Annotated in this window: 200 protein-coding genes, 6 tRNA genes, 8 pseudogenes and 1 riboswitch (1 of these 215 running past the window's edge); of the genes and pseudogenes, 113 read left to right on the forward strand and 101 right to left on the reverse strand. The window is 71.1% G+C overall.

Annotated elements, in window-relative coordinates; all coding sequences use genetic code 11:
- Nucleotides 1–159: 159 nt before the first annotated feature.
- Together ACFC8N_RS10205 and ACFC8N_RS10210 are read left to right on the forward strand one after the other, a co-directional pair.
- Nucleotides 160–267 (forward strand): annotated as a pseudogene (locus ACFC8N_RS10205) (PPOX class F420-dependent oxidoreductase); the annotation flags it as partial.
- An 88-nt stretch (nt 268–355) separates the two neighbouring features.
- Nucleotides 356–463, forward strand: a pseudogene (locus tag ACFC8N_RS10210) (PPOX class F420-dependent oxidoreductase); the annotation flags it as partial.
- Between the two features lie 6 nt (nt 464–469).
- On the opposite strand, the gene ACFC8N_RS10215 reads toward ACFC8N_RS10210, so the two are convergent.
- The 9 genes from ACFC8N_RS10215 to ACFC8N_RS10255 form a co-directional block, all read right to left on the reverse strand.
- Nucleotides 470–1,231: a TetR/AcrR family transcriptional regulator gene (locus ACFC8N_RS10215; protein ID WP_356029895.1), complete on the reverse strand. Its 762-nt coding sequence runs from the start codon at nt 1,229–1,231 to the stop codon at nt 470–472.
- Nucleotides 1,232–1,286: 55 nt separating this feature from the next.
- Entirely contained in the window at nt 1,287–2,708 is a 1,422-nt protein-coding gene (locus ACFC8N_RS10220) for an MFS transporter (protein WP_376287834.1), read from the reverse strand.
- A 49-nt stretch (nt 2,709–2,757) separates the two neighbouring features.
- Nucleotides 2,758–4,935, reverse strand: a complete 2,178-nt coding sequence (locus ACFC8N_RS10225) for an ArnT family glycosyltransferase (RefSeq protein ID WP_376287836.1) — start codon at nt 4,933–4,935, stop codon at nt 2,758–2,760.
- Nucleotides 4,932–6,359, reverse strand: a complete 1,428-nt coding sequence (locus tag ACFC8N_RS10230) for a glycosyltransferase (protein ID WP_376287838.1) — start codon at nt 6,357–6,359, stop codon at nt 4,932–4,934. Before ACFC8N_RS10230 ends, ACFC8N_RS10225 begins: the two co-directional genes overlap by 4 nt.
- 14 nt (nt 6,360–6,373) lie before the next feature.
- The gene (locus tag ACFC8N_RS10235; RefSeq protein ID WP_376287840.1) at nt 6,374–8,032 is read right to left on the reverse strand and encodes a sensor histidine kinase; all 1,659 of its coding nucleotides are present in this window, start codon (nt 8,030–8,032) and stop codon (nt 6,374–6,376) included.
- The gene (locus ACFC8N_RS10240) at nt 8,029–8,769 is read right to left on the reverse strand and encodes a response regulator transcription factor (protein WP_356029890.1); all 741 of its coding nucleotides are present in this window, start codon (nt 8,767–8,769) and stop codon (nt 8,029–8,031) included. Before ACFC8N_RS10240 ends, ACFC8N_RS10235 begins: the two co-directional genes overlap by 4 nt.
- A 107-nt stretch (nt 8,770–8,876) precedes the next feature.
- Nucleotides 8,877–9,245: an antibiotic biosynthesis monooxygenase gene (locus tag ACFC8N_RS10245; RefSeq protein WP_356029889.1), complete on the reverse strand. Its 369-nt coding sequence runs from the start codon at nt 9,243–9,245 to the stop codon at nt 8,877–8,879.
- Nucleotides 9,246–9,331: 86 nt separating this feature from the next.
- A complete protein-coding gene (locus tag ACFC8N_RS10250; RefSeq protein ID WP_376287842.1) occupies nt 9,332–10,204 on the reverse strand; it encodes a DUF2797 domain-containing protein in 873 nt (290 codons plus the stop codon).
- Nucleotides 10,205–10,262: 58 nt separating this feature from the next.
- Entirely contained in the window at nt 10,263–10,619 is a 357-nt protein-coding gene (locus tag ACFC8N_RS10255) for an HGxxPAAW family protein (RefSeq protein ID WP_376287844.1), read from the reverse strand.
- Nucleotides 10,620–10,704: 85 nt separating this feature from the next.
- Between ACFC8N_RS10255 and ACFC8N_RS10260 the strand changes: the two genes are divergently transcribed.
- The 4 genes from ACFC8N_RS10260 (at nt 10,705) to ACFC8N_RS10275 (ending at nt 13,303) form a co-directional block, all read left to right on the forward strand.
- Entirely contained in the window at nt 10,705–11,196 is a 492-nt protein-coding gene (locus ACFC8N_RS10260; protein ID WP_376287846.1) for a MarR family winged helix-turn-helix transcriptional regulator, read from the forward strand.
- Between the two features lie 274 nt (nt 11,197–11,470).
- A complete protein-coding gene (locus ACFC8N_RS10265) occupies nt 11,471–12,505 on the forward strand; it encodes a sphingomyelin phosphodiesterase (RefSeq protein WP_376287848.1) in 1,035 nt (344 codons plus the stop codon).
- Nucleotides 12,506–12,670: 165 nt separating this feature from the next.
- Nucleotides 12,671–12,937: a hypothetical protein gene (locus ACFC8N_RS10270; RefSeq protein ID WP_356029884.1), complete on the forward strand. Its 267-nt coding sequence runs from the start codon at nt 12,671–12,673 to the stop codon at nt 12,935–12,937.
- Between the two features lie 144 nt (nt 12,938–13,081).
- Nucleotides 13,082–13,303, forward strand: a complete 222-nt coding sequence (locus ACFC8N_RS10275) for a hypothetical protein (protein ID WP_376287850.1) — start codon at nt 13,082–13,084, stop codon at nt 13,301–13,303.
- Nucleotides 13,304–14,180: 877 nt separating this feature from the next.
- Here ACFC8N_RS10275 and ACFC8N_RS10280 read toward each other — a convergent pair.
- The 3 genes and pseudogenes from ACFC8N_RS10280 to ACFC8N_RS10290 all read right to left on the reverse strand — a co-directional run.
- Nucleotides 14,181–14,693, reverse strand: a complete 513-nt coding sequence (locus ACFC8N_RS10280) for a hypothetical protein (protein ID WP_356029882.1) — start codon at nt 14,691–14,693, stop codon at nt 14,181–14,183.
- 184 nt (nt 14,694–14,877) lie between these two features.
- Nucleotides 14,878–15,348: an NUDIX domain-containing protein gene (locus ACFC8N_RS10285; RefSeq protein ID WP_376287852.1), complete on the reverse strand. Its 471-nt coding sequence runs from the start codon at nt 15,346–15,348 to the stop codon at nt 14,878–14,880.
- A gap of 2 nt (nt 15,349–15,350) precedes the next feature.
- Nucleotides 15,351–15,620 (reverse strand): annotated as a pseudogene (locus ACFC8N_RS10290) (XRE family transcriptional regulator); the annotation flags it as partial.
- Between the two features lie 147 nt (nt 15,621–15,767).
- Here ACFC8N_RS10290 and ACFC8N_RS10295 point away from each other — a divergent pair.
- On the forward strand, nt 15,768–15,950 hold the full coding sequence (locus ACFC8N_RS10295; RefSeq protein ID WP_356029880.1) for a hypothetical protein: 183 nt from the start codon (nt 15,768–15,770) through the stop codon (nt 15,948–15,950).
- Between the two features lie 224 nt (nt 15,951–16,174).
- On the opposite strand, the gene ACFC8N_RS10300 is transcribed toward ACFC8N_RS10295, so the two are convergent.
- Both ACFC8N_RS10300 and ACFC8N_RS10305 read right to left on the reverse strand, forming a co-directional pair.
- Nucleotides 16,175–16,247, reverse strand: a tRNA-Arg gene (locus ACFC8N_RS10300).
- Nucleotides 16,248–16,449: 202 nt separating this feature from the next.
- A tRNA-Ser gene (locus ACFC8N_RS10305) sits at nt 16,450–16,540 on the reverse strand.
- Between the two features lie 165 nt (nt 16,541–16,705).
- On the opposite strand from ACFC8N_RS10305, the gene ACFC8N_RS10310 reads away from it, so the two are divergent.
- Both ACFC8N_RS10310 and ACFC8N_RS10315 read left to right on the forward strand, forming a co-directional pair.
- Complete coding sequence (locus tag ACFC8N_RS10310) at nt 16,706–17,218, forward strand: SSI family serine proteinase inhibitor (RefSeq protein ID WP_356029879.1); 513 nt, start codon at nt 16,706–16,708, stop codon at nt 17,216–17,218.
- A gap of 375 nt (nt 17,219–17,593) precedes the next feature.
- Nucleotides 17,594–21,796, forward strand: coding sequence for a PAS domain-containing protein (locus ACFC8N_RS10315; protein ID WP_376287854.1), 4,203 nt, complete (start codon nt 17,594–17,596; stop codon nt 21,794–21,796).
- Nucleotides 21,797–21,871: 75 nt separating this feature from the next.
- Here ACFC8N_RS10315 and ACFC8N_RS10320 read toward each other — a convergent pair whose 3' ends face one another.
- From ACFC8N_RS10320 to ACFC8N_RS10355, 8 genes are all read right to left on the reverse strand, one after another.
- On the reverse strand, nt 21,872–23,527 hold the full coding sequence (locus ACFC8N_RS10320) for a long-chain fatty acid--CoA ligase (protein WP_356029877.1): 1,656 nt from the start codon (nt 23,525–23,527) through the stop codon (nt 21,872–21,874).
- Nucleotides 23,528–23,672: 145 nt separating this feature from the next.
- Nucleotides 23,673–24,266, reverse strand: a complete 594-nt coding sequence (locus ACFC8N_RS10325; protein WP_362820616.1) for a SigE family RNA polymerase sigma factor — start codon at nt 24,264–24,266, stop codon at nt 23,673–23,675.
- Nucleotides 24,267–24,548: 282 nt separating this feature from the next.
- Nucleotides 24,549–25,715 (reverse strand): lipid-transfer protein, encoded by a 1,167-nt coding sequence (locus tag ACFC8N_RS10330; protein WP_376287857.1) that lies wholly within the window; start codon nt 25,713–25,715, stop codon nt 24,549–24,551.
- On the reverse strand, nt 25,712–26,179 hold the full coding sequence (locus ACFC8N_RS10335; RefSeq protein WP_362820619.1) for a MaoC family dehydratase: 468 nt from the start codon (nt 26,177–26,179) through the stop codon (nt 25,712–25,714). The genes ACFC8N_RS10330 and ACFC8N_RS10335 overlap by 4 nt, the downstream gene beginning before the upstream one ends.
- Nucleotides 26,169–27,194, reverse strand: coding sequence for an acyl-CoA dehydrogenase family protein (locus tag ACFC8N_RS10340; RefSeq protein WP_376287859.1), 1,026 nt, complete (start codon nt 27,192–27,194; stop codon nt 26,169–26,171). The genes ACFC8N_RS10335 and ACFC8N_RS10340 overlap by 11 nt, the downstream gene beginning before the upstream one ends.
- A gap of 1 nt (nt 27,195) precedes the next feature.
- Nucleotides 27,196–28,176, reverse strand: a complete 981-nt coding sequence (locus ACFC8N_RS10345) for a bifunctional MaoC family dehydratase N-terminal/OB-fold nucleic acid binding domain-containing protein (protein WP_376287861.1) — start codon at nt 28,174–28,176, stop codon at nt 27,196–27,198.
- The gene (locus tag ACFC8N_RS10350) at nt 28,173–29,351 is read right to left on the reverse strand and encodes an acyl-CoA dehydrogenase family protein (protein ID WP_376287863.1); all 1,179 of its coding nucleotides are present in this window, start codon (nt 29,349–29,351) and stop codon (nt 28,173–28,175) included. The genes ACFC8N_RS10345 and ACFC8N_RS10350 overlap by 4 nt, the downstream gene beginning before the upstream one ends.
- Nucleotides 29,352–29,576: 225 nt before the next feature.
- Nucleotides 29,577–29,888: a hypothetical protein gene (locus ACFC8N_RS10355; protein ID WP_376287865.1), complete on the reverse strand. Its 312-nt coding sequence runs from the start codon at nt 29,886–29,888 to the stop codon at nt 29,577–29,579.
- Nucleotides 29,889–30,247: 359 nt separating this feature from the next.
- On the opposite strand from ACFC8N_RS10355, the gene ACFC8N_RS10360 reads away from it, so the two are divergent.
- Nucleotides 30,248–31,120, forward strand: a complete 873-nt coding sequence (locus tag ACFC8N_RS10360) for a bifunctional DNA primase/polymerase (protein WP_356032334.1) — start codon at nt 30,248–30,250, stop codon at nt 31,118–31,120.
- Nucleotides 31,121–31,198: 78 nt separating this feature from the next.
- On the opposite strand, the gene ACFC8N_RS10365 is transcribed toward ACFC8N_RS10360, so the two are convergent.
- Nucleotides 31,199–31,285: transfer RNA gene (locus ACFC8N_RS10365), tRNA-Ser, on the reverse strand.
- Nucleotides 31,286–31,407: 122 nt separating this feature from the next.
- The gene (locus tag ACFC8N_RS10370) at nt 31,408–32,886 is read right to left on the reverse strand and encodes a S1C family serine protease (RefSeq protein WP_376287867.1); all 1,479 of its coding nucleotides are present in this window, start codon (nt 32,884–32,886) and stop codon (nt 31,408–31,410) included.
- Between the two features lie 260 nt (nt 32,887–33,146).
- Here ACFC8N_RS10370 and ACFC8N_RS10375 point away from each other — a divergent pair, with 260 nt between their 5' ends.
- From ACFC8N_RS10375 to ACFC8N_RS10385, 3 genes are all read left to right on the forward strand, one after another.
- A complete protein-coding gene (locus ACFC8N_RS10375) occupies nt 33,147–33,986 on the forward strand; it encodes a glycerophosphodiester phosphodiesterase (protein WP_376287869.1) in 840 nt (279 codons plus the stop codon).
- A 62-nt stretch (nt 33,987–34,048) separates the two neighbouring features.
- Nucleotides 34,049–34,699: an ATP-binding protein gene (locus ACFC8N_RS10380; RefSeq protein ID WP_356032340.1), complete on the forward strand. Its 651-nt coding sequence runs from the start codon at nt 34,049–34,051 to the stop codon at nt 34,697–34,699.
- Between the two features lie 162 nt (nt 34,700–34,861).
- Nucleotides 34,862–35,824 (forward strand): DUF5926 family protein, encoded by a 963-nt coding sequence (locus ACFC8N_RS10385; RefSeq protein WP_356032342.1) that lies wholly within the window; start codon nt 34,862–34,864, stop codon nt 35,822–35,824.
- Nucleotides 35,825–36,090: 266 nt separating this feature from the next.
- Here ACFC8N_RS10385 and ACFC8N_RS10390 read toward each other — a convergent pair whose 3' ends face one another.
- The gene (locus ACFC8N_RS10390; protein ID WP_376287871.1) at nt 36,091–36,732 is read right to left on the reverse strand and encodes a hypothetical protein; all 642 of its coding nucleotides are present in this window, start codon (nt 36,730–36,732) and stop codon (nt 36,091–36,093) included.
- Nucleotides 36,733–36,906: 174 nt separating this feature from the next.
- The gene (locus ACFC8N_RS10395; RefSeq protein WP_356032346.1) at nt 36,907–37,572 is read right to left on the reverse strand and encodes a bifunctional DNA primase/polymerase; all 666 of its coding nucleotides are present in this window, start codon (nt 37,570–37,572) and stop codon (nt 36,907–36,909) included.
- Nucleotides 37,573–38,061: 489 nt separating this feature from the next.
- Here ACFC8N_RS10395 and ACFC8N_RS10400 point away from each other — a divergent pair, with 489 nt between their 5' ends.
- The 3 genes from ACFC8N_RS10400 to ACFC8N_RS10410 all read left to right on the forward strand — a co-directional run bounded on the left by ACFC8N_RS10400 (nt 38,062) and on the right by ACFC8N_RS10410 (nt 42,646).
- On the forward strand, nt 38,062–39,594 hold the full coding sequence (locus tag ACFC8N_RS10400; RefSeq protein ID WP_356032486.1) for a PP2C family protein-serine/threonine phosphatase: 1,533 nt from the start codon (nt 38,062–38,064) through the stop codon (nt 39,592–39,594).
- A gap of 150 nt (nt 39,595–39,744) precedes the next feature.
- Nucleotides 39,745–41,205, forward strand: a complete 1,461-nt coding sequence (locus ACFC8N_RS10405; protein ID WP_362820626.1) for an aminopeptidase P family protein — start codon at nt 39,745–39,747, stop codon at nt 41,203–41,205.
- A gap of 67 nt (nt 41,206–41,272) precedes the next feature.
- Nucleotides 41,273–42,646 (forward strand): PLP-dependent aminotransferase family protein, encoded by a 1,374-nt coding sequence (locus ACFC8N_RS10410; protein ID WP_356032349.1) that lies wholly within the window; start codon nt 41,273–41,275, stop codon nt 42,644–42,646.
- Between the two features lie 25 nt (nt 42,647–42,671).
- Here the strand turns inward: ACFC8N_RS10410 and ACFC8N_RS10415 are convergent, their stop codons facing one another.
- Entirely contained in the window at nt 42,672–43,142 is a 471-nt protein-coding gene (locus tag ACFC8N_RS10415; protein ID WP_356032351.1) for an ATP-binding protein, read from the reverse strand.
- 234 nt (nt 43,143–43,376) lie between these two features.
- Between ACFC8N_RS10415 and ACFC8N_RS10420 the strand changes: the two genes are divergently transcribed.
- The 9 genes from ACFC8N_RS10420 (at nt 43,377) to ACFC8N_RS10460 (ending at nt 53,428) form a co-directional block, all read left to right on the forward strand.
- Nucleotides 43,377–44,240: a hypothetical protein gene (locus ACFC8N_RS10420; RefSeq protein WP_356032353.1), complete on the forward strand. Its 864-nt coding sequence runs from the start codon at nt 43,377–43,379 to the stop codon at nt 44,238–44,240.
- A gap of 139 nt (nt 44,241–44,379) precedes the next feature.
- Nucleotides 44,380–45,117: a YcnI family protein gene (locus ACFC8N_RS10425; protein ID WP_362820628.1), complete on the forward strand. Its 738-nt coding sequence runs from the start codon at nt 44,380–44,382 to the stop codon at nt 45,115–45,117.
- A 118-nt stretch (nt 45,118–45,235) separates the two neighbouring features.
- Nucleotides 45,236–45,889: an SCO family protein gene (locus ACFC8N_RS10430; RefSeq protein ID WP_356032357.1), complete on the forward strand. Its 654-nt coding sequence runs from the start codon at nt 45,236–45,238 to the stop codon at nt 45,887–45,889.
- Nucleotides 45,886–46,377, forward strand: a complete 492-nt coding sequence (locus ACFC8N_RS10435) for a copper chaperone PCu(A)C (protein WP_356032359.1) — start codon at nt 45,886–45,888, stop codon at nt 46,375–46,377. The genes ACFC8N_RS10430 and ACFC8N_RS10435 overlap by 4 nt, the downstream gene beginning before the upstream one ends.
- Nucleotides 46,378–46,390: 13 nt before the next feature.
- The gene (locus ACFC8N_RS10440) at nt 46,391–48,370 is read left to right on the forward strand and encodes a copper resistance CopC/CopD family protein (RefSeq protein WP_376287875.1); all 1,980 of its coding nucleotides are present in this window, start codon (nt 46,391–46,393) and stop codon (nt 48,368–48,370) included.
- 8 nt (nt 48,371–48,378) lie between these two features.
- Nucleotides 48,379–49,662, forward strand: a complete 1,284-nt coding sequence (gene efeB / locus ACFC8N_RS10445) for an iron uptake transporter deferrochelatase/peroxidase subunit (RefSeq protein WP_356032363.1) — start codon at nt 48,379–48,381, stop codon at nt 49,660–49,662.
- A 174-nt stretch (nt 49,663–49,836) separates the two neighbouring features.
- Nucleotides 49,837–50,769 carry a prephenate dehydratase gene (gene pheA / locus ACFC8N_RS10450; RefSeq protein WP_356032365.1) on the forward strand — a complete coding sequence of 311 codons (933 nt, stop codon included), beginning with the start codon at nt 49,837–49,839 and terminating at the stop codon, nt 50,767–50,769.
- A gap of 584 nt (nt 50,770–51,353) precedes the next feature.
- Nucleotides 51,354–52,631: a serine--tRNA ligase gene (serS, locus tag ACFC8N_RS10455; RefSeq protein WP_376287877.1), complete on the forward strand. Its 1,278-nt coding sequence runs from the start codon at nt 51,354–51,356 to the stop codon at nt 52,629–52,631.
- Nucleotides 52,628–53,428: an HAD family hydrolase gene (locus ACFC8N_RS10460; protein ID WP_356032369.1), complete on the forward strand. Its 801-nt coding sequence runs from the start codon at nt 52,628–52,630 to the stop codon at nt 53,426–53,428. Before serS ends, ACFC8N_RS10460 begins: the two co-directional genes overlap by 4 nt.
- A 338-nt stretch (nt 53,429–53,766) precedes the next feature.
- Here the strand turns inward: ACFC8N_RS10460 and ACFC8N_RS10465 are convergent, their stop codons facing one another.
- From ACFC8N_RS10465 to ACFC8N_RS10485, 5 genes are all read right to left on the reverse strand, one after another.
- Nucleotides 53,767–54,018: a hypothetical protein gene (locus tag ACFC8N_RS10465; RefSeq protein WP_376287879.1), complete on the reverse strand. Its 252-nt coding sequence runs from the start codon at nt 54,016–54,018 to the stop codon at nt 53,767–53,769.
- A 78-nt stretch (nt 54,019–54,096) separates the two neighbouring features.
- The gene (locus ACFC8N_RS10470) at nt 54,097–54,816 is read right to left on the reverse strand and encodes an ABC transporter permease (RefSeq protein ID WP_356032373.1); all 720 of its coding nucleotides are present in this window, start codon (nt 54,814–54,816) and stop codon (nt 54,097–54,099) included.
- Nucleotides 54,817–54,826: 10 nt separating this feature from the next.
- Nucleotides 54,827–55,738, reverse strand: coding sequence for an ABC transporter ATP-binding protein (locus ACFC8N_RS10475; protein WP_356032375.1), 912 nt, complete (start codon nt 55,736–55,738; stop codon nt 54,827–54,829).
- Nucleotides 55,735–56,643: an ABC transporter permease gene (locus tag ACFC8N_RS10480; RefSeq protein WP_356032377.1), complete on the reverse strand. Its 909-nt coding sequence runs from the start codon at nt 56,641–56,643 to the stop codon at nt 55,735–55,737. Before ACFC8N_RS10480 ends, ACFC8N_RS10475 begins: the two co-directional genes overlap by 4 nt.
- On the reverse strand, nt 56,633–57,616 hold the full coding sequence (locus ACFC8N_RS10485) for an ABC transporter ATP-binding protein (RefSeq protein ID WP_356032489.1): 984 nt from the start codon (nt 57,614–57,616) through the stop codon (nt 56,633–56,635). The genes ACFC8N_RS10480 and ACFC8N_RS10485 overlap by 11 nt, the downstream gene beginning before the upstream one ends.
- A gap of 255 nt (nt 57,617–57,871) precedes the next feature.
- Between ACFC8N_RS10485 and ACFC8N_RS10490 the strand changes: the two genes are divergently transcribed.
- The 7 genes from ACFC8N_RS10490 to ACFC8N_RS10520 all read left to right on the forward strand — a co-directional run bounded on the left by ACFC8N_RS10490 (nt 57,872) and on the right by ACFC8N_RS10520 (nt 64,596).
- A complete protein-coding gene (locus ACFC8N_RS10490) occupies nt 57,872–58,714 on the forward strand; it encodes a M24 family metallopeptidase (protein WP_071374970.1) in 843 nt (280 codons plus the stop codon).
- Nucleotides 58,715–58,746: 32 nt separating this feature from the next.
- Complete coding sequence (locus ACFC8N_RS10495; RefSeq protein ID WP_376288036.1) at nt 58,747–60,501, forward strand: SDR family oxidoreductase; 1,755 nt, start codon at nt 58,747–58,749, stop codon at nt 60,499–60,501.
- Nucleotide 60,502: 1 nt separating this feature from the next.
- A complete protein-coding gene (locus ACFC8N_RS10500; RefSeq protein ID WP_376287882.1) occupies nt 60,503–61,450 on the forward strand; it encodes a MerR family transcriptional regulator in 948 nt (315 codons plus the stop codon).
- Nucleotides 61,451–61,571: 121 nt separating this feature from the next.
- The gene (locus tag ACFC8N_RS10505; RefSeq protein WP_376287884.1) at nt 61,572–62,132 is read left to right on the forward strand and encodes an RNA 2'-phosphotransferase; all 561 of its coding nucleotides are present in this window, start codon (nt 61,572–61,574) and stop codon (nt 62,130–62,132) included.
- 69 nt (nt 62,133–62,201) lie between these two features.
- Entirely contained in the window at nt 62,202–62,660 is a 459-nt protein-coding gene (locus ACFC8N_RS10510; RefSeq protein WP_356032383.1) for a hypothetical protein, read from the forward strand.
- Between the two features lie 42 nt (nt 62,661–62,702).
- The gene (locus ACFC8N_RS10515) at nt 62,703–63,614 is read left to right on the forward strand and encodes an LLM class flavin-dependent oxidoreductase (protein WP_356032386.1); all 912 of its coding nucleotides are present in this window, start codon (nt 62,703–62,705) and stop codon (nt 63,612–63,614) included.
- Nucleotides 63,615–63,708: 94 nt separating this feature from the next.
- Nucleotides 63,709–64,596, forward strand: coding sequence for an HAD-IIB family hydrolase (locus tag ACFC8N_RS10520; RefSeq protein ID WP_362820646.1), 888 nt, complete (start codon nt 63,709–63,711; stop codon nt 64,594–64,596).
- 20 nt (nt 64,597–64,616) lie between these two features.
- Here ACFC8N_RS10520 and ACFC8N_RS10525 read toward each other — a convergent pair.
- The 4 genes and pseudogenes from ACFC8N_RS10525 to ACFC8N_RS10540 form a co-directional block, all read right to left on the reverse strand.
- A pseudogene (locus ACFC8N_RS10525) lies at nt 64,617–64,870 on the reverse strand (hypothetical protein); the annotation flags it as partial.
- Nucleotides 64,867–68,367, reverse strand: coding sequence for a thiol reductant ABC exporter subunit CydD (cydD, locus tag ACFC8N_RS10530; RefSeq protein WP_376287887.1), 3,501 nt, complete (start codon nt 68,365–68,367; stop codon nt 64,867–64,869). The gene cydD and the pseudogene ACFC8N_RS10525, both read right to left, overlap by 4 nt.
- Before the next feature lie 59 nt (nt 68,368–68,426).
- Nucleotides 68,427–69,431, reverse strand: coding sequence for a cytochrome d ubiquinol oxidase subunit II (cydB, locus tag ACFC8N_RS10535; RefSeq protein ID WP_376287889.1), 1,005 nt, complete (start codon nt 69,429–69,431; stop codon nt 68,427–68,429).
- A 15-nt stretch (nt 69,432–69,446) separates the two neighbouring features.
- Nucleotides 69,447–70,955: a cytochrome ubiquinol oxidase subunit I gene (locus tag ACFC8N_RS10540; RefSeq protein WP_356032395.1), complete on the reverse strand. Its 1,509-nt coding sequence runs from the start codon at nt 70,953–70,955 to the stop codon at nt 69,447–69,449.
- 208 nt (nt 70,956–71,163) lie between these two features.
- Between ACFC8N_RS10540 and ACFC8N_RS10545 the strand changes: the two genes are divergently transcribed.
- Nucleotides 71,164–71,547 carry a cyclophilin-like fold protein gene (locus tag ACFC8N_RS10545; RefSeq protein WP_376287891.1) on the forward strand — a complete coding sequence of 128 codons (384 nt, stop codon included), beginning with the start codon at nt 71,164–71,166 and terminating at the stop codon, nt 71,545–71,547.
- A 15-nt stretch (nt 71,548–71,562) separates the two neighbouring features.
- Here ACFC8N_RS10545 and hisC read toward each other — a convergent pair whose 3' ends face one another.
- Nucleotides 71,563–72,642 (reverse strand): histidinol-phosphate transaminase, encoded by a 1,080-nt coding sequence (gene hisC / locus ACFC8N_RS10550; protein ID WP_356032401.1) that lies wholly within the window; start codon nt 72,640–72,642, stop codon nt 71,563–71,565.
- A gap of 431 nt (nt 72,643–73,073) precedes the next feature.
- Here hisC and ACFC8N_RS10555 point away from each other — a divergent pair, with 431 nt between their 5' ends.
- The 3 genes from ACFC8N_RS10555 (at nt 73,074) to ACFC8N_RS10565 (ending at nt 76,622) form a co-directional block, all read left to right on the forward strand.
- Entirely contained in the window at nt 73,074–74,186 is a 1,113-nt protein-coding gene (locus ACFC8N_RS10555) for a LacI family DNA-binding transcriptional regulator (protein WP_079176901.1), read from the forward strand.
- 287 nt (nt 74,187–74,473) lie between these two features.
- Entirely contained in the window at nt 74,474–75,577 is a 1,104-nt protein-coding gene (locus ACFC8N_RS10560) for a metallophosphoesterase (protein WP_356032405.1), read from the forward strand.
- A 181-nt stretch (nt 75,578–75,758) separates the two neighbouring features.
- On the forward strand, nt 75,759–76,622 hold the full coding sequence (locus ACFC8N_RS10565) for a hypothetical protein (protein ID WP_356032407.1): 864 nt from the start codon (nt 75,759–75,761) through the stop codon (nt 76,620–76,622).
- Between the two features lie 383 nt (nt 76,623–77,005).
- On the opposite strand, the gene ACFC8N_RS10570 is transcribed toward ACFC8N_RS10565, so the two are convergent.
- The 3 genes and pseudogenes from ACFC8N_RS10570 to ACFC8N_RS10580 form a co-directional block, all read right to left on the reverse strand.
- Entirely contained in the window at nt 77,006–78,271 is a 1,266-nt protein-coding gene (locus tag ACFC8N_RS10570; protein ID WP_376287893.1) for a DUF4241 domain-containing protein, read from the reverse strand.
- A 163-nt stretch (nt 78,272–78,434) separates the two neighbouring features.
- Nucleotides 78,435–78,563: pseudogene (locus ACFC8N_RS10575) on the reverse strand (thiamine biosynthesis protein ThiC); the annotation flags it as partial.
- A gap of 11 nt (nt 78,564–78,574) precedes the next feature.
- Nucleotides 78,575–79,081 (reverse strand): helix-turn-helix domain-containing protein, encoded by a 507-nt coding sequence (locus ACFC8N_RS10580; RefSeq protein ID WP_356032412.1) that lies wholly within the window; start codon nt 79,079–79,081, stop codon nt 78,575–78,577.
- Between ACFC8N_RS10580 and ACFC8N_RS10585 the strand changes: the two genes are divergently transcribed.
- On the forward strand, nt 79,068–80,006 hold the full coding sequence (locus tag ACFC8N_RS10585) for an NADP-dependent oxidoreductase (RefSeq protein WP_376287895.1): 939 nt from the start codon (nt 79,068–79,070) through the stop codon (nt 80,004–80,006). The two genes, ACFC8N_RS10580 and ACFC8N_RS10585, sit on opposite strands and share 14 nt — an antisense overlap.
- Before the next feature lie 90 nt (nt 80,007–80,096).
- Here the strand turns inward: ACFC8N_RS10585 and thiC are convergent, their stop codons facing one another.
- Nucleotides 80,097–81,899: a phosphomethylpyrimidine synthase ThiC gene (gene thiC / locus ACFC8N_RS10590; protein ID WP_356032418.1), complete on the reverse strand. Its 1,803-nt coding sequence runs from the start codon at nt 81,897–81,899 to the stop codon at nt 80,097–80,099.
- Nucleotides 81,892–82,069: riboswitch (TPP riboswitch) on the reverse strand. Its footprint overlaps the gene before it by 8 nt.
- Before the next feature lie 72 nt (nt 82,070–82,141).
- Between thiC and ACFC8N_RS10595 the strand changes: the two genes are divergently transcribed.
- On the forward strand, nt 82,142–83,662 hold the full coding sequence (locus ACFC8N_RS10595) for a YibE/F family protein (RefSeq protein ID WP_362820657.1): 1,521 nt from the start codon (nt 82,142–82,144) through the stop codon (nt 83,660–83,662).
- Nucleotides 83,663–83,774: 112 nt separating this feature from the next.
- On the opposite strand, the gene ACFC8N_RS10600 is transcribed toward ACFC8N_RS10595, so the two are convergent.
- The 4 genes from ACFC8N_RS10600 to ACFC8N_RS10615 form a co-directional block, all read right to left on the reverse strand.
- Nucleotides 83,775–84,212, reverse strand: a complete 438-nt coding sequence (locus tag ACFC8N_RS10600) for an SsgA family sporulation/cell division regulator (RefSeq protein ID WP_071374953.1) — start codon at nt 84,210–84,212, stop codon at nt 83,775–83,777.
- A 99-nt stretch (nt 84,213–84,311) separates the two neighbouring features.
- Nucleotides 84,312–85,136: an IclR family transcriptional regulator gene (locus ACFC8N_RS10605; RefSeq protein ID WP_376287898.1), complete on the reverse strand. Its 825-nt coding sequence runs from the start codon at nt 85,134–85,136 to the stop codon at nt 84,312–84,314.
- 442 nt (nt 85,137–85,578) lie between these two features.
- Nucleotides 85,579–85,791 carry a DUF5326 family protein gene (locus tag ACFC8N_RS10610; protein WP_094218693.1) on the reverse strand — a complete coding sequence of 71 codons (213 nt, stop codon included), beginning with the start codon at nt 85,789–85,791 and terminating at the stop codon, nt 85,579–85,581.
- Between the two features lie 168 nt (nt 85,792–85,959).
- On the reverse strand, nt 85,960–86,277 hold the full coding sequence (locus ACFC8N_RS10615; RefSeq protein WP_071374950.1) for a cupin domain-containing protein: 318 nt from the start codon (nt 86,275–86,277) through the stop codon (nt 85,960–85,962).
- A 59-nt stretch (nt 86,278–86,336) separates the two neighbouring features.
- Here ACFC8N_RS10615 and ACFC8N_RS10620 point away from each other — a divergent pair, with 59 nt between their 5' ends.
- From ACFC8N_RS10620 to ACFC8N_RS10640, 5 genes are all read left to right on the forward strand, one after another.
- Nucleotides 86,337–86,714, forward strand: a complete 378-nt coding sequence (locus ACFC8N_RS10620) for a phage holin family protein (RefSeq protein ID WP_071374949.1) — start codon at nt 86,337–86,339, stop codon at nt 86,712–86,714.
- A gap of 7 nt (nt 86,715–86,721) precedes the next feature.
- Nucleotides 86,722–87,213, forward strand: coding sequence for a low molecular weight protein-tyrosine-phosphatase (locus ACFC8N_RS10625; protein ID WP_376287901.1), 492 nt, complete (start codon nt 86,722–86,724; stop codon nt 87,211–87,213).
- Nucleotides 87,210–88,358: a cystathionine gamma-lyase gene (locus ACFC8N_RS10630; RefSeq protein WP_376287903.1), complete on the forward strand. Its 1,149-nt coding sequence runs from the start codon at nt 87,210–87,212 to the stop codon at nt 88,356–88,358. The genes ACFC8N_RS10625 and ACFC8N_RS10630 overlap by 4 nt, the downstream gene beginning before the upstream one ends.
- 214 nt (nt 88,359–88,572) lie before the next feature.
- Complete coding sequence (locus ACFC8N_RS10635; RefSeq protein ID WP_376287905.1) at nt 88,573–89,478, forward strand: LysR family transcriptional regulator; 906 nt, start codon at nt 88,573–88,575, stop codon at nt 89,476–89,478.
- A gap of 86 nt (nt 89,479–89,564) precedes the next feature.
- Nucleotides 89,565–90,047, forward strand: a complete 483-nt coding sequence (locus ACFC8N_RS10640; protein ID WP_053660775.1) for an NUDIX domain-containing protein — start codon at nt 89,565–89,567, stop codon at nt 90,045–90,047.
- A 22-nt stretch (nt 90,048–90,069) separates the two neighbouring features.
- Here ACFC8N_RS10640 and ACFC8N_RS10645 read toward each other — a convergent pair whose 3' ends face one another.
- Together ACFC8N_RS10645 and ACFC8N_RS10650 are read right to left on the reverse strand one after the other, a co-directional pair.
- Nucleotides 90,070–91,485, reverse strand: coding sequence for a globin domain-containing protein (locus ACFC8N_RS10645; RefSeq protein ID WP_356032436.1), 1,416 nt, complete (start codon nt 91,483–91,485; stop codon nt 90,070–90,072).
- Between the two features lie 184 nt (nt 91,486–91,669).
- Nucleotides 91,670–92,302: an HAD family hydrolase gene (locus tag ACFC8N_RS10650; RefSeq protein WP_376287907.1), complete on the reverse strand. Its 633-nt coding sequence runs from the start codon at nt 92,300–92,302 to the stop codon at nt 91,670–91,672.
- A gap of 149 nt (nt 92,303–92,451) precedes the next feature.
- Here ACFC8N_RS10650 and ACFC8N_RS10655 point away from each other — a divergent pair, with 149 nt between their 5' ends.
- Nucleotides 92,452–93,318, forward strand: a complete 867-nt coding sequence (locus ACFC8N_RS10655) for a GNAT family N-acetyltransferase (protein WP_356032441.1) — start codon at nt 92,452–92,454, stop codon at nt 93,316–93,318.
- Between the two features lie 125 nt (nt 93,319–93,443).
- Here ACFC8N_RS10655 and ACFC8N_RS10660 read toward each other — a convergent pair whose 3' ends face one another.
- Entirely contained in the window at nt 93,444–93,863 is a 420-nt protein-coding gene (locus tag ACFC8N_RS10660) for a heme-binding protein (protein ID WP_356032443.1), read from the reverse strand.
- Between the two features lie 128 nt (nt 93,864–93,991).
- Nucleotides 93,992–95,200 carry an MFS transporter gene (locus tag ACFC8N_RS10665; protein WP_376287909.1) on the reverse strand — a complete coding sequence of 403 codons (1,209 nt, stop codon included), beginning with the start codon at nt 95,198–95,200 and terminating at the stop codon, nt 93,992–93,994.
- Nucleotides 95,201–95,342: 142 nt separating this feature from the next.
- On the opposite strand from ACFC8N_RS10665, the gene ACFC8N_RS10670 reads away from it, so the two are divergent.
- Nucleotides 95,343–95,801: a MarR family winged helix-turn-helix transcriptional regulator gene (locus ACFC8N_RS10670; protein ID WP_071380569.1), complete on the forward strand. Its 459-nt coding sequence runs from the start codon at nt 95,343–95,345 to the stop codon at nt 95,799–95,801.
- A 9-nt stretch (nt 95,802–95,810) separates the two neighbouring features.
- Nucleotides 95,811–96,263 carry a GNAT family N-acetyltransferase gene (locus ACFC8N_RS10675; protein WP_376287911.1) on the forward strand — a complete coding sequence of 151 codons (453 nt, stop codon included), beginning with the start codon at nt 95,811–95,813 and terminating at the stop codon, nt 96,261–96,263.
- A 67-nt stretch (nt 96,264–96,330) separates the two neighbouring features.
- On the opposite strand, the gene ACFC8N_RS10680 is transcribed toward ACFC8N_RS10675, so the two are convergent.
- Nucleotides 96,331–97,716, reverse strand: coding sequence for a serine hydrolase domain-containing protein (locus tag ACFC8N_RS10680; protein WP_356032451.1), 1,386 nt, complete (start codon nt 97,714–97,716; stop codon nt 96,331–96,333).
- 39 nt (nt 97,717–97,755) lie between these two features.
- Between ACFC8N_RS10680 and ACFC8N_RS10685 the strand changes: the two are divergent.
- Nucleotides 97,756–98,331: pseudogene (locus tag ACFC8N_RS10685) on the forward strand (hypothetical protein).
- An 18-nt stretch (nt 98,332–98,349) separates the two neighbouring features.
- Here ACFC8N_RS10685 and dnaB read toward each other — a convergent pair.
- Entirely contained in the window at nt 98,350–99,828 is a 1,479-nt protein-coding gene (gene dnaB / locus ACFC8N_RS10690) for a replicative DNA helicase (protein ID WP_376287913.1), read from the reverse strand.
- Nucleotides 99,829–100,309: 481 nt separating this feature from the next.
- On the opposite strand from dnaB, the gene ACFC8N_RS10695 reads away from it, so the two are divergent.
- Nucleotides 100,310–101,647 carry an MATE family efflux transporter gene (locus ACFC8N_RS10695; RefSeq protein ID WP_376287915.1) on the forward strand — a complete coding sequence of 446 codons (1,338 nt, stop codon included), beginning with the start codon at nt 100,310–100,312 and terminating at the stop codon, nt 101,645–101,647.
- Nucleotides 101,648–101,790: 143 nt separating this feature from the next.
- On the opposite strand, the gene rplI is transcribed toward ACFC8N_RS10695, so the two are convergent.
- The 4 genes from rplI to rpsF all read right to left on the reverse strand — a co-directional run bounded on the left by rplI (nt 101,791) and on the right by rpsF (nt 103,499).
- A complete protein-coding gene (gene rplI / locus ACFC8N_RS10700) occupies nt 101,791–102,237 on the reverse strand; it encodes a 50S ribosomal protein L9 (RefSeq protein WP_071380565.1) in 447 nt (148 codons plus the stop codon).
- Nucleotides 102,238–102,255: 18 nt separating this feature from the next.
- Nucleotides 102,256–102,492: a 30S ribosomal protein S18 gene (rpsR, locus tag ACFC8N_RS10705; RefSeq protein ID WP_003949403.1), complete on the reverse strand. Its 237-nt coding sequence runs from the start codon at nt 102,490–102,492 to the stop codon at nt 102,256–102,258.
- A 41-nt stretch (nt 102,493–102,533) separates the two neighbouring features.
- Nucleotides 102,534–103,130 carry a single-stranded DNA-binding protein gene (locus ACFC8N_RS10710; protein ID WP_071380564.1) on the reverse strand — a complete coding sequence of 199 codons (597 nt, stop codon included), beginning with the start codon at nt 103,128–103,130 and terminating at the stop codon, nt 102,534–102,536.
- 78 nt (nt 103,131–103,208) lie between these two features.
- Nucleotides 103,209–103,499, reverse strand: coding sequence for a 30S ribosomal protein S6 (gene rpsF, locus ACFC8N_RS10715; RefSeq protein ID WP_005482942.1), 291 nt, complete (start codon nt 103,497–103,499; stop codon nt 103,209–103,211).
- Between the two features lie 271 nt (nt 103,500–103,770).
- Here rpsF and ACFC8N_RS10720 point away from each other — a divergent pair, with 271 nt between their 5' ends.
- From ACFC8N_RS10720 to ACFC8N_RS10730, 3 genes are all read left to right on the forward strand, one after another.
- Entirely contained in the window at nt 103,771–104,088 is a 318-nt protein-coding gene (locus ACFC8N_RS10720) for a hypothetical protein (protein ID WP_356032461.1), read from the forward strand.
- A 123-nt stretch (nt 104,089–104,211) separates the two neighbouring features.
- Nucleotides 104,212–105,333, forward strand: coding sequence for a peptidoglycan bridge formation glycyltransferase FemX (femX, locus tag ACFC8N_RS10725; RefSeq protein ID WP_356032464.1), 1,122 nt, complete (start codon nt 104,212–104,214; stop codon nt 105,331–105,333).
- Nucleotides 105,334–105,416: 83 nt separating this feature from the next.
- Nucleotides 105,417–106,448 (forward strand): alanine racemase, encoded by a 1,032-nt coding sequence (locus ACFC8N_RS10730; RefSeq protein ID WP_376287918.1) that lies wholly within the window; start codon nt 105,417–105,419, stop codon nt 106,446–106,448.
- A 101-nt stretch (nt 106,449–106,549) separates the two neighbouring features.
- Here the strand turns inward: ACFC8N_RS10730 and ACFC8N_RS10735 are convergent, their stop codons facing one another.
- Together ACFC8N_RS10735 and ACFC8N_RS10740 are read right to left on the reverse strand one after the other, a co-directional pair.
- A complete protein-coding gene (locus ACFC8N_RS10735; RefSeq protein WP_376287920.1) occupies nt 106,550–108,094 on the reverse strand; it encodes a glycosyltransferase family 87 protein in 1,545 nt (514 codons plus the stop codon).
- A gap of 129 nt (nt 108,095–108,223) precedes the next feature.
- Complete coding sequence (locus ACFC8N_RS10740; RefSeq protein ID WP_356032473.1) at nt 108,224–110,497, reverse strand: transglycosylase domain-containing protein; 2,274 nt, start codon at nt 110,495–110,497, stop codon at nt 108,224–108,226.
- 786 nt (nt 110,498–111,283) lie between these two features.
- Here ACFC8N_RS10740 and ACFC8N_RS10745 point away from each other — a divergent pair.
- The 4 genes from ACFC8N_RS10745 to ACFC8N_RS10760 all read left to right on the forward strand — a co-directional run bounded on the left by ACFC8N_RS10745 (nt 111,284) and on the right by ACFC8N_RS10760 (nt 115,114).
- Nucleotides 111,284–111,967, forward strand: coding sequence for a helix-turn-helix transcriptional regulator (locus tag ACFC8N_RS10745; RefSeq protein WP_376287921.1), 684 nt, complete (start codon nt 111,284–111,286; stop codon nt 111,965–111,967).
- 43 nt (nt 111,968–112,010) lie between these two features.
- The gene (locus ACFC8N_RS10750; protein WP_356032478.1) at nt 112,011–113,093 is read left to right on the forward strand and encodes an inositol-3-phosphate synthase; all 1,083 of its coding nucleotides are present in this window, start codon (nt 112,011–112,013) and stop codon (nt 113,091–113,093) included.
- Between the two features lie 103 nt (nt 113,094–113,196).
- Entirely contained in the window at nt 113,197–114,459 is a 1,263-nt protein-coding gene (locus ACFC8N_RS10755; RefSeq protein WP_376287922.1) for an MFS transporter, read from the forward strand.
- A gap of 130 nt (nt 114,460–114,589) precedes the next feature.
- Nucleotides 114,590–115,114, forward strand: a complete 525-nt coding sequence (locus ACFC8N_RS10760; RefSeq protein WP_376287923.1) for a hypothetical protein — start codon at nt 114,590–114,592, stop codon at nt 115,112–115,114.
- 110 nt (nt 115,115–115,224) lie between these two features.
- Here the strand turns inward: ACFC8N_RS10760 and ACFC8N_RS10765 are convergent, their stop codons facing one another.
- Nucleotides 115,225–116,667, reverse strand: a complete 1,443-nt coding sequence (locus tag ACFC8N_RS10765; protein WP_362820668.1) for a CCA tRNA nucleotidyltransferase — start codon at nt 116,665–116,667, stop codon at nt 115,225–115,227.
- Between the two features lie 296 nt (nt 116,668–116,963).
- Between ACFC8N_RS10765 and ACFC8N_RS10770 the strand changes: the two genes are divergently transcribed.
- From ACFC8N_RS10770 to trxA, 7 genes are all read left to right on the forward strand, one after another.
- On the forward strand, nt 116,964–119,345 hold the full coding sequence (locus ACFC8N_RS10770) for a DUF6049 family protein (RefSeq protein WP_376287924.1): 2,382 nt from the start codon (nt 116,964–116,966) through the stop codon (nt 119,343–119,345).
- Between the two features lie 45 nt (nt 119,346–119,390).
- Nucleotides 119,391–121,784 (forward strand): murein biosynthesis integral membrane protein MurJ, encoded by a 2,394-nt coding sequence (gene murJ / locus ACFC8N_RS10775; protein WP_376287925.1) that lies wholly within the window; start codon nt 119,391–119,393, stop codon nt 121,782–121,784.
- A gap of 118 nt (nt 121,785–121,902) precedes the next feature.
- Nucleotides 121,903–123,624: a protein kinase family protein gene (locus ACFC8N_RS10780; protein ID WP_362820670.1), complete on the forward strand. Its 1,722-nt coding sequence runs from the start codon at nt 121,903–121,905 to the stop codon at nt 123,622–123,624.
- Between the two features lie 26 nt (nt 123,625–123,650).
- The gene (sigM, locus tag ACFC8N_RS10785) at nt 123,651–124,376 is read left to right on the forward strand and encodes an RNA polymerase sigma factor SigM (protein ID WP_356025852.1); all 726 of its coding nucleotides are present in this window, start codon (nt 123,651–123,653) and stop codon (nt 124,374–124,376) included.
- On the forward strand, nt 124,373–125,314 hold the full coding sequence (locus ACFC8N_RS10790) for an anti-sigma factor family protein (protein WP_376287926.1): 942 nt from the start codon (nt 124,373–124,375) through the stop codon (nt 125,312–125,314). The genes sigM and ACFC8N_RS10790 overlap by 4 nt, the downstream gene beginning before the upstream one ends.
- A gap of 156 nt (nt 125,315–125,470) precedes the next feature.
- Nucleotides 125,471–126,439, forward strand: a complete 969-nt coding sequence (trxB, locus tag ACFC8N_RS10795; RefSeq protein WP_356025857.1) for a thioredoxin-disulfide reductase — start codon at nt 125,471–125,473, stop codon at nt 126,437–126,439.
- Between the two features lie 48 nt (nt 126,440–126,487).
- A complete protein-coding gene (gene trxA / locus ACFC8N_RS10800; protein ID WP_356025859.1) occupies nt 126,488–126,820 on the forward strand; it encodes a thioredoxin in 333 nt (110 codons plus the stop codon).
- A gap of 78 nt (nt 126,821–126,898) precedes the next feature.
- Here trxA and ACFC8N_RS10805 read toward each other — a convergent pair whose 3' ends face one another.
- From ACFC8N_RS10805 to rpmH, 9 genes are all read right to left on the reverse strand, one after another.
- Nucleotides 126,899–127,516, reverse strand: coding sequence for a GNAT family N-acetyltransferase (locus tag ACFC8N_RS10805; protein WP_356025862.1), 618 nt, complete (start codon nt 127,514–127,516; stop codon nt 126,899–126,901).
- 324 nt (nt 127,517–127,840) lie between these two features.
- Nucleotides 127,841–128,935, reverse strand: coding sequence for a ParB/RepB/Spo0J family partition protein (locus ACFC8N_RS10810; protein WP_356025864.1), 1,095 nt, complete (start codon nt 128,933–128,935; stop codon nt 127,841–127,843).
- A complete protein-coding gene (locus ACFC8N_RS10815) occupies nt 128,932–130,005 on the reverse strand; it encodes a ParA family protein (RefSeq protein ID WP_356026185.1) in 1,074 nt (357 codons plus the stop codon). Before ACFC8N_RS10815 ends, ACFC8N_RS10810 begins: the two co-directional genes overlap by 4 nt.
- 315 nt (nt 130,006–130,320) lie before the next feature.
- Nucleotides 130,321–131,037: a 16S rRNA (guanine(527)-N(7))-methyltransferase RsmG gene (gene rsmG, locus ACFC8N_RS10820; protein WP_356025866.1), complete on the reverse strand. Its 717-nt coding sequence runs from the start codon at nt 131,035–131,037 to the stop codon at nt 130,321–130,323.
- A 117-nt stretch (nt 131,038–131,154) separates the two neighbouring features.
- Nucleotides 131,155–131,667: a R3H domain-containing nucleic acid-binding protein gene (locus ACFC8N_RS10825; protein WP_356025869.1), complete on the reverse strand. Its 513-nt coding sequence runs from the start codon at nt 131,665–131,667 to the stop codon at nt 131,155–131,157.
- Nucleotides 131,668–131,682: 15 nt separating this feature from the next.
- On the reverse strand, nt 131,683–132,963 hold the full coding sequence (gene yidC / locus ACFC8N_RS10830; protein ID WP_356025872.1) for a membrane protein insertase YidC: 1,281 nt from the start codon (nt 132,961–132,963) through the stop codon (nt 131,683–131,685).
- A 3-nt stretch (nt 132,964–132,966) separates the two neighbouring features.
- Nucleotides 132,967–133,341: a membrane protein insertion efficiency factor YidD gene (yidD, locus tag ACFC8N_RS10835; RefSeq protein WP_356025874.1), complete on the reverse strand. Its 375-nt coding sequence runs from the start codon at nt 133,339–133,341 to the stop codon at nt 132,967–132,969.
- The gene (gene rnpA, locus ACFC8N_RS10840) at nt 133,338–133,709 is read right to left on the reverse strand and encodes a ribonuclease P protein component (protein WP_376287927.1); all 372 of its coding nucleotides are present in this window, start codon (nt 133,707–133,709) and stop codon (nt 133,338–133,340) included. The genes yidD and rnpA overlap by 4 nt, the downstream gene beginning before the upstream one ends.
- A 21-nt stretch (nt 133,710–133,730) precedes the next feature.
- The gene (gene rpmH, locus ACFC8N_RS10845; protein ID WP_015659252.1) at nt 133,731–133,868 is read right to left on the reverse strand and encodes a 50S ribosomal protein L34; all 138 of its coding nucleotides are present in this window, start codon (nt 133,866–133,868) and stop codon (nt 133,731–133,733) included.
- 394 nt (nt 133,869–134,262) lie between these two features.
- Between rpmH and dnaA the strand changes: the two genes are divergently transcribed.
- The 9 genes from dnaA to ACFC8N_RS10890 all read left to right on the forward strand — a co-directional run bounded on the left by dnaA (nt 134,263) and on the right by ACFC8N_RS10890 (nt 147,260).
- On the forward strand, nt 134,263–136,335 hold the full coding sequence (gene dnaA / locus ACFC8N_RS10850) for a chromosomal replication initiator protein DnaA (RefSeq protein WP_376287928.1): 2,073 nt from the start codon (nt 134,263–134,265) through the stop codon (nt 136,333–136,335).
- A 965-nt stretch (nt 136,336–137,300) separates the two neighbouring features.
- A complete protein-coding gene (dnaN, locus tag ACFC8N_RS10855) occupies nt 137,301–138,431 on the forward strand; it encodes a DNA polymerase III subunit beta (RefSeq protein WP_071374904.1) in 1,131 nt (376 codons plus the stop codon).
- 181 nt (nt 138,432–138,612) lie between these two features.
- Nucleotides 138,613–139,488: a phosphogluconate dehydrogenase (NAD(+)-dependent, decarboxylating) gene (gnd, locus tag ACFC8N_RS10860; RefSeq protein WP_356025881.1), complete on the forward strand. Its 876-nt coding sequence runs from the start codon at nt 138,613–138,615 to the stop codon at nt 139,486–139,488.
- Nucleotides 139,489–139,527: 39 nt separating this feature from the next.
- Entirely contained in the window at nt 139,528–140,649 is a 1,122-nt protein-coding gene (gene recF / locus ACFC8N_RS10865) for a DNA replication/repair protein RecF (RefSeq protein WP_356025884.1), read from the forward strand.
- Nucleotides 140,646–141,194, forward strand: a complete 549-nt coding sequence (locus ACFC8N_RS10870; protein WP_356025886.1) for a DciA family protein — start codon at nt 140,646–140,648, stop codon at nt 141,192–141,194. The genes recF and ACFC8N_RS10870 overlap by 4 nt, the downstream gene beginning before the upstream one ends.
- A 374-nt stretch (nt 141,195–141,568) precedes the next feature.
- A complete protein-coding gene (gene gyrB / locus ACFC8N_RS10875; protein ID WP_356025888.1) occupies nt 141,569–143,677 on the forward strand; it encodes a DNA topoisomerase (ATP-hydrolyzing) subunit B in 2,109 nt (702 codons plus the stop codon).
- A 42-nt stretch (nt 143,678–143,719) separates the two neighbouring features.
- Nucleotides 143,720–146,317: a DNA gyrase subunit A gene (gyrA, locus tag ACFC8N_RS10880; RefSeq protein WP_376287929.1), complete on the forward strand. Its 2,598-nt coding sequence runs from the start codon at nt 143,720–143,722 to the stop codon at nt 146,315–146,317.
- A gap of 19 nt (nt 146,318–146,336) precedes the next feature.
- A complete protein-coding gene (locus tag ACFC8N_RS10885) occupies nt 146,337–147,071 on the forward strand; it encodes a DUF3566 domain-containing protein (protein ID WP_356025893.1) in 735 nt (244 codons plus the stop codon).
- Nucleotides 147,072–147,183: 112 nt separating this feature from the next.
- A tRNA-Ile gene (locus tag ACFC8N_RS10890) sits at nt 147,184–147,260 on the forward strand.
- A 211-nt stretch (nt 147,261–147,471) separates the two neighbouring features.
- On the opposite strand, the gene ACFC8N_RS10895 is transcribed toward ACFC8N_RS10890, so the two are convergent.
- Nucleotides 147,472–151,599: a hypothetical protein gene (locus ACFC8N_RS10895; RefSeq protein WP_376287930.1), complete on the reverse strand. Its 4,128-nt coding sequence runs from the start codon at nt 151,597–151,599 to the stop codon at nt 147,472–147,474.
- Nucleotides 151,600–152,201: 602 nt separating this feature from the next.
- Here ACFC8N_RS10895 and ACFC8N_RS10900 point away from each other — a divergent pair.
- Together ACFC8N_RS10900 and ACFC8N_RS10905 are read left to right on the forward strand one after the other, a co-directional pair.
- Complete coding sequence (locus ACFC8N_RS10900; protein WP_356025897.1) at nt 152,202–152,666, forward strand: hypothetical protein; 465 nt, start codon at nt 152,202–152,204, stop codon at nt 152,664–152,666.
- 224 nt (nt 152,667–152,890) lie between these two features.
- A complete protein-coding gene (locus ACFC8N_RS10905; protein ID WP_356025900.1) occupies nt 152,891–153,085 on the forward strand; it encodes a ferredoxin in 195 nt (64 codons plus the stop codon).
- On the opposite strand, the gene ACFC8N_RS10910 is transcribed toward ACFC8N_RS10905, so the two are convergent.
- Both ACFC8N_RS10910 and ACFC8N_RS10915 read right to left on the reverse strand, forming a co-directional pair.
- Complete coding sequence (locus ACFC8N_RS10910) at nt 153,063–153,866, reverse strand: glycosyltransferase (protein ID WP_356025902.1); 804 nt, start codon at nt 153,864–153,866, stop codon at nt 153,063–153,065. The two genes, ACFC8N_RS10905 and ACFC8N_RS10910, sit on opposite strands and share 23 nt — an antisense overlap.
- 192 nt (nt 153,867–154,058) lie before the next feature.
- Nucleotides 154,059–154,409 (reverse strand): DUF6344 domain-containing protein, encoded by a 351-nt coding sequence (locus tag ACFC8N_RS10915; RefSeq protein ID WP_356025904.1) that lies wholly within the window; start codon nt 154,407–154,409, stop codon nt 154,059–154,061.
- Between the two features lie 348 nt (nt 154,410–154,757).
- Between ACFC8N_RS10915 and ACFC8N_RS10920 the strand changes: the two genes are divergently transcribed.
- Together ACFC8N_RS10920 and ACFC8N_RS10925 are read left to right on the forward strand one after the other, a co-directional pair.
- Nucleotides 154,758–154,886 carry a DLW-39 family protein gene (locus ACFC8N_RS10920; RefSeq protein WP_003999697.1) on the forward strand — a complete coding sequence of 43 codons (129 nt, stop codon included), beginning with the start codon at nt 154,758–154,760 and terminating at the stop codon, nt 154,884–154,886.
- Between the two features lie 265 nt (nt 154,887–155,151).
- Complete coding sequence (locus ACFC8N_RS10925; RefSeq protein ID WP_376287931.1) at nt 155,152–156,555, forward strand: hypothetical protein; 1,404 nt, start codon at nt 155,152–155,154, stop codon at nt 156,553–156,555.
- Here ACFC8N_RS10925 and ACFC8N_RS10930 read toward each other — a convergent pair.
- Nucleotides 156,519–157,970: a serine/threonine-protein kinase gene (locus ACFC8N_RS10930; protein WP_376287932.1), complete on the reverse strand. Its 1,452-nt coding sequence runs from the start codon at nt 157,968–157,970 to the stop codon at nt 156,519–156,521. The genes ACFC8N_RS10925 and ACFC8N_RS10930 overlap by 37 nt on opposite strands.
- A 129-nt stretch (nt 157,971–158,099) precedes the next feature.
- Nucleotides 158,100–158,648, reverse strand: coding sequence for a DNA-binding protein (locus ACFC8N_RS10935; RefSeq protein WP_356025911.1), 549 nt, complete (start codon nt 158,646–158,648; stop codon nt 158,100–158,102).
- 181 nt (nt 158,649–158,829) lie between these two features.
- On the opposite strand from ACFC8N_RS10935, the gene ACFC8N_RS10940 reads away from it, so the two are divergent.
- Both ACFC8N_RS10940 and ACFC8N_RS10945 read left to right on the forward strand, forming a co-directional pair.
- Nucleotides 158,830–158,902: transfer RNA gene (locus ACFC8N_RS10940), tRNA-Ala, on the forward strand.
- A 191-nt stretch (nt 158,903–159,093) separates the two neighbouring features.
- Complete coding sequence (locus ACFC8N_RS10945) at nt 159,094–159,318, forward strand: hypothetical protein (protein ID WP_376287933.1); 225 nt, start codon at nt 159,094–159,096, stop codon at nt 159,316–159,318.
- Nucleotides 159,319–159,384: 66 nt separating this feature from the next.
- On the opposite strand, the gene ACFC8N_RS10950 is transcribed toward ACFC8N_RS10945, so the two are convergent.
- Complete coding sequence (locus ACFC8N_RS10950) at nt 159,385–160,083, reverse strand: DUF5324 family protein (RefSeq protein WP_356025915.1); 699 nt, start codon at nt 160,081–160,083, stop codon at nt 159,385–159,387.
- A gap of 162 nt (nt 160,084–160,245) precedes the next feature.
- Between ACFC8N_RS10950 and ACFC8N_RS10955 the strand changes: the two genes are divergently transcribed.
- Together ACFC8N_RS10955 and ACFC8N_RS10960 are read left to right on the forward strand one after the other, a co-directional pair.
- Nucleotides 160,246–160,776, forward strand: a complete 531-nt coding sequence (locus ACFC8N_RS10955; protein ID WP_356025917.1) for a peptidylprolyl isomerase — start codon at nt 160,246–160,248, stop codon at nt 160,774–160,776.
- A 106-nt stretch (nt 160,777–160,882) separates the two neighbouring features.
- On the forward strand, nt 160,883–161,782 hold the full coding sequence (locus ACFC8N_RS10960) for a rhomboid family intramembrane serine protease (RefSeq protein WP_376287934.1): 900 nt from the start codon (nt 160,883–160,885) through the stop codon (nt 161,780–161,782).
- 268 nt (nt 161,783–162,050) lie between these two features.
- On the opposite strand, the gene crgA is transcribed toward ACFC8N_RS10960, so the two are convergent.
- Nucleotides 162,051–162,305: a cell division protein CrgA gene (gene crgA / locus ACFC8N_RS10965; RefSeq protein WP_356025923.1), complete on the reverse strand. Its 255-nt coding sequence runs from the start codon at nt 162,303–162,305 to the stop codon at nt 162,051–162,053.
- 102 nt (nt 162,306–162,407) lie between these two features.
- Here crgA and ACFC8N_RS10970 point away from each other — a divergent pair, with 102 nt between their 5' ends.
- The 6 genes from ACFC8N_RS10970 (at nt 162,408) to ACFC8N_RS10995 (ending at nt 166,722) form a co-directional block, all read left to right on the forward strand.
- Nucleotides 162,408–163,190 carry a DUF881 domain-containing protein gene (locus tag ACFC8N_RS10970; RefSeq protein ID WP_356025927.1) on the forward strand — a complete coding sequence of 261 codons (783 nt, stop codon included), beginning with the start codon at nt 162,408–162,410 and terminating at the stop codon, nt 163,188–163,190.
- A 56-nt stretch (nt 163,191–163,246) separates the two neighbouring features.
- Nucleotides 163,247–163,954, forward strand: a complete 708-nt coding sequence (locus ACFC8N_RS10975) for a class E sortase (protein WP_376287935.1) — start codon at nt 163,247–163,249, stop codon at nt 163,952–163,954.
- A gap of 73 nt (nt 163,955–164,027) precedes the next feature.
- Nucleotides 164,028–164,189: a hypothetical protein gene (locus ACFC8N_RS10980; RefSeq protein ID WP_356025931.1), complete on the forward strand. Its 162-nt coding sequence runs from the start codon at nt 164,028–164,030 to the stop codon at nt 164,187–164,189.
- Entirely contained in the window at nt 164,186–164,824 is a 639-nt protein-coding gene (locus ACFC8N_RS10985) for an aminodeoxychorismate/anthranilate synthase component II (RefSeq protein WP_356025933.1), read from the forward strand. The genes ACFC8N_RS10980 and ACFC8N_RS10985 overlap by 4 nt, the downstream gene beginning before the upstream one ends.
- Complete coding sequence (locus ACFC8N_RS10990) at nt 164,821–165,915, forward strand: class E sortase (RefSeq protein ID WP_376287936.1); 1,095 nt, start codon at nt 164,821–164,823, stop codon at nt 165,913–165,915. Before ACFC8N_RS10985 ends, ACFC8N_RS10990 begins: the two co-directional genes overlap by 4 nt.
- A gap of 42 nt (nt 165,916–165,957) precedes the next feature.
- Nucleotides 165,958–166,722 carry a class E sortase gene (locus tag ACFC8N_RS10995; protein WP_356025937.1) on the forward strand — a complete coding sequence of 255 codons (765 nt, stop codon included), beginning with the start codon at nt 165,958–165,960 and terminating at the stop codon, nt 166,720–166,722.
- A 67-nt stretch (nt 166,723–166,789) separates the two neighbouring features.
- Here ACFC8N_RS10995 and pknB read toward each other — a convergent pair whose 3' ends face one another.
- From pknB to ACFC8N_RS11025, 6 genes are all read right to left on the reverse strand, one after another.
- Complete coding sequence (gene pknB, locus ACFC8N_RS11000; RefSeq protein WP_356025939.1) at nt 166,790–168,778, reverse strand: Stk1 family PASTA domain-containing Ser/Thr kinase; 1,989 nt, start codon at nt 168,776–168,778, stop codon at nt 166,790–166,792.
- Nucleotides 168,779–168,950: 172 nt separating this feature from the next.
- The gene (locus ACFC8N_RS11005; protein ID WP_376287937.1) at nt 168,951–170,429 is read right to left on the reverse strand and encodes a peptidoglycan D,D-transpeptidase FtsI family protein; all 1,479 of its coding nucleotides are present in this window, start codon (nt 170,427–170,429) and stop codon (nt 168,951–168,953) included.
- Nucleotides 170,426–171,871, reverse strand: a complete 1,446-nt coding sequence (locus ACFC8N_RS11010) for an FtsW/RodA/SpoVE family cell cycle protein (RefSeq protein WP_356025944.1) — start codon at nt 171,869–171,871, stop codon at nt 170,426–170,428. The genes ACFC8N_RS11005 and ACFC8N_RS11010 overlap by 4 nt, the downstream gene beginning before the upstream one ends.
- Nucleotides 171,872–171,898: 27 nt before the next feature.
- Nucleotides 171,899–173,434, reverse strand: a complete 1,536-nt coding sequence (locus tag ACFC8N_RS11015) for a Stp1/IreP family PP2C-type Ser/Thr phosphatase (protein ID WP_356026187.1) — start codon at nt 173,432–173,434, stop codon at nt 171,899–171,901.
- Nucleotides 173,435–173,574: 140 nt separating this feature from the next.
- Nucleotides 173,575–174,093, reverse strand: a complete 519-nt coding sequence (locus ACFC8N_RS11020) for an FHA domain-containing protein (protein WP_356025946.1) — start codon at nt 174,091–174,093, stop codon at nt 173,575–173,577.
- Between the two features lie 10 nt (nt 174,094–174,103).
- A complete protein-coding gene (locus ACFC8N_RS11025) occupies nt 174,104–174,949 on the reverse strand; it encodes a DUF3662 and FHA domain-containing protein (protein WP_356025949.1) in 846 nt (281 codons plus the stop codon).
- 438 nt (nt 174,950–175,387) lie between these two features.
- Here ACFC8N_RS11025 and ACFC8N_RS11030 point away from each other — a divergent pair.
- The 4 genes from ACFC8N_RS11030 (at nt 175,388) to ACFC8N_RS11045 (ending at nt 178,786) form a co-directional block, all read left to right on the forward strand.
- Nucleotides 175,388–175,471: transfer RNA gene (locus tag ACFC8N_RS11030), tRNA-Leu, on the forward strand.
- Nucleotides 175,472–175,790: 319 nt separating this feature from the next.
- Entirely contained in the window at nt 175,791–177,284 is a 1,494-nt protein-coding gene (locus ACFC8N_RS11035) for a DUF2252 domain-containing protein (RefSeq protein ID WP_376288037.1), read from the forward strand.
- A gap of 273 nt (nt 177,285–177,557) precedes the next feature.
- Nucleotides 177,558–178,364, forward strand: a complete 807-nt coding sequence (locus tag ACFC8N_RS11040) for a hypothetical protein (RefSeq protein ID WP_376287938.1) — start codon at nt 177,558–177,560, stop codon at nt 178,362–178,364.
- A 92-nt stretch (nt 178,365–178,456) separates the two neighbouring features.
- A complete protein-coding gene (locus ACFC8N_RS11045; protein ID WP_071380514.1) occupies nt 178,457–178,786 on the forward strand; it encodes a rhodanese-like domain-containing protein in 330 nt (109 codons plus the stop codon).
- Nucleotides 178,787–179,073: 287 nt separating this feature from the next.
- Here ACFC8N_RS11045 and ACFC8N_RS11050 read toward each other — a convergent pair whose 3' ends face one another.
- From ACFC8N_RS11050 to paaA, 6 genes are all read right to left on the reverse strand, one after another.
- Nucleotides 179,074–180,216: an acyl-CoA dehydrogenase family protein gene (locus ACFC8N_RS11050; RefSeq protein WP_362820683.1), complete on the reverse strand. Its 1,143-nt coding sequence runs from the start codon at nt 180,214–180,216 to the stop codon at nt 179,074–179,076.
- Between the two features lie 175 nt (nt 180,217–180,391).
- A complete protein-coding gene (locus tag ACFC8N_RS11055) occupies nt 180,392–181,456 on the reverse strand; it encodes a 2Fe-2S iron-sulfur cluster-binding protein (RefSeq protein ID WP_376287939.1) in 1,065 nt (354 codons plus the stop codon).
- A complete protein-coding gene (gene paaD, locus ACFC8N_RS11060; protein WP_356025959.1) occupies nt 181,456–181,995 on the reverse strand; it encodes a 1,2-phenylacetyl-CoA epoxidase subunit PaaD in 540 nt (179 codons plus the stop codon). Before paaD ends, ACFC8N_RS11055 begins: the two co-directional genes overlap by 1 nt.
- Complete coding sequence (gene paaC / locus ACFC8N_RS11065; RefSeq protein WP_362820685.1) at nt 181,989–182,720, reverse strand: 1,2-phenylacetyl-CoA epoxidase subunit PaaC; 732 nt, start codon at nt 182,718–182,720, stop codon at nt 181,989–181,991. The genes paaD and paaC overlap by 7 nt, the downstream gene beginning before the upstream one ends.
- The gene (paaB, locus tag ACFC8N_RS11070; protein ID WP_030640248.1) at nt 182,717–183,004 is read right to left on the reverse strand and encodes a 1,2-phenylacetyl-CoA epoxidase subunit PaaB; all 288 of its coding nucleotides are present in this window, start codon (nt 183,002–183,004) and stop codon (nt 182,717–182,719) included. The genes paaC and paaB overlap by 4 nt, the downstream gene beginning before the upstream one ends.
- The gene (gene paaA, locus ACFC8N_RS11075) at nt 183,001–184,077 is read right to left on the reverse strand and encodes a 1,2-phenylacetyl-CoA epoxidase subunit PaaA (RefSeq protein WP_356025964.1); all 1,077 of its coding nucleotides are present in this window, start codon (nt 184,075–184,077) and stop codon (nt 183,001–183,003) included. Before paaA ends, paaB begins: the two co-directional genes overlap by 4 nt.
- Nucleotides 184,078–184,810: 733 nt before the next feature.
- Between paaA and ACFC8N_RS11080 the strand changes: the two genes are divergently transcribed.
- From ACFC8N_RS11080 to ACFC8N_RS11090, 3 genes are read left to right on the forward strand one after another with little or no spacing between them, the layout of a single operon-like run.
- Complete coding sequence (locus ACFC8N_RS11080) at nt 184,811–185,545, forward strand: DUF5819 family protein (RefSeq protein ID WP_376287940.1); 735 nt, start codon at nt 184,811–184,813, stop codon at nt 185,543–185,545.
- A 14-nt stretch (nt 185,546–185,559) separates the two neighbouring features.
- Complete coding sequence (locus ACFC8N_RS11085; protein WP_376288038.1) at nt 185,560–186,825, forward strand: HTTM domain-containing protein; 1,266 nt, start codon at nt 185,560–185,562, stop codon at nt 186,823–186,825.
- A gap of 10 nt (nt 186,826–186,835) precedes the next feature.
- Nucleotides 186,836–187,615: a TrmH family RNA methyltransferase gene (locus ACFC8N_RS11090; RefSeq protein ID WP_362820687.1), complete on the forward strand. Its 780-nt coding sequence runs from the start codon at nt 186,836–186,838 to the stop codon at nt 187,613–187,615.
- On the opposite strand, the gene paaN is transcribed toward ACFC8N_RS11090, so the two are convergent.
- Complete coding sequence (paaN, locus tag ACFC8N_RS11095) at nt 187,612–189,318, reverse strand: phenylacetic acid degradation protein PaaN (RefSeq protein WP_356025972.1); 1,707 nt, start codon at nt 189,316–189,318, stop codon at nt 187,612–187,614. The genes ACFC8N_RS11090 and paaN overlap by 4 nt on opposite strands.
- Nucleotides 189,319–189,477: 159 nt before the next feature.
- On the opposite strand from paaN, the gene ACFC8N_RS11100 reads away from it, so the two are divergent.
- Entirely contained in the window at nt 189,478–190,992 is a 1,515-nt protein-coding gene (locus ACFC8N_RS11100; RefSeq protein WP_376287941.1) for a 3-hydroxyacyl-CoA dehydrogenase, read from the forward strand.
- Nucleotides 190,989–191,576, forward strand: a complete 588-nt coding sequence (locus ACFC8N_RS11105; protein WP_356025976.1) for a TetR/AcrR family transcriptional regulator — start codon at nt 190,989–190,991, stop codon at nt 191,574–191,576. Before ACFC8N_RS11100 ends, ACFC8N_RS11105 begins: the two co-directional genes overlap by 4 nt.
- 15 nt (nt 191,577–191,591) lie before the next feature.
- On the opposite strand, the gene ACFC8N_RS11110 is transcribed toward ACFC8N_RS11105, so the two are convergent.
- The gene (locus ACFC8N_RS11110) at nt 191,592–192,092 is read right to left on the reverse strand and encodes an Lrp/AsnC family transcriptional regulator (RefSeq protein WP_356025979.1); all 501 of its coding nucleotides are present in this window, start codon (nt 192,090–192,092) and stop codon (nt 191,592–191,594) included.
- A 175-nt stretch (nt 192,093–192,267) separates the two neighbouring features.
- Here ACFC8N_RS11110 and pdhA (ACFC8N_RS11115) point away from each other — a divergent pair, with 175 nt between their 5' ends.
- The 5 genes from pdhA (ACFC8N_RS11115) (at nt 192,268) to ACFC8N_RS11135 (ending at nt 198,151) form a co-directional block, all read left to right on the forward strand.
- Complete coding sequence (gene pdhA, locus ACFC8N_RS11115; RefSeq protein ID WP_376287942.1) at nt 192,268–193,419, forward strand: pyruvate dehydrogenase (acetyl-transferring) E1 component subunit alpha; 1,152 nt, start codon at nt 192,268–192,270, stop codon at nt 193,417–193,419.
- Nucleotides 193,416–194,420 carry an alpha-ketoacid dehydrogenase subunit beta gene (locus tag ACFC8N_RS11120; protein WP_356025983.1) on the forward strand — a complete coding sequence of 335 codons (1,005 nt, stop codon included), beginning with the start codon at nt 193,416–193,418 and terminating at the stop codon, nt 194,418–194,420. Before pdhA (ACFC8N_RS11115) ends, ACFC8N_RS11120 begins: the two co-directional genes overlap by 4 nt.
- Nucleotides 194,420–195,817, forward strand: coding sequence for a dihydrolipoamide acetyltransferase family protein (locus tag ACFC8N_RS11125; RefSeq protein ID WP_376287943.1), 1,398 nt, complete (start codon nt 194,420–194,422; stop codon nt 195,815–195,817). The genes ACFC8N_RS11120 and ACFC8N_RS11125 overlap by 1 nt, the downstream gene beginning before the upstream one ends.
- 73 nt (nt 195,818–195,890) lie before the next feature.
- Nucleotides 195,891–196,805, forward strand: coding sequence for an NTP transferase domain-containing protein (locus ACFC8N_RS11130; RefSeq protein ID WP_376287944.1), 915 nt, complete (start codon nt 195,891–195,893; stop codon nt 196,803–196,805).
- Complete coding sequence (locus tag ACFC8N_RS11135) at nt 196,802–198,151, forward strand: molybdopterin molybdotransferase MoeA (RefSeq protein WP_376287945.1); 1,350 nt, start codon at nt 196,802–196,804, stop codon at nt 198,149–198,151. The genes ACFC8N_RS11130 and ACFC8N_RS11135 overlap by 4 nt, the downstream gene beginning before the upstream one ends.
- A 28-nt stretch (nt 198,152–198,179) precedes the next feature.
- Here ACFC8N_RS11135 and ACFC8N_RS11140 read toward each other — a convergent pair whose 3' ends face one another.
- Nucleotides 198,180–199,277 (reverse strand): potassium channel family protein, encoded by a 1,098-nt coding sequence (locus tag ACFC8N_RS11140; protein WP_356025992.1) that lies wholly within the window; start codon nt 199,275–199,277, stop codon nt 198,180–198,182.
- 103 nt (nt 199,278–199,380) lie between these two features.
- On the opposite strand from ACFC8N_RS11140, the pseudogene ACFC8N_RS11145 reads away from it, so the two are divergent.
- Both ACFC8N_RS11145 and ACFC8N_RS11150 read left to right on the forward strand, forming a co-directional pair.
- A pseudogene (locus tag ACFC8N_RS11145) lies at nt 199,381–200,067 on the forward strand (potassium channel family protein); the annotation flags it as partial.
- 73 nt (nt 200,068–200,140) lie between these two features.
- Entirely contained in the window at nt 200,141–201,121 is a 981-nt protein-coding gene (locus tag ACFC8N_RS11150) for an NAD(P)H-quinone oxidoreductase (RefSeq protein WP_356025994.1), read from the forward strand.
- Between the two features lie 70 nt (nt 201,122–201,191).
- Here the strand turns inward: ACFC8N_RS11150 and ACFC8N_RS11155 are convergent, their stop codons facing one another.
- A complete protein-coding gene (locus ACFC8N_RS11155) occupies nt 201,192–201,923 on the reverse strand; it encodes a hypothetical protein (RefSeq protein WP_356025997.1) in 732 nt (243 codons plus the stop codon).
- A gap of 174 nt (nt 201,924–202,097) precedes the next feature.
- On the opposite strand from ACFC8N_RS11155, the gene ACFC8N_RS11160 reads away from it, so the two are divergent.
- Entirely contained in the window at nt 202,098–202,640 is a 543-nt protein-coding gene (locus ACFC8N_RS11160; RefSeq protein WP_356025999.1) for a bacterial proteasome activator family protein, read from the forward strand.
- Nucleotides 202,641–202,852: 212 nt separating this feature from the next.
- On the opposite strand, the gene ACFC8N_RS11165 is transcribed toward ACFC8N_RS11160, so the two are convergent.
- On the reverse strand, nt 202,853–204,496 hold the full coding sequence (locus ACFC8N_RS11165) for a protein kinase (protein WP_376287946.1): 1,644 nt from the start codon (nt 204,494–204,496) through the stop codon (nt 202,853–202,855).
- 343 nt (nt 204,497–204,839) lie between these two features.
- On the opposite strand from ACFC8N_RS11165, the gene ACFC8N_RS11170 reads away from it, so the two are divergent.
- Nucleotides 204,840–206,516, forward strand: coding sequence for a protein kinase (locus tag ACFC8N_RS11170; protein ID WP_362820693.1), 1,677 nt, complete (start codon nt 204,840–204,842; stop codon nt 206,514–206,516).
- A 96-nt stretch (nt 206,517–206,612) separates the two neighbouring features.
- Here ACFC8N_RS11170 and ACFC8N_RS11175 read toward each other — a convergent pair whose 3' ends face one another.
- A complete protein-coding gene (locus ACFC8N_RS11175) occupies nt 206,613–207,593 on the reverse strand; it encodes a phosphotransferase (RefSeq protein WP_356026005.1) in 981 nt (326 codons plus the stop codon).
- Nucleotides 207,594–207,748: 155 nt separating this feature from the next.
- On the reverse strand, nt 207,749–207,991 hold the full coding sequence (locus ACFC8N_RS11180; protein WP_376287947.1) for a hypothetical protein: 243 nt from the start codon (nt 207,989–207,991) through the stop codon (nt 207,749–207,751).
- A 307-nt stretch (nt 207,992–208,298) separates the two neighbouring features.
- Between ACFC8N_RS11180 and pdhA (ACFC8N_RS11185) the strand changes: the two genes are divergently transcribed.
- The 3 genes from pdhA (ACFC8N_RS11185) to ACFC8N_RS11195 are packed head-to-tail and all read left to right on the forward strand — an operon-like array spanning nt 208,299 to nt 211,936.
- Nucleotides 208,299–209,549: a pyruvate dehydrogenase (acetyl-transferring) E1 component subunit alpha gene (gene pdhA / locus ACFC8N_RS11185; RefSeq protein ID WP_356026007.1), complete on the forward strand. Its 1,251-nt coding sequence runs from the start codon at nt 208,299–208,301 to the stop codon at nt 209,547–209,549.
- Between the two features lies 1 nt (nt 209,550).
- Complete coding sequence (locus ACFC8N_RS11190; RefSeq protein WP_356026009.1) at nt 209,551–210,528, forward strand: alpha-ketoacid dehydrogenase subunit beta; 978 nt, start codon at nt 209,551–209,553, stop codon at nt 210,526–210,528.
- 10 nt (nt 210,529–210,538) lie between these two features.
- Nucleotides 210,539–211,936 (forward strand): dihydrolipoamide acetyltransferase family protein, encoded by a 1,398-nt coding sequence (locus ACFC8N_RS11195; protein ID WP_376287948.1) that lies wholly within the window; start codon nt 210,539–210,541, stop codon nt 211,934–211,936.
- Between the two features lie 82 nt (nt 211,937–212,018).
- Here ACFC8N_RS11195 and ACFC8N_RS11200 read toward each other — a convergent pair.
- Nucleotides 212,019–212,842 (reverse strand): annotated as a pseudogene (locus ACFC8N_RS11200) (Bro-N domain-containing protein).
- A gap of 86 nt (nt 212,843–212,928) precedes the next feature.
- Between ACFC8N_RS11200 and ACFC8N_RS11205 the strand changes: the two are divergent.
- The 3 genes from ACFC8N_RS11205 (at nt 212,929) to ACFC8N_RS11215 (ending at nt 215,755) form a co-directional block, all read left to right on the forward strand.
- Nucleotides 212,929–213,111 (forward strand): DUF397 domain-containing protein, encoded by a 183-nt coding sequence (locus ACFC8N_RS11205; protein ID WP_376287949.1) that lies wholly within the window; start codon nt 212,929–212,931, stop codon nt 213,109–213,111.
- Nucleotides 213,112–213,213: 102 nt separating this feature from the next.
- On the forward strand, nt 213,214–214,782 hold the full coding sequence (gene murJ / locus ACFC8N_RS11210) for a murein biosynthesis integral membrane protein MurJ (protein WP_376288039.1): 1,569 nt from the start codon (nt 213,214–213,216) through the stop codon (nt 214,780–214,782).
- Nucleotides 214,783–214,939: 157 nt separating this feature from the next.
- Nucleotides 214,940–215,755 carry a hypothetical protein gene (locus ACFC8N_RS11215; protein ID WP_376287950.1) on the forward strand — a complete coding sequence of 272 codons (816 nt, stop codon included), beginning with the start codon at nt 214,940–214,942 and terminating at the stop codon, nt 215,753–215,755.
- A 7-nt stretch (nt 215,756–215,762) separates the two neighbouring features.
- Here the strand turns inward: ACFC8N_RS11215 and ACFC8N_RS11220 are convergent, their stop codons facing one another.
- From ACFC8N_RS11220 to ACFC8N_RS11230, 3 genes are all read right to left on the reverse strand, one after another.
- Complete coding sequence (locus ACFC8N_RS11220; protein ID WP_376287951.1) at nt 215,763–216,791, reverse strand: DUF1648 domain-containing protein; 1,029 nt, start codon at nt 216,789–216,791, stop codon at nt 215,763–215,765.
- Nucleotides 216,788–217,135, reverse strand: a complete 348-nt coding sequence (locus ACFC8N_RS11225; RefSeq protein WP_356026019.1) for a GntR family transcriptional regulator — start codon at nt 217,133–217,135, stop codon at nt 216,788–216,790. The genes ACFC8N_RS11220 and ACFC8N_RS11225 overlap by 4 nt, the downstream gene beginning before the upstream one ends.
- Nucleotides 217,136–217,304: 169 nt before the next feature.
- Nucleotides 217,305–218,216, reverse strand: a complete 912-nt coding sequence (locus tag ACFC8N_RS11230) for a D-alanyl-D-alanine carboxypeptidase (RefSeq protein WP_356026021.1) — start codon at nt 218,214–218,216, stop codon at nt 217,305–217,307.
- A gap of 190 nt (nt 218,217–218,406) precedes the next feature.
- On the opposite strand from ACFC8N_RS11230, the gene ACFC8N_RS11235 reads away from it, so the two are divergent.
- Together ACFC8N_RS11235 and ACFC8N_RS11240 are read left to right on the forward strand one after the other, a co-directional pair.
- A complete protein-coding gene (locus ACFC8N_RS11235) occupies nt 218,407–219,078 on the forward strand; it encodes a GntR family transcriptional regulator (protein ID WP_356026023.1) in 672 nt (223 codons plus the stop codon).
- Nucleotides 219,075–220,385, forward strand: a complete 1,311-nt coding sequence (locus ACFC8N_RS11240; protein WP_376287952.1) for a nitrate/nitrite transporter — start codon at nt 219,075–219,077, stop codon at nt 220,383–220,385. Before ACFC8N_RS11235 ends, ACFC8N_RS11240 begins: the two co-directional genes overlap by 4 nt.
- Nucleotides 220,386–220,452: 67 nt before the next feature.
- Here ACFC8N_RS11240 and ACFC8N_RS11245 read toward each other — a convergent pair whose 3' ends face one another.
- Entirely contained in the window at nt 220,453–221,277 is an 825-nt protein-coding gene (locus tag ACFC8N_RS11245) for a maleylpyruvate isomerase family mycothiol-dependent enzyme (protein WP_356026028.1), read from the reverse strand.
- A 219-nt stretch (nt 221,278–221,496) separates the two neighbouring features.
- Here ACFC8N_RS11245 and ACFC8N_RS11250 point away from each other — a divergent pair, with 219 nt between their 5' ends.
- The gene (locus ACFC8N_RS11250; protein ID WP_362820702.1) at nt 221,497–222,321 is read left to right on the forward strand and encodes a carbon-nitrogen family hydrolase; all 825 of its coding nucleotides are present in this window, start codon (nt 221,497–221,499) and stop codon (nt 222,319–222,321) included.
- Between the two features lie 13 nt (nt 222,322–222,334).
- Here the strand turns inward: ACFC8N_RS11250 and ACFC8N_RS11255 are convergent, their stop codons facing one another.
- Nucleotides 222,335–222,829: an LURP-one-related family protein gene (locus ACFC8N_RS11255; RefSeq protein ID WP_356026033.1), complete on the reverse strand. Its 495-nt coding sequence runs from the start codon at nt 222,827–222,829 to the stop codon at nt 222,335–222,337.
- A 31-nt stretch (nt 222,830–222,860) separates the two neighbouring features.
- Nucleotides 222,861–223,838 (reverse strand): helix-turn-helix domain-containing protein, encoded by a 978-nt coding sequence (locus ACFC8N_RS11260; RefSeq protein ID WP_362822596.1) that lies wholly within the window; start codon nt 223,836–223,838, stop codon nt 222,861–222,863.
- Nucleotides 223,839–223,890: 52 nt separating this feature from the next.
- Here ACFC8N_RS11260 and ACFC8N_RS11265 point away from each other — a divergent pair, with 52 nt between their 5' ends.
- A complete protein-coding gene (locus ACFC8N_RS11265; protein WP_376287953.1) occupies nt 223,891–224,286 on the forward strand; it encodes a cupin domain-containing protein in 396 nt (131 codons plus the stop codon).
- 77 nt (nt 224,287–224,363) lie between these two features.
- On the opposite strand, the gene ACFC8N_RS11270 is transcribed toward ACFC8N_RS11265, so the two are convergent.
- Nucleotides 224,364–225,329: the 3' portion of a M18 family aminopeptidase gene (locus tag ACFC8N_RS11270; RefSeq protein WP_362822594.1), read on the reverse strand. 360 nt of this gene lie beyond the right edge of the window; only the last 966 of its 1,326 coding nucleotides appear in the window; its start codon lies off the right edge, out of view — the gene reads right to left on this strand; it ends in the stop codon at nt 224,364–224,366.

The following is a 225,329-nucleotide window of genomic DNA, read 5'->3' on the forward strand; positions in this document are numbered from 1 at the left end:
GCGTCACCCCCGACCGCTGGGGCCCGGTGGCGACCGGAGGGTTTCCGGCGCGGCTGGCCGACGACCGATAGACACCGCTCGGCCCCACCCGACGGACGGAGTCCGGCGCAGCGCCTCGAAGCCTGCGAAGCAGTGCGAGAGGCGCCGACAAAAGGGGCCCGCGAGGCGATGCTGAGACAGGGCAAGTCCCTCATCCGCGTCACCCCCGACCGCTGGGGCCCGGTGGCGACCGGAGGGTTTCCGGCGCGGCTGGCCGACGACCGATAGACACCGCTCGGCCCCACCCGACGGACGGAGTCCGGCGCAGCGCCTCGAAGCCTGCGAAGCAGTGCGAGAGGCGCCGACAAAAGGGGCCCGCGAGGCGATGCTGAGACAGGGCAAGTCCCTCATCCGCGTCACCCCCGACCGCTGGAGCCCGGTGGCGACCGGAGGGTTTCCGGCGCGGCTGGCCGACGAGGGGTGAAGGGGGTCAGCCGCGGCTGACCATCGCCTCGATGCCCGCGATCAGCAGGTCCAGGGCGAAGGTGAAGTCGCGGTCCAGCATCTCGGCGACCGTGTCACCGCCGCGGGCCGCCACGAGGTCCCTGGACTCCTCGATGGCCCCGGCGGTCTCCGGGGTCTCGGCCACCATGGCCATGGCCTGCTGGTAGTACTCGTCGGCGGTCAGCCCGGAGTCCGCGATCCGGGCGCTGAAATGGCTCTCGATCGTGCCGTAGCCGTAGACGAACTGGAAGACCGCCGAGATCGCCCCCATCACCCCGTGCGCGGGCAGCCCGGCCCGGCGCACGACCCGCTGGACCACGCGGGAGAAGGCCAGCGAGTTCGGGCCGATGTTGAGATAGCTCCCCGCGAGCGGCGACAGCCAGGGGTGCCGTACCAGCAGCGCCCGGTACTCGGCGGCCAGCGCGCGCAGCTGCTCGCGCCAGTCCTCGCCCCCGGCGTCCGGATCGGGCAGCGGCAGCTCCCCGAAGGCGGCGTCCAGGGCGAGTTCGAGCAGGTCGTCCTTGGTGTCGACGTACCAGTACAGGGACATCGCGGTGACGTTCAGCTCGGCGGCCAGCCGGCGCATGGAGAACTTCGCCAGCCCTTCGGCGTCCAGCAGCCGTACGGACGCGTCGGTGATCCTCTTGCGGTCCAGCCCCGAGGGCTGGCCGCCGCGTCCGCTGCGCTGTGCCTTCTCCCCCTGGAACCAGACGCTGCCCCGCGCCGACCGCGCACCCTGCTCCACCATCGGCGCCTCTCCCTCCGCGGACTCCGGCCAAGTGGTCCAACTTTAGGGGCGCGGCCTACGCCGCCGCCCGCTCCGCCCTGCGCAGCAGCCCCGCCGCCACGAACCCCCCGACGAGCACGGCCACCGCGCCCACCAGCTGACCGGCGCCCAGACCGGCGGACAAGGACGCCCCCGACGCGACGGAGGAGCTGAGGACCGCGCCCAGAACGGCCACGCCGAGACCGTTGCCGAACTCGGCGAGTGTGCCGTTGATCCCGGCCCCCACGCCCGCCTTCTCCGGCGGGATCGCGCTCATGATGGCGTGGGCCATCGCCGGGTTGGCGACCGCGCAGCCCGCGCCGATCAGCAGCAGGCCCAGCAGCGTACCGGCATAGCCGTTCGTGTCGATCTCGGCGATGGTCACCAGTCCCGCCGACATCAGCACCATGCCGAGCGCGATCGACACCGGCGTGCCGAGCCTCGTGGACCACTTCGCCGCGACACCGGTGAAGTTGAGCAGCACGACCGTCAGCGCCAGCGGAGCGGTGCGCAGCCCGGCCTCCAACGGCTCGTAGCCGAGCACGAACTGCAGGTGCTGGGTGAGCAGGAACAGCGAACCGGTCATGCCGAAGCTGAGGAGCACGGCCCCCGCGACCGCACCCGTGAACCGGCGGTCGCGGAAGAAGTGCAGGTCGAGCATCGGCTCCTCGGCCCTGCTCTCCCAGAAGGCGAAGGCCCCGAGCACCAGCACCGCCACGGCCGCGGTGGCGAGCACCCGCGGCGAGGTCCAGCCGTGGAGCGGGCCGGAGATGATCGCGAAGACGACCGCGGCCATGCCGACGGTGGACAGCAGCGCGCCGAACAGGTCCGGACGGTCCCCGCGGGGGTCCTTCGACTCCGGTACGAGGGCCACGACGGCGACCAGGGCCAGCGCCGCGACCGGGATGTTGACCAGGAACATCGAGCCCCACCAGAAGTGGCCGAGCAGGAAGCCCCCGATCAGCGGGCCGGTCGCGAAGCCGAGGGCGTTGACCGCGCTCCAGATGCCGATCGCCCGGGGCTGCTCCTCGGGCGTGAAGATCTGCATCGCGACCGCGAGCGTGGTGGTCACCAGCAGCGCGCCGCCTATGCCCATGCCGGCCCGCGCGGCGATCAACTGCCCGGTGGAGTGGGAGAGTCCGGCCGTGAGCGAGCCGATGCCGAACAGGGCGAGACCGGCCATGAGCATCTTCTTGCGGCCGTAGCGGTCGGCGGCGCTGCCCGCGGTGAGCAGCAGACCGGACTGCACCAGAGAGTAGGCGTTGATCATCCACTGGATGTCCGAGGTGGCCGCGTGCAGCTCGCGGGTCAGCGAGGGGATGGCCACGTTCAGGACGGTGTTGTCGAGCAGCACGGTGAGCTGCGCGAGGCAGATGACGCCGAGGATCAGCCACCGCTGGGGGTGACCCTGGTGGCCCTGGGGGCCTTGATGACCTTGGGGGGTGGACATGTTGTACACCGTATAGCGGTCACTATACGGTGTACAACGCGTTATCGGTTCCGGTGTGTCAGCCGCTCTTCTTCCGCGTGAGGTCGTAGAAGGTGGCCGAACCGACCGTCACCTTCTCGAAGTTCCTCTGGACCCACGAGCTGATCTGCGAGGCGGAGCCGTTGCTGCTGGTGCCCATGCCGCCGCCCATGCCGCCGCCGGCGATGAAGTAGTGGATCCTGCCGTCCGCCACGTACTTCTCGAACTGCGCCAGTGTCGGGGACGGGTCGGTGCCGTTGAAGCCGCCGATCGCCATCACCGGGTCACCGGTGGCCAGCTGGTAGCCGGCCGCGTTCTGGGAGCCGATGGACGCGGCGACCCAGGTGTACTTCGAGGCGTCCTGTGCCAGCAGCTTCCTGGCGGCGGAGGAGACGTCCGCGCCGTTCAGCAGGCCGCCGGCACCCATGCCGCCGCCCATGCCGCCCTCGCCCGTCCGGCCCGCGCCGGGGAAGCCGTTGCCGTTGTGCCGGCCTTGGGTGTTGCCGTTCCGGCCCGGCATGCCCCCGCCCGGGAAGCCGCCGGTGCCACCGCCCGGGAAGCCGTTGCCGTTCTGCTGACCCCGGCCCTGCTGCCCCTGCCCGCCGGGCGTGCCGCCGCCGAAGCCGCCGCGCATGCCGCCCTTGCCGCCGCCCGGACCGCCGCCGAAGCCCATCATGCTCGCGCCCGCCGGACCGGCCGTCGGGATGGAGCCGGTGTGCGCGGAGTCCACCGTGCTGAGGGTGTACGCCGTCGGACCTGCGAGCGCGGCCACGAGGCCCACCGCCGCGGCGCCGAGGGCCAGTTGCCGGGAGATCCGGCCCGCGAGGACCAGGCCCAGCGCGGCGGTCAGACCGCCGATCAGCACCAGCCACTTCAGCCAGGGAAGGTAGTCGGCGGTGCGGTTGAGCAGGACGTAGCCCCAGACCGCGGCCGCGACCACGGAGGCGGCCAGCGTGATCGACGCCCACAGCTCCTGCCGCTTCTCCCACAGCAGCCCGGCGCCCATGCCGATGACGGCCGCGAGGCAGGGGGCGAGGGCCACGGTGTAGTACTGGTGGAAGATGCCCGCCATGTAGCTGAAGACCACCAGGGTGATCAGCAGCGAGCCGCCCCAGACCAGGAACGAGGCCCGGGTGACGGAGGTCCGCTTCAGCTTGCGGGTGGCCACCAGGCCGGCGGTCAGCAGGATCAGCGCGGCCGGGAGCAGCCAGGAGATCTGGCTGCCGATCTCGGAGTTGAACATCCGGTCCCAGCCGGTCGCCCCCCACCGGCCGGTGCCGCCCGCGCCGCCCATGCCGCCGACGCTGCCGGTCTCGTCGCCGTTGATCCGGCCGAGGCCGTTGTAGCCGAAGGTCAGCTCCAGGAAGCTGTTGTTCTGCGAACCGCCGGTGTAGGGGCGCGAGGAGGCCGGCCACAGTTCGACGACCGCGACCCACCAGCCGCCCGCGACGACGAGCGCGAGGGTGGCGGCGGCCAGCTGGCCGAACCGCCTCTTCACCGGGACCGGGGCGCACACCGCGTACACGATCGCCAGCGGCGGCAGGATCAGGAACGCCTGGAGCGTCTTGGCGAGGAAGGCGAAGCCGATCGCGGTCCCGGCCCACACCAGCCACCTCGTCCGGCCGTCCTCCACGGCCCGTACGACGAAGTAGCAGGACAGAGCCATCAGCAGGGCCAGCATCGCGTCCGGGTTGTCGAACCGGAACATCAGCGCGGCCACCGGTGTGAGCGCGAGGACCGCGCCCGCGATCAGACCGGCCCCGGGACTGAACCGGCGCCGTACGCCCGCGTAGACCACCGCGACCGAGCCCACGCCCATCAGCACCTCGGGGGTGAGGATCGCCCAGGAGTTCAGGCCGAAGATCCGGACCGACAGCTCCATCGGCCACAGGAACGCCGACGGCTTGTCCACGGTGATGGCGTTGCCCGCGTCCAGCGAGCCGAAGAAGAACGCCTTCCAGGACCTGCTGCCCGCCTGCACGGCCGCCGAGTAGAAGGAGTTGGCGTAGCCGGAGGCGCTGAGGTCGTACAGGTAGAGGAGCAGGGTGGCGGTCAGCAGGGCGAGGAGGGCCGGGCGCGCCCAGCGCGGGTCCTCGGGCCGGCCGCGCCACAGCCTGGGGAAGAAGGGCCGCTGGGGCTCACCGGCCCGCGGGGCCGGCGGGGGAGCCGCGGCGGACGGCACCCACGCGGCCGTGCCGCTGTGCTGGTCGACGGTCATCGGGGGTCCCTCGGATCGGTGTCGTGGGGGCGCGCCGGCTGCAACCGCAGGGTGGCGTCCCGCCAGGTGCCGTCCCCGGCTTCGTACGACCGCTGGTGCGGCGACGGTGCGTACGGGGTGTGCCCGGCGACCACGGTCGAAACAGGGCCGGGGCCGGCGCCAGGGCCCGAACCCGGGCCGGAGTGGCCGCGGTCCGGGAAGACCCAGGCGCGGAAGAGCAGGAAGCGCAGCACGGTCGCGGCGAGGTTGGCGGCGATGAGCACCGCCAGCTCCGTGGAGTGCGCCGGGCTGGAGCCGGCCGCGTTCAGGGCGGCCAGCGAGCCGCTGGTCAGGACGAGACCGATGCCGAAGACGACCAGGCCCTGCGCCTGGTGCCGGACGGCGCCGCCCCGGCCGCGCACCCCGAAGGTGAGCCGGCGGTTGGCGGCCGTGTTGGCGACCGCCGAGACCAGCAGGGCCAGCGCGTTGGCGACCTGGGAGCCGGAGAACTGCCGGAAGAGGCTGTAGAGCACCAGGTAGAAGAGGGTCGACAGGCCGCCGACCACGCAGAAGCCGACGAGCTGGCGGGCCAGCCCCTTCGGCACGTCCTGGATGTCACGGTCGCGCGGGTCGTCGCCGAAGGGCCGGGTGAGCCGGTCCAGCGACAGCGAACCGGTGGCCAGGGCCTTGCCGACCCGCCAGACGCCCTTGAGGTCGTCGGTCGCGGTCTTCACGAGGTGCACGGTGGAGTTCGGGTCGTCGACCCAGTCGACCGGCACCTCGTGGATCCTGAGCCCCGCGCGCTCGGCGAGCACCAGCATCTCGGTGTCGAAGAACCAGCCGGTGTCCTCCACCAGCGGCAGCAGCACCTGGGCCACATCGCGCCGGATGGCCTTGAAGCCGCACTGCGCGTCCGAGAAGCGGGCCTGGAGCGAGCCGCGCAGGATCAGGTTGTAGGTGCGGCTGATGAACTCCCGCTTGGGGCCGCGCACGACACGCGAGCTGCGGGCGAGCCGGGAGCCGATCGCGAGGTCGGAGTGGCCCGAGATCAGCGGCGCCACCAGCGGCAGCAGGGCGTTGAGGTCGGTGGACAGATCGACGTCCATGTAGGCGAGGATCGGCGCGTCGGACGTGGACCACACGGTCGCGAGGGCCCGGCCGCGGCCCTTCTGCTCCAGGCGGAAGTTGGTGACCTCGGGGATCTCCTGCTCCAGCCGCGCCGCCACCTGGGGGGTGGTGTCCGTCGACGCGTTGTCCGCGACGGTGATCCGGAACGCGTACGGGAACGTGCGCTTGAGGTGGTCGTGCAGTCTGCGGACGCACGGCTGGAGGTCCTTCTCCTCGTTGTAGACGGGGATCACTACGTCCAGGACAGGCGTACCGGCGTCTGTGGCCGGGAGGTGCTCCCGCGCCGGCAGAGTGCCGGGAGAAGAGTCGGTTCGCATGGGACCGACTCAACTCAAACCCCCTGTTGCGCCCATGTGGTGGCACTGTGCTGTGCCTGTGAGTGCGATTGCCGGTCGGTTTCGGGGGCCGGGCGGGGAACGACGGGAGTGAGGGCGGGCAGATGCACGGTGAACACGGTCCGCCCGGGAACGCTGTCCACGGTCACCGCACCGCCGTGCGCGGTCGCGACGGCCTGCACGATGGCGAGCCCGAGCCCGGTGGACCCGGTGGAGCGCGAGCGCGCGGAGTCGCCGCGCGCGAACCGCTCGAAGACGTGCGGCAGCAACTCGGGTGGTATCCCCTGCCCGTTGTCCTCGACATCGACGCACATCCAGGGCCCGCGCCGCTGCACGCGCGCGGTGACGGTCGTCCCCGGTGGCGTGTGTTTACGGGCGTTGCCGAGCAGGTTGACCAGCACCTGCTGGACGCGGGCCGCGTCCGCCGACACGAGCGCGGGCTCGTCGGGCAGATCGAGCCGCCAGTTGTGGTCCGTGCCGGCCGCGCGGGAGTCGCTGACGGTGTCCACGACGAGCGGGATGAGATCGGTCTGCTCGAACTGGAGCGGCCGTCCGGCGTCGAGCCGGGCGAGCAGCAGGAGATCCTCGACGAGGAGGGTCATCCTGCCCGCCTCGGACTCGATCCTGCCGAGGGCGTGCCGCGTGTCGGGCCCGACCTGTTCGCGCCCGCGCCTGGTCAGCTCGGCGTAGCCGCGGATCGACGCGAGCGGCGTGCGCAGCTCGTGGCTGGCGTCGGCGACGAACTGCCGTACCCGCATCTCGCTCTGCTGCCGGGCGTGCAGGGCGCCGTGCACATGGTCGAGCATGCGGTTGAGCGCGGCGCCGACCTGGCCGACCTCGGTGTGCGGATCGCACTCGGACTCCGGGACCCGCTCGCTGAGCCTCACCTCGCCGGTGTGCAGCGGGAGTTCGGAGACGTGGGTGGCGGTGCCCGCGACCTTGCGCAGGGGGCGGGTGGCGACACCGACGAGCACGTAACCGGCGATGCCCGCGGCGACGAGACCGGCGGCGGTGACGCTGATCTCGACGAGGATCAGGGTGTCGATGTTGTCGTCGACGTCCTTGGTCGGCAGGGCGATGTAGTACGCGTCGCTGCTGTCCCGGCTCGTCACGTACTTCACGAGGTAGTCCCCGAGCCCGGGGATCTCCACGCTGTGCGCCTTGTTGTCCTTGGGCACGGCGTTCAGCGCGTTCTTCTGCGCGGCGGTGAGGTCGTCGGCGCGCATCCGCTTGAAGAGGCCGTAGTCGTCGTTCTGCTGCTGGGCGACAGCGCCGGAGCTGATCGAGCCGTTCTGCACGTACGCCGCGACGGTACGGGGCTGCGTCGGGCCCTTGGTGAGCAGGTTGTCGACCTTGTCGCTCGGTGTCACAGCGTGCAACGCCGACGGGTCCGGGAGCGCACCGGGCCTCAGACCAGCCGGAGCCTGCAGATGGCCGACCGCCCGCGCGGCGGTCTCGTCCACCTTGCCCTCAAGCTGCCCGTACAGATGCGAGCGCAGCGCCAGCGTCGTCACCGTGCCGATCACCGCGCACACCACGGCGATCAATACCACCGACGCGACGACGAGCCGGGTCCGCAGGGTGCGCGGCTGTCCGGGCCGTCGCTTCAGTCGTTTCTGTTGCTTGCGGGAACCCGGCCGTCGTCGTCCGCTCATGACACGGCGGGCTTGATCAGGTAACCGGCCCCACGCCGCGTGTGGATCATCGGCTCGCGTCCGGCGTCGATCTTCCGCCGCAGATACGAGATGTACAGCTCGACCACGTTGGCCTGACCGCCGAAGTCGTACGACCACACGCGGTCCAGGATCTGCGCCTTGCTGAGCACGCGCCGCGGGTTGCGCATGAGGAAGCGCAGCAGCTCGAACTCGGTGGCGGTGAGGTGGATGTTCGCACCGGCCCGCGACACCTCGTGGCTGTCCTCGTCCAGGGTCAGGTCCCCGACGACGAGCACGGAGTCCGAGCGCCGGTCGGCGGCACCGGACCGGCGGATGAGCCCCCGCAGCCGCGCCACGACCTCTTCCAGACTGAACGGCTTGGTGACGTAGTCGTCCCCGCCCGCGGTGAGCCCGGCGATCCGGTCCTCGACGGCGTCCTTGGCGGTCAGGAACAGGACGGGCACGTCGGGCAGTTCGCGGCGCAGCCGGCCGAGGACGGCGAGCCCGTCCATGTCGGGCAGCATCATGTCCAGGACGACGGCGTCGGGCCGGAACTCCCGGGCGGTCTGTATCGCGCCCTGTCCGTCGCCCGCGCTCCTGATCTGCCAGCCCTCGTAGCGAAGGGCCATGCTCAGCAGTTCGGTGATCGACAGCTCGTCGTCCACCACAAGCACGCGGACGGGGCTCCCGTCCGGCCTCAGCAGTTCGGTGCGCCCCTGGGGCGAGGTCGTGGTCATGGTGCACACCTTGTCCGGGCCCTCTGAGAAGACGCTTTCCACACTCTGTGATTTCCCTGAGAAACGCACAGGCGGCTCTCAGGCGGCGCCTGGGAAGCGCCCCGGCCTCACGCCGGCCGGCTGAAGGCGTGGCTGTGCTCGACGCGGGCGATGTGGATCACGTACCGCTCGTACCACCGCTCCCGTCCGCGCCGCTTGGCGTCGAGGTGCTCGGGATGCTCCCGCCACCGCTCGATCCCGTCCAGGTCCCGGAAGTAGGCCACCGATATGGCGAGTCCGTCCGGACCGGGGCCATGGGCGAAGTCCTCCCCGAGGAAGCCGGGGATCTCCCGGACGAGACCCGAGAGCCGGGCGGCGGTCCGCTCGTACGCACCGGGTTCGTCGTCGACGCGGCGTACCGAGGTGAACACGACGGCGTAGTAAGGGGGTTCGTGGGCGGGAGTGGGAACGACAGTGGTGTCCGGTTGCTCGCTCATGACGACCACCGTCGGCCAACGCCCTGCCGCGCGTCCATGGACCTTGCCGAAGGGGATCCGTCCGGGATCCGATTCTTTACGTCCGGTCAGAACAACAGGTCCGGCTCCTGTCTGAACTCCCGCACCGGAAAGCCGAGTCGGCCCTCCCCGGACTCGCCCGGCACCAGCCCCCACCCCGCCATCAGCCGTGTGTCGAGCACGACGACCCCGCGCCCGCCGACCGCCAGATGCAGATCGGGCCCGGCGGCCGCGACCAGCTCACCGCTCACGGCGCCGCCCGGCACCAGCTCCAGGACCTCGCCGAACGCGCCCGGGGCCCGGTCGAGCCCGAACACGCCGAGATGATCGGTGACATGGCACTCGGCGGCTCGCAGGGACTCCGGCCACGCCGGGAGCGCCACGGCCCGCGCATGCAGCTCCCGCACCTCGGCGGCGCGCTCCGCCGCGGCCCGGGGCAGCGCCGCCCGCACCGCCCGCTTCTCGGCGTACGGAATCCGGTCCGGCACCCGCAGCGCGGCTCGCAACAGCTCCTCGGTGCGCCGGGCGGCCATCAGCGGGCCGGTGCCGAGCCAGCTGAAGCAGACGGCACCCTGCTCCAGCAGCCGGGCGTCCCCCCGCTCGACCGCGGTGATCCCGACCTTGACCAGCCCGGGCCCGAACCACGCCAGATACACCCGGTACGGCCGGGGGTCGTCGGCGATCGTGTCGGCGGCCACGGAGTGCGCCCGGTCCAGCCGGGCGCACTCCTCGCACCGGGCCCCCGTACTCCTGCCCGGCACGCCGGCCCGCACCGGGCAGCTGTTCCCCCGCGCCCCGACGCAGGTCCGCACCCCGCCCCCGGGCACGGCGAAGGCGATCCGCTTCCCCCACGCCGGCGCGCTGCGCCGCCCGCCGTCCCAGACCAGCACCGGCCCGTCCGCCGACCAGCGCAGTCCCGAGCATTTCCATTCGCGTGCCATCCCTTCCGAGAGTAGAGGGAGGGTCTGACAGCGGGCCGGGAGCGGCGGACGAGGGTGTTCACTCGGCGAGCGCCGGGGCGACCGGTTCGGCCGCCGAGCGCGCGGCCACCGCGGCGACGCTCCGGCCGCGCCCCGCCAACCGGCAGCTCACACACCCCGGATGCCCCTCCCGTGCCCGCGTGTCGCGGACCCGCATCCCCCACTGGTCCCGCGGCCGCACCCCCGGCGGCTTCCCCCAGCCGGACAGATGCAGCACCCACGTCACGGCGACGCTCACCGCCACCACGACCAGCCCGCCCCCGACCACCGGCAGCGAGGCCGCGCACACCCCGAGCCCCACCACGGTGCCGCCCACGGTCGCGACGCCGAAGCCGGTCCAGCCGGCGATCGTGTGACCCTCGTCGTACAGACTCATAGCCGCCTCCAGAGACGAGCCGAACTCTCTCACGAACTAAGAAGTTACGCCGCCGAATATCTCACGAACTAAGGGATCACGAAAGATGCACGGCACGCCGCGACCGTCCGCCACCCCGGCCATGGCACTGTCGGCGATGGACCACCTCATCGCCGCCCATGTGATCGGACAGCAGGAGCTGGCCCGGCGACTGGGCCTGAACGTCACCGACCTGACCTGCTTCGCCTTCGTCCTGGAGGCCGGCGACGCACTGCTGACCGCCGGCGACCTGGCCGCCCGGGCCCACGTCACCACCGGCGCGGTGACCGGCATCCTCAACCGCCTCGAACGGGCCGGCTACGTCACGCGCCGCCCCGACCCCAGCGACCGGCGCCGGGTCCGCGTGGCCGCCGTACCGGACGCCGTCACGCGCGTCGAGGCGGTGTACCGGGGTCACTACAAGCGGCTGACGGACCTGTTCTCCGCCTACTCCCCCGAGGAACTGGCGGTCATCACCGACTGGTTCTCCCGAGCCACGGACCTCGCGCACGCGTACCTGGAGAAGCTGAACCGGAACGACCCCGACGAGGAGTGCTGAGCGGGCGGGTGGCCGGCGGCACCACACGCGCTGCGCACGCGGTGCGCACACCGTTCGAGCAACCGACCCCGTGACGACCGGTGGATCAGCCCGCCAGCACCCCAACTTGTCCAGACACCTTTTCTCCACGGATCGATCCATCGATGTTCGCGTCGATGTTCTTTCCGCCGTACCGGCGAGTATCTAGAGTCTGTCGCGCTGTCATGGACGCGCCCCGATCGTCGGCCACGCACCGGCCGGCCGGGGCCTCCTCCCCCTTCCTTCTGGAGAGCGCATGGTCTCGCGTCGTACCGCTACCGCCCTCACCTCCGCGGCGGCGGCCCTGCTGCTCGGCGCCGGCGGCTACACGGCCCCCGCCGCGAGCGCGGCCACCGGCACCGAGCTGTCGGTGTTCGCCTGGAACGTCGACCTCGGCACCCCGGTCGTCGACACGACCCAGAACGAGAAGGCGGCCCAGCGCACCCCGGTCATCGAGTCGGTCATCCGCAAGCACAGCGCGGACGTGGTCGTGCTGGACGAGGACTTCAACAACACCTCGACCGCCGACATCACCAGCAAGCTCGCCGACCTGTACCCCTACCACACCCCGGTCGTCGGCCAGACGTGTTCCGGCGGCGGCTGGAACGGCATCAGCGGCGACTGCTCCAACTCGCTGTTCGTCATCAACGGCGGCACGATGATCCTCTCCAAGTACCCGATCACCGCCCAGTACGCCCACGTCTTCAGCAACTCGACCTACGGCACCTGGGACTACCACGCCAACAAGGGCGCGGCGCTGGCGCAGATCGACAAGGGCGGGGTGAAGAGCTGGGTCGTCGGCACCCACCTCCAGGCCGACGAGTCCGACACCTCCACCGACACCACCCAGGCCACGCGCCTCGCCCAGCTGGGGGAAATCCGCTCCTGGGCGGACGGCATCGCCGGCACCAGCGGCCCGGTGCTGATCGGCGGCGACATGAACGTGGAGTACTACGGCGGCCAGTCGCGCGGCGACTACGCCCACGCCCAGAGCGCGGTGAACGGCGTCCTCGGCACCCCCGCCACCGACTCCTCCCAGACCCTGCGGACCATGGACTGCCCGGTCTCCGCCTGGTGCCAGTACATGTCCGGCGTCGAGTCCTTCCCGAAGGACTACCGCGACGACCTCGACTACATCGGCTACCTGAACGCCGACGGCCGCCCGGTTCCGGCCGCGATGTCCGCGGTCAAGGTCGACTTCGACCCCCAGTCCGGCTGGACCAGCGGCCAGACCGACACCAACGCCCCCAGCGACCACTACCCGGTCGAGGCGGCCTTCCAGCTGAACTAGTCCGCCGAACTAGTCCGCCGAACCGTTCCGTCCGGCGCCGACGGCCCCGGATTCCCTCCGGGGCCGTCGGCGCCGGTGACCGTTCGGCCCTGTGGCAGTGCCGTTCGGCCCTATCGCCCCGGCCCGGGACCGACCAGCCTGAAGAGATCGGCAAGGGAGGTCGTCATGGACGACCGCGACTTCCAGGCACATGGCCTGATCGACGAGTTCTTCGACCGGGGTCTGCCCGTGTACGAGGCGGCCGGCCCGCGTTGGCGCGAGAGCGGACAACTCGACCCGCTCACCGTCGCCCAGATCCGCATGTGGGCCGCCAACCGCACCCTTGCCGCCTTCAGACCCGGAAGGTCCGACACCGCGCGGGCCCTGCGGGAGGTCGAACGCAACTCCCTGGACCGATGGCTCACCGACCAGGGCTTCATCTCCCCGACATGACGACGGCGGCCTGGGCGGGTGCCTCGTCCAGTCTCGCCTCACCGGGTCTCGAAACCGCAGGTCAGCGGCATGAAGCGGTTGTTCCCGTCCGGATCTGTGCCGACGGCCACAGCGAACGGGACGGATGTGGGCGCATACTGAGCCATGACAAAGCCTGCTACGCCGAAGCGTCATCTGCCTACCAGCCCCTTCAAGGCCCCGGCGACACCGGCTCCCAAGCACTTCGCCTTGGGCGACCAGGTCACGCACGACATGTACGGCCTCGGCCGAGTGATCGGCATCGAGGACGGGGTCGCGGCGCTCGTGGATTTCGGCTCGGCGCAACAGCGGATTCTGAGCCCGTACGCCAAGATGACCAAGCTGTAGGACCGCTGTGCCCGGTCACGGCACACCAGGACCCTTCAGGGACCTGTAACGAAAGAGAGTCCTCTCATCGATCTGACATCGCTGTTCTCCGCCCTGGAAGGGCAACCCCGCTGCTCCACTGCAGCATCGCCGCCTCCGGCGACCAACCCCTTCCAGGCCCCCGATTTCGGGGAAGACGAGACCTTGCCCCTTGAGGACGCACAGGAGCCCGCCCCGGGCATGCGGGCGGCACGACCCAAGGCGGCTTAGCTCCACCAATGATGGTGGCTCCGGCAACCGGCAGGGGCCATCTCGTGTGCCGCGGTGAGAAGTGCGGCCGTCACGGTTTCCGTCTCGTTCAGCCCCGTTCACCGTCGTTCGGACGAGACCGTATGCCGGGTCCTTCCCGTAGCCAGGCCACCCATGAACGCAGGTGAACAGCCCTGGATGTACTGACCGCGTGCGCGTGGGACCCCGGGTGCCGCCTGCCATGCGCCCTCCCATACGTCTGCACGGTCACGCACGCTGGTTGTCGACAGGCGAGCTGGACTGCCGGGGGTGGGCGGTGGGCGAGTGGAAGCAAGGGAAGTGCGGTTGGCCAACGGCGGTCGGCGGTCGCTGCCAGAACAAGACAGTCAAGGGCACATCGCGTTGCTACCTCCACCAAGGTGACTGGACGAAGCGCGGCCAAGCCGAGTTGAAGAAGAGGGCGAGCAAGCGCCGCAAGAAGTGAGCCGGAGCCGCGGCGGTCTGACTGCGTGACAACGCTGACGAACATCGGCGGACGAGCGCGAACGTCTGTGGACCATCAGCGCAGGTGAAACGCGCAGCAGCCCAAGTCAGCACCCCGTCCCAGTTGCTTCGGGACGAAGCGGTCCCGTAGGCAAGACAGGGTCAGTCAGTCAGGCACGCCCAGGTCCTCACGCATGATCCGGCGCATGGCAGTCAGTGCGGGTTCTGCCGCCTTCAGGTCGATGAGTGCCTGATCCGCGCTCTCCCTTTCCCGAGCCAGACCCCGATCAATGCGCTTGGCAGTAGCGTCGATCGCGGCCAGGACGACGTTCAACTCGCGAGAAGCCCGGAGTACCGCTTCAGGGACGATCATCTGAGCCTCGGCGTAGCGATCCCGGTAGTCCCGTCGCGCCTCCTCGACCTGGGCACGGTCGTCGTCGGTGTAGACACCGTCTCGCATGCGATGGAGGGCGTCTTTCAGCATGGTGTGGAAGTGACGGGACGCACGGTTCATAGCGCTGTACGCAGCGCGCCGTTCCTCAAAGATCCGTCTTCCCTCCTCAGCCTGCCTCTCTTCCGCCCGCTGGCGCTTCGTCGTCCAAGTCGTGATCACAGGCGCCAGGAGCGTGCCGAGTACTCCAACGACGGCAGTGACCATGGCGGCAGTCGTGGCACCCATGCGGGCGACCCTAGCGGCTGGCCGCTTTCGCTGGCCCCAGAACGGCCCGCTGACATCCATGCCTGACATCAACGACACCAGGCAGGGGCGCACGCAGGCGTCTCTATGCAGCTGGGAAGACGGCCGGCATCACCGAGCCCACGGACTCCGGATCGAACTCCTAAAGCGGTTGTCGCAGGTTCGATCAGCCGAGGTAGGGCCGCTCCCGGTGCTCCAGGAAGTGACGGATCCGGAGCCGCTGCGTGTGGTGCATCGGCAGTTGATCGATCTCCTCCGGCTGGACGAACCGCAGCTCCGTGGACTCATCCGAGATCGCGAGCTGGCCCCCGACCACACGGGCGGTGAAGCAGACGTTGAACTGTCTGCGCACCTCACCGTCCGAGTAGGCGATGATGTGGCGAGGATCGGTGTACATGCCCACGAGCCCGGTGATCTCCACGTCCAGGCCCGTTTCCTCCTTCACCTCGCGAACGGCCGTTCCCGGGAGTGAGTCGGTCATCTCCATGCCGCCACCAGGGAGCGCCCAAAGGTCGTTGTCCCGTCGGCGCTGAAGGAGTACGCGCCCTTCATCGTCGGTGACCACGGCGGACGCGGCGACCACCAGGCTGTTCGGCTCAGGCGCCGCTGGGTCGTCGTAGTACTCGGTCCGTGCCATGGTCAGCCCTCTCCTACTGGCGTCGCGGTCTCCCACACCGCGTCGAAGCTGCTGGCGTAGGTGTCGAACATGCCGCCCTCTCCGTTGCGCCGAAGATGCCACACGGGAGCACCGTGGGCGTTCAGGCCCCAGACATGGGCATTGACCAGCGCCTGGTCATCCGCACGGTAGATCGAGTTGTAGAGCGTGGTGGCATGGGTCCGCACCTCGATGCCAGGCACCCCGGCAAGGGGGCGATAGTGCATGAGGGCGAGTCGGCAGCGGGACTCGAGTGATCTTGTAGACGGATCACCCGGTCAGCTCACAACAGCAGGGGAGCGACCAGCACCGTATTACACAGCGTGCCGGTCCGAAATGCAGCGTCCGAGTCCGACTGCGAGCCTGGGCGCAATCCCCCCGCCCACTCAAGGAGTGACCCCATGGGCATGAAGGACGAGATGCAGCAGAAGGCGCAGCAGGCCAGGCAGAAGGCACAGCAGGCCAAGCAGCAGGCTCAGCAGCGCGGCCAGCAGACGCAGGACAAGGTCCGTGAACAGCAGCAGCAGAGGCAGCAGCAGAGCCAGCAGTCTCTCGATGACATCCAGGACGACCTCGGCGACTGACTTCCAGGACAACACTGCTGCAGTCAGCGCGCCCTCGGACGTAGCTGCTGAGCTTGCGAGCCTCCCTCACCGTTGTTGGGTGAGGGAGGCTCGGCGTTTTCCACCCAGCATGAGCTGGCCGCCGTTGCCTCGCATCGGCCCCGGCAGCGGTTGCCGTCAAACACTGCCGTCAAAGCAAAAGCCAGAGGCCCTGTGGATCACTCCACAGGGCCTCTGATTTGTTGTGCACTCGGCAGGATTCGAACCTGCAACCTTCTGATCCGTAGTCAGATGCTCTATCCGTTAAGCTACGAGTGCTTGTTCTTTTGTTCTTGTCTTCGTTTCGGCCCTTTCGGCCCGTCCCGGCGACAGGAAGAACATTACATGACTGCCGCCGCCATGTGAAATCCGTTCCCCAAACCCCATCTGACCTGCGGAAACGCCAAACAGGGGCAGTGGGTGGCGATGATCCGGGAACGCCGAAGCCCCGGTCCTGGGGACCGGGGCTTCGGGATCGGTGCGGAGGCGGAGGGATTTGAACCCTCGATGGGCTTTAAGGCCCAAACCGCATTAGCAGTGCGGCGCCATAGACCGGACTAGGCGACGCCTCCAGCACAACCGCTCACGCGAGCGCGTGAGTGGTGCGTGCAGATGATGACACAGCCTCGCGGCCCGTCACCAATCGAGCTCCACGGTACTAGGCACGGGGGCCGCAGGGCAAAGGGCTTCCACCCGGCGGGGCGCAACGTCCTGACGGCGGAGCCGTTGGGCAGGGCATGGTCTTTCTCTCTCAGCGGGGGTCCGTACGCGTCCCCCTCCGGCACGGGCGCCGCGACGGCGAGCACACCGTCCTCGCCGTGTCCTCCCTCGCCGCCGTCTCGGCCCTGGTCTCCCTCGCCGCCGCACCCGCCGTCGCCGCGCCCGCCGGGCCGCCGCCCGTGCGGCCCGAGGACCGGGCCGGCGATCACCTGACCGTCGCCGTGCAGCACGCCGGGTCCGGGAAGGACGGGGCGTACGAGCTGTTCTGTCATCCGGACGGCGGAACCCACCCGGACCCGGCCGGGGCCTGCCGGGCACTGGACGGGACCACGCAATGGGGGCGGGACCTCTTCGCCCCGGTGCCCCCCGACTCCGTCTGCACCATGATCTACGGCGGTCCGGCCACCGCCCATGTCACCGGCACCTGGGCCGGCCGCCCCGTCGACGCCGTGTACGACCGCAGCAACGGGTGCGAGATCGGGCGGTGGGACCGGATGGTGCCGCTGCTGCCCGCTCCGGGATCGGCCTAGGACCCCCGGCCGGTCCACCCGGTCCGCGCGGCGCGCCCGATCCACCCGGTCCGCCCGTGCGCCCGGCGTGCCCGGCGCGCGGGCGGTTCCCGGAAGTCTCTCCGGTGCCTGCCGGCCGGATCACTCCCGCATCACCCAGGCCGTAAAGGTCCCGCGAAGGTCTTGCGGAGCACGGGGCGGAACGGGGGCCGGAACCGGCGCCGTGGCCGGTGGTCGTGCACAGGTTCGGTGTCACTTCCTCGTGGGACCTCCCTCTCATCCGGCGCCGCGAGCGCAACACGTGCGCATAGACTCCCTCGCGTGACACGTCGCGGGCCGGTTGGCAAGATGGCCCGAGCGGTCGGCAAGGTGCGGTAACAGGGAGGAAGGCGTCTCGTGAGCAGCAGGCCATCCCGAGGCGCTGCTCGCCTCGCAGCCATACTCGACGCTCTGCCGGACGCGTTGGTCCTGGTCAACGCCAACGGAACCGTCGTCAACGCCAACACCATCGCGCTTGAGGCATTCGAGGCGCCGGGTACGGCTCTCGTGGGGCGTGGGCTGCTCGATCTGCTGCCCGAGTTCGACTCGCGGCTGATCCCGGGCTCGATGCGGCGGCCCGATCACATGGACCCGCACGGCCGGACCAAGCCGACCCGGATGATCGCCCGGCGGACCGACGGCTCGTCGTTCCCCGTCGAGGTCACGAGCGCGAACCTGGAGAACGGGCAGCAGGCGTACGACGGTTACGGCTACACCGGCGACGAGCTGCTGATGATCGTCGTACGGGACCTGTCGGGGACCGTGGACACCGAGGCGGAGCTGGCGCGCTCGCAGCGGCAGACCGAGATGATTCTGCGCGCGGCCTCGGAGGGTGTCGTCGGCACCGACACCGACGGGCGGATCGTGCTCGTGAACCCGGCCGCCGCGCAGATACTGGGCTACCGGGCCGGTGAGCTGGGCGGCAAGGAGCTGCACGGCCTCGTGCTGCACTCGCGCGGCGACGGCACGCCCTTCCCGTACGAGGAGTCGCCGCTCGCCGACACCCTGCGCTCCGGGCGCAAGCACCGGGTGCGCGGGCAGGTGATGTGGTCCAAGGGTGAGCAAAAAGTCTCCGTCGATCTCACCACGGCTCCCGTGCGCGACGGGGACCAGCTGGTCGGCGCCGTGATGACCTTCACCGACCGGCGGCCGTACGAGGCGCTGGCCGAGGAGAAGGCCGCCCAGGAGAAGACGCACGCGGAGGAGATCGAGCGGCTCTCCGAGGAGCACGCCTCCGATCTGACCGCGCTGCGCCAGAAGCACGTCACCGAGGTCGAGGAGCTGCGCGAGGCGCACGCGGAGGAGACGGCGGCGGCCGAGGAGCGGTACGCGGCGCTCGGCGAGCGGGAGAAGGACCGGTACGAGGCGCTCGCCGGCCGGCACGACCAACTGCTGACCCTGCTCGGGCAGTCGCTGCGCGGGCCGCTGGACGAGCTGCGGCGCGAGCTGTCCGCGCTGGCCGCGGACGACGCCGGACAGCTGTGGCCCGAGGCCAACCAGGTGCTGCATCACCTGTCCGCCGGGTACGCGCGCATCACCACCCTCATCGACAACGTCCTCGGCTACCAGCGGCTGGACACGGGCAGCGAGAGCATCACCCGTACCAAGGTGATGCTGGACGCCGTCGTCGCCGCCGGTGTCGACGGCGCGGTGGAGCTGATCGGTCCCGGCCGGGTGCAGTTCGCCGTGCACGCGCCGCCCATCGAGGCCGAGGTCGACCCGCAGCGGCTCGCGACCGCGCTCGCTCACCTCGTGGCGGACGTGGCCGGCGTCGACGCCACCGGCAACGCGCCCGCCTCCACGGGCGGTTACCTGGACAACACGGTCGTGGTCGCCGCCGCCCAGCGCGGCGAGGTCGTCCGCATCGAGGTGCGCGGGCCGTACTCCGGGGGAGACCCGGTGCACGAGCCGATCGTGCGCGGGATCGTGCGGGCCCACGGCGGGGTGCTCCAGACGCACGAGGTGCCGGGGATGAGCGGCAGCGCGTACGTGCTGGAAGTCCCGATCGGCGGGGGCGCCGGGTCCGTGGCCGCCCTGCCGGCCGTGGCCGAGGCCGGCGCGGACGAGAGCGGCGCGGCCGACGGGCACACGGCGGACGGGCACACGGCCGGCGGGAACACGTTCGGCGGTGGCGGACGGCGGCGGGCCCGGCGGGCCTCCACGGACGCCTTCCTGGAGAGCGGTGACGGGCCCGGCGGGGGCGAGACCGGTGAGGCGGAGGCGCCCGCGCCGACCGGGCGGCGGCGCCGGCGTGCCGCCGCGCCCGCCGAGGAGGCCGCCGTCGCCGTGGTCCCGGCCGAGGGCGAGCGGACGGCATCGGCATCGGCATCGTCCAGCGGCTCCGGACGGCGCCGCGGCCGGCCCGCCGAGAACGGCGCCGGTGACGCCGGTGACGGTGCGGGCGTCAGCGAGGGCGCCGTGGTGACCGCGGCCGAGCATGCCGCGGGAGCGGCCGCCGCCGGTACGGGACTCGGCGCCGCCGTGCCGCCGCAGGGCGTGCCGGTCCGCCCCGACGCCGGGGCACCGGCCCAGGCCGCGCTGCCGGCCGCCCTCCCGGCCGGGCAGAACACCGCGGGCGACGCTCCGGGTGCGCAGGACGCCCCGGGCGAGGGCGCGCAGCCGACCGGGCGGCGCCGACGGGCGCTGGCCGCCGCGGCCGAGCGCGCCGCCGCGCAGGAGGCGGCCGGGCCGCGTCCGGTCTTCGCCCTGCCGCCGGCCGAGGCCGACCGCGCACCGCGCTCCGCCGAGCCGGTGAGCCCCGAGGCCCGGCCGCAACCGCAGCCGCAGGTACCGCCGCAGCTCCCGGCGCCCGTCGAGGCGGCGCCCGGTGACGCCGGCCGGCACGACGCCGTACCGCTCGACCAGTCCGAGGACCACACCCCGCCGCAGCCGCACCCCACCAGTGCGCCGACCGGCCGGCGCCGCCGTGCCGTGGCCCCGCAGGCCCAGGGTGCGCCCGCGCCGGAGACCGCGCAGGCCCAGCCTGTTCCCGCCGCCGTTCCGGCGCAGGGTACGGCCGGTCAGGGTGTCCCCCTCCCCGCGCAGGCCGGTCCCGTGCCGGTGCCGGCCCAGCCGGTCGCTCCGGGGCAGACGGCGCCCGGTGCCCAGCCCGCGGCACCGGCTCAGGGCGGCGCCGCCACCGCCGCGCCCGCCGTACCCGGTCAGCCGCTGCCCGCCCAGACGGCCCAGGCACAGGCCCCGGCCCCGGCGCAGACGTCGACCCCGCCCGGCGGTACCCCGGCCGCGCAGCCACTGCCCGCCGAGGCCGCCGCGGCGGCCGTCGCCGCCGGTGCCGGACGGGCCCCGGCGCCCGCGACCGCGGTCCCGCAGCAGTGGCCCGGTGCCGACGACACGTCGGGCGCGGGCACTCCCGTGGCCGCCGCGGCACGGCCGGCCCAGCCGTTGCCCGCCGACGACGCCGCGGCCGACCCGAACTCCACGCAGGGGCGCGCGATCAGCGTCCGTACTCTCGGACAGGGCGTGCCGTTCGCGCGGCAGGCGGCGCAGGTGCAGCAGCCGACACAGACGCAGACCCCGCCGCCGCACGCGCCCGGCGGTTCCGGCCGCCGGCGCAAGCTGGGCACGCCTCCCGACCCGGCGACCCGCCCGGAGGCGGCCGAGGGGGCGCCCGCGCAGCCCGCCGTGGCGCAGCCGTCGCTCGGCGGGCAGTCCCGGCCCGCGCCGGGCACCGAGGGCGCCGGACGGTCGTACGCCATAGGCGCCCCGGACGCCGACGCCGCCGAGGGGCCCGAGCCGCTCGACGGTCCCGGCGGGGCCGTCGAGGTCGCGGACCCGCCGCGGCCGCAGCCGATGGACGACGAGCTGCCCCCGGAGCCGCTGGACAACCCGCGCCGGCTGCTGGTGTGGCCCGCACCGGACGTGACGACCCAGCAGGCGCTGAGCGACCGCGGCTACCGCCCGGTGATCGTGCACTCCCGTGAGGAGGTCGACGCGCAGATCGCGGCCTTCCCCGCCGCGCTGTTCGTGGATCCGCTGACCGGGCCCATCACGCGCACGGCCCTCCAGTCGCTGCGCCAGGCCGCCGTGGCCGCCGAGGTGCCGGTGCTGGTCACGGCCGGGCTCGGGCAGGCGACGCGCGAGGCGGCGTACGGCGCCGATCCCGCCGTGCTGCTGAAGGCGCTCGCGCCGCGCGACAGCGAGCAGCACCCGCCGCGCGTCCTGCTCATCGAGGAGCACGCGGAGATCGCGCTGGCGCTGACCGCGACGCTGGAGCGGCGCGGCATGCAGGTGGCGCGCGCCGCGAACGACAACGACGCGGTGACGCTCGCGGGGCAGTTCCGGCCGAACCTCGTGGTGATGGACCTGATGCAGGTGCAGCGGCGGCAGCCCGGAGCCGGGTTCGCCGGGATCATCGACTGGCTGCGGGCGAACAGCCGGCTCAACCGCACCCCGCTGGTCGTCTACACCGCCGCCGTCGACCAGGCCGACCTGCCCCGGCTGGCCTCGGGCGAGACGGTCCTGTTCCTCGCGGAGCGGTCCACGAGCGCCGAGGTGCAGAGCCGGATCGTGGACCTGCTGGCGCGGATCGGCACCAACTAACGTAGCGCCCCCACACGTCACCGGCCGGTCAGGAACCGTTCGTTCCCGACCGGCCGGCGCACCCGCCCTGCGGGGTCAGAGGCGGGTGACGTCCAGGGCGCCGTCCGCGTACTGCCGGCGCAGCACCTTCTTGTCGAACTTGCCCACGCTCGTCTTCGGCACCGACTCGACGATCGTCCAGCGCTCGGGGAGCTGCCACCTGGCGATGTGGCCCTCCTCGGCGAGGAACGTGCGCAGGGTCGTGAAGTCGGCGTGCGCGCCCTCCCTGAGGACGACCGTGGCCAGCGGGCGCTCGCCCCACTTCTCGTCGGGTACGGCGACCACGGCGGCCTCGGCGACGTCCGGGTGGGACATCAGCGCGTTCTCCAGCTCCACGGAGGAGATCCACTCGCCGCCGGACTTGATGACGTCCTTGGCGCGGTCGGTGAGGGTGAGGAAGCCGTCGGGGGAGATGGTGCCGACGTCGCCGGTCTTCAGCCAGCCGTCCTCGCTGAACTTGTCGGCGGGGCGCAGCGGTTCGGCGTCCGGGCCGTTGTAGTAGGCGCCGGCGATCCAGTTGCCGCGCACCTCCAGCTCGCCCGCCGACTCCCCGTCCCAGGGCAGGCGCTCGCCGCCGGGGCCGCTGAGCCGGGCCTCGACGCCGGCCGGGAAGCGGCCCTGGGTGAGGCGGTAGGCGAACTCCTCGTCGGTGCCGACCGCATGGGCCGGCGGGCGGGCCACCGTGCCGAGCGGGGAGGTCTCCGTCATGCCCCAGGCGTGGCAGACCCGCATGCCGAGCCGGTCGAAGGCCGTCATCAGGGAGGGCGGACAGGCCGCGCCGCCGATGGTGACCTGGGTGAGGGAGGAGACGTCGCGGGGCTTGGCGGTCAGCTCGGCGAGCAGGCCCTGCCAGATGGTGGGCACGGCGGCCGCGTGGGTCGGCTTCTCGCGCGCGATCATCTCGGCGAGCGGCGCCGGCTGCAGGAAGCGGTCCGGCATCAGCATGTTGACGCCGGTCATGAAGGTGGCGTGCGGCAGGCCCCAGGCGTTGACGTGGAACTGGGGGACCACCACCAGGGAGGTGTCCTGGTCGGTCAGGCCCATCGACTGCGTCATGTTGACCTGCATGGAGTGCAGGTAGATCGAACGGTGGCTGTAGACCACGCCCTTGGGGTCGCCGGTCGTGCCGGAGGTGTAGCACATGGCGGCGGCCCGGCGCTCGTCCAGCTCGGGCCAGTCGAACGTGGTCGGCCGGTCCGCGATCAGTTCCTCGTACTCGTGCACCCGCGCGCCGGCACCGGTGAGCGGGGAACGGTCGCCCGGGCCGCAGACCACGATGTGCTCGACGGTCGGCAGCTCGGACAGCAGCGGCGCGAGCAGCGGGATCAGTGAGCCGTTGACGATGACGACCTTGTCGGCCGCGTGGTTGACGATCCACACCAACTGCTCGGCGGGCAGCCGCAGATTGAGGGTGTGCAGCACCGCGCCCATGGACGGGACCGCGAAGTACGCCTCGACGTGCTCGGCGTTGTTCCACATCAGGGTCGCGACCCGGTCGTCGTCCCGGACGCCCAGTTCGTCCCGCAGGGCGTTCGCCAGCTGTACGGCGCGGGCGCCCGCCTCGGCGAAGGTGCGGCGCTGCGGCTCGCCCTCGCCGGTCCAGGTGGTGATCCGGGACTGTCCGTGGATCTTCATCCCGTGTTCGAGGATCCGAGTCACGGTCAGCGGTACGTCCTGCATGGTGCTCAGCACGGCGGTCCTCCCGGGGCGGCGTTGCCCTGCGCGGCAGTAGGGGTAGGGCAGATTCTGCTCACATACCGCGCGGTATGTCACTAGGGAGTACGTCACCACGCGAACGGGAACTCGACGCCGGTGAGGGTGCGCGTGGGGTGCCGGGCTAGCGGGCGAGGCCCAGCTCCGGGTCCTCGCGCAGCTTGCCGAGCGCGCGCGACACCGCCGACTTCACGGTGCCCACCGACACGCCGAGCACCTCGGCGGTCTGGACCTCGCTGAGGTCCTCGTAGTACCGCAGGACGACCATCGCCCGCTGCCGCGCCGGCAGTTTCATGATCGCCCGCCACATGGCGTCGCGCAGCGCCTGCCGCTCGGCCGGGTCGTCGTCGCCGGGCACCGGCTCCGGCTCGGGCAGCTCGTCGCAGCAGAACTCGTCCACCTTGCGCTTGCGCCACTGCGAGGTACGGGTGTTCAGCAGCGCACGGCGCACATAGCCGTCCAGCGCCCGCTGGTCCTCGATCCGGTCCCAGGCCACGTACGTCTTGGCGAGCGCGGTCTGCAACAGGTCCTCGGCATCGCTCGGGTTCGCGGTCAGCGAGCGTGCGGTGCGCAGCAGGACCGGCTGGCGGGCCCGGACGTACGACGCGAACGACGGGTACGTGGGGGCAGCGCCGCCCTGGCGCACTCGGGCGTGGGGGAGGGTCTGTCCCGCTGGTGCGGCGGCAGCCGAGGCGCTGGTGCAGACGGGTGTGGTCATGGCTCCACGCTAGGAGCGGGAGCCGCCCCGGCGGATCGCCCGCAGGTCCCGAAGCGGCGTCCCCCTCAGGTTGTAGGGGTGGGGCGGGCTCCACCTCCTGAAGGTGGAGTACGACTACACCCGGTCTGCGGGTTCGACCCTGAGTCGGACCCTGAGGCGGGGCGTGGGCGGCCGCCGGGGCTCTCCGATCCCCGCGCCCCCGCGCCCCCCGTGGCCCGCGGTCACCGGCGCCCTGGCTGCCGTCGCCGACGCCCTGGCCCGCGGTCACCGACGTCCCTCGGCTCACCCGTCCGACGTCAGGACCAGCCCCGACGTCGGAACCCCGGTGCCCGCCGTCACCAGGGTGCGGGACGCGCCCGGTATCTGGTTGACCGCCGTGCCGCGCAACTGGCGCACCGCCTCCGCGATGCCGTTCATACCGTGCAGATACGCCTCCCCCAGCTGGCCCCCGTGCGTGTTCAGCGGCAGCCGCTCCTCGGCGACGAAACCGGCTGCCTCCCCCCTCCCGCAGAAGCCGAACTCCTCCAGCTGCATCAGCACGAACGGGGTGAAGTGGTCGTACAGGATCCCCACGTCGATGTCGGCCGGGCCGAGGCCGCAGGCCCGCCACAGCCGGCGGGCCACCACGCCCATCTCCGGCAGGCCGGTCAGGTCGTCCCGGTAGAAGCTGGTCATCTGCTCCTGTGCCCGCCCGGCTCCCTGCGCGGCCGCCGTGATCACGGCCGGGGGATGCCGCAGGTCCCGGGCCCGCTCCACCGAGGTGACGACAAGCGCCTGCCCGCCGTCGGTCTCCTGGCAGCAGTCGAGCAGTCGCAGCGGCTCCACGATCCAGCGGGACGCGGCGTGCTCGGCGAGGGTGAGGGGACGGCCGTGGAAGTACGCCGCCGGGTTGGTCGCCGCGTACATGCGGTCCACCACGGCCACGTGCCCGAACACCTCCGGCGTCAGTCCGTACGTGTGCAGATACCGCTGGGCCGCCATCGCCACCCAGGAGGCCGGGGTGAGCAGCCCGAACGGCAGCACCCAGCCGAGCGCCACCCCCTCCGCCGACGGCTCCCGGTGCTGCACGCCCGCGCCGAATCTGCGGCCCGAGCGCTCGTTGAAGGCGCGGTAGCACACCACCACCTCCGCCACGCCCGTCGCCACCGCGAGCGCCGCCTGCAGGACGGTCGCGCAGGCCGCGCCGCCGCCGTAGTGGACCCGGGAGAAGAAGGACAGCTCGCCCATCCCGCAGGCCTGGGCCACGGTGATCTCCGGGCTCGTGTCCATCGTGAACGTCACCATCCCGTCCACGTCGGCCGGCGCCAGGCCCGCGTCGTCCAGCGCGGCCCGCACCGCCTCCACCGCCAGCCGCAGCTCACTGCGCCCCGAGTCCTTGGAGAACGCGGTGGCCCCGATCCCGGCGATCGCCGCACGGCCGCCCAGGGTGTCCCGCGTCCGCGTGCTCATGACGCACCTCCGCCGGGATACGTGCCCGCGCCGGGAGACGTGCCCCCGCCGGGGAGGGTGACCGTCACCGTCCCGGTCACATGCCTGCCGATGCCGTTGGCGCCGACGACCCGCACGGTCGCCGTGTCGCCGTCGTCCCCTTCGACGAGCTCCTCGACCCGGCCGGTCAACACCATCGTGTCCCCCGGGTAGTTGGGCGCGCCCAGCCGGATGGCGACCTTGCGGAGCACCGCCGACGGCCCGAAGTGGTCGGTGATGTATCTGCCGACGAGGCCGTTCGTGGTCAGGATGTTCATGAAGATGTCCGGCGAGCCCTTCTGCCGGGCCAGCTCAGCGTCGTGGTGCACGTCCTGGTAGTCGCGGGACGCGATCGCCCCCGCCACGATCAGCGTGCGCGTGACCGGGATCTCCAGCGGCGGCAGCTCGGCACCCACCCGCGGCGCCGCCGCGCCCTCACTCGCCATGCGCGATCAACTCCCCCAGTTCCTGGAGCACTTCGGTCCCGCAGCCCAGATACGCGTCCAGCTGCCGGCCCCACAGGAAGTGCCGGTGCACCGGATGGTCGAGGTCGGCTCCCGCCCCGCCGTGCAGGTGCTGGCCCGTGTGGACCACACGGTGTCCCGCCTCGGACGCCCACCAGGCCGCGGTCAGCGCGTGCGTGGCGTACGGCAGCCCGGCGTCCCGCCGCCAGGCCGCCTCGTAGGCCGTCACCCGGATCGCCTCGACGTCCATGTGGGCGTCGGCGGCGCGCAGTTGGACGGCCTGCCGGGTGGCGAGCGGGCGCCCGAACTGCTCACGGGCGCCCACATGCGCCACGGCCCGCGCCAGCGAGCCCGCGCACACCCCGGCCTGGAGCCCGGCGAAGGCCGTACGGGCGGTGGCGAGGACGTCGGCATGGGCCTCCGGGCCGCCCACCGGCTCGGCGGGTGCCCGGTCGAGGGTCAGTCTCCCCGCCGACCAGGGTGCCGTCAGCTCGACCGGGGTGACGGCCGTGCCCGGACCGAGGGGGACGAGCCACAGCCCGCGGCCGGCGTCGGCGACCAGCACATGGGTGGCGTCCCGCAGCCACGGCACGACCGGGACCGTGCCGGTCAGCTCCCCGCGCGCCGAGGCCCGCACCGCACCCTGCGCGGGAAGCGCCCCGGCCACCACGGCCGAGCCGTCCTCGACCGCCGGGAGCAGTGCGCCGCGCTGCGCGTCGCTGCCGTGCGCGGTGAGGGCCAGCAGGCCGTACACGCAGCTCGCCGCGTACGGCACCTGGGCCGTCGTCCGCCCCTGTTCCTCCAGGAGCAGCACCAGCCCGAGCAGGCCCAGGTCCGTCACCGCGCCGACCAGGCCCGCCGCGCACAGGGCCTGCCAGAGCTCCGGGTCGCTGCCGGTCCCGGCCGCCTTCAGCCGGTCGGGGCCGGCCAGGTCGCCGAAGATCCGCGCGGCCAGGTCACGGGCCCCGGCCTGGGCCTCGGTGGGCGTGAAGTCCATGTCAGCCCTCTCCCTCGACGATCCGGAAGACCGGCAGGACCAGCGCGCCCTCGTCGCCCCCGGCGTCCCCGGCGTCCTCGTAGCGGCGGAACTCCACCCGGACCGGCAGCCCGATGCGCACCTTGTCGTACGGCACCCCGACCACGTTGCTCACCATCCGCACGCCCTCGGCGAGCTGGATCAGGCCGACCGCGTACGGCGGATCGAAGGCCGGGAAGGGCGGATGGTGCATCACCACGTACGAGTGGACCGTGCCCTCGCCGCTCGCCTCGACCGTGTCCCACTCCGGGCAGCCGCAGGCGTTGCAGCCCGGCAGCCAGGGGTGGCGCAGGGTGCCGCAGTCCGCGCAGCGCTGGATCAGCAGCCGGTGCCCGGCCACGCCCTCCCAGAAGCCCGCGTTGTCCCGGTTGACCACCGGGCGCGGGCGCCGGGGGCGCGGAGCGGGCGGATTCCGGTGCGCGGGGGCGTACTTGAGGATGCGGAAGCGGTGCGTGCCCACCAGCTCGCCGGCGACCCGGACGTCGGTGCGGGTGGTCACGAAGTAGCCCGTGCCCAGCTTCGTCGTCTTCCGCTCCGACACCGCCTCGATCACCGTGTCGAAGGCCACCTCGTCGTCCGGGCGCAGGGGCCGCAGATACTCCTGCTCGCAGTCGGTGGCCACCACGGACGTGCAGCCCGCCGCGTCGAGCAGGCCGATCAGTTCGTCGTAGGCGCCCGTGCGCCCCGCGTGTCCGGACAGGCCGCCCATCGTCCAGGCCTGGAGCATGGTGGGCGGGGCGACGGCGCCAGGGCCCGCGTACACCGGGTTGGTGTCGCCCATCGCCTCGCACCAGTGCCGGATCATCGGCAGGTTCACCGGGTCCTTGCCCACGGCGGCGACGGCGGCCGCCCGCCCTGCGTACCCCGCGAGCCGGGCGCCCAGCTCGTCCGCCTCCGGAACCCGCGCCCTTGCCTCCGTCCCCTCCGGGACCCGCGCGCTCACCGCTGTCCCCTCCGCGTCCCGGCCGCTCGCGCCGTCCGTGCCATCCCGAGCCGCGTCGTCGCGACGATCTCCCGCTGCACCTCGCTCACCCCGCCCCCGAACGTGTTGATCTGTGCCGCCCTGTTCAGCCGCTCCAACTCGCCGTCCCCGAAGACCCCCGGGGAACCCGCGCGGACCAGTCCCGCCTCGCCCGCGATCTCCTGACACATGCGATACGTCGCGACAGTCGATTCCGTTCCCGCGAATTTCACGCCGCTCGCCTCGCCGGGAGCCAGTCGGCCCGCCCCCACGTCCGCCACCAAACGCCAGCTGAGCAGGCGGTTCGCCGCCAGGCGGGCATGTGCCTCGGCCGCCCGCAGACGCACCCAGGGCTCGTCGATCCGGCGGCGCAGATTCACTGGATCGGGTGTACGGGCGGCGGCGAGCGCGGCTTCGAGACACTCCTCGGCCTGCATGCCGAGCGCGGCGAGCGCGACGCGTTCGTGGTTGAGCTGGCCGGTGATCAGCGACCAGCCCTCGTGCTCGGTGCCGACCAGGTTCCGGGCGGGGACGCGGACGCCGTCGTAGTAGGTGGCCGTCGTCGTCTGCCCGCCCACCGTCTCGATCGGCGTCCAGGAGAACCCGGGCGCGTCGGTCGGGACGAGGAGGATCGAGATGCCCCGGTGCCGGGGCGCCTCGGGGTCGGTGCGGCAGGCGAGCCAGATCCAGTCGGCGTGCTGGGCGCCCGAGGTGAAGATCTTCTGCCCGTCGACGCGCCAGCCGTCGCCCTCCCGCACGGCCCGGGTGCGCAGCGAGGCGAGGTCGGTGCCGGCCGAGGGCTCGGTGTAGCCGATCGCGAAGACGGCCTCGCCGCTGAGGATCCGGGGCAGGAAGCGGGCCTTCTGCTCCGCGCTGCCGTACCGCATGAGGGTGGGCCCGACGGTGTTGAGCGTCACCATGGAGACCGGGGCGCCGGCCCGGTGGGCCTCGTCGAAGAACACGAACTGCTCGTCCGCGCCCCGCCCCTGGCCCCCGTGCTCGACCGGCCAGCCGAGCCCCAGCCAGCCGTCGGCGCCGATGCGGCGCAACAGGGCGCGTGAGTCGGCGGGTTCGCCGCGCTCGGGCAGCACGGTCCGGAAGTAGGCGCGCAGTTCGGCGCGCAGGCGCTGCTGTCGCTCCGTGGGGGCGAGGTGCACGGCGGGCCTCCCTGCCTCGCGGACCTTCCCGGGAAGGTTTCTGACTGTCCGTCAGATACGAGGAGGTGTCAAGGTCGCCGACGCCACAGGCCGGGCCCGGACTCCCGGGCTCCCGACTCCCCGGGAAACGCCGACGCGGCGGCACCGAAGTGCCGCCGCGCGACGTGTTACGACCCCGAAGCACACCCCACGAGGGCCCTCACCGGGAGGGACCTCGTCCCGGGCTCACCAGAGGTTGGCGAAGTTGACGGACACGTCGTCATTGCCCTGCTGGAGGGCGGTGAAGGCGGAACCGTTGACCTGAGCGGTGTTGCTCCGGTTCGACGCGCCGTCGCCGACCGCGCTCTGCTGGGTGGTCGACGAGTTGCCGAAGTTGTCGTGGCCGACACCGCTGCCGATGACGCTCGCCACACCGGCGTTCGATCCGTGACCCGCGATGGCGCCGTTGTCTGCGGCGGCGACACCGCTGAACAGGGCGGCGGCGAGCGGGAGAGCAGCGACGACGGCGACAACGCGGGCGGTACGGATGCTTGCCATCTTGTTCCTCCAGAAAGCGGCCCGAGAGGCCGGACGTTTGTGAACTGTGGCTGGTGTCAGGGCAGTTGGCCGACTGCCTCGACTTCGTGGACGACGTCGCGAATCAAGAGTTGCCCACCGAATCCCCGGCGAACCACCCGGGAAGCGCCGATTAGCACGCAAGCGTGAGGACAAGTCGATAAACCCCTATCGCCACTGTTCGTCTCCTCTCCACCCAGGAGGCGCGCGTCGGCACTTTCACACCCCAAGCGGCACAAGGGGTGAACCGTTCCGCCGCGCGCCGCGCCCCACCACCGGCTCCGCCCGCACACCGAACGCACCCCCTTCCCTTTTTCGAACGCACGTACGAACATGGATCCATGGCCACCACCGACCGGCAGGCCACGACCCTGGCCCTCGCACACGCGCTGTCCGCCGCCGAACGCGGCCTGGCCGTCATCCCGCTGTCCCGGACGAAGCTCCCGGCCCTGCGCTCCCCCCACCGCGACGACCCCGACCCGGCCGGAGCGCGCTGCCACGGCGCGTGCGGCCGCTTCGGCCACGGCGTGTACGACGCCTCGGCCGACCCCGCCCGCATCCGCGCGCTGTTCGCCGCCGCCCCCTGGGCCACCGGCTACGGCATCGCCTGCGGGCTGCCCCCGTACCACCTGATCGGCGTCGACCTGGACACCAAGTCCGGCACGGACTCCTCGGCCGCCCTGCGCGAACTGGCCCTGCGGCATCTGTTCACGATTCCGGAGACGGTCGTCGTCCGGACCCCGAGCGGCGGCCGCCATCTGTGGCTCACCGGCCCGCCGGACGCCGTCGTACCCAACTCGGCCGGCCGCCTCGCCCCCGGCATCGACATCCGGGGCGCCGGCGGCTACCTCGTGGGCCCCGGTTCACGCACCGACCACGGCGTCTACACCGCCGCGCCGGGCACCGCGCACCTGGCCCCGGCCCCCTGCCCGCCGTCCCTCCTGCGCCTGCTCCTGCCCCCGCCGCGCGCCCCGCACCCGGCCCCGGCCGTCCCCGGCGACCACGGCCGCGGCCTGATCCAGTTCGTCCTCTCCGCCCACGAGGGCCAGCGCAACACCCGCCTGTTCTGGGCGGCCTGCCGCGCCTACGAGAACGGCCTCGGCCCCGCCCTCACGGACGCCCTGACCGAGGCGGCCCGGGGCACCGGCCTGACGGAACGCGAGGCCCGCGCGACGATCGCCTCGGCGGCCCGGATGACGGGACACCGACCGTGAACCAGCCGTGAACCGGGCACGGAAAAGGGGCGCCCCGCACCGGGGCGCCCCTTCTGACCTGCACATCTACGAACTGTGCGGAGGCGGTGGGATTTGAACCCACGGTGACATCGCTGCCACGACGGTTTTCAAGACCGTTCCCTTCGGCCGCTCGGGCACGCCTCCCCGCGCCGTCCACCTGGGACGGAGCGGGTAACAGCGTACCGGGAGCGGGCGTTCGGCGGGCGCTGTGGTCCGGTACCGGGCCCGGGAGGCGGTCACACGCGCGTGCCGGTGCCGGCGGTGGGTCAGCTGTCGCCCGCCCGGGCGCCCAGGGTCAGGTCCACCGTGTGCTCCTGGCCGCCCCGCTTGTAGGTGATCGTCACCTTGTCGCCGGGCTTGTGGGTCCAGATCTCGCCGATCAGGGTCGGGCCGCTGTCGATCACCATGTCGTCCAGCTTGGTGATCACGTCGCCGGGCTTCAGGCCCGCCTTGTCGGCGGGGCCGCCCGACTCGACCGCGGCGGAACCGGCCGTGCCCTGGTCGGTGATCTTCGCGCCGTCGCTGGAGTCCTCCAGCGAGACGGACGCGCCGATCTTCGCGTACACCGGCTTGCCGGTCTTGATCAGCTGCTGGGCGACGTACTTGGCCTGGTCGATCGGGATGGCGAAGCCCAGGCCGATCGAGCCGGACTGCCCGGAGCCGCCGAAGCCGCCGCCGCTGTTGGTCGACTGGATCGCGGAGTTGATGCCGATGACCGCGCCCGAGCCGTCCAGCAGCGGTCCGCCGGAGTTGCCCGGGTTGATCGGCGCGTCGGTCTGGAGGGCGCTCATGTACGACGCCTTGCTGCTGGAGCTGCCGTCGCTGGAGGCCACCGGGCGGTTCTTGGCGCTGATGATGCCGGTCGTCACCGTGTTGGACAGGCCGAAGGGGGCGCCGATGGCGATCGTCTCGTCGCCGACGACCACCTTGTCGGAGTCCCCGAGCGGGAGGGGCTTGAGGTCCGACGGGGGGTTCTTGAGCTTGACGACCGCCACGTCGTAGCCCTGGGCGTGGCCGACGACCTCGGCGTCGTACTTCTTGCCGTTCGGGAACGTCGCGGTCAGCTTGCCCCCGTTCAGCGCGTCCGCCACCACGTGGTTGTTGGTGATGATGTGGCCCTGGGTGTCGAACACGAAGCCCGTGCCGGTGCCGCCGTCGCCGTTGGTGCCCTGGGCCTCGATGGTGACCGTGCTGGGCAGCGACTTGGCGGCCACGCTGGCGATCGTGCCGGGCGCGCGCTTGACCTGCGTGGCGCCGCCGCTGTCGGAGGCGGAGACGGTGGTGGAGCCGCTGTCGTCGTGGTTCTTGGCCAGGGTGTAGCCGAGGCCGCCGCCCAGGCCGCCCGCGACCAGCGCGGCCACCAGGACCGCGGCGACGAGGCCGCCGCGCCCGCGCGGCTTCGGGGCGGGCTGCTGGTACGCCGCGCCCCAGACGGGGGCACCCGGGCCGCCGAAGCCGCCGGCACCGCCCGCGCCCGCGTCGCCGTAGGACGGGGTCTCGGGGTGCGGTGGGGCGGCGGGCCGCGGGGGCGGCCAGGAGCCGTCGGGGGCCGGGCCGGAGGGGTGTGCCGCGGCGGCTTCGGGGGCCGGGCCGGCCGGGGCGTCCCCGGGGAGCGGCGGGAGGGGGGTGGTCGGCGCGTTCCCGTCGGGCGCGGGGCTCTGCGGGGAAGCGGCGGAAGAGGCCACCGGCACAGGAGGTGCGGACGGGGCCGCGGGTACCTCGTTGCCCTCGTTCTCGGTGCTCACAGCTCTTCTCCTCGATCCACGGCTGGTGTTGTCGGTCGCACTCGGTCACGCTCGGCAGCTTTGCGTGGTGCTGTGTTCGGTCTTCGCTGTTCCGTTTGTATGGAGACAGCTTTTCCCACGGGCCGTCAGAGCACCATAAGCGGTGGCTGTGGGTCCAGGGCCAGTCTTTATATAAGGTTTTTCCGACAAAAGTTACATAGCCCTGCATTGGGGATTCCCTCACCACCCCGAGCGCCACCGGACGGTGGCACGATGACGCGGTGACCCACGCACCACAGCGCTCCGTCCAGGTCGTCGCCCACCGGGGCGCCTCCGAGGACGCGCCCGAACACACCCTGGCCGCCTACAAGAAGGCCATCGAGGACGGCGCCGACGCCCTCGAATGCGACGTACGACTGACCGCCGACGGCCACCTGGTCTGCGTCCACGACCGCCGGGTGAACCGTACCTCCAACGGCCGCGGGGCCGTCTCCGCCCTGGAGCTGGCCGATCTCGCCACCCTCGACTTCGGCTCCCGCAAGACCCGCGAGACCTGGCGCGGCCGGGCCGCCGACAGCGAGGAGCCCGACTGGGAGCACAGCCCGGAGGACCGCGCGGAGACCTCGGTGCTCACCCTGGAGCGGCTGCTGGAACTGGTCTCGGACGCCGGGCGGCGGGTTGAACTGGCCATCGAGACCAAGCACCCCACGCGCTGGGCCGGGCAGGTCGAGGAGCGGCTGCTGACGCTGCTGAAGCGGTTCGGACTGGACGCGCCGGTCTCCGCCGCCGAGTCCCCGGTGCGGATCATGAGCTTCTCGGCACGCTCGCTGCATCGCGTGCGTGTCGGCGCCCCGACACTGCCGACGGTCTACCTCGTGCAGTTCCTCACACCGCGGCTGCGCGACGGGCGGCTGCCCGCGGGCGTGGGGATCGCCGGTCCCTCGATCCGCATCGTGCGCAACAACCCCGCGTACGTGGAGCGGCTGAAACGAACCGGCCACCAGGTGCACGTCTGGACCGTGAACGAGCCCGAGGACGTCGACCTCTGCGTCGAGCTGGGCATCGACGCGATCATCACCAACCGCCCGCGCGCGGTGCTGCGACAGCTGAACCGCAGGTGACCCCGGACGCCTTCGTCACAGGGAGTGCACCGGCGCATTCGCTCCGTACGTGAGCGTTACGAATGCGTCACCGGAAGGGGATTGGCCGGTTTCCCCCACAGGTCCAAGGGGCATCCACACCGTGGCGTGGGGCGAAGGAGGTCTCGGGGGTGGCGTTGGTGGTGGCACAGGAGGTGCCCACGTCGTCGAGCATGGCCGTACCCCATGGCCCTGCGGGCGTGGGGAAGGCGAGGCACCGGATGCGCGCGCAGCTGCGCAGCGGCGGCGTGTCGGAGTCGGTCATCGACGACGCCGTACTGATCCTTTCGGAACTGCTCAGCAACGCCTGCAGACACGGGCGGCCCCTCGGTGACGCACCGGCCGGTGACGGCGACGTGCGTGCCGCGTGGCGCGTCGATCCGCGCGGGCGGCTCACCGTCGAGGTGACGGACGGCGGCGGTCCGACCCGCCCGGCACCGGCCACGCCGTCGGTGACGGCGCACGGCGGCCGCGGGCTCAACATCATCACGGCCCTCGCCGACGACTGGGGCGTACGGGACGACATCCGGGGCGAGGTGACGGTCTGGGTGGTGGTCCACGAGGACGTCCACGATCCCGATGCCGGGTGCCGGCGCGGCGGTTTCGCTACGCGCGTCACGGCCCCCGTACTCACCGGCATGGACATGGAGATGGCCGGCCTGGACTTCGCGGACGCCTTCGACGATCTGGACTGAGCCGCGGACCGGGATCCGGCCCGTCAGGTCCCTTTGGCCCTCCGCAGGTTCACACCACTGGCGTCGAGCGCGCGTGCGTTGTCCACAGGTTCCCGTCGGCGATGGCCGAAGAGGCTAGGCTCGCGCCCGTACGAGAACAGCCGTAACCGGGAGACACCCACGATGGCCAAGAAGCGACCCCAGACGAAGGCCAAGCCACAGATCACGGACGGAGAGATCCCGGTTGTCGGCGCCCGCGAGCCCTGCCCCTGCGGCAGCGGCCGGCGCTACAAGGCGTGCCACGGCCGGGCCGCCGCGCACGCGGTGACCGAGCTGGTGCACCGCCCCTTCGAGGGCCTCGGGGGCGAGGGCGACTGGGTCGCACTGCGCGAGCTGGTCCCGGCCGCGACGGTCGAGCTGACCCTCAAGGACGGCCTGCCCGAGGGCGTTCCGTCGGTCACGCTCGCCACGGTGCTGCCGATGGCCTGGCCCGCGCTGCGCCGCGACGACGGCTCGATCCTGCTCGGCCTGCAGAACGACACGGCGTCCGGCGACATCAGCCGCGACCTCGCGGACACGCTCCTGCGGGCGCTCGAAGCGCAGCCGGGCACGCCCGTGCAGGGCCGCCGCGCCCCCGCCGAGGGCCCCCGGCTCCAGGACCTGCTCGACGCCGACGCGCCGTTCGAGCCGGTCGTGCACAGCGGCTTCGAGTTCTGGGTGCCGGACGCGGAGAACGCCGCCCCGGACGTGGCCGCCTCCCTGGAGCGGGCCAACGCCGCCGCGATCCCGACGGCGAAGCTGTCCGGCGTGGACGCGGCGTACTGGTGCGAGACGCCGGAGAAGAACCATCTGCGGTGGGTGATGCCGCATCCCGAGGAGCAGCTTCTGGACGCTCTCGCGCGACTGCACGCCGCGGGCCGCTCCAGCCTGGGCGAGGGCACCCGGCTCGTGGGCTCCTTCCGTGCTCACGGGCTCACGGTTCCGGTCTGGGACCTGCCGAGCGGGATGTCGGCCGAGGACGTGGAGAAGCCGGCCGCCGAGTTCGCCGAGCGGCTCGCCGCCGCCCTCGCCACCGCCGAACCGCTCACCGCGGACGAGCGCCGGGCCCGCGGCGGTCTGACCAACCGGCAGGTCACGCTCAGCTGAGGCCCCCCTCGCGGGCGTCACGGCTGACTGGTCGGTCAGCCGTGACGACGGCCTCCGGCACGGGTGACTCCTGTCACAACTCGCCGTCGCAGCAGGGGAATCGGTGGCCGAATGCCCCAGCCGGAATTTGCGAACCGGCGATCTCTTGTTACCGTTCCCGTATCCCGGTTGCTGGTGCATCCCCCGTCGCCAGCAACCGGGTCTTTCCATGTCCGCGTGATCCCGGCCGCTTCGTCCGCATGCGGCGGACGTTCCGCAGCCGGGCATCAACTCGCCGTCGGATCCCCGGAGTCGGCCGCGGCGTCGCCCGCGGACCCGTCCCCGGAGTTCGCCGGATCGCTGCCCGAACGCAGCAGCAGGCCACCGTCGTCCCCGTGCTTCGCGAACTCGGTGACGGCCGTGTAGGCGTCCGCTCCGCCCCGGCTGGGCTCACGGGGCGTCTCGCAGGTGGCGGGCTCGTCGTCGGCGCCGGTGACACAGCGCATCTCAAGACTGTGTCCGCCCGGGCCCATCAGGCTCAGCACGGAGTCGAGCGACGTGCCGGTGGCGTTGCGGTAGTAGGTGCGCGCCCAGGTCTCCGCTCCCTGGGTCAGCACACAGGTCTGCGCCTCGATGCCGTCGGGCGAGGTGAGCGCGGGACCGCAGCGGGCGGCGGTGGCGAGGCCGAGCCCGAGCAGCCGGGGAGAGACGTCGGAGGAGGGGACCTTGGCGTCCCCGTCCCCTCCCGCGTGCGCGGAGCCGCCCGCATGCCCGTTCCCGGAGCGTCGCAGGGCGTCGTCCCGTCCCGGCACCGGCGGGTGCCCGGCGTCCTGTGACTGGTCACCCGCCACGTGGTGGGCCTTCTCGTCCACCTGCCCGGCGGACGCCACGGCCAGCGGCAGCGCGACCGCGGCCGTCACGACGCCCATGAGGGCGAGCAGACGGAGCGTGTGCGGGTCCGGTCGGCCACGCTGTGGCGGGCGGCGTCGGTGTTCCCCGGATGGTCGGTTTCCCCCGGATGGTCGGTTTCCCCCGGAAATTGGCAGCATGTGCGGAAGATAACGAGCGAGCGGGGCCCGACCACCGCACCCGCGCCGACAGCCCTACAACTCGGGCGCGCTCACACCCGTACGAGTGAGGGCGTCGACCACGGCGTCGACCACCGCCTCCACATCGGGCACCCAGGGTGCGGCCGAGCCGGGCAGCGGAGCGCGCTCCCAGCGGACGGCGCCCTCGCCGGTCTCGGACGGGGGCAGGGCGAGATAGCCGCCCTCGCCGTGGAAGCGCAGGGAGCCGGGGACGAAGTCCTTGGCGTAGAGCAGCTCGCCCAGCTGCTCCATGGAGTACGGCTTGACCAGCAGCGCCCAACGGGTGGGCGAGGCGATCACCGGGCCGAGGCGCATGCCCCGGCGGTCGAGCAGGGCGAGCGCGTGTGCGGCGGCGAGCGCCGGCAGGCTCACCGCGCAGGGAGCCCTGCCCCCGGTCGCGAGGACGATCGGCGCGCTCGGCCGGTTGGTCCACCACCAGCGCACCATGCGAGCGTCGGTGGTGGCCGCGAGCAGGCCGGGGTCGAAGGGGTGCGCTCCGGGCACTGTGCACTCAGGGTCGGGGCAGCCGCAGCGGGCCCGCCCCCGCGGGGCCGGGGCCACACCCGGGAGTACCGGCCACTGCCACTCGGTCGCGAAGGTCAGGGCCGCGTCGATCAGCTCAGGTCCCCCGCCGTTCCGCCTGGACAGGAGCCTGCGTCGCCTTCCGAGGATCTCGCGCATGAGCGCTCGTTCCTTTCCGTTGCACCGCTGGCAACACCGTGGTCCACATCACACCATGTGTCGATCACTTCACTGTGCGTACCTATTGGCGCATCACACCCCCGCGCACGGCAGGGGGATCCCCAAGGGGTCGAGCATGGGCCGCGTCCGTAGTGCGTCGGTCAAAAGCACGGCTGCGGCGTGAGGGGTGGCGAAGTATGGCGTTTTTGCCGTCGCGCGTATTTCTCTCCGCCTCCGCCAGGGAGGATGGGGCTCGGCCGTCGGTGGCTATGACGCCCGGGTCCGTCGCCAGGTTCCGGGTAGCCCCCAACCACCCCTGGCCTTCTCCGAGTACGTACCCATCACGACCGCTGTGACGCTCTGTGGAGCAAGGCCAGTCGACCGCAATGAACCGATACCCGAGGTAGTTTTCAGCCAACTTGGCAGTAAGGCAAGGGGTTCGGGGGAAACCTCGTCAGACTCATGGACACCAGGAATCCCCGCAGGACAATGCTGGACATCCCCTCACGAGTGCGTGTACATGTGGAGACACTGCTAGCGGCGCAGAATGACATGGGGGTTTGCGATGCTTCTGAGCAATACGCACCGGTCTGGAAGCCGGACACCATGAGTGCCCCGCACCCTCCGAAAGTGGCTGGAATCGATTCAACGGTTCCGACGCCCACACACACTGTCGCGCCCACTCCCCCCGCCCCGGACGCCCCCTCCTCCACGGACGCCGCTTCCGTCCCCGCGCCCGACTCCCCCGCCCCGGGCGCCCCCGCCCCCGGCACCCTCCTCCAGGACCGGCTGGCCGGCTGGGTCTCGGACCTCACCACCCTGCACGAACTCACCGAGCGCATGTCCCGCACGGACCGGCTGGAACCCGCCCTGCACGAGCTGCTGCGCGCCGGATCGACCCTCGTCGGCGCCCGCCGCGGCCTCGTCGTCCTGGAGCCCGCCGACGGACTCGGCCCGCACACCACCCTCGGCCTCGGCCTCGGCCGCGCCGACCTCGGCCACATCGAGACCGTCCCGCGCGGCGCCCTGCCCTACGACACCGGCGCGGGCACCGAGATCGCCCACCCCGACCTGCTCGCCGAGGACGGCCTCGACCCCCGCCACCGCGAGGTCGCCGCCCGCCTCGGCTACGCCGCCAGCTACGCCCTGCCCCTCGCCGGCGAGTCCGCCGGCCGCCTCGGCGCCGCCGTCTGGCTCTACGACGAACCCGCCGAGCCCGACGAGCGCCGGCGCCACCTGACCGGCCTCTACGTCCGGCACGCCACCGAGCACCTGGCCCGGCTGCTGGAGGTGGAGCGCGCACGCGCGCGCGTGGCGACCATCACCGCGGAACTGCTGCCCGCCCGGCTGCCCCGCGTGCCCGGCGTCCAGCTCGCCGCCCGGCACCGCACCGGCCCGCGCGGCGGCGGCGACTGGTACGACGCGCTGCCGCTGCCCGACGCCGCCCTCGGCCTGTCCGTCGGCTCGGTCACCGGCTCCGGCCCGAGCGCGGTCGCCGCCATGGGCCGGCTGCGCGCCTCCCTGCGCGCGTACGCCGTGATGGAGGGCGAGGACCCGGTCGCCGTCCTGTCCGACCTGGAGCTGCTGCTGCGGCTGACCGAACCCGCCCGCTCGGCCACCGCCCTGTTCGCCTACTGCGAGCCCGCCCTGCGCAAGGTCACCCTGGCCGGCGCCGGACACAGCCCGCCGCTGCTCATCGGCCGGCGGCGCACCGAGTTCGCCGAGACCTCCGTCTCCGCCCCGCTCGGCATGCTCGCCTGCTGGGAGGCGCCCAGCGTGGAGATCCAGGCCGAGCCCGGAGAGACGGTCCTGCTCTACACCGACGGACTGCTGCACCGTACCGGCGACCCCATGGACCGCGCCTTCGCCCGGCTGCACACGGCTGCCGCGAGCATCCCGCGCGCGCTGCGCCACGACCCCGACGCGGTCGCCGACCACGTCCTGCGCACCGTCCTGCCGGACGGCCTGGACGCGGCCGACAGCGAGGAGGACGTGGTCCTGCTGGCGGCCCGCTTCGACTGAGCGTCCGGAATGCATGACCGGGCATAACAGGTCATCCGACCCTGGTCCGCCCGCGGTACGACCGTACGATGATGGAGGCCCCCGCTCGGAGACGATCGCGAGCGACGCGGGCCGCCGGGGGAGATCACACGCCGTACCGAGGAGGATCACGTGTCCGACGAGCTCAACCCGGAGACCCCGGAAGAAGCGTCCGAGGAGCCCATCAAGCAGCGGAAGAACGGCCTGTACCCGGGCGTCTCCGACGAGCTGGCCGAGAACATGCAGTCCGGCTGGGCCGACACGGAGCTGCGTGACCTGAAGCCGATCGCGCAGGCCGCCGAGACCGCGCGCCGCCGCGCCGCGCTCTCCGCCCGCTTCCCGGGCGAGCGTCTGGTGATCCCGGCGGGCAACCTGAAGACCCGCTCGAACGACACCGAGTACTCCTTCCGCTCGTCCGTCGAGTACGCGTACCTCACCGGCAACCAGACCGAGGACGGCGTTCTGGTCCTGGAGCCCACTGCCGAGGGCCACCGGGAGACGATCTACCTCCTGCCCCGCTCGAACCGCGAGAACGGCGAGTTCTGGCTCTCCGGCCAGGGCGAGCTGTGGGTCGGCCGCCGCCACTCCCTCACCGAGTCCGAGGCGCTCTACGGCATCCCGGCCGCCGACGTGCGTGAGCTGACCGACAAGCTCCGCGAGGCCACCGGCCCGGTGCGTGTCGTGCGCGGCTACGACGCCGGCATCGAGGCGGCCCTGACCGACAAGGTCACCGCCGAGCGCGACGAGGAGCTGCGCGTCTTCCTCTCCGAGGCCCGGCTGGTCAAGGACGAGTTCGAGATCGGCGAGCTCCAGAAGGCCGTCGACTCGACCGTCCGCGGCTTCGAGGACGTCGTCAGGGTCCTGGACAAGGCGCAGGCCACCTCGGAGCGCTACATCGAGGGCACGTTCTTCCTCCGCGCGCGCGTGGAGGGCAACGACGTCGGCTACGGCTCCATCTGCGCCGCCGGCCCGCACGCCTGCACCCTGCACTGGGTCCGCAACGACGGCCCGGTCCGCTCCGGCGACCTGCTCCTGCTCGACGCCGGCGTGGAGACCCACACGCTCTACACCGCCGACGTCACGCGCACGCTGCCCGTCGACGGCACGTACAACGAGATCCAGAAGAAGATCTACGACGCCGTCTACGAGGCCCAGGAGGCCGGTATCGCGGCCGTGCAGCCGGGCGCCAAGTACCGCGACTTCCACGACGCCGCCCAGCGCGTGCTCACCGAGAAGCTCGTCGAGTGGGGCCTGGTCGAGGGCCCGGTCGAGCGCGTCCTGGAGCTGGGCCTGCAGCGCCGCTGGACCCTGCACGGCACCGGCCACATGCTCGGCATGGACGTCCACGACTGCGCCGCCGCGCGCACCGAGACGTACGTGGAGGGTGTGCTGGAGCCGGGCATGGTGCTGACGGTCGAGCCGGGCCTGTACTTCCAGGCCGACGACCTGACGGTGCCGGAGGAGTACCGGGGCATCGGCGTCCGCATCGAGGACGACATCCTCGTGACCGAGGACGGCAACCGAAACCTTTCGGCCGGGCTGCCGCGCCGGTCCGACGAGGTCGAGGCGTGGATGGCCTCGCTGAAGGGCTGATCTGCGTTTCAATGGCCGGGTGCCGGGGAGGCGCCCGGCCATTGGCATGCCTAGGGGGAGGGTATTCGTGGACGACTTCTGGTCCGGTGCGGGTGTGGACCTGCATCTTGAGACCGACGCGGGGGACGGCCGTCGGATCGGGCTGGAGCGGGCACTCAGGGACGCCGTCCGGGACGGACGGCTCGCGCCCGGGACCCGGCTGCCGGCCACCCGGCGCCTCGCGGCCGACCTCGGAGTCTCCCGGGGCACGGCGAAGGCGGCGTACGACCAGCTGGTGGCGGAGGGCTATCTGACGGCGCGGCAGGGCTCGGGCACCCGGGTCGCCGCACTGCCGCCCGCCCTGGACGCCACGGGCCCGCAGGCCGCCGCACACGCGCGTGCGCCGCGTTTCGACCTGCGCCCGGGCAGCCCGGACGTCGGCGCGTTCCCGGCCGCGGCCTGGCTGCGCGCGCTGCGCCGCGCCATCGCTACGGCACCGTCCCTGGCGTACGACTACGGCGACCCGCGCGGCCGCGTCGAACTGCGCACGGCCCTGTCGGGTTACCTGGGCCGGGCCCGCGGCGTCGTCGCGCCCCCGGAACGGATCGTCATCACCTCCGGGTACGTCCAGGGCCTCGCGCTCCTCACGCGTGTGCTGGACGGCGCCACCGTCGCCATGGAGGACCCCGGGCTGCCGTTCCACCGGGAGGTGGTGCGGCGCAATGGCGGGACCGTGCGCCCGGTGCCGGTCGACGCGCGCGGGGTGCGCCCCGGGGAGCTGGGCGAGGCGGCCGCCGTGGTGGTCACGCCGGCACACCAGTACCCGACGGGGGTCACCCTGCACCCCGAGCGGCGGCGGGCGCTCGGCGACTGGGCACGCGCGCGTGGCGGGCTGATCGTCGAGGACGACTACGACGGCGAGTTCCGCTACGACCGCCAGCCGGTCGGCGCGCTCCAGGGCATGGCGCCGGGTCAGGTGGTCTACCTGGGCACCGCCTCCAAGACCCTCGGCCCCGCGCTCCGCCTCGGCTGGATGGTGCTGCCCGCGCACCTGGTCGACGCGGTCGCCGACGCCAAGCTGCACAGCGACCACCACACCGAGACCATCGGCCAGCTCGCACTCGCCGAGCTGATCGACAGCCACGCCTACGACCGGCACGTACGCGCGTGCCGGCTGCGCTACCGGCGCCGCCGCGACCAGCTGCTGGACCGGCTGGGGACGGGCCGGGGCGTGCGCGGGATCGCGGCCGGACTGCACGCCCTGATCGACGTGCCCGACGAGGCCGAGGCCCTCGCTCGTGCGCAGGCGCAGGGCCTGGCCCTCGGCGTCCTGGGCGACCACTGGCACACCCCCGGCGCCCCCGCCGACCGCCCCCAGGGCCTGGTCGTCGGCTACGGCACACCGCGGGAACGGGCGTATCCGGAGGCGCTGGAGGCGCTGGCGAAGGTGCTGGACGGCTGACGGGCGGCTGCGGCGCGCCCACCCGTCACGCCGTCAGCAGTGACGGGTCCTTCGTCCACTTGAGGATCTTGTCGAAGCTGACCACCGTCCCGCCCCGGCCCGGCTTGGCGCCGATGTGCACGTGATCGGCCAGCTCCCGGATCAGACACAGCCCTCGGCCGTGCTCGGCGTCCGCGCGGGCGGGCCGGATGTCCTGGGTGCGGCTGAATCCCGGGCCGAACCCCGGGCCGAACCCCGGCCCCGAATCGGCCACTTCGATACGGCACTTCTCGCCGTCGAGGTACGCCGTCACCCGGTACGCCTCCACCGAGCCGTCCCGGGATCCGTCCCCGCCGTGCTCGACCGCGTTCGCGCAGGCCTCGCTCAGGGCGACGGACAGGTCGTAGGAGATCTCGGGGTCGACGCCCGCCGTCTCCATGGTGCCGATCAGCAACCGCCGGGCGAGCGGCACGCTCGCTGCTTCGCGACGCAGATGGAGTGACCACCAGATGCTCATGCTCCAGCCTCCTGGCCGCGGCTCGACATACCGATACCTATTGCCGCCCATAGGGGGCCGTAAGCACATCGTTGACGTGACACCGCCCATACAGCCGATGCGCGTCGGGAGGAATCGGTGTATGAGGGACGGCCGGGGCGCGCTGGCGCGGGCCGGCTCCCGCGTCCTGCCCCCGGCCGGCTCCCGCGCCCTGCCGTAGGGAGCCGATAAGGGCAGTGCGATGATGAGGCCGCCATGACTGCCCCAAACGCGCGCACGGCGCACCCCGGAGCCGGGCTCCGGATCCTGCGGGCCGCGGTGTTCGCCGCGGTCTGTGTCGTGCTGGCCGCGTGCGGACACGCCCTGGCCTCCTGTGCGAGCGTGCCGCTGTGGACGCTCGGGGCCGGGTTCCTGGGCTGTCTGCTGGTGGTGGTACCGCTCGCCGGGCGGGCCCGCTCGCTGCCCGGCATCGCCGCGCTGCTCGCGCTCGGCCAGACCGCGCTGCACGCGTTGTTCGGGCTGGGCCAGCACGGGGCCGCGATGGCCTCCGGCGGCATGGTGATGACCGCCCCGGGGGCGTCCGGCGCGCCGGGCGCGCCAGGTTCGTCGCTGAGCGACACCGCACTCGTCGAGAACGCCGCCCGGCTGCTGTGCGGCTCGAACGCCGCCGCGCTCACCCCCGGGCACGCCTTCCACCTGCTGCTCGACGCGCGCCTCATCGACCGCGCCGGCCGGCCCGTCGCCGCCCTGCACGTCCTGTCCGGCGCGCACGGTGCCACCGGCTCCGCCGCGGGGCTGCTGCCCTCGCTGCCGATGCTGCTCGGCCACGTCCTCGCGGCCGTCGCCGCCGGCTGGCTGCTGCGCCGCGGCGATCTGGCCCTGGTGCGGCTGATCGAGCTGTCGGCGCACGGGGTCGCCGAGGGAGCGCTCGTACGGTCCCTGCGCGCGGCGCTCGCGCTGGCGTGCGCCCTGTGTGCCGGGCTGCTGCCCGCCGCCGGTCCCTTCCCGCGCGGCCGTCGTACCGCCCGGGACGAGGCACCCGACCCGCACACCACCGCACTCCGGCACGCGGTGATCCGGCGCGGCCCGCCCGCCGCCGCCTTCCTCCTCGCCGCCTGACGCGACGCGCGCACTCCGCCCCGGTTCCGACCGGGAACCCGGTTCCGACCGTGAAGAGGCCGCCGTCGCGCGGCACGCACGCGTGCGCACGCGTGCCTCTCTTCGTCACCGGAACTCTCACCAGTGGAGTGCTCCTGCCATGCAGGCTTCTCGTATCGCCTCTCGGGTCACCGCCGCCACCGCCGTCGCGGGCACGGCCGTCCTCGCCCTGTCCGCCCCCGCCTTCGCGCACGTCTCCGTGCAGCCGGAGGGCGCCGCGGCCAGGGGCGGCTACGCGGTCGTCGACTTCAAGGTCCCCAACGAACGCGACAACGCCTCGACCACCAAGGTCGAGGTCACCTTCCCCACGGACCACCCGCTCGCCTCGGTCATGCCCGAGCCGATCGCCGGATGGAACGTGAAGGTCACCAAGTCCAAGCTGGCCAAACCGCTGACCATGCACGGCGAGAAGATCGACGAGGCCGTCTCCCAGGTCACCTGGACCGCCGCCGACGGCAAGGGCATCCAGCCCGGCTACTTCCAGAAGTTCCCGCTCTCTCTCGGCGCCCTGCCGGACAACACCGACCAGCTCGTGTTCAAGGCGCTCCAGACCTACTCCGACAAGGAAGTGGTGCGCTGGATCGAGGTGCCGCAGGCGGGCCAGGACGAGCCGGAGAACCCGGCCCCCGTCCTCCAGCTGTCCGCCGCGACCGACGGCCACGGCGGCTCGGCGAACGCCAAGGACACCTCCGACAAGACCGGGACCGCGACCGCCGCCACGGACTCCGGCGCGCACGACACCGACACCACCGCGCGCGTGCTCGGCATCATCGGCATCGTCGTCGGCGCCGCGGGCGTGGCCTACGGCGTCTTCGCGGGCCGCCGCCGGACCGCCTAGCCCCCCTCCTTCCGGAGCGCGCACCGGGGCCGTACGACAGGTTCGTACGGCCCGCCCGCAGGACCCGCCCGTCCGGCCCCGGTGCGCACCGGAGCTCTTACATCTGGGACATTTCTCTATGCGCAAGAAGACGTTCGCAGCGGCCGTACTGCTCGCCGCCACCGCCGGCCTGGCCCTCTCCGCGTGCGGCAGCGGCGACGACAAGTCGCCGGTCACCGCGGTCTCGCAGGAGTCCGACTCCGGCAAGCCCGCCACCGTGCTCGACCAGCCCTTCGCCAAGCCGGACATGGTCCTCACGGACACGCACGGCAAGAAGTACGACCTTCGCAAGGAGACCCAGGGCCACCCGACCCTGGTCTACTTCGGCTACACGCACTGCCCCGACATCTGCCCGACGACGATGAGCAACATCGCCGTCGCCAAGAAGGCGCTGCCCAAGGCCGAGCAGGACGACCTCCGGGTCGTGTTCGTGACCACCGACCCCGGCCGCGACACCCCCGCCGAACTGGGCACGTGGCTCAAGGGCATCGACCCCCAGTTCATCGGCCTGACCGGCGACTTCGCCACCATCCAGGCCGGCGCCCGCTCCCTCGGCATCTCCGTGGAGCCGACGACGAAGGACAAGAACGGCAAGCTCGTCTCCGTCCACGGCACCCAGGTCATGGCGTTCTCGCCGAAGACGAACGGCGGTTACGTCCTCTACGGCGAGGACGCCACCGTCGACGACTACACCAAGGACCTGCCCAAGCTCGTCAAGGGAGCCAATCCGTGAACCGTCCCGTGACGCGCCGCTCCGCCCTGGTGAGCACGGCCGCCGCCCTCGCCGGTGCGCTGGCCCTCGCCGGCTGCTCGGACTCCGGGTCCGGCTCCGGATCCGGTTCTTCGAAGCCCGAACTGTCGGTGAGCGGGCCGTACATGCCGCAGCCCGTCGCCGCCGACATGGCGGCCGGCTTTCTGACGATCACCAACAAGGGCGGCGCCACGGAGGAGCTGACCTCGGTGACGAGCGAGGTCGCCGACCAGGTCACCATGCACAGCACCACCGGCGGCACCATGCAGGAGCAGACCTCCTTCGCCATACCCGCCCACGGTCAACTCGTGTTCAAAAGCGGTGGCAACCATCTGATGTTCGAGAAGCTGAAGCGCCGGCCGAAGCAGGGCCAGACGGTCACCGTGAAGCTCACCTTCGCCACGTCCGGACCCCTCACCGTCGAGATGCCGGTGAGGTCCGCCACGTACAACCCGGCGACCGGCCACTGAGGGAGGGACCACCTTGACGCGGACCATCACCCCCAAGGGGAGGAGCGGCGCCCTGCGCAGCCTGGTGCTGCTGCTGTTCGCCGTCGCCGGCGTGCTGCTCGCGGGCGCCGCCCCGGCCTCCGCCCACGCCGCGCTGACCGGCAGCGACCCGGCGCAGGGGGTGGTGGTCAAGCAGGCACCCGGCCAGGTGGCGCTCACCTTCTCCGAGAAGGTGGCGATGAACGACGACTCCCTGCGCGTCCTCGACCCCCGCGGCAAGCCGGTGCAGACCGGCAGGCCCGCCAACCTGAGCGGGACGACGTACGCCGTCAAGCTCAGGAGCGGGCTGGGCAAGGGCACCTACACGGTCACCTACCAGGTCGTCTCGGCCGACAGCCACCCCGTCTCCGGCGCCTACACCTTCTCCGTCGGGGCGCCCTCGCCGACGGTCGTCAGCGGCACCGGACCGACCGCGGGCGGCGGCACCGTGGGCGCGCTGTACGCGATCGGGCGGTACGCGTCGTACGCCGGCTTCATCGTGCTCGCGGGCGGCGCCGCCTTCGTGCTCGCCTGCTGGCAGCGCGGCGCGGGCGTACGGCCCGTGCAGCGCCTGGTCGTCGGCGGCTGGCTCACGCTCACCGCGGCCACCCTGTGGCTGCTGCTCCTGCGCGGCGCGTACACCACCAGCGGGAAGTTCGGCGACGTCTTCGACCTCGGGCTGCTCGGGCCGGTGCTCCAGACGAAGACCGGCGCCGCCCTGGTCTCCCGGCTGTTGCTGCTCGCGGCCGGAGCGCTCTTCATCGCCGTCCTCTTCGGCGCCTACACGAAGCGGGACGAGGGCCAGGAGAAGCGCGATCTGACCTTCGGGCTGGCGATCGGCGGCGTGGTCGTGGCGGCCGGGCTCGCGACCAGCTGGGCCATGGCCGAGCACGCCTCGGTCGGTCTCCAGCCGGGCATCGCCATGCCCGTCGACGTCCTCCATCTGCTCGCCGTCGCCGCCTGGCTGGGCGGGCTCACCGCGCTGCTGGTCGCCCTGTACCGGGCGCCCGCCGAGACACCGGTCGAGGCCGCCGCCGTCCGCCGCTACTCCCGGCTCGCCTTCTGCTCCGTCGTCACGCTCGCCGCGACCGGCACCTATCAGTCCTGGCGTCAGCTCGGCTCCTGGTCGGCCTTCACCGACACCCGGTACGGCCAGCTGCTGCTGGTCAAGATCGGTCTGGTGGCCGTGATGGTCGCCATCGCGTCGGTGTCGCGGCGCTGGACCCGGCGGCTCGCCGGCGTCGCCGTCGCGGGTGCGCAGACCGAGGCGGAGGAGGCGGCCGCCGACGAGGCGGAGAAGGCGACGGAGGCCGAGAAGGAGCGGGTGACGACCGGCGCGGCCAAGCAGTCCGCCGACAAGAGCCCCGGCAAGGGCAGGACGAGCGGCAACCCGCAGCGGGCCGAGCAGCTCGCCCGGCAGCGGGCCGCCATGGCCGCCGCCCGGCAGAAGCGGCTGCGCGACGGCGACGCCCACCGCTTCGGGCTACGCCGCTCGGTGCTCGCCGAGGCGGGCGTCGCGGTCGTGCTGCTCGCCGTGACCACCTGGCTGACCCAGACCGAGCCCGGCCGCACCGAGCTGGAGGCCAAGGCCGCCACCTCCTCCTCGGCCGGTGCCGCCACCGCGCCCACGAACGGCGCGCTGACCCTGGACATGCCCTTCGACACCGGCGGCACCAACGGCAAGGGTGTCATCAGCATCGACCTCGACCCCGCGGGCGTGGGCGCGAACGAGATGCACCTCTATGTCCAGAACCCCAGCGGCAAGCCCTTCGACATCCCTGAGGTGAAGGTCGAATTCACCCTTGAGGCGAAGAAGATCGGCCCCCTTCCCGTGACCCCCGAGCACATCACCACCGGCCACTGGTCGGCGAGCGGAGTGCAGATCCCCCTGGCCGGCGACTGGAAGATCGCCGTCACCGTGCGGACCTCCGACATCGACCAGGTGACCGTCTCCAAGAACGCGCAGATCGGCTGAACCACACGATGACCGACCAGTCCGTCCCGCAGGCCCGCACCTCCGCCGAGGTGCCGCAGACCCCCGAGTCCGCACGCGGCCACGGTGTCTCCCGGCGCGCGCTGCTCGGCACCGCCGGCGCCACCGGGCTCGTGCTCGGCGCGGCCGGCGGGGCCGTGGGCTACGCCACCGCGCCCGCCTCGGCCACCCCGCTCACCTCGGTGGGCTCCGACCGGGCGATGTTTCACGGGAAACATCAGCCCGGCATCACCGAGGGCCTCCAGGCGCGCGGTCATCTCGTCGCCTTCGACCTGGCGGCGGGCGCCGGCCGCAAGGAGGCGGCGGCCCTGCTGCGCCGCTGGTCGGCGACGGCCGAGCGGCTGATGGCGGGCGAGGCCGCGCCCCACGACGACACCGACGTGGCCCGCGACGCCGGCCCCTCCTCGCTGACGATCACCTTCGGGTTCGGGTACGGCTTCTTCGGGAAGACCGGCCTGGACAAGCAGCGGCCGGGCGCGCTGGACCCGCTGCCGGACTTCTCCTCGGACCACCTGGACAAGGCGCGCAGCGACGGCGACCTGTGGGTGCAGATCGGCGCGAACGACGCCCTCGTCGCCTTCCACGCCCTGCGCGCGATCCAGAAGGACGCGGGCGGCGCGGCCCGGCTGCGCTGGCAGATGAACGGCTTCAACCGCAGCCCGGGCGCCACCGCGCACCCCATGACGGCCCGCAACCTCATGGGCCAGCTCGACGGCACCCGCAACCCGAAGCCGGCCGACTCCGACTTCGACCGGCGGATCTTCGTGCCCGCCTCGGGCGAGCCCGCCTGGATGGCGAACGGCTCCTACGCCGTCGTACGCCGTATCCGGATGCTCCTGGACGACTGGGAGAAGCTGTCGGTGGCCGCCCAGGAGCAGGTCATCGGGCGTCGCAAGGCCAACGGGGCGGCGCTGTCCGGGGGCGACGAGACGACCCCGATGGACCTGGAGAAGACCGACTCCCAGGGCAATTACGTCGTCCCGCTCAACGCGCACGCGCGGATCACCCGGCCCGACAAGAACGGCGGCGCGGCCATCCTGCGGCGCCCGTTCTCGTACCACGACGGCTTCGACGCGGACGGCACGCCCGACGCCGGTCTGCTCTTCGTGTGCTGGCAGGCGGACCCGCTGCGCGGCTTCGTCCCGGTGCAGCGCAAGCTCGACCGGGGCGACGCGCTGTCAGCGTTCATCCGGCACGAGGCGAGCGGTCTGTTCGCGGTGCCGGGCGGTGCGGCGCAGGGCGAGTACGTGGGGCAGCGGCTGCTGGAGGGCTAGCCCGGGACCGGGCCGGTCCGGAATGCGGTCGGCCCGGAACCCGGTCGGTCCGGGATGCGGCGAGGTTACGGGGTTTACCGATTTTGCTGGGCTTTCCGGGTTCAAACCATCCGGTCGAGTGGCTCTCGTGAGACCGCCGGGCCGGGGCGGCCTGCGGCCATTAGGGTGAGGGACATGCCAGCGAGCTATGCGTATCTCGGCCCCGAGGGCACCTTCACCGAAGTCGCCCTGCGGACACTCCCGGAAGCGGCCACCCGGGAGCTGACCCCGTACGTGTCGGTGCAGTCCGCGCTGGACGCGGTGCGGGCGGGCGAGGCCGAGGCCGCGTTCGTGCCGATCGAGAACTCCGTCGAGGGCGGCATCACCACCACCCTGGACGAGCTGGTCGCGGGCGAACCGCTGACCATCTACCGCGAGGTGCTGCTCTCGATCACCTTCGCCCTGCTGGTCCGGCCCGGCACGAAGCTCACCGACATCAAGACCGTCTCCGCCCACCCGGCGGCCCAGCCGCAGGTGCGCAACTGGCTGCGCACACACCTCCCGGACGCGGTCTGGGAGTCGGCCGCCTCCAACGCGGACGCCGCCCGCCTGGTCCAGGAGGGCCGCTACGACGCCGCGTTCGCGGGCGAGTTCGCCGCCGCCCGGTACGGACTTCAGGCCCTGGAGACCGGGATCCACGACGCGGAGAACGCGCAGACCCGGTTCGTGCTGGTCGGCCGCCCGGCCCGGCCCGCCGCGCCGACCGGTGCCGACAAGACCTCGGTGGTGCTGTGGCAGCGCGACGACCACCCCGGCGGCCTGCGCGACCTGCTCGGCGAGTTCGCCTCGCGCGGGATCAACCTCATGCTGCTCCAGTCCCGGCCGACCGGCGCCGGGATCGGCAACTACTGCTTCTGCATCGACGCCGAAGGCCATATCTCCGACCGGCGGATGGCGGAGGCGCTGATGGGGCTGAAGCGGATCTGCCTCCAGGTGCGTTTCCTGGGCTCCTACCCGCGCGCGGACATCGCGCCGGCCGGGGCCCGGCCGACGCCGGCATGGGCCTCGGACGAGGAGTTCATGGCCGCTTCGGACTGGGTGGCGCGCTGCCAGGACGGCCGGTTCTGATCGGGCCGCAGGACCGGTCGACACTCGCTTCGAGCCAGTCCTACCTGCATATCGTCGTTATCCACAGAAGTTATCCACAGGTCCGCTTCTCGACCTGGGGACAAGTCGACACGAGTGCATGAGTCGGTCGATAAATCGCCCCTCACGCCCCCGATGCGGCCATCGAGCCGCACCTCACCCTTCGTCCACCCGTTTCCTTTGATTCATCTTTTGGAGCGACCGCTTTCCACTCGAAAGTGGGTGTCACCCAGGTTTGTCCTGGGAATTCTTCACTCGGCCACGAAGTTCCGGAGTGATCAATTCCGAAGTCCACAGACCTTCCACACAGCCTGTGGATAACTCTCGGAAGGGTGTGGATTTCTGTGGACAGCGGGGCCGTGAAGTCCCGTTCTCCACAAGGGAATCCGGTCAACCCGGCGCCGAAAGCATGCCTCGTCCCAGGGAGTGAGACACTTTCCCTTGACTTGTTCCGACACGTTCCGCAATTCGTCCATAACGGAACGTAAGTGACAAATAGTGGCGCATCGGAACTCCACGGAATAGTGATTCGTGAGCGGCGAGCCCGCACCGGTAGCCTTGGCCTCGTGATTGACCTTCGCCTGCTTCGTGAGGACCCCGACCGTGTGCGCGCGTCCCAGCGCGCCCGTGGAGAGGATGTCGCGCTCGTCGACTCCCTCCTGTCTGCCGACGAGCGGCGCAGGTCCTCCGGCGTCCGCTTCGACGAGCTGCGTGCCGAGCAGAAGCAGCTCGGCAAGCTGATCCCCAAGGCCACCGGCGACGAGAAGGCCGAGCTGCTGAAGAAGGCCGGCCAGCTCGCCGCCGACGTCAAGGCCGCCGACGCCGACCGCGACGCGGCCGACGCCGAGACCCACGAACTGCTCCTCCGGCTGGGCAACCTCGTCCACCCCGACGTGCCCGTCGGCGGCGAGGAGGACTTCGTCACGCTGGAGACGCACGGCACGATCCGCGACTTCGGTGCCGAGGGCTTCGAGCCCAAGGACCACCTGGAGCTGGGCCAGCTGCTCGGCGCCATCGACGTCGAGCGCGGCGCCAAGGTCTCCGGCTCCCGCTTCTACTTCCTCACCGGTGTCGGCGCCCTGCTGGAGCTGGCCCTGGTGAACGCGGCGATGGCCCAGGCCACGGCCGCGGGCTTCACCCCCATGCTCGTCCCGGCCCTCGTCCGCCCCCAGTCCATGGCGGGCACCGGCTTCCTCGGCCAGGCGGCCCAGGACGTCTACCACCTCGACAAGGACGACCTGTACCTGGTCGGCACCTCCGAGGTCGCCCTCGCGGCGTACCACATGGACGAGATCATCGACGCCGACAGGCTGCCGCTGCGGTACGCGGGCTTCTCGCCCTGCTTCCGCCGCGAGGCCGGCTCGCACGGCAAGGACACGCGGGGCATCTTCCGGGTGCACCAGTTCGACAAGGTCGAGATGTTCTCGTACGTCGACCCCGAGGACTCCCAGGGCGAGCACCAGCGCCTGCTGGAGTGGGAGAAGCAGTGGCTGACCTCGCTGGAGCTGCCGTTCCGCGTGATCGACGTCGCCTCCGCCGACCTCGGCTCCTCGGCCGCCCGTAAGTACGACTGCGAGGCGTGGATCCCGACCCAGGGCAAGTACCGCGAGCTGACCTCGACCTCGGACTGCACCGAGTTCCAGTCCCGCCGGCTGTCGATCCGTATGCGGGACGGCAAGCAGGTCAAGCCGCTCGCCACGCTCAACGGCACGCTGTGCGCCGTACCGCGCACGATCGTGGCGATCCTGGAGAACCACCAGCTGGCCGACGGCTCCGTCCGGGTCCCCGAGGTGCTGCGCCCCTACCTGGGCGGCCGCGAGGTCCTGGAGCCGGTCACGCAGTGACGGGTTTTCCGTACCGGCTGATCGCGACCGACCTCGACGGAACGCTCCTGCGCTCCGACGAGTCGGTCGCGCAGCGCACCCGTGACGCGCTCGCCGCGGCCACCGCGGCGGGCGCGGCCCACATCGTCGTCACCGGCCGCGCCGTCCCCTGGACCCGGCACATCCTGGACGACCTCGGCTACGACGGTCTCGCCGTCTGCGGCCAGGGCGCACAGGTCTACGACGCCGGCGCCCACCGCCTGCTGACCTCGGTCACCCTGGACCGCCAGCTGGCGGGGGTCGCCCTGGCCAAGATCGAGGCCGAGGTGGGCCCGCTGTACCTGGCGGCGAGCCGGGACGGGTTGGACGGCGACGTGCTGGTCGGGCCCGGCTACGCGGTCACGGGCACGCTGCCCGCGGTCCCCCTGACGGACGCGTCCGACCTCTGGACGGCCCCGCTGAACAAGATCTACATACAGCACCCGACGCTGTCCGACGACGACCTGGCGCAGGCGGCCGAGCGCGCGGCCGGCGGCTTCGTCACCGTGGCCATGGCGGGCGAGGGCATCGTCGAACTGCTCCCGCTCGGCCTCTCCAAGGCCACGGGCCTGTCCCTGGCGGCCCGCCGCCTGGGCCTGAAGGCCGCGGACACGATCGCCTTCGGCGACATGCCCAACGACATCCCGATGTTCGCCTGGGCCGCCCGGGGCGTGGCCATGGCCAACGCCCACGAGGCGCTGCGCGAGGTGGCCGACGAGGTGACCACGTCCAACGAGGACGACGGGATCGCGGTGGTCCTGGAGCGGTTGCTGGGCTGAGGGCCGGGGAGGCGGCCGCGCGGCCAACCGCTGTGGGCCGTCGTTCCGCAGAACGGAACGGGTGGGCACAGCCTGCAGCGCGGGGCGCCGACATGACCAACCCCTGCTGAAGACCGGCCGTACCACAGCGGCAGCGCCTCGCGGCCGCCCCGGACAGCTCCTGTGGCTCCACGGCGGGGTAACTACACCGGAGCCGGCCTCGGGCTGTCCTGTCGGGAGCCGGGCGTACTGCCGTGCATGGGCATCGCCCACCTCCACTCCCGGATCAGGGCGCCGGGACGTTCCCGGCGGATGGGGCACAACCACTCTGCCCCGCAGCCCGGTTGGGCGCCACCGAATTACCGGCGGCGCCACCTGCGGCGCCGGGCCTTGCCGAAGAACCAGCCCGCCGGCGGCTCGTCGGAGCGCCATGGCTGCGGCTCGGGCGCCTCGGCACGCCAGCGGGCGGCGAGCATACGGGCCCGCGCGGACGGCTCGGAGGTCTCGGCGCCGCGTATGAAGGCCTCGTCCAGGACCAGTTCGTCCAGTCTGTCCCCGGCGTCGCCCCCGGACCGTCCGCGCCCGTCGTTCTCCGGTATCTCCTCCGTCATCGACGACCTCCTCGCCGTGCATCCGCTTTGCTCAGTTCGCCCGGACCGGTGTGAAGCCCCCGTCAAGCCGCCGGAGGTCTACTCCTCGCCCGCGAGCTTCAGCGCCCGCAGCTTCTGGCCGGCGTACCAGGTGGCCAGCACGGTGACCGCCACCAGCAGCACCATGGCCGTCGGCAGGCCCACGGTGGAGGTCACGAGGTCCCCGCCGGCGACCTTGTGGGCGACGGCCAGCGACCACTGCTGGACGCTGAGCGTGCGCGCGCCGGGCACCAGGGAGCCGAACAGCGCCTCCCAGACCAGTGCGTACACGAGCCCGAAGACCACGGCGTGCCGGGAGACCGTGCCGAGCAGCAGGAACAGCGCCGAGTAGGCGATGGACGAGACCAGCGCGGCGACCGTGTAGGCGACGGCGATCTGCTGGCCGTTGCCGTTGAGGATCAGGCCCGCGATCAGGGTCGGCAGCGCCGAGAAGACCATGGTCACGGCGATGGCGACGATCAACTTGGTGAAGATGATCGTGGGCCGCTTCAGCGGCTTGGCCAGCAGGTAGACGACGGAACCGTCGTCGATCTCCGGGCCGATCGCGCCCGTGCCCGCGATGACGCCGATGATCGGCACCATCGTGGCGATCGCGAAGCCGCCGAGGACGTCGGCCGCGGTCTGGTCGTCGGCGCCGGTCAGGGCCCGCACGGCCACGGCGAGGACGATCAGCAGCACCGGCAGCGCGCCGAGGATGAGGGCCCGGCGACGGCCGAGCAGGGCCCGGTAGGTGAGCCGGGCGACAGTGGGGTCGTACATCTTCGGCCTCCTACGCCGCGACCAGGTAAGAAAAGACGGACTCCAGGGACTCGTCGGACGGCGAGACCGTCAGGAGCCGGATGCCGTGGTCCCGGGCGACCTTCGGCAGCAGGGCGGTGAAGCGGCCGAAGTCCACGGCCTGGATGCGCAGCGCGCCCTCGCTGTGGTCCACCTCGATGCCGGCCGTCGAGGGGTCGGCGATCAGCGCGGCCGCGAGGGCGCGGTCGTCGCTGGAGCGGACGAGGTAGCGGTGCGGGCGGTCGGTCATCAGGCGGCGGATCCTGCGGAAGTCGCCGCTGGCCGCGTGCCTGCCGGCGACGACGACCTCGATGTGCCGGGCGAGCTGCTCGACCTCTTCGAGGATGTGCGAGGAGAACAGCACCGTGCGGCCCTCGTCGCCCATCTTCCGCAGCAGGTCCATCAGTTGCATGCGCTGGCGTGGGTCCATGCCGTTGAACGGCTCGTCCAGCAGGAGCAGCGACGGCTCGTGGACGAGGGCGCTCGCCATCTTCACGCGCTGGCGCATGCCCTTGGAGTACGTCGAGATCTTCCGGTCCTGCGCGTACTCCATCTCGACCGTGGCCAGGGCCTTCTGGGCCGCACCCGCGCCCAGGCCGTGCAACTCGGCGTTGGCCACGACGAATTCGCGGCCGGTGAGGAAGTCGTACATCGCCTCGCGCTCGGGGACGATGCCGATGTGCCGGTAGATGGCCTCGTTGCGCCACACCGGCTGTCCGTCGAGGGTGACCGTGCCGGTGGAGGGGGCGAGGAAGCCGCCCATCATGTTGATCAGGGTGGACTTTCCGGCACCGTTGGGGCCGAGCAGGCCGGTGACGCCGGGGCCGATCGTCATCGTGATGTCGTTGACGGCGACCACGTTGCCGAACCAGCGGGAGACGTGGTCGATGCTGAGCGTGGTCACAGTCCCACCTTCTTGTAGCGGCGCATCAGCAGGCCGTAGCTGCCGGCGATCAGGGCGAGCACGACCAGGACGTAGACCACGCCCTGTCCGGCCGACGGGTTGATCGCGCCGGGGTTGCGGGCGGTCGCGCCGAGGAAGGCCGACTGGACGCCGTCGATGAGCGTGACGGGCGAGAACAGGCCGATCCACGGGATGGCGGAGGTGTGGTTCTGCACGTTGGCGATGGCTTGGAGCGTGGAGACCGCGCCGTAGGAGATGACCATCACGGCGATCACGGCGGCGATACCGAAGCCCCGGCGCGGGGTGACGGCGGCGATGACCAGGCCGATGCCGGCGAACAGCAGGGAGAGCAGCGCCACGGAGACCAGTCCCTCGGCGAATTCCTTCGTCTGGTGTGCGAAGCCCAGCTTGGCCAGCAGCGCGCCCACGTACATCACGAGCAGGGGAGTGGCGGTCAGGATGAAGACCGCCGAGGCCAGCGACGCGTACTTGGCGCGGACGTAGTCGGCGGTCTCGATGGGCCGCGAGAAGTACAGCGGCACGGTCTTGAAGCGCAGGTCGCGGGAGACGGACTGGGGTGCCTGCGCGGCGACGTACAGGCTGATCACGGCCTGCATGATGATCGCGTAACGGGTGTACGTCACGGGCAGTTCGTGCGCCTTGGTGAAGACGGTGACGGCCACCATGATGGCGGCGGGCACGCACATCACCGCGAACAGCACCATCGGCAGCACCTTGGACTTCACCGAGCGGCCGAGTCCGTAGGAGCCGCGCAGGGACTGCGCGTACAGCGAGCGGCGGGCGTAGGCGCGGCCGAGGCGGGGGCCGTCGTAGCCGCGGTAGCCGATGTCGTGGATGCGGGTCTGGTCGCCGGCCGGGGCCGGCAGGGGGCGCTCAACCGCCATGTCCGACGGCCTCCTTCCGCTGCTTGTCGCTGCTGTGTCCGTCGTCGGTGAACACCTCGGAGATGTGGTGCCGGCGCTGCTCCATGCGCACCAGGCCGAGGCCGAGGTCGGCGACGACGTCCCGGACGAGGTCGTAGATCTCCTCGCTCTCGGCGGTCAGCAGCAGGACGTGGCCCGCGCCGGGCAGTCCGGCGCCCTCGTCCTGCGTGTCCAGTCCGCGCGCGTGGAGCGCCTCGCGGACCGCGCGGGTGCCGTCGGGGTGGGTCTCGCTGTCGGTGACCTCGATCGCCAGGGTGGTCGTGGTCTGGGTGAAGTCGGTGGTGGAGCTGGAGCGCAGGAGCTTGCCGCCGTCGATGACGACGACGTGGTCGCAGGTGCGCTCCAGCTCGCCCAGCAGATGGGAGGTGACCAGGACGGAGATGCCGAAGTCGGTGTGGATGCGGCGGATCAGGCCGAGCATGTCGTCCCGCCCGACCGGGTCGAGGCCGTTGGTCGGCTCGTCCAGGAAGACCAGCTCCGGATCGTGCACCAGCGCCTGGGCGAGCTTGACCCGCTGCTTCATGCCCGTGGAGTAGCCGCCGATGGGGCGGTAGCGCTCCTCGTACAGGCCGACGTGGCGCAGGGTGTCCGCGGTGCGCTCGCGGGCGGCGGCGGGCGGCAGGCCGGACATGCGCGCCATGTGGACGACGAACTCGGTGGCCGAGACGTCGGGCGGCAGGCAGTCGTGCTCCGGCATGTACCCGACGCGCTCGCGGATGGCGCGGCCCGACGACGGGGCGGCGACGTCCAGGCCGAGCACTTCGGCGCGGCCCTCCGTGGCGGGGGACAGACCCAGCAGGATCTTGATCAGGGTGGACTTGCCGGCGCCGTTGGCTCCGACGAGTCCGGTCACACCGGGTCCGATGTCCACGGACAGCCGGTCGAGAGCGGTCACCCGGGGGAACCGCTTGCTCAGGCTTTCGGTCGCGATCACAGTCACGCATACGACCGTAGTGATGCGGGCCACGCCGGTCGTCAGACCTCAGAGCCGTCTTCGTGTCAGTCCCAGGTATTACGGGGCCCTAAGGGATGCCCTGCCTAAGGGTTACCGCGGGTTTTCCACAGCCTGTCGTCCCTCCTATTGACGCCGCCTCTAACAACTGTCACATTCACCAATGTCAAGTTACGGACGCGTACCGCAGTCGGCGAGGCGACGCGTCGAGTCGGCGGCACGACGGGACGGGGCGGCATGACGACGGCAGTGAGCAGCGAACTCTCCGTGGAGCTGCGGGGGTTCAGGCGGGTGCAGCGCCTCGCCTACGAGTGCGCGGAGGCGGTCGCGGCGCGCCTGGAGCCGGGTGTGACGGAGCGCGAGGCGGCGCGGATGCAGCGCGAGTGGCTGCGCGAGCGCGGGGTGCGGGACTGGTTCCATCTGCCCTTCGCCTGGTTCGGCGACCGCACGGCGTTCGTGAACTTCCGCGTCCCGCTCCAGTTCTTCCCCACCGACCGCGCCCTGGCGCCCGGGATGCCGTTCATCCTGGACATGGCTCCGGTCTACGAGGGGTACACGGCGGACATCGGCTACTCGGGCTCCCTCGGAGTCAACCCGGTGCAGGACCGGCTGATGGCCGACCTGGAGGCGCACCGGGAGCTGATCCTGCGCGAGGTGCGCGAGCGGCGCCCGCTGCGCGAGATCTACGAGGACGTGGACCGCCTCATGGTCCGCCAGGGCTACGCCAACCGGCATCGCGCGTACCCGTTCGGCGTGATCGCCCACAAAGTGGACCGGGTGAAGCAGCGCCGTTTCTCCCCGCACCTGTTCGGGTTCGGCACGCAGTCCCTGAAGGGGCTGGCCGCCGACGCGCTGCACGGCCACCGCGAGGGCTGGTCGCCCCTGTGGTCGCCGTACCGCTTCTCCGACCACCCGCCGCAGCCGGGCCTGTGGGCGGTCGAACCCCACCTCGGCTTCCGGGGTACGGGCGCGAAGTTCGAGGAGATCCTCGTGGTCACCGACTCCGGGGACCCCGAGCAGAGCGCGTTCTGGCTGGACGACGATCTGCCGCACGTGCGGCGCTGGGCGGAGGAGAAGTGACGGCGGACGGCGCGGGAGAGGCGAGGGCGGGCGTGACGCTGAAGGGGGCGCGGGAGCGCCGGATCGCGACCGGCGGGGTCGAGCTGTGCGTGGCCGAGCTGGGCGATCCGGAGCAGCCGACGGTGGTGCTGGTGCACGGCTACCCGGACAGCAAGGAGGTCTGGTCGGAGGTGGCCGGCCGGCTCGCCGGCCGCTTCCACGTGGTGCTGTACGACGTCCGGGGCCACGGCCGCTCGACGGCGCCGCAGCCGCTGCGCGGCGGCTTCACGCTGGCCAAGCTCACCGACGACTTCCTGGCCGTGCTGGACGCGGTCAGCCCGGACCGGCCGGTGCATCTGGTCGGGCACGACTGGGGCTCGGTGCAGTCGTGGGAGTTCGTCACGGTGGGCCGCACGGAGGGCCGCATCGCCTCCTTCACCTCGATCTCCGGCCCGTCCCTGGACCACTTCGGACACTGGATCAACGCGCGCGTGAAGCGGCCGACGCCCCGCCGGGTGGGCCAGCTCCTCGGCCAGGGCGCCAAGTCCTGGTACGTGTACATGCTGCACACGCCCGTGCTGCCCGAGCTGGCCTGGCGCGGCCCGCTCGGCAAGCGCTGGCCGCGCATCCTGGAGCGCGTCGAGCAGGTCCCCGGCGGCGACTACCCGACCGCGTCCCTGTCCTCCGACGCGGCGCACGGCGCCTGGCTGTACCGGGACAACGTCCGCGCCCGGCTGACCAGGCCCCGCCCCGACGCGTACGCACACGCGCCCGTGCAGCTCATCACGCCGCAGGGGGACGCGTTCCTGTCCGAGCGGCTCTACGACGACCTGGAGCGGTGGGCACCGCAGCTGACCCGCCGCACGCTCCCGGCCAAGCACTGGGTGCCGCGCACCCGGCCCGACCACGTCGCCTCCTGGATCGAGGAATTCATCATGTCCGTCGACGGCGGCCGGCCGGAACCGAAGGCCACCGGCCGCCACGCGGCCCGGTTCGGCGGGCAGTTGGTGCTGGTCACCGGCGCGGGCAGCGGCATCGGCCGGGCCACGGCCTTCGCCTTCGCGGAGGCCGGCGCGCGCGTGGTCGCCGTGGACCGCGACGCCGAGTCCGCGGCCCGCACCGCCGAGCTGTCCCGGCTCGTCGGCGCGCCCGAGGCCTGGGCGGAGACGGCCGACGTCTCCGACGAGCAGGCCATGGAGAAGCTCGCCGAGAAGGTGCACCGCGAGTACGGCGTGCTGGACGTGCTGGTCAACAACGCGGGCATCGGCCTGTCCGGCTCCTTCTTCGCCACCACGACCGACGACTGGCGCAAGGTCCTGGACGTCAACCTGTGGGGCGTGATCCACGGCTGCCGGCTCTTCGGCACGCGGATGAGCGAGCGCGGCCAGGGCGGCCACATCGTCAACATCGCCTCGGCGGCGGCCTTCCAGCCCTCCCGGGCCCTGCCCGCCTACAGCACCTCCAAGGCGGCGGTGCTGATGCTCTCCGAGTGCCTGCGGGCCGAACTCACCGGTCAGGGCATCGGGGTGAGCGCGATCTGCCCCGGCATCGTCAACACCAACATCACCTCCACGGCCCGCTTCGCCGGGGTCGACGAGACGGAGGAGCGGCGCCGGCAGAAGAAGTCGGCGCGGCTGTACGGCAAGCGCAACTACCCGCCGGAGAAGGTGGCCGAGGCGATCCTGGACGCGGTGACCGGCGACAAGGCGGTCGTCCCGGTGACCCCGGAGGCGCGCGGCGCCCACCTCATGTCCCGATTCCTGCCCGGGGCGCTGCGGCGCATCGCGCGCGTGGAGCCGAGGCTGTGAGATGACCGGACCGCCGCCCGCGCGGACGTACCGCATCGAGGACCTGGCGCACCACACGGCCACGACGGTGCGGACCATCCGCGCCTACCAGGACCGCGGTCTGCTCCCCCGGCCCGAGCGCCGGGGCCGCGCCAACCTCTACTCCGAGGCGCACCTCACCCGGCTGCACCAGATCGCCCACCTCCTCGACCGCGGCTACACCCTGGCGTCCATCAAGGAGTTGCTGGAGGCCTGGGACACCGGCCGGGGCCTCGGCGGGGTGCTCGGCCTGGTCACCGAGGTGGAGGGCCCGTGGACGGACGAGCGCCCCGCCCGGGTCACCCGGGCCGAGCTCGACGCCCGCTTCGGCGCCGCGCCCGACGACGACGCCGTGGCGGAGGCGGTCGAGCTGGGCGTCCTGGAGCGGATCGAGGGCGACCCGGACACGTTCTCGGTGCCGAGCCCCCAAGAGCTGGCCGTGGCCGTCGAGTTGCACGCGGCCGGGGTGCCGCTGTCCGCGATCTCGGACCACCTGCGGGAGTTGAGGGGCCAGGTCGAGCACATCGCCGCCCGTTTCCTGGAGTTCACCAGCGAGTACGTCTTCGCGCGCTACCTGGACGATCCCGGGCGGCGCACGGACGCGCACGCGGCGGAGGCGGCCTCGCTCGTGCGCCGGCTGCGACCGCTGGCCCAGCAGACGATGGAGGCCGAACTGGCCCGGGCCATGCGCACATTGGCGACCAGACATCTGCGCACCCACCTCGTGACCGAGAAGCCGGCGCCGGAGGCGTCCGCCACCCGTTCCGTGCCCCTGCCGACCGAGACGATCTCCGCCGTGGAAAGGCTCGTTGGTCCGAGGCATGTCGCCGAGTTCATCGCGCTGGCGGCCGAACGGGAGGCGAGGGCACGGTCCTTGGACCAGTTGGCCTCAGTCTCCACTGCGGACAAGGAACTTCCCGAACCATCATAAACCGCCCGTCACTTATCCACAGTTTCACCAATTCCCCTGTGGATAACCACAGTTGGTTGTGGATCAAACCTGGGGACAAAAAAGACCTGCGTGATCCGCGTCTCTCGCGCACGCTGGACACATGAAGGAAGAGCATGACCAAAGACGCACCGTGAAGGTGTCGAAATACCTCTCCAAGCACCTGCGCCACCAGCCGGAGCGGATCGGGCTCACCCCGGACCCGGCCGGCTGGGTGGAGATCGACGCGCTGATCGCCGCGGCCGCCGCGCACGGGTTCCCGGTCACGCGCGAGGAGCTGGACCACGTGGTGGCCGCCAACGACAAACAGCGCTTCGCGGTCGACGGCGACAGGATCCGCGCCAGCCAGGGCCACAGCATCGAGGTCGACCTCGGCCTGCCCCCGGCGACCCCGCCGCCGTACCTCTACCACGGGACCGTCGCCCGCGCCCTGGACGCGATCCGCGCACAGGGACTGCGGCCCATGAACCGGCACGACGTGCACCTGTCCGCCGACCGCGAGACCGCGACCCGGGTCGGCGCCCGGCGCGGCCGCCCCGTCGTGCTCGCCGTGGACGCCGGCGCCATGCACCGTGACGGCCACGTCTTCCACGTCAGCGCCAACGGCGTCTGGCTGACGAAGGCGGTACCGCCGCGACACCTGCGCTTCCCCGGCTCCCGCTGACCCCTGGTGACCTGCGCTCTTTCCCTCCCTCCGAGGAACCTTCGCGCGCGTGCCGCCGTCCTCGGTGGTATGGACCACTCGCCCGTACACCTGCCGACCACCCAGGCCGCCGTCGACGCCCTGCGCGCCCTCGCCGCCCGCTACGCGCGCGAGATCGAGGTCAGCGACGACATCGGCGCCGACCGGACCTCCCGCCGCGACGCCGCGGGGATCGGAGTGATCACGGATCCCGACGGCTCCCTGCCGCACGAGGCGTACGTCGAGTTCGGCGGCCTGCCCCGGGTGAGCGTGCGCCTCTATCCGGACGACGACGCGCTGATCACCGTCGAGGGCGTCGAGTGCCCCGACATCGCGCGCGACGACGTCCCGGCCTTCCTCCGCTCCGTCTTCGACGGCCTCGCCCACGTCAGGATGCGCCGCTTCCCGCCCGGCTACCGCCTGGTCGTCCCGCTGCCCGGCGACCGTACGCACACGGAGTACGTCCCGATGATCCTGCTGAGCCCGTGGCTGAGCCGGAACGTCCGCTGATCGTTTGGGTCGTTGTCCGTGGGGCCGCTTACTCTCGAACGCATGAGCCTGCGTCTGAGCACCGTGATCCTGCCCCACCGCCGCTGGAGCGAAGGCGGCCGTTCGACCTGGACACGGGCCGAGCAGCTGGGCTTCCACACCGCGTACACCTACGACCACCTGTCCTGGCGCACCTTCCGTGACGGCCCCTGGTTCGGCGCGGTCCCGACCCTGACCGCGGCCGCCGGCGTCACCGAGACCCTGCGCCTCGGCACGCTGGTGACCTCGCCGAACTTCCGGCATCCGGTGACCCTCGCCAAGGAGCTGATCTCCCTCGACGACATCTCCGGCGGCCGGATCACGCTCGGCATCGGCGCCGGCGGCACCGGCTTCGACGCGACGGCGCTGTTGAACAGCAGCCAGGAGCCGTGGAGCCCGCGCGAGCGCGCCGACCGCTTCGCCGAGTTCGTGCCGCTGCTCGACCGGCTGCTCACCGAGGACGCGGTGACCCACGACGGCCGGTTCTACTCGGCGGACGAGGCGCGCAACATCCCCGGCTGTGTGCAGCGGCCCCGGCTGCCGTTCGCGGTGGCGGCCACCGGCCCGCGCGGTCTCAAGCTCGCCGCGCAGTACGGACAGGCGTGGGTGACCACGGGCGACCCGAAGCTCTACGAGACCGGGACTCCGGAGCAGTCCGTCGAGGCCCTGCGCGGCCAGCTGGGCAAGCTGTCCGAGGCCTGCGCGGCCGCCGGGCGGGACGTGGCCGAGCTGGACAAGATCCTGCTCACCGGCTTCACCCCGGACCGTGCCCAGCCCCTCCGGTCCGTGGACGCCTTCGTGGACTTCGCCGGCCGGCACCGGGAGCTGGGCTTCACCGAGATCGTGATCCACTGGCCCATCCCGGACTCCGACTTCGCCGCGGACGAGAAGGTCTTCGAGAAGATCGCCATGGAGGCGCTCGCTCAACTGGGCTGACACGGAAGGCCCTCCGGTGCACCGGATGCCGTCCGTGCCGCTGAGCGTCATCTGCGTCTCATCTGTGCGGAGTCCCGCACGGGCGTGCGGGCATATGCGCGAGAATGGCCGGGTGACCTCAGCGACCAGACAGCCCGGGACCCCGTCCGCCGCCCTACGGCCGCGGCTGATCGCCACCGACCTCGACGGCACGCTGCTGCGGGACGACAAATCGGTCTCCCCACGGACCGTCGCGGCGCTGGCCGCCGCCGAGGAGGCGGGCATCGAGGTCTTCTTCGTCACCGGCCGCCCGGCCCGCTGGATGAACGTCGTCAGCGACCACGTCCACGGCCACGGCCTGGCGATCTGCGGCAACGGCGCCGCCGTGGTCGACCTGCACGGCGGCCCCGGCGCCCACCGGTTCGTGAAGGTGCGCGAACTGGCCCGCCCGAACGCCCTGGACGCCGTACGGCTGCTGCGCGAGGCGGCGCCCGGCACGGTGTTCGCGGTCGAGCAGACCTACGGCTTCCACCAGGAGCCCGACTATCCCAAGCTGCACCTGGAGATACCGGACAACCTCCAGCCCGCCGAGCGGCTCCTCGCCCCCGACGGTCCGGACGCCGACCAGCCCGTGCTCAAGATCCTGGCCTACCACCCGGACCTCGATCCCGACGCCTTCCTCACCCTCGCCCGGATCGCGATCGGCGACCGCGCCAACGTCACCCGCTCCAGCCCCAGCGCCCTGCTGGAACTGAGCGGCCCCGACGTCTCCAAGGCCAGCACGCTCGCCCTGTGCTGCGCCGAGCGCGGCATCTCGCACGACGAGGTCGTCGCCTTCGGGGACATGCCCAACGACGTCGAGATGCTGACCTGGGCCGGCCGCTCGTACGCGATGGGCAACGCCCACCCCGACGTCGTCGCCGCCGCGTCGGGCCGCACGGTCGCCAACAACGAGGACGGTGTGGCGGTCGTGATCGAACAGCTTCTGGCGGACCGCTTCTAGGTCCTGCCGGCCCGGCGTCTCAGGTTCTCGCCGGTGAGGTCGCCGACGGCCGCGTCGACAGGGCCGAGGAAGCGGTGCGAGGGCGTGAACGCGGCGGTACGGCGGCCATGTTGATCTGCGCGGCGAACTGCAGCATCCGGAAGTCGGTGGCAGCGACCGTCTCACCGCTCCGGTCCAGCGTGGTGTGCCGTTCCAGCCCGCTGCCCACGGACCGCATCGCCGCCGGCAACTGCGGCATCCGCAGGGCGGGCTCGACGGCCCGGGTGACGGTCACCGCGCCGCCACCAGCGACTCCGCCGCCTCCTCCCGCAGCGCCATCGCCCGCAGCGGCCCGTCCACGGCGACGAGCTCCGCGTACCCGCCCCGCTGCACAACCCGGCCCGCGTCGAGCACGATCACCTCGTCCACCGCGTCCAGGCCCGCCAGCCGGTGGGTGATCAGCAGCGTCGTACGGCCCTCGGTCGCGGCCAGCAGATCGGCGGTGAGCGCGTCGGCCGTCGGCAGATCCAGGTGCTCGGCGGGCTCGTCGAGGACCAGAACGGGGAAGTCGGCCAGCAGCGCACGGGCCAGCGCGAGCCGCTGGCGCTGACCGCCGGACAGCCGCGCCCCGTGCTCGCCGACCAGCGTGTCCAGGCCGTTCGGCAGCGAGTCCACCCAGTCCAGCAGCCGGGCCCGGGCCAGCGCCCGGCGAAGATCGTCCTCGGTGGCCTCCTTCCCGGCCAGCAACAGGTTCTCGCGCACCGAACTGTCGAAGAGATGCGCGTCCTGCGCACACAGCCCGACGAGCCGCCGTACGTCGTCACCGGCCAGCGCGTACGCGTCCACACCGGCGAGCATGTACGCGCCCTCCTCCGGGTCGAGGAACCGCAGCAGCACCTGCGCGAGGGTCGTCTTGCCGGCACCGGAGGCCCCGACCACGGCGATCCGCCTGCCCTGCTCCAGCGTGAGGTCGAACCCGGCCAGCGCCTCCCGCCGCTGCCCCTCGTACCGCGCGGCGAGCCCCTTGACCACCAGCGGGAACGGCGAGGCCGGCGCCTGGCGCGGCCGCTCCGGCTCACGTACGGGCTCCGGGGTGTCCAGCACCTCGTACACCCGCTCCGCGCTGCGCCGCACCCGCTGCCGGTGGCGCACGGCGAGCGGCAGCCCCAGGACGCCCTCGAAGGCGGCCAGCGGGGTGAGGACGACCACGGCCATCGCCACGCCGCCGAGTCGGCCCGCGGCCACCGCCTGGGCGCCGAACAGCGCGGTGGCAGCGACGGTCAGGCCGCAGATCAACGCGGTGAGCCCGTCGCCGAGCGCGCTGGCCACGGCGGCGCGCGAAGCGATCCGGGTGAGCGTGCCGTCGGCGCGCCGGGCCGCGTCCTTACGGGCGGGCAGCGCACCGGCGACGGTCAGTTCGGCGGTGCCGGTGAGCAGATCGGTGACGCGGGTGGCGAGCACGCCCCGCGCGGGCGCCAGCCGCCGCTCGGCGCGCCGGGCCACGGAGGCGGTGACGAGGGGAACACCGACCCCGGCCGCCGCCAGACCGACCGCGAGGGCGGTCCCGGCCTCGGGCAGCAGCCACGCCGTGAAGCCGACGGAACCGGCCGAGACGAGGACGGCCACGGAGGCGGGCAGCAGCCAGCGCAGCCAGTAGTCCTGGAAGGCGTCCACGTCCGCGACCAGCCGGGTCAGCAGATCACCGCGCCGGGCGCTGCGCAGTCCGGCAGGCGCGAGTCGCTCCAGACGCCGATAGACCGCAACCCGGGTGTCGGCCAGCATCCGCAGCACGGCGTCGTGCGACACCAGCCGCTCGGCGTACCGGAAAACGGCCCGCCCGATCCCGAAGGCCCGCGTCGCCGTCACGGCCACCATCAGATACAGCACGGGCGGCTGCTGCGAGGCCCGCGAGATGAGCCACCCGGACGTCGCCATCAGCCCGACGGCACTGCCGAGCGCGAGAGCCCCGAGCACCAGCGCCAGCACGAGCCGCCCGCGCAGGGGCCGGGCAAGCCCGCGAACCCGGGCAAGGGGGCTGCGGGGCTGGGCGGGGGTCTGCTCCGGCAGGTCTGTCGCGGCTGTCGGGTCACTCTCCAGCCGAGAATGGCGGGTGGTGGGCAGGCAAGGGCGAGGGTCCAGGGAGTGGAGCTCCCCGGCATGCTCACGGCCGGTCAACCGAACGACCCGGTCGGCCACATCCAGCAGCGCAGGCCGATGGACCACAAGAAGCACAGTCCGGTCCACCGCCAGCCGTCGCACCGCTGCCACGACCTCCGCCTCGGTCTCCCCGTCCAGCGCGGCCGTCGGCTCGTCCAGCAACAGCACAGGCCGGTCGGCGAGAAACGCCCGAGCCAGCGCCAGCCGCTGCCGCTGCCCCGCCGACAGCCCGGCCCCGTCCTCGCCGAGCACGGTCTCCGCCCCCTCGGGCAGCGCGTCCACGAACTCCAGCGCGCCCGCGTCCCGCAACGCCCGCCGTACGGCACCGTCGTCCGCGTCGGGCCGGGCCAGCCGTACGTTCTCCGCGATGGTCCCGGCGTACAGGTGCGGCCGCTGCGGCACCCAGGCGATCCGCGAGCGCCACTCCTCCAGGTCCAGGCCGGCCAGCTCCGCGCCACCGATCCGCACCCGGCCCTCGGCGGGCTCCACAAAGCCCAGCAGCACGTTCAACAGTGTCGTCTTGCCCACACCGCTCGGTCCGACCAGCGCCACGGTCTCGCCGGGCTCGACGGTGAACGACACGTCGCTCACCGCGTCGCCGGAGCGGCCGGGGTAGCGGACGGTGACCCCGTCGAAGGCCACCGCGCCCTCGGGCACCGCACCCGTGCCGGACGCCGGGACCGGCGTCTCCAGCACCGCGAAGATCTCCTCCGCGGCGGCGAGCCCCTCGGCCGCCGCGTGGAACTGCGCCCCGACCTGGCGCAGCGGAAGGTAGGCCTCGGGCGCCAGCACCAGGATCACGAGACCGATGTACAGGTCCATGTCGCCGTGGACGAGCCGCATGCCGACCGTCACCGCGACCAGGGCCACCGACAGCGTGGCGAGCAGTTCCAGCGCGAAGGAGGAGAGGAAGGCGATCCGCAGGGTCTGCATGGTCGCCTGCCGGTACTCGCCGGTGATCCGGCGGATGGACTCGGCCTGCGCCTTGGCCCGGCCGAACACCTTCAGTGTGGGCAGACCCGCGACCACGTCCAGGAAGTGGCCGGACAGCCGGGACAGCAGCCGCCACTGACGGTCCGTCCGGGACTGCGTGGCCCAGCCGATCAGGACCATGAAGAGCGGGATGAGCGGCAGGGTGCCGACGATGATCGCCGCCGAGACCCAGTCCTCGGTGACGATCCGCGCCAGCACCGCCACCGGCACGACCACCGCGAGCCCCAACTGCGGCAGATAGCGCGAGAAGTAGTCGTCCAGGGCGTCCACGCCCCGCGTGGCCAGGGTGACCAGCGAGCCGGTCCGCTGACCGCCCAGCCATCCAGGACCGAGCGCCGCCGCCCGGTCCAGAAGGCGACCGCGCAGTTCGGACTTCACCGCCGCGCTCGCCCGGTGGGCGGCGAGTTCGGTGAGCCAGGCGACGACCGAACGGCCCACCGCCACGGCCACCAACAGCAGCAGGGGAGTGCGCAGTTCAGCGACGGACCCCCCGTGCTGGAAGGCACCGACGACGACCTCGGCGATGAGCATCGCCTGGGCGATGACCAGCCCCGCACCGACGGCTCCCAGGCCGACGACCGCCACGAGGAAGAACCGGGTGGCGCGTGCGTAGCGCAGCAGACGCGGATCGATTGGTTTCACGTGAAACGTGCCCTTCGGCCCAGAGGGTGTGTTTCACGTGAAACACACCCTCGGCGGACTCAGTGCGCGATATCGGCGATGTGCTGCGTGCCGATCCGCTTGCGGAACACCCAGTACGTCCAGCCCTGGTAGAGCATGACGAGCGGGGTGGCAATCGCCGCACACCAGGTCATGATCTTCAAGGTGTACGGGCTCGACGAGGCGTTGGTGACCGTCAGGCTCCAGTCCCCGTTCAGGGTGGACGGCATGACGTTCGGGAAGAGCGACAGGAAGAGCATCGCCACGGCGGCCACGATGGTGAGGCCGGACAGGGCGAACGACCATCCCTCGCGCCCGGCCTGGTTGGCCACCAGAGCGGCGACCAGCGCGGCGACGGCCACGATCAGGGCCACCAGGCTCCTGCCGTTACCGCTGTGGTCCTGCGTCCACAGCAGGAAGGCGAGAGCCACGACGGCCGCGACGAGACCGACCCGCAGGGCCAGCTTCCGTGCCCGCACCCGGATGTCCCCCACGGTCTTGAGCGCGGTGAACACCGCGCCGTGGAAGGTGAAGAGGGTGAGCGTGACCAGGCCGCCGAGCAGGGCGTAGGGGTTGAGCAGGTCCCAGACGGTGCCGACGTACTCGAAGTGCTGGTCGATCTTCACGCCCCGCACGATGTTCCCGAAGGCCACGCCCCACAGGAAGGCCGGGATCAGCGAGGTCCAGAAGATCGTGTGCTCCCAGTTGCGCTGCCAGTTCTCCTCGGGCCGCTTCGCGCGGTACTCGAAGGCGACGCCCCGGAGGATCAGGCAGACCAGGATGACCAGCAGGGGCAGATAGAAACCGGAGAAGAGGGTGGCGTACCAGTCCGGGAAGGCCGCGAAGGTCGCACCGCCGGCCGTGAGCAGCCACACCTCGTTCCCGTCCCACACGGGCCCGATGGTGTTGATCAGCACCCGGCGCTCCGGCCGGTCGCGGGCCAGCATCTTGGTGAGGATGCCGATCCCGAAGTCGAAGCCCTCCAGGAAGAAGTAGCCGGTCCACAGGACGGCGATCAGGACGAACCAGACGTCGTGAAGATGCATAACTGTTCCCCCGGCCTAGTAAGAGAAGGCCATCGGCTTGTCGGCGTCACGGGTGTCGCCGCCGATCTTCGTGGGCGGGTTGAGGTCGGCCTCGGTCAGCTCGGGCGGACCGGCCTTGACGTACTTCGCGAGCAGCTTGACCTCGACCACGGCGAGGATCGCGTACAGCGACGTGAAGACGATCATCGAGGTGAGGACCTCGGCCTGGGAGACCCCGGGGGAGACCGCGTTGCGGGTCTGGAGGACGCCGTAGACGGCCCACGGCTGGCGGCCCGTCTCGGTGAAGATCCAGCCCCAGGAGTTGGCGATCAGCGGGAAGGCCAAAGTCCAGGTCGCGATGCGCCAGTACCAGGGGGACAGCTTCGAGCCGAGTGCCTTGTTCTTGAACAGCACCAGGTGCGGCACCTCGTCCTCACCGACCCGCAGATGCTGCGGCAGCATGAACTTCTTGCGGGTCAGCCACAGCCCGGCCAGGCCGATCGCGAAGGAGGCCATCCCGAAGCCGATCATCCAGCGGAAGCCCCAGAAGGCGACCGGGATGTTGGGCCGGTAGTCGCCCGGGCCGAACTTCTGCTGCTCGGCCTTGTTGACGTCGTTGATGCCGGGGACGTACGAGGTGAAGTCGTCGTTGGCCAGGAAGGACAGCAGGCCGGGGATCTCTATGGCCACGGTGTTGTGGCCCTTCTGCACGTCGCCGTAGGCGAAGATCGAGAAGGGCGCCGGTTTCTGCCCGTCCCACAGCGCCTCGGCCGCTGCCATCTTCATGGGCTGCTGCTTGAACATGACCTTGCCGAGGGTGTCGCCGCTGATCGCGGTGAGCATGCCGGCGATGACCACGGTGATCAGGCCCAGCCGCAGCGAGGTCTTCATCTCGCGGATGTGCTTCTTGCGGGCCAGATGGTAGGCGGAGACACCGACCATGAAGGCGCCACCCGTCAGGAAGGCCGCCGTCAGGGTGTGGAAGGCCTGGCTGAGCGCGGTGTTCTGGGTCAGCACGGCCCAGAAGTCGGTCAGCTCGGCACGCCCCCTGGCCTTGTCGATCTTGTAACCGACCGGGTGCTGCATCCAGGAGTTGGCGGCGAGGATGAAGTACGCCGAGAGGATCGTGCCGATCGAGACCATCCAGATGCAGGCCAGATGGATCTTCTTGGGGAGCTTGTCCCAGCCGAAGATCCACAGGCCGATGAAGGTGGACTCGAAGAAGAACGCGATCAGCGCCTCGAAGGCGAGCGGCGCACCGAAGATGTCACCGACGAACCGCGAGTAGTCGGACCAGTTCATGCCGAACTGGAACTCCTGCACGATGCCGGTGACCACGCCCATGGCGATGTTGATCAGGAAGAGTTTGCCCCAGAACTTGGTCGCCCTGAGGTACTTCTCCTTCTCCGTGCGCACCCAGGCCGTCTGAAGCCCGGCCGTGAGGGCGGCCAGGGAGATCGTCAGCGGGACGAACAGGAAGTGGTAGACGGTGGTGATGCCGAACTGCCATCGCGCCAGTGTCTCCGGCGCCAAAGCCAATTCCACGTCGTCAGCTCCTTACTTCGCCGTGGTAGCGGCAGTTTGCCCCTTTTGCCACACACATCATGGGAGCAATCGGGACGCGCTTGTGAACGCGTTCACATTCACAAGCCATTATGACGCACTGATTTTCAGCCTGGCGAGGCGGGGTGGCTGTAGTGCCACGAAGTCAAGACCTTGGCAGCGACTTCAACATCTTGTTGAATTGCGCGCCATGCAGATACGGATCTCCTGGCCCGCGGGGCACATCACCGCGACCCTCGACGCAGCCACACCGACCACGCAGGCCCTCGCCAAGGCACTGCCGTTCTCCTCCAGCGCCCACACCTGGGGCGAGGAGGTGTATTTCGACACAGGTGTCTCTGTTTCACGTGAAACGGACGCCCGGCAGGTCGTGGAGCCGGGCACCGTGGCCTTCTGGACAGACGGCGACGCGCTCGCCCTCCCCTATGGCCCCACACCGATCTCGCGAGGCGACGAGTGCCGCCTCGCGAGTCCGTGCAACATCCTGGGGCGCCTCGACGGAGACCCCCGGGCCCTGGCGACCGTACGGGACGGCGACCCCGTCCGCGTGGAGCTGACCCGAGACCAGGACTGACCCTCCTGCCGGGGGCTACAGCTCCTTGCGGAACGACTCCGCCACCTTCAGGAAGATGTCGTTCGCCTCGGTCTCGCCGACCGTGACCCGCACACCCTCGCCGGGGAACGGCCGGACCACCACTCCGTGCTGCTCACAGGCCTGGGCGAACGCGACCGCACCCTCCCCGAGGCGCAGCCAGACGAAGTTGGCCTGCGTCTCCGGTACCGTCCAGCCCTGGCCGCGCAGCGCGTCGACCACGCGTGTGCGCTCACCCACCAACGAGCCGACCCGGCCCAGCAGTTCGTCCTCGGCCCGCAGCGAGGCGATCGCCGCCTCCTGTGCGAGCTGGCTGACGCCGAAGGGCACCGCCGTCTTGCGCAGCGCCGCCGCGACCGGCTCATGGGCGATCGCGAAACCGACCCGCAGCCCGGCGAGCCCGTAGGCCTTGGAGAACGTGCGCAGGACGCAGACGTTGGGGCGGTTCCGGTAGATCTCGACACCGTCGGGCACCTCGGGGTCGCGGATGAACTCCCGGTAGGCCTCGTCCAACACCACCAGCACATCGCCGGGCACCCGGTCGAGGAACCGCTCCAGCTCGGCCCGCCGCACCACCGTGCCGGTCGGGTTGTTGGGGTTGCAGACGAAGATCAGCCGCGTCCGGTCGGTGATCGCCTCCACCATCGCGTCCAGGTCGTGCACATCACCGGGCGTGAGCGGCACCTGCACCGACCGGGCACCGCTGACCTGCGTGATGATCGGGTACGCCTCGAAGGACCGCCAGGCGTAGATCACCTCGTCGCCGGGGCCGCTGGTGGCCTGGACGAGCTGCTGGGCGACGCCTACGGAGCCGGTGCCGGTGGCCAGGTGGGAGAGCGGAACGCCGAAACGCTCCGACAGCTCGTTCATCAGCCCGGTGCAGGCCATGTCCGGGTAGCGGTTGAAGTCGGCCGCGGCCGCCGTGACGCTCTCCATCACGCCGGGCAGCGGCGGGTACGGGTTCTCGTTGGAGGACAGCTTGTAGGCGACCGGCCCTTCGGCCGTGGCGGGCTTGCCCGGCTTGTAGGTAGGGATACCCTCCAGCTCGGCGCGCAGCTTCGGGCTCGTCTCGCTCACCGCAGTCCTCCTCGCGACCGCCGGCGGACCGTCGACACCGCCGGCTTCCAATACTCCACACCTTATGAGGATTCGGCCCCGGTGCGTACAGGTTGCCGGGACGGCGACAGGAGAACCTCGCCCCCCTCGGCGCCATCGCGGGCATCCCGGCACGAAGGCGTACGTTTCCGGGGGCGCGCCGTACATATATCTATGCGCCGGTGGCTTGCGCCGTGGCGCGCATCCCCCGTCCAGGTGAGTTGAGACCTCTTCGAGACATCAGGCACTTAGCAGGCCCACACGCGTCGCCGCGTCACGTCTTACCCCTGGATCGTTCAACTGTCTTTCTTTCTAAGGCAGTTGACCCCGAATGACCATGCAGAAACGTGCCTGTCAACGCGTGCATATGCGTCCGCACTACCCCACCGCATGAGCCCTACTATCGGCTCGCCATGACAGCAGCAGGGAAGCACCAGGTGAGCCGCGCGGAAACCTCACGTCGAGGCAGTCGGCCGGGCCGGGCGGGCATCAGAGACGTGGCCGCCGCCGCCGGAGTCTCCATCACGACCGTGTCCGACGCCCTCAACGGCAAGGGCCGGCTCCCGGATGCCACCCGGCGCCATGTCCGCGAGGTCGCCGACCGGCTCGGGTACCGCCCCTCGGCCGCCGCCCGCACCCTCCGTACCGGCAAGTCGGGCCTCATCGGCCTGACCGTGACGACGTACGGGGATGAACCTTTCACCTTCACGGAGTTCGCCTACTTCGCGGAGATGGCCCGGGCCGCCACGTCGGCGGCGCTCGCCCGCGGCTATGCCCTCGTCATCCTGCCCGCGACCTCCCGCCACGACGTGTGGTCCAACGTCGCCCTGGACGGCACGGTCGTCATCGACCCCTCCGACCAGGACCCGGTGGTCAGCGAGCTGGTCCGGCAGGGGCTCCCGGTCGTCTCCGACGGCCGCCCGGCCGGCGCGCTGCCCGTCACCGCCTGGGTCGACAACGACCACGAGGCCGCCGTACTCGGGATCCTCGACCATCTCGCCGACGCCGGCGCCCGCCGTATCGGCCTGCTCACGGGCACCTCGACGGACACGTACACGCATCTGTCGACCACGGCCTATCTGCGCTGGTGCGAACGGGTCGGCCAGACCCCGGTCTACGAGGCCTATCCGGCGCACGACCCGTGCGCGGGCGCCGTCGCCGCGGACCGGCTCCTGGCCCGCCCCGACCGGCCCGACGCGGTCTACGGCCTGTTCGACCCCAACGGCACCGACCTGCTCGCCGCTGCCCGCCGCTACGGGCTGCGCGTCCCCGACGACCTGCTGCTGGTGTGCTGCAGCGAATCCACGGTCTACGCCAGCACCGAGCCGCCCATCACCACGCTCTCCCTGAAGCCGCGCCGCATCGGCACCGCGGTGATCCAGCTCCTGATCGACGCCATCGAGGGCGTCGAGTCGGACCATCCGGTCGAGCAGGTGATACCGACCGAGCTGATCGTGCGCACCTCCTCCCAGCGGCGTCCCCCGCGCACGACGGTGAGCCCGCCGCGGTCACCGGACAGGGCCTAGGGCCGCACAGTACGGGGCGCGCGCCCCGTACTCTCGGCGGCGGGTGGAGGACACCCGGCGGGTCGGCGACCGGCCCGCCTGCCGGGGGTCCGGCCGACGCGAACCAGGCCGAACACCTGCCGAAACGGGGCGAAAGCGGCGGTGAACTGGAGTCCTGTTCCGATTCACCACCCCTGGGTCATCACACGGCGCGACGCGCATTCCTATGATGGGCCCACGACACCGCGGACCGCTGCGACCAGGCAGTCCGAAGCGGTGCAGCTGCGGCGCGATGGTGGAGGGGTCTGATGACTCAGGGGGCCGGTCAGGGACCCGAGGTGGAGCGGACGGCGACGCTGCGCGACTTCCGGGTACCGGCGTACGTCCACGAGACCGGTCCGTACGTCCGCACCGCCGACCCGGGTGACGCCGCGCAGCCCCGTCCGGGCGACGCCGTGCCGCCCGCCGACGAGGCGTACCCCGACGGCTACACGCCCACCCGGCGCGACCTGCCGGTCATCACCCGCACCGACACCGTCCAGGTCCAGGTCGAGCCGGCGCCCGCGGCCCCGGCGCCGCAGCCCGCGTCCGGCTCCGGACCGCTCTTCGTCGTCGGCGACGTGCACGGATACCTCGACGAACTGATGACCGCGCTCCAGGAGCAAGGGCTCGTCGACGCCTCGGGCCAGTGGTGCGCGGGCGACGCCCGGCTGTGGTTCCTCGGCGACTTCACCGACCGCGGACCCGACGGCATCGGAGTCATCGACCTCGTGATGCGGCTGTCCGCCGAGGCCGCCGCGGCGGGCGGCTACTGCAAGGCCCTCATGGGCAACCACGAGCTGCTGCTGCTCGGCGCCAAGCGGTTCGGCGACACCCCCGTCAACTCCGGTGCCGGCACCGCCACCTTCCAGGCGGCCTGGCTGCTCAACGGCGGCCAGAAGACCGACATGGACCGCCTCCAGGACCACCACCTCCAGTGGATGGCCCGCCTCGACGCCGTCGAGGAGGTCGACGGCTATCTGCTGGTGCACTCGGACACCACCGCCTACCTCGACTACGGCGACTCGATCGAGGCGGTCAACGACACGGTCCGCGAGACCCTCACCCGCAATGACGCGGACGAGTGCTGGGATCTGTTCCGCAAGTTCACCAAGCGCTTCTCCTTCCGTGACGAGGGGGGTGCAGACGCCGTCCGTTCCCTCCTCGATACGTACGGCGGTACCCGCATCGTTCACGGTCACAGCCCGATTCCCTACCTCCTCGGCGAAGTCGGCTCCGAGGACGGCGAGGAGGGCAGCGGCCCGGTCGTGGAGGGACCGCACGTGTACGCCGACGGGCTCGCCATCGCGATGGACGGCGGCGTGACCATGGCCGGAAAGCTACTGGTCCGGCAACTTCCTCTGGATAACTGACCGTTCTCCGGGAAGGCGTCCCCCCGGCGGAGTACGCGCAGGCCGGAACGCAATTTCCGCAACCCCCTGTCACCGCGCACCGTCACGGCTCTACCATCGGCTTATCCGTAGCAGGCTCCCCTCCGTTTCTGCCCGACGGCTCGCCGGCGTGCGAGCCCCAAGCCCTACGGAGCATCGGGGGATGCACATGAACAGCGTTCCGCAGCACCTGCTGAGTGAGGACCGCCAGGAATTCGAGCGGCTCCTCGATGAGGCGCTGCGCTCCGCACCACACCGACCGGAACTGGCCGCTGTCGGACAGCGGCTCAACTCCGAACAGCTGCGCACCATGGCGCTCAACGCCACCGCCCTGATCACGGAGGCCGCCGCAAGCGAGTACGAGCACTACATCGAGGTCCGCGACGAACTGCGCCACCCGGCGATGGCCCCTGCCGTCAGCGGCGATTCCGGTTCCGCGGAGCCGGGTCCGGCCACGGCCGGGCTCACGACCGCCTTCGGCGAGCCGGCCGAGAACACCGGCGCGGGCGCCATCGCGGTCGTCGCCGTACTGGCTCCCGTGCTGTCCGGGACCGCCGCGGCGATCTTCCTCCTCATCGGCTACATCCTGAAGACGCTGAATCCCGGCCAGACCTTCGGCGACACCATGCTCACCGCCGGCTGGGTGTTCGGCGCCGTGACCGCGGCCGCGATCCTCGTCGCCGCCGTCGGACTGCTCCTCACCGCCCTGCGCAACAGCTCCTCGGCCCAGGCCCAGACGCTGAACGCGGCGTACAAGGAGCTGGACAGGGCCAGAGAGGCCTGGCGCAGCGCCCTGCTGGAGCGCGGGATCCTGCCGTTTCTGCGCGAGGCGCTCGCCGAGCCCGGACCGGCCCCCGCGCGGCTGCGCACGACCCCGTCAGCCCCGACCGGCCGGATGCCCCGCCTGGGCTACGACCGTCCCGGCTTCAGCAGCCCCGACAACGGCACCGAGTCCGGCCGCACGGGTTTCACCAGCCCCGACTACACGAGCCCGGACTTCGGCGGCCCGGACCACCGCCCCGAGTAGCCCCACGGCAGCCGGCAGCCCAGGCGCCCCCGGGGCGGCCGGCGGCCCGGGGGCCCCGGGCGCGGCTTCGCGGTGCCCGGTGGTCCGCCGCGCCGCCGTCTCGAACGACCGGCTCGGGGCGGCGAGTTCACCGGGGCTGCGTCCCGGCGGTGCCGTACGAGGGCGGCGGCGGCCCGCCGCTCGCCGTCGATCCGGGCCCGCTCGGCGTCCGGGCAGAGCGGCGCGCACACTGTCGGCGCCCTCGCCCGGCATCAGCTCCGGGCTCGCGTTCCTGTCGTCTCCGTCGCTTCGGTCTCCGAACCGGCACCGCGGACGAGGTCCGCGAAGCCGTCGGCTTGCGGAAACCGCCCTCCGCCACGAGGTGGACGAACTCATCGCACGGCTCACAGGATCCTGAGGTCCAGAAGATAGACGCACACGACCACGACGGAGACCAGCTTCCCGGACGCCGAGCGGCCCAGCCAGACCGGCCACACCCCGTCCCCTCCGGTGGCGAACTGGATGAGGTCAGCGCCGCTCGCGCTGTCCGAGGTGCGCACACAGTAGCTGTCGCCGACCCGCTCGCCCGCGTGCTCCTCCCCGTCCATGCTGTAGCGCCGGTACTTGTCCGCGAGCACGTCCCACGCGGCGGAGTCGGCGAAGCCGCCCAGCGCGGCATCCGTGGCGAAGCCGTAGGCCTCGTGGTGCCGCAGCAGCCTCGGGTCCTCGCCCTCGGCGAGCGCCGGCTCCCAGGTGACCGCCGGTTCGGTGTCGATCAGGAGCCGGACGGCGGCGCCCTCCTCCGTGGGGAACACCTCGTCGTCGTACTCCAACTCGTAGCTGAGCACGGTCTCCTGCACCGGGTACGCGCCCGGCGGAATGCGCTCCAGCAGCTCGCGCTGCCCGCCGTCGTCCGTCGTCAGGGGGCAGTCGACGGCGAGTCTGCCGCTCGGCACCCGCAGCACCGCGATCTCCCGCACGTCGGCGACGGTCATCTCCGGCTCGTCCTTCGTGGCCAGCCGTGTGCCGGGCCGGAACAACTCGCTCAGGTGGGACGGTGCCGTCGGGCGCGGCGGCAGCCAGCGGGACGGCGTCACGGGTATGCCGTCAGCGGCGGGCGCCACCGGGGCGTCCGCGTGCCGGCCGCGCACGGACGGTGCGGCCAGGAGCGGGCTTCCGACGCCTGCCACGCCGAACTGCGCCCGGTCCCGCCGGCGCTCGGCCTCGGGCACGTCCGGGCGTCCGTGCCGTGACGGGCCCAGGACACCCTGCGGCTCGGACACCGTGCGGCCCCTGCCGCCCGGGTAGAGGTCCGTCGTCGTGCGCCAGGCGTCCTGCGCGAACTCGGCCTGCTCCTGGGACTCATAGCGCCACTCCGACCGGTGGCGCAGGAACAGGCTCCCCGGTTCGAGCAGGCGCCAGTCCAGCTCCTGCGTACGGCGGCCCCGCTCGTCGTACGCCCACACCCCCACGTAGTGGTCCGCCCAGGCCACGAGATGGACCTCGACCGGCACGGTCCGCCCCGGTACCCGATGGACCATCACATACGGCTGCTCCGCCCGGTCCCGGGCCTCGGCCTCGGTTCGCGTGAGCGGTTCCAGGGCGCTGCACGAGGACAGATCCCACCCCTTGGCGTACGACACCAGCGCGGTGCGTCCGTCGTCGGCCATGTCGATTCCCCCTCCACGCCTGACAGGTTGCTGCGCTGCAATCGACCGTAGCGTCCGCCTCTGACAACGGGCCGAGGACGGGGCCGTGGGCGCCCGAGCACCTGTGAGCGCGGCCGGGCGGTGCTCACGGCCCTTCACCTGTGAGCACCGCTCCGGGGAGCCGTCAGTCGGCGATCGGCAGGTACACCCTGTTGCCGCTCGCCGCGAACTCCTTCGACTTCTGGGCCATGCCCTCCTCGATCTCGACCCGGCTGCCGCCGTGTTCGCGGCGGATGTTCTGCGAGATCTTCATGCCGGACATGATCAGCCCTGAGTCTCACGCTCGTCGAATGTCTTCCTGGCCATCTGGAATGCGGCGATGTTCGCCTGCGACCAGTCGGTGATGCTCTGCACCAGCCCACCTGCCTCCTGGCCCAGTTTGGTCAGCTGGTACTCCACGCGCGGCGGCACGGTCGGGAACACAGTCCGCGTCAGCAGGCCTTCGCGTTCCAGCGCGCGCAGGGTCTGCGTCAGCACCTTCGGGGTCACGCCATCCAGCCGCCGCCGCAGTTCCGCGAACCGCATGGGTCGGCCGTCCTCAAGTGCCACCAGTACCAGCATGGTCCACTTGCTGGCGATCAGCTCCAGCACGGCACGCGTGGGGCAGTCACGCAGGAAGACGTCCACGCCACCGTGTTTCCTCAGGTCGAAGCCGGTATCCATGAGGAACCTCGATATCAGATAAGTGCCTTCTTCCGCACTGTTGTCACTCGGGCCGACCATGGGACGCACCGCGACCCACTGACAAGGAGTTCTGATGTCCGCCCGCATGCATGCCATCGTCCAGTCCGCGTTCGGCGGCCCCGAGGAGCTCACCTACACCGAGACCGACGTGCCCGAGCCCGGCCCCGGTGAGGTATTGCTGCGGGTCGCCGGTGCCGGAGTCAACCCGGGTGACGCGGTGCTCCGCGCTGGTCGTGTGCCGGAGCTGGTCACCCTGCCGTGGACGCCGGGCAACGACGTGGCCGGTGTCGTCGAGCAGGTCGGAGAAGGCGTTACGCGGTTCGCACCGGGCGACAAGGTGTACGGCATGCTGTCGGTCACCCGACGCGGCGCGTACGCCGAGTTCACTGCCGTGCTGGCCGACGCGCTGGCTCTCGCGCCCAAGAACCTCGGCCTGGTGCACGCGGGGGCTGTGCCTCTGGTCGCGTTCACCGCTTGGCAGGCGCTGGCCGTGCTGGCCCGGGTCCGGCCCGGCGACCGCGTACTGATCCACGCGGCGGCGGGCGGCGTCGGTCACGTCGCGGTGCAGCTGGCCAAGGAGTTGGGGGCGTACGTCATCGGTACCGCACGGGCGGCCCGTCATGACCTCCTTCGCGAACTGGGTGCCGACGAACTGATCGACTACACCACCACCGACTTCCGGACGGCCGTGGCTCCGGTCGACGCGGTCCTGGACCTGGTCGGCGGTTCCTACGGGCCGCGCTCCCTCGATGTGCTCCGGCCGGATGGTCTGCTCATCGGCGCGTCGATCGACCCGGGTACGGACGAGCGGCAGGCAGCCACCCGCGGACTGCGCTATGCATGGGTCGCGTCCGAGCCCTCCGGTGAGTTTCTGGATCGGATCACCGAACGCATCGAGGCAGGTCGGCTACGGGTCGCGGTGCAGCAGACCTACCCGCTGGCCGAAGCATCGGAGGCCCACCGCACCATCGAGGCCAAGCGCACCATGGGCAAGATCGTCCTTGTGCCGTGACCGACTCGATCACCAAGCAACCGGCATGGTCCGCGCTTCGCGTGACGCCCTCACGTCGACTCGGAAACGCGGACCGCTTGCAGCCGGAACTCAGTCCGCGATCGGCAGATACACCCGGTTCCCCGCCTCGGCGAACTCCTTCGACTTCTGGAGCATCCCCTCAGCGACCTCCTCCGCCGACGCCCCCTCAGCCGCCGCGCCACCGAACCGCTCTGTGATGCTTTGGCTAATCTTCATGCTGCAGAACTTCGGCCCGCACATGGAGCAGAAGTGGGCCGTCTTGGCGGGCTCGGCCGGCAGGGTCTCGTCGTGGAACTCCCGTGCCGTGTCCGGGTCCAGCGCGAGGTTGAACTGGTCCTCCCACCGGAACTCGAAGCGGGCGTCGGACAGCGCGTCGTCCCACTCCTGCGCGCCCGGGTGTCCCTTGGCGAGGTCGGCCGCGTGGGCGGCGATCTTGTAGGTGATGACGCCGGTCTTGACGTCGTCCCGGTTGGGCAGGCCCAGGTGCTCCTTGGGCGTGACGTAGCAGAGCATCGCCGTGCCCCACCAGGCGATCATCGCGGCACCGATGCCGGAGGTGATGTGGTCGTACGCCGGAGCGACGTCCGTCGTCAGCGGGCCGAGCGTATAGAACGGAGCCTCATCGCAGATCTCCTGCTGAAGGTCGATGTTCTCCTTGATCTTGTGCATCGGGACGTGTCCCGGGCCCTCGATCATGGTCTGTACGTGGAAACGCTTGGCGATCGTGTTGAGTTCCCCGAGCGTGCGCAACTCCGCGAACTGCGCCTCGTCGTTGGCGTCCGCGATCGAACCCGGCCGCAGGCCGTCGCCCAGCGAGTAGGTGACGTCGTAGGCGGCGAGGATCTCGCACAGTTCCTCGAAGTTCTCGTACAGGAACGACTCCTTGTGGTGCGCGAGGCACCATGCGGCCATGATCGAGCCGCCGCGCGAGACGATGCCGGTCTTGCGGTTGGCGGTGAGCGGCACGTACGGCAGCCGGACGCCCGCGTGGACGGTCATGTAGTCCACGCCCTGCTCGGCCTGCTCGATGACCGTGTCCTTGTAGATCTCCCAGGTCAGCTCCTCGGCCCTGCCGTCGACCTTCTCCAGGGCCTGGTAGAGCGGCACCGTGCCGATGGGAACGGGGGAGTTGCGCAGCACCCACTCGCGCGTCGTGTGGATGTTGCGGCCGGTGGACAGGTCCATGACCGTGTCGGCGCCCCACCGGGTCGCCCAGGTCATCTTCTCCACCTCCTCCTCGATGGAGGAGGTCACCGCGGAGTTGCCGATGTTGGCGTTGACCTTCACCAGGAACCGCTTGCCGATGATCATCGGCTCGATCTCCGGGTGGTTGACGTTGGCCGGCAGCACCGCGCGGCCGGCCGCGATCTCCTCGCGGACCACCTCAGGTGAAACGTTCTCCCGGATGGCCACGTACTCCATCTCCGGAGTGATCTCGCCCCGGCGCGCGTACGCGAGCTGCGTCACCGCCTGGCCGCTGCGGCCCCGGCGCGGCTGGCGCGGCCGTCCCGGGAAGACCGCGTCGAGGTTGCGCAGCCCGCCGCGCGGCGAGGTGTGCTTGATCCCGTCGTCCTCGGGGCGGACGGGACGGCCCGCGTACTCCTCGGTGTCACCGCGAGCGATGATCCAGTTCTCCCGCAGCGGCGACAGTCCCCTGCGGACATCGGTGTCGACGACTGGATCGGTGTACGGGCCCGACGTGTCGTACAGCGTGACCGACTGCCCGTTGGTGAGATGCACCTGGCGGACCGGCACGCGCAGGTCGGGGCGCGAGCCCTCGACGTACGCCTTGTGCCAGCCGATGGACTTCCCGGTCTCCTGGGACTTCTCGTCCTGAACGGAGACAGGCGTGCGTGCGTCCTTGTTGGTCATGAGACCTACTCCCTACGCCGGCATTACCCGGTAACAGGTTCGGCGGTCGACGCAGCGGTTTCCGTCTGCCGGTGTATCCCGTGAAACGGACGTCGTTCCACGTGAAACATCGCGAATACGGAGGTCAGCGCCCTCTCAGCCCGGTGCTCCGAGCTCCCGCGTGTGCAAAGGTGCCTACACGCTAGCGTCATATGTGGCGTACTGAACAGTGGGCCCCCGGGCGTTCTTGCAATGATCGGGCGGTGACCAGGACCGAGCAGTACCCGTACCAGCCCCCCGAGCCGCGCCGCCGGGACGGCTCAGCGGCAGGCGACGGCCACGGCCAGGCCGTCACGACGCCGGGCCCCGGGCACGGTTCTGGGCACGGCCCAGGCCGGGGATCCGGCGGGGACGACGACCATCGCCACGACCGCGGCCACGCACACGGGCACGGTCAGCCGCAAGCCCCCGGTCACGCACACGGCCACGGTCACAGCCACAGCCATGGGCCTGCCGCGCCGGTCTCCCGGCACCTGCGCAAGGTCATCGCGGCGATCCTGATCCCCTTCACCGCCGCGGTCGTGGTGGGGCTCGTGGTGCTGTGGCCGGGCGGTGCGCCGCCGCACAAGCGCACCGGCGTCGGCTTCGACCAGCAGACCCAGCAGGCCACCGTCACCCAGGTCGTCGAGGTCAGCTGCAAGTCGGTGAACGCCTCCGGCGAGACCCCCACCGGCGACACCGCCACCGCCGAGGGCAACTCGGCCCAGCAGGAGGCGAACGGCACCTGTCACAAGGCCACGATCCGGATCGACACCGGCAAGGACAAGGGCCGCACCTTCACCGAGATCGTGCAGCCCGACCAGCCACGGCAGCTGCACCAGAGCGAGGCCGTCGTAGTCGCATACGAACCCTCCGCGCCCAAGGACCTGCAGTACTCCGTCACCGACGTCAACCGCCGCTTCCCGATGGGCCTGCTGGCCGGGATCTTCGCCCTCGCCGTCGTGGTCGTGGGCCGACTGCGCGGCGTCATGGCGCTCGTCGCGCTGGCCATCAGCTTCATGGTGCTGAACTTCTTCATCCTGCCCGCAATCCTGCAAGGGTCGAACCCTCTCCTCGTGGCGGTGATCGGGTCCAGCACGATCATGCTGATCGCCCTCTACCTGTGCCATGGCCTGTCCGCCCGCACATCGGTGGCCGTGCTCGGCACGCTCGCCTCACTGGCGCTGATCGGCATCCTCGGCTCACAGTTCATCGACTGGGCCGCGCTCACCGGCAACACCGACGACCAAACCGGCCTGATCCACGGCCTCTACCCGAAGATCGACATGAGCGGTCTGCTGCTCGCCGGCGTCATCATCGGCTCGCTCGGCGTCCTGGACGACGTGACGGTGACGCAGACGTCGGCCGTCTGGGAGCTGCACGAGGCCAACCCCTCTCTCGGCCGGCGCGCGCTGTACCGGGCGGGCATCCGCATCGGCCGCGACCACATCGCCTCCGTGGTCAACACCCTCGTCCTCGCCTACGCCGGCGCCGCGCTGCCGCTGCTGCTGCTGTTCTCGATCGCGCAGAGCAGCGTCGGAACGGTGGCCAACAGCGAGCTGGTCGCCGAGGAGATCGTGCGCACCCTGGTGGGCTCGATCGGTCTGGTCGCCTCTGTCCCGCTCACCACTGCGCTCGCCGCGCTGGTGGTCTCCGCCGACCGCCCCGGCCCGGACGCCCCGGCCGGAAACGGCGCCCAGCCCGCCCCGGCACGCGGCGGCCGGGGCCGGCGCCGGAAGCGGTGAGGCGTCAGCCCCTGCGGAGGTCAGGCAGCGGCCACGCCGGATGTCCCAGAGAAGCGTTCCTGCATAGCTCCACGCACCACGCGGAGGCCCTGAGCCCCCCTGCCGTAACGCTTCAGCCGGCGCTCTGTTCCTCGGCCAGGATGCGGTCCAGGGCCTCCTCCAGGTGCGCGTCGAAATCGGCGAGCGCACCCTCCTGACCCAGCGGCACCAGCTTGTCGGTGCGGTCCAGGAAGGCCACGAGCGGCGGCGTCGACGAGCGGAACAGCGCCTGGTCGCCACCGACCTGAAGCCTGATCAACACTTCGCCGAGCGCCTCGGAATCGGCGGGGGCGATGTGCACATCCCCTTCCCCGCACGGCCGGCCCACGCCGTCGATCAGCAGCTCTCGCCCGAAAGCCCAGGTCACCGGAGCGTCACCGGGCAGATGGAAGGTGAGCCGCACGGCATAGGGATCATCGGTCTCGTAGCGCAACTCCACCGGAATGCGGAAGGAGAGCTCCTCCGAAACGAGAAAGCTCATCATGACTTCTGCCTGTACGGACTCGCGCATCGTCTACCCCGTCATATGACATCGACTGGCTGGGAGTGGCCCTCTAAGCGTGGGTCAAATCTTGCTGAACGTACACAGCACATCACAAGGAGTAAGTTTTCAGATACTGATAGAGAGACCGAGGGTCCCCAGGTGGCGCCCGATCTCCGCCTGAAGCCGATGAGCCGCGGGCAGCAGCCGGTCGGCCTGGCTGACAGGCAGCGACATGGCCATCGTGGCCACGGTGGTGCCGACCGTGATCGGGACCGCGGCACAGACCGTCCCGAGCACGTACTCCTGGCGCTCCACCACCGGCTCCATCCGCCTCGTCCGGGCCAGCCGCCGTAGCAGGGCGTCGTTGTCCCGCACCGTGTACGGCGTGATGGGCTGCACGGGGTAGCGGTCGAGATGGTCGCGGCGGGCGTCCTCGTCCAGCTGGGAGAGCAGACACTGCCCGATCGCGTGCGCGTGGCCGGTTGCCCGGAAGTCGGCCCACTCCTCGACCGCGGGCACCTCGGGGGAGTCGGAGACGCACATGACCTCGATCTCGCCGTCCCGGTACATCGCGTAGTACACCGGCACACCGATGGAATCGCGCCAGTGCGCGAGCGTGTCCGCGACCGCGCTGCGACGTTTCTGCTGGGCTCCGCTGCTACCCAGCCGCTCGGCCGCGTCACCGAGGAAGAACAGCCCCTTCTCGCGGCGCAGATAGCCCTCGTGGACCAGTGTGCGCAGCAGGTGGTACGTCGTCGGCAGGGCGAGGCCGGTCTCGCGCGCCAGTTGCTTGGCGGGGGCGCCGTAGACATGCTCGGCGACCGTCTCCAGCAGGCGCATCGCGCGCTGGACGGATCCGATGAGCGTCGCGGCGGTCGCGGGCTCCGGGGCGTCCGCGGAGCGCGGCTGGACGAGCAGCCCCGCGGAGGGGCGTCGGCCGGAACCGGCCATGGATTGCGGCCGGTTCGAGTCGCCGGGCGGCGGTGGCCCGGCGGCGTCAGGGGAGCGGGGAGGACGGGGCGAGTCCGCGGGAAGGGCGGTGGCGGAGTCGATGTCCGCCGAGTGCGGCTGTCCGGGGACGGCCACGGTGGGCGCGCGCCGTGTGGGAGGTACGCAGGGACGCGGCGGGTTGGGGGGTACGTGGGATTCTGCCGGTGCGGTGTCGACCGTGGCCAAGAGGTACTCCCGGAGCGCGATGGGCAGCCCGTGCCGGGGAAGAGCACGGAGGGGTCTGCGCCACCCACGGGGCCTGACCCCGCGGGGAGTTCCGGACTTTAACCGTCCGCCACCGCGTGCAGACGGCCTCGCGGGGAAACTTCCCTCCCCCGAGGGAACCCGTCACCCCGGCCGGGACCGGTGATCGCGTGGTTCGCTCACCAGTCCCCGCGTGCCGTCACCAGTCGCTGCGCGACGAGGAGTTCGACATGAACTTGCGCACGATGTAGATCAGTCCGCCGACCAGCGCGACGAAGACCAGCGCCTTGAACAGCAGGCCGATCACGAACCCGACGACGGTCGCTATCAGGCTGCCGAACACGACCAGGGCGATGACCGGCACCGCGACCCACTTCACCCACCACGGCAGTCCCGCGAAGATCTCTCGCATCGCCTTTTCCTTTGCGTTGTCGTATGTCGTATGCGTCGTCGTACGTCTGCGTTCTCGTACGCCGTTGATGTTCCGCATTCGATGCTAGAGCCGCGAGGGGGCCCTGCGGGGGTCTGTCGTCCCTTGTCCTCCCCTGACCCGTCCCCTAGGGAACCCCGAGGCCCGGTCTCACGCCTCCGGCGGAGAGAAGACGACGAGAACCCTCAGATCCTCGCTGATGTGGTGGAACTTGTGGGCGACCCCGGCCGGGACGTAGACGACGCTGCCCCGTGCCACCTCGGTCGTCTCCATGCCGACCGTGATCGACGCCCGGCCGCTCACCACGAAGTACACCTCGTCCTGGTTGTGCGGCTTCTGCGGGTCGTGCTCGCCCGCGTTGAGCGCGTACAGACCGACCGACATGTTCCGCTCCCGCAGGAACTGAAGGTAGGCCCCCTCGTTGGCGGCGCGCTCCGCCTCCAGTTCGTCCAGCCGGAATGCCTTCATCGCCGCTGTCGCCCTCGTCTCACTGCTCGGTTCCGATCGGGTCTGCCACGATCAGACACATGAAGAATTTCGTAGTCAAGACGATCGCCAACGCAGGCGCCCTCGCAGTCGCCGTGTGGCTGCTCGACAAGATCACCCTGACCGGTGACAACACCGCCAAGAAGGCCGGCACGCTGATCGTGGTCGCGCTGATCTTCGGTCTGGTCAACTGGCTGGTCAAGCCGATCGTGAAGGTGCTCACCTTCCCACTGTTCATCCTCACCCTCGGCCTGATCACCCTGGTCGTGAACGCGCTGATGCTGCTGTTGACCTCCTGGGTGTGCGGCAAGCTCTCGCTGAGCTTCCATGTGGAGGGCTTCTGGACGGCCGTTCTCGGCGGTCTGATCATCTCCGTCGTCTCCTGGGCCCTGCACATGGTCCTGCCGGACGAGGACTGAGCACGCCATGACCTACCGCGTCTGTTTCGTGTGCACCGGCAACATCTGCCGCTCCCCGATGGCCGAATCCGTCTTCCGCGCGCGGGTGGCCGAGGCCGGGCTCGAGGACCGGGTCGAGGTCGGCAGTGCTGGTACCGGCGGCTGGCACGAGGGCGATCCCGCCGACCCGCGCGCCGTCTCGGTGCTCGCCGAGCACGGCTACGACGGCGAGCACGTCGCGCGGCAGTTCCAGCCGTCGTGGTTCGCCCGCCTCGACCTCGTGATCGCCCTCGACAACGGCCATCTCAAGGCCCTGCGCCGCCTCGCCCCCACCGAGGAGGACGCCCTGAAGGTGCGCCTGCTGCGCTCCTACGACCCCGCCGCGGGCGACGACCTCGACGTACCGGATCCGTACTACGGACACCGCGACGGCTTCGAGGAATGTCTTGCCATGGTGGAGGCGGCGAGCACCGGGCTGTTCGCCGCCGTACGGGGGCGCCTGGAAGGGCGGGCCGCATGAGCGAGGCCGCCGAGGACCCAGGCCGGGCCGGCGAGAGCACGCGCGCGGTGCGCGCGGGACTGCCCGAGCCGGTCAAGCACGAACCGACCCTGCCCGGGCCGGTGTTCGCGGCGCACTTCCACCTGCCCGGCGAGGCGACGGGCCCGTACCTGTACGGCCGTGACGAGAACCCGACCTGGACGCTGCTGGAGCGGGCCATCGGCGAGCTGGAGGCGCCCGGGCGGGACGACGTCGAGACGCTCGTCTTCGCGTCCGGCATGGCGGCGATCTCCTCCGTGCTGTTCTCCCAGCTGCGCGCCGGGGACGCGGTGGTGCTGCCCTCCGACGGCTACCAGGTGCTTCCTCTGGTCCGCGCCCAGCTGGAGGCGTACGGCATCGAGGTGCGCACGGCGCCCACCGGCGGGGACCGCCAGCTGGAGGTCCTGGACGGCGCCCGGCTGCTGTGGATCGAGTCCCCGTCGAACCCGGGGCTGGACGTGTGCGACATCCGGCGGCTGGTGGCGGCGGCCCACGCACAGGGCACCCTGGTGGCCGTCGACAACACCCTCGCCACCCCGCTCGGCCAGCGCCCGCTGGAGCTGGGTGCCGACTTCTCCGTGGCCAGTGGCACCAAGCAGCTCACCGGGCACGGGGACGTGCTGCTCGGCTACGTCGCCGGCCGGGACGCCGAGGCGATGGCCTCCGTACGCCGCTGGCGCAAGATCGTCGGGGCGATCTCCGGGCCCATGGAGGCCTGGCTCGCGCACCGGTCCATCGCCACGCTCGCCTTGCGTGTCGAACGGCAGAACACCACCGCCGTCGCGCTCGCCGAGGCGCTGAAGCAGCGGCCCGAGGTGTCCGGCCTGCGCCACCCCGGGCTGCCCGGCGACCCGGCGCACCAGGTAGCCGCGCGGCAGATGCGCCGCTACGGGTGCGTGGTCTCCTTCACCCTGCCCACGCGCGCGCGTGCCGAGCGTTTTCTCGCGTCCCTGCGGCTGGTGGAGGACGCGACGAGCTTCGGCGGGGTGCGCTCGACTGCCGAGCGTCGGCGCCGCTGGGGCGGGGACGACGTGCCGGAGGGCTTCATCCGGATGTCCGTCGGCGCCGAGGACCCCGAGGACCTGATCGCGGACGTGCTGCGGGCCCTGGACGAGTCCGCCGAGTGAGGAACCCGCGTCCCCCTGAACCGCACGACGGTCCGAGCCTCCCCCCTCCTGGCTCGGACCGTCTTCGGTTCTCCGCGCGAAGAACCGCGCGAACAAGGCTAGTTGACTCTCTGTCAGTGTCCAATCACGCTAGCGACAGCAACGTATCGACATATTTATAGTTGGTGCCTGCCTGGGGGCACCGGAGGAGGGCAGGGACAGGAGAGGGGAAACCGTGGATCTGGCCTTGCTGCGCACTTTCGTCACCGTGCACCGGGCCGGCTCCTTCACCCGCGCCGCGGCACTGCTCGGCCTCTCCCAGCCCGCCGTCACCTCACAGATCCGCACGCTGGAACGCCAGCTGGGCAAGCCGCTCTTCCTCCGGCAGGCACGCGGGGTGACCCCGACGACCATCGGCGACGAACTCGCGCACAAGGCCGCGCCCCACCTCGACGCCCTGGTGGAGATAGCCGAGAGCGGCCTGGACGACGACTCCTCGCTGAGAACCCTGCACCTCGCCGGCCCGCCCGAGTTCACCGCTGAACGCGCTCTGCCCGCCCTCACCGAGCTGACCGGCGACGACGGTCAGGGCTTCGCGCTGCGCGCCTCCTTCGGCACGGCCGAGGAAACCCTGGAAGGCCTGGCAGCAGGACACCATGATCTGGCCATCAGTACGGCCCGGCCGCGCGGCGCTCTGCTCAGCGCGACTCCGCTCTGCGACGAGGAGCACGTGCTGGTCGCCGCTCCTCGCTGGGTGGAACGGATCGGTGCGGAGGAACTGCGCCTGAAGGGGGCGTCGGCGCTGGAGGACCTGCCCGTCGTCGAGGTCCACGAGTCGCTGCCCCTGGTCTCGCACTACTGGGCCTCCGTCTTCGACTCCCGCCCCGCCGCCTCGGGGGCGGTCGTCGTCCCGGATCTGCGAGCCGTGTTGGCCTGCACGATCGCCGGTGCCGGGATGGCGGTGCTGCCCCGCTATCTGTGCGCCCCGGCCCTGGCCGAGGGCGAGATCGTGAGGCTGCACGATCCGGCGGTACCGCCGCTGCGCACGTACTTCCTGGTGGTGCGCACCGGAACCCTCGCCATGCCCCATGTGGCACGGGCTCACGAGTGGCTCCAGCGGGCGGCCACGGGCTGGGGCTGACCTGCGCACCAAGGCGTTCGCGCGGGCAGAGGTTTCACGTGGAAGCCAGATGTTTCACGTGGAACCGGCTGGGCCACATTTCTCCCATGACCGTCCGACCCGTGGTCAAGCGCACCGCGCGTGCCGTCCTCCTGGACGGTGACGACCTGATCCTGATCAAGCGCACCAAGCCCGGTGTCGATCCCTACTGGGTCACTCCCGGTGGCGGGGTCGAGCCCGGGGATCCGACCGTCGTGGACGCCTTGCACCGCGAGGTGTACGAGGAACTCGGCGCCAAGATCACCGATGTCGTGCCGTGTTTCGTGGACACGGTGGAACACATCGGCGAGGACGGCGGCGCAACCGGCGTGAAGGTGCAGCACTTCTTCGTCTGCCGCCTGGAGTCCATGGATCCGTCCCTGCGGCACGGCCCCGAAGTGGACGAGCCCGCCGGAGAGTACGAGATCGTGCGCGTCCCGTTCACCCGGGTCGGCATCGCCTCCGTCCATCTCGTCCCGCTGTCGCTGCGCCACTACCTGGACGGCAATATCGAGGGCGTACGGGCCATGCACGCCCCCGACCTCGGATAGCGCTCCCCTATTCCCCGATTCCTCAGCTCCCGGCAGTGGGCAGTTCCTCCACGGCGTCGTGCCGTATTCGGCGTGACGGGACGCCGATGTCCCGCAGTACGTCGATGCCGCTGCGGATCATTCCGGGCGGCCCCGAGAGATAGGCGTCGTACTCGTTCCAGGGGCCGTACTCCCGGACGGCGTCGGGGAACCGAAGAGGGGTCTGCTGGTCGGTGACCGCCCGGACCGCGAGCCAGGGGTGGATCTGCCGGAGGCCGAGCAGGGTGTCGATGGCGTACAGGTCGTGGTCGCTGCGGGCGCCGTAGAACACCTCGACCGACCGCCGCACTCCGTGCTCGACGACATCCTCGACCAGGGCCTTAATGGGCGCGATGCCGGTGCCGCCGCCCAGGCAGAGCAGTCCGCTGTCGGTCGTGTGGTCGACGGTCATCGAGCCGACCGGGGCGCCGAGCCGTACGACGTCTCCGGGCCGGGCGCGGTGCACCAGCGCGTTGGAGACCCAGCCGGCCGGTACGGCCTTCACATGAAACGTCAGCAGTCCGTCCGAACGGGGCGCCGAGGCGAAGGAGTAGTGCCGCCATACTCGCGGCCACCAGGGTGTTTCCACGCTCGTGTACTGGCCCGCCAGGAAGGGGTAGGGCTGGTCGGGGCGGACGGTGAGGACCGCGACGTCGGCGGTCCTGAGCTCGTGCGAGACCACCTCGGCGTGCCACCAGGCCGGGGCCCGCAGCTCGTCCATCGCGGCCGCGTCGATCATGGCCTGGGACATCTTCGTGTACGCCCGTACCCAGGCGGCCTCGGTCTCGGGGGTCCAGACGGCGGCGGCGTACGCGCTCAGCGCGCCGAGGAGGCATTCCCCCAGGACCGGATAGTGCTCCGCGCGCGTCCCGTACTTGCGGTGGCCCCGGCCCAGGTTCCGCAGGTAGTCGGTGAGGACTTCGGTGTCGTCCACGTGCTCGGCCACCTTGAGCAGGGACTTCAGCAGGCGTTCCCGCTGGACGTCCATCGCGGCCGGGAACAGCTCACGGAGCTCGGGGTGGCGGACGAAGAGCAGAGCGTAGAAGTAGGACGTGACCTGGTCGGCGATCGGGGCTATCTCGGCCATCGTGCGACGGATGAGCAGGGCGTCCGGAGAACCCTGCCCGGCCGTCGGTCCCGACCGCTGCACCGGCACCCGCTCGACGTCCGTCGACGGCCAGGCGAGTGCTTCCGCGGCCGGCGCGGCCGGCATGTCCGATGCCGGCCCGGCAAGTGGCTCCGCGGCTCGCCCGGCCGGTGCCTCGGCGGAGCGTCTGGGGAGGCCGTGCCTGGTGCTGCCGTCGGCGGCCGACGCTCGGGCACCGTCCGGCGGTGGAGCCGAGGGCACCTTGCGCGGCGTGAACCAGCCGTCCCCGTCCGACGTGCCGTTCTCCCCCGGCGTGGTGGTCGGAGCGTCCATGGTGTGCCCTCGCCTCGAACGTCTTGCGGTCGGTCAGCGCACCTCCCCTCGGAAGATGCATGTTCCCCCGGCGGGCGGCCAGCCGTAGCACCCGCCCCGACCCTACCGGCCGTCGTCCCGCATACAAATCCCCCCTTCCGCTCGCACGCACCAGGCAGGACAGCAGAGCCGCGCGGTCCGACAACTACCGCTCAGCGGCCACCAGTTCATAGGCGTCCCACAGATCCCGCCCCGTGTAGCGGTGGGTCGCGAGGCCGGCCAGGCGGGCGTCCGCGTTGACCGCCACGGAGACCGGCACGGCGGCGAACAGGTCCCGGTCCGAGGACGAGTCGCCGTATGCCACGCAGTCCGCCCGCGCCACCCCGAACTCCGCACAGAGCCGGTCGGCGACAGTGACCTTGGCCGCTGCGCTGAGCACCCCGGCCGCGTCGACCGGCTCGGTGAACGGCACGGCCGGGAAACGCGATCCATGAGCCGCGTGAGCGCCCCAGTCGAGCAGGCGCTCCACGAAGAAGGACGGCGAGAGGGATACCACCGCGCAGTACTCGCCCGCGTTTCGGATCTCCGCCCAGACCTCACGGATCCGGGCCAGCCAGGGCGCCGCCCGGAACGCGACGTCGACGTGCGCGTCGGTCAGATCACCCCACAGCTCGTACACCCGCGCCGCATACTCCGGCGGACCGATCCGCCCCTCGGCGATCGCCCGGTCCAGCGCCACCGTCTCCGCCTCCCGCCCCAGCTGGCGCGAAATCTCCACCGGGGCGGTCGTGCCGTGCAGCAACGTGCCGTCAAGATCGAAGAGATGCAGTCTCGCCATGGCCCGAGGCTAACGGGCTGCCGATGTTTCACGTGAAACACTCCCAGGCCGCCCGCCGGCGCTACACGGGCCCATGCATGGCCAAAAGCACGTACGTCTCCGTCGAAACGGGTGGACGCCAGGGGTGCCCGTCGGACAGCCTGACCTGCGTGCCGACTCCTTCCCTCGCCGCTCTACCCATCCGCCGTCTGACGCTTCGCGATCTCACCGCCTGCGCCGACTTGTCCGAAGACCGGGGGTGGCCACGCGAGGAACACAAGTGGGGCTTTCTCCTCACGGCCGGAAACGGCTTCGGCATCGACGACCCGCAGGGTGGTCTCGTCACCGCGTGCGTCGTCACGCAGTACGGGTCGTGGGGGCTTCCGGATCTTGGCGCCATCGGGATGGTCCTGGTCGCCGAACGACATGCCCGCCAAGGCGTCGGGCGCCGCTTGATGCGCCATGTCGTGTCGACCATGGGAGCCACTCCGCTGACCCTGCACGCAACGGAGAACGGCCGCCCCCTGTACGAGGAACTGGGTTTCAAGGTGACAGGCCGGGCCGAGATGCTCAGCGGCCACTTCACTCGCGGTGGGCCGGAGTCCGGGGTCCCCACTCGCGCTGCCACCGCGGAGGACCTTCCCTCGATCCTGCGGCTCGACGAGGAGGTGTTCGGCAGCGACCGTACCCCTCTCCTCGTGCGGCTGCCCGCCTTCGCCGACCAGCTCCGGGTGGCCGAGGAGGACGGCACACTCACCGGTTACGCAGCCGCGTGGCCGAACATGGACACGCATGTCGTCGGCCCGCTGATCGCCCGCGACACGGAGACCGCCAAAGCCCTCATCGCCTCACTGGCGGACCGTACCGACCGTCCGCTGCGCACCGACATCGACGTACGCCACGAGGAGCTGCTGGCCTGGGCGAAGGCGCGCGGGCTGGCCTCCGTGGCGTTCAACTCCGTGATGACGTACGGCATCCCGGACCTCCCGGGTGACTGGACCCGGCGGTTCGCCCCGCTGACGGTCGCGGCGGGCTGAGGCGCGTACGCCGGGCGGACCTGAAGTTCGGTTGTGGAATACGCCGACATGCGACGGACGCCGGCCCCGCCGATGATGCGGCGGGGCCGGCGTCCGTCCGTCGGGGGGATGCGTGCGGGCCGTGATCAGGCGAGCGTCCGCGCAGCCTCCGTGGCGAAGCCGTGGTCCTGCTCCGGGGCACCGCCGCCGACACCGATGGCACCGATCAGCCGGCCGCCCCGGTGCACGGGTACACCGCCCGCGATGAACAGCAGGGGCCGGTCGAGGGCGGTGGGCAGGGTGTGGAAGAGGCCGCCCGGCTGGACGGCGTCGACCAGGTCCGCGGTGGGCGCGTTCAGCTGAAGCGCGGTGTAGGCCTTGCGAGTGCTGGTCTCGCCGGAGATCAGCACCGCCCGGTCGTCCCGGCGGAAGGCGAGCAGGTGCCCGCCCGCGTCCAGGACAGTCACGCTGACGGTGACTCCGGCCGCCTCGGCCGCACGACGGGCCGTGGCAACCAGCAGCTCGGCGTCCTCGATGGACAGCGGGGCGACGGAGGTGGTGCTCATGGGGTGTTCTCCTTGGGTGGTGCAGAGACCTCGGGACGTGCTGAGGTCCTGGATGTGGCTGGGGTTCTTGGTGGTCATGGGTCCGCCCGCCGGTGAGGCCCGGCGGGCGGGGCCGCTGTCCGGAGTGCTCAGTGATGGACGGGCGTCTGCTGCCCGACTGGCGTTCCGGTGGCGATCACGGTGCTCCGCGGTCCGCCGCGGCGCTCCAGGGCCGACGAGAGGACGGCGAGGACCAGGGCGGCCGCGGCGAGGGTGGCACCGACCCAGTTCGGGGCCGTGTAGCCGAAGCCGGCCGCGATCACGATGCCGCCGAGCCAGGCGGACAGGGCGTTGCCGAGGTTGAAGGCGCCGATGTTCACGGCCGACGCGAGGGTCGGGGCGCCATGGGCCTGGTCGAGGACACGCTTCTGGAGCGGCGGGACGGTCGCGAAGCCGAGGGCTCCGATCAGGGCGATGGTCACGGCCGCCGCGATCTTGTGGTGCGCGGTGAGCGTGAAGAGCGCCAGGACGACAGCCAGGGCGCCGAGGGAGACGTACAGCATCGGCATCAGGGCGCGGTCGGCGAACTTGCCGCCGATGAGGTTGCCCCCGACCATGCCGAGGCCGAACAGGACCAGCAGCCAGGTGACCGAGCCGTCGGCGAAGCCCGCGATGTGGGTCATCACCGGCGCGATGTAGGTGATGGCCGCGAAGACACCGCCGAAACCGAGGACCGTCATCGCCATGGCGAGGAGGACCTGGGCGTTCTTGAAGGCGGCCAGTTCGTGCCTCAGGTGCACACCCTCCGGCTTCGGCAGCTCGGGCACCAGCTTCGCGATGCCCGCGAGGCCGACGACACCGAGAGCGGCGACGACGCCGAAGGTGACGCGCCAGCCGACGTGCTGGCCGATGAGGGTGCCCAGCGGGACGCCGACGACATTGGCGACGGTCAGGCCGGTGAACATCATGGCGATGGCCCCGGCCTTCTTGTGGGGCGCCACCAGCTCGGCCGCGACGACGGAGCCGATGCCGAAGAAGGCACCGTGGGCGAGCGAGGCGATCACTCGTCCGATCACCATGACGGCGAAGACGGGGGCCACCGCGGAGACCAGGTTCCCGACGATGAAGAGGCCCATCAGCAACATCAGCATCCGCTTGCGCGGGACCTTGGTGCCGAGCACGGTCATCAGCGGAGCGCCGATGACCACGCCCAGCGCGTAGCCGGTCACGAGCAGGCCTGCCGTGGGGATGGAGACCCCGAAGTCGCCTGCGACCTCAGGCAGCAGTCCCATGATCACGAACTCGGTCGTTCCGATTCCGAAGGCCCCGATCGCGAGGGCCAGGAGCGCGAGAGGCATGAGGGGTGAACCTTCCCATACGATTGCAGGAGCGCTTTGCGTGCGTCCACAATAATTGCAGACGCTGGCTAATGGCAACCGCGCACTATTGCGAGGTTGCTCTATCCTTGAGGCAGCCGCTCCGGGACGGAGGAAAACGCCAATGACAGCGACGGACCCCGCGCTCACCGCCCTTGCCCAGGGCTGGTGCGCCCTCTCTGCCCTGCACGGCAGGATCGAGGCGCACATCGAGCGCGCCCTCCAGGCACAGCACGATCTGAGCGTGCGCGAGTACTCCCTGCTGGACGTGCTCAGCCGACAGCACGACGGCGAGGGCGGCCATCTCCAGATGAAGCAGGTCGCCGACGCGGTCGTCCTCAGTCAGAGCGCCACCACCCGTCTGGTGACCCGACTGGAGGACCGCGGGCTCCTGGAGCGCTACCTGTGCCCCACCGACCGGCGTGGCATCTACACCAACGTCACCGAGGCGGGCCTGCGTCTACTGGAGGAGGCGCGGCCCACCAACGACGCTGCCCTGCGCGAGGCCCTGGACGACGCCTCCAAGAACCCCGAGCTGACCCCGCTGGTCCGAGTCGTGGAGTCCCTGAACGTGCCCGCATAGGGTGCGAACATGGGAGATCTTGAGATACGCCACGCGACCGCCGACGACCTTCCGGCGATCGTCGCGATGCTCGCCGACGACCCGCTGGGTGGCCAGCGCGAATCACCGGACGACCTGACCCCGTATCTGGCCGCGCTGGAACGCCTCACGGCCGATCCGAACCAGCACCTGGTCGTCGCCGTCCGTGAGGACCGTGTGATCGGCACCCTCCAGCTCACGATCATCCCCGGGCTCTCCCACAAGGGGTCGACCCGCGCGCTCATCGAAGCCGTCCGCATCCACGCCGACGAGCGGGGCAGCGGGCTGGGCACGGTTTTGATCCAGTGGGCGATCGACACCTCCCGGCAGTTCGGGTGCGCGATGGTGCAACTCACGTCCGACAAGAGCCGCACCGACGCCCACCGCTTCTACGCGCGGCTGGGCTTCAGCGCCTCACACGAAGGCTTCAAGCTGAAGCTCTGACGGCAGAGGACGACCAGACGGGCCGGGGGTGTGTTTCACGTGAAACACACCCCCGGCCGTCCTTCACCTAGCCGATGCCCCGCCAGCCATCAGGGTCCACTCCGCCCGGCACCGGCGCCTCCGTGTCGTACGGCTGCCGCGTGAAGACGAACGATCCGAGGTCCAGGTGGCTGACGGATCCGTCCGGGCGTCGCACGGGCCGCAACAGCTCTCCGGCGAAGTAGCCCTCCAAGCCGGTCCAGGTGCCATCACCGTTGGACCGGAAGCGGGCTCGCCGCCCGTTGCCGGTCAGCGGCCCCAGGGCGAGCCGGCCGTCGGCGGTCACCCGCAGGCCGTAGGCGTAGGTCCCCCAGTACCACTGCCCCGCAAGGTCCAGGACCGCCGGATCGACTTCGCGCAACGGCCGCCAGGGCTCGGGGATCCGCGGTTCCGCCTCGGCAACGATACGGACGAGATCGGCGCCCACCGCTCCCAGCAGCGGCCCACTGGTGCAGTTCGCCAGCACCACCGCTGCCACATCGTCCTCCACGCCGATGGTGAGGTTCGCCAAGAAACCCGGGAGCGAGCCCGAGTGGCCGACGAGGAGCCGGCCGTCTCGGGACTGGAGCTGCATCCCGAGGCCGTAGGTGACCCCGTCCAGCACGTCCGACACCTCGGCGGGTGCCGCGGGGGTCCGCATCTCGCGGACCGACTCCGCACTCAGGACCCGATCGTCTCCTACGGCCAGAAACGCGGCGAACCGCGCGAGGTCCCCCGTGGTCGACCACAGCTGCCCGGCCGGCGCCATCCGGCCCAGGTCCTCCAGTGGTTCGGGCAGCAGCGCGTCCGCCCACGGATGCACCGCCCATCCGCCCGCGTGCGGGGACAGCGGCTGCGCGGACGTGCGGTGCAGGCCGAGCGGCTCAAGGATCTCGCCGCGCAGCGCCTCCTCCCACGGAGCGCCGCGCAACTCCTCCACCAGTGCACCGAGCAGGGTGTAGCCGGGGTTGGAGTAGTGGTGCCGGCGGCCCACAGGGTGCAGCAGCGGGCGCTCGCCCAGCACATCGCTCAGCTCGGGGCGCAGCGAGCCGGGGGTCCGCTCCCACCAGGGCGCGGGTGACTCGGCAGCCAACCCAGCGCTGTGCGCGAGCAGCTCGGCGATCGTCGCCTCGCCCACCCCGGTACCCGGCAGATGCTTCTCCAGCGGGTCACCGAGATCGAGCAGGCCCTCGTCGCGCAGTCGCATCACCAGGACTGCGGTGAAGGTCTTGGTGATGGACCCGATCCGGTACTGCACGGTCTCGTCCGGGGCATGTCCGTCCACCGAGGTCCGCGCCCCGTGCCACACGGTCCGCCCACCCCGTACGACGGCTGCGACCAGCGACGGCGCCCGCCCTTCCGCCTGCGCGACGGCGATCCGGTGCAGCAGAGCTCGCCGGGTGGCGGGGAGCAGGTCTTCCTGAGGTGTCGTCATGGGGCCAGTCCACCCGGTCCGGTGGCCGGCGTCGAATCCATTTCCCCGGTCACCACGCACACGGTCGCATACCCGGCCGACGGCCTCACGATGATCGGGCCCGAGGGGCCGCGCCTGAACGACTTCCAGCGCCGCCGGACCGACGCCCTCGCCGAACTGGGGTACGTGACGCCGGCCTTCGACCTCCGCGGCGGGCGCTGGTCACCGATCCACAGAAGATGCTGGCGCGCGTAACTCCCTTGCTCGCCGACCTCGACCGGATCGCCGCTGTCGGCTACGGCACCGGGGGCGCAATCGTGCTGGAACTCGGACGCGACGGCGTCAACCTGCACGCGATCGGGACGGTCGACGCACTGACCACTGGCCGCCGAGAAGCAGGCCGCGGGCGTCGACTGGCGCCTCGTGGTCTACGGCGGACCCCGCCACGGTTTCCACCACCCGCACCACGCACAGCGAGGCCGACACGACGTCGTCGACCTGCTCGCCGAGTGCCTGCCCCCTGACGGAGTGAGCCGGGCCACGATGCTGTGCACCGCAGGATCGAGGTCGGCGAACTGGGGCCGCGCGCTCACGACGCGCCCCCATCCGGAGACGGCCCGACCGCGGGTTGGTTGACCCCTGCGCACATCAGGGTCAGGTCTGGGCCATGTCCACGAAGCGGGAGTAGTGGCCCTGGAAAGCGACCGTGATCGTGGCCGTCGGGCCGTTTCGGTGCTTGGCCACGATCAGGTCGGCCTCGCCCGCGCGCGGGGACTCCTTCTCGTAGGCATCCTCGCGGTGGAGCAGGATGACCATGTCGGCGTCCTGCTCGATGGAGCCGGACTCACGCAGGTCGGAGACCATCGGCTTCTTGTCGGTGCGCTGCTCGGGACCACGGTTCAGCTGTGACAGCGCGATGACCGGGATCTCCAGCTCCTTGGCGAGCAGCTTGAGGTTACGGGACATGTCCGAGACCTCCTGCTGACGGCTCTCGGCGCGCTTGGAGCCACCGGACTGCATCAGCTGGAGGTAGTCGATGACGACCAGTCTGATGTCGTTCCGCTGTTTGAGACGGCGGCACTTGGCGCGGATCTCCATCATCGACAGATTCGGCGAGTCGTCGATGAACAGCGGCGCGGCCGAGACATCCGGCATACGGCGGGCGAGCCGGGTCCAGTCCTCGTCGGTCATCGTGCCGGAGCGCATGTGGTGCAGCGCGACCCGGGCCTCGGCAGACAGCAGACGCATCGCGATCTCGTTGCGGCCCATTTCGAGGGAGAAGATGACGCTCGGCAGATTGTGCTTGATCGAGGCGGCCCGCGCGAAGTCGAGCGCGAGCGTCGACTTACCCATGGCGGGGCGAGCCGCGATGACGATCATCTGGCCCGGGTGCAGGCCGTTCGTCAGCGAGTCGAAGTCGGTGAACCCGGTCGGCACACCGGTCATCTCGCCGCTGCGCGAGCCGATCGCCTCGATCTCGTCGAGGGCACCCTCCATGATGTCGCCGAGCGGCAGGTAGTCCTCACTGGTGCGCTGCTCGGTGACGGCGTAGATCTCGGCCTGGGCGCGGTTGACGATCTCGTCGACGTCGTCGTCGGCGGCGTATCCCATCTGCGTGATACGGGTGCCGGCCTCGACCAGGCGACGCAGGACCGCGCGCTCGTGGACGATCTCCGCGTAGTACTCGGCGTTCGCCGCCGTCGGTACCGTCTGGACGAGCGTGTGCAGATACGACGCCCCGCCGACCTTGTTGATCTCGCCACGCTTGGTGAGCTCGGCGGCGATGGTGATCGGGTCGGCCGGCTCGCCCTTGGCATAGATGTCGAGGATCGCCTGGTAGATCGTCTCGTGCGCGGGCTTGTAGAAGTCATGGCCCTTGAGGATCTCGACGACATCCGCGATGGCGTCCTTGGACAGCAGCATGCCGCCCAGCACCGACTGCTCGGCGTCCAGATCCTGCGGCGGCACCCGCTCGAAGGACGAACCGCCGCTGTCCCAGTCGCCGTTCTCCCGGCCCCGGTCGTGTTGCTCGCCACGACTCCGGCCTCCGTCGCCGCGTCGACGCGAGGCGGGCAGACGATCACTGGGTCCGCTGTCGGCCCATGGATCGTCCAAGGGCTCGGAAATGCTCACCGAGCCACCTCCTCCCGTCCGCAGGGCGGACCTCGCCGTGTCCTCTTTTGTACGGCACGACACTGACAAATGAGAGGCCCAACTCCGGTTCTTACGCGTCGGGTTTGTGACGATTCCAGGACCGCGGGAAACACGCTTCCCCAGCCAAGAGAAGGAGCGGGCGCCGGACCACGGTAGGCCCCTCGGCACCGTCAGCCAATCTGGTTATCCACAGGCCATGTGGACGACAGCCCCGATGCTGTGGAGAACTCCCGGAAACCTGTGCACGACCCGGTGGACAGCTCTGTGAAAAAGCCCTCTAGCCTCTCCGGCAGAGGGCCGTGACCTGCGCGTTTAGCATCCACTGGCTGTGCAGAAGAAAAACTTCCCCAGCCGGACCAAGATCGCTTCGAACACCGCACGAAAGGATACGCCTCACCACGACGAGTAAGGGGCACAACTTGGTTGCATCTCTTACCTGTGGACGATTAGATTGGTGCTCATGACACAGGCTCCCGCGATACCCCGGGCCACCCGCCGCCGGCACGACCGAGAGATCGTCGCGCTGGCAGTCCCGGCCTTCGGCGCACTCGTCGCCGAGCCTCTGTTCGTCATGGCGGACAGCGCGATCGTCGGCCACCTCGGCACCGCCCAGCTCGCCGGTCTCGGCGTCGCCTCCGCCCTCCTCACCACCGCCGTGAGCGTCTTCGTCTTCCTCGCCTATGCCACCACGGCCGCCGTGTCCCGGCGCGTCGGCTCCGGCGATCTGCCGGCGGCCATCCGACAGGGCATGGACGGCATCTGGCTGGCACTGCTGCTCGGCATCGGCGTCATCGCCGTAGTCCTTCCTCTGGCACCTGGCATCGTGGACCTCTTCGGCGCCTCCGCGACAGCGGCACCGTACGCCACGACGTATCTGCGTATCTCCGCACTGGGCATCCCGGCCATGCTCATCGTCCTGGCCGCCACGGGTGTGCTCCGCGGACTCCAGGACACCAGAACCCCGCTCTACGTCGCCGTCGGCGGCTTCGTCGCCAACGGCGCCCTCAACGCGGGGCTCGTCTACGGCGCCGGGCTCGGCATCGCCGGTTCGGCCTGGGGAACCGTCATCGCCCAGTGCGGAATGGCAGCCGTCTACCTGACCGTCGTCGTACGCGGGGCCCGTCGGCACGGCGCCTCCCTCCGCCCGGACGCCGCCGGCATCCGGGCCTCGGCCCAGGCCGGCGTTCCCCTCCTGATCCGCACGCTCTCCCTGCGGGCGATCCTCATGATCGCCACGGCGGTCGCGGCACGTCTCGGCGACGCCGACATGGCCGCGCACCAGATCGTTCTGTCCCTGTGGAGCCTGCTCGCCTTCGCTCTCGACGCGATAGCGATCGCGGGGCAGGCGATCATCGGCCGCTATCTCGGCGCGGACGATGCCCAGGGCGCGCGAGAGGCCTGCCGTCGCATGGTGCAGTGGGGCATCGCGACCGGTGTCGTCCTCGGTGCTCTCGTGGTGGCCGCCCGTCCGCTCTTCCTCCCGCTGTTCACCGGCGACTCCGTGGTGAAGGACGCGGCACTGCCCGCCCTGTTGATGGTGGCGCTCTCGCAGCCGATCTGCGGGATCGTCTTCGTCCTGGACGGTGTCCTGATGGGTGCCGGCGACGGGCCGTATCTGGCCGGGGCCATGGTCGTCACCCTCACCGTATTCGCTCCGGTGGCCCTGCTGGTCCCGGTGTTCGGCGGCGGTCTCACCGCGCTGTGGACGGCGATGACGCTGATGATGACGATCCGCCTGCTGACCCTGTGGCTGCGCTCCCGTTCGGGCCGCTGGATCGTGACGGGCGCGACCCGCTGACCTAGGGCCGCCGATCTCGGAGCAGCCTCGGTTTCACGTGAAACATGGCCCGGTGACCATTCCGAACAACGGAAAGGGGCCGCACCCCCGCAAGGGTGCGGCCCCTCTCACCGGCTCGAACGAGCGCGGCGATCACTCGGCGATCAGGCCGAGACGACCTCGATGTTGACCTTGGCGGCAACCTCGGGGTGCAGACGCACGGACGTCTCGTGGGCGCCCAGGGTCTTGATCGGCGAGGTCAGCTCGATACGACGCTTGTCGACCTCGGGGCCACCGGACGCCTTGATCGCGGAAGCGATGTCGGCGGGGGTGACGGAACCGAAGAGACGACCGGAGTCGCCGGAGCGGACAGCCAGGCGGACCTTGACGCCCTCGAGCTGGCCCTTGACCTGGTTGGCCTGCTCGATGGTCTGGATCTCGTGAATCTTGCGGGCGCGGCGGATCTGCTCGACGTCCTTCTCGCCACCCTTGGTCCAGCGGATCGCGAAGTTCCGCGGGATCAGGTAGTTGCGAGCGTAACCGTCCTTGACGTCAACGACGTCGCCGGCAGCACCGAGGCCAGAGACCTCGTGGGTGAGGATGATCTTCATGTGTCGGTCACCCTTCCCTTAGCGCGCGGTGGACGTGTAGGGCAGCAGCGCCATCTCACGGCTGTTCTTCACGGCCGTGGCGACGTCACGCTGGTGCTGGGTGCAGTTGCCGGTCACGCGGCGGGCACGGATCTTGCCGCGGTCGGAAATGAACTTCCGCAGCATGTTCGTGTCCTTGTAGTCCACGTACGTGACCTTGTCCTTGCAGAAAGCGCAGACCTTCTTCTTCGGCTTGCGCACAGGCGGCTTCGCCATGGTGTTTCTCCTGTGTGATCAAGAAGTGTGGATACGAGCCCCTAGAAGGGGGGCTCGTCCGAGTAGCCGCCACCGCCGCCGGAGCCGGAGCCGGAGCCACCGCCCCAGCCGCCGCCACCCTGCTGGTTGCCACCAGCGGGAGCGCCGGACGCCCACGGGTCGTCGGCCGGAGCGCCGCCGCCCTGCTGACCGCCACCGGGGCCACCGCCCCAGCCGCCGCCCTGCTGGCCGCCACCGCCGCCGTAACCGCCCTGGCCACCGCGCCCGCCACCGCCGGAGGTCTTGGTGACCTTGGCCGTCGCGTTGCGCAAGCTGGGGCCGACTTCCTCGACGTCCAGCTCGTAGACCGTGCGCTTGACGCCGTCCCGGTCCTCGTAGGACCGCTGCTTCAGCCGGCCCTGCACGAGCACGCGCATGCCTCGCTGGAGCGACTCGGCGACGTTCTCCGCCGCCTGACGCCAGACCGAGCAGGTCAGGAAGAGGCTCTCGCCGTCCTTCCACTCGTTCGTCTGGCGGTCGAAGGTGCGGGGAGTGGACGCGACGCGGAACTTCGCGACCGCCGCACCGGACGGGGTGAAGCGCAGCTCGGGGTCGTCGACAAGATTGCCGATGACCGTGATGACGGTCTCGCCTGCCATGGGGGAACCTCTCGGCGGGTTTGCTGCTCTGGCTGCTTGCTTGCTACTCGGATCCCGAGATCAGCTGAGCGGGAGGGCTCAGTGGGTCTCGGGGCGGAGGACCTTGGTCCGGAGGACCGACTCGTTCAGGTTCATCTGGCGGTCGAGCTCCTTGACGACCGCAGGCTCGGCCTGAAGGTCGATGACCGAGTAGATGCCCTCGGGCTTCTTCTTGATCTCGTACGAGAGACGACGACGGCCCCAGGTGTCGACCTTCTCCACCTTGCCGTTGCCCTCACGGACGACGGAGAGGAAGTTCTCGATCAGGGGGGCGACAGCGCGCTCCTCCAGATCGGGGTCGAGGATGACCATCACCTCGTAGTGACGCATGTGGAACCCACCTCCTTTGGACTCAACGGCCACGGTCGTTCCGTGGCAGGAGGGTTGTGATGCGTACGCAACGGTATCCGCGACCACTGACAATCGGGGGCGCTGAGGCTCCCGCAGTCTTACCTGGGCAGGCAGTGGGCAGACACCGGTGCAGACGGTACAGACTACCCGCACACCCGCTTCCGGTTGAAATCCGGGCGTGGAGGCGGTCACTCTGTACACGTCGGGTGTGTACGGCGCTACTATGCGCCGCCTTCCGCAGGAGGTGCCCATGGCACAGGTAATGCATCCCAACGTCGCCGGTTCCCTCTTCGCCACGGACGGCAAGGCCCGTCCGCTCCAGGACACACTGGCGGCGATCACGCTCGTCCTGGGTCTGCTGTCCTTCATCACGTCCTTCTTCCACGGCCTCCATCTGCTGACGTCGTGGGCGGGTCTCGTGGGCCTGCTCGTCGGAATCTACGGACAGTGGATCTCCGTGACCACGCGTGAGCGCTTCGCCCTGATCCTGGGGCTCGGCGCCTCCGGGATCGGTTTCCTGATCGGCATGGCACACGGCGGTCTCTTCGGCGGACTCATCGGCAGCTGAGGCGGCCCGCCGGGATTAAGGGCCGTACGCCCAGTCGGGGCGCTCGCACGGCGCAGTAGGCTTCGGCGCGAGAGCCGGAGCCCCTGTACCCATGGGGACACACCAGCCCGAGGAGCGCCCCGAATGAGCCTGACCCTGAGGACCATCAGCCGCGAGCAGCATCTGGCCTACATCCAGAGCCTGCCGGCGGCGAGCCACATGCAGGTCCCGGCCTGGGCCGACGTCAAGGCGGAGTGGCGCTCGGAGAACCTCGGCTGGTTCGACGAGCGCACGGGCGAGATGGTCGGCGCGGGCCTGGTCCTCTACCGGCAGCTGCCCAAGATCAAGCGCTACCTGGCCTACCTGCCCGAGGGGCCGGTCATCAACTGGTTCGCGCCGAACCTGGACGACTGGATCCAGCCGATGCTGGCGCACCTGAAGCAGCAGGGCGCGTTCTCCGTGAAGATGGGCCCGCCGGTGATCATCCGTCGCTGGCACGCGGAGACCATCAAGAAGGGCATCCAGGACCAGGACGTCAAGCGGCTGCGCGACATGGAGGCCGACTTCATCGAGCCGCGCGCCTTCGAGGTGGCCGACAAGCTGCGCCGTATGGGCTGGCAGCAGGGCGAGGACGGCGGCGCCGGCTTCGGTGACGTCCAGCCCCGCTACGTCTTCCAGGTGCCGCTGGCGAATCGTTCCCTGGAAGAGGTCCACAAGAACTTCAACCAGCTGTGGCGCCGCAACATCAAGAAGGCCGAGAAGGCCGGTGTCGAGGTGGTCCAGGGCGGCTACCAGGACCTGGCCGAGTGGCAGCGGCTGTACGAGATCACGGCCGTGCGCGACCACTTCCGGCCGCGCCCGCTGTCGTACTTCCAGCGCATGTGGTCGGCCCTCAACACCGAGGACCCGAACCGGATGCGGCTGTACTTCGCCCGGCACAACGGCGTGAACCTCTCCGCCGCGACGATGCTGATCGTCGGCGGCCACGTCTGGTACTCCTACGGCGCCTCCGACAACATCGGCCGTGAGGTCCGGCCCTCGAACGCGATGCAGTGGACGATGATGCGCGACGCCTACGCGCTCGGTGCCACCGTCTACGACCTGCGCGGCATCTCGGACTCGCTGGACGAGACGGACCACCTGTTCGGCCTGATCCAGTTCAAGGTCGGCACGGGCGGGCAGGCCGCCGAGTACCTCGGCGAGTGGGACTTCCCGCTGAACAAGCTGCTCCACAAGGCGCTCGACATCTACATGTCGCGCCGTTGAGCCGCGGCCGTCTGATTCCATAGCCTTCACAGCTCAGACACCTCTGATCCACCGCAGCCACGAGAAAGGTCCCGGGTCCGGCCATGGCGCTCACGCTCTACGTCGACACCGCGCGCTGGCGGGCGCACCACAAGCACGTGCAGGAGCAGTTCCCGGGACTCGTCCCGGTCTGCAAGGGCAACGGCTACGGCTTCGGGCACGAGCGGCTGTCCGAGGAGGCCACGCGGCTGGGCTCCGACCTGCTCGCGGTCGGCACGACCTACGAGGCCGCACGCATCAAGGACTTCTTCGGCGGGGACCTGCTGGTGCTGACGCCGTACCGGCGCGGCGAGGAGCCGGTGCCGCTGCCCGACCGGGTGGTGCGCTCGGTGTCGTCGATCGACGGCGTGTACGGCCTCGTCGGTGCCCGTGTCGTCATCGAGGTGATGTCCTCGATGAAGCGGCACGGCATCAGCGAGCAGGACCTGCCGCAGCTGCACCAGGCCATAGAGAACGTCCGGCTGGAGGGCTTCGCCATCCATCTGCCGCTGGACCGCACCGACGGCTCGGACGCCGTCGAGGAGGTCATCGGCTGGATGGACCGGCTGCGCGCGGCCCGGCTGCCGTTGCACACGATGTTCGTCAGCCACCTCAAGGCCGACGAACTCGTCCGGCTCCAGCAGCAGTTCCCGCAGACCCGGTTCCGCGCCCGCATCGGCACGCGGCTGTGGCTGGGGGACCACGAGGCCACCGAGTACCGCGGTGCCGTCCTGGACGTGACGCGCGTGGCCAAGGGCGACCGGTTCGGCTACCGCCAGCAGAAGGCGGCCTCGGACGGCTTCCTGGTGGTCGTGGCGGGCGGTACGTCGCACGGGGTGGGTCTGGAGGCCCCGAAGGCGCTGCACGGCGTCATGCCACGCGCCAAGGGCGTCGCGCGGGCCGGCCTCGCCACCGTCAACCGGAACCTTTCTCCATTCGTCTGGGACGGCAAGCAGCGCTGGTTCGCCGAGCCGCCGCACATGCAGGTGTCGATCCTGTTCGTGCCCTCGGACGCCCCGGAGCCGAAGGTCGGGGACGAGCTGGTGGCCCATCTGCGGCACACCACGACCCAGTTCGACCGCATCATGGACCGCTGAGCCGGCACCCAGGACACCGAGTCCCTCTCAGGACAGCGAGAAGGCCGTACCCGGAGCACCCGGGTACGGCCTTCTGCGTCAGCTCCTGAAGGGTTGTTCGCTCAGAGCGAACGATTCTCGGGGGAGGGCGGCACCGGCCTGCCCCAGTCCACCTGAGGCCCCTCGAAGTGAGCGGCGTGACGCGGCTCGTAGGTCGCCGCTCCGAGCACGAAGACGTCTTCCGCTCCGTCGAGCACCCCGCCCGAGGGGTCGTCGTCGCCGGACCGGCGCACCACGTCCCGCTCCGGCATGAGGATGTCCCGTACGACGACGGCGCACAGGTACAGCGTGCCCGCCAGGTGCAGCACGATCGCCCAGTGGTAGCCCAGCGTCGGCAGTCCCTTGTGGGCGTCTCCGCTGGTCGTGTACGCGAGGTACATCCAGATGCCCAGGAAGTACGCCATCTCGCACGCCTGCCAGATCAGGAAGTCGCGCCACTTGGGCCGGGCGAGCGCCGCCAGCGGCACCAGCCACAGGACGTACTGCGGGGAGTAGACCTTGTTGGTGACGATGAACACCGCGACCACCAGGAAGGCCAGTTGCGCGAAACGCGGCCGGCGCGGGGCGGTGAACGTCAGCACGGCGATACCGAGGCAGCACAGCACCACCAGCACGGTGGCGGCGGTGTTCACGAAACCCGTCGAGGGCGGGTTGCTGGAGTTCTGCGCCCAGATCAGCCAGAAGGAACCGAAGTCGACGCCCCGTTCCTGGCTGAACGTGTAGAACTTCGACCAGCCTTCGAATGCGAACAGCATCACCGGCAGGTTCACCACGAACCAGGCGAGCACCGTACTGACCGTGGCCTGGACGAACTCCCGCCACTTGCCGGCCCGCCAGCACAGCACGAACAGGGGGCCGAGCAGGAACACCGGATAGAGCTTGGCGGCCGTGGCGAGGCCCAGGAGGACACCGAAGGCGACGGGCCGGCTGCGGGACCACATCAGCATCGCGGCGGCCGTGAGCGCCACCGCCAGCAGGTCCCAGTTGACGGTGGCGGTCAGCAGGACGGCGGGCGCCAGGGCGACCAGGAGGCCGTCCCAGGGGCGCCGGCGGTGGGTGCGGGCCACGCAGACGGCAATGACGACCGCGCAGACCAGCAGCATCCCGGCGTTGACGAACCAGTACCACTGCTCCTGGTACTGGATGGTGCCGCTGTGCGGGGTGAGCCAGGAGGCCACCTCCATGAACACGCCGGTCAGCACCGGGTATTCGAGATAGCCCATGCCGCCGGACATGTCGTCCGGGAGCTTGTCGAAGTACGGCACGAGATGGTCGGCGAACCCGCGCCCCTGGTAGAGGTGCGGGATGTCCGAATAGCAGGCCTTCGTGTACTGGCTGCTCGCGCCGAAGAACCAGGCACTGTGGTAGCAGGGCGCCTTCTGGACCAGACCGAGGGCGAACATGCCGATCGCCACGAGCGCGACGACTCGTACGGGCGTCCACCAGGACGTGCCGAGCAGGGCTCGCCGTCCGATGGGACCGCCGATCAGCTCGCTGCCGGCCGCGGCGACCTCGTCCTCCCTGGTCGGCGGCACCGGTTCTGCCGTGGCGGGCCGCACGGGCTCGGGCTCGTGCACGCCCGCAGGCGTCATCTCTGCACTGGGCATGGGGCACATCCTGCCGTACGTGCCTAGGAAAAAGCCGAGGGCCGCCGCACCTCGTGGGTGCGGCGGCCCATGTTTCACGTGAAACACCCGCGGCGGACGAAATGGTCGCCACCCGGTCCGGGGCGGCGGCTAGCCATTGGCGCCGGCGAAGATGCCTCCGTTGCCGTTGCCTCGGGTGTTGCCGTTGCCGGTCGTATCGGTGGGCGTGGGTGACGGAGAGGTTCCTCCGGTGGTGCCACCCGTGTCCGTACCGCCGGTGCCGTTGCCATTGCCGTTACAGGGGTTGCCCCAGTTCCACTGACAGGTGTCGCTCGCCGACGGGGACGGGGAGGTGTTCGTCGCGCTCGGCGTCGGGCTCGGCGACTGGGTCGCGCTCGGGCTCGGCGTGACGGTCGGGGTCGGGGTCGGAGTCGGAGCGCCCGCCTCGTCCTGGACCTTGCCGATCTCGGTGGCGGCCGGGAAGCCGTTGTCGTTGGCGTTCTTCAGCGCGCCCTTCATGTACTCGGTCCACACCGACGTCGGGATGTCACCACCGTGGATCGACTCGACCCCGGCCGTGCCGTTCATGGACAGCAGCTCATGGTCCTTCGGGTTCTCACGGAACATCGCCACCGAGGTGGACAACTGCTGGGTGTAGCCGACGAACCAGGCCGACTTGTTGCTGTCGGTGGTACCGGTCTTGCCTGCCGCCGTCCGGCCCAGGGCCTTGGCGTTCACACCCGTACCGTTCTGGATCACGTTCTGGAGGACGTCCGTGACGTTGTTCGCCACGTTCTCGGGAATCGCCGTGCTCACCTTCGGCTTGGTGAAGCCCGGCAGCTCCTGGCCGTCCTTCTTCACGGCGGTCACCGAGTACGGGTCAGTGTGCTGACCCGACGCGGCGAACGTCGCGTACGCGTCGGCCATGCGGATCGCGCTCGGGGTCGAGGTACCGATGGAGAAGGACGGGTTGAGCGTCGAGAAGCTGTCCCTCAGGATGCCGGACGCCTGCGCGACGTCCCGGACATGCGTCAGCCCCACATCCATACCGAGTTGGACGAACGGCGTGTTGACGGACTGCTCCATCGCCTTGCGCAGCGAGATGTAGCCCCACTTGTAGTCACTCTCGTTGCGCTGGTAGAAGACCGAGTTGTCCTTCGTCAGCACCGGGCTGCCGTCGTTGTTGAGCACCTTGAGATGGTCGTTGCCGTTGTACTTGCTCAGCGGCGAGAGACCCTCCCCACCGGTCCGGTACGTGCCGTACTCCATCGCCGCGGCGAGCACGAACGGCTTCCACGTCGAACCGACCGGAACGCCGGAGGTGTCGGCGTTGTTCGTGAAGTGGCCGTTCTCGTAGCCGTCACCGCCGTAGAGAGCGACGATCGCGCCGTCCTTGGGCTTCACCGACGCCGCACCGAACTGGACGTACTTGTCCAGATCACGCTTCTTCGGGTCGATGCGGTCCTTCTGGACCTTCTTCACGGCCGCTGCCAGCTCGTTGACCTTGTCCTTCTCGAAGGTCGTCTGGATCTGGTAGCCGCCCTGGTCGAACTGCGTCTCGGTGATGTCGGAGTGCGCGAGGACGTACTTCTTCGCCGTGTCCACCAGGTAGCTGATCTGGCCGGTCATGCCCTTGGTCGCCTTGCGGCCGTCGGGCACGGGGTACTGCTTGGTGGCCTGCTGGAACTGCACGTCGGTGAGGTGGTGGTCGTTGTGCATCTGCTCGAGGATCCACCCCCAGCGGTCCTTCGAGCGCTGCGTGTTCGCCTGCTGCGTCGCCGACGGGTCGAGGTCCGCGTTGCCGGCCGGGTCGAAGTACGTCGGGCCCTTCAGCAGCGCCGCGAGCACCGCGCACTCGCTCGGCGTGAGGTCCTTCGCGTCCTTGCCGTAGTACGTCTGCGCCGCCGCCTGGATGCCGTAGGCGCCGCGGCCGAAGTACGAGGTGTTCAGGTAGCCCTGGAGGATCTGCTGCTTGGAGAGCTTCGTCCCCACCTTGATGGAGATGAACATCTCCTTGAACTTGCGGGTGAGGGTCTGCTGCTGGCTCAGGTAGGTGTTCTTCACGAACTGCTGGGTGATCGTCGAGCCACCCTGGGTCTGGCCGCCCCGTGCCATGTTGACCACGGCGCGCAGGAGTCCCTGGGGGTCGACGCCCGAGTCCTGGTAGAAGCTCTTGTTCTCGGCCGAGATCACGGCCCACTGCATCGCTTCGGGAATCTGGGCGATGTTGACGTTCTGCCGGTTGACGCCGGTGCCCGTGGCCACCATCTGCGTGCCGTCGGCCCAGTAGTAGACGTTGTTCTGGGACTTGGCCGCCGCGTTCTCGTCGGGCACAGAGACCATCGCGTAGCCGACGCCGACCAGCGCGACCAGGCTCCCCACGAAGCCGATGAACATCCCGGTGACGAGCTTCCAGGAAGGCATCCAGCGGCGCCATCCGTACTTGCCGGACCGGGGGTAGTCGATGAATCTCTTCCTGCCGGGCGCGGTCGATGCGCGGCCTCTGCCGCGCCCGGGACCGCTGGGACCGCCCGGGCCGCCTCCCCGGCCGCCTGGACCTGTGTTGTCGGCGCCTCTGCGGCGGCTGCCTCTCTGTGCCGCGCGGCGGGCCTCGGCCCGGCCGCCGTAGGAACGCTCCTCGCCTCCCGGGCCGCTGTCCGACCCATGGGAACTGGACTCGTAGGAGTCGGCAGGAGACCCGGTGGCGCCACGCGGTGCCGCACGGCGGCCGGAGGACGAGCCGGACTGACCACGTCGGGCCGCGGCACGTCCGCCTCCCTGCGGCTGCGGCGGTTTGCGACGGTGCTCGCTCATCGAACGATTACTCCTCGGGCAGGCGCACCCGTGCGCGCCTGGAACGGCGGCTGGTTTCCGGTCCCCCCGGAGTACGGATGTGGTCGGTCCTGCATTCACCCGTACCGCACCGGGGACGACGACGCTCCCCAGACGTCACTTGGTTCCCGGCGATGTGCATGCCGCACAGACTACGCACCGCCAAAACCCGCTGAGCCCTGAAGTTCACCCCAAAACAGGCAACCTGCATCGTATGAATCGGTGATGTGATCCCGTTCACCGTCGTCCCTCTTGTCGCCTGCCGGCGGCCGTTCTATCGTGCTGATGTATCGAGTCGATACATCAGCACGAGATAAAGACGCTGAGAGGCACTGCGAGACCCGCGGGAGAGAGCTGCGGGACCGAGAGGAGGCGACGATGAGCCGACGTTCCGGCATCCTCGAGTTCGCCGTGCTCGGTCTGCTGCGCGAGTCCCCGATGCACGGCTACGAGCTGCGCAAACGCCTCAACACGTCCCTGGGGGTGTTCCGTGCGTTCAGCTACGGGACCCTGTATCCCTGCCTCAAGACGCTGGTCGCGAGCGGCTGGTTGATCGAGGAACCGGGCAACACCCATGAGGACGCCCTCGCCGCTCCGCTCGCCGGACGCCGCGCCAAGATCGTCTACCGGCTGACGGCGGAGGGGAAGGAGCACTTCGAGGAGCTGCTCTCGCAGACCGGCCCCGACGCCTACGAGGACGAGCACTTCGCCGCACGGTTCGCCTTCTTCGGGCAGACGTCGCGCGATGTGCGCATGCGCGTGCTGGAGGGCCGGCGCAGCCGCCTGGAGGAGCGCCTGGAGAAGATGCGCGCCTCCCTGGCGCGCACGCGGGAGCGCCTCGACGACTACACACTTGAGCTCCAGCGCCACGGGATGGAGTCCGTGGAGCGCGAAGTGCGCTGGCTGAACGAGCTCATCGAGAGCGAGCGGGCGGGGCGGGACCTGAAGGGTTCCACGTCCCGGGGGACCGCTCCGCAGGACACCACCACTGGATCGACGGGCGGCCTGCCCCGTGCCGGGGGCACCCCCCGGACGGATACGCCCGGCGACACCGCCACGTGAGTCCCAGTCAGGGCCTCACTCGTACACACAGGGAGCAACCGGAATGGGTTCGGTTCGCGTAGCCGTCGTCGGCGTGGGCAACTGCGCCGCGTCGCTGGTGCAGGGAGTCGAGTACTACAAGGACGCCGACGCGGCGGCCAAGGTCCCCGGCCTGATGCACGTGCAGTTCGGTGACTACCACGTGCGTGACATCGAGTTCGTCGCCGCGTTCGACGTCGATGCCAAGAAGGTCGGCCTCGACCTCGCGGACGCGATCGGCGCCTCCGAGAACAACACCATCAAGATCTGCGACGTGCCCACGTCCGGTGTCACCGTCCAGCGCGGCCACACCCTCGACGGCCTCGGCAAGTACTACCGCCTGACCATCGAGGAGTCCGAGGCCGAGCCGGTCGACGTCGTCCAGATCCTGAAGGACAAGCAGGTCGACGTCCTGGTCTGCTACCTGCCCGTGGGCTCCGAGGACGCGGCGAAGTTCTACGCCCAGTGCGCCATCGACGCCAAGGTCGCCTTCGTCAACGCCCTCCCGGTCTTCATCGCCGGCACCAAGGAGTGGGCGGACAAGTTCACCGAGGCCGGTGTGCCGATCGTCGGTGACGACATCAAGTCCCAGGTCGGCGCCACCATCACGCACCGCGTCATGGCGAAGCTGTTCGAGGACCGCGGTGTCATCCTGGACCGCACCATGCAGCTGAACGTCGGCGGCAACATGGACTTCAAGAACATGCTCGAGCGCGAGCGCCTGGAGTCCAAGAAGATCTCCAAGACGCAGGCCGTCACCTCCCAGATCCCCGACCGGGACCTCGGCGAGAAGAACGTCCACATCGGCCCGTCCGACTACGTGGCCTGGCTGGACGACCGCAAGTGGGCCTACGTCCGCCTTGAGGGCCGCGCCTTCGGTGACGTCCCGCTGAACCTGGAGTACAAGCTCGAGGTCTGGGACTCCCCGAACTCCGCGGGTGTCATCATCGACGCCCTGCGCGCCGCGAAGATCGCCAAGGACCGCGGCATCGGCGGCCCGATCCTGTCGGCGTCCTCGTACTTCATGAAGTCCCCGCCGGTCCAGTACTTCGACGACGAGGCCCGCGAGAACGTCGAGAAGTTCATCCGCGGCGAGGTCGAGCGCTAAAAGCGCCGACGCGACCGCTCGCACGCAAACGCTCCTGCCAGGGCTGTGAAGGTCCCCGGGTTTCCCGACCCGGGGACCTTCCGCATATGTGAGGCTGGGCGGCATGCCCGTCGTGCGTGACCTGCGCGTCCTGCTGCGTCTTCGGTACTTCCGACGCCTGCTGTACGTCCGCCTGCTCTCCCAGGGCGCCGACGGCGTCTACCAGGTGGCGCTCGCCGCGTACGTCGTCTTCTCGCCGGAGAAACAGACCTCGGCCACGGCGATCGCCTCGGCGATGGCCGTGCTGCTGCTCCCCTATTCCCTGGTCGGTCCGTTCGCGGGTGTCCTGCTGGACCGCTGGCGACGCCGGCAGGTCTTCGTGTACGGCAATCTGCTGCGCGCCCTGCTGGCAGCGGTCACCGCCGTGCTGATGCTCGGCCATGTCCCGAACTGGCTCTTCTACGTCTCCGCGCTGTGCGTCACGGCCGTCAACCGCTTCGTCCTCGCCGGGCTGTCCGCGTCCCTGCCCCGCGTGGTGGACGCCGAGCGCCTGGTGCTGGCCAACTCCCTGTCCCCGACGGCCGGCACGCTCGCCGCGACGGCAGGCGCCGGCCTCGCCTTCGCCGTACGGCTCGTGGCGTCGGACTCCGACGCCGCGGTGGTCCTGCTGGGCGCACTCCTCTATCTCTGTGCGGGCCTGACCTCTCTGAGCCTGCCCCGGGCGCTTCTCGGGCCCGACCGCCATCCGGCGCGGCCACGGCTGCGCAGCGCGCTGGCCGACACGGCACGGGATCTGGTGGCGGCCGTCCGGCACCTCGCCGCACCCCGGCGCAGAGAAGCCGCCTGGGCACTGGCCGCGATGACGCTGATGCGCTTCTGCTACGGCGCCCTGCTGGTCCTGCTGCTCATGCTCTGTCGGTACGCCCTCTCCAGCACCCCCGAGGAGGGGCTCCGGCTGCTCGGGCTGGTGCTCGCGGTCTCAGGGGCGGGATTCTTCGCGGCGGCCGTGGTCACCCCCGTGGCGGCGGGACGGCTCGGCCCCGGTCGCTGGATCGTGGCGTGCTCCGCCGCGGCCGCGGTCCTGGTACCCGCTCTCGGCCTCCCCTTCGCCATCGGGCCGCTCCTGGTCGCCGCCTTCGTGCTGGGCCTCATCACCCAGGGCGCGAAAATCGCGACCGACACGGTCGTGCAGTCCTCGGTGGACGACGGCTTCCGCGGGCGCGTGTTCTCCGTGTACGACGTGCTGTTCAACGTGGCATTCGTCGGGGCGGCCGGAGTGGCCGCCCTGATGCTGCCCCCGGACGGCCGTTCGGCGACGCTGGTCGTCACCGTCTCTCTCCTCTACGGAGCGGTTGCTGTCGCTATGGGCCGCTTTGAACGCCGGTGAGTGTCACATCAGGGCCACAGAGTTCCCCCGGGCTACAGGAGTGTCAGTGCGGCCCGGTAGCTTACGTGCGTCTTACGCGCCACTTATGTGCGCTGCTCACTCATCTCTTTCTTCATAGGGGGACCCACACGTGACGACTCCGCCCCAGGGCCAGAACCCATTCACGCAGGGCCAGCAGGCGTACGGTCAGCCTCAGGCGCCGTACCCCCCGCAGGGCGGCCAGCCTCAGGCTCCCTACCCTCCGCAGGGCGGCTACCCGCAGCAGCCGGGCCAGCCCGGGTTCCCCCAGCAGGGCATGGCGCCGTACGCACCGGTGCCTCCTCAGCGGCCGAAGCGCGGCGTCCGGCAGTACATCCGCATCATCGGCGCCGTCGTCGGCCTCATCGTCATCGTCGGCGGCTGGTACTTCAACAAGGCCGACGACACTCAGAAACTGGCCGTCGGTGACTGCCTGACGAACAAGGGAAGCGACAAGGACCCGCAGATCCAGAAGCTGGGCTGCAGCGACCCGAAGGCGGACTACAAGGTGCTCAAGAAGGACGGCAGCACCAGTCTGGCCATGCTCGCCTGCCAGTCGGTCCAGGGAACGACCGCTGCCATCGAGTGGAAGGAAGGCAGCGATTCCTTCGTTCTCTGCCTGGGGAGCAACAAGTAATACGCGAACGTGCGGTGGGGCGGTGTTTCACGTGAAACACCGCCCCACACCGTTCCCTGAAGGCCGTGCGGGGTCATGTTTCACGTGAAACATGACCCCGCTCCACTCCCTCAGCTCTGCTCGGTCCACCACTCCTTGAGCGCCGCCACCGCCGCATCGTGCTCCATCGGGCCGTTGTCCAGGCGCAACTCCAGCAGGTACTTGTACGCCTTGCCGATGGCCGGGCCGGGGCCGACGCCCAGGATCTCCATGATCTGGTTGCCGTCCAGGTCGGGGCGAATCGCGTCCAGCTCCTCCTGCTTCTGGAGCTGGGCAATGCGCTCCTCCAGACCGTCGTAGGCCCGGGACAGCATGGCCGCCTTCCGCTTGTTGCGGGTGGTGCAGTCCGAGCGGGTCAGCTTGTGCAGACGGTCCAGCAGCGGCCCCGCGTCACGGACATAGCGGCGGACCGCGGAGTCCGTCCATTCACCGGTGCCGTAGCCGTGGAAGCGCAGGTGCAGTTCAACCAGCCGCGAGACGTCCTTCACCAGCTCATTCGAGTACTTCAGAGCAGTCATGCGCTTCTTGGTCATCTTGGCGCCGACGACCTCGTGGTGGTGGAACGAGACCCGGCCGTCCTTCTCGAAGCGACGGGTGCGCGGCTTGCCGATGTCGTGCAACAGCGCGGCGAGCCGGAGCGTGAGATCGGGGCCCTCCTGCTCCAGCGCGATCGCCTGTTCCAGGACGATCAGCGTGTGTTCGTAGACGTCCTTGTGCCGGTGGTGCTCGTCCCGCTCCAGGCGCAGCGCCGGCAGCTCGGGCAGCACATGGTCGGCCAGCCCGGTCTCGACGAGCAGGGCCAGGCCCTCGCGGGGGTGCGTGGAGAGGATCAGCTTGTTCAGTTCGTCCCGGACCCGCTCGGCCGAGACGATCTCGATACGCCCGGCCATGTCCGTCATCGCGGCGACGACCTCGGGGGCGACCGCGAAGTCCAGCTGGGCGGCGAACCGGGCGGCCCGCATCATCCGCAGCGGATCGTCCGAGAACGACTCCTCGGGCGTGCCCGGCGTCCGCAGCACCCGCGCGGCCAGGTCCTCCAGGCCGCCGTGCGGGTCGATGAACTCCTTCTGCGGCAGCGCCACGGCCATCGCGTTGACCGTGAAGTCCCGGCGGACCAGGTCCTCCTCGATGGAGTCGCCGTACGACACCTCGGGCTTGCGTGAGGTGCGGTCGTACGCCTCCGACCGGTAGGTGGTCACCTCGATCTGGTAGCCGTCCTTCTGCGCACCGACCGTGCCGAAGGCGATGCCCACCTCCCAGACTGCGTCCGCCCAGGGCCGGACGATCTTCAGTACGTCCTCGGGGCGGGCGTCGGTGGTGAAGTCCAGGTCGTTGCCGAGCCGGCCGAGCAGCGCGTCGCGCACCGATCCGCCGACCAGGGCGAGGGAGAACCCCGCCTCCTGGAATCGGCGGGCGAGATCGTCGGCGACGGGGGCCACCCGCAGCAGCTCGGCGACCGCGCGCTGCTGCGCCTGGCTCAGGGCGGAGGGAGTGTCTTCGTTGGGGTTCGGCACAACAGAAGAGGGTACGTGCACCGGCGACCAGGGGTGTCCTCGATTTTATCCCGGGGCGGCCCGGTGAAGATCACGGGACCGCCCGGTGAAAGCGGGCCCGGACAGCTTCCGGCATACCCGTGCAAGAGCTGCTCTTGCGGCGTTGGGAAGCTCTCCACTCGATACTGGATATAGAGGACAGGTCGCCGGAGTTCTTCGATCTTGTGACGGGCACCGCGGCACTTCCGCTCTCCGCGCCTCGTTACCATGCGTGGACGCACATTCCGACGACCACTGACGACGAGGGACGGGCGAGCGTGGCCGAGGCGGCTGACTTCCAGGCAACCAGTGCCTCCCCTGCCCGCCGCTGGGTGCGGCGCGCCGGAGCGCTGCTCGCCGGAGCGCCACTGCTGGCCGGTCTGCTCCAGTTGCCCGCTGCCGCGCCCGCCCAGGCCGCTTCCTCGGGCACGGTGTCCGTCGCCCTGGACACGCTCACCCCGAGCGCCCCCACCGACGGCGACACGCTGACCGTGTCCGGCACGGTCACCAACAACGGCAAGCAGCCCGTCACCAGCGCCCACGTAGGCCTGCGGGTGGGCCCCATGGTGACCACCCGCTCGGAGATCGACAGCATCGCCCAGCACTCCGACGACCCGCAGAGCGCCGCCGGGTCCGAGGTCGGCGGGAAGTACGTGGAGAAGTTCGCCAAGCTGGACCCGGGCGTCGCCGAGCACTTCAGCATCTCCGTCCCGGTGGACAAGCTCGACCTCGGCGCGGACGGTGTCTACGAATTCGGCGTCTCCCTGTCCGGCCAGACCCCCGCCCAGGCCTGGGACCAGGTGCTCGGCGTCCAGCAGACGTTCCTGCCGTGGCAGCCGTCCGACGCCGGCAGCAAGACGAAGACGACGTTCCTGTGGCCGCTGATCTCCACGGTCCACATGACGGCCAAGACGGGCGCCGGCGAGCTGCAGACGCCGGTGTTCCTCAACGACGACCTGGCCAAGGAGCTGGCTCCGGGCGGCCGGCTGGCCCAGATGGTGGATCTCGGCAAGGACCTCGACGTCACCTGGGTGATCGACCCGGACCTGCTGGCCTCCGTGGACGCGATGGCGACCGGCAACTACCGGCTCCCCGGTGACAACGGCACGACCACACCCGGCCCGAAGGCGCACCAGGCGGTCGCCAAGCAGTGGCTGGCGGACCTCCAGAACGCGGTGGCGGGCAAGGAGGTCGTCGCGCTGCCGTTCGGCGACCCGGACCTGGCGTCCCTCGCGCACAACGGCACCGGCGTCACCGGCTCGCTCAGCCACCTCAAGGACGCCACCGACGTCGCCGCCATCACCGTCAAGACCGTGCTCCACGTCACACCGACCACGGACTTCGCCTGGCCGGTGGAGGGCGCCGTGGACCCGTCGATCATGAAGGTCGCGACGTCCGCGGGAGCCGACCGGGTGATCGCCCGCAGCGACAGCCTCCAGGAGACCGCCGGGCTGTCGTACACGCCCTCCGCCGCCCGCCCGGTCGGCGGCGGCACCACGGCGGTGGTCTCCGACGCCCGGCTGTCCACGGCCTTCGAGGGCGACCTGACCAAGGCCGACACCTCGACGCTGGCCGTGCAGCAGTTCCTGGCCCAGAGCCTTGAGGTGAACGCCCAGACCGACGAGCAGCGCAGCATCGTCGTCGCCCCGCAGCGGATGCCCGCGGCGAGCCAGGCCCAGGCGATGGCGGCGGCGCTGAAGGCGCTCGACGGTGCGAACTGGTCACAGTCCCAGGACCTCACCTCGGCGGCCAAGGACAAGCCGGACCCGAACGCCACCACTCAGATCCCCTCCACGCAGTACTACCCGTCCTCGCTGCGCAAGCAGGAACTGCCCGTGTCGGCGTTCCAGCAGATTGCACGCACCCAGGACAAGCTCGACAACTTCCAGGTGATCCTCACCGACCGCTCTCGCGTCGTCACGCCGTTCGGGCGGGCCATAAACCGTGAGATGTCCACGTCGTGGCGCGGCAGGAGCGGGGACGCGGGCAGCTTCCGCAACGGCGTGGAGGGGTGGCTCGACGATCTGGCCGCCCAGGTCAAGCTGATCGACAAGTCGGAGACCAAGCTCTCCGGCCGCAGCGCCACGATCCCGGTGACCGTCCAGAACAATCTCGTCCAGCCCGTCGGCCACCTGATCCTGCGCCTCACCTCGTCCAACCCGACGCGTCTGAAGATCGGCGGCAAGGCCTACTCCGAGCAGCCGGTGGAGATCTCCGGCGGGCACAGCCAGTCCGTGAAGTTCGCCACCGCGGCCAACGCCAACGGCCGGGTCACGGTCGTCGCCCAGCTGTACACCGAGGACGGCCAGGAGTACGGCGACGCCGTCAGCTTCGACGTGAAGGTCACCGAGGTCACGCCCACCGTGATGCTGGTCATCGGCGGCGGCGTGCTGCTCCTCGTCCTCGCGGGATTCCGGATGTACACCCAGCGCAAGCGCGCGGCCGCCCGGCAGGCCGACGAGGACGGTCCGGACGCGGCAGGGGAGGCCGGTGACAAGCCCGGGAACCCCGACGCACCCTCGGATCGTCTCCCGCAGGAACCCGGTGATTCCGGCCTCAGCACAGGGGCAGACGACCCGGAGCAGCCGAGTGACCCTGCGCCGGACACCGCTGCGGAAAACGCCGACCCGTCCGGGACGGGTGAGAGAGTGGACCGTTGAGCGATGTCGTGGCCGGTGGGCCCGGGACGATGAGGTGGGGTAAGCATGAACGCGCCGTACGACGGTGATCGCGGCCAGGGCGCGGCCGGCTCGGGCTACCCCGAGACGCCGCCGGAGCCCGGCCAGGTACCGCCGCAGCACGCTGCGGACATGTACCTCCAGGACGCCTACGACCAGGACCCCTACCGGGCGCAGGACCTGGCCGCCCAGGACCCGGTCGCCGAGGCGCTCTACGACCGCGCCGCACACCCGCCGCCCCCGCCGGGCAGCTACGGTCAGCAGCAGATGTACGCCTCGCCCGACCAGTCGCCGCACGCCCCCGACCCCCGGGTGTGGGCGCAGACCCCGGCGCCGGAGCCGGAGGGCGCGGGCCCGTACCTGCCCCACGGCGACAACCCGCGCACGACCCGGTTCGTGGGAGTGGACGACCTGGTCACGCACTCCGGCGAGCAGCACCACGAGCCGGACGCCTTCGCGCATCTCTTCAAGGACCAGCAGCAGGGCGGCGGCCACGTGCCCGCCGATCCCTCGCCCTACCCCGGGCCGGCCGCGACCCAGGGCGCCGGGTACGGCCAGGCCGGCCAGTACCCGCAGGGATACGGGCAGAGCCCGCAGCAGGGCGACCCGTACGCCGGGACCGCCTACCCGGCCGGGACCGGCAACCCCGCGCAGCCCCCGGTGCCCGCCCCTGCCGCGGCACCGGCGCCCGCCGGGCCGCACGGCGGCGGGGAGCCGGAGGCCTCTGCCTCCACCATGGCCCTGACCGCCGTCCCCGACTCCGAGGCGCCCGCCGCGTCCGCGAAGAAGGGCGGCAAGGCGGCCAACCTGATGAAGTCCAGTGCCGTGATGGCGGCGGGCACGATGGTCTCCCGCCTGACCGGCTTCGTCCGCTCCGCGCTGATCGTCTCCGCGCTCGGCCTCTACTTCCTCGGCGACTCCTTCCAGGTCGCCTACCAGCTGCCGACGATGATCTACATCCTCACCGTCGGCGGCGGCCTCAACTCGGTCTTCGTACCGCAGCTGGTGCGGGCGATGAAGGAGGACGACGACGGCGGCGAGGCGTTCGCCAACCGCCTGCTGACCCTGGTGATGGTGGCGCTGGCCGCACTGACCGGTCTCGCGATGTTCGCGGCGCCGCTGCTGGTGCGCATGCTGTCCAACCCGGTCGCCACCAACCCCGCGGCCAACGACGTCGCGGTCACCTTCACCCGCTACTTCCTGCCCTCGATCTTCTTCATGGGCGTCCACGTGGTGATGGGCCAGATCCTCAACGCGCGCGGAAAGTTCGGCGCGATGATGTGGACCCCGGTACTGAACAACATCGTCATCATCGTGACGCTCAGCATGTTCATCTGGGTCTACGGCACCGCCTCCCACTCCCACATGACGGTCACCAACATCCCGGCGGAGGGCCAGCGCCTGCTCGGGATCGGTGTGCTGCTCGGTCTGGTCGTCCAGGCACTGGCGATGATCCCGTATCTGCGCGAGACGGGCTTCCGGATCCGGCTGCGGTTCGACTGGCGGGGCCACGGCCTCGGCAAGGCCGCCATGCTCGCCAAGTGGACGGTCCTGTTCGTGCTGGCCAACCAGGCCGGCGCCATGATCGTCACCCAGCTGTCCACGGCGTCCGGCAAGGACTCCGGCGTCGCGGGCACCGGCTTCGCCGCCTACGCCAACGCCCAGCTGATCTGGGGCCTGCCGCAGGCCATCATCACGGTGTCCCTGATGGCCGCCCTGCTGCCGCGCATCTCACGCTCGGCGGCCGAGGGCGACGCGGGCGCGGTCCGCGACGACATCTCGCAGGGCCTGCGAACCACCGCGGTCGCCATCGTCCCGATCGCCTTCGGCTTCCTGTCACTCGGCATCCCGATGTGCACGCTGATCTTCGGCTCCTCGGGCACCGACGCGGCCACCAACATGGGCTACATGCTGATGGCCTTCGGCCTCGGCCTGATCCCCTACTCGGTGCAGTACGTCGTCCTGCGCGCCTTCTACGCCTACGAGGACACCCGCACGCCCTTCTACAACACCGTCATCGTCGCCGTCGTCAACGCGGGCGCCTCGGCGCTGTGCTACTTCGTGCTGCCCGCCCGCTGGGCGGTCGCCGGTATGGCCGCCGCCTACGGCCTGGCCTACGCGATCGGTGTGGGCGTCGCCTGGCGACGGCTGCGCAAGCGGCTCGGCGGCGACATGGACGGCGCCCGGGTGCTGCGGACGTACGCGCGGCTGTGCATCGCCTCCGTACCGGCGGCCCTGCTCAGCGGCGCGGCCTGCTACGGCATCGGCCACAGCCTCGGCCAGGGCGTCGTCGGCTCCTTCGCCGCGCTGCTCGTCGGCGGTGCCGTCCTGCTCGGTGTCTTCTTCGTCGCCGCCCGGCGCATGCGCATCGAGGAACTCAACTCGCTCGTGGGCATGGTCCGCGGACGTCTGGGCCGCTGAAGCGGGGGTAGGCGCACAACCATCGTCCGCCGCCGCGTGTCGTGCATAGCGGCGGACTGTGGGCACAATTGGTTTCGGCGTCGGACAGCGTGCAACGGATGGGGAGGCAGGGACGACGGTGGCGGAACGGAGCACGGCTGCCGTCGACGTGGCAGACAACAGCGGCGAGCAGCCGCTGACCGCCAAGGCGGACCAGTCCACGGCCGACGGGGTGGCCAAGAACCCGGAGCGGGACAAGGGCAGCGACAAGGCGCAGGGGAGCAGCGGAATCGACGGTCCTGGAGAGAAGACGTCGCCTCCCGAACTGCACAGCGGTCACAAGCTCGCCAGACGCTACCGACTGGAGGAGTGCGTCACCCGTCTGGACGGATTCAGCAGTTGGCGTGCGGTCGACGAGAAACTCCGCCGTGCAGTCGGCGTCCACATCCTGCCCGCGGAGCACACCCGGGCCCGTTCCGTCCTGGCTGCCGCCCGCTCCTCCGCCCTGCTGGGCGACCCGCGCTTCGTCCAGGTCCTGGACGCTGTCGAGGAGAACGACCTCGTCTACGTCGTGCACGAGTGGCTGCCCGACGCCACCGAGCTGACCGCGCTGCTCGCGGCGGCACCGCTGGAGCCGCACGACGCCTACCAGATGGTCAGTCAGATCGCCTCGGCCATGGCTGCCGCACACCGTGAGGGTCTCGCCCATCTGCGGCTGAACCCGAACGCCGTGCTGCGGGCGTCGACCGGGCAGTGGCGTATCCGCGGCCTCGCGGTGAACGCCGCGCTGCGCGGCATCAGCTCCGACACCCCGCAGCGCACGGACACCGAGGCGATCGGCGCCCTGCTGTACGCGGCGCTGACCCAGCGCTGGCCGTACGAGAGCGACGCGTACGGCCTGTCCGGGCTGCCCAAGGGCGTCGGCCTCATCGCGCCCGACCAGGTGCGCGCCGGTGTCCACCGAGGCCTCTCGGAGCTGGCCATGCGCGCGCTCGCCAACGACGGGGCCACCGCGTCCCGGCACGAGGCCGCGTGCACCACGCCGGAGGAACTGGTGAAGGCCATCGGCGAGATGCCTCGCATCCGCCCGCCGGAGCCGGCGTTCGCCGCCCCGCCGGAGTACCAGCGCACGACCTACCAGCAGGGCACGTACGGCCGCCCGGCGCCACACGCCGGCGCCACGCAGCCGATCGCGGCTCCGCCGCCCCCGCTCCAGAGCCGCACCGGCAAGGCCCTGAAGTGGGCGGTGTCGGCACTGCTCATCGCAGCCCTCGGCCTGGGCAGCTGGCAGCTGGCGGACGCGCTGATGGACCAGGGCGGCAAGTCCGACGACACCAACAAGAGCCAGCAGACGAACGACGGCGACAAGGGCACTGCAAAGACGAAGCCGACGCCGATAAAGATCCAGGGCGGCCAGGAGTTCGTCGCCAAGGGCGACCCCCAGCACCCCGGCGACGTCCCCAAGACCTACGACGGCGACAAGAACACGTATTGGAGGACCAGGACCTTCAACTCGGGTCCGGTCATCGCCCCCTACAAGCCGGGCGTCGGCATCGTCTACGACCTGGGTTCGGCCAAGCAGCTCAGCACGGCCACGATCGATCTGCGCTACGGCGGTGACCACACGACGGTCGAGCTGTACGCGACCGACTCGCTGACGCCGGCATCGCTGGACTCGATGACCCAGATCGGCAAGGTCACGACGACGGACAACACCGCTACGGTGAAGGTGACCAAGTCGGTGAAGACGCAGTACGTCCTCGTCTGGCTGACAGCCGTACCGAACTCGGGGTACGACCCCACTCTGTACTCCGGTGCCGGCTTCAAGCAGGCCATCGGCGAAGTGCAGTTCGCGGGCTGACGTCTCACCCGGACCGGAGGGGGCAGATGGCGGAGGGCGCCGGATACGACGGGGTGAGCGACAAGGACCTGCTCGCTCGCCACGTGGAGGGCGATCCCGAGGCGTTCGGTGAGCTCGTGCGGCGGCATCGGGACCGGCTCTGGGCGGTTGCGCTGCGGACGCTCGGGGACCGTGAGGAAGCCGCCGACGCGGTCCAGGACGCCCTGGTGTCGGCTTACCGGGCCGCCCATACCTTCCGGGGGCAGTCGGCTGTCACGACGTGGCTGCACCGGATCACGGTGAACGCCTGCGTGGACCGTACCCGCAAGGCCGCCTCCCGGAAGACGTCACCGGTCGACGACACCGAGCGGCTGGAGCAGTTGCTGGAGCCGCACGAGTCGGCCTCGGCGCCGGCTGAACGCAACGACGTGCAACGCCAGCTGTTCGAGGCGCTCGGCACGCTTCCGCAGGAGCAGCGGGCGGCGCTCGTCCTGGTCGACATGCAGGGCTACCCCGTGGCCGAGGCCGCGCGGATTCTCGACGTGCCCACGGGGACCGTGAAGAGCCGCTGCGCCCGAGGCAGAGCGAGACTCCTGCCGTTGCTCACCCATCTACGGCCCGAAAGCGGCGGAGGCGGAAAAGAACCCGGTCCGGGACGGAACCGGGTGCAGGGGACATCCGTCCCACCGGCAACGGGGTCTGCCAACGAGAGCCCCACGGACACGGGACCGAGCGACTCAGCCGTAGTGAAGGGCGGAGGTGGGCGAGCGTGACTTCCACGACTGACACGGCCGGACACCCGGACGTCGAGGAGATCTCCGACCTCACCGAAGGCCTGCTCCCTCCGGGCCGCAGCACGGACATACGACGGCACCTGGACACGTGCGAGCCGTGTGCGGATGTCCACGCCTCGCTGGAGGAGATCCGCGGACTGCTGGTGTCCGTGCCGGACGTCGAACCCATGCCGGCCGACGTGGCCGCCCGGATCGACGCCGCCCTTGCCGTCGAGGCGCTCCTCGCCTTCTCCGGCGACGGCACCGAGTCCTCCGGCAACGAGACCGGCACTTCCGGTGACGACATCGACGCGCATGTTTCACGTGAAACATCGGTCGCCATCGAGCGCCCGGCCGACCGCCCCGCTGGGCGCCCCCAAGCGACGACGGGCCCCGGACGGAAGAAGAGCGGCCGCGCCCGGCGCCGTAGGGCCCTCGTGCTGGGCACGGTACTCACCGCCGCCGTGCTGGGAGCCGGGACCCTGGTGATCCAATCGTTCACCGGCGGCAGCTCCACCACGACGGCACACGGCACGCCGAGCCCGTCCATCAGCGTGTTCTCCGGCGCCAGCGTCCAGAACCAGGTGCACGACCTGCTCGCCGCAAAGAGGCCGGAGCAGCCGGGCTACAAGAGCCAGCACCCACGGTCCGGGATCACGGAGAACCAGAGCACGCCGACCGGCACCGAGAGCGCCAACACCCTGCTGCAGACGGAGATCCCCATCCCTGACTGTGTGCGGCGGGCGATCCCGCGCAGCGACCAGGCTCTGGCGGCGAAGACCGGCAGCTACGGTGGGAAGAGCGCCTATCTGGTCGTGCTGCCGGAGCCCGGTGACAGCACTCGTGTCACGGCCTACGTCGTCGACGCGGCCTGTATTCGCCAGCAGCCCGGCACCGCCGGGGCCGTGCTTCTGAAAGACTCCTTCGCCCGGTCCTGAGTCTCCCGGTGCGGTCCATCGGTCACCCCCACCCGGTATGCGTGTGCCCCGACACACTGGGAATGCGCGCCCCGTAGGATCCGTTGGGTGGGGTGAGAGTTCTGAAAGGGGCTCCCACCGGTCGACTGACACAGACCAGAGACGAGGAATCAAGCCGTGAGCGACGTCCGTAACGTGATCATCATCGGCTCCGGGCCCGCAGGCTACACGGCGGCGCTCTACACCGCGCGCGCATCGCTGAAGCCCCTGGTGTTCGAGGGCGCCGTCACCGCCGGTGGCGCCCTGATGAACACCACCGAGGTGGAGAACTTCCCCGGCTTCCAGGACGGGATTATGGGCCCCGAGCTCATGGACAACATGCGTGCGCAGGCCGAACGCTTCGGCGCCGAGCTGATCCCCGACGACATCGTCTCCGTCGATCTGACCGGTGAGATCAAGACCGTCACCGACACCGCGGGCACGGTCCACCAGGCGAAGGCCGTCATCGTCGCCACCGGCTCCCAGCACCGCAAGCTCGGCCTGCCGAACGAGGACACCCTCTCCGGCCGCGGTGTCTCCTGGTGCGCCACCTGTGACGGGTTCTTCTTCAAGGACCAGGACATCGCCGTGATCGGCGGCGGCGACACCGCTATGGAGGAGGCCACCTTCCTCTCGCGCTTCGCCAAGTCCGTGACGATCGTCCACCGCCGGGACAGCCTGCGCGCCTCCAAGGCGATGCAGGAGCGCGCCTTCAACGACCCGAAGATCAAGTTCGTCTGGGACAGCGAGGTCGCCGAGGTACAGGGCGAGCAGAAGCTCTCCGGTCTGAAGCTGCGCAACGTCAAGACCGGCGAACTGTCCGACCTGGCCGTGACGGGTCTGTTCATCGCGATCGGCCACGATCCGCGCACCGAGCTGTTCAAGGGCCAGCTGGACCTTGACGAGGAGGGCTACCTGAAGGTGGCGTCGCCCTCCACCCGCACCAATGTCACCGGTGTCTTCGCCGCCGGTGACGTGGTCGACCACACCTACCGCCAGGCGATCACCGCGGCCGGCACCGGCTGTTCCTCCGCCCTGGATGCCGAGCGCTTCCTGTCCGCCCTCGCGGACGAGGACTCGACGGAGTCCGAGACCGCCGCCGTCTGACCTTCCCCTTCCCCCGCCCCACCCCACGAACGAGTTAAGGAGCCCGCCGTGGCCGGCACCCTGAAGAACGTGACCGACGCTTCCTTCGAGCAGGACGTCCTCAAGAGCGACAAGCCCGTACTGGTGGACTTCTGGGCCGCCTGGTGCGGTCCGTGCCGCCAGATCGCCCCGTCCCTCGAGGCAATCGCCGCCGAGCACGGCGACAAGATCGAGATCGTCAAGCTCAACATCGACGAGAACCCGACCACGGCCGCCAAGTACGGCGTCATGTCGATCCCGACCCTGAACGTCTACCAGGGCGGCGAGGTCGCCAAGACCATCGTCGGCGCCAAGCCCAAGGCCGCGATCGTTCGCGACCTTGAGGACTTCATCGCCGAGTGACGTTTCACGTGAAACACGAATGGGCCGCCCCTCCCAAAGGGCGGCCCATTCGCTTATGTCTCGCCGCTGGCGCAGCGACTAGAGCGGCCTGAGCGCCGGCTCCTTCTGCACCGCCCCCAGCAGCCGATCGAGCGCCATCTCCACGTCTTCCTTCCAGGAGAGCGTCGAGCGCAGCTCCAGCCGCAGCCGGGGATGCGTCGGATGCTGCCGTACCGTCTTGAACCCCACGGCCAGCAGATGCTCCGCCGGCAGCAGACAGGCGGGCTCCTTCCAGCGGGCGTCCCCGAAAGCCTCTATCGCCCTGAAGCCCCGGCGCAGCAGATCCTTGGCAACCGTCTGCACCAGCACCCGGCCCAGCCCCTGCCCCTGGTAACCGGGCAGGACGAAGGCCGTCATCAGCTGGACGGCGTCGGGTGAAACCGGGCTCGTGGGAAAGGCCGTCGAGCGCGGGACATAGGCGGGAGGTGCGTAGAGTACGAACCCCACCGGCAGGTCGTCCACGTACACCACGCGGCCGCACGACCCCCAGTCCAGCAGGACGGCGGAGATCCAGGACTCCTTCTCCAGCGCGGAGGTGCCCGCCTTTACGGCCGCTTCTCCGCTGACGGGGTCCAGTTCCCAGAAGACACAGGAGCGGCAACGTGGGGGAAGGTCCTGAAGGTTGTCCAGTGTGAGCGGCACGAGCCGACGCCCCATGAAGGCTGATCCTCGCTTCCTTCGCCCGCCGCATCACGCGCGGCTGCCAGAGCGCTGCGTTCCCTGAGCAGGCCGACGACGAATCCGCCGACCACTCCGAGACTCAGACCCGCGCTCACCAGTCCGGTGCGGCTTATCGATCGCATGGCCCCTGTCTCCCCACTCAGAGATGCATGTGCTGTCCGGTGGATGTGCCATACCATTTCGCATCGTATCCACGAAGCGATTCACTCGATACCGCCTCAAAGCAAAAGAGCGGGCCGTGTTCCGGTACACACCGGACACGGCCCGCTTCCCGCACGACCGAGATGACTGGACCGGGGGTCAGTCGTCCTGGTCCTCCGCCGCGCCCTCCTGGAGCTCGTGCTGGAGCACCGGCCCCTCGTCCGGAGCGAGAGTGCTCAGGATCCTCTGGAGATCATCCACGGAGGCGAACTCGACCGTGATCTTGCCCTTCTTCTGACCGAGGTCCACCTTCACCCGGGTCTCGAAGCGGTCCGACAGCCGCGTCGCCAGCTCGTCCAGCGCCGGTGAGAGCCGGGAGCCGGCACGCGGACCCTTGGGACGTTGGGGCTTCTGGGGACGCGAGCCCATGAGGGTCACGATCTCCTCGACGGCACGCACCGACAGCCCCTCGGCGACGATGCGGTGCGCCAGCCGGTCCTGCTCCTCAGGATCCGTCACCGACAGCAACGCCCGGGCATGTCCGGCGGAGAGCACTCCGGCGGCGACCCGCTTCTGGACCGTCGGCGAAAGCTTCAGCAGCCGCAGCGTGTTGGAGACCTGGGGGCGGGACCGCCCGATCCGGTCGGCCAGCTGGTCGTGCGTGCAGTTGAAGTCCTTGAGCAACTGGTCGTAGGCGGCCGCCTCTTCCAGCGGGTTCAGCTGCGCACGGTGCAGGTTCTCCAGCAGGGCATCGAGAAGGAGCTTCTCGTCCTCGGTGGCCCGGACGATCGCCGGGATGGCTTCCAGGCCGGCCTCACGGCAGGCCCGCCAACGGCGCTCACCCATGATCAGCTCATAGCGGGCGGGCCCCAACTGCCGTACCACGACGGGCTGGAGGAGACCGACCTCCTGGATGGAGGTGACCAGCTCCTGGAGAGCGTCCTCGTCGAAGACGTCACGCGGCTGACGCGGGTTGGGCGAGATGGCGTCGAGGGGGATCTCGGCAAAGTGGGCACCCATTGGGGCAGCCGGCAGCTCCGAGACCGAGGGCTCCACGACGGTCTCCTGCGCGACGGGCGGCAGCGTGGCCACCTTCGCCGCAGCCACCCCGCGGTCGGTCGTCAGTACCGGAACGGCCGTCGGAGAGGCGGAGGCTCCGCCTCCCAGCGCGGCCGGGGCCGGCGTCTTCTCGGTCGGGGCAGCGGGGATCAGTGCGCCAAGACCACGACCCAACCCCCTCCGTCGTTCACTCACTGGATCCCCTCCACCATGCTCGGGTCGTTCTGAGCGCCGAGATGGGCCTGGCTCGCGTCGTAGCTGATACCGATGCCCTTCAGCGCGATTTCTCGGGCCGCCTCAAGATAGGACAGGGCGCCACTCGATCCGGGATCGTAGGTCAGCACCGTCTGTCCGTAACTCGGCGCCTCGGAGATACGGACGGAGCGGGGAATGCTCGTCCGCAGCACCTCGTCGCCGAAGTGGGTGCGCACCTCTTCCGCGACCTGGGAGGCAAGACGCGTCCGGCCGTCGTACATGGTGAGCAGGATGGTCGACACGTGCAGTGTGGGGTTGAGGTGCCCCCGCACCAGGTCGACGTTGCGGAGCAACTGGCCCAGGCCCTCCAGCGCGTAGTACTCGCACTGGATCGGGATGAGGACCTCCTGGCCCGCCACCAGTGCGTTGACCGTCAGCAGGCCGAGTGAGGGCGGGCAGTCGATGAGGATGTAGTCCAGCGGCTGCTCGTAGGCCTGGATCGCCCGCTGAAGCCGGCTTTCCCGGGCCACGAGGGAGACCAATTCAATCTCTGCACCGGCGAGATCGATGGTGGCGGGAGCACAGAAGAGGCCCTCGACGTCCGGGACGGGCTGGACGACTTCGGCGAGCGGCTTACTCTCCACCAACACGTCGTAGATGGAAGGAACTTCGGCGTGGTGGTCGATCCCGAGAGCGGTGGATGCGTTGCCCTGGGGGTCGAGATCGATCACCAGGACGCGCCCGCCGTGGAGCGCCAGGGAAGCGGCAAGGTTGACTGTGGTCGTCGTCTTGCCGACGCCGCCCTTCTGGTTGGCGACCACGATGACTCGGGTCTGCTCCGGTCTGGGCAGACCTTCGCCGGCGCGGCCCAGCGCCTCCACCGCCAGTTGGGCCGCACGACCGATCGGGGTGTCGTCCATCGGAGGCGGTGTTTCACGTGAAACATCCGCCCCCATCGACTCGGTACGGGGACCGGGGACCGGATCGGTCATCGGTCCCGCGATGTTGGCGTCGGACCGCAAGGATTCACTCTCCTCGACTTCAGGCTCGCAATGAACAGAGCCTCCCATGCCTTCGGGGTCGCGAACCAGTGAGGCCTGGTGTTCTGTGGAGAAATCCACCTCTGTGGACAACTCCGCTGCCCCTCCGAGTGAGCCGAGAGGCTTGCGGTCGCGCGGTTCGGCCGCGGCGCGGCCACGACTGATGATGCCGTGCAGCAGTGAGCGACGTTTCACGTGAAACACGATGCACAGCGGCTGCGACCGGACCTCTGCGACACTCCGGCTTGCGTAGCTCGGGCAGCTTGTGTGGAGTACGTCTCGTCGTCAGGACGGACGAGACGTCACCACGGACGAGATGCGACCACGGCGACCTCGTTCGACTGTTCAGCGACGACGGCGCGCCCGGCCGGCCCGGGCCGCCTTTGCTCGCTTCGCCGCGAACCGCACACCGCCCGGGCTCTCGCCGACCTCCACCCGGACCACCGTCGACATCGGGTCCACGATGCCCTCGCCCACATGCAGGATGGACGTCTCCACTGCACCGAGCTTGCTGAGGGCCGTGGCCGACGCCTTCAGTTCCTCCTCCGCGGTGTCCCCCTTGAGGGCGAGCATCTCGCCGTAGGGACGCAGCAGCGGAATGCCCCAGGTGGCCAGCCGGTCCAGCGGGGCCACGGCCCGGGCGGTCACCACGTGGACCGGGGACAGCTTGCCCAGGACCTCCTCGGCACGGCCGCGCACGACCGTGACGTGGTCCAGGCCGAGCAGCTCGACGACCTCGGTGAGGAAGTTGGTGCGCCGCAGCAGGGGCTCCAACAGGGTGATGTTCAGATCCTCCCGGACCAGGGCCAGGGGAATACCAGGCAGCCCTGCGCCGGAGCCGACGTCGCAGACCGTCACGCCCTCGGGAACTGCCTCCGAGAGCACCGCGCAGTTGAGGATGTGCCGCTCCCACAGGCGGGGCACTTCGCGCGGGCCGATCAGGCCGCGCTGCACGCCCGCCTCGGCGAGCAGCTCCGCGTAGCGGACCGCATCGGCGAAGCGATCACCAAACACTTCCCGCGCCTGTTCGGGCGCGGGGGGAAGCTCCGCTGCCTCCGTCACGGGGACCGTCCTTCCGTACAGCGCCGGTGCTTCGCACACCGGCCACCAGAACTACCAGGCTGACAAAGTTCGGCCCCGTCTGCTCAACAGACGGGGCCGGAAAACGCGGGGGACCGATCAGGCGGGCAGCACGACGACGAACCGCTGCGGCTCCTCGCCCTCGGACTCGCTGCGCAGTCCCGCGGTCTTGACCGCGTCGTGCACGACCTTGCGCTCGAACGGGGTCATCGGCTTGAGCTTGACGGGCTCGCCGGTGCTCTTCACCTCAGCGGCGGCCTTGGCCCCCAGCTCGGACAGCTCGGCGCGCTTCTTGGCGCGGTAGCCCGCGATGTCCAGCATGAGCCGACTGCGGTCACCGGTCTCCCGGTGCACGGCCAGACGCGTCAGCTCCTGAAGCGCCTCCAGCACCTCGCCGTCCCGGCCGACCAACTTCTGAAGGTCGCGGCCGCCGCTGTCGCTGATGATCGACACGGAGGCGCGATCGGCCTCGACGTCCATGTCGATGTCACCGTCGAGGTCGGCGATGTCGAGCAGACCCTCCAGGTAGTCCGCCGCGATCTCGCCCTCCTGCTCCAGGCGGGTCAGGGTGTCTGCACCCTCGGCATCGGCGGAGGTGGTGCCTTCCGTCACGGGATGGGCTCCTTCTTACTTCTTGGACGGGGACTTGGGCCGCTGCGGGCCACCCTTGCGCTGGCCGGACTGGGCCCTGCTACGGGTGCCGCCGGGCTTGGAGGGCTGCTGCTCGGCAGCGGAGGACTTGGTGTCCTCCGGCTCGTCGGCCTTCTCCAGCGACGTGGTGGACTCGTCGGCCGGCTTCGGCCCGCCGGACTGGCGCTGAGACTTGGACTGGCGCTTGGGCTGCTGGCGCTTGCCGGCGGCCGCGGTACCGGCCGCGGTGACCGTCGCGCCGTCCTCGGTCTGCGCCGCGGCCTGGGCAGTGCTCTGCACCACGGTGCCGTCGGCCTGGGCGGCGAGGCCGGCCTTGTTCAGCCCGTTGATGAACTTGCGCTCGAACTCGTTGCGCTCGCGGCCCTTGGCGACGATCGCCTTGACGATGGTCTTCTCGCTGCGGCGGCTGACCTTGCCGTGGTGCGTGACGTGCTTGGTCAGACGCTCCAGGTAGGCGGCCTGGGCCTTGGAACCCGGCGTCGGGTTGTTGCGGATGACATACATCTGCTGACCCATGGTCCACACGTTGGTGGTCAGCCAGTAGACGAGGACACCGACCGGGAAGTTGATGCCGAAGACGGCGAACATGACAGGGAAGACGTACATCAGCATCTTCTGCTGCTGCATGAACGGCGTCTTCACCGTCGTATCGACGTTCTTCGTCATCAGCTGACGCTGCGTGTAGAACTGCGAGAACGACATCAGGACGATCATGACCGCGGTCACGACCCGGACGTCGGTCAGCGTGGCGCCCAGCGCCGCGACCTTGTCCGAGCTGTCCATGAACTTCGCGGCGAGCGGGGCCCCGAAGATGTGCGCCTTACGGGCGCTGGCGAGCAGCGGCTCGTTGATGACGCCGATGGTCGAGCCCGTCGCGATGCCGTTGAGCACGTGATACAGGGCGAAGAAGAACGGGGACTGCGCCAGGATGGGAAGGCACGAGGAGAGCGGGTTGGTACCCGTCTCCTTGTACAGCTTCATCATCTCTTCGGACTGACGCTGCTTGTCGTTCTTGTAGCGCTCCTGGATCTTCTTCATCTCCGGCTGGAGCGTCTGCATCGCGCGCGTCGACTTGATCTGCTTCACGAAGAGCGGGATCAGGCAGATGCGGATCAGAATCACCAGGGACACGATGGACAGGCCCCAGGCCCACCCGCTGTCGGCACCGAAGATCGCGCCGTACATCTTGTGGAACTGGACGATGACCCAGGAAACGGGCCAGGTGATGAAACTGAAGAGGCTGGCAATCGTGTCCACTAATCATGCTCCTTGGGCATGGGACGAGATCTCTGCGGCCGGGCTCGGAGGAAGCTCGGAAGACGGGCTCCCGGGCTCCGCTTCGGTGGCCGGTTCGGCGGCGGAGGTCCCGCCCTTGCGTGCGCGCCAAGCGTTGCGCAGCAGTTCGTGCCACCGCGGACGCTTACGCGGCGGAACATGGTCCACACCGCCGAGCGACCACGGATTGCACCGGAGGATGCGCCAGGCGGTGAGTGCCGTTCCCTTGATCGCACCGTGCCGGTCGATGGCCGTGTAGCCGTAGTGGGAGCACGACGGATAGTACTTGCACACCGGCCCCAGCAATGGACTGATCGTCCACTGGTACAGCTTGATCAGGGCCAGTAGTGGGTACTTCATCGCGCGCCCCCTCCCAGCAGCCGCTGAACTGCGGCATCGAGGTCTCGGGCCAGCTGTGCATGGTCTGCGTCGCCCGATCCGGGCAGCGCTCGTACGACTACCAGGCTACCGGGGGGAAAAACGGCGACTCGGTCACGCATCAGATGGCGCAGTCTGCGCTTCACTTTGTTGCGCACAACCGCGCCACCCACGGCCTTGCTCACGACGAAACCCGCACGCGTCGGGGGAGCGCTCTCCCCAGGCGCGTGCGGGTCCGTGGCACCGCTACGAAGGTGGACGACGAGAGTCGGGCGTCCTGCCCGGCGTCCTCGTCGTACCGCGGTCGCGAAGTCCTCGCGCCGCCTCAGCCGGTTCTCGGTGGGCAGCACGACGTCATGACCTGATCGGGATCAGGCGGACAGGCTGGCGCGACCCTTGGCACGACGGTTCGCGAGAATCGCGCGGCCGGCACGGGTACGCATCCGCAGGCGGAAGCCGTGGGTCTTCGCGCGACGACGGTTGTTCGGCTGGAAGGTGCGCTTGCTCACTCGGGGGCTCCAGAAATCAAATCGGTGTGGCGGGTGCCGTCCTGGCTGTCACCGTGCGCCCACGAGTAGCTCGCGTCACGCCCGAGTGCACCGCTTCCCGATCACCTGGAGTGATCTGTGCCCATCGGAGGCAGGCGGCAGCAGCCATCGACAACTCGACCTGGTTACGGTACGCGGGGCTACGCCATCCGGTCAAACCGAGGGTCACGGAGAGACACTATCCACAGGCTGGGGACAACAACTTGAACCGTAGCCGCCGCGCTGACTACCGTGGCTGAACTCCCATTCGTTCTTTTGTCCCCCGCCCCGGCGGGTTTGCCCCACCGAACACCCGAAGTACACCCCGACCCGTCCCGCGTCACACGTTCGTGGGACCTGTGAGAGAGCGTGCCCTGTGGCTGACGTACCTGCCGATCTTGCCGCAGTGTGGCCGCGAGTACTCGAGCAGCTCCTCGGGGAGGGGCGCGGACAGGGTGTCGAGGTCAAAGACGAGCACTGGATCCGGCGCTGCCAGCCGCTCGCGCTGGTCGCGGACACCGCCCTGCTCGCCGTACCGAACGAATTCGCGAAGAACGTACTGGAGGGCCGTCTCGCGCCGATCGTCAGCGAGACGCTGAGCCGCGAGTGCGGCCGCCCCATCCGCATCGCGATCACCGTGGACGACTCCGCGGGCGAGCCGTCGGCTCCCGCGCCCGTGCAGCAGCCGCCCGGTCCGCGCTACGAGGAGCCGGAGCTGCCCTCCGGCCCGTCGTCGTACGAGGAACGGCCGTACGAGGGCTACGGCCGCCACCGCGCCGCGGACCAGCCTCCGGCCGACGGGCCGCACTCCCGAGGAGACCGTGGGGACCGCGTCGACCGTGGGGACCGTGGGGACCGTGGGGACCGCGGGGATCAGCTCCCCGTCGTCCGCCCGGCCTACCCCTCCGAGTTCCAGCGGCGCGAGCCGGGCGCCTGGCCGCGGCCCGCGCAGGACGAGTACAGCTGGCAGCAGCCGCGCCTCGGCTTTCCCGAGCGCGACCCCTACGCCTCGCCGTCGTCCCAGGACGCCTACGGCTCCGGACCGGACGCGTACGGCCCGCCGTCCCAGGACTACCGCCCGCAGGGCATGGACCGGCCGAAGTACGAGCAGCAGCGCGGCGAGTACGGCAACTACGACGCCCCGCGCGGGGACCGCGGCGACCGCGGCGACTACGAACCGTCCCGCCCGGACTACGACGCCCCGCGCTCCGAGTACGACTCGGGGCGCCCGGAGTACGACTCCTCCTCCCGGGCCGAGTACGACCAGCGCGACCCCGTCCGCCGGGAGCTGCCCGAGCAGCCGGCCGGCGGCGGCCCGGCGCACCGGGGCGGCCACGGCCGCCCGGACATGCCCACGTCCGGCGGACCGGGTCCGCTGTCCGCGAAGCCGGCGCCGGCGGGCGGCCCGGCCGAGCCGACGGCGCGGCTGAACCCGAAGTACCTCTTCGACACGTTCGTCATCGGCGCCTCCAACCGGTTCGCGCACGCGGCCGCGGTGGCGGTCGCCGAGGCGCCGGCGAAGGCGTACAATCCCCTGTTCATCTACGGGGAGTCGGGGCTCGGCAAGACGCATCTGCTGCACGCGATCGGGCACTACGCGCGCAGCCTCTACCCGGGCACGCGCGTGCGGTACGTGAGCTCGGAGGAGTTCACCAACGAGTTCATCAACTCCATCCGCGACGGCAAGGGCGACAGCTTCCGCAAGCGCTACCGCGAGATGGACATCCTGCTCGTCGACGACATCCAGTTCCTCGCGGACAAGGAGTCGACGCAGGAGGAGTTCTTCCACACCTTCAACACGCTCCACAACGCGAACAAGCAGATCGTGCTGTCCAGCGACCGGCCGCCCAAGCAGCTGGTCACGCTGGAGGACCGGCTGCGGAACCGTTTCGAGTGGGGACTGATCACCGACGTCCAGCCGCCCGAGCTGGAGACGCGGATCGCGATCCTGCGCAAGAAGGCCGTGCAGGAGCAGCTGAACGCCCCGCCGGAGGTGCTGGAGTTCATCGCCTCGCGGATCTCGCGGAACATCCGTGAGCTGGAGGGCGCGCTGATCCGCGTGACGGCGTTCGCCTCGCTCAACCGGCAGCCGGTGGACCTGGGCCTGACCGAGATCGTCCTGAAGGACCTGATCCCCGGCGGCGAGGACTCCGCCCCGGAGATCACGGCCACGGCGATCATGGGGGCCACCGCGGACTACTTCGGGCTGACCGTGGAGGACCTGTGCGGCACCTCGCGCGGGCGGGCGCTGGTCACGGCCCGGCAGATCGCGATGTACCTGTGCCGTGAGCTGACGGATCTGTCGCTGCCGAAGATCGGCGCGCAGTTCGGCGGGCGGGACCACACGACCGTCATGCACGCCGACCGGAAGATCCGTGCGCTGATGGCCGAGCGGCGGTCGATCTACAACCAGGTCACCGAGCTGACCAACCGCATCAAGAACGGCTGAGAGCGGCTGCCGGCGGCTGCGCCGGGCCTGAGCCGGAGTTCGAGGGCGCCCTTCGGGATCCACATCCTGGGGGCGCCCTTCTGTGTTCCCGTCGGCTGTTGCCGGCCCGATGCGGGGCCCGGTGGCGGGGCTCGATGCCGGGGCCCGGTGGCGGACGCGAGAGCTTTGGCAGGCTGGGAGCGTTGCCCGATTGGCACCTGGTGTTCGATTACGTGCCGGGTTACGGCCACTCTCCACAGATTCGCTGAGTTTCTTCCGTCCACACACTGGGGACGGTGGAGTTGTCCCGAACGGCATCCACAGGGAGTCTGTCTCCTGGGGATTCGCCCAGCTCAAGACCCTGTGGAATCGTGGACGAACGATCTCCACAGGCTGTGGAGGAAAAGAAGATCCACAGGCTGTGGACGAGGTTTTCCACTGACGACCCACAGGCTTGGCGCGGTTGTCCCCAGTGATCGTCGGCTTCTCCACATGGCTGTCCACTGTTCGGCAACGCGACGCACCCTGTCACCGTGTCGAGTGAAAGGCGTCACACGAAGGTGCCGGATTCGGGTGTGGGAAACGTGGGTAAACCTGGGGACGCAGCTGGGGAGAACTGCCTCCGGGCTGTGGGCGGTGTGTGCAGAACTTTCTGTTCTCCACAGAGACACCTGGTTGTCCACCGCCTCCGCCCACAGGGCCAGTGGACAAAATTTTGCCTCTGAGCTGGGCAAACGTGGTTATCCACGGTATCCACAGGCCCTACTACTACTCCCGACTAGAGAGAGCTCGGGAATCGTTTTGAAGCGGGTCCTGTGCACAACTCGCTGTCTCGAGCCCGGCTGCCTCTCGGAGCGACTTGACCCCGACGGGCACCTACTGTCAGTGCGGTGCGTCAGACTGGTCCCCGGTGTCCTGCCCTCCGCAGTGGGCGGTGACACCGAGTCGGAGGACTCAGAAGCAACAGCAGCAGGAGGCGGCTTACGGTGAAGATCCGGGTGGAACGCGACGTACTCGCGGAGGCAGTGGCGTGGGCGGCACGCAGCCTCCCGGCCCGTCCGCCGGCGCCTGTCCTCGCCGGCCTTCTCCTCAAGGCCGAGGACGGCCAGCTGAGCCTGTCGAGCTTCGACTACGAGGTCTCCGCTCGCGTGAGCGTCGAGTCCGAGGTCGAGGAGGAGGGCACGGTCCTCGTCTCCGGCCGTCTGCTCGCCGACATCTCGCGCGCTCTGCCCAACCGCCCGGTGGAGATTTCCACAGACGGTGTACGGGCGACCGTGGTCTGTGGATCCTCCCGGTTCACCCTGCACACCCTGCCGGTGGAGGAGTACCCGGCGCTGCCGCAGATGCCGAACGCCACCGGCACCGTCCCCGGCGAGGTCTTCGCGGCCGCCGCGTCCCAGGTGGCCATCGCCGCCGGCCGTGACGACACGCTGCCCGTCCTCACCGGTGTGCGCATCGAGATCGAGGGCGACACGGTCACCCTGGCCTCCACCGACCGCTACCGCTTCGCGGTCCGCGAGTTCCTGTGGAAGCCGGAGAACCCCGAGGCCTCGGCGGTCGCTCTGGTCCCGGCCAAGACGCTGCTGGACACCGCCAAGTCGCTCGGCGCCGGTGACACCGTCACGCTGGCGCTGTCCGGTTCGGGCGCGGGCGAGGGCCTGATCGGTTTCGAGGGCGCGGGGCGGCGTACGACCACGCGTCTGCTCGAAGGCGACCTGCCGAAGTACCGCACGCTGTTCCCGACCGAGTTCAACTCCGTCGCCGTGATCGAGACCGCGCCCTTCGTGGAGGCCGTCAAGCGTGTGGCGCTGGTGGCCGAGCGGAACACCCCGGTGCGGCTGAGCTTCGAGCAGGGCGTGCTGATCCTGGAGGCGGGCTCCAGCGACGACGCACAGGCTGTGGAAAGGGTCGACGCGCAGCTGGAGGGCGACGACATCTCGATCGCCTTCAACCCGACCTTCCTGCTGGACGGTCTGAGCGCGATCGACTCCCCGGTGGCCCAGCTGTCGTTCACGACGTCCACGAAGCCGGCGCTGCTCAGCGGCAAGCCGGCGCTGGACGCGGAGGCGGACGACGCGTACAAGTACCTGATCATGCCGGTGCGGCTCAGCGGCTGACCGTCATCCACAGCGCCGGGTGCCCCTGTGGGTACCCGGCGCTGGTGACCGGCGAGGACCGCGGCCGGGGTTTCCGCAGGTGAGCGCGTATGCCCACAGCTGTGCACGAGGGGCCGGGACTAGGCTCGGACCGGGTACGCAGGTGCCCCTCACGCCACACAGCAACCTAAGGAACCAACTGATGGAGCTCGGTCTCGTCGGCCTCGGCAAGATGGGCGGCAACATGCGCGAGCGGATTCGCCGCGCGGGTCACACCGTCATCGGATACGACCGCAACGCGGACCTCGCGGACGTCCACAGCCTGGAAGAGCTTGTGGGCAAGCTCAGCGGCCCGCGCGTGGTCTGGGTGATGGTGCCGGCCGGCGAGCCGACCCAGTCGACCGTCGACCAGCTCGCCGAACTGCTGGAGCCGGGCGACGTGGTCGTGGACGGCGGCAACTCCCGCTGGACCGACGACGAGAAGCACGCCGAGGAGCTGGCGGCCAAGGGCATAGGTTTCGTCGACTGCGGCGTCTCCGGCGGCGTCTGGGGCCTGGAGAACGGCTACGCGCTGATGTACGGCGGCGACGCCGAGCACGTCGCGAAGGTGCAGCCGGTCTTCGACGCGCTCAAGCCCGAGGGCGACTTCGGCTCGGTGCACGCCGGCAAGGTCGGCGCGGGCCATTTCGCGAAGATGGTCCACAACGGCATCGAGTACGCGATGATGCAGGCCTACGCCGAGGGCTGGGAGCTGCTGGAGAAGGTCGACTCCGTCACGGACGTCCGTGAGGTCTTCCGCTCCTGGCAGGAGGGCACGGTCATCCGCTCCTGGCTGCTCGACCTCGCCGTGAACGCGCTCGACGAGGACGAGCACCTTCAGGGCCTGCGCGGTTATGCACAGGACTCCGGTGAGGGACGCTGGACTGTGGAAGCCGCGATCGACAACGCGGTGCCGCTGCCCGCGATCACCGCGTCGCTGTTCGCGCGGTTCGCCTCCCGCCAGGAGGACTCGCCGCAGATGAAGATGATCGCCGCGCTGCGCAACCAGTTCGGCGGTCACGCCGTAGAGAAGAAGTAGTTCAGGGATCCGGGGATCGGGAAGGCCGGCGGAACGATCATGCACGTCACGCATCTTTCGCTGGCCGACTTCCGCTCGTACGCCCGGGCCGAGGTTCCGCTCGACCCGGGCGTCACCGCCTTCGTAGGCCCCAACGGCCAGGGCAAGACGAACCTGGTCGAGGCCGTCGGGTATCTGGCGACGCTGGGCAGCCACCGGGTCGCCTCCGACGCGCCTCTGGTCCGCATGGGGGCCGAGCGGGCCGTCGTACGGGCGCAGGTCCGCCAGGGCGAGCGGCAGCAACTGGTCGAGCTGGAGCTGAACCCCGGCAAGGCCAACCGCGCCCGCATCAACCGGTCCTCGCAGGTCAGGCCCCGCGACATCCTCGGTATCGTGCGCACGGTCCTGTTCGCGCCCGAGGACCTCGCCCTCGTCAAGGGCGACCCGGGCGAGCGGCGGCGCTTCCTCGACGAGCTGATCACCGCGCGGTCGCCGCGGATGGCGGGTGTGCGGTCCGACTACGAGCGGGTGCTCAAGCAGCGCAACACGCTGCTGAAGAGCGCCGCCCTCGCGCGGCGGCACGGCGGGCGGTCCATGGACTTGTCCACGCTGGACGTGTGGGACCAGCATCTCGCGCACGCGGGTGCCGAGCTGCTGGCCCGGCGGCTGGACCTGATCGCCGCGCTCCAGCCGCTCGCGGACAAGGCGTACGAGCAGCTGGCCCCCGGCGGCGGGCCGCTCGCGCTGGAGTACCGGCCGTCGGCGCCCGGTGAGGCGCACACGCGCGAGGAGCTGTACGCCCAGCTCATGGCGGCGCTGGCCGACGCCCGCAAGCAGGAGATCGAGCGCGGGGTGACCCTGGTGGGGCCCCACCGCGACGACCTCGTCCTCAAGCTCGGCGAGCTGCCCGCGAAGGGGTACGCCTCGCACGGCGAGTCCTGGTCGTACGCGCTCGCCCTGCGGCTCGCCTCCTACGACCTGCTGCGCGCCGAGGGCAACGAGCCGGTGCTGGTGCTGGACGACGTCTTCGCCGAGCTGGACGCGCGCCGGCGGGAGCGGCTGGCCGAACTGGTCGCGCCGGGCGAGCAGGTGCTGGTGACGGCGGCCGTGGACGACGACGTACCGGATGTCCTGGTGGGCGCGCGGTACGTGGTGTCCGGCGGGACGGTGGAGCGCGTATGAGCACCGGGGAGCCCGGCCCGAAGGCGCCGAAGAAGAGCGCGGAGGAACCCTCCGGCGTCGACCTCGCGCGCGTGGCGTTGCGCGCGGCGAAGGAGCAGGCACGCGCGCGGGGGGACGCGGCCCGGCAGAAGAAGCAGGCCCGGCGGGGCGGCGGGCTGCGCTCCGGCGCGCGTGCCGACGGCCGGGACCCGATGGCGCTGGGTGCCGCGATCAACCGGCTGCTGACCGAGCGCGGCTGGGAGACCCCGGCGGCGGTGGGCGGGGTGATGGGCCGCTGGCCGCAGATCGTCGGCGAGGACCTGGCCAAGCACTGTGTGCCGCAGCGCTACGACGAGGACGAGCGCGTGCTGGTCGTGGCCTGTGACTCGACGGCCTGGGCGACCCAGCTGCGCCATCTCGCGCCCGCGCTGGTCGCGCGGCTCAACGAGGATCTGGGGCACGGCACCGTACGGATGATCAAAGTGCTCAATCCGGGCGGTCCGGCCCGCCGCTACGGGCCGCTGAGGGCTCCGGGGAGCACCGGACCCGGCGATACGTACGGGTGACGTACCTCACGTCTTGAGGTTCCGTGGCGGGGCGGTCGCACCCCTGCCGCGCCCCTTGTCGTGCCTCCACGCGCGCGTGTGCCACGCCTTCTGACCCCCCAGTAGCCAAGGGTTGACGGCCCGAAGCGCTGAGTGCCGCTGTGAGCCGCTTGGAGCCCCCATCCGTATATCGGGACCCGGCCGAGGATGGTTCAGGGCGGCACATGGGGACTCAGGTACCGGCAAACCCCCATCGATGTCAGCGCTACCGGTAGACTGGAAGCCAATCCCGCCCCAACGTGGGGACCGCCCGGGAAAAGCTGAGCAACGCTGATCAAGGCTTACCAACGCAACATGCCGCAGCCGCTCCGGCAACCCGCCGACGAGCTTGGCTCGTGCTGTGCCAGAAAGGGCGCTTCGTGGCCGATTCCGGCAACCCCAACGAGAACATCCCGTCCACCGACGCCGGCGTGCACGGCGAGGCCCCCGAGGCCCCTGTGAGCGGCGAGGCCACCGACTCCGGCGCGGCCTCCGCCTCCTACGACGCCAGCGCCATCACCGTGCTCGAAGGGCTGGACGCGGTCCGCAAGCGACCCGGTATGTACATCGGCTCGACCGGCGAGCGCGGTCTGCACCACCTGGTGTACGAGGTCGTCGACAACTCCGTCGACGAGGCGCTGGCGGGCTACGCGGACACCATCGACGTCACGATCCTGCCCGACGGCGGCGTGCGCGTCGTCGACAACGGCCGCGGCATCCCGGTCGGCATCGTGGCCTCCGAGGGCAAGCCGGCCGTCGAGGTCGTGCTGACCGTGCTGCACGCGGGCGGCAAGTTCGGCGGCGGCGGCTACGCGGTCTCCGGCGGTCTGCACGGCGTCGGCGTCTCCGTCGTGAACGCCCTGTCGACCAAGGTCTCCGTCGAGATCAAGACCGACGGGTACCGCTGGACGCAGGACTACAAGCTCGGCGTCCCGACGGCCCCCCTCGACCGGCACGAGGCCACGGACGAGACCGGTACCTCGGTCACCTTCTGGGCCGACCCGGACATCTTCGAGACCACCGAGTACTCCTTCGAGACGCTGTCCCGGCGCTTCCAGGAGATGGCCTTCCTCAACAAGGGCCTGACGCTCCGGCTCACCGACGAGCGCGAGTCGGCGAAGGCCACGTCCGGCGCGGACGAGGCGGGTGCGGACGAGAAGGCCGAGGTCAAGGCGGTCACGTACCACTACGAGGGCGGCATCGTCGACTTCGTGAAGTACCTCAACTCCCGCAAGGGAGAGGCGGTGCACAACACTGTCATCGACCTGGAGGCCGAGGACAAGGACAAGAGCCTGTCCCTTGAGGTCGCGATGCAGTGGAACAGCGGCTACAGCGAGGGCGTGTACTCGTTCGCCAACATCATCCACACCCACGAGGGCGGTACGCACGAGGAGGGCTTCCGCGCGGCCCTCACCAGCCTCATCAACAAGTACGCGCGCGACAAGAAGCTGCTGCGCGAGAAGGACGACAACCTCACCGGTGACGACATCCGCGAGGGTCTGACCGCGATCATCTCGGTCAAGCTGAGCGAGCCGCAGTTCGAGGGCCAGACGAAGACCAAGCTGGGCAACACGGAGGCCAAGACCTTCGTGCAGAAGGCGGTCTACGAGCACCTCAACGACTGGCTGGACCGCAACCCGGTCGAGGCCGCGGACATCGTCCGCAAGGGCATCCAGGCGGCCACCGCGCGCGTGGCGGCCCGCAAGGCCCGCGACCTGACCCGCCGCAAGGGCCTGCTGGAGTCGGCGTCCCTGCCCGGCAAGCTGTCCGACTGCCAGTCGAACGACCCCATCAAGTGCGAGATCTTCATCGTCGAGGGTGACTCCGCCGGCGGCTCGGCCAAGTCCGGCCGCAACCCGCAGTACCAGGCGATCCTCCCGATCCGCGGCAAGATCCTCAACGTGGAGAAGGCCAGGATCGACAAGATCCTGCAGAACCAGGAGATCCAGGCGCTGATCTCGGCCTTCGGCACGGGTGTGCACGAGGACTTCGACATCGAGAAGCTCCGCTATCACAAGATCATCCTGATGGCGGACGCCGACGTCGACGGCCAGCACATCAACACCCTGCTGCTGACCTTCCTGTTCCGCTTCATGCGGCCGCTGGTCGAGGCCGGGCACGTGTTCCTCTCCCGTCCTCCGCTCTACAAGATCAAGTGGGGCCGGGACGAGGTCGAGTACGCCTACTCGGACCGCGAGCGCGACGCGCTGCTGGAGATGGGCCGCCAGCGCGGAAAGCGCGTCAAGGAGGACTCGATCCAGCGCTTCAAGGGCCTCGGCGAGATGAACGCCGAGGAGCTGCGCGTGACCACGATGGACCAGGAGCACCGGGTCCTCGGCCAGGTCACCCTCGACGACGCCGCCCAGGCCGACGACCTGTTCTCGGTCCTGATGGGCGAGGACGTCGAGGCCCGGCGCCAGTTCATCCAGCGCAACGCCAAGGACGTCCGCTTCCTCGACATCTGAGTCGGTCTCAGCTGACCGCACCAGGAAGGATCTTCACCAGCAATGGCCGACGAGAACACCCCGCAGACTCCCGAGACCGAGGCCGGCGACGCCGTACTGCGCGTCGAGCCCGTCGGGCTCGAGACGGAGATGCAGCGCTCGTACCTGGACTACGCGATGTCCGTCATCGTGTCCCGCGCGCTGCCCGACGTCCGGGACGGCCTCAAGCCCGTCCACCGGCGCGTGCTGTACGCGATGTACGACGGCGGCTACCGCCCCGAGCGCGGCTTCTACAAGTGCGCGCGCGTGGTCGGCGACGTCATGGGCAACTACCACCCGCACGGCGACAGTTCGATCTACGACGCCCTGGTGCGCCTCGCCCAGCCGTGGTCGATGCGGATGCCGCTGGTGGACTCCAACGGCAACTTCGGCTCCCCGGGCAACGACCCGGCGGCCGCCATGCGCTACACCGAGTGCAAGATGGCGCCGCTGTCGATGGAGATGGTCCGCGACATCGACGAGGAGACCGTCGACTTCACGGACAACTACGACGGCCGCTCCCAGGAGCCGACCGTCCTGCCCTCCCGGTTCCCGAACCTGCTGATCAACGGCTCGGCAGGCATCGCGGTCGGCATGGCGACCAACATCCCGCCGCACAACCTGCGCGAGGTCGCGGCCGGCGCCCAGTGGTACCTGGAGAACCCGGAGGCCTCGCACGAGGAGCTGCTCGACGCCCTCATCGAGCGCATCAAGGGCCCGGACTTCCCGACCGGCGCGCTGGTGGTGGGCCGCAAGGGCATCGAGGAGGCGTACCGCACCGGGCGCGGTTCGATCACGATGCGCGCGGTGGTCGAGGTCGAGGAGATCCAGGGCCGTCAGTGCCTGGTCGTCACCGAACTGCCGTACCAGGTCAACCCGGACAACCTGGCGCAGAAGATCGCCGACCTGGTGAAGGACGGCAAGATCGGCGGCATCGCGGACGTCCGTGACGAGACCTCGTCGCGCACGGGCCAGCGGCTCGTCATCGTCCTCAAGCGGGACGCGGTCGCCAAGGTCGTGCTGAACAACCTGTACAAGCACACCGACCTCCAGACGAACTTCGGCGCGAACATGCTGGCGCTGGTCGACGGCGTCCCGCGCACCCTCTCGCTGGACGCGTTCATCCGGCACTGGGTGACGCACCAGATCGAGGTCGTCGTCCGCCGCACCCGCTTCCGGCTGCGCAAGGCCGAGGAGCGCGCGCACATCCTTCGCGGTCTGCTGAAGGCGCTGGACGCGATCGACGAGGTCATCGCGCTGATCCGGCGCAGCGAGACCGTCGAGGTCGCGCGCACGGGCCTGATGGGCCTGCTGGAGATCGACGAGATCCAGGCCAACGCGATCCTGGAGATGCAGCTGCGGCGCCTCGCAGCCCTGGAGCGGCAGAAGATCGTCCAGGAGCACGACGAACTCCAGGCGAAGATCACCGAGTACAACGAGATCCTGGCCTCGCCGGTCCGCCAGCGCGGGATCGTCAGCGAGGAACTGGCCGCGATCGTCGAGAAGTACGGCGACGACCGCAAGACCATGCTGGTGCCCTACGACGGCGACATGTCCATCGAGGACCTGATCGCCGAGGAGGACATCGTCGTCACCGTCTCGCGCGGCGGCTACGTCAAGCGCACGAAGACGGACGACTACCGGGCGCAGAAGCGCGGCGGCAAGGGCGTGCGCGGCACGAAGCTGAAGGAAGACGACATCGTCGACCACTTCTTCGTCTCCACCACGCACCACTGGCTGCTGTTCTTCACCAACAAGGGCCGGGTGTACCGGGCGAAGGCGTACGAGCTGCCCGAGGCCGGCCGGGACGCGCGCGGCCAGCACGTGGCCAACCTGCTCGCCTTCCAGCCGGACGAGGCGATCGCCGAGATCCTGGCCATCCGGGACTACGAGGCGGCGCCGTACCTGGTGCTCGCCACCAAGTCCGGTCTGGTCAAGAAGACGCCTCTGAAGGATTACGATTCGCCCCGCTCCGGCGGCGTGATCGCGATCAATCTGCGCGAGCGCGAGGACGGCAGCGACGACGAACTGATCGGCGCCGAGCTGGTCTCGGCCGACGACGATCTGCTTCTGATCAGCAAGAAGGCACAGTCGATCCGCTTCACCGCCACCGACGACTCGCTGCGCCCGATGGGCCGCGCCACCTCCGGTGTCAAGGGCATGAGTTTCCGCGAGGGCGATGAACTTCTGTCGATGAATGTGGTGCGACCCGGTACGTTCGTGTTCACTGCCACCGACGGCGGGTACGCGAAGCGGACCGTCGTCGACGAGTACCGCGTCCAGGGCCGCGGCGGCCTCGGCATCAAGGCCGCCAAGATCGTGGAGGACCGCGGCTCGCTCGTCGGAGCGCTGGTCGTCGAGGAGAGCGACGAGATCCTCGCGATCACGCTCTCCGGCGGTGTGATTCGTACGCGAGTCAGCGAGGTCAGGGAGACGGGCCGTGACACCATGGGCGTCCAACTGATCAACCTGGGCAAGCGCGATGCCGTGGTCGGTATCGCACGTAACGCCGAGGCCGGACGCGAGGCGGAGGAGGTCGACGGCGAGGACGTCGTCGACGAGACCGCCGAGGGTGCCGAGGCCACCGGCACGGACGAGGGTGAGGCGCCCTCGGCCGAGTAGGCACGAGGAGTGAGTCATCGTGAGCGGAGCCACGGGCGCCGGATCGGCCGGTACCTCCACGGGTACGGAATCGGACGGCGGCGGCCGTGGCTCCGCCGCGCGTGGCGGGAGCGCGAGCGACCCGCACACGACCAACCTGAAGCCGGTGAAGGACTCCGGGACTCCGGGCAGGGCTTCTTCCGGCACGTCGGCACCCCAGGGGGGAACTGTGACGGACACCCGAGGCCCGGCCCCGGTCGGCGAGCCGCAGCCTGCGTCGCCGCTCCCTCACGAGCGCACCCCGGAGCAGCCCTCGGGGCCGTACCACCCGCCGCAGGCCTACCCGGCGCAGGCGCCCGCCGGTGCGGTGCGCCGGCCGCGCACCGGGGTGCGGACGACGCCGCGCACCCGCAAGGCGCGGCTGCGGGTCGCCAAGGCCGACCCGTGGTCGGTGATGAAGGTCAGCTTCCTGCTCTCCATCGCGCTCGGCATCTGCACGATCGTCGCCTCGGCGGTGCTGTGGATGGTCATGGACGCGATGGGCGTGTTCTCGACGGTCGGCGGCACGATCTCGGAGGCGACCGGGTCGAACGAGGCGAACGGCTTCGACCTGCAGTCGTTCCTGTCCCTCCCGCACGTCCTGACGTTCACGACGATCATCGCGGTCATCGACGTGGTGCTGGCCACGGCGCTCGCGACGCTCGGCGCGTTCATCTACAACCTCTCCGCGGGCTTCGTGGGCGGCATCGAGCTGACCCTCGCCGAGGACGAGTGATCCGCCCGGCAGCACGCTTGTGACGGTCCCCCGACAACCGATTTTGGGACTGACGTGGTCGTGCGCTAATCTTCAGGAGTCAGCGCGCGGGACACACACCGCAAAGCGCGGCGGGGCTATAGCTCAGTTGGTTAGAGCGCATCCCTGATAAGGATGAGGCCACAGGTTCAAATCCTGTTAGCCCCACCAGCATGAAGGCCCCCGGTCCACTGGACCGGGGGCCTTCGGCGTTCCCGGGTGCGGTGGGGGCGCCCCGCGTGAGCGAAGGCGAACGAACGCGAACGAAAAAGACCCGACCGCTGGCGACGGGGGATGCACCAGCGATCGGGTTATGGCCAAGGGTAACAAGGTTGAGCGGATTACGGGGCCAAGTCGGCCGGGAATCAGGCAGGTTGGCCGATCATCGACCGCACGGGGGGTCGTAGGAGAGGCGCGGGAGGTACTCGTGCCACTTCTGCGGGGTCAGGACGCCCCGGGTGACGGCACAGATGTGGCTGATCGCCGCGTCGTCGTCCAGGCTCCACAGGCGGAGCGTGTCGGTGCCGCTGGAGAGCCCGAGGGCGTTGCCCCGGGCGCTGAACGACAGGAACGTGCCCGACCGGGCGTTGGGGCTCATCGACTGGCCGATGGGGGTCGCCGAGGCGGGGTGGGTGACGTTCCACAGGCGGACCGTGTTGTCGTTGCCGCCGCTGATCAGCGCATGCCCGTTCGGGCTGAACGCCAGCAGCTTGACCGCCTCGGTGTGGCCGGTGAGCGGTGCGCCCAGCTCGGTCGCCGAGGCCGGGTCGGTGACGTCCCACAGGCGGACCGTGTCGTCGTCACTGCCGCTGGCCAGAACGTGCCCGTCCGGGCTGAAGGCGATCGCGTTGACCGGACCGGAGTGCTGCGTGAGCAGGCCGAGCGCGGTCGGTCGGGCCAGGTCGGTCACGTTCCACAGGCGGACCGTGTCGTCCGCGCTGCCGGAGGCGAGGGTGCGGCCGTCGGGGCTGAAGGAGATCGCGTTGACGAAGCCGCGGTGGCCGGTCAGCGGTTCGCCGAGCGCGGTGGGGTGCGCGGGGTCGGTGATGTTCCACAGCCGGATGGTGGTGTCGTTGTAGGCGCTGGCCAGGGTGTGGCCGTCGGGGCTGAAGGAGAGCGTGAGAGGGCCCGCGAAGCGCGTCCGCAGGGCGATGGGCGGTCCGGCGGCGACGGGGTGGGACGGGTCGGTGACGTTCCACAGGTACACGGAGTGGTCGTTGGTCAGGACGGCGAGGATACGGCCGTCGGGGGAGAACCGCATCGCGCGATGGCCGCCGTCCCCCTGCATGAACGGTGCGCTCAGGCGCACCGGCCGGCTGGGCCGCGTCACGTTCCACAGCCGGAGCCTGCCGTCCCGCGCCGCCGTGGCCAGTACCTGTCCGTCCAGCCGGAACGCGCCGGTGCGGCCGATGATGTCCGAGGTCGGCAGCGACCACAGACGCACCGTGCTGTCGCCGCTGCCGGTGGCGAGGGTGCGTCCGTCGGGGCTGAACCCCAGGGCGTACATCTCGCCGCTGCTGCCCGCGAGCGGCTCCCCGACCTGGGACGGGGACGACGGATCGGTCAGGTTCCACAGGCTGGCCGTGCTGTCCGCGCTCGCGGCGGCGAGCCGGCTGCCGTCCGGGCTGAAGGCGACCGACCAGATCGGACCGGTGTGCCCGGTCAGCGGCGCGCCGAGCGAGGAGGGGCGGGCGGGGTCGGTGACGTTCCACAGGCGGACCGTGTCGTCCGCGCTGCCGGAGGCGAGGGTGTGCCCGTCGGGGCTGAACGCCACCGAGTGCACGAGGTCCGTGTGGCCTTCGAGGGCCGTGCCGTACTGCCGTGCGTGGCGCGGGTCGGACACGTCCCACAACAGGATCCTGTCGTCGTCGCCGCCCGCCGCCAGGGTGTGCCCGTCGGGGCTCCAGGCCACGCTGCGCACGGCGGCGGTGTGCCCGCGCAGGACGTCGGTCTGCCGCGGCCGGTGCGGGTCGGCCACGTCCCACAGCCGTACGGTGTGGTCCTCGCTCGCGCTGGCCAGCGTGCGGCCGTCGGGGCTGAAGGCGATCAGGTAGATGGTGCCCTTGTGCCCGGTCAGCGGCGTGCCCAGCGACACCGGGTGGGCCGGGTCGGCGACGTTCCACAGCCGGATCGTGCCGTCGTCGCCGGCGCTGGCCAGGGTCTTGCCGTCGGGGCTGAAGACCGCGCTGCTCACCCAGCTGGTGTGGCCGGTCAGCGGCTTGCCCAGGGGGCTCGGGCGGCTCCGGTCGGCCACGTTCCACAGCCGCACCGTCCGGTCGTAGCTGGCCGTGGCCAGGGTCCTGCCGTCGGGGCTGAAGGTGGTGAGGTAGACGGCGCCGGTGTGGCCGGTCAGCGGGGTGGCCAGCGGGGCGTTCACGATCGAGATCAGCCTGCTGTACGTCCCCTCGTCGCCCGGGCGCAGCCGGTGCGCGACCATGTCGAGCTGGGCGGACAGGGAGGGATCGGTGTGCTGGACCCGGTCGGCCTCGGCGAGGATCTGCTCGAAGACGGCGTCGTCCCGCTGCTGCCGGGCGATGACCGCCGACCCGCCGGCCACCAGGGCCAGCACGACGAGCGCGGCCACCGCGGCCCGGCTCAGCCACACCGAGCGCCGGCGCAGCCGGACCGAGGCGGCCAGGAACTCCACCGCGCTGCGGGTGAGGACGGTGTCACCGGCGGAGCGGGCCCAGGCGCGGGCCTGCTCCAGCCGGGAGCCCCGGTAGAGCAGCGAGCTGTCCCGGCCCGAGTCCTCCCAGGACCGGCCGTCCTCCTCCAGCCGCTGGCGCAGCAGATGGTCGTTGCGGTTGTCGTCGATCCAGTGCCGCAGCCGGGGCCAGGCGTGCAGCAGCGCCTCGTGGGTGATCTCCACGGTGTCCGCGTCCAGCGTCACCAGCCGGGCCCGCACCAGGGCCTCCAGCGACTCCTCCGTCTTGCCGGGGTCGGCCGACTCCGCCGCGAGCTGGCGCCGGGTGCCGCGCCGGCGCGTGGCCTGGGTGTCCTCGCCGAGCCGGACCAGGCGCAGCAGGAGCAGCCGGGCCGCCGTACGGGCCGCGGGGTCGAGCCCGGACCAGGCGCGCTCGGCGGTCGCCGCGACCGCGCCCTGGATCCCGCCGGCCGCCCGGTAGCCGGCCAGGGTCAGCCGTCCGGCCTTGCGGCGCTGCCAGGTGGCGAGCAGGGCGTGCGAGAGCAGCGGGAGCACGCCCGCGTCGTGCGCTCCGCGCGGGCCGTCGGCGCTCACCTCGCGCACGATCAGCTCGGTGAGCCCCGGCTCCAGCTCCAGGCCGACCGCCTTGGCCGGGCCGGTCACCGCGTCGCGCAGCTCGCCGCTGGTCAGCGGGCCGAGCACCATGTGCCGGTGCTGGAGGGCGTCGGCGAGCTCCGGATAGCCGAGGCACTGCTCGTAGAAGTCGGCCCGTATGCCGAGCACGACGACGACCGGGGCGGGGCCGTCCGCCCCGGCGGGCGAGGTGCAGACGGCGTGCAGCAGCTGGATGAAGGTACGGCGGTCCGCCTCGTCGGGGCAGAGGGTGAACGCCTCCTCGAACTGGTCGATGATGACGACCGGGCGGGGGCCCGGGGCCGGAGCGCCCGAGGGCTCGCCGTCGGGCAGCCCCTCGGCGGGCGCCTCTCCGTGTGTCTCCCGGCGTGCCCAGGCCGCGGCCGCCTCGCGTGCCGCCCGGGCGATCCGGGGCGTGTCGCAGCCGGGGGCGGCGGGGTTGCGCGTCGCCTCCCGCTCGGCCTCGCGCGCGGCGGCGGCGACCTGGCCCAGCTCGGGGACGCGGTCGACCAGCGCGCCCAGCGGATCGGCGCCCGGGACCAGCTGGAGCACGGTGCCCTCCCCCGGACCTCGTCCGGCAGAGCCCCCGTCCCGCTGCGCTCGTCCGGGCCGGCCCGCCACCGGGGCGCCGTCCCGCAGCGCGGGCACCAGACCGGCGTTGAGCAGCGACGACTTGCCCGCTCCCGAAGCACCCACGAGCATCACCAGGCCGCCGGTGCGCTCGGCGGCGTTCAGCTGCTCGACGAGCGCGCCCGTGCTGCGCTCCCGGCCGAAGAACCAGCGGGCGTCCTCCTGCCGGTACGGGGCCAGCCCTCGGTAGGGGCAGACGCCGCCGGTGACCGGCGGGGCCTGGGCCGGTGGCCGCTGGTCCTCCTCGGCGGGCGGTGCGGGCCGGTCGCCGACCGGGTCGGCCAGCGCGCGCTCCCACAGGCGCTGCCAGTGCGTGAGGTCGTACAGGCCGGTGGAGACCGGTGCGGGCCGCAGCCGGCGGGCCTCCGGGATCAGGATGTGGAGCACGGCCGCGAGGGCGGTGAACTGGGCCGGTACGTTCCTGGCCCGGCGCCAGTCGCTGATCCGCTGCGCGGACACGCGCACGGGCCGGCCGCGTTCGTCGACCCGCTGGAGCCGTACGACCGCCTCGGCGACGCTCTTGAGGGGAGGGTTTCCGGCCTCCTTGTACAGCAGCGCGAGGCGCTCGGCGAAAGCTGTGCGTGTCCCTGAGTCGGAACTCAAGGTCCCTCCCCTTTTCTTTCCCCCCGCATCTGGATGTCCGGACCGGAAAACTCACCCTATACGCCTGACCTGCGCGGAAGCACTGCACCGGACGCCGCAGCCTCCTCCCGGGGGACAACAGATGGCAGGATCCGGACCGGGTAGCGGAGCCGTCACACACCGTCCGGACAGGCCATCGGGCTGATATCCGGAGATACGGATCGGGTCGCCGAAGGATCTCGGCCAACTTCCACCGAGAGCGGGCGAGCGGGCTCCGCAGTGGCAGGGAGCGGCTGTGGAGCGTCGCGTGTTCCCGCGACCAGTCCGGCAACCGGCTTCCCGTCCACGGCCCGTGGCGAGCCGACGCGCCACGGGTCGTCAGCCCCGCACCGCTCGGCACCGGTCCCCACGAGGGGAGGGACCGGTGCCGAGCGGGCGGCGGACTCATACCGGACTCACACGGTTCGCCGTTGCGCGGACATGCTCACAGATCACCCGAATCGGGCCTGCACGTGTCGCCCGGGGCGGGGCTGCCGTGTGCGTGCGCTCCGGACGGGCATGGTTATCTGACGCTCCGTCAGATAGTGTGCGCTCCGCCGGCTGTTCCCGAAGGGGTGAGAGTCATGGAGAAACGTCCCCCGTGCCCGCCCGGTGCTCCGCGCTGGGTCGCGATGTTCCGCCCGCCCGCACAGGACTCCTGGACCGTGGGGGCCGAGTCCCCGGACCGGGGGCCCGTGCTGTACGCCGTCGCGGACATGACACGGACCGTGCGGGCGCGCGGCGAGGAGGTGACGGTCGCGCTGTGGGGGCCGGAGAACGGCGCCTGGCGCCTCTTCGACGCCCCGGCCGGCCGGGCGCCCGCCGCTCCCGCCGACGGGCCCGCGCCCGGCGCCGCCGCACCGGCCGTGCTCGCGGAACGCATGACGGACCGCCGTCACCAGGTCCTGATGGCCGGCCTGGGCAAGGCGGGCCTGCACGATCTGAGCGCCGAGGACGATGAGGCGGTCCGGGTACTGGCCGACCTGCTCGACGAGCCGACGGTGCGCCGGGTGGCCCACTGGCTCTCGGCCGCGGCCGGCCGGCCGTAGGGGGTGTCGTTCGGACCGTGCCGGCGGCGCGGGGCGCCGACTCGCTCCTCCGCCTCGCAACTGCACGCTCCCCGCGCTCGGCTTCTCCCCCACTCTCGGCTTCGGTCGAGCGGGAGGGGCCCCAGCGCGGGAGGGGCCCCACGGCCCCGCTCGGGTCGGCCGGGTTCAGGGCGCGGTCCGCGGGGCAGGGACGTCCTGGAAGCCAGCTGACGCCTGGAGGACGCATGAAGGTCTCCGTCGACCGCTCCCTGTGCTACGGCTCCGCCGAGTGCGCGTACCGGGCGCCGGACGTGTTCGCGTTCGAGGACGGGTACGGAGCCGTACGGCCCGGCCGCGCGGAGGCCGCGGACGCCCCCGAGGTCCGGGAGGCGGCCGAGCGGTGCCCCTCGCAGGCGATCAGGCTCCAGGAAGGGGCGTGACGGCGGGACTCACCGCGTCGGGCGGATAGGTCCAGCCGAGGTCCGCGAGTGCGCGGGCCCTGGCCTCCACCACCGCCGTCCGGGCCGCGCGCTCGGCGGGGTCGACGTGGGACGCCTGGCCCGTCATCTGGCCCTCCCACTTGCGGTACAGCAGGCCGACCTGCGCCGAGAACCAGCCGCGGCCGACCGCGTTCAGCGCGAGCAGCAGACCGGTGTCCTCGGACGCCGGCAGGGCCATCCAGCCGCCCAGGGCGGTCAGCAGGTCCCGGCGGACGCAGAGGGTCGCCGGGTGGACGGGCGGGCGGAAGCCGCCCCGCTTCCAGTGGTCGAGCACGACACCGCGTTCGAGCGGGCCCTCGGCCGGATCGCCGGGAAAACCCGCCGTGGAGCCGTCGGGCAGCAGGTCGAGGACCCGGGAGGTGGTCCAGGCGACGGTGCGGTCGGCCTCCAGCACGGCCAGGTCGCGGGCGAGCGCGCCCGGGGTGAGCCGGTCGTCGGCGTCCAGCACCTTCACGTACTCGCCCTCGGCGCGTGCCAGCGCGATCGTCCGGGCCGTACCGGGCCCGCCGGGACGGCCCTGACGGAAGCTCACGCGCGCGTCGTCCGGTACGTGGGGGCGGACCTCGTCCGTCGTCCCGTCCTCCTGGACCAGCCACTCCCACTCCCAGCCGGCGGGGAGCTTCTGTGCGCTCAGGGACGCGTAGGCGTCCGGCAGGAACCGGGCGGACGGGCCGTGGACAGCGGTGACAACGGTGACGCGCCGGGTCACGGCAGCACTCACCCCTTTACCTCTTCGGGAGCGTTGCCGGTCATCCTCGCAGGCGGCGCGGATGACGACAGCGCGAGACCCCCGGCCCGCCCGGCCGGGGGTTCTTCCGTCTCGACTGACTGCTTGGGGTACGCAAGTCGCCCTTGTGTCGTCGAGACGGCTGCGGTGCTGGTGCGCCGCGTCGAGCGGCGGGAGAACGGCGGGTCAGCAGTCGAGGGACGCCGACGAGGGATGGTCGGGGGCCGCGGCCGCGTTCTCCGCTTCCGTCGTGTCGAGGGGCCGGTGCCGGCAAGCCGGGGTCTTGCCGTGGGCCTCGGCCCGGATCCGTTGCTTCATCGTGGGGGGCAGTGCCCTGCCGTAGGACCAGGCCCAGTGGCTTTGCGCCGGGATCGTCGGGACGTTCTGTTCCGCGCTGTCCTTGCTCGGGGTCTCGGTGCGGGGAGCGGCCGCCGCGGTCGTGGCGGTCGCGGTGGTGACGAGTCCGAGCGCCGTGCACAGCGCGAGGAAGGCGGTGACGAAGGCGGTCCACAGCTTCATGACCTTGTTCTGGGTCATGGCCCCTCACTTTCGGGTTGGGCGATTTGCGTACTTTCCTCATGATGTGTATGAGCGACGCGAAGTGGTGGACCCCCGCCCGTGGCGCGTCGATGTTCCGATGAACACCACCCGGATGGCGGCAAGAGGGTCGGAGACTCCCAAAAGCCGGTGAGGGTGAGCGAAGAGGGAGCAAAGTAACGGACCGTGGAGGTGTGATCACCCTCCGATCGGATCGGCCCCGGACCTGGTCTATTGCGGCTCCGGGAGCGGCAGTTGAGCTCCGGCGCAGGTCACCGATCGATATCGGCCGGTGTGTATAGTCGGGCGCCAGAGGTCCCCTACGTCAAGGAAAGACGAGGTCGCGCGGTGAAGAAGCTGCTCCTGGTCGCACTGGCCGCCATCGGCGGGCTCCTCGTGTACCGCCAGATCCAGGCGGATCGCGCCGAGCAGGACCTGTGGACGGAGGCGACTGACTCCGTGCCCACGGGTTCGTGAGTGCCGAAACCAGAATCTGGACAGACCCCGGTCGCCGAAGCGGCCGGGGTTCTGCGTTTGCGGGGGCGCACGGGGTGCGGTAGGCGTTCCGTGCACCCCGTCGTGTCGTCGCACGCCGCCCGCCGGGCGATGCGGGGCGTTTCGGACGGCCGTACGCGTTCCCCGGATGGCGTGGGGCCGCGCGGGGCAGGATGGGCCACGGTCCGGTACGGCTCAGGGCGGGCCGTGGTCCGGTACGGCTAGCGACGACTGGGGAGGCCGGTACGTGCGGGGGCGAAGGCGGCGGACGGTGGGGCGGGCGGCGCTGCTGCCGGGGCTGAGCGTCGTGCTCGCCTCGTTCGCCCTGTTCGCGCCGCCCGGTGTGCCGGCGGCCGCCGCCGCGGGCGAGACGTCGTACGGCTTCGCGCCCGGCGCGCGTACGGTCGCGGGCGGCCAGGGCAGCGCGGACGCCGGCCGGCTGGAGCCCGGCGACGTCTACCGCAGCCCCCTGCCGGTCGCCGGCAGGCTCTCCTACCGGATCCGGCTGACGGCCGGCGACACGGCGTACGTCCCCGTCACCGCCGTACCTCCGGCGGACGCCACCGTCTCCAGCACCGACGGCATCAGCGTGACGGTCCAGGACGCGGCGGGCACGCAGTGCTCCTTCGCCTCCGCCCGCTTCGGCGCCGCGCTCAGTCCGCACCCGGTCACGGCACTGGGGGAGCGGGAGACGGGCAGGTCGCTGTGCCAGGGCGGCGGCACGTACTACGTGATCGTCCAGCGCCTCGGCACCGGCGGCTCCGGTACGACGACCGGTGCAATAGCCGGTACGACGGCCGGTACGACGCCCACGGCAGGTCCGGACCGGCCCTGGGACCTGGAGATCGCGCCCGCGACGGAACCGCGCACGGCGCGCGCCGAGGCCACCACCGCCCCGCGGACCTGGGACTCCGCCACCCCCGAGCCGCTCGCCGGCACCCCGCGGGAGCGGTCCGGCGGCACGGGCTTCGCCTCCGCCCGTGCGCTCGGCCAAGGCGTCTGGCGCACCGAACTGGTGCCGGGCGAGACCCGGTTCTACAAGGTGCCGCTCGACTGGGGCCGGCAACTGCACGCCTCCGCCGAACTGGGCGCCGCCGCGGGCCAGGGCTATGTCGGCGGCGCCCTGGACCTCTCCCTCCACAACCCGGTGCGCGGCACCGTCGAGGACACCGCCCTCGGCTACACCGGCACCGCCCGGCCCGCCGTCCTCGCCCCGGTCCCGCCCGTGGAGTACGCCAACCGCTACGCCGTCCCGGCCGCGGTGACCTCCGTCCGCTTCGCCGGGGACTACTACCTGGTGCTGCACCTCAGCGAGCGGCTGAGCGGCACCTTCGGGCGGGGGCCGTTCGCCGTGACCCTGCGGGTCCAGGTGTCCGGTCAGGCGCACGCGGGCCCGCAGTACGCCGGCCGGCCCGTGCCGGGGGACGTCTTCACGGTCACGGGACAGGACCGGGCGGCCGCGCCCACCGGGGCCACCGCGCCCACCGGGGCCACCGGGGGCGCGGGCGGCGGGGGCGGTGATCCCGTGCTGAAGCTGGTCGCGGCCGGCGGGATCGGCACGGGGACCCTGCTGCTCGCGGTGCTCGGCGGGTGGACGCTGGCGGCCCGCCGCACTCAGACGCGGGCCAGCGCCCAGAAACCCACCGCGTAACAGGCCAGCGCCAGCAGCAGGATCGGTACCGCCACCCTGGCCGACGGCCCGTGCCGCGGCCGGCTGCGCAGCGCCCGGCGCCCACGACGACCGTGCGCGGGGGCGGAGGCGGAGGCCGGGGCGGGCACCGGGGGAGCCGGGTCCCGGGCGGTGTACGACGCGGTGACCGACGGATCGATGGCGTACGGCTCCGGGTCCGGGGCCGGGTTCCCGTACGGATAGGGGTGCGGGTACGGCTGCGGGGTGGGGGACTCGGGCCGGACCTGCGCAGGAAGGGGCGGGGGCGGGGCTGCCGGAGCGTGCGGGGAAGCGGCGTACGGCTCGGGGGCCGGGGTGTACGGCTGGGGAGCGGGGGTCTTCGGGGTTTCCGGGATATCAGGGGCCTCAGGGGTCCCGCGGGTCTCCTGGGGCGGGGGCAGCCGGAAGCTCCCGGTGTCCGACAGGGAGCCGGTGTCCGCGGACGGACCGGCGGCGCCGGCGCCGGTGTCGGTGTCGGTGTCCTGGGCCGGTTCGACGGCCACTCCGGAGGCCCTGGTGAGGGGGCCGTCGGGGCCGAACCCGGGGGGCAGCGGGCCGAGTTGGTCGAAGATCTCGATCAACTCGTCGTCGAGGTCCGGCTCCGGCAGGAGTTCGGTGGCCGCGGCGAGCGCCTTGCGAGCCCCCGTGGCGGTGCGGAAGCGCGTGGCCGGGTCGGGCTGGAGCAGGCCCGCGACGACCTGCCAGAGCGGTTCGGGTACGCCCTTGGGAGGTCCCGGCGTCCCGTGCTCGGTGAAGTACCGCACGAGCGCCTTGGCGTCCGGCTTGGCGCCTTCGAGGAGGTACAGGGCGACCAGACCCACGGCGAACAGGTCGGCCGGGAAGTCGGGGTCGGCGCCGAGCAGTTGCTCGGGCGCGAGGTAACCGGGCGTGCCCACCACGAGGTTGGTCTCCGTCAGGCGGGGTTCGCCGAGCCGCATGGCGATGCCGAAGTCGGACAGCCGCAGCCGGGGCCGGCCGGTGCCGGTCGCTTCGAGGAGGAGGTTGGCCGGCTTGATGTCCCGGTGGACGACGCCTTCGCCGTGGACGGCGGCGAGACCGGACAGCAACTGGTCGAGCAGGGTGCACACATAGCCCGGCGGCAGGGGGCCGTAGTCGCCGACCAGGTGGACCAGGGAGCCGCCGGCGACCAGGTCCATGGTGAACAGCACCTTGTCGTCGTCGGCGGCCCAGCTGGCCGGGGCGAGGACATGGGGATGGTCGATCCGTAAGGCCTGCTCGCGCACGAAGCGCAGCAGGGAGTGGGCGTCGCGCTGCTGGAGCACCTTGGCCGCCACATATCGCCGTCGGCGGTGGTCCCAGGCACGCCAGACGGCGCCCACGCCGCCGCGTCCGATCGGGTCGGCCAGCTCGTACCGGCCCGCGAAGACCTCACCCATGGCAGCCCGCCGCTCCTCCCCCTGGCTCCGCGATGTCCCCCGCCCGGTGTCCCCCGCCCGGTGTTACGCCCCCACTACCCCCCTGTCGCTCCCGCTATCCCCCGCCCCGCCCGTCTCTGTGCCCGCGGCTCAGTTCTGGTGGGACTGGTAGTGGGCGACGGCGTCGGAGGTGCGGCCGGCGCCGTAGACACGGAGGAACTCGGCGAGTTCGGGGTGGGCCGGGGCGAGGCTGTCCGCGGCGTCGATGATGTCGCCGGCGGCGGCCACCGAGCGCAGCAGCGACTGGATCTCGCGGACCACCCGCTTGACCGTCGGCGCACCCGAACCGCTCGTGGTCTGGGCGGTGTTGCTGAGCACGGATCCCCCCTGCGACTTCTTGATCTCTTCCATGCGGTCGGTCGCCTCGGCGGCGCTGACGCTGCCGTCGGCGACCTGGGCCGCCAGCTCCTGCAACATCTGCACCCGCTGGACCACGGCAGGATTGCCGATCTTGGCCCGCTGGCCGCTCATCAGCTGTGACAGCATCGGAGCGGACAGGCCGAGGACCGCCGCGAGACGGGCCTGGTTGAGGCCGAGATCGTCGATGAGCTTACGGAAGAGCGCCCCCAACGGCTCTCCGTACCAGTTCCGCTGGAGCTCCCGCGCTCTCGCGGTGGCTTCCTGCTGTGCGGCGTCCATTGCGTCTCCCCATCGCTTCCCCTGAATACCGCGGTTCGCTGTAGCGAACCACGCCGAGCATCTTACGGAGCGTGGTCATGCGCGGGGACCCCCAATCTTTTTGCGGGAACCCGGGGGTGACCCGGTACTCTGGTCTGCGGCACCCGCCGGGCAGCACTGCTCCGGCCGGGCGCTGCTTTCCGGGGCCTTAGCTCAGTTGGTAGAGCGCCGTCTTTGCATGGCGGATGTCAGGGGTTCGACTCCCCTAGGCTCCACTCGGTAAGTGCCCTCTGATCTGCGAAAACGCGGTTTCGGAGGGCATTTTTCGTCCCTCGTGGCAGTCGCCCGGCGTCCGTGTCGTCAGTGGCCCGGGCGATGCGGCCGCTGCCCACCCGCGAGCCACAGGCCGGGCACCCGTCGGCCGGTGAGCCGGTGGCTGCCGCGCGGCGCCGGACAGGGGAGGCCGATGCCGGAGAGCAGGTGCCGCCCCCAGCGCGATCTCGCGGTGCTCACGGGGGCGCCGCTCCTCCTGGTGAGGCTGTTGGTCTCCTTGCGGCTGTCCGCCGAGCGCCCGTTCGCCGTCGGTATCCCGTTCGTGGTCGTCGCCTACGCCGGTGCGAACTCCCGCTGCCGGTCGCCTTGTTCCGCCGGACGGCTGGCGCCGGGTGTCTCCCGCCGTGGTTTCACGTGAAACGGGCCGTGGGACGGCGAGCGTACGGCTCACCGTCCCACGGCCCGTTACAGAGGGGGCGACGGGCTAGTCGTGGTCCTCCCCGTTCCCCTTGTCCTCGTCGGCCTGCTTGGCACGGACCTCGGGGTCCAGGGCGGAACCGTCGTTGTCCACCGAGGTGAGGTGGACCGGTTCGGGGACCTCGGTCGCGGCCGGCGGTTCGACCAGCCAGTCCGGGTTGGCCTGCTTGTCCCACCACTTCCAGGCCGCGAAGGCGCCACCGGCCAGCAGGGCCAGCACGGCCAGCCCCTTGAGGGCACGGGCACCCCGGCAGCGGCGCGCGTTCCTGCGGGCCAGCTTGTGGATGTCCTCGGCCGAGACCTGCCCGCGCAGCGCGGCCAGGGCGGCGGCGCCCCGGGCAGCGGCCTCGTCGTACACCGGGCCGGCCGCGGCCACGGCCTGCTCGATCCTCGGGCGCGAGTACTCGGCGGCCTGCCGGGCGGCCTTGCGGGTGCGGACGGCGGCCTCCTGTGCGGCCAGGTCCACCTTCGGCGGCACATGCGCACGGGCCTGCTCCAGACGCGGGGCGAGCCGGGCGTCGTACTGGACGCGGGCCTGTTCGGCGGCCTGCGACATCACCGGCGCCAGCCGTACGCGTGCCTCCTGGGCGTAGAGCGCGGCACGCTCCTTGGCCGTGTCGGCGTAGGGCGCCACCACTTCCGCGGCGTGCAGCACGCTGTCCTTCGCCGAGCCGGTCGCGGCGCGCACGCTGTCGATGCGGGTCACGGGATCCTCCTCCATCGGTGGCGTACGGTATTTCGACTTTCCACCCTTTTACGGATCATGCCTGCCAACGGCCTGCCCGGCATGCGAGGGCAGGCATATGGGTGCCCACCGCAGGGTCGTGCGAGGATCTGGGGGTCACACGAAGACAACGGAAGGCAGATCGTGGCTGAGCAGCTGTACGCCACCCTGAAGACCAACCGCGGCGACATCGAGGTCCAGCTTTTCCCGAACCACGCCCCCGCGACGGTCCGCAACTTCGTCGAGCTGGCCAAGGGTGAGCGCGAGTGGAAGCACCCCAAGACCGGTGAGAAGAGCACCACGCCGCTCTACGACGGCACGATCTTCCACCGCGTCATCAGCGGTTTCATGATCCAGGGCGGTGACCCGCTGGGCAGCGGCATAGGCGGCCCCGGCTACCAGTTCGCGGACGAGTTCCACCCGGACCTGTCCTTCGACCGGCCGTTCCTGCTGGCCATGGCCAACGCCGGCCCGGGCACCAACGGCTCGCAGTTCTTCATCACCGTCTCCCCGACGGCATGGCTGACTCGCAAGCACACCATCTTCGGTGAGGTCACGGACAAGGCCAGCCAGGCCGTCGTCCAGGCCATCGCGGACGTCAAGACCGGTCGCAACGACCGTCCGGCCGACGACGTCGTCATCGAGTCCGTCGTCATCGAGACGCGCGAAGCCTGATCAAGGCCGTCCCCTCGTGGGGAACCAAACGCCCCGCTCGTCCGTACCAAGGGTGAGCGGGGCGGGGCATTGCCGGGCGCAGGCCTACGACGAGCAAGGGGAACCGATGGACCAGGCCGAAGGCAGCACGCAGGGCGCCGCCCACAGCGTGCCCGTGTGCTACCGGCATCCGGACCGCGAGACCGGCGTGCGCTGCACCCGCTGCGACCGCCCCATCTGCCCCGAGTGCATGATCAGCGCCTCGGTCGGCTTCCAGTGCCCCGAATGCGTGCGCGGCGGCTCCGGCACCGGGCACGCTCCGCAAGCGTCCGCCCCGCGCACGCTCGCCGGCGGCACGATGACGGCCGACCCCCGGCTGCTCACCAAGCTGCTGATCGGCATCAACGTCGCCGTCTTCCTGGCACAGCAGGCCATCGGCGACACGGTCACCGAGCACTTCGAGCTGATCGGCCGGGCCCAGTACTTCCAGTTCGGTCCCATGGAGGGCGTCGCCGAGGGGCAGTACTACCGCCTGCTCACCGCGATGTTCCTGCACTCGCCGACCAACTTCACCCACATCCTGTTCAACATGCTCAGCCTGTGGTGGATCGGCGGCCCCCTCGAAGCGGCCCTGGGCCGGGCCCGCTACATCTCCCTCTACCTGGTCTCGGGCCTGGCCGGCAGCGCGCTCACCTATCTGCTCGCCGCGCCCAACGCGCCCTCGCTGGGCGCCTCCGGGGCGATCTTCGGCCTCTTCGGCGCGACCGGCGTACTGATGCGCCGCCTCAACTACGACCTGCGCCCGCTCGTCGCCCTGCTGGTGATCAACCTCGTCATCACCTTCACCCCGGGCTTCAACATCGCCTGGCAGGCCCACATCGGCGGCTTGGTCGCCGGTGTCGCCGTCGGCTACGCCATGGTCCACGCCCCGCGCGAGAAGCGGACGCTGATCCAGTACGGCGCCTGCGCGGTCGTCCTCGTCGCCGTGGTGGTGCTCACCCTGATCAGGACTGCTCAGCTCACCTGATCCGGACCTGCCGGCGAACCTGATACCGAACCGTTGTCCACAGCGTGTGCCGGATCTTGTGCACCGCGTACGGGCACAGCTGTGCCCCCTGTCGCTCGGATGTGTTTCCGCAGGTCGGACAGGGGGCGAACTGGTGTATGGGAGTCGCCGGGGCAGTCATACCGGCGTCAACGCTCGATGGGTTATCCACAGATCGTCGTTCTTTTCCCCATGTGGACAACGCCTGTGGATAACTCAGTGGACAGCCCTGGGGAGAGCTACGGGAGCGTTACTTCCACTGCGTGGAGACACCGAAGCCGGCGGCGATGAAGCCGAAGCCGACCACGATGTTCCAGTTGCCCAGGGCGTTGATGGGCAGCGAGCCGTCGGTCACGTAGAAGACGACGATCCAGGCCAGGCCGATCACGAACATGGCCAGCATGACCGGGGCTACCCAGCCTCGGCTGCCCAGCTTGATCGCCTGTGCCTGCTTCGCCGGCGGCGGCGTGAAGTCGGCCTTCTTGCGGATACGTGACTTCGGCACGAGGGTCTCTCCTGTCGATGCGCTGCGTGGCCGCGCAGGTAACTGGGTCGGGCGCGTCCGTTAGCGTAGTGCTTCCGTGGCGCCGAAAGAGACAAGGGTACGTTGAGCAATTCTGCCGACTCCCCCGGGACGGGATCAACGGGTTCGGGCACGGGACGCCGACCGCGTCCGGTGCGCGTCCTCACGGCCGCCGTCTTCGCTCTCGCGGGGCTCATCTTCTTCACCAGCTTCGACACGGCCAAGGGCACCGACATCCGCCAGGACGGTTCCCTGCTGAAGCTGTCCGACCTGATCCAGCAGCGCAGCCGCAAGAACAAGGGCCTGGACGAGTCCAACGCGACCCTGCGCGAGAGCGTCGAATCCCTCGCCAAGAGCGACGGCGGCACCAGCAAGGCCCAGGACCGCGAGCTCAGCGGCCTGGAGTCGAGCGCCGGGACCCAGCCGCTCACCGGCCACGGCCTCTCCGTCACCCTCAACGACGCCCCGCCCAACGCCACCGCCAAGCTTCCCGGCTACCCCGCGCCCCAGCCCGACTACCTGGTCATCCACCAGCAGGACCTCCAGGCCGTGGTGAACGCCCTGTGGCAGGGCGGTGCGACCGGCATCAAGGTCATGGACCAGCGGCTGATCTCCACCAGCGCCGTGCGCTGCGTCGGCAACACCCTGATCCTCCAGGGCCGCGTCTACTCACCGCCGTACAAGATCACGGCCGTCGGGGACCCGGGCAGGCTCCAGCAGGCGCTCGCCGCGAGCAAGGCGATCCAGACCTACATGGTGTACGTCAACGTCTACGGCCTCGGCTGGAAAGTCACCGACGACGGGACGGTGACTCTTCCCGGCTACTCGGGCACAGTGGATCTGCACTACGCGAAGCCCGTGCAGTAGCGGTAGCACCAGCACGGGCAGCAGCCGTCCGTCAGCCGCCCGTTCCGGAGGCGCCGGTGCGTGTGATCGTCAGGACCTTCAGCGAACTGTGCATCACCGTGGGCGCCCTGATCGTGCTCTTCGTCGCCTACATCCTGTTCTGGACGGGTGTGCGGGCCGACGGTGCCATGAGCGACCAGATCGACCAGCTGCACCGGCAGTGGTCGAAGGGGAGTGTGCAGCCGGCGGTGCACACCTCGGGTGACGGCACGACGACCACGACGACGGTGACCGTGTCGGACCCGGCGCCGTACCACTACGGAGAGCCGTTCGCGATCATGTACATCCCGCGGTTCGGTTTCACGTGGAACAAGCCCGTGGCGGAGGGCACCGGCCGGGACGTGCTGGCCAAGGGGCTCGCCCACTACCGGGGCACTGCTCGGCTCGGCCAGGAGGGCAACTTCGCGGTGGCCGGCCACCGGCGCACCTACGGCGACCCGTTCCTGGACTTTCCGAAGCTGCGGCCGGGCGACGCGGTGGTGCTCACCGACGGGACGACCTGGTTCACGTATCGGATCGACAAAGGGCCCTACAAAACCGTGCCGACGGACGTCGAGGTGATCGACCCTGTGCCACGTACGTCGGGTTACACGCGTCCGGGCCGGTATCTGACGCTGACCACCTGTGATCCGGAATGGGGGCACAGCCACCGGCTGATCGTCTGGGCGCACCTGGATTCCACGCAGTCCGTGGAGGCGGGCGAACCGGCGGCCCTGCGCCGGTAGTCGCCGTTAGTCTGGTGGCGTTACGGCGTGCGTCAGGTGCCGTAGGGACTCGGAAGGGACGGCAAGGAACGGCATGTACGGCTGGATCTGGCGGCATCTGCCGGGGAACGCGTGGTTGAAGGCGCTCGTCTCGCTCGTACTGGTTCTGGCCGTGATCTACGTCCTCTTCCAGTACGTCTTCCCGTGGGCCGAACCGCTGCTGCCTTTCAACGATGTGACGGTGAACAACCAGTGAGTGCGCGGATTCTCGTCGTCGACAACTACGACAGCTTCGTCTTCAACCTCGTCCAGTACCTGTACCAGCTGGGTGCCGAGTGCGAGGTGCTGCGCAACGACGAGGTGTCGACCTCGCACGCCCAGGACGGTTTCGACGGCGTGCTGCTCTCGCCCGGCCCGGGCACGCCGGAACAGGCCGGGGTGTGCGTCGACATGGTCCGCCACTGCGCGGCCACCGGCGTGCCCGTCTTCGGCGTCTGCCTCGGCATGCAGTCGATGCAGGTGGCCTACGGCGGTGTCGTGGACCGGGCGCCCGAGCTGCTGCACGGCAAGACCTCGCCGGTCGAGCACGGGGGCAAGGGCGTCTTCGCGGGCCTGCCCTCCCCCTTCACGGCGACCCGGTACCACTCGCTGGCCGCCGAGCCGGACACGGTCCCGGCCGAGCTGGAGGTGACCGCCCGCACCCACGACGGCATCATCATGGGCCTGCGCCACCGTGAACTCCCGGTCGAGGGCGTGCAGTTCCATCCCGAGTCGGTGCTCACCGAGCACGGGCACCGGATGCTGGCCAACTGGCTGGTGGAGTGCGGCGACCAGGGTGCCGTGGCGAGGTCGGCGGGGCTCGCCCCGGTGGTGGGCAGGGCCACGGCGTGACCGCCCTGCGCCCGGAGCGCGAGACCGATGCCTCGTACGGGGATCAGTCGTACGAGGCTTCCGGTGCGCTCGGGTCGTGGGATGGGCAGGAGGCGCGGGAGCCCTACGGGGAGCCGTACCGCGACCCCCTCGACGACGAGACGATGGCGCTGCGGGTCCCCGATCCGGCCCTCGATCCGCTGTCGGGCCCGCAGGGCGAGCCTGTACGCGGCTCTGTGGCCTCTTCAGCCCCTGCCGTGTCCGCAGTGGCGACCGGTGGGCGTGCGGCCCGCAGAAAGGCCGCCAAGCGCCGTGGCGGGGGGCGTGGCGGCGGCCGGCACGGGGGTGGCCGGGAGAGCGCGTCCGCCACGGCGCCGCCGGAGGAGCCGGACCGGCCGCTGTCCCGGGTGGAGGCCCGGCGGCAGGCGCGGCTGCGCAAGCCGTCCCCGGGCGTGATCGCGAGCCGGGCGATCGGCGAGGTGTTCATCACCACCGGCGTGCTGATGCTGCTGTTCGTCACCTACCAGCTGTGGTGGACCAACGTCCGCGCGCACGCGCAGGCCGGCAGCGAGGCGCACCAGCTCCAGGACGACTGGGCGAGCGGCAAGCGCAACCCGGGCGTGTTCGCGCCGGGCCAGGGCTTCGCCATCCTGCACATTCCCAAGCTGGACGTGGTGGCGCCGATCGCGGAGGGCGTCAGCAACGCGAAGGTGCTCGACAAGGGCATGGTCGGGCACTACGGCGAGGCGCCGCTGAAGACGGCGATGCCCGACGCCAGGACGGGCAACTTCGGGCTCGCGGCGCACCGCAACACCCATGGCGAACCGTTCCGGTACATCAACCGGCTCGTGGCCGGCGACGCGGTCGTGGTCGAGACGCAGGACACGTACTACGTGTACAAGGTGACGTCGACGCTTCCGGTGACCTCGCCGTCCAACACCAGCGTGCTGGACCCGATCCCGAGGGGCTCCGGTTTCACGCGGCCCGGCCGCTACATCACCCTCACCACCTGCACGCCGGAGTTCACCAGCAAGTACCGGCTGATCGTCTGGGGCAAGATGGTCCAGGAACGCCCGCGCAGCGAGGGCAAGCCGGACGCGCTCATCGAGTAGGGCTCATCGAGCAGGGTTCATCACACAGGGGCAGAGGGAACAGTGGCAGCGACCGCCGACGAGACCGAAGAGCACACGGACGCGTCCGAGCCGGAGCCCGCCGCGCGCCGCCGGCGTCCCGGACGGATCGCGACCGCGGTCAGCGTCTTCGGTGAACTCCTCATCACCGCAGGGCTGTTGCTCGCCCTGTTCGTCGTCTACTCCCTGTGGTGGACGAACGTGATAGCGGACCGCAAAGCGGAGAAACAGGCCGACAAGGTACGTCAGCACTGGGCGCAGTCCCAGGGGGCGAAGGACTCCGGCCCCGGCGCGCTGGACACCAAGGACGGCATCGGCTTCCTGCACGTGCCCGCGATGAAGAACGGCGAGGTGCTGGTCGAGAAGGGCACCGGCACCGACGTCCTCAACGACGGCGTGGCCGGCTACTACACCGACCCGGTCAAGGCCGCGCTGCCCATGACCGGCAAGGACGGCAACCTCACCCTCGCCGCGCACCGGGACGGCCACGGCGCGAAGTTCCACAACATCGACAAGCTGAAGAAGGGCGACCCGATCGTCTTCGAGACCCGGGACGACTGGTACGTCTACAAGGTCTACTCGATCCTCCCCGAGACCTCGAAGTACAACGTCAAGGTCATCTCCCAGATCCCGAAGGAATCCGGCAAGACCAGGCCGGGCCACTACATCACCCTGACGACCTGCACCCCCGTGTACACCTCGGAGTACCGGTACGTGGTGTGGGGCGAACTGGTCCGGGTGCAGAAGGTGGACAGCGAGCGGACGCCGCCGGCGGAGCTGCGGGGCTGAGCGCGACGAAGGCCCCGCTGCTCCTCGGAGAGCTGCGGGGCCTTCGCGGTGAGCGGGGCAGTGCCGGTCAGCCGTTGTTGCCGCCGAAGATGCCGCCGTTGCCGTTGCCGCCACCGACGTCGATGGTGGTCAGCACGATCTGGGTGTTGGTCGGAGCCTGGGTGCCCTGTGCCGGCGACTGGCCGAGGACCCGGGCGTTGTCATCGTTGGCGCCGTTGACCTGGATGTTCGTGAAGCCGCTCTGCTGGAGGATCTTCGTCGCGTCCGACAGCTTCTGACCCGTGACGTTCGGGACCTGGCCCTGCGTCGGCTGGCCGCCCTGGAACTTGCCGACGTTGATCACGACGCCGGTGTTCTTGACGACCTGTGTGCCCGCCGCCGGGTTGGTCGAGAGGACCTTGCCGTCCTGGGTCTGGTCGGTGGTCGGGCTGTCGTTGCAACTCGGTGCCAGGCCCAGCTGGGTCAGCTCGGACTTCGCGTCGTCACAGGACTTGCCGACCAGGTCGCCCGGGATGGTCACCTTCTCCTCCGGCTTGGCGACGGTGAGGGTGATCGTGGAGCCCTTCTCCTTCTCCGTGCCGCCGTCGGGGTTCTGCGCGGTGACGACACCCGCGGGCTGGGAGGACACCACGTCCTTCCGGTCGACCTCGAAGCCCTTGTCCTTCAGCTGGGACTCGGCCTGGTCGAACTGGATGCCACGGACGTCCGGAACCTGGACCTTCGGCGCCCCCGTCGACACCACCAGTGTGATCGTGTCGCCCTTCTTCACCTGGGTGCCCGCCGTCGGGTCCTGGGAGCAGACCGAGTTCTTCGGCTGGTTGTCGCAGGGCTTGCGGGTGGGCGGGCCCAGTTTCAGGTCGGAGTTGACCGCCATCTTCTGGGCGTCGGCGTAGGTGGAGCCGACGAAGTTCGGGGCGTCGAAGGTGTCGGCGGACTTCCCGCTGAACGCCCACTTGCCGATCAGGATCGCGCCGATCAGGACGAGCACGCCCGCGACGACCAGGAGGACCGTGGAGGTGTGGGACTTCCTCGGCTGCTGGCGCCGCCGGCCCGGGGAGTCGTCGTAGCCGTAGCCGCCGTCGTCCGGGTTCATCGGCGGGAGCATGGTCGTCGCCCCCGCGGGCCCGCCGGCGTCCGGGCGCAGGGCCGTGGTCGCCTGGTCGTCGCCGTAGCCGCCGTAGCCCACCGCGCCCAGTGCGGCCGTCGCCCCGACCGGCTGGCCGTCCAGGCACGCCTCGATGTCGACGCGCATCTCGTCGGCCGACTGGTAGCGGTAGTTCGGGTCCTTGACCAGCGCCTTCAGGACGATCGCGTCCATCTCGGGCGTGATCTCGGGGTCGAAGACCGACGGCGACTGCGGCTCCTCGCGCACATGCTGGTAGGCCACGGCCACCGGGGAGTCGCCGACGAACGGCGGCCGTACCGTCAGCAGCTCGTAGAGGAGACAGCCGGTCGAATAGAGGTCCGAGCGGGCGTCGACCTGCTCGCCCTTCGCCTGCTCCGGCGAGAGGTACTGGGCCGTGCCGATGACCGCCGCCGTCTGCGTCATCGTCATTCCGGAGTCGCCCATGGCGCGGGCGATGCCGAAGTCCATCACCTTGACCTGGCCGTTGCGCGTCAGCATGACGTTCGCCGGCTTGATGTCACGGTGCACGATGCCGTTGCGGTGGGCGTACTCCAGGCCCTGGAGGATGCCGACGGTCATCTCCATCGCCCGCTCCGGCAGGAGCTTGCGGCCGGAGTGAAGAAGCTCACGGAGCGTGGAGCCGTCGACGTACTCCATCACGATGTACGGGATCGAGACCCCGTCGATGTAGTCCTCGCCCGTGTCGTAGACCGCGACGATCGCGGGATGGTTGAGCGAGGCGGCCGACTGGGCCTCCCGGCGGAACCGGGCCTGGAAGGAAGGGTCGCGTGCCAGGTCGGCGCGCAAGGTCTTCACTGCCACGGTGCGGCCGAGGCGGGTGTCATGCGCGAGGTAGACCTCCGCCATGCCACCACGACCGAGCACCTGGCCCAGTTCGTACCGGCCGCCGAGGCGACGCGGCTCTTCCATAGCTACCTACCAGCCCTCTCCGTCGGTCCCGGCCGCGCACGTCCGTGCGCCGCCGGAGGCTGCCGTCCGGGCCTACCGTACCCGGCTCGCTTTGTGTGACCTGGCCAAGCCCGGAACCCGATACAGGACCGGTATCGCAACGTGCAACGTTGTGAAGAAGACGTGATGGGGGTCACTTCTTCGACTGGATGACCGCCTGCATGACGTTCTTGGCGATCGGCGCGGCCAGACCGCCGCCGGAGATGTCGTCGCGGTTGGCGCTGTTGTCCTCGATGACCACGGCCACCGCCACCGGCGAGCTGCCGTCGGGCATCTTGGCGAAGGAGATGAACCACGCGTACGGGTTGGCGCTGTTCGCCACACCGTGCTGTGCGGTACCGGTCTTGCCGCCGACCGTGATGCCGTTGATCTTCGCGTTCGTACCGGTGCCCTGCTCGACCACCGTCTTCATCATGTCCTGGAGAATCTGCGCGTTCTTCGAGGACAGCGGCTGGCTCAGCTCCTGCGGCTGGGTCTGCGACAGCGTGTCCAGGTTGGACGACTGGAGCTTGTCCACCATGTACGGCTTCATCAGCTTGCCGTCGTTGGCGACCGCCGAGGCGACCATCGCCATCTGCAGCGGGGTCGCGGCGGTGTTGAACTGGCCGATGGAGGACAGCGCCGTCTGCGACGAGTTCATCTTGTCGGAGAACACCGAGGGGTAGGCGCGGACCGGCGTGTCCTGCGGGGAGTCGAAGCCGAACTTCTTCGCCTCCTCCAGCATCTTGGCGTTGCCGAGGTCGGCACCGATCTTGCCGAAGACCGAGTTGCACGAGTACTGCAGGGCGGCCCGCAGCGTGGCGTTCTTGCAGGGGATGTTGCCCTCGTTCTTCAGCGGCGTCGTCGTGCCCGGCATGATCCACGGCAGCGGCGAGTTCGTCGCGGTGTCGGGCGAGGTGTACAGCCCGTTCTCCAGCGCGGCCGCCGCCGTGACCACCTTGAAGGTGGAGCCCGGCGGGTACGTCTCGCGCAGCGCCCGGTTCAGCATCGGGTCGGCCGGGTCGTTGCTCTTCTGGAGCTTGGTCCAGTTCTTGGAGTCGACGTCCGTGCTGTTGCCCGCGAAGGACGACGGGTCGTACGACGGGTAGGAGGCCAGCGCCAGGATCTTGCCGGTGGACGGCTCCAGCGCGACGACCGCGCCCTTGCCGCCCTGCGCCTTCAGACCGTCGAACGCGGCCTTCTGCGCGGCCTGGTTCAGCGTGGTGACGACGTTGCCGCCCTGCTTCTGCTTGCCCGTGATCATGTCCAGGGTGTTGCGGAAGAAGAGCCGGTCGTCGGTGCCGCTGAGGATGCCGTCGTCGATGCTCTCCAGCTGGGTGCTGCCGAAGGCCTGCGAGGAGTAGCCGGTGACCGGGGCCCACATGGGCCCGTCCTTGTAGGTCCGCTTGTACTTGAAGTCGCCGTGCTTGGCCTCGGCGGAGCCCGTTATGGGGTTGCCGTCGACGACGATGTCGCCGCGCGGGGAGGCGTACCGCTCGATGGCGACACGGCGGTTGTTCGTGTTGGTGCGCAGGGAGTCGGCCTGGACGTACTGGAGCCAGTTGTCGCGGAGCAGCAGGGCCATCACGAGGATGCCGCAGAAGATCGCGATCCGGCGCAGGGGCTTGTTCATGACGGGCGGACCACCTGGGTCATCTCGGCGTCGGGGTTGGCGGCGGGGGCGGGCGCCGGGCGGCGCGCGGTGTCGCTGATCCGGATCAGGATGCCGATCAGCGCCCAGTTCGCGATCACGGAGGAACCGCCGTAGGCGAGGAACGGCATCGTCATACCGGTCAGCGGGATGAGACCCATCACACCGCCGGCCACGACGAAGACCTGGAGCGCGAAGCCGCCGGACAGGCCGACGGCCAGCAGCTTGCCGAACGGGTCGCGGGCGGCCAGGGCGGTACGGATGCCGCGCTCGGCGATCAGGCCGTAGACCAGCAGGATCGCCATGATGCCCGCGAGCCCCAGCTCCTCGCCGAAGGTGGCGAGGATGAAGTCCGAGTTGGCGGCGAACCGGATCAGCTCCGAGTGGCCCTGGCCCCAGCCGGTGCCCAGGGTGCCGCCCGAGCCGAACGCCCACAGCGCCTGCTGCAGCTGGTCGGAGTGGACACCGGTGACGCCCGGGGTGCGGCTGAGCACGTACTCGTGCATCGGGTCCAGCCAGGCCTGCACACGCACCTTGATGTGCGGCTCGAAGCTCGCCACGCCGACGGCGCCGACCGCCGACATCAGCAGACCGAAGACGATCCAGCTGGTCCGCTCGGTGGCGACGTACAGCATGATCACGAACATGCCGAAGAACAGCAGCGACGTACCGAGGTCGGTCTCGAAGACCAGGATGAGGATCGAGATCGCCCAGACGACGAGGATCGGCCCGAGGTCACGGCCGCGCGGCAGGTACATCCCCATGAAACGGCGGCTCGCCAGCGCCAGCGCGTCCCGCTTCACCATCAGATAGCCGGCGAAGAACACCGCCAGCACGAGCTTGGCGAACTCACCGGGCTGGATGGTGAAACTGCCGACCGAGATCCAGATCTTGGCGCCGTAGACGTCCGCGCCCAGACCCGGCACCAGCGGCAGCAGCAGCAGGATCAGCGCGCCCACCATGGAGATGTAGGTGTAGCGCTGCAGCGCCCGGTGGTCCTTGAGGAAGATCAGCACCACGACGAACAGCGCGATGCCCATCGCCGTGTACAGCAGCTGGTTGGTGGCCTTGCCGCCCGCGACATGGATCTGCTGGAGCAGCTTGGACTGGTCCAGCCGCCAGATGCACACCAGGCCGAGCCCGTTGAGCAGGGTGGCCAGCGGCAGCAGCAGCGGGTCGGCGTACGGCGCGAACTTCCGTACGACGAGATGGGCGACACCGGCCAGCAGACCGAGCCCGAGACCGTAGGCCAGCAGCCCGGCGGGCACCTTGCCGTCGATGGCCAGACCCACGTTGGCGTAGGCGAACACCGGGATGACCACGGCGAAGACCAGCAGGGCCAGCTCGGTGTTGCGGCGGCTCGGCGCGCCGATCGCGCCGATCGTGGACGTGTGATGCGTCGGCGGGTTAGTCGTACTGCTCATCGTGTGACAGGGCCTCTCGCGGCGGGGTTACTGCTTGCCGCACTGATCGACGACCTTCTGCTCATCCTCGGAGAGGCTCGGGCCGGGGTTGGGAGTGGCGGACGCGGTCGGCGGCTTCGAAGGGTTCTTCGAAGCCGACGTCGAACCGGATGGGTGCGGCGTCGGTGTCGCCTTGGACGCGAGGGAGGTACGGGTGGTTCCCGTGGTGCCCCCGGCCTGGCCCTGGCCCGTCCTCGCGTTCTTCTGCGACTCCGCGGCCGTGCGCTCCGCCTGCTTCCTGCACGCGGAGGCCTGCACCGACAGCGCCTCGATCTTCGTCTCGGCCTGCTGGAGACCGCCCGCCGCGATCGTGTTCTTGACCTGCTTCTGCTGGTACGGCGGCAGGTACTTGAGTTCGATCTCGGGGTGGTCCTTCTCCACCTTCGACAGCGACACCCAGGCCAGATCCTGGCTGATGCCGCGGTACAGCGCCACGTGCTCGTCCTTGGTGCCGACGTAGTACTGCGTCTGCGTCCAGCGGTAGCCGCCGTAGAGGCCGCCGCCGATCACGGCGAGCGCGAGGGCGCCGTACAGCGTTCCCTTCAGCCAGCCGCGCCGGCGCGGCTTGGTGAAGTCGCCGTCGGCGTAGTCGGCGAAGCCGCCCGACGGGACGTACCCGTCGGGGTCGCCGGAGCCGGGCGGGCCGAACTCGCCGCCGCCGTGCCCCTGGCGGCCCAGGTGCGAGGCGCGGCCGGCCGGGGTCTGCATGATGCCGTTGTCGTGCAGATGGTGCTGGTTCTCGGCGACCGCGCCGACCACGACCGGCTGGTCGGACAGCTGCCCGGCGAGGGTGTCGCCGGTGTCCAGGTCCAGCACGTCCGCGATGATGACCGTGATGTTGTCGGGGCCGCCGCCGCGCAGCGCGAGCTGGATCAGCTCCTGCACGGTCTCCTGCGGGCCCTGGTAGCTGGCGAGGGTCTCCTCCATCGTCTGGTGGGAGACGACGCCGGAGAGCCCGTCGGAACAGATCAGGTAGCGGTCGCCGGCCCGGACCTCGCGGATCGACAGGTCGGGCTCGACGTGCTCGGCGCTGCCGAGGGCGCGCATCAGCAGCGAGCGCTGCGGATGCGTGGTCGCCTCCTCCTCGGTGATCCGGCCCTCGTCCACGAGCCGCTGCACCCAGGTGTGGTCCTGCGTGATCTGGGTCAGCACCCCGTCGCGCAGCAGATAGGCGCGGGAGTCGCCGACGTGCACCAGGCCGAGCCGCTGCCCGGTCCACAGCAGCGCGGTCAGCGTCGTCCCCATGCCCTCCAGCTGGGGGTCCTCCTCGACCATGGCGCGCAGCTGGTCGTTGGCGCGCTGCACGGCGACGCCGAGCGAGGTGAGGATGTCGGAGCCGGGCACGTCGTCGTCGAGCGAGACCAGGGTGGAGATGACCTCCGAGGAGGCGACCTCACCGGCGGCCTGGCCGCCCATGCCGTCGGCGATCGCGAGCAGCCGGGGCCCCGCGTAACCGGAGTCCTCGTTGCCCTCCCGGATCATGCCCTTGTGCGATCCGGCGGCAAAGCGCAGTGACAGACTCATGCCCACCTCGCCCGTCGGTTCCGGGTACAGCCGGTCGTGTCGAGCCACACTGCCCACCCTCCGGTCGGGAGCGCGCCGGCGGCCGGGTGGCGGCCTGCCGCTGCGTGCTCGCTCCGCTCGCGCTCACTCATGACGTAGCACTACTTCCGCAGCTCGATGACGGTCTTGCCGATGCGGATCGGCGCGCCCAGCGGGATCGGTGTGGGGGTCGTCAGCCGGGACCGGTCCAGATAGGTGCCGTTGGTGGAGCCGAGGTCCTCGACGATCCACTGGCCGTCGCGGTCCGGGTAGATCCTGGCATGACGGCTGGAGGCGTAGTCGTCGTCCAGCACGATCGTGGAGTCGTGCGCCCGGCCCAGAGTGATCGTCTGGCCCTGCAGCGCGACCGTGGTGCCGGTCAGTGTGCCTTCCGTCACGACCAGCTTGGTGGGGGCGCCGCGCCCGCGCCTGCCGCCGCTCTGCTGGCCGCGCTGCGGCGGGGGCGGCGCGGCCTGCTGCCGGGGCGCCTGCTGCTGGCGCCCGGCCTCCCTACGCGATCCGCGCTGGGTGACGCGCGTACCGAACAGGTCGCTGCGGATGACCTGCACGGCCACGATCACGAACAGCCACAGTACGGCCAGGAAACCCAGCCGCATGACCGTGAGGGTCAGCTCTGACATTGCCCCCGCTTCACCCTTCGGCTTGCCTATAGATAACGGTGGTGCTGCCCACGACGATCCGCGAGCCGTCGCGGAGCGTAGCGCGGGTGGTGTGCTGCCCGTCCACCACGATGCCGTTGGTGGAGCCGAGATCCTGGATCGTCGAGGGCGTTCCGGTCCGGATCTCGCAGTGCCGGCGCGAGACGCCGGGATCGTCGATCCGCACGTCGGCGTCGGTGCTGCGACCCAGCACCAGCGTCGGGCGGGAGATCTGGTGGCGGGTGCCGTTGATCTCGATCCAGTAGCGGGTGCGCCCGCCGCTCGCGGGAGCGGCCGCCGGCCGCTGTCCGGCGGGCTGCGGGTAGCCGTAACCGCCGGGGCGGGCACCGCCGGGCGGCGGCGACGACGGCATCGGGGGCGCACCGGCCGGCATGGCCGGCTGCCCTCCGTGGCCACCGGCGCCCGGTGCCGCCTGCGGGGCCTGCGGGGCCGCCTGGCTGCTGGAGGAGGCGAGAGTGCGGCTGCGCACCCGGTACAGACCGGTGTCGAGGTCCTCGGCCTTCTCCAGATTGACCTTGATCGGTCCCATGAAGGTGTAGCGCTGCTGCTTGGCGTAGTCGCGCACCATCCCGGCCAGCTCGTCGCCGAGCTGCCCGGAGTACGGGCTGAGCCGCTCGTAGTCCGGCGCGCTCAGCTCCACGATGAAGTCGTTCGGTACGACGGTCCGGTCGCGGTTCCAGATCGTGGCGTTGTTGTCGCACTCACGCTGGAGCGCGCCCGCGATCTCCACGGGCTGGACCTCGGACTTGAAGACCTTGGCGAAGGTGCCGTTCACCAGGCCTTCGAGACGCTGCTCGAACTTCTTCAGGACTCCCATGGGGCACCTCCTCCGTCCCTGCCGTTTCCCTTGCCGTGCTCTGTACTACTGCGCTCTGCTCACTGATCGTATCTACGCGCCCGGCGATCAGCCGGTTCCTGCCATGGATCGTAGAGGCGCGCGCAGACCAGTGTCCCGCACCCGGCTGTGGACCCGGCCCGCCTCCTGGGCAGACGGCGGGTACCGGTACGAGGTTGATACGTGAACCGGGTCTCGCTGATACGTGCGACGACGCGCGGGGCGCAAGGGGTCCGCACGGGGCGCGGGCGGCGCGCGTACGAGGCGTGGACGGGACGCCGGCGCGGGCAGGAACCGGTGGTCAGGGGCGTGGGCCGGGGCCGCGGAAAGGGATGTGAACCCACCCCGTACGACGTGCTAATGTTCTGGATGTCGGAAGGGGCCGGCCCGAAAGGGAAGGAACCGGAAGACACACCCAATGCGCGGGTGGCGGAATAGGCAGACGCGCTGGATTCAGGTTCCAGTGCCCGCAAGGGCGTGGGGGTTCAACTCCCCCCTCGCGCACACAGAGGCTACGGGCCCATCGTGAAAACGATGGGCCCGTAGTCGTATGTACGGCCGTTGTACGGCTGCCTGATTTTGTGTGCGTCGTGTGAGGAAGCTCTCTTCTCGCAGTGCTCCACGGCGCGCGTCCCACGGCGCGGTTGCCCACAGGGAGTTATCCACAGGGTCTGACGCGTGACGGCCACCGGCTGTACGGTCTGCACGAGTTGATGTTCGTGCGGAGGATCGTTCGGCGCCCGCTGCTCGCTCTGCGGTCCGGGTCGCGATGTTCGGCGTTCGGTGTTCGGGGGAGGCGGTCGCGTTGACCGGTGTGGAAGTGATGGCGGACGCGGGCACGGAGACGGACGGTCACGCGGGTGTGAGCGCGGAGGCGGGGACGGACGGTCACGCGGTGGCGGAGACGGGCGGGCACGTGGTGGCGCGGGGGAGCCGTCGGCTGCCCCGGGTGCGCGGCTTCGCCGCATGGCCACGGCAGGGCTCGCCCAAGGACGAGGGCAAGGCACTGCGGACGAGCGTGCCGCGGGACGCACACCGCATCCTCGACCCGGACCCCGCCCGCCCCGACGCGGTCACCGCGGTCGTCGAGTCCAACGCCGGCCGCATCCCGGAGCTGACCCCGCTCCGCGTCGGACGCATGGCCGCCACTCCGTTCGCCTTCCTGCGCGGCTCGGCCGGACTGATGGCCCACGACCTCGCCCGCACACCGATGACCCGGATCGGCACCCAGATATGCGGCGACGCGCACGCGGCCAACTTCGGCCTGTACGGCGACCCCCGCGGCGACCTCGTCATCGACCTCAACGACTTCGACGAGACCGTGCACGGCCCCTGGGAGTGGGACCTGAAACGGCTCGCCGCCTCCCTCGTGCTCGCCGGACGCGAAGCCGGCGCCGACGAGGACACCTGCCGCTCCGCGGCACGCGACACGGTCGGCGCCTACCGGCGCACCATGCGCCTCCTCGCCAAACTGCCGGTGCTGGACGCCTGGAACGCCATCGCCGACGAGGAGTTGGTCTCCCACACCGACGCCCACGATCTGCTCGGCACCCTCCAGCGCGTCTCGCACAAGGCACGGGCCAACACCAGCGGCCGGTTCGCCGCCAAGTCGACCCAGGTGGCCGAGGACGGCGGACGCCGCTTCATCGACGCCGCTCCGGTACTGCGCCGGATCCCCGACGCCGAGGCCGCCGCGGTCGCCGCCTCCCTGGAGCACTACGTCCACACCCTCAGCGAGGACCGGCACCCGCTGCTCGCCCGGCACGCCGTGCACGACGTGGCCTTCCGGGTCGTCGGCACCGGCAGCGTCGGCACCCGGTCCTACGTCGTCCTGCTCCTCGACCACCGCGAACAGCCACTGGTGCTCCAGGTGAAGGAGGCCCGCCCGTCCGCTCTGGTCCCGCACCTGGCCACCGCCGGCTTCGAGACCCCGCCGGCGGAGCACGAGGGGCGCCGGGTGGTCCTCGGCCAGAAACACATGCAGGTGGTCAGCGACATCCTGCTCGGCTGGACGACCGTCGACGGCCGCCCCTTCCAGGTCCGCCAGTTCCGCAACCGCAAGGGCAGCGTCGACCCCGCCGCCCTCGCCCCCGACCAGATCGACGACTACGGCCGCATGACCGGCGCCCTCCTGGCCCGCGCCCACTCCCACAGCGCCGACCCGCGGCTGATCGCCGGCTACTGCGGCAAGAACACGGAACTGGACGAGGCGATCGCCGCGTTCGCCGTCGCCTACGCCGACCGCACCGAGGCGGACCACGCGGCACTGGTGACAGCGGTCCGCGCGGGGCGGATCGCGGCCGAGTCGGGGGTGTGAACAGAGACGGTGTGACCGCGCCCCAACGGACGCCAGGCTGTACGGATGTGCGGTGGCGGTCGTTGTGGGGCGTGGGGCTGTGCGGATGTGCGGTGGCCGCCGTCGGGGGGCATGCGGTTGTGTCGACATGCGGCAGCACCCCGCAAGGGGCGTGCGTCCGTGCCGGCGTGCGGCTGCGCCGCCCGGGCGTGGGATCCCCCACGAACCCGCAGCAGGCGCACGATCCTCAGCCCTACGGCGGGATGCCGCATCCTCACCACCTACTCTGGTCGGATGACGACCCCGGAAGCCGAAGAGGCGCCCCGGCCCGAGGAACGGCTTGAGCGGGCCGTACGGGCCGCCGAGCAGGCGTTGATCGAGTACGAGATCGCCGTGGAGACCTTCCGCGTCGAGGTCGAGAACTTCTCCCGGCTGCACGAGCAGCGCCTCGGCCCCCTCTACGCCCGCATCGAGGAGCTGGACGCCGAGATCGCCGAGGCCAAGGCGGCCCGCACCGGCGACCCGGAGGACATCCGCCGCGCCGAGGAGGCCCGCGCCCGCGTCCTGCCGATCCCCGGCGTGGAGGAACTGCTGCACGGCTGGATGGACGGCCACGGCCTGTTCCCTGAGGCCACCGCCATGCTCACCGACCAGGCCGTACGCCCCCCGGAGCGGGTGCGGCCCAGCGAGGAGGCCCGCAAGCTCTACCGCGAGCTGGCCCGCAAGGCCCATCCCGACCTCGCCCAGGAGGAAGAGGAGCAGAAGCGGCGTGAGGAATTCCTCACCCGCGTCAACGCCGCCTACGCCCGCGGCGACGAGGCGCTGCTGCGGGAACTGGCCGAGGAGTGGGCGGCCGGCCCCGTGCCGTCCGAACGCCTGCCGAGCGCCGCCGAGGAGCTGTACGCCCGCCTCGACTGGCTCTCCCGGCGCAAGGAGCTGCTCACCCACGTCGCCCGTGAACTGGAGGAGAGCGCGATCGCCGGCATGCTGCGGCTGGCCCCGGACGACCCCGACGCCCTGCTTGAGGAGATCGCCGGCCGGCTGCGCGCGGACATCGCCCAACGGGAGAGCGAACTGGCCGCCCTGCTGGGCCAGGCCTGAGCCGCCACCGGACCCGGTCGTAGCCGCGCAGGTGCCTCGGTTGGCACCGGGGAGCTTCGGGTAGCGTCGGGTACATGAGTTTCGGAGCTGGTGTGCCCACGGTCGAGGTCGCGGACCTCAAGGACGGCGACTTCCTGCTGGACGTCCGCGAGGACGACGAGTGGCAGGCGGGCCACGCCGAGGGGGCGCTGCACATCCCCATGAGCGACTTCGTGGCCCGCTACGGCGAGCTGACCGAGGCCGCCCCGCAGGACGGCCGCGTCCACGTCATCTGCCGCTCCGGCGGCCGCTCGGCCCAGGTCACCATGTACCTGGTCCAGCAGGGCATCGACGCGGTCAACGTCGACGGCGGCATGCAGATCTGGCAGGCCGCAGGCCGCCCGGTGCTCACGGACGAGGGCAAGCCCGGCCAGGTCCTGTAGCTTTCCCCGCCGTCTCTGCCCGGGCTTCATCTCTGCCGGGACGACTCCCCCCCGGCCACGCGACCGACCCGCGGGCGCTCACCCGCGGGCGCTCGGCTCCTACGCCCTTGGCCCCCACGCCGTCGGCCTATGTGAGCCCGGCTCACCCGCGCTCGGCCGTGCCCGCTCGGCCGGTGCCCGCTCGGCTCGTGCAGGCTTTGGCCCGTGCCCGCCTGGCTCGTGCCGGCTTTGGTTCGTGTCTGCTCGGCCCGTGCCCGCTCGGCCGACGTGAGCCGGGTCCGGCGCGGTCAGCCCAGTGGATGGGCCGCCAGCAGATCCCCGAGCCTCTCCTCGTACGCCGCCGCCGGGCCGAGCGCCAGCTCCAGGTGCTTGGCCCAGGCGTGATAGCGGTGCAGCGGACAGTCGGTGTCGGCGCCGAACCCGCCGTGCAGATGCTGTGCCGTCTGCACCACCCGGCGCACGCCCTCGGCCGCCCAGATCTTCGCCACCGCGACGTCACCGGCGGCGGGCAGCGCACCCGGAGCTCCCGAGGCGATCCGCCACGCGGCCTGCCAGAGGGTGGCCTCCATGGCGCGCAGATCGATGTACCGGTCCGCGGCCTGCACGGCCACCGCCTGGAACGTCGCGATCGGATACCCGAACTGTTCGCGCTGTCCGGTGTACTCGGCCGTCATCCTCAGGACCCGCTCGCCCAGCCCGAGCGCCAGCGCACAGGTACCGGTGGCCAGCAGCGCGTGCAGCCACTCCCACGCCCCGTCCGCCTCGACGACCTCGTCCGCCTCGACCCGGACCGACGTCAGCCGTACCTCGGCCAGCCGCTCCCCGCTGGTGGACACCTGCTCGGCGAGTACCACCCCGTCCCGCTCGCGCGGCACCAGCGCGAGCACGGTCCGCTCGGCCGCCGTCCCCTCGACGTGCGCCGGCACGACGACGAGGTCCGCGTCGTACGCCCACGGCACCGCCGTCTGCACCCCGTCCAGCACCCACGCCGACCCGTCCCGCCGTGCGCCCACGGCCAGTTCGGCCGGATCGTGGCCGCTGCGGCCGTGCGCCGCGACGGTCAGCACCAGCTCACCCCGCCCCGCCCGCGCGAGCAGCCGCTCCGCCAACTCCGGCCCGCCATAGGTCTGTACGGCCGCGGCCGCCGCGCTGTGCTCCAACAGCGGTACCCGGGCCAGCACATGGGCGGACTCGCGCAGCACCAGGCACAGTGCGATCGCGTCCAGACCGGAGCCGCCGTGCGCCTCGTCGAGCAGCAGACTCAGCAGGTCCGCCTCGGCGAGCCGGGCCCACAGCTCCCGGTCGAAGCCCTCGGTCACGGCGCCGGTGGTGAGCGCCGGACTGGGCACCGCGTCCGGCACGACGCCCGCGAACACTCCGCGCGCCGCCTCTGCCGCCGCCCGCTGCTCCTCGGTGAAGGTGAAGTCCACGGCCTGTCCCTCCGGCGGGTCCGGTGATCTGACGGTGCGTCAAGATAGAACAGGTTCTAGGAGAAGGGAATGGGGGTGGAGGGGGGAGGGGTGGAGAGGCGTTGGTTCTCGGTGTGTTGGGGGCCCTTCCCCCTCCCCCCTCCCTCCCCACCCCCCGATTCGGCCCGGGCAGCCCTCAGCGGTCGAAGTCCAGCTCCACCTGTTCCGTCAGCGGATGCGACTGGCAGGCAAGCACATACCCGGCTTCCGTCTCCTCCGACTCCAGGGCGAAGTTGCGGTCCATACGGACCTCGCCGGAGACCAGGAAGGCGCGGCAGGTACCGCACACTCCGCCCTTGCAGGCGTAGGGCGCGTCGGGCCGGTTGCGCAGGACCGTCTCCAGCAGCGTCTCGCCGTCACGCACCGGCCAGGTGCCACCGCGTCCGTCCAGCCGGGCGATGACCGTGCTGTGCGCGGGGGACTGGGCGGAAGCGGCCGGGGGCGAGCCCGCGTCCACGTGGAAGATCTCCTGGTGGATCCGGGAGCGGTCCACGGACAGCTTGCGCAGCGCCTGCTCCGCGCCCTGCACCAGCCCGTACGGCCCGCACAGGAACCACCCCGCGACCTGCTCGACCGGCAGCAGCACGGGAAGCAGTGCGGTCAGCCGCTCCCGGTCGAGCCGGCCGGACGGCAGACCCGCCTGCTGCTCCTCCCGGGAGAGCACGGTCACCAGCTGGAACCTCTCCGGATAGCGGTCCTTCAGGTCGGCGACCTCCTCCAGGAACATCGTCGAAGCGGCCGTACGGTCACCGCGTATCAGACAGAACCGGGCCCCCGGCTCGCGTGCCAGCAGTGTGGTGACGATGGACAGCACCGGGGTGATGCCGCTGCCGCCGACGATCGCCGCGTACAGTCCCGGCGCCGGGTCCAGGGTGAAGCGGCCGGCCGGGGTCATCACGTCCAGCTCGTCGCCGACGTTGATCTCCTTCAGCGCGTAGGCGGAGAAGGCGCCGCCCTCCACGAGCCGTACGCCGACCCGCAGCGTGTCCGGGCCCGGGCCGGCCGGGTCGGGGGCGGGGGAGCAGATGGAGTAGGTGCGCCGGATCTCCGTGCCGTCGACTCTGCGGCGCAGCGCCAGGTGCTGGCCGGGTGCGTGCCGGAACTCCGCGCGCAGGGCGGGCGGGACGGTGAGGGTGAGGGCGACGGCGTCGTCGGTGATCCGGTCGACCGCGGCCACCTGGAGCGGGTGGAAGCGCGCCATCACAACTCCTTGAAGTGGTCGAACGGTTCACGGCAGGCCAGGCAGCGGCGCAGCGCCTTGCAGGCCGTGGAGGAGAACCTGCTCAGCAGCTCCGTGTCGGCCGAGCCGCAGTGCGGGCAGCGGACGGGGTCCGGGTCGGCCGCGGCGTGCGTCGCGCTCGTGCGGGTCGGGCCGAGGGGCAGGGGCACCGGGCCGGAGCCGTCGCGTACGCGGGGGGGAGCTATGCCGAACTCCCGGAGTTTGCGGCGGCCTTCGGGGGTGATGTCGTCGGTGGACCAGGCGGGTGCGAGGACCGTGCGGACCGTGACCTCGCGCATGCCGTGGGCGCGCAGGACCCGTTCGATGTCGAGGGACATCGCCTCGATGGCGGGGCAGCCGGTGTAGGTGGGGGTCAGGTCGACGTCGACCGTGTCGGTGCCCTGGACGTGCACCGCGCGCAGGACGCCCAGTTCCCGCAGGGTGAGCACGGGAAGTTCGGGGTCGGGCACCGCGCCGGCCAGCTCCAGCAGTTCCGCCTCCAGGGCGGTGGCGGTCACCATGTCGCCCCCGGGTGGCTGCGGTGCAGGTGTTGCATCTCGGCGAGCATCCGGCCGAACGGCTCGGTGTGCAGGCCCTGCCGGCCGGCGCCCGCCGACCAGGCGCCGGTGCGCGGTCCCTCGGGGACGGGCAGGGTGGCACGGCGGAGGACGTCCTCGACGGACTCCCGCCAGCGCTCGTCCAGGCGGGTCCAGTCCGCGTCGAGGCCCGCCACCGGCTGGAACATCTCCCCGGTGAACTTCCACAGCGCCTCGCAGGCGTCATGCATCCGCCTGTGGCTCTCCTCGGTGCCGTCGCCGAGGCGCAGGGTCCACTGCTCGGCGTGGTCGCGGTGGTAGGCGACCTCCTTCACCGCCTTCGCGGCCAGGGGGGCGAAGGGGCCGTCGCCTGCGGCCAGTTCGGCGTAGAGCAGATGCTGGTAGGTGGAGAAGTACAGCTGGCGGGCGATGGTGTGGGCGAAGTCGCCGCCCGGCTGCTCCACCAGCTGGAGGTTGCGGAAGGAGCGTTCCTCACGCAGGTAGGCCAGTTCGTCCTCGTCGCCGGCCAGTGAGAGCAGCACCCGGGCCTGGCCGAGCAGGTCCAGGGCGATGTTGGCGAGGGCGACCTCCTCCTCCAGGGCGGGGGCGTGGCCGGCCCACTCCCCCAGGCGGTGGGAGAGCACCAGGGCGTCGTCGCCGAGGGCGAGCGCGGCGGTCACGGGGACGGTGGCGGGGCCGGTGGCGGTCACAGGTGCTTCACCCCTTCCGGGATGTCGTAGAAGGTCGGGTGGCGGTAGGGCTTGTCGGCGGCCGGTTCGAAGAACGGGTCCTTCTCGTCCGGGGAGGAGGCGGTGATCGCGGCGGCCGGGACGACCCAGATCGAGACGCCTTCGCCGCGCCGGGTGTACAGGTCGCGGGCGTTGCGCAGGGCCAGCTCGGCGTCGGGCGCGTGCAGGCTGCCGGCGTGGGTGTGGGAGAGGCCGCGCCGGGAGCGCACGAAGACCTCCCACAGGGGCCAGTCGGTGGTGCTCATGCTCGCTCCGCTTCTGTCTCGTGAGCCGTCTCGTGACCTGTCCGGTGTCCGGTCGTCCGGGGTCCGGTGGTTCGGGTGCTGTCGGTGTGGCCGGTGTGCTTGGCGGCGTAGGCCGCGGCTGCTTCCCTGACCCACGCTCCCTCGTCGTGGGCGCGGCGGCGCTGGGTGATGCGCTGTTCGTTGCAGGGGCCGTTGCCCTTGAGGACCTCCCAGAACTCCGCCCAGTCGATCGGGCCGAAGTCGTAGTGCCCCCGCTCCTCGTTCCAGCGCAGGTCCGGGTCGGGGAGGGTGAGGTCCAGGGACTCGGCCTGGGGGACGCAGATGTCGACGAAGCGCTGGCGCAGCTCGTCGTTGGAGTGGCGCTTGATCTTCCATTCCATCGACTGAGCGGAGTGCTGCGAGGCGTCGTCGGGCGGGCCGAACATCATGAGTGAGGGCCACCACCAGCGGTTCACCGCGTCCTGGGCCATCGCGTGCTGCTCCGGGGTGCCCTTGCTGAGGGCCAGCAGCAGTTCGTAGCCCTGGCGCTGGTGGAAGGACTCCTCCTTGCAGATCCGCACCATGGCGCGGGCGTAGGGGCCGTAGGAGCAGCGGCACAGCGGGACCTGGTTGGTGATCGCGGCGCCGTCCACCAGCCAGCCGATCGCGCCGACGTCGGCCCAGGTCAGGGTCGGGTAGTTGAAGATCGAGGAGTACTTCTGGCGGCCGCTGTGGAGTTTGTCGAGCAGTTCTTCGCGGCTGGTGCCGAGGGTTTCGGCAGCGCTGTACAGGTAGAGCCCGTGGCCGGCCTCGTCCTGGACCTTGGCCATGAGGATCGCCTTGCGGCGCAGGCTGGGGGCGCGGGTGATCCAGTTCGCCTCCGGCTGCATGCCGATGATCTCGGAGTGCGCGTGCTGGGCGATCTGCCGGACCAGGGTCGCGCGGTAGGCGTCGGGCATCCAGTCGCGTGGTTCGACGCGCTCGTCGGCGGCCACGGCCGCGTCGAAAGCGCGCTGGTAGGCCGTCGTGTCGACGGTGTCCGGCGTGCCGTCCGGCTCCGTGCGGGCCGTGCGCTGCGCGGCTGGTGTGGCCATTGCGGTCCCCCTGACCTCGGGTTCTGCGGCGGAGACTGTCCCGACCGATCGTTCGGTCCGTGTGGTGTCAATGGTGTGCCGGGGCGCTGTGGAGTGTCAACCGCTGTGGAAAACTCCGGTGGGCGGCCTGTGGACAACCGGAGCGGAGGCGGGTACGGCGGGGTCCGGTGCCGTACGGCGTGGCGAGGACCACGGGGCCGGGCCCGTACCCGGGGCTGCGCTCGGCGGCCGGGTCTGAGTACCGTTCCGTGCGGACGCCGCACCGTGGTGTGCGGGAACCGTGGGGCACCCGGGACGGGCGCCGTACACCTGAGCCGGCCGCGGGGCCGGCCGACTGAACCGAGATGACCGAGCCGAGACGGGGGACGGGAACGGAATGGACGCGTACGACGAGGACCCGGGGGCCGAGCCAGGCCCCGACGGGTCGACCGGGGCGCGTCTCCCGGCCGAACCTCCGGCCGGCACCGGCACCGGCACCGGCACCGGCACCGGCACCGGCACCGACACCGCGGCCGTAGGCGCCAGAGGGACTGGCCCCGGCGGCAGCGAGCCGGGACGTGGCGCCTCGGGATCCGGCGACTCCGGACCCGATGACGCAGGACACAGCGACGTGGGCCACAGCGACGCGGGACATAGCGACGCAGGACACAGCGACGCGGGACGTGGCGAGTCGGCCCGGGCGGCTGGTCCTGGCTGGGCGGCCCGGCCCGGCCGGGCGGAGGAGGCGGGCCCGGTGGCAGAGCCGGGAGCCGAGACCGAGGAGGCCGAGGCGGGGCCGGCCGCTGGGGTGGGCGTTGCCGCCGTGCCGCCCGCCGCGCCCGGTACCGGTGTGGCCGCTCTCTCCCCCCGCTACCAGATCGCCGCGGCACTCGCCCTCGCCGCGGTCGCCGTGGCCGCCGGTGTGCATGTGCTGATGGTGTTCCTCAGCCTCGCCCCCGCGAACACCGTGACGAAGCAGCACGGCAAGGCCGTCGAGGAGTGGGTGTACCCCGAGTTCGAGCAGAACTGGAAGCTGTTCGCCCCGAACCCGTTGCAGCAGAACATCGCCGTCCAGGTGCGTGCCGAGGTGCGGACGAAGGGCGGTGAGCTGCGGACCACCGGGTGGACCGATCTGTCCGCCGAGGACGGCGCCGCCATCGACGGCAACCTGGCGCCCAGCCACACCGAGCAGAACGAGCTGCGCCGGGCCTGGGACTTCTTCACGGCCACGCACGGCACCGACAACCGGCCCGTCGGCATGCGCGGCTCCCTCTCCGAGGAGTACCTGCGCCGGATCGTGGTGATGCGCCTGTACCGGAACGAGCCGCCCGACCGGCTGGGCGTCATCCAGCAGGTGCAGATCCGTTCCTGCACCACCAATGTGCAGCCGCCGAAGTGGAGCCCCGAGCGCGTGTCCGACCAGCCCGTCTACCGTCTGCTGCCCTGGTGGACCGTGACCGCCGACGAGGCCGCCGGGGGTGTGCGGTGAACGGCTCTTCCTCTCTGACCCGTCTCTCCCTGACCCTCTCGCGCGGGATCGCCCGGGTGACCGGGGCGGCGCTCGGGCCGTACCAGAGCGCCGTGATCCGGATCGGGTTCGCCGGGACCTGGCTGCTGTTCCTGCTGCGGGAGTTCCCGCACCGCCAGGAGCTGTACGGCCCGGCCGGACCGTGGAGCTGGAGCCTCGCCAAGGAGCTGACGGCCGACAACCGCGCCTTCACCGCCCTGATGTGGACCGACGGGCAGCTCTGGTTCGAGTGCTTCTACGTGCTGGCGGTCCTCGCGAGCGTCGCGCTGCTGCTCGGCTGGCGCACCCGGACGGCGTCCGTGCTGTTCATGGTGGGCGTGCTGTCGCTCCAGAACCGCAGTGTCTTCGTCGGCGACGGCGGGGACAACGTCCTGCACCTGATGTCGATCTACCTGGTGTTCACGCGCTGCGGACAGGTGTGGTCGCTGGACGCGCGGCGGGCGGAGCGCGCCGAGGCGGCACGCGCGCGTGGGGAGCGGCTTCCCGCCGACCGGCTGGGGCCGGCCCTCTGGGCGGTGCTCGGCCTGGCGCTCGTCCTCGTGACGGTCACCGGCCGGTTCGACAACGGCTGGCTGATCCCCGCCCTGCTGTGGACGGTCCTGGCGGGGCTCGGCCTGTGGTGGGCCGTCGGCCGCTGGGCGACGGCACGGGACCCGAAGATCCTGCTGGACGTCGTCGCCAACATCCTGCACAACGGCGCTCTTGCCGTGATCATGGCGGAGGCGTGCCTCATCTACGCGACGGCCGGCTGGTACAAGATCCAGGGCTCGCGCTGGCAGGACGGCACCGCCGTCTACTACCCGCTCCACCTGGACTACTTCTCGCCCTGGCCGGGCCTCGCCGACCTGATGTCCTCCAGCGGCACGATCATGATGATCGCCGCCTACGGGACGGTCATGGTGCAGGTCGCCTTCCCGTTCACCCTGTTCAACCGGCGGGTCAAGAACGTCCTGCTGGTCGCGATGATGCTTGAGCACGCGGTGATCGCGGTCGTCCTCGGCCTGCCGTTCTTCTCGCTGGCGATGATCACCGCCGACGCGGTCTTCCTGCCGACGTCCTTCCTGCGCCGGCTGGGCGCCCTGGTGGCACGCGCGCGTGCGCGGATCGCCGGGCGCGGGGAGCGTGCGGTGCCCGCACCGCGCTCTTCGCCGGAGCCGGAGCCGGAGCCGGGGCAGGAGCCGGGGCAGGAGCAGCCGGAGGGGGCGGAGCAGGACGCTCCGGGCGCGGTGGGCGCCGCGTAGGGTTCACGGCATGACCGACCCGCTGACCCGCTGGCGCGCGCACGCCGGCAGCGCCGTGCTGCTCGACGGCTTCCACGCCCTGAAGCACGCGGTGCGCTTCGGGGCTGAGGTGCCGGTGGCGGTCACCACCGACCGGGCGGCCGCGCTCGCCCTGGCCGAGGAGCTGGCCGGGGACGTCCGGGCCGCGCTGGACGCCCTGCTCACCGAGGTGCCGGCGCGGACGTACGCCTCGCTCGTGCCGCGGCCCCACCCGACCGGGGTGGCCGCGCTGGCCGTACGGCCGTCCCGTGAGGCCAATCTGCGGGCGCTCGCCCGCACGCCGCGCACCGCGCCGGTCGTGGTCCTGGACAACCCGAGGAACCTGGGCAACGCCGGGGCCGTGATCCGGCTCGCCGCCGGTTTCGGGGCGACCGGGGTGGTCACCACGGGCACGCTCGACCCGTGGCACCCCACCGTCGTGCGCGGCGGCGCAGGGCTGCACTTCGCGACCGCCGTGGAGCGCCTCGGGGTCGAGGAGCTGCCCGCCGGGCCGCTGTTCGCCCTCGACCCCGAGGGCGAGGACATCCGGGGCACCACGCTGCCCGACGACGCCGTGCTGGCGTTCGGCTCGGAGCGCAGCGGGCTGTCGGCCGAGCTGCGCGCGCGTGCCGACCACCTGCTGGCGCTGCCGATGCGCCCCCAGGTCTCCAGCTACAACCTGGCCACCAGCGTGGCGATGACGCTGTACCACTGGAGCGTCACCGGGGGCGCGCCCTCGGCTTCTCAGGCCGCTGTCCGGGCCCCTTCCTAGGCCTCCCGGCGCACCTCGACGACCCGGAACCGGTTCGCCACGAACGCCCCGTCGCACAGCGCGGCGTTGGCCGCCGGGTTGCCGCCCGAGCCGTGGAAGTCGGAGAAGGCGGCCGTCTGGTTCACGTACACCCCGCCGGTCAGGTTGAGCGACAGCTGGGCCGCCTCCTCCAGGCAGACCTCCTCGACGGCCCGCTCGGCCTCGGGGTCGGTCGTGTACGCGCCGACCGTCATCGCGCCCTTCTCGCGGACCGTGCGGCGCAGCAGCTCCACCGCGTCGGCCGTCGAGTCGACCGCGACGGCGAAGGAGACGGGGCCGAAGCACTCGCTCATGTAGGCGGCCTGGTCGTCCGCCCCCTCCCAGTACTTCCGCGCGCCGTCCAGCTTGACGATGACGGGGGTGCGCACGACCGCGTCCGGGAAGTCCGGGTGGGTGATCTCCCGGGAGGCGAGGACGACTTCGCCGAGGCCGGCCGCGGCTTCCAGGCGGGCCTTGACGTCCGGGTTGACGATCGCGCCGAGCAGGGCGTTCGCGCGCGCGTCGTCGCCGAGGAGGCCGTCGACCGCGCGGGCGAGGTCGGCGGTGACCTCGTCGAAGGTCTTGGAGCCCTGGTCGGTGCGGATGCCGTCCCGGGGAACGAGCAGGTTCTGCGGGGTGGTGCACATCTGGCCGCTGTACAGGGACAGCGAGAACGCCAGGTTGGACAGCATGCCCTTGTAGTCGTCGGTGGAGTGCACCAGCACCGTGTTGACGCCGGCCTTCTCCGTGTAGACCTGCGCCTGGCGGGCGTTGGCCTCCAGCCAGTCGCCGAAGGCCGTCGACCCGGTGTAGTCGATGATCCGGATCTCGGGGCGGGTGGCCAAGGGCTTGGCGATGCCCTCGCCGGGGCGTTCGGCGGCCAGCGCCACCAGGTTCGGGTCGAAGCCGGCCTCGGTGAGGACCTGGCGTGCGACCTGCACGGTCAGCGCGAGCGGCAGCACCGCGCGCGGGTGGGGCTTGACCAGGACCGCGTTGCCGGTGGCGAGGGAGGCGAACAGGCCCGGGTAGCCGTTCCAGGTCGGGAAGGTGTTGCAGCCGATGAGCAGGGCGATGCCGCGCGGGACCGGGGTGAACTGCTTGGTGAGGGTCAGCGGGTCGCGCTTGCCCTGGGGCTTGGTCCACTCGGCCGTCTCCGGCGTGCGGACCTGCTCCGCGTAGGCGTACGCCACCGCCTCCAGGCCGCGGTCCTGGGCGTGCGGGCCGCCCGCCTGGAACGCCATCATGAAGGCCTGGCCGCTGGTGTGCATGACGGCATGCGCGAACTCGTGGGTCCGGTCGCTGATGCGCTTGAGGATCTCCAGGCAGACCACCGCGCGCGTCTCCGCGCCCGCGTCCCGCCAGGCGCGCTGCCCGGCCTTCATCGCGGGCAGCAGCACGTCCACGTCCGCGTGCGGGTACTCCACGCCCAGCGCGATGCCGTACGGGGAGACCTCGCCGCCCGTCCAGTCGTCCGTGCCGGGCTGGCCGAGGTCCAGGCGGGTGTTCAGCACGGCGTCGAAGGCGGCCTTGCCCGCCTCCGCGTCCAGGCTGCCGTTCGCGCCGTAGGCCTTGGGGTGCTCGGGGTGCGGGGACCAGTACGCGCGCGTACGGATCGCTTCCAGCGCCTGGTCCAGGGTGGGCCGGTGCTTCGCGATCAGCTCGGGCGCGGTCAGTTCGGCGGCCATGCGGGACCAACTCCTCGTCTGGGGAACTCTCCGTCGAGTTCACGGCCTGGCAGAAAGAGCAGCGGGATGGGATCGTCAGAGCTAGAGTAACCGAACGATCGGTCGGGACAAGGGGGACCGCCGCATCTGTGGAAAACCCCGTGCGGGAGGATCGCGCACATGACAGCACTCGACCTCAGCAGCCCCGTGGCCGTCGTCGGCACCGGCACCATGGGCCAGGGCATCGCCCAGGTCGCGCTGGTCGCCGGCCACCCCGTGCGGCTGTACGACGCCGTCGCCGGACGGGCCCGGGACGCGGCCGAAGCGATCGGCGCCCGGCTCGACCGGCTCGTGGAGAAGGGCAGGCTCGGCGCCGCCGACCGGGACGCGGCCCGTGCCCGGCTGAAGCCGGTGGACGGCCTCGCCGGGCTGGCCGACTGCGGACTGGTCGTCGAGGCCGTCCTGGAACGGCTGGACGTCAAACAGCAGCTCTTCGGCGAACTGGAGGACATCGTCACCGATGACTGCCTGCTCGCCACCAACACCTCCTCGCTGTCGGTGACGGCGATCGGCGGCGCCCTGCGCCATCCCGGCCGCTTCGTCGGCCTGCACTTCTTCAACCCGGCCCCGCTGCTGCCCCTGGTCGAGGTCGTCTCCGGGTTCGCCACCGACGTCACGTCGGCCACGCGCGCGTACGAGACCGCCCGCGCCTGGGGCAAGACCCCGGTGGCCTGCGCGGACACCCCGGGCTTCATCGTCAACCGGATCGCCCGGCCGTTCTACGCCGAGGCGTTCGCCGTCTACGAGGCCCAGGCGGCCGACCCGGCCACCATCGACGCGGTGCTGCGCGGCTCCGGCGGCTTCAAGATGGGTGCCTTCGAGCTGACCGACCTGATCGGGCAGGACGTCAACGAGTCCGTGACGCACTCGGTGTGGCAGGCCTTCTTCCAGGACGTGCGCTTCACGCCCTCCCTGGCGCAGCGCCGGCTGGTGGAGTCCGGACGCCTCGGCCGCAAGAGCGGGCACGGCTGGTACGACTACGCCGAGGACGCCGAGCCGGCCGAGCCGCACACCGCCGACGAGGAGCGGCCGCCCGCGTACGTCATCGCCGAGGGCGACCTCGGCCCCGCCGCCGGTCTGCTCGCGCTCATCCGCGAGGCGGGCATCCAGGTCCGCGAGGAGGACGAGGACAACGGCACCCGCCTGGTGCTGCCCGGCGGCGGCCAGCTGGTCCTCGCCGACGGGCAGACCTCCGTGGAGTTCCGGGACGTCGTCTACTTCGACCTCGCCCTCGACTACCGCACGGCCACCCGCATCGCCCTGTCCGCCGTCCACGACACCTCGCCGCAGACCCTCGCCGAGGCCACCGGCCTGTTCCAGGCGCTCGGCAAGGACGTCAGCGTCATCGGCGACGTCCCCGGCATGATCGTCGCGCGCACGGTCGCCCGGATCATCGACCTCGCCCATGACGCGGTCGCCAAGGGCGTGGCCACCGAGGAGGACATCGACACGGCCATGCGCCTCGGGGTCAACTACCCGCTCGGCCCGTTCGCGTGGGACCGCAAGCTCGGCCGCGACTTCGCCATCGACGTCCTGGACGAGATGCACGAGCGCGACCCGTCCGGACGCTACGCGCCCTCACTCGCGCTCTACCGCCACGCATACGCCGTCGACAAGCGGGAGGGCGCCTCGTGACCACGGCCAGACGCGACACGTACACCCCGGAGACGCTCCTGTCCGTCGCCGTGCAGGTCTTCAACGAGCGCGGCTACGACGGCACCTCCATGGAGCACCTGTCCAAGGCGGCCGGCATCTCCAAGTCGTCGATATACCACCACGTCAGCGGCAAGGAGGAACTGCTGAGCCGGGCCGTCAGCCGGGCCCTGGACGGACTGTTCGCCATCCTCGACGAGGAGCACGCGCGCGTGGGGAGGTCCGTCGAGCGTCTGGAGCACGTCGTGCGCCGCATGGTCGAGGTGCTCATCGGCGAGCTGCCGTACGTGACGCTGCTGCTGCGCGTGCGCGGCAACACCGAGACCGAGCGGTGGGCGCTGGAGCGGCGGCGCGACTTCGACCACCGGGTCGCCGAGCTGCTGAAGGCCGCGGCCGCCGACGGTGACGTCCGCGGCGACGTGGAGGTCCGGCTGGCCACCCGGCTGGTCTTCGGCATGATCAACTCGATCGTGGAGTGGTACCGGCCGGACCCGCGCGGCGCCGGCGAGCGCGAGGTGGCCGACGCCGTCGCCCGGCTCGTCTTCTCGGGCCTGCGCAGCGCCTGAGAGCCGGCAGGGCCGCTACTCCTCCGGCTCCAGGTCCTCCTCCTCGAACACCAGCAGCGTGCGCGTGCTGAGCACCTCGGGGATCGCCTGGAGCCGGGTGAGGACCAGCTCGCGCAGCGCCCGGTTGTCGGGCGTGTGCACCAGCAGCAGGACGTCGAAGTCGCCGCCCACCAGAGCGATGTGCGAGGCGCCGGGCAGCTGTCTGAGCTGCTCGCGGACCGTGCGCCAGGTGTTCTGGACGATCTTCAGGGTCACGTACGCCGAGGTGCCGTGCCCCGCCCGCTCGTGGTCCACGCGCGCGCCGAACCCGCGGATCACCCCGTCCTCGACGAGCCGGTTGATCCGCGCGTACGCGTTGGCGCGCGAGACGTGGACGCGTTCGGCGACCGCACGTATCGAGGCGCGGCCGTCACCCTGGAGGATTTTCAGGATGTCCTGATCGATGGCGTCCAGCGGTCGCGGGGGCGGCAGCGGGATGCCATCCTGCGGTCCCTCGGCCAATTGTTCAGCTGCCATGTCCCCCCGCTCCCTCGCCGTGGACGTCCTGCGTTCATTCCAGGCTGTGGAGAACCGTTTGTCCACAGCCTGAAGGTGCCTGTAGCCAAAATGTGCCGACGACCGAACAATCGGTAGGTGGGACGGGTCACCGTCGACCCGCCTCCCGTAGCCGCTCCCACGAGGAGGTGCCGTCATGACGGTCATGGAGCAGCGAGGCGCGTACCGGCCATCGCCGCCGCCCGCCTGGCAGCCCCGTATGGACCCCGCGCCGCTGCTGCCCGACGCCGAGCCCTACCGCGTCCTCGGCACCCGGTCGGCCGCCGAGGCCGACCCCGACCTGCTGCGCCGGCTCTACGCCCAGCTGGTCCGCGGTCGCCGCTACAACACCCAGGCCACCGCACTCACCAAGCAGGGCCGACTCGCTGTCTACCCCTCCAGCACCGGCCAGGAGGCCTGCCAGGTCGCCGCCGCGCTGGCCCTCCAGGAACGCGACTGGCTCTTCCCCAGCTACCGCGACACGCTCGCCGTCGTCGCCCGGGGCGTGGACCCCGTCGAGGCGCTGACGCTGCTGCGCGGCGACTGGCACTCCGGCTACGACCCCCACGCCCACCGCGTGGCCCCCCTGTCCACCCCGCTGGCCACCCAGCTGCCGCACGCCGTCGGCCTCGCGCACGCCGCCCGCCTCAAGGGCGACGACGTCGTCGCGCTCGCCCTGGTCGGCGACGGCGGCACCAGCGAGGGCGACTTCCACGAGGCGCTGAACTTCGCCGCCGTCTGGCAGGCACCGGTCGTCTTCCTCGTGCAGAACAACGGCTTCGCCATCTCCGTCCCGCTCGCCAAGCAGACCGCCGCGCCCTCCCTGGCCCACAAGGCCGTCGGGTACGGCATGCCGGGCCGGCTGGTCGACGGCAACGACGCGGCGGCCGTCCACGAGGTCCTCAGCGACGCCGTGCAGCACGCGCGTGCGGGCGGCGGACCCACCCTGGTGGAGGCGGTGACGTACCGCATCGACGCCCACACCAACGCCGACGACGCCACCCGCTACCGCGGCGACACCGAGGTCGAGGCCTGGCGCGCGCACGACCCGATCGAACTGCTGGAGGCGGAGCTGACCGCGCGGGGGCTGATCGACGAGGCCGGCAAGGAGGCCGCCCGGCAGGACGCCGAGGAGATGGCCGCCGCCCTGCGCGCCCGCATGAACCGCGATCCCGAACCGGACCCCATGGCCCTCTTCGACCACGTCTACGCCGAGACCACCGCCCAACTGCGGGAACAGCGCGCCCTGTTGCAGGCCGAGCTGGACGCCGAGCAGCAGCACGGCGAGCCGGAAGGCGGCGCCCGATGACCACCGTCGCCGTCAAGCCCGCCACCATGGCGCAGGCCCTCACGCGCGCGCTGCGCGACGCGATGGCCGCCGACCCCACCGTGCACGTCATGGGCGAGGACGTCGGCGCGCTCGGCGGGGTCTTCCGGGTCACCGACGGCCTCGCCAAGGAGTTCGGCGAGGACCGCTGCACCGACACCCCGCTCGCCGAGGCCGGCATCCTCGGCACCGCCGTCGGCATGGCCATGTACGGCCTGCGCCCGGTGGTGGAGATGCAGTTCGACGCCTTCGCCTACCCGGCGTTCGAGCAGCTGATCAGCCATGTCTCCCGGATGCGCAACCGCACGCGCGGCCGGATGCCCCTGCCGATCACCGTCCGCGTGCCCTACGGCGGCGGCATCGGCGGCGTCGAGCACCACAGCGACTCCTCCGAGGCCTACTACATGGCCACCCCGGGCCTGCACGTCGTCACGCCCGCGACCGTCGCCGACGCCTACGGCCTGCTGCGCCGGGCGATCGCCTCGGACGACCCGGTGGTCTTCCTGGAGCCCAAGCGGCTGTACTGGTCGAAGGACTCCTGGAACCCCGAGCACCCGACCGACGTGGAGCCCATCGGCCGCGCGGTGGTGCGCCGGCCGGGCCGCAGCGCCACCCTCGTCACCTACGGCCCCTCCCTGCCGGTCTGCCTGGAGGCCGCCGAGGCGGCCCGGGCCGAGGGCTGGGACCTGGAAGTGGTCGACCTGCGCTCGCTGGTGCCGTTCGACGACGAGACGGTCTGCGCGGCCGTCCGGCGCACCGGACGCGTGGTCGTCGTCCACGAGTCCACCGGGTTCGGCGGACCGGGCGGCGAGATCGCGGCCCGGATCACCGAGCGCTGCTTCCACCACCTGGAGGCGCCCGTGCTGCGCGTGGCCGGCTTCGACATCCCCTACCCGCCGCCCATGCTGGAGCGGCACCACCTGCCCGGCGTCGACCGCATCCTGGACGCCGTGGCCCGGCTGCAGTGGGAGGCCGAGGGCTGATGGCACAGGTGCTGGAGTTCAAGCTCCCCGACCTCGGCGAAGGACTCACCGAGGCGGAGATCGTCCGCTGGCTCGTCCAGGTCGGTGACGTCGTCGCCGTCGACCAGCCGGTCGTCGAGGTCGAGACGGCCAAGGCCATGGTCGAGGTGCCCTGCCCCTACGGCGGCGTGGTCACCGCCCGCTTCGGCGAGGAGGGCACCGAACTGCCCGTCGGCGCCCCGCTGCTGACGGTTGCGGTGGGCGAGGCGGCGCCGCACACCGAGCCCGAGGGCTCCGGCAACGTCCTGGTCGGATACGGCACGTCGGAAGCACCCGCGCGACGCCGTAGGCTGCGGCCGGCGCCGATGGCGGCCGACGGCGCGAGCGCGAGGACCGCCGGAAGCGGCACACCCGTCCCGGACGCGGCGGCGGGGCGGGACGGGACCCCGGCCTCCCTCGCCGCTGCCGCCGTGCCCGTGACCGCACTGCACGCCGAGGGCCCCGTGCCCGTGATCTCCCCGCTGGTGCGCAGGCTCGCCCGTGAGAGCGGCGTGGACCTGCGGCAGCTGGCGGGCTCCGGCCCGGACGGACTGATCCTGCGCGCGGACGTCGAGGGCGCCCTGCGGACCAGGACGGCCCAGGGCAGCGGCTGGGCCGAGACACCGGCCGCGGCGGCGGCACCCGCCGTCCCGGCCGCGCCCGCCCCCGCCTCCCCGGCCCCGCGCGCCGCCGGGGTCCGCGTCCCCCTCAAGGGCGTCCGCGGAGCCGTCGCCGACAAGCTCTCCCGCAGCCGCCGGGAGATCCCGGACGCCACCTGCTGGGTGGACGCGGACGCGACCGAGCTCATGCGTGCGCGTGCCGCGATGAACGCAGCCGGAGGCCCGAAGATCTCCGTGCTCGCGCTGCTCGCCCGGATCTGCACCGCCGCCCTCGCCCGCTTCCCCGAGCTGAACTCCTTCGTCGACACGGACGCCCGCGAGATCGTCCGGCTCGACCACGTCCACCTCGGGTTCGCCGCGCAGACCGACCGCGGGCTGGTCGTGCCGGTCGTCCGGGACGCCCACGCGCGCGACGCCGAAGCGCTGAGCGCCGAGTTCGCCCGGCTCACCGAGGCCGCCCGCACCGGCACCCTGACGCCCGGGGAACTCACGGGCGGGACCTTCACGTTGAACAACTACGGGGTCTTCGGCGTCGACGGCTCCACCCCGATCATCAACCACCCCGAGGCGGCCATGCTCGGCGTCGGCCGCATCGTCCCCAAACCCTGGGTGCACGAGGGCGAGCTGGCGGTGCGCCAGGTCGTCCAGCTCTCGCTCACCTTCGACCACCGGGTGTGCGACGGCGGCACGGCGGGCGGCTTCCTGCGGTACGTCGCGGACTGCGTGGAACAGCCGGCGGTGCTGCTGCGCACCCTGTGACACCCGCGGGGCCCGGCACAAGGTCCCCGCGGACGGCGCACACAGGCAGGCCCGGGCGGGACATACTCGGGGGATGAGCCACAACGCCCCCGCCGCGCCCGGGCCGCCCGCGCCGTACGACGCCGTCGTGCTGGCCGGCGGCGCCGCCCGGCGGCTCGGCGGGGCCGACAAACCCGGGCTGCGGGTCGGCGGCCGGGCGCTGCTCGACCGGGTGCTCACCGCCTGCGCGGGTGCCCGTACGACGGTCGTCGTGGCCGCCCGGCGGCCCACCGTGCGGCCGGTGCTGTGGACGCACGAGGAGCCGCCCGGTGCCGGCCCGGTCGCCGCGCTGGCGGCAGGACTGCGCCTGACCACCGCCGAGCACGCCGTCGTGCTCTCCGCCGACCTGCCCTTCCTCGAACCGGCCACCCTCCAGCGCCTGTTGGCCGCCCTGCGCGACAGCGGCGCCGACGGCGCGCTGCTCACCGACGAGGGCGGCCGCGACCAGCCGCTCGTTGCCGCCTACCGCACCGGCGCACTGCGCCGCGAACTGGGCACCCTCGCGGCCGGATCCGACGGCCTGACCGGACTGCCCCTGCGCCGGCTGACCGGCGCCCTCCGCCTCACCCGTGTCCCGGACCCGCTCGCGTCCTTCGACTGCGACACCTGGGACGACATCGCCGACGCCAGGGCACGCATCAGGGAGCATGGGCACGTGTTGGATGAATGGATCTCCGCAGTCAAGGACGAGCTGGGCATCGACCTCGACGTCGACACCGGCGTCCTGCTCGACCTGGCCCGGGACGCCGCGCACGGCGTCGCCCGGCCCGCTGCCCCGCTGACCACCTTCCTCGTCGGCTACGCCGCGGCCCAGGGCAAGGGAAGCCCCGAGGCCGTCGCCGAGGCCGCCCGCAAGGCCACCGCGCTGGCCTTGCGCTGGGAAGAGGAGAACGAGGCGAAGGACGGGGGCGGGGACGGCAGCGGCCCGGACACCCCGGACGCCGGATGACCGCCCCCGACACCCGGACCGGGGCGCCCGCGCAGGACAGCGACGACCTCGACCTGGAGGTGGCCCTCGCCCTCGTGAGAGAACCCAGGGACCACGACGCGGGCCAGACGCCCGCTCCGGATCCTGATGCAGACGGCGAACGGCGCCGGGCCACGCCCTGGCACCAGGCCCGCGAGACCGCCGCCCGCGCCGCGCGCGCCCGCCCCCGCCGCGCCCCCGTCTCCGTGCCGCTCGACGACGCCCTCGGCCTGGTCCTGGCCGCCCCCCTCGACGCCCTCACCGACCTGCCCTCCTTCGACACCTCCGCGATGGACGGCTGGGCGGTCGCCGGACCCGGCCCCTGGCAGGTGCGCGACGAGGGCGTGCTCGCCGGGTACGGCCTGGCCGAGCCGCTCACCGACGGCGAGGCCGCGCGCATCGCGACCGGCGCCCGCATCCCCGCCGACACCACCGCGGTCCTGCGCGGCGAGCACGGCCACACCGACACACAGGGCCGGCTGCACGCCACCCGGGACCTGGCGCACGGCCAGGACATCCGCCCGCGCGGCCAGGAGTGCCGCAAGGGCGACCAGTTGCTGCCCATCGGCACCCTGGTCACCCCCGCCGTCCTCGGCCTCGCCGCCGCAGCCGGATACGACACAGTCACCGCCGTACCCCGGCCGCGCGCCGAAGTCCTCGTCCTCGGCGACGAATTGCTGACCGAGGGCCTGCCGCACGACGGGCTGATCCGGGACGCACTCGGCCCGCTGCTGCCGCCCTGGCTGCGCGCGCTCGGCGCCGAGGTCGTCGCGGTGCGGCGGATCGGCGACGACGCCGAGGCCCTGCACCGCGCCGTCACCGGCTCCGACGCCGACCTGATCGTCACCACCGGCGGCACCGCCGCAGGCCCGCGCGACCACGTGCACCCGATCCTGGACCGCATCGGCGCCGAACTCCTCGTCGACGGGGTCACGGTGCGCCCCGGCCACCCCATGCTGCTGGCCCGCACCAAGGACGACCAGCATCTCGTCGGCCTCCCCGGCAATCCCCTCGCGGCCGTCTCCGGCCTGCTCACGCTCGCCGAGCCGCTGCTGCGCACCCTCGCCGCCCACCCGGCCCCCGAGCGGTACGCGCTGCCGCTGACCGAGGCGGTCCAGGGACACCCGGACGACACCCGGCTCGTCCCCGTGGTGCTGCGCGGCGACCGTGCCGTACCGCTGCACTACAACGGCCCGGCCATGCTCCGCGGGGTCGCCGCCGCCGACGCGCTGGCCGTCGTACCGTCCGGCGGGGCGCCGCAGAACGCGCAGACCGAGCTGCTGGATCTGCCGTGGGCGAGCGCCGGGATCGGGGTGTGTTTCACGTGAAACGTCCGGGCCATGACGCGGTGCCGGATCAGTGGCGGGGTGCCGCACGCTGAATGGTGATCAACCGGTCCCCGGCCCGGAGGGTTTCCGCTCGGGGATCGGCATGGTCCAGCATCTCCTTGCCCCGCACGACGGCGACGACAAGATCGGGGCTCTGACGTGGAGAGTGCCCCACCTCGCCCGGGGACACCCCTCGCTCCACAAGATCCAGCCCGCTCCCGTACGTCATGAGGTCTTCCAGGACGTCCGCGCTGCGTGCACTGGACATGGCCACACCGAGCAGACGGCCGGCCGAGCTGGAACTGGTGATCACGGCGTCGGCGCCGGACTGCTTCACCAGCGGCACATTCTCGTCCTCTCGGACGGCGACGACGATCGAGGCTCTCTTGTTGAGCTGCCGAGCGGTGAGGGTGACCAGCGTTGCGGTGTCGTCGCGCTGGGGAGCCACGATGACGTGAGCTGCCTGGTGCAGTTCGGCCCTGCTCAGAGTCTCTGCGCGGGTGGCGTCGCCGTGGACGGCGGCGAGCCCGTCACTGGTGGCGAGGTCCACCGCCTTCTTCTGCGGATCGACCACGACGATCTGATCCTTCGAGGTCCCCTGTCCCAGAAGGGTCTCGACGGCATGACGGCCCTTCGTGCCGTACCCGACCACGACCACGTGATCGCGGATGCGGGTGCGCCAGCGTTCGATCCGGACCTGGTTCCGCGTGCGTTCGGTGAGGACCTCCAGCGTGGTGCCGACCAGGATGATCAGGAACAGCACACGCAGGGGTGTGACGACGAAGATGTTGGTGAGCCGGGCGCCGTGGCTGACCGGGGTGATGTCGCCGTAACCGGTGGTGGAGAGGGTGACGGTCGCGTAGTACGCCGAATCGACCAGGTCCACTGTGCCGTCTGCGCTGTCTCGATAGCCGGCACGGTCGAGCCACACGAGCAGGGTCGTGAGGGCGAGCACCAGCAGCGCCAGGGCCAGGCGCCGGAGCACCTGTTGCAGGGGCGGCACCGTCGCCCCGGCCGGCAAGCGGACCGATTGCCCGTCCTCGGATCTGGACCAGTACCGCAGGGACCGCAGGAGTGGAAGGCGGGTTCTGTCCGAGCCGGGTCCGGGTTGCCTTGGGGCACTCATTGCGCGTTTCCTCTGCTGTACGACATCGTGACGCTGGAGATCGCTTCAGCATTGTTGCCCTTGGCTTCCGTATTAAGCATGGGATCACCCACTGATGATTCAGAGGCACACGTTGCGGGATCACACCGTCGTCATCGGCTTCGGCACCAAGGGACGGTCGGCGGTCCGGACCGTCTGCGCGACCGGGCTGAAGACGGAACAGGTGGTCGTGGTCGACCCCAGTGCCAAGGCCGTCGACGCGGCGATCGTCGAGGGCTACGCCGGGGTCATGGGCGACGCCACCCGCAGTGACGTGCTCAAGAGGGCCGAGCTGCACAAGGCCCGGCAGATCATCGTGGCGCCGCAGCGCGACGACACCGCCGTCCTCGTCACGCTGACGGCCCGGCAGCTCAACCGGGGCGCGAAGATCGTGGCCGCCGTGCGCGAGGAGGAGAACGCGCCGCTGCTCAAGCAGTCCGGCGCCGACGCGGTCATCACCAGCGCCAGCGCGGCCGGCCGGCTGCTCGGCCTGTCCGTGCTCAGCCCCGCCGCCGGCATGGTCATGGAGGACCTGATCCAGCAGGGCAGCGGACTGGACCTCGTCGAACGGCCGGTGGTGCGCGGCGAGGTGGGCAAGCGGCCGCGCGAGACCGACGACCTCGTGGTGAGCGTCGTACGCGGACACCGGCTGCTCGGCTACGACGACCCGGCCGTCGGCGTCCTCCAGCTCACCGACCGGCTCATCACCATCGTCCGCGTGTCCCCCGGCAACCGGGCCACCCCGGGCATCCGGCCGCGGCCGCTCGACTGAGCGCCGGGCCCGAGGGCGCACGTCTGGGGAGCCTGCCCGGGACAGGGCACCCACGGGGAGTAGCGTCACCGGCATGCATGCGATCACGATTCCCGAACCTGGTGGTCCCGAGGCGCTGGTGTGGGCGGAGGTCCCCGATCCGGTGCCCGGCGAGGGCGAGGTGCTGGTCGAGGTGGTGGCCAGCGCCGTCAACCGTGCGGACGTCCTGCAGCGGCAGGGCTTCTACACCCCGCCGCCCGGCGCCTCGCCCTACCCCGGCCTGGAGTGCTCCGGCAGGATCGCCGCGCTCGGCCCCGGCGTCTCCGGCTGGGCCGTCGGCGACCCGGTGTGCGGACTGCTCGCGGGCGGCGGCTACGCCGAGAAGGTCGTCGTACCGGCCGGGCAGTTGCTGCCCGTGCCCGAGGGCATCGATCTCACGCGGGCGGCCGCGCTGCCCGAGGTGGTCTGCACCGTCTGGTCCAACGTGTTCATGATCGCCCACCTGCGGCCCGGCGAGACGCTGCTCGTGCACGGCGGCTCCAGCGGCATCGGCACCATGGCCATCCAGCTCGCCAAGGCCGTCGGTGCCAAGGTCGCGGTGACCGCCGGGACGAAGGAGAAGCTGGAGCGCTGCGCCGAGCTCGGCGCGGACATCCTGATCAACTACCGCGAGCAGGACTTCGTCGCCGAGGTCAAGCAGGCCACCGGGGGTGCCGGGGCCGATGTGATCCTCGACAACATGGGGGCGAAGTACCTGGAGCGCAACGTCGACGCGCTCGCCGTCAGCGGCCGGCTCGCCATCATCGGCATGCAGGGCGGGGTGAAGGGTGAGCTGAACATCGGCGCCCTGCTCGCCAAGCGGGCCGCGATCAGCGCGACCTCGCTGCGCGCCCGGCCGCTCGGCGAGAAGGCGGCCATCGTGGCCGCCGTACGCGAGCACGTGTGGCCCCTCATCGCCTCCGGACACGTCCGTCCGGTCGTCGACCGCGAACTTCCCATGCCGGAGGCGGCCGAGGCGCACCGGGTCCTGGAGGCCAGCGGTCACGTGGGCAAGGTGCTGCTGGTGGCGCCGTAGGGAGCGGTGCCCGATCGACGCGCCCGCGCGGCTGGACACCTCGCCGCGCCGGTGCGGCCACCCGCCGCCGTCAGCCCCTGCGGAGTCTCAGGCCGAGGAACGCCAGGCCCAGGCCGATGAGGACCAGGCCGCTGCCCAGCGGGAGGAGCTGGAGCACCGGCTCGGCGGCGCTCTCGCCCTGGGGGGCGGCGTGGCGGGCCGGGGTCCGGTCGAGACCGGCCTTGCCGGAGGCGTCCGGGGCCGTCGGCGTCACGGCGGGGAGGTCCGCGGTCTCCGGCTCCTCCGCCCGGCCCGTGCCGGGGGCCCGGGTGGGCACGGGGGCGTCGCCGCCCTCCACCTCGGCGGCGGGCCCGTCCGGCCGGCCCGGCCGCAGCCGCCCCTCGCCCGCCAGGCTGCCCGCCCGGGTCGGGTCGGCGGCCCCGGGGTGGTACGAGGCGGAGGCGGAGTCGGAGGGCATGGGGACGGGCGAGGCGGCGGCGCTGGGGGAGGCACGGTCACCCCGGTCACCGTGATCCGGTGCCTCCGGCCGGTGCCCCGGGCCCTCCGGCCGGCCACTGACCGAGCCGTCCGAGCCGCCGGAGCCGTTCGGCTGAGCCGAGTGGCCGGGATGCTTCGCGTGACTGGAGCCGGAGCCGGAGTGGTGTGGGCGGTTCTGGCCGGCCGCGGACCCGGGGCCGGGGTCGGCCGCGCAGGCGGGCAGGGCGTACGCGGTGCCGGTGCCGTACGCCGGCAGGGCCGCCGTCACGGCGAGGGCGAGCAGCAGGCGTACGGAGCGGAGGATGAGTCGCAGCCATGGAGTCACGTCGGTGACCTCCCGGAGCCCGGATGCGGTGATCGATGGATGACCGACAGAAACAAGCCTCACATTCATTGACAATCAGGGCATTTCAGAATGCTCCGTCGGGTCGAAACGGTGGATCACTCCCAGGAGGGGGCACCACGGTGGTGAGGTATACGGGTGCGAGAGAATGGCGGCATGGAGATGCCGAGGAACGAACGGTCGCCGGAGAATCCTCAGATCCTCGTCGTGGGCCAGGACGGAATGGCGCTCGGCGGCGGCAACGGGGACGAGGACTCCCGCGAGATCCCGGTGACGGAGCAGGTGGAACAGCCGGCCAAGGTCATGCGGATCGGCAGCATGATCAAGCAGCTCCTGGAGGAGGTGCGCGCGGCTCCTCTGGACGAGGCCAGCCGGGTCCGGCTGAAGGAGATCCACGCCAGCTCGGTGAAGGAGCTGGAGGACGGCCTGGCGCCGGAACTGGTCGAGGAACTGGAGCGGCTCTCCCTGCCGTTCAACGACGACGCCACCCCGAGCGACGCGGAACTGCGGATCGCGCAGGCGCAGTTGGTGGGCTGGCTCGAAGGCCTCTTCCACGGGATCCAGACGACGCTCTTCGCCCAGCAGATGGCCGCGCGGGCCCAACTGGAGCAGATGCGCCGCGCGCTGCCGCCCGGTGTCACGGGCCACGAGGGCGACGACCCGCACGCAGGCGGCCGAGCGGGCGGGCCGTACCTGTGACGACCGGGCTGTACCTGTGACGAGCGGCCCGCATCCGTGACGACCGGCCCGCACCCGCGAGGATGCGGGCCGCACCCGTGACGATGCGGCCTGTACCGCGAACGACCGAGGCCCGGCACGGAAAGTGCCGGGCCCCGGTCTTCGTTCCGCCGAACCGTTGCCGCCGTCGAGGAGAAGCGAGAAGCGTCAACTTCTCTCAGTTCGCGGCGATTTCAGGCGGGATTGCCGTTCGACACCTTCAGCTGGATGGTGCCCGCGTTCTTCGGGTCGACGGGCGTTCCCGCGGCGGGGAACTCGTCCAGCACCGTGCCGTCCCCCCAGGTGTTGTCGTTCACGGGCGTGACCTCGTAACTCCAGCTCGCGGCCTGCAGACACGCCTTCACCGAGTTGATGTCCTTGTACCGGAAGTCCGGCAGCTCGACCTTCTTCGTGTCGTTGTAGGCCTCGGTCGGCTCGGTGCACTTGGTCTTGTCGATGACCCGGGTGGTGTCGGGGCCGCGGTAGCCCGCCTGGTGCGAGGTGGACGCCGAGGCGCTCGCACCGCCGCCGCCCGCGTTGCCGTCGTTGCCGCCGCTGTTCAGGGTCAGCGCGACGATCAGGCCGACGACCGCGACCAGCGACACCGCGATCGAGCCGATGATCACCGGCTTGTTGCCCTTGCCGCCGCCGGAGCCGGCGGTGTGCGCGGCCGTCTGGGCCGTCGGCGCCGTGACCCCGTACGGCGGCGGGGTCGGCGCCTGCGCGGCCTGCGGGGCGTAGCCCGCCGGGGGCGGTGTCTGGTAGCCGCCCTGCTGCGGGTAGCCGTAGGCGGCCGGGGCGGGGGTCTGCGGCGCGCCGTACGGACCCGGCTGGTACGGCGTCTGCACGGGGCCGGGGGCCGACTGGGCGCTCTGGTCGACCGGCGGGAACACCGCGGAGCCGACGCCCGAGCCGCTCTGCGTCGCGGTGCCCGGCACGATGCTCGGCGCGGCCGCCTGGAAGGAGGCGGCGACGCGCAGGCACTCGTCGCGCATGGCCTCGGCGGTCGGGAAGCGCTCGTTCGGGTTCTTCTTCAGCGCGCGGGCGACCAGCGCGTCCACCGCCGGCGGCAGGGACCGGTTGATCGTGGAGGGCGCGACCGGCTCCTCCTGCACGTGGGCGTACGCGATGGCGAGCGGCGAGTCCGCGTCGAACGGCAGCCGCCCGGTGACCAGCTGGAACAGCATGATGCCGACGGAGTAGAGGTCCGAGCGGGCGTCCACGCCGCGGCCGAGGGCCTGCTCCGGCGAGAGGTACTGCGGGGTGCCGACGACCATGCCGGTCTGGGTCATCGAGGTGACCCCGGACTGCATGGCGCGGGCGATGCCGAAGTCCATGACCTTGACCACACCACGCTTGGTCACCATCACGTTGCCCGGCTTGATGTCGCGGTGGACCAGCCCCATCTCGTGGCTGATGTCCAGCGCCGCCAGCACGTCGGCGGTGACCTTGAGGGCCTTGTCGGCGGGCATCGCGCCGTACTGCCGGACGTCCTCGTCGAGGACCGAGCCCAGCGGACGGCCCTCGACGTACTCCATGACGATGTACGGCATGGCCGTGCCGCCGAGATCGTCCTCGCCGGTGTCGAAGACCGAGACGATGTTGGTGTGCGTGAGCTTGGCCACGGCCTGGGCCTCGCGGCGGAAACGCTCACGGAACGCCTGTTCCCGGCCGAGCTCGGTGTGCAGTGTCTTGATCGCGACCTGGCGGTCGAGCACGGCGTCGTACGCCAGGTGCACCGAGGCCATGCCGCCCTCGCCGAGCAGGTCCCGCAGCTGGTAGCGGCCGCCCGCGAGGGCCTGTCCCGCATACCGGCCGTGCGCGCCGTCCTGGCTCATCTCTCCCCGTCCCCCACCGGCCGTCCGGCACCTTCGCTCATCGCAGGGCCTTGATCGAACGTGTCATTACCGGCCAAGTCTGCCCCAGGGCACTGACACGTCAAGCTCGGTGCCCGTTCCGTGACCGTACGCGCAAGAAGCGTCGCGCAAGCGTTACAGGGGGCGTACGACCGGCACACAGAATTTGCACGACAGCGCGTGCTAGAGGTTTCATGGCCGGTCACGCTCGTGGCTGGTCCCGGTTCCCGTTCCGAACCGGTGGCCCCCACGAAGGCTGTAGCGTGGCCGACGGAGACCGTGACAACACCGCGCGCACCGCGGGCAGAAACGACGGCGAGGACTGATGGCACAGACGCAGCGCGCCCAGGGCCCGTCCGACCCCGAGGCGAGTGGCGGCGGCATGTCGGACGCGCCGGAGTTGTGGGGCAACGGCGGGCTCGTCGGCGACGGCCGCTACCGGCTGACCCACCGGCTGGGCCGGGGCGGCATGGCCGAGGTCTTCGCGGCCGAGGACGTCCGGCTGGGCCGGACCGTCGCGGTCAAGCTGCTGCGCGCCGACCTGGCCGAGGACCCGGTCTCCAAGGCCCGCTTCACCCGCGAGGCACAGTCCGTCGCCGGCCTCAACCACCACGCGATCGTCGCCGTGTACGACTCCGGCGAGGACTTCGTGGGCGGCCAGTCCGTGCCGTACATCGTGATGGAGCTGGTCGAGGGCCGCACCATCCGCGACCTGCTGATGAACGCCGAGGCGCCGGGCCCCGAGCAGGCCCTGATCATCGTCTCCGGCGTGCTGGAAGCGCTTGCCTACTCGCACCAGCACGGCATCGTGCACCGCGACATCAAGCCGGCCAACGTGATCATCACGAACAGCGGCGCCGTCAAGGTGATGGACTTCGGCATCGCGCGTGCGCTGCACGGCGCCCAGTCGACGATGACGCAGACCGGCATGGTCATGGGCACGCCGCAGTACCTCTCCCCGGAGCAGGCGCTCGGCAAGGCCGTCGACCACCGCTCCGACCTGTACGCGACCGGCTGCCTGCTGTACGAACTCCTCGCGCTGCGGCCCCCGTTCACCGGTGAGACCCCGCTGTCGGTGGTCTACCAGCACGTCCAGGACATGCCGATCCCGCCCTCGCAGGTCACCGACGGCTGCCCGCCGGAGCTGGACGGCCTGGTGATGCGCTCGCTCGCCAAGGAGCCGGACGACCGGTTCCAGACGGCCGAGGAGATGCGCGGGCTGATCCAGTACGGCCTGCAGATGCTCTACGAGGCGGGCGGCCACACCGGCACCTGGAACACCGGCCCGGTGCAGTCGCACGACGGCCGGCACACCCCGGCGGGCGGCTTCACGGGGACGACCGCGATGCAGCACCCGGGCGACTTCGGCCCCGGCACCGCGCAGATCCCGCAGCCGATCCTGCCCTCCCGGTACGGCAACGGCGACGACGGCGGCTTCGAGGGGCACGGCAACAGGGGCGGCGGGCGCGGCAAGCTGTGGATCGTCGCGGTCCTCGCGGTGATCGCGATCGCGGCGGGCGTCGCGTTCGCGCTGAACAACGCGGGCGGCAGCGGGAAGACCGGCGGCGACACCCATCAGACGACGACGCCCTCGCAGTCCACGACGGACGACTCGACGTCCCCGTCGCCGTCGGACAGCACCTCCGACCAGCCGACCGGCTCCAGCACGGACAACGGCTCGGACACCGGCTCGGGCGGCACCGGCTACACCCCGACGGATCCGCAGACCACGCAGTCGCAGACCACGCGCCCGACGGATCCGCAGACCACGCCGTCGCAGTCCACGGGCACGAGTACGACCAATGGCGGCACGACCAACGGTGGCACGACCAACGGCGGGACGACCAACGGTGGCACGACCAACGGTGGCACGACCAATGGCGGCACGACCAACGGCGGGACGACCAACGGTGGCACGAACGGCGGGACGACCACCGGCACCACGAACGGCGGCACGGACGCGGGCGTGACGTCCGGCGTGACGGGCGACCCCACCGCTTGAAGGACACCTCCGGCGCCCGTGGCCGCATCCCGGTGACGGCGTCGCGTGACGGCCTCCCCGTGAGCCGACCGGCGCCCGGGGCGGGCGCGGGCGCCGTCAGCCGGTGAACGCCTCGCAGACGGCGTCGTACTCCCGCGTCCACCACACCACGAGGGCCGACGCGGCCGGGAACTGACAGTCCGCGCGCGTGTCACGGCGTTCGTAGTGCCAGCGCAGCATCCAGAAGTCGTTCAGCCGCTCCCACCACACCCGGTGCACGGCCGCCGACAGCTCCGAGGGCGTGGCCCCGGCCGCGCGCCGGTACGCGCGCGCGTAGGCGCGTACTTTCGGCAGGTCCAGGGCGCCCGCGGGGCGTACGAAGAAGATCACCGCGGCGCGTACGGCCTCCTCCGCGCGGGGCTGCACGCCGAGCCGGTCCCAGTCGACGATGGCCGCGGGCACGCCGTCCTTGTAGAGCAGGTTGAACGGGTGGAAGTCGCCGTGCACCCAGCCCACCGAGCCCCCGCGCGGGGGGCGCCGGTCCGCGTGCTGCTCCAGGAGCGCGCGGCGTTCCAGGAGCCGGTGCCGGGCCAGCTCGTCGAAGGCGTCGGCGGGACGGTGGCGGCGGACCCGGCCGAGCAGGTCGTCGATGAGGTCGAAGGTGTCGTCCGGGTCGGCGCTCTCCACGGGATGGGGGCTCGTGGCCGGACGGGTGCGCCCCTTGGGCGGCATCACGCGCTCCAGGCAGGCGTGCACGGCGCCCAGGACCGCTCCCAGGCGCGCGCTCTCGGGCCGGGTGAGCTGGCCGCCGTGGCGGTGCCGGCCGTCGATCCAGGGGTGCAGGGCGTAGGCGTGGCCGCCGACGACGGCGACCGTACGGCCCTCGCGGGACGCGAGCGGCACGGGGACGGGGACGCCCAGGTCGGCCAGGCGTCGGGTGGCCAGGTGACGGCGCTCGATGGCGGCCGGGTCGGCCGTGTCGGGGTCGAAATGGTGCTTCAGGAAATAGCTGCCGCGGGTGGTGCACACCCGGTATGCGCGATTGAGGAGGCCCTGCACGACCGGTTCACAGGTGAGAGCGCTACCGGCGGAGTACATGCGGAGCAAGTCGCCCAGAGGGGGCGCTTGGGGTACGAGGGGTGGTACACAAGAGCGCGGCACGCCGCAGATGCTAGGGCACGAAAAGCGCCCGTGAGCTGGGCGTTGTCACAAGCAGTCGACGATGATCGCTTTCGGTCGCGCGCCAGGCTTTATCAGAGATTTCCGTCGCTTCCGCTCTTTTCCACCTGCCTGCCGAGCTTGGAAAGCGGACGCGAAACGTAATTCTTGATCGTCTTCTCGGCGGGATGCAAGGCGGGATGCAAACGCTCGCCGATCCGGAGCGGCTCGCTGCCGGGGATCGTCTCCCGGCGCACCTCGGCCCCGCTGCCGTCCGGCGGCCATCGAGGAGAAATGCCATGATTTTTCCGCCCTCGTGCACGGAAGGAGTCTCCCACGCAAACTCTTCCCGTGACCTGGGTGCGCGGGATAACGTGCGCTTGCTCCGGCCTTTCGCGAGGCTGTGACCAGCACGCTTCTCCCTCCCTTCGACTTTACTTGGAAATCCAAGCAAAGTCGCAGGTCAGATGGGGTTTCACAGAAATGTGAGGCACTGGGTAACGTGTTGGTTGCAGGGCGCTCGCCGGGGCACCTGTCACGCCTGTTCCCGGCCGAGTGGCACCCACCCCGTGCCCCGTGGTCGAAACAGGTGAGCCGCACTGGCCTACCGGCAACCCCGGGGGCCGGAACGACGGAGGAGCACACGTGACCGTGGACAGCAGTGCCGCGCGCCAGCCGCGACGCAGCGCCGCAGACAAGGCCGGCAAGACCGGTACCGGAGCGAAGTCCGGCAGGTCCGGCACCGCGTCCGGAGCCACCGGTACCCAGCGCACCACCCGCACCACCCGTACCGCCGCGAAGAAGAGCGCCGAGCCCGAGCTCGTCCAGCTCCTGACGCCCGAGGGCAAGCGGGTCAAGAACGCCGAGTACGACGCCTACGTCGCCGGCATCACCCCCGAAGACCTGCGCGGCCTGTACCGCGACATGGTGCTCACCCGCCGCTTCGACGCCGAGGCCACCGCCCTCCAGCGCCAGGGCGAGCTGGGCCTGTGGGCCTCCCTGCTGGGCCAGGAGGCCGCCCAGATCGGCTCCGGGCGGGCCACCCGCGAGGACGACTACGTCTTCCCGACCTACCGCGAGCACGGCGTCGCCTGGTGCCGCGGGGTCGACCCGACCAACCTGCTCGGCATGTTCCGAGGTGTGAACAACGGCGGCTGGGACCCCAACAGCAACAACTTCCACCTGTACACGATCGTCATCGGCTCCCAGACGCTGCACGCCACCGGCTACGCGATGGGCATCGCCAAGGACGGCGCGGACAGCGCGGTCATCGCCTACTTCGGCGACGGCGCCTCCAGCCAGGGCGACGTGGCCGAATCGTTCACCTTCTCCGCGGTCTACAACGCCCCGGTCGTGTTCTTCTGCCAGAACAACCAGTGGGCGATCTCCGAACCGACCGAGAAGCAGACCCGGGTGCCGCTCTACCAGCGCGCCCAGGGCTACGGCTTCCCCGGCGTCCGCGTCGACGGCAACGACGTGCTGGCCTGCCTCGCGGTGACCAAGTGGGCGCTGGAGCGCGCCCGCAGGGGCGAGGGCCCCACCCTGGTGGAGGCGTTCACCTACCGGATGGGCGCCCACACCACCTCGGACGACCCCACCCGCTACCGGGCCGACGACGAGCGCGTGGCCTGGGAGGCCAAGGACCCGATCCTGCGCCTTCGCCGGTACCTGGAAGCCTCAAACCACGCGGACGAGGGATTCTTCGCGGAACTCGAGGCCGAGTCCGAGGCGTTGGGCAAACGAGTGCGCGAAGTGGTCCGTGCCATGCCCGACCCGGATCATTTCGCCATCTTCGAGAACGTGTACGCGGACGGGCACGCGCTCGTCGACGAGGAGCGCGCCCAGTTCGCCGCCTACCAGGCGTCGTTCGCGGACGCATCTGAAGGGGGTCACTGACATGGCCGAGAAGATGGCGATGGCCAAGGCCATCAACGAGTCGCTGCGCCGTGCCCTGGAGACCGACCCCAAGGTCCTGGTCATGGGCGAGGACGTCGGCAAGCTCGGCGGTGTGTTCCGGGTGACCGACGGCCTGCAGAAGGACTTCGGCGAGAGCCGGGTCATCGACACCCCGCTCGCGGAGTCCGGCATCGTGGGCACCGCGATCGGCCTGGCCCTGCGCGGCTACCGCCCGGTGGTGGAGATCCAGTTCGACGGCTTCGTCTTCCCCGCCTACGACCAGATCGTCACCCAGCTCGCGAAGATGCACGCGCGCTCGCTGGGCAAGGTCAAGATGCCGGTCGTCGTCCGCATCCCCTACGGCGGCGGCATCGGCGCGGTCGAGCACCACTCCGAGTCCCCCGAGGCGCTCTTCGCGCACGTGGCGGGCCTGAAGGTGGTCAGCCCCTCCAACGCCTCGGACGCGTACTGGATGATGCAGCAGGCCATCCAGAGCGACGACCCGGTGATCTACTTCGAGCCCAAGCGCCGCTACTGGGACAAGGCCGAGGTGGACGTCGACGCGATCCCCGCGCCGTTGCACAGGGCGCAGGTCGTCCGCGAGGGCACCGACCTGACCCTGGCGGCGTACGGCCCGATGGTGAAGCTGTGCCAGGAGGTCGCGAACGCGGCTGCCGAGGAGGGCAAGTCCCTGGAGGTCCTGGACCTGCGCTCGGTCTCCCCGCTGGACTTCGACGCGATCCAGACGTCCGTCGAGAAGACCCGCCGCCTGGTCGTCGTCCACGAGGCGCCGGTGTTCCTCGGTTCCGGCGCGGAGATCGCCGCCCGCATCACCGAGCGCTGCTTCTACCACCTGGAGGCCCCGGTGCTCCGGGTCGGCGGCTACCACGCCCCGTACCCGCCGGCCCGCCTGGAGGAGGAGTACCTGCCGGACCTGGACCGCGTGCTCGACGCCGTCGACCGCTCGCTGGCGTACTGAGGAGAGGTTCGTGACGACGATGACGGAAGCGTCCGTACGCGAGTTCAAGATGCCGGACGTCGGCGAGGGACTCACCGAGGCCGAGATCCTCAAGTGGTACGTCCAGCCGGGCGACACGGTCACCGACGGCCAGGTGGTGTGCGAGGTCGAGACCGCCAAGGCGGCCGTCGAACTGCCCATCCCCTACGACGGTGTGGTCCGCGAACTGCACTTCCCCGAGGGCACCACGGTCGACGTGGGCACGACCATCATCGCGGTGGACGTGGCGGGCGGCGCGCCGGCCGCGACGCAGGCGGAGCCCGTGGCGCCGGCCGAGGCCCCGGCCGAGGAGGCGAAGCCGGAGGGCCGCCAGCCGGTCCTGGTCGGCTACGGCGTGGCGACGTCCTCCACCAAGCGCCGCATCCGCAAGGGCTCCGAGGTCACGGTCCCGGCACCGGCCCAGGCGATCCAGGCGGAGCTGAACGGCCACGCCGCCCCGGCCGTGGACAGGCCCCGCCCGCTGGCCAAGCCGCCGGTGCGCAAGCTGGCCAAGGACCTCGGCGTCGACCTGGACACGGTCACCCCGTCCGGCCCCGACGGCGTCATCACGCGCGAGGACGTCCACGCGGCGGCCACGCCCGCGACGGCCGCACCGGCGACCGCCACTCCCGCTGCTACCGCCGCCCCCGTGACGCCGGCGCCGGCTCCCGTGGCGTCGTACGACACCGCGCGCGAGACCCGCATCCCCGTCAAGGGCGTCCGCAAGGCGACGGCCACGGCGATGGTCGGCTCGGCGTTCACGGCGCCGCACGTCACGGAGTTCGTGACGGTGGACGTGACGCGCACGATGAAGCTGGTCGAGGAGCTGAAGCAGGACCGCGAGTTCCAGGGCCTGCGGGTCAACCCCCTGCTGCTGATCGCCAAGGCCCTGCTGGTCGCCGTCAAGCGCAACCCGGACATCAACGCCTCCTGGGACGAGGCCGCCCAGGAGATCGTGCAGAAGCACTACGTCAACCTGGGCATCGCCGCGGCCACCCCGCGCGGCCTGATCGTGCCGAACATCAAGGACGCGCACGACAAAACGCTCCCGCAGCTGGCCGGGGCCCTCGGCGAGCTGGTGGCGACGGCCCGCGAGGGCAGGACGTCCCCGGCGGCGATGCAGGGCGGCACGATCACCATCACGAACGTCGGCGTCTTCGGCGTCGACACCGGCACGCCGATCCTCAACCCCGGTGAGTCGGCGATCCTCGCGATCGGCGCGATCAAGCTCCAGCCGTGGGTCCACAAGGGCAAGGTCAAGCCCCGCCAGGTCACCACGCTGGCGCTGAGCTTCGACCACCGCCTGGTCGACGGCGAACTGGGCTCCAAGTTCCTCGCGGACGTGGCCGCGATCCTGGAACAGCCGAAGAGGCTGATCAGCTGGGCGTGACGCCGCTGAGTGGTTAATCTTCGGAGTCGAGGGAGGACGGCCGCAACATCGACTTGCGGCCGCCTTCCCCGCTGCCAGGAGCTCACCGGTTCAGCACGTACACCGGCGCCCCGTCCTCGGTGCCGCCGCGAGAGCGGATGCAGGCGTGCCGCCGCAGCAGCCGTAGGCACTCATTGACACGCCGCACCGAGAGCCCCGTCCGGGCGGCGATGGATTCGAGGGGCTCGCGCAGTTCGCCCTTGTCCACGAGAACGGGGGCGATGACGACGGCCACGGCCCACACGTCCTCCGTCACGGACAGCCGCTGCCGCCAGTCCGCCAGGACGGATGCCGTCGTGGGCAGAGCCGTGGAAGCGTCCGGCGGCGGGACGGGACGGCCGAGGGCCAGGAGGTCGAGGCGGTCGGCGATGCGTTCCATCGCCCGGACCATGGCCTGTTGCACGGCCGGCGCGGCCTTCTGCGTGGCGAGCAACTCCCGCTGCACGACCACTGATTCGCGCTGTGCGATCGCAAGCTCCTCGTCCACCTGAAGGTTGTGCGCCTCCAGCCGGACGATGGCCTCCGCCACCTGCTCCGGCGGGCTGCACCTCGGCCTCCTCCAAGGTGTAGGACCCCTCCCGCTGAAGGGTCTCGTCGCCACTCCCTGCCTGCGGGAATGCTGAGACCGCGACTTCCAGTCACGGTCTGGAGATTTTCTCGATGCTCCTCCGGTACGTGATCGAGGAGTGCCTTCTTGGGCGTGGTGTATCCGAGTTCCGTGCACACATCCACCGCCGGAAACCAGTGACTCCCGTCCGGCATGGTCAGCCGCCTGACGCGGGCACCCGTCGCCACGTACACGAAGTCGCTGACGTCGATCGCCTCATGCCGGCGGGACGAGTCGGGCTGCCTGCTGGGTTCGATCATGTGAACCGCCTCCGCTGCGGAACGCAGAGCGGAGCAAATCGGGATTCCACCGCCCTGATCGAACGTATCCGCAAGGAGCTTTGAGCGTGCCGCACTTCGAGTTCGTCAAGTCCAGCCATAGCAGCGGCAACGGCGAGTGCGTCGAAGTCGCCCGCAACCTCCCCCACACCATCGCCCTCCGGGACTCCAAGAACCCCGCCGGAGCGATCGTCACCGTCGGCCCTCGTGCCTGGAGGGCGTTCGCCGCTCACCTCGCTCGGCCCAGGTGACCCCAACTGCCGTAGATTTGCGGCATGGTTACGGGGGAGAAGATCACCGCCCGGCACGCGATGCCCAAAGCCGAGGCCGGGGTCGCGCGGTCGTCCGTCCTGATGGCCGGCGGCACCGTCGTCTCCCGGGCGACCGGGCTGATCCGGCAGGTGCTGCAGGGCGCCGCCCTCGGCACCGGGCTGCTCGCCACCACGTACAACACGGCCAACACCGTGCCCACCAGCCTCTACACCCTGCTGATCGGCGGCGCGCTCAACGCCGTGCTGGTGCCGCAGCTGGTGCGGGCGCGGGCGACGCACGCCGACGGCGGGCGGGCGTACGAGCAGCGGCTGGTGACCCTGGTCGTCAGCGTGCTGGCCGTCGGGACCGTGCTCGCGGTGTGGGCGGCGCCGGAGATCGTGAGCCTGTACCTGCGGGACACGCCCAAGGAGCACGCGGCGTTCCGGCTCACCGTCGTCTTCGCGCGCTTCCTGCTGCCGCAGATCTTCTTCTACGGCCTCTTCGCCATCTACGGCCAGGTCCTGAACGCCCGCGAGAAGTTCGGCGCGATGATGTGGACGCCCGTCCTCAACAACGTCGTGCTCGTGACGATGTTCGGCATCTACCTCGGGATGATGACCGTCCCCCGCACCGTCGCCGACGTCACCGACGCGCAGGTGCGCTGGCTCGGAGTCGGTACGACCCTCGGGATCGCCGTACAGGCCCTCGCCCTCGTCCCCTTCGCCCGCGCCGCCGGTTTCCGCTTCCGGCCCCGGTTCGACTGGCGGGGCGCGGGGCTCGGTTCGGGGGTCCACGCGGCCAAGTGGACGCTGCTGTTCGTGCTGACCAACCTGGTGGGGCTCACCGTCGTCACCAACTACGCCAACGCCGCCGACACGCGGCTGCCGGACGCGGGCGTCGGCTACACCGCGTACAGCTACGCGCAGACCATCTGGATGCTGCCCCAGTCCATCGTCACCGTCTCGCTCGTCACCGCCCTGCTGCCGCGGATGAGCAGGGCGGCGGCCGAGGGGCGGATCGCCGATCTGCGCGGCGATCTGTCCCGGGCGCTGCGGGTCAGCGGCGTGGTGATCGTCCCGGCCGCCTTCCTGTTCACCGCGCTCGGCCCGGACATCGCCGCTCTCCTGTTCGCCCACGGTGCCGCCGACGCCGCCTCGGCCCGGCCGCTCGGCCATATGCTCCAGGCCTTCGGGCTCGGGCTGGTCCCGTTCTCCGCGCAGTACCTGCTGCTGCGCGGCTTCTACGCCTTCGAGGACACGCGTACGCCGTTCTTCATGGCCGTGTGGACCCAGGCGGTGAACATCGCGCTCGCCACCGCCTGCCATCTGCTGCTGTCCGCACGGTGGGCGGTCACCGGCATGGCCGGCGCCTACGCCGTCTCCTACCTCGTCGGCCTCGTCCTCACCGCCCGCCTGCTGGCCCGCCGCACCGGCGGCCGTCTCGACGACGGCACCCTGCGCGGCACGTACACCAAGCTGCTGTGCGCCGGTGCCGGGGGCGCGGCGGCGGGCTGGGCGGCGGCGCGGGGCTGCGCCGGCGTGCTCGGGGACGGCGCGGCGGGGGCGGCCCTGGCGACCGTGGCGGGCACGCTCGCCCTCGCGCTCGTCTTCCTTCTGCTGGCGCGGCTGCTGAAGGTCGGCGAACTGCGGCGGCTGCCGGGACTCCGCTGACCTCGGCCCCTCCAACAGGCCGTCCCAGCAGGTGTTTTGTGCGGATCCCCGACGTCGCCTCAGGGTGTGTTCAGGACGTTGCCTCAGGGGTTCCTCAGGGTGGAGTGGGGGGTGTCACGGATAGTGACGGAGCGGCCGCCGGCGGGACGCTGGTGCCATGAAGAAATCGACTGCCGCCCGCCCCGGTTCCTCTCCTTCCGCTCCCCCTTCTTCCCCTTCTCCTTCCTCTCCGGTCCGCCGTGTCGCCGCCGTCGCGGGCGCCGCCGTCCTCGCCGGTACGGCGGCGGTGTGCGCGCCGGCTGCCGCGTACGCCGCGCCCCGCGCCGCTCCCCCGTCCGCGTCCACGACCGACTTCAGCGACTGCCCATCCCTTCCCGACGGCGTCGACCCGGCCCGCTGGAGATGCGAAGTGCACACCGCGGCACCGCGGTTGACGATGGGAAAGGTCACGATGACGTTCGCCCCCATCACCTTGACGCACGCAGAGGGTCCGATGCCGGACGGTGCCAACGGGCAGGTGTGGGGCGCGATGCACAGCACGCCGACCGCCGTACCGGGCGGACTGACCGGCACCCCCGCGGGCGATCGCACGGCGCCCCTGAGGCTGGCGATACAGGCGGAGTACGGCGGCCGGTTCGACGCCTACACCGGCCGGTTCAGCCTCCGCTTCCGGCTCCTGAGCCCGCTGCTGCCGCACGGGTGCGCCGTCGGGGCGAGCGCCCCCGTCGACTTCCAGCTGAAGCGGTCCGGCCCTTCCACGTGGATCTCCCAGGACCCGCCCGTGATCGCCTTCTCGGCGTACGACGACACGTTCACCGCCCCGGCCGCCGAGGACTGCGGCCCGCTCACCGGCCCCCTCAACCACCGGCTCGGCCTGCCGGCGGCCAAGGGAAACCTGATGACCTACGACGCCGTGTACACCTTCAAGACCTACGACCAGCTCGCGGTGAAGGAGGGCCGACGTCTGCGCTGAGACCGCTTCATCCGATGCCCGCTCGGTCCCGTCGGCGCAGGGCGTTCAGCAGGGCCGCGCCGCGCTCGGCGTCGTCCACGCTGACCGCGAAGTCGCTGCGGCGGCCCCGGGGGCGTACGACCAGACAGTCGCCGGCGCGGAGCATGACCGTCGTGCCGTGGCCGCTGAGGCGGTAGCCCCAGCCGCCGACCTCGGACGGGCGGCGCTGCTCGGCGCGGGCGGACTCGATGGCGGCGGGGGACCAGCGGCGGGCGGGCCAGCCGAGGGGGCCGAACGCCACCTCCAGACCCGCTTCCGACACCTTCGCGCGGACCGAGGAGAACACGCCGCCGGCCAGGGCGATGACGCCGCAGACCGCGAACACGGGCCACAGGGCCTCAGGGCTCGCCAGGCCGACGCCGAGGGCCACCAGCGTGCCGGCGGCGACCAGGCATGCGGCGGCGGACAGCAACTGGAGCCAGGGTTTGGCCGCGTGGGAGAACCACGCCAGCCGTTCGCCCTCGGGCAGGTCCAGCTCGGGCGGTGCGATGGCGGGCGTGGCGGAGGCGACGTGGACGGCGATCCGCCAGGCGACGGCGAGGGCGGCCCCCGTCAGGGCCAGGATCAGCACGATGGCCCAGACCGGCTGGCGGGCCTCGTGCCAGTCCGTGCGGTCGAGGTTGGCCCGGACGACGGACGCCTGCGCGCCGACGAGGACGGTACCCGTGGGGGCCAGGACGAGCCCCCGCCAGGGGCGGGCGCCCGCCCGCGCACGGCGCCGGCTCAGGGACACCGCGAGGGCGATCAGCAGCCAGATCCCGGCCGGGAACACGGCGGCGGCCCACAGCGGCATCGACCCGTCGGGGGCGGCGCCGCCGCTCCAGTGGGTGGCCAGGCGGCCGGGGAGCCGGCCGTGGGCGGCCCAGGGCAGGCCCGCGAGCAGTGCGGCGACGGCCGCGACGCACGCCGCGGTGCCCCAGCGGGGGGCGTGCCCACCGCGCCAACCGCTGTGCGCGGCCGGACCGCTGCCGTTCTTCATGTCGTCCCCGTCCGTCATGAGATCCCCCGGATCATGTCGATGAGGTCGGTGCGGCTGTAGCCGAGCCGGGAGGCTTCGGCGACCAGTTCCCGCACCCTGAGCTGCAGTCCGGACCGCCGGTCGGCCCCCTCGGCCACGGTGATCCCGCGGCCCCGGCGGAACTCCAGCAGGCCCTCGTCCCGCAGTTCGCGCAGGCCGCGCAGGACGGTGTTGACGTTGATGTCCAGGGCCTCGGAGAGATCGCGGGCGGAGGGCAGCCGGTCACCGGCGCGGCACTCGCCCTCGGCGACGGCCCGCCGGATCGCCGCCGCGACCTGCTCGTGCAGGGGGCGGGTGTCGGTCTTGTCCAGACGCAGCAGCATAGTGCTAATGACACTAGCACCATTCACTTCATCTCATGTCACCGGGCATCGTCCAGGTGGTGTCCGTGTCCGTGTCCGTGTCCGTGTCCGTGCTCCGGCCCGCGTCCGGGAACGGCAACGGGCCCGCCGCTGGTCGCGACGGGCCCGTGGATGTCTGTCCGACCAGGCGTCAGCCGAGCTTGGTGAAGCCGTAGGAGAGGAGCTTCTTGGCGTCCGACTCGCGCTGCGCGATGGACGAGGAGGCGAGGACGGTGCCGATGACCGTCTTGCCGTTCCGGGTCGCGGCGAAGACCAGGCAGTACTTGGCCTCCGGGCCGGAGCCGGTCTTCACGCCGATGGTGCCGCTGTAGCTGGAGAGCAGCGTGTTGGTGTTGGTCCACGTCTGCATCGTGCGGGTGCTGCCGGTCTTGGTGATCGTCTTCGCGGTGTACGCCGTCGTCTTGACGATCGCCCGGAAGGTGGCGTTCTTCATCGCGCTGCTGGCGATCTTCGTCAGGTCGCGCGGCGTCGAGAAGTTGTTGCCGTTGCCGATGCCGTCGAACGAGTCGAAGCTCGTGTTCTTCAGCCCAAGGCTCTTGGCGGCGCTGTTCATCTTGCCGATGAAGTTCTTCACGCGCGCGTCGCGCGTGGTGCCGGAGCCGTAGGTGTCGGCGAGCGCGTAGGCGGCGTCGCAGCCGGACGGCAGCATCAGGCCGTACAGCAGCTGGCGGACGGTGACCTTGTCGCCGACGATCAGGTGGGCCTGGGAGGCGTTGTTCTTGACGACGTAGTCGCTGTACGCCTTCTGGATCGTCACCTTCTTGTCGAGGTTGAGGTTCGACTGGGCGAGCACGACCTTGGCGGTCATGATCTTGGTGGTGGATCCGGTGGACCGCTTGGTGTCCGCGGCCTTGGTGTAGAGCGACGCGCCGTTCGCGTTGTTCATCACGTAGCCGCCGGCGGCCACGATCGAGGGCGCCGTGACGGCCTGCGCGGGCACCGCGGTGAGGGCACCGGTCGCGAGCAGCGCGCCGGAGGTGACGGCGACGGCGGCGCCTCTGCGGATACGGGTCCTGCGGGTGCCGTGAATGCCGGTAATCAAAGTGAAGTACCCCGATTGTCTTGAATGCCCCTGAAGCGCGGCCGAGTTGAGGTGGCAAGAGTGGAGGGCCGCACACGTGTGACACGTAAGTAGCACACAAGGTTGTGCGGTTGCTGCCCGGGGATCTCGGTCTCGTCCGGATCGTGGACGCCGGCGCCGCATGCGTACGTGTTGTATCTATCCTGTGGGCATGAAAACGGCCGTCCAGCAGCCAGCGCCCCCGATCAAGCAGCCACCCGCCGCCGACCGCGTCTACACCCACGTCAAACAAGGTGTCCTCGACCGTCGTTACGAGGGCGGGACCCTGCTCACCGAGGGCGAGCTGGCCGAAGCCGTCGGGGTCTCGCGCACCCCGGTGCGCGAGGCGCTGCTGCGACTGGAGGTCGAGGGCCTGATCCGGCTCTACCCGAAGAAGGGCGCCCTCGTGCTGCCCGTCTCCGCGCAGGAGATCGCCGATGTCGTGGAGACCCGGCAGCTGGTCGAGGAGCATGCCGCGCGCAAGGCCGTACCCGCGCCGCCCGCACTGCTGGAGCGGCTCGCCGTGCTGCTGGAGCAGCAGAAGGCGCAGGCCGCCGCCGGGGATCTGGCCGGTGCGGCGGTGACCGACCGCACCTTCCACGCCGAGATCGTGCGCAGCGGCGGCAACGAGATCCTCTCCCGGCTCTACGACCAACTGCGCGACCGCCAGCTGCGGATGGGTGTGGCCGTCATGCACTCGCACCCGGACCGGATCGCCAAGACCCTGGCCGAGCACGAGGAGATCCTGGAAGCGCTGCGCGCCGGGGACGCGCAGGCGGCCGTCGGGGTCGTGCACCGGCACGTGTCCTGGTTCGAGCACCTCGCGCGGGGTGAGGTGCGGTGAGCGCCACGACGAGCAAGGCCACCCTCCCGGGTGACCCGCCGGGCGGCCGACGCGCCGCCGCCGTATGGTCCATAGGCGTCGCCGTCTACTTCGTCGCCGTCATCTTCCGTACGTCACTGGGCGTCGCGGGTCTGGACGCCGCCGACCGGTTCCACGTCAACGCCTCCGCGCTGTCCACGTTCTCCATACTTCAGCTGCTGGTCTACGCCGGCATGCAGATACCCGTCGGCCTGCTGGTCGACCGGCTCGGCACGAAGAAGGTGCTGAGCATCGGCGCGGTGCTGTTCACGGCCGGGCAGCTCGGCTTCGCCTTCTCGCCGTCGTACGGCACCGCGCTCGCCTCCCGGGCCCTGCTGGGCTGCGGCGACGCGATGACCTTCATCAGCGTGCTGCGCCTCGGCACCCGGTGGTTCCCCGCCCGGCGCGGTCCGCTGATCGCGCAGCTCGCGGGGCTCGTCGGCATGGCGGGCAACCTGGTCTCCACGCTGGTCCTCGCCCGCCTGCTGCACAGCATCGGCTGGACCCCGGCGTTCGCGGGCAGCGCGCTCGCCGGTGCCGTGGTGCTGGCACTGACGCTGCTGTTCCTGAAGGACCACCCCGAGGGGTACGAGCCGGAGCCGTCCCCGCACCGGGGCGCGGCCTATGTGCGGCGGCAGATCCTGGCCTCCTGGCGGGAGCCCGGGACGCGGCTGGGGCTGTGGGTGCACTTCACCACCCAGTTCCCGGCGATGGTGTTCCTGCTGCTGTGGGGCCTGCCGTTCCTGGTCGAGGCGCAGGGGCTGAGCCGGGCCACGGCCGGCGAGCTGCTGACGCTGGTCGTGCTGTCCAACATGGTGATCGGGCTCGTCTACGGCCAGATCGTCGCCCGGCACCACGCTGCCCGGCTGCCGCTGGCGCTCGGGACGGTCGGGGCGACGGCGCTGATGTGGGCGGCGACGATCGTCTACCCGGGGGAGCGGGCGCCGATGTGGCTGCTGGTGGTGCTGTGCACGGTGCTCGGGGCGTGCGGGCCGGCGTCGATGCTCGGCTTCGACTTCGCGCGGCCGGCCAATCCGCCCGAGCGGCAGGGGACGGCGTCCGGGATCACCAACATGGGCGGGTTCATCGCCTCGATGACGACGCTGCTCGCGATCGGGGTGCTGCTGGACGCCACCGGTGACGACTACGACATCGCGTTCTCGGCGGTGTTCGTGCTGCAGGCGCTGGGCGTCAGCCAGATCCTGCGGCTCCGGGGGCGGGCGGCCCGGCGTGAGCGCGAGCGGCTCGTCGCCAGCCGGGTGGAGACGGTCCACGTGCCCGCGGCGTAGCCCCCGCCCCCACCTGCTGTGACAACCTGCCGTGGCGCTCACCGGCGGCCGCCCGCCACGACATCGGCTACGGCGTCACCGTGAAGTTGCGCAGGATCGCCGCCGTCAGGTCCGGGTCGCCCTCGGTCTTCACCCGGTCCGTCACCGCCTCCGGGGTGACGCGGCCGCAGGCCAGGCGGACGTAGGTCTCCCAGTCGAGGGTGAGCGTGGCGGCGGGGCCGAGGGCCGGGGCCGTCTCCAGGGTGCCCCGGCCCTGGATGTCGACGCGGATCGTGCGCAGGAACTCCACCGGGCCGTGCACGTCGAAGACGATCGCCGAGCTGCGCGGCGCGTTCGCGCCCTTGGCGACGACCTTGGGGAGCGCGTCCAGAAGGACGTCGCGGACCACGTGCGCACCCGGCGAGTCGAGGTTGCCGGGCAGGCCGAGGGCCGTGCGCAGGTCCTGCTCGTGCACCCACACGTCGAACGCCCGGGTGCGGTAGGCCTGTTCCAGGGTCACGTCCTTGCCCAGCGGGCCGCGCACCGTGGTGCCGGGGTCGCGGGACTCGTTGCGGTGCTGGCGGTTGCGCCGGATGACCGTGTACTCCAGCTCGGCCGTCATCTCCGGCGCCGTGTGATGGCGGCGGCTGTCGACCTGCATCTCCATGTAGCGCTGGTGCTCGGTCCTGACGTGGAAGAGGTCGCTCGGCAGGGAGTGGATGGGGCGCGGGTCGCCGAGCATCTCGCAGTCCAGGCCGATGACGTGCGACACGACGTCGCGGACCGACCAGCCGGGGCAGGGGGTCCGCCGGTTCCACTCGCTCTCGACGAGCGGCTGCAGCATCCCGGATATCGCTTCGACGGAGTGTGTCCAGGCGTCGGCGTAGGGCTGGAGGGTGGGATGCAGACTCACGGAACGGGACCCCTCGGCGGTCGGTACACGGGCAGGTTGTGGCGGCGTTGCCAGCGGGCGGCGGCGGCACGGCGGTGGGTGTCTGGGTCTCCCCCAATTCTCGGCTGCGCTCGAATCGGGGGGACCCCCAAGTTACGCTGCAATCAGTCACCCCGGCAGTGCTTTCGTGTGACGATCGTAGGCCTGTGTGGACGTCTCGAATGCCAGGACGGTGGTAGTGTGCGCGCCTCGCTGATCCAGATCGCCGTGAACGAGGACGAATCGGTCGACTCCCGGCGGCAACGGGTGGCCGGGCTGGTCCGGGAACAGGCCGGTGCCGATCTCGTGGTCCTCCCCGAGCTGTGGACCACCGGCGCCTTCGCCTACGAGGAGTTCGGCCGCGAGGCCGAGCCGCTCGAAGGGCCGACGTACGAAGCGATGGCCAAGGCCGCGAGCGACGCGGGCGTGTGGCTGCACGCCGGGTCGATCCCGGAGCGCGCCGCATCCGACAGCGGCTCCGCCTCGGGCGACGGGCCGCTCTACAACACCTCTCTCGTCTTCTCCCCCTCCGGTGAACTGGCCGCCGCCTACCGCAAGATCCACCGCTTCGGCTTCGACAAGGGCGAGGCCGTGCTGATGGGCGCGGGGCAGGAGCTGGTGACGGTCCGGCTGCCCGGGACCACGCTGGGCGTGGCCACCTGCTACGACCTCCGTTTCCCCGAACTCTTCCGCGGGCTGGTCGACGCCGGCGCCGAGATCCTCGTCCTCCCGGCGGGGTGGCCCGAGCGGCGGCGCGCACACTGGACGCTGCTGGCTCAGGCGCGGGCGGTGGAGAACCAGGCATTCGTGCTCGCCTGTGGAACGGCCGGGACGCACGCCGGAGTTCCCCAGGCCGGTCACTCGATCGTGGTGGATCCGTGGGGCGAGGTGCTCGCCGAGGCGGGCCCGGGCGAGGAGGTCCTCACGGTCGACCTCGACCCGGCGAAGGTGGCCGCCACCCGCGAGCAGTTCCCCGCCCTGAAGGACCGGGTCCTCGGCCTGCGCCCGCCGCACGACAGGGCCTAGCCCCACCAGCGGCCTAGTCCTCCTCGCGCTCCTTCTCCGCGAGGTGGATCACGCACACCGCCACGGCGATCAGCAGGGCCGGGTCCGCGTCCTCGCGGACGACGTCGACGCCGTAGGTCTCCCGCAGGTGCAGCCGGCGGCGGGAGATCACCGCGAGGAGTTCGCCGTCGTACTCGACCGCGAACTCGCGGTCCAGGATCTTCCCGCTGACGTCCAGCTCGCTCCCGTCGGCCAGGGCGACCCGGTAGTGGTTGCGCAGCAGGGACAGGCGTTTGCGGCGGATCCTGGCCAGGCCCTCGCCGTCCCGCTCGATCACCATCGTGTCGCGCAGCGCGAACATCTTCTGGTGGATGTCGATCAGGACGCGTCCGTGGGCGTCCTTCAGCTCGAAGGTGTCCCGCAGCCGCATCGCCTTGCCGTCGACGAGGAACACCTTCCGGCCGTGTTCGTCCTCGATCCAATAGTCTTCACCGATGCCGAGGAGCCGGTCGCGTACGAGGAATCTCATGCGGGTACCGTTCCCCGCCGTTCCTTGATCATCACCGTACCGCCGGCCCGAAGCGCCTGCGGTACGCCGATGGGCTGAGCCCCGTCTCCCGGCGCAGCCGTGCCCGCAGATTGGCCGCCGTACCGAGGCCGCTGCGGGCCGCGACGGCGTCCAGGCGTTCCTCGCCCCGCTCTATCAGCCGGCAGGCCAGGGCCACGCGCTCGCCGGTGAGCCAGGCCAGCGGGGTCGTGCCGAGCTGCGCGCGGAAGCGGCGGTGCAGCGTGGCGGGACTGACGGCCGCGCGGGCGGCGAGGTCCGCCACGGTCAGCGGCTCGGCCAGCCGTTCCTGCGCCCAGGCCAGCAGCGGGCCGAGCGACTCGTCGGGCACGTCGGGCACCGGGCGCTCCACGAACTGCCGCTGGCCGCCGTCCCGGTGGGCGGCGAAGACGAGGCGCCGGGAGACGGCGTTCGCGAGTTCGGCGCCGTGGTCGCGGCGCCAGACGTGCAGCCCGAGGTCGAGCGCGGCCGCGCTGCCGGCGGCCGTGAGCAGGTCGCCCTCGTCCACGAACAGCACGTCCGGCTCCAGCAGCACCCTGGGATGCAGCTCCCGGAACTTCTCCGCCCACATCCAGTGCGTGGTGGCGCGCCGGCCGTCGAGCAGTCCCGCCTCGGCGAGGGCGAAGCTGCCGGTGCAGAAGCTGATGATCCGTGCTCCACGCGCGTGCGTGCGGCTGATGGCGTCGAGGACGTCGGCGCCGCGCGGTACGACGTTGTCGGGGCGGCCCGGTACGACGAGGGTGTCGGCCTCGTCCACCGCCTCCAGGCCGGACACGCCGGTCAGGGTGAAGAAGCCGTGGTTCATCCGGGCCGCGGAGCCGGGCGCGCACAGCGTCACCTCGTACAGGGGCCCCGGGAAGCCCAGTTCGGGCCTCGGCAGGCCGAACAGCTCGGTGGCGACGCCGACCTCGAAGGGGTTGGTGCCCTCGTCGACGATCACGACGACCCGGTGTTGAGAGGATCTTTGCGGCATATGCGATTCCTGGCACTCGTACGAGCAGCCCGGCCACCCGCACGATGACGGCATGGAACCCATCGAACCCATCTCGCTGGACAAGGCCTTCGCCTCCTTCGACGCGTGCTGGAGCCCCCGTATCGTCGCCGCCGTCAACGACTACGACGTCCGTATCGCCAAGTTCGAGGGCGAGCACGTCTGGCACGTGCACGAGGACACCGACGAGTTCTTCCTGGTCCTCGACGGCGAGGTGCACCTGGGGCTGCGCGAACCGGCCGGCGAGCGCACGGTCGTCCTGACCAGGGGGTCGGTGTTCACCGTCCCGCGCGGCACCTTTCACAAGCCGTCCGCGCCCCGGCGCGCCGAGGTCCTCCTCTTCGAGCCCACCGGCACCCTCTCGGTCGGCGACCGGCACGAGGAGGTGCCGGACCACGTGGACGCGACCACGGGACACGCCCTGTCCTGACCCGGTGCCGGAGCCGGGTGGCACTCCTGGATCCGTGACGGGCCGGGGGCGCCGCGGTGGCGCCCCCGAGTCGCCGGCTAGCCCTCCAGGAACGCCGTCAGCGCGTTCGCCAGGAGGAACGGGTCGTCGGCGCCGCAGAGTTCGCGGGCGCTGTGCATCGACAGGATCGCCGCGCCGATGTCGACCGTGCGGATGCCGTGGCGGGCCGCGGTGATCGGGCCGATCGTGGTGCCGCAGGGCATGGAGTTGTTGGAGACGAAGGTCTGGAAGGGGACGTTCGCCTTCTCGCAGGCCGCGGCGAAGACCGCCCGGCCCGAACCGTCCGTGGCGTAGCGGTTGTTGACGTTGACCTTGAGGATGGGGCCGCCGTTGACCCGGGGGTGGTGGGTGGGGTCGTGGCGCTCGGCGTAGTTGGGGTGGACGGCGTGGCCCGTGTCGGAGGACAGGCAGACCGTGCCGGCGAAGGCGCGGGCGCGGTCCTCGTAGGAGCCGCCGCGGGCGAACACCGAGCGTTCCAGGACCGAGCCGAGCAGCGGGCCGTCCGCGCCGGTGTCCGACTGGGAGCCGTTCTCCTCGTGGTCGAAGGCGGCGAGGACCGGGATGCGGGTGAGGGCGGCGCCGGAGGTCGCGGCCGAGGCGAGGGCGGCGGCGGCCGCGTGCACCGACAGCAGGTTGTCCATGCGCGGGCCGGCGAGCAGTTCCCGGTCGCGGCCGAGGTAGGCCGGCGCCTCCACCGGGTGCACCATCAGGTCCCAGCCGGCCACCGAGCCGGCCGCGAGCCCGGCCTCCTGCTCCAGGAAGGAGACGAGGTCGCCCTCGCGCACGTCGTTGCCGAGGCCCCACACCGGCTGGAGGTGGCGCTGCTTGTCGAGCTTGAGGCCCTCCGTGGACACCGAGCGGTCCAGGTGGATCGCCAGCTGGGGGACGCGCAGCAGCGGACGGTCCACGTTCACCAGGACCGAGGAGCCGTCGCGCAGGGTCAGCCGGCCGGCCAGGCCCAGGTCGCGGTCCAGCCAGGAGTTCATCAGCGGGCCGCCGTAGAT

Origin of the sequence: Streptomyces sp. NPDC055966 (assembly GCF_042269865.1) — a bacterium.
Lineage (GTDB): Bacteria > Actinomycetota > Actinomycetes > Streptomycetales > Streptomycetaceae > Streptomyces.

Excerpts from the sequence above, each read along its gene's own strand:
- ACFC8N_RS10585 (WP_376287895.1), top strand. The coding sequence starts at position 79,068 with ATGTCCGCCCGCATGCATGCCATCGTCCAGTCCGCGTTCGGCGGCCCC.
- rplI (WP_071380565.1), bottom strand. The coding sequence starts at position 102,237 with ATGAAGATCATCCTCACCCACGAGGTCTCTGGCCTCGGTGCTGCCGGC.
- ACFC8N_RS11055 (WP_376287939.1), bottom strand. The coding sequence starts at position 181,456 with ATGGCGCGCTTCCACCCGCTCCAGGTGGCCGCGGTCGACCGGATCACC.
- ACFC8N_RS10720 (WP_356032461.1), top strand. The coding sequence starts at position 103,771 with ATGGCACAGGTAATGCATCCCAACGTCGCCGGTTCCCTCTTCGCCACG.
- ACFC8N_RS11135 (WP_376287945.1), top strand. The coding sequence starts at position 196,802 with ATGACCGCCCCCGACACCCGGACCGGGGCGCCCGCGCAGGACAGCGAC.
- ACFC8N_RS10650 (WP_376287907.1), bottom strand. The coding sequence starts at position 92,302 with ATGGCGAGACTGCATCTCTTCGATCTTGACGGCACGTTGCTGCACGGC.
- ACFC8N_RS10420 (WP_356032353.1), top strand. The coding sequence starts at position 43,377 with ATGACTGCCCCAAACGCGCGCACGGCGCACCCCGGAGCCGGGCTCCGG.
- ACFC8N_RS10740 (WP_356032473.1), bottom strand. The coding sequence starts at position 110,497 with ATGCCTTCCTGGAAGCTCGTCACCGGGATGTTCATCGGCTTCGTGGGG.
- ACFC8N_RS11090 (WP_362820687.1), top strand. The coding sequence starts at position 186,836 with ATGACCGACCCGCTGACCCGCTGGCGCGCGCACGCCGGCAGCGCCGTG.
- paaD (WP_356025959.1), bottom strand. The coding sequence starts at position 181,995 with ATGGTGACCGCCACCGCCCTGGAGGCGGAACTGCTGGAGCTGGCCGGC.
- ACFC8N_RS11265 (WP_376287953.1), top strand. The coding sequence starts at position 223,891 with ATGGAACCCATCGAACCCATCTCGCTGGACAAGGCCTTCGCCTCCTTC.
- ACFC8N_RS11110 (WP_356025979.1), bottom strand. The coding sequence starts at position 192,092 with ATGGCAGCTGAACAATTGGCCGAGGGACCGCAGGATGGCATCCCGCTG.
- ACFC8N_RS10240 (WP_356029890.1), bottom strand. The coding sequence starts at position 8,769 with ATGACCACGACCTCGCCCCAGGGGCGCACCGAACTGCTGAGGCCGGAC.
- ACFC8N_RS10710 (WP_071380564.1), bottom strand. The coding sequence starts at position 103,130 with ATGGCAGGCGAGACCGTCATCACGGTCATCGGCAATCTTGTCGACGAC.
- ACFC8N_RS10755 (WP_376287922.1), top strand. The coding sequence starts at position 113,197 with ATGCCCGTCGTGCGTGACCTGCGCGTCCTGCTGCGTCTTCGGTACTTC.
- ACFC8N_RS10620 (WP_071374949.1), top strand. The coding sequence starts at position 86,337 with ATGAAGAATTTCGTAGTCAAGACGATCGCCAACGCAGGCGCCCTCGCA.
- ACFC8N_RS10280 (WP_356029882.1), bottom strand. The coding sequence starts at position 14,693 with ATGGGTGCCACGACTGCCGCCATGGTCACTGCCGTCGTTGGAGTACTC.
- ACFC8N_RS10295 (WP_356029880.1), top strand. The coding sequence starts at position 15,768 with ATGGGCATGAAGGACGAGATGCAGCAGAAGGCGCAGCAGGCCAGGCAG.
- ACFC8N_RS10580 (WP_356032412.1), bottom strand. The coding sequence starts at position 79,081 with ATGCGGGCGGACATCAGAACTCCTTGTCAGTGGGTCGCGGTGCGTCCC.
- ACFC8N_RS11025 (WP_356025949.1), bottom strand. The coding sequence starts at position 174,949 with ATGGGAGTCCTGAAGAAGTTCGAGCAGCGTCTCGAAGGCCTGGTGAAC.
- ACFC8N_RS11255 (WP_356026033.1), bottom strand. The coding sequence starts at position 222,829 with ATGAGATTCCTCGTACGCGACCGGCTCCTCGGCATCGGTGAAGACTAT.
- ACFC8N_RS10520 (WP_362820646.1), top strand. The coding sequence starts at position 63,709 with ATGCGCGAGAATGGCCGGGTGACCTCAGCGACCAGACAGCCCGGGACC.
- ACFC8N_RS10515 (WP_356032386.1), top strand. The coding sequence starts at position 62,703 with ATGAGCCTGCGTCTGAGCACCGTGATCCTGCCCCACCGCCGCTGGAGC.
- ACFC8N_RS10625 (WP_376287901.1), top strand. The coding sequence starts at position 86,722 with ATGACCTACCGCGTCTGTTTCGTGTGCACCGGCAACATCTGCCGCTCC.
- ACFC8N_RS10610 (WP_094218693.1), bottom strand. The coding sequence starts at position 85,791 with ATGCGAGAGATCTTCGCGGGACTGCCGTGGTGGGTGAAGTGGGTCGCG.
- ACFC8N_RS10400 (WP_356032486.1), top strand. The coding sequence starts at position 38,062 with ATGCTGGACATCCCCTCACGAGTGCGTGTACATGTGGAGACACTGCTA.
- ACFC8N_RS10935 (WP_356025911.1), bottom strand. The coding sequence starts at position 158,648 with ATGGACGCCGCACAGCAGGAAGCCACCGCGAGAGCGCGGGAGCTCCAG.
- ACFC8N_RS10670 (WP_071380569.1), top strand. The coding sequence starts at position 95,343 with ATGACAGCGACGGACCCCGCGCTCACCGCCCTTGCCCAGGGCTGGTGC.
- ACFC8N_RS10310 (WP_356029879.1), top strand. The coding sequence starts at position 16,706 with ATGGTCTTTCTCTCTCAGCGGGGGTCCGTACGCGTCCCCCTCCGGCAC.
- ACFC8N_RS10230 (WP_376287838.1), bottom strand. The coding sequence starts at position 6,359 with ATGCGAACCGACTCTTCTCCCGGCACTCTGCCGGCGCGGGAGCACCTC.
- ACFC8N_RS10335 (WP_362820619.1), bottom strand. The coding sequence starts at position 26,179 with ATGGCGAGTGAGGGCGCGGCGGCGCCGCGGGTGGGTGCCGAGCTGCCG.
- ACFC8N_RS10980 (WP_356025931.1), top strand. The coding sequence starts at position 164,028 with ATGTACGGCTGGATCTGGCGGCATCTGCCGGGGAACGCGTGGTTGAAG.
- ACFC8N_RS10355 (WP_376287865.1), bottom strand. The coding sequence starts at position 29,888 with ATGGCAAGCATCCGTACCGCCCGCGTTGTCGCCGTCGTCGCTGCTCTC.
- ACFC8N_RS10560 (WP_356032405.1), top strand. The coding sequence starts at position 74,474 with ATGACTCAGGGGGCCGGTCAGGGACCCGAGGTGGAGCGGACGGCGACG.
- ACFC8N_RS10675 (WP_376287911.1), top strand. The coding sequence starts at position 95,811 with ATGGGAGATCTTGAGATACGCCACGCGACCGCCGACGACCTTCCGGCG.
- ACFC8N_RS10555 (WP_079176901.1), top strand. The coding sequence starts at position 73,074 with ATGACAGCAGCAGGGAAGCACCAGGTGAGCCGCGCGGAAACCTCACGT.
- rpsF (WP_005482942.1), bottom strand. The coding sequence starts at position 103,499 with ATGCGTCACTACGAGGTGATGGTCATCCTCGACCCCGATCTGGAGGAG.
- ACFC8N_RS11175 (WP_356026005.1), bottom strand. The coding sequence starts at position 207,593 with ATGTACTCCGCCGGTAGCGCTCTCACCTGTGAACCGGTCGTGCAGGGC.
- ACFC8N_RS11140 (WP_356025992.1), bottom strand. The coding sequence starts at position 199,277 with ATGAGTGCCCCAAGGCAACCCGGACCCGGCTCGGACAGAACCCGCCTT.
- murJ (WP_376288039.1), top strand. The coding sequence starts at position 213,214 with ATGGCCGGCGGCACCGTCGTCTCCCGGGCGACCGGGCTGATCCGGCAG.
- ACFC8N_RS11170 (WP_362820693.1), top strand. The coding sequence starts at position 204,840 with ATGGCACAGACGCAGCGCGCCCAGGGCCCGTCCGACCCCGAGGCGAGT.
- ACFC8N_RS11120 (WP_356025983.1), top strand. The coding sequence starts at position 193,416 with ATGACCACCGTCGCCGTCAAGCCCGCCACCATGGCGCAGGCCCTCACG.
- ACFC8N_RS11125 (WP_376287943.1), top strand. The coding sequence starts at position 194,420 with ATGGCACAGGTGCTGGAGTTCAAGCTCCCCGACCTCGGCGAAGGACTC.
- ACFC8N_RS10570 (WP_376287893.1), bottom strand. The coding sequence starts at position 78,271 with ATGGCCGACGACGGACGCACCGCGCTGGTGTCGTACGCCAAGGGGTGG.
- ACFC8N_RS11020 (WP_356025946.1), bottom strand. The coding sequence starts at position 174,093 with ATGTCAGAGCTGACCCTCACGGTCATGCGGCTGGGTTTCCTGGCCGTA.
- ACFC8N_RS10285 (WP_376287852.1), bottom strand. The coding sequence starts at position 15,348 with ATGGCACGGACCGAGTACTACGACGACCCAGCGGCGCCTGAGCCGAAC.
- yidD (WP_356025874.1), bottom strand. The coding sequence starts at position 133,341 with ATGAAGTACCCACTACTGGCCCTGATCAAGCTGTACCAGTGGACGATC.
- ACFC8N_RS11015 (WP_356026187.1), bottom strand. The coding sequence starts at position 173,434 with ATGAGTCTGTCACTGCGCTTTGCCGCCGGATCGCACAAGGGCATGATC.
- ACFC8N_RS10695 (WP_376287915.1), top strand. The coding sequence starts at position 100,310 with ATGACACAGGCTCCCGCGATACCCCGGGCCACCCGCCGCCGGCACGAC.
- ACFC8N_RS10680 (WP_356032451.1), bottom strand. The coding sequence starts at position 97,716 with ATGACGACACCTCAGGAAGACCTGCTCCCCGCCACCCGGCGAGCTCTG.
- ACFC8N_RS10325 (WP_362820616.1), bottom strand. The coding sequence starts at position 24,266 with ATGACCACACCCGTCTGCACCAGCGCCTCGGCTGCCGCCGCACCAGCG.
- ACFC8N_RS10260 (WP_376287846.1), top strand. The coding sequence starts at position 10,705 with ATGCACGGCACGCCGCGACCGTCCGCCACCCCGGCCATGGCACTGTCG.
- ACFC8N_RS10330 (WP_376287857.1), bottom strand. The coding sequence starts at position 25,715 with ATGAGCACGCGGACGCGGGACACCCTGGGCGGCCGTGCGGCGATCGCC.
- ACFC8N_RS10735 (WP_376287920.1), bottom strand. The coding sequence starts at position 108,094 with ATGCCCAGTGCAGAGATGACGCCTGCGGGCGTGCACGAGCCCGAGCCC.
- ACFC8N_RS11160 (WP_356025999.1), top strand. The coding sequence starts at position 202,098 with ATGGAGATGCCGAGGAACGAACGGTCGCCGGAGAATCCTCAGATCCTC.
- ACFC8N_RS11235 (WP_356026023.1), top strand. The coding sequence starts at position 218,407 with ATGAAAACGGCCGTCCAGCAGCCAGCGCCCCCGATCAAGCAGCCACCC.
- gyrA (WP_376287929.1), top strand. The coding sequence starts at position 143,720 with ATGGCCGACGAGAACACCCCGCAGACTCCCGAGACCGAGGCCGGCGAC.
- ACFC8N_RS10660 (WP_356032443.1), bottom strand. The coding sequence starts at position 93,863 with ATGAGCACCACCTCCGTCGCCCCGCTGTCCATCGAGGACGCCGAGCTG.
- ACFC8N_RS11215 (WP_376287950.1), top strand. The coding sequence starts at position 214,940 with ATGAAGAAATCGACTGCCGCCCGCCCCGGTTCCTCTCCTTCCGCTCCC.
- ACFC8N_RS11130 (WP_376287944.1), top strand. The coding sequence starts at position 195,891 with ATGAGCCACAACGCCCCCGCCGCGCCCGGGCCGCCCGCGCCGTACGAC.
- ACFC8N_RS10665 (WP_376287909.1), bottom strand. The coding sequence starts at position 95,200 with ATGCCTCTCGCGCTCCTGGCCCTCGCGATCGGGGCCTTCGGAATCGGA.
- ACFC8N_RS10480 (WP_356032377.1), bottom strand. The coding sequence starts at position 56,643 with ATGGCGGTTGAGCGCCCCCTGCCGGCCCCGGCCGGCGACCAGACCCGC.
- ACFC8N_RS10630 (WP_376287903.1), top strand. The coding sequence starts at position 87,210 with ATGAGCGAGGCCGCCGAGGACCCAGGCCGGGCCGGCGAGAGCACGCGC.
- ACFC8N_RS10545 (WP_376287891.1), top strand. The coding sequence starts at position 71,164 with ATGCAGATACGGATCTCCTGGCCCGCGGGGCACATCACCGCGACCCTC.
- ACFC8N_RS10390 (WP_376287871.1), bottom strand. The coding sequence starts at position 36,732 with ATGGGCGTCGTGACGGCCGCGGTCGCGCTGCCGCTGGCCGTGGCGTCC.
- ACFC8N_RS11225 (WP_356026019.1), bottom strand. The coding sequence starts at position 217,135 with ATGCTGCTGCGTCTGGACAAGACCGACACCCGCCCCCTGCACGAGCAG.
- ACFC8N_RS11010 (WP_356025944.1), bottom strand. The coding sequence starts at position 171,871 with ATGAGCAGTACGACTAACCCGCCGACGCATCACACGTCCACGATCGGC.
- femX (WP_356032464.1), top strand. The coding sequence starts at position 104,212 with ATGAGCCTGACCCTGAGGACCATCAGCCGCGAGCAGCATCTGGCCTAC.
- ACFC8N_RS11165 (WP_376287946.1), bottom strand. The coding sequence starts at position 204,496 with ATGAGCCAGGACGGCGCGCACGGCCGGTATGCGGGACAGGCCCTCGCG.
- ACFC8N_RS11190 (WP_356026009.1), top strand. The coding sequence starts at position 209,551 with ATGGCCGAGAAGATGGCGATGGCCAAGGCCATCAACGAGTCGCTGCGC.
- ACFC8N_RS11220 (WP_376287951.1), bottom strand. The coding sequence starts at position 216,791 with ATGACGGACGGGGACGACATGAAGAACGGCAGCGGTCCGGCCGCGCAC.
- ACFC8N_RS10615 (WP_071374950.1), bottom strand. The coding sequence starts at position 86,277 with ATGAAGGCATTCCGGCTGGACGAACTGGAGGCGGAGCGCGCCGCCAAC.
- ACFC8N_RS11035 (WP_376288037.1), top strand. The coding sequence starts at position 175,791 with ATGGCGGACGCGGGCACGGAGACGGACGGTCACGCGGGTGTGAGCGCG.
- ACFC8N_RS10870 (WP_356025886.1), top strand. The coding sequence starts at position 140,646 with ATGAGCACCGGGGAGCCCGGCCCGAAGGCGCCGAAGAAGAGCGCGGAG.
- ACFC8N_RS10640 (WP_053660775.1), top strand. The coding sequence starts at position 89,565 with ATGACCGTCCGACCCGTGGTCAAGCGCACCGCGCGTGCCGTCCTCCTG.
- ACFC8N_RS10500 (WP_376287882.1), top strand. The coding sequence starts at position 60,503 with ATGACCGGACCGCCGCCCGCGCGGACGTACCGCATCGAGGACCTGGCG.
- ACFC8N_RS11100 (WP_376287941.1), top strand. The coding sequence starts at position 189,478 with ATGACAGCACTCGACCTCAGCAGCCCCGTGGCCGTCGTCGGCACCGGC.
- paaA (WP_356025964.1), bottom strand. The coding sequence starts at position 184,077 with ATGGCCACACCAGCCGCGCAGCGCACGGCCCGCACGGAGCCGGACGGC.
- ACFC8N_RS10905 (WP_356025900.1), top strand. The coding sequence starts at position 152,891 with ATGAAGGTCTCCGTCGACCGCTCCCTGTGCTACGGCTCCGCCGAGTGC.
- ACFC8N_RS10340 (WP_376287859.1), bottom strand. The coding sequence starts at position 27,194 with ATGGACTTCACGCCCACCGAGGCCCAGGCCGGGGCCCGTGACCTGGCC.
- ACFC8N_RS10565 (WP_356032407.1), top strand. The coding sequence starts at position 75,759 with ATGCACATGAACAGCGTTCCGCAGCACCTGCTGAGTGAGGACCGCCAG.
- ACFC8N_RS10425 (WP_362820628.1), top strand. The coding sequence starts at position 44,380 with ATGCAGGCTTCTCGTATCGCCTCTCGGGTCACCGCCGCCACCGCCGTC.
- pheA (WP_356032365.1), top strand. The coding sequence starts at position 49,837 with ATGCCAGCGAGCTATGCGTATCTCGGCCCCGAGGGCACCTTCACCGAA.
- ACFC8N_RS10385 (WP_356032342.1), top strand. The coding sequence starts at position 34,862 with ATGGCCAAGAAGCGACCCCAGACGAAGGCCAAGCCACAGATCACGGAC.
- ACFC8N_RS10225 (WP_376287836.1), bottom strand. The coding sequence starts at position 4,935 with ATGACCGTCGACCAGCACAGCGGCACGGCCGCGTGGGTGCCGTCCGCC.
- ACFC8N_RS10815 (WP_356026185.1), bottom strand. The coding sequence starts at position 130,005 with ATGGGAGGCTCTGTTCATTGCGAGCCTGAAGTCGAGGAGAGTGAATCC.
- ACFC8N_RS10465 (WP_376287879.1), bottom strand. The coding sequence starts at position 54,018 with ATGACGGAGGAGATACCGGAGAACGACGGGCGCGGACGGTCCGGGGGC.
- pknB (WP_356025939.1), bottom strand. The coding sequence starts at position 168,778 with ATGGAAGAGCCGCGTCGCCTCGGCGGCCGGTACGAACTGGGCCAGGTG.
- rpsR (WP_003949403.1), bottom strand. The coding sequence starts at position 102,492 with ATGGCGAAGCCGCCTGTGCGCAAGCCGAAGAAGAAGGTCTGCGCTTTC.
- ACFC8N_RS10430 (WP_356032357.1), top strand. The coding sequence starts at position 45,236 with ATGCGCAAGAAGACGTTCGCAGCGGCCGTACTGCTCGCCGCCACCGCC.
- ACFC8N_RS10275 (WP_376287850.1), top strand. The coding sequence starts at position 13,082 with ATGACAAAGCCTGCTACGCCGAAGCGTCATCTGCCTACCAGCCCCTTC.
- ACFC8N_RS10915 (WP_356025904.1), bottom strand. The coding sequence starts at position 154,409 with ATGACCCAGAACAAGGTCATGAAGCTGTGGACCGCCTTCGTCACCGCC.
- ACFC8N_RS10470 (WP_356032373.1), bottom strand. The coding sequence starts at position 54,816 with ATGTACGACCCCACTGTCGCCCGGCTCACCTACCGGGCCCTGCTCGGC.
- ACFC8N_RS10235 (WP_376287840.1), bottom strand. The coding sequence starts at position 8,032 with ATGAGCGGACGACGACGGCCGGGTTCCCGCAAGCAACAGAAACGACTG.
- ACFC8N_RS11040 (WP_376287938.1), top strand. The coding sequence starts at position 177,558 with ATGACGACCCCGGAAGCCGAAGAGGCGCCCCGGCCCGAGGAACGGCTT.
- ACFC8N_RS10645 (WP_356032436.1), bottom strand. The coding sequence starts at position 91,485 with ATGGACGCTCCGACCACCACGCCGGGGGAGAACGGCACGTCGGACGGG.
- ACFC8N_RS10805 (WP_356025862.1), bottom strand. The coding sequence starts at position 127,516 with ATGGGGCGTCGGCTCGTGCCGCTCACACTGGACAACCTTCAGGACCTT.
- ACFC8N_RS10395 (WP_356032346.1), bottom strand. The coding sequence starts at position 37,572 with ATGCGCGAGATCCTCGGAAGGCGACGCAGGCTCCTGTCCAGGCGGAAC.
- efeB (WP_356032363.1), top strand. The coding sequence starts at position 48,379 with ATGACCGACCAGTCCGTCCCGCAGGCCCGCACCTCCGCCGAGGTGCCG.
- ACFC8N_RS10360 (WP_356032334.1), top strand. The coding sequence starts at position 30,248 with ATGGCCACCACCGACCGGCAGGCCACGACCCTGGCCCTCGCACACGCG.
- cydB (WP_376287889.1), bottom strand. The coding sequence starts at position 69,431 with ATGCATCTTCACGACGTCTGGTTCGTCCTGATCGCCGTCCTGTGGACC.
- ACFC8N_RS10215 (WP_356029895.1), bottom strand. The coding sequence starts at position 1,231 with ATGGTGGAGCAGGGTGCGCGGTCGGCGCGGGGCAGCGTCTGGTTCCAG.
- ACFC8N_RS10265 (WP_376287848.1), top strand. The coding sequence starts at position 11,471 with ATGGTCTCGCGTCGTACCGCTACCGCCCTCACCTCCGCGGCGGCGGCC.
- ACFC8N_RS10605 (WP_376287898.1), bottom strand. The coding sequence starts at position 85,136 with ATGGCCGGTTCCGGCCGACGCCCCTCCGCGGGGCTGCTCGTCCAGCCG.
- sigM (WP_356025852.1), top strand. The coding sequence starts at position 123,651 with ATGGCGGAGGGCGCCGGATACGACGGGGTGAGCGACAAGGACCTGCTC.
- ACFC8N_RS10490 (WP_071374970.1), top strand. The coding sequence starts at position 57,872 with ATGACGACGGCAGTGAGCAGCGAACTCTCCGTGGAGCTGCGGGGGTTC.
- ACFC8N_RS10730 (WP_376287918.1), top strand. The coding sequence starts at position 105,417 with ATGGCGCTCACGCTCTACGTCGACACCGCGCGCTGGCGGGCGCACCAC.
- ACFC8N_RS10750 (WP_356032478.1), top strand. The coding sequence starts at position 112,011 with ATGGGTTCGGTTCGCGTAGCCGTCGTCGGCGTGGGCAACTGCGCCGCG.
- paaN (WP_356025972.1), bottom strand. The coding sequence starts at position 189,318 with ATGGCCGCCGAACTGACCGCGCCCGAGCTGATCGCGAAGCACCGGCCC.
- ACFC8N_RS11260 (WP_362822596.1), bottom strand. The coding sequence starts at position 223,838 with ATGCCGCAAAGATCCTCTCAACACCGGGTCGTCGTGATCGTCGACGAG.
- ACFC8N_RS10380 (WP_356032340.1), top strand. The coding sequence starts at position 34,049 with ATGCGTCACCGGAAGGGGATTGGCCGGTTTCCCCCACAGGTCCAAGGG.
- ACFC8N_RS10270 (WP_356029884.1), top strand. The coding sequence starts at position 12,671 with ATGGACGACCGCGACTTCCAGGCACATGGCCTGATCGACGAGTTCTTC.
- ACFC8N_RS10245 (WP_356029889.1), bottom strand. The coding sequence starts at position 9,245 with ATGAGCGAGCAACCGGACACCACTGTCGTTCCCACTCCCGCCCACGAA.
- thiC (WP_356032418.1), bottom strand. The coding sequence starts at position 81,899 with ATGACCAACAAGGACGCACGCACGCCTGTCTCCGTTCAGGACGAGAAG.
- ACFC8N_RS10510 (WP_356032383.1), top strand. The coding sequence starts at position 62,202 with ATGGACCACTCGCCCGTACACCTGCCGACCACCCAGGCCGCCGTCGAC.
- murJ (WP_376287925.1), top strand. The coding sequence starts at position 119,391 with ATGAACGCGCCGTACGACGGTGATCGCGGCCAGGGCGCGGCCGGCTCG.
- ACFC8N_RS10415 (WP_356032351.1), bottom strand. The coding sequence starts at position 43,142 with ATGAGCATCTGGTGGTCACTCCATCTGCGTCGCGAAGCAGCGAGCGTG.
- ACFC8N_RS10900 (WP_356025897.1), top strand. The coding sequence starts at position 152,202 with ATGGAGAAACGTCCCCCGTGCCCGCCCGGTGCTCCGCGCTGGGTCGCG.
- recF (WP_356025884.1), top strand. The coding sequence starts at position 139,528 with ATGCACGTCACGCATCTTTCGCTGGCCGACTTCCGCTCGTACGCCCGG.
- ACFC8N_RS10505 (WP_376287884.1), top strand. The coding sequence starts at position 61,572 with ATGAAGGAAGAGCATGACCAAAGACGCACCGTGAAGGTGTCGAAATAC.
- ACFC8N_RS10960 (WP_376287934.1), top strand. The coding sequence starts at position 160,883 with ATGGACCAGGCCGAAGGCAGCACGCAGGGCGCCGCCCACAGCGTGCCC.
- ACFC8N_RS10945 (WP_376287933.1), top strand. The coding sequence starts at position 159,094 with ATGCCGGAGAGCAGGTGCCGCCCCCAGCGCGATCTCGCGGTGCTCACG.
- ACFC8N_RS10255 (WP_376287844.1), bottom strand. The coding sequence starts at position 10,619 with ATGAGTCTGTACGACGAGGGTCACACGATCGCCGGCTGGACCGGCTTC.
- ACFC8N_RS10250 (WP_376287842.1), bottom strand. The coding sequence starts at position 10,204 with ATGGCACGCGAATGGAAATGCTCGGGACTGCGCTGGTCGGCGGACGGG.
- ACFC8N_RS11150 (WP_356025994.1), top strand. The coding sequence starts at position 200,141 with ATGCATGCGATCACGATTCCCGAACCTGGTGGTCCCGAGGCGCTGGTG.
- pdhA (WP_376287942.1), top strand. The coding sequence starts at position 192,268 with ATGACGGTCATGGAGCAGCGAGGCGCGTACCGGCCATCGCCGCCGCCC.
- ACFC8N_RS10600 (WP_071374953.1), bottom strand. The coding sequence starts at position 84,212 with ATGCGCGAGTCCGTACAGGCAGAAGTCATGATGAGCTTTCTCGTTTCG.
- gnd (WP_356025881.1), top strand. The coding sequence starts at position 138,613 with ATGGAGCTCGGTCTCGTCGGCCTCGGCAAGATGGGCGGCAACATGCGC.
- ACFC8N_RS10745 (WP_376287921.1), top strand. The coding sequence starts at position 111,284 with ATGAGCCGACGTTCCGGCATCCTCGAGTTCGCCGTGCTCGGTCTGCTG.
- ACFC8N_RS11005 (WP_376287937.1), bottom strand. The coding sequence starts at position 170,429 with ATGAACAAGCCCCTGCGCCGGATCGCGATCTTCTGCGGCATCCTCGTG.
- paaB (WP_030640248.1), bottom strand. The coding sequence starts at position 183,004 with ATGAGCACCACCGACTGGCCCCTGTGGGAGGTCTTCGTGCGCTCCCGG.
- ACFC8N_RS10930 (WP_376287932.1), bottom strand. The coding sequence starts at position 157,970 with ATGGGTGAGGTCTTCGCGGGCCGGTACGAGCTGGCCGACCCGATCGGA.